This is a genomic window from Sediminibacterium goheungense (assembly GCF_004361915.1).
Taxonomy (GTDB): Bacteria; Bacteroidota; Bacteroidia; order Chitinophagales; family Chitinophagaceae; genus Sediminibacterium; species Sediminibacterium goheungense.
Window position 1 is genome coordinate 346,029 of sequence record NZ_SNWP01000010.1, and the last position, 230,686, is coordinate 576,714.

The window sequence follows — 230,686 nt, forward strand, 5'->3', positions numbered from 1 at the left end:
ACATGCAGGTGATGGAGGATGGTGGTATTGCCATTTTTAGTACAGGTGATGAGTTTTCATACGGTCAGGGTTTACCAACTTCTACTACCGGAGGTTTACTTTTCAGTAATAAGTGGAACCAGGATAAACATAATATCAATACAGCTTATCAATATAACAACCTTAATGTAAAAGGAAGAATACAAACCACTTCACAAACCATTCTTCCAGATACAAGTTTTACGAATACGCAGGACCAGAATTTTGTGAGTGACAGAAAAAGAAACCGGATTAATTCAAAATATGAATTACGTATTGATTCAACCAGTACGTTAAAAATGACACTTACCGGATCTATTGTTACCAATAGAAATGCAAATAGTTTTCTGGGGAAAGCAATCAGTGAAGATGGGAAACTGATTAACCAGTCTGACCGAACCACTACCAATGATGGCGAAGACAGAAACCTGCTGGGCTCATTACAATGGCAAAAAAGACTGAAGAAAAAAGGGCGTACCTTATCTTTTAATGGCGATTTCTCGGTAATGAATAAAACCAATGATGGCTACCTTCTTGCCAAGAACGATTTCTACGATAAAAACGGTTCATTGGTTCGTCAGGATAATCTTGATCAGTTTAAAACAAATGATGAAGCATTATCAAGTATCAACGGAAAAGTGGCTTATACTGAGCCGCTCTGGAAGAACACGTTCATGGAGTTGAATTACCGTTTTGCATTTAACCGGAACAATGCTGAAAGAAATACGCTTGAACGTACTTCTCCCGGAGGAAAATATGAAAACATCATCGATACACTAAGTAACCATTTCATTTATAATTCCAATAATCATATGGGTGGATTTACCCTCAGACTCAATGAAAAGAAATTTAATTTGTATGGCGGTGCCTCTCTAGGTTCAGTTAGGTTTAACCTTGATGATATCAATAAAGGGAATAACCGGAATATCAGTTTCACCAACTTTTTACCTAACGCAGGTATTACATTCAATCCAAAAAAACAAACAAGAATCAATCTCAATTATAATGGCACAACACGCAATCCTACCCTGCAACAGATTCAGCCATTTATTGATAATACTGATCCATTAAACATTACGATTGGTAACCCTAACCTGAAGCAGGAATTCAGGCATAATTTCACCTTCAGCTACAGCGATTATAAGGTATTGAAGAGTAAGAATTTTTACCTCAGTGGAAACTTCTCAACGACTTCCAATGCCATTACCAATGCGAACTTTATCGATAGTATCGGCAGAAGGGTAAATCAGGCTATCAATGTAAATGGCAATTATAATGGTTATATATGGAGTCGTTATGGATTTGATGTATTTCCTTCTTATAACCTGAGCTTTGGCTTTAGTCCGAATATCAGCCGTTTTGTAAACAGGGTTAATGGTTTAGAGAATGTTAGCACCAATAACAGTTATGGATTTGAAGTTAGCCTTGGGCATTGGACAGATAAAAAGTTAAGTTTCTACCTGAATTTTGAATCCAGATACAACCAATCCAAGTCGTCTATACGTCCGGAAGCTGTAACTAAGTACTGGTCTCATACTTCTTATGCTAACCTGAGTTTGAAATTACCTGCCAAACTTTTCCTGGAAGTAAACAGTGAAATAAACTTATATCAAAAAACTGCTCTTTTTGCCAATAACAGCAATGTGTACCTTGTAAATAGCTCATTGAAAAAAACATTCGGTAAAAGTGACAAACTTGAAATGAAAGTCGCTATTAATGACATTTTTAATCAGAATCAGAATATAGATCGTAATATCAGTACCAACTTTATTACTGAAACGATCCGCCAAAACATCCAGCGTTTCTGGATGTTTACCATTGCTTACAATTTCAGCAAAAACGGAAAGCCAACCAACGGATTCTAAAAGAAAATCGATTATGAAAAAACTATTCTTTGCCCTTTTTATATGCTTAGCTGTCAGTGGTTTTTCACAAGCCCGTTTCATCAGTTCCGGACGTGTTGAATTCGAAAGAAAATACAACCAGCATAGTCAGCTGGAAGGTGAGAATGATGGTCCCTGGATCGCTGAAATGAAAAAAATGTATCCGAAAATGCTGACGGATTATTTTGAACTACGTTTCACGAATGACCGTTCCGTTTATCGGTTACTGAAAGAGAATCCAGATAATAAATATCTGTGGATGGGTAAGCCTTCTGAATCAGATGTATTGATCAAGGATCTAAGCAAGGGAACCATTTCTATGCAGCGGGATGTGTTTGAACAAACCTATCTGGTACAGGATAGTCTTAGACAATTAGAGTGGCGCATCACTGATGAAACGAGAAACATTGCAGGTTTTGAATGCAAAAAAGCCGTTACCAAGATCTGCGATTCAGTGTATGTGGTTGCATTCTATACAGATCAGATCATGGTAAACAGCGGGCCTGAAAGCTTTAGTGGCTTACCGGGCATGATCCTTGGACTGGCCGTTCCAAGATTACACACTACCTGGTTTGCAACCAAAGTAGAACTTATTGAACCTAGTTCCACGCAGCTTTCCCCTTCGCAAAAAGGTAAAAAAGCAACATGGAATCAGCTTTCCGCTGATTTAAATAAAGCCATGAAAGATTGGGGGACAGGAGCGGCACGAATATTGTGGACTTCTTTACTGTAACTGAAGTCGGTTTCACTTTCCGACACGTGAGAATGAAATAAATACTGGGAAGTCCGGGGGTCTTAGAAGCCGCATAGTTTTGGGGGTAATTACTATCGGTTTTCGGCTCACGGACTTCCCTTTTACACATGTGCCCGCATTCTTTTTGGACCATACCATAACCAAAACCCTGTAATGGTAAATACCAAAAGTGCCAATCCGATAATAGTTGTATAGATGAGTTTAAAGCTGCCTGATGAAAGATGGAAGTAATGATCTACTATCGAGCCATCATGTACCTTTTCTATGAAATCTGCCCGGCGGATTTCAACACCTAATAATCTACCATTAGAAGCATCCAGTTGCAAAGCTGTGAAATGATCTGTAAACAAAAATTTCACCATCCCTTTTTCGGGCCTGAAATCAATCCGATCAATCGTCTTAGTAAGACCTGTTTGCAAGCTATCAAGATAATATACTGCTTTTTTTTCCAGGCTATCAACTGCTAACCAATCATTGAAAGAAGTTGAAACACCCTTTTGTGAGGTAGCTAACAAATAACCCTTGCTGTTCTTTTTCCAGCCCAGCAAAAGGCCTGTTATGGCTACAATAGAAAAGAAAATAAATAAGCATGCTCCTGTCACCCTATGTATTTTCCTGAATACCCGCAGAATTCTGGCCTGCTTTTGTCTGCTTCCCTTTTGGTTTACCATAATACCCTTATTAATCTATGATTAATGGAAAGCACTGAATGTATTTAATTTACATTCAGCCAGCGAAGCTTTTATACGACTGGATAAAACTATTTTTTTAACGCCTGGATTTCTGCTTTCAGTTGTAGTATCTGTTCTTGTAATTCTTTTACCGATGCTACCAATACTGGAATCAAACCTTCCATTTCCACCTCTTTCACATATGCTTGTTTAAAAAAGTTTTTCCCAGCTGTATAGGAAATGGTTTTGCTTTTAATCAATTGAGGGAAAACGGCTTCTACATTTTCAATTCCAAAACCAAATTGCCGACCAGCCGGTAATTTTAAAGACTTATTATATTCTGCCTTGTACTCAAAAGCCTGTGGCTTTAGTTTACCTAACTGACTGGTAGCATCATTTACAGGGCGTATATATTTCTTTAGTTCTGTATCGCTCATGTCCTGAGATATCCCAACCTGAACAATCAGTAAGGCTGCAAAAAATAATTTTATTTGATTTTTCATATTATGGCATTTTTATCAGCTAATTGAATCGTTGCAAAGAAACGGCTTTAGCGTTCCATTTTTCCAAAATTCCTGTGAAATATATGGTAACCAATTCTTTTGAAGCATAACTCCAACTCACTCCCCAAAGATTTTCCTTGCCATCCCCTCCTTCATATTTCAGTTCCCCGTTTTTCGACCAGACTCTCAGTTTATCACTCGCTGTTGCCAGCAGCGTACCGTCATGATTCCATTGCAGGTCACGGTATTCCATTTTACTGCCTTTAATGGTTTTAAAGAGTTTACCTTCCGGCGTCCAATATTGGAGTAAAGACGAAACGCCTTCTTCTTCGTGTCCATAATCACCCGTAACAAAGAATAATCCTGATGGATGCCATTCTACGGAAAGCACACCTGTAGGTTCTTCCCGATGTTTGATAACTGCTATTTTCTTACCGCTCATTTCGTACAAACGAACATCATCACCCGATACCAGTAATAGATTTTTGGAAGGATGCCAGTCTATATCAAAATAGCTGGTATTATTTTCTTTGGCGATGGTTCTGACCAACTGCCCTTTTTCAGTATAGATTTTAATCAAATGGTTATCTGTAACCGCCAGAAACTTTCCATTATAACTCCAGGTGATCCCCCTGCCGCCAAATTCAATACCCTGCAGGGAAATTGAATCACCCGTTACCATGTTACGGAGATGCATCTGCTTATCATTGGTAGCTACAGCTAACAACTGCCCATCAGGTTGCCAGGCCAGCCTTCGTATCATGGAATGCAGTGGAAATGTTTTTAGAAGTTTCATGTCTTTGATCTGATACAAACGTATCAACTTATCATCTCCCCCGGTTACTGCCAAACTACCAGAAGGGTCTACCGATACAGTCCATAACCCTTTTCCAGGATTCAGTTCCTTAAAAGAAGTCAGCATTCCATACATAATCAATATCAGCAGATAGCGCATAGCAAGTGGTTTATGTTAAACCTTGAGCCATTCGGGAGAACTGTCGGTAGTTGTATTTACTACTATCTCAATACCATTCGGTAATAAGAAGCGTACAGCTAGCATTCCAAGATGCGATTCGTATGGGCCTTCGAACAGCAAATGCTTTGTTTGCAACCGTTGAATCACCGTTTGCATATCATCTGTAATAAAACTGATGCGCACAGCACCTTCCGGCAAATGATGGGAAATATTCAGATCTATGTCGGGTATACCGGCGTCAAAAACCGTTAAAGCTTCTTGTTGCAGCTTCACAGATAATCCGAGTACGGACGACAAAATATCAGTAGCAGATGTAAGTGAGGATGCTCCTGTTTCTATTTCATGAAGACGTATTCGCATCTGTATAGTTTTTTATGGCTTTATTTCTTTTTTTACACCCATCATACCTCCCATCATAATGAGGGCCGTAAGGATAATTACCTGAATGATCAGCGAATTGTTGACCAAATCAATTTTATCAGCCTGAGAAATGGATAAAAACAAGAGTATGCTGATCAGCCCTCTTGGCGCAATGAATAATAAAGGAAATAGTGGCAAACCAGCTATTTTTAATTGAATGGCCCTGGTAATAAAAATAACTGCCACCACAATACCTGCCCATAATAGCGTATCTGTATTTAATAATTCACTGGTTTCAATCAGGTATCCGAAAACAAGAAAGAAAAAAGTACGGATTACAAAAGCAGCTTCGGTTGCAATCTCCCTGAATTTATGTACCTCCTTGTTGAGGTCATCGGGTCTAAGTTTTGCAATCCATTTATTCTGCTTAAGTTCATCCAGGTTACCCAAAAACACCCCAAATAACAATATAAAGAGTAGCGATGGCAAGTGATAAATTTTAGATACCATATAAATAAGTATCACCATAACCATAATGGGAATAAACTTGATATGGTGCTGTATCCTCCCGAGCAGATAAGATAAGCCTACTGATGCAAAAAAAGAAACAACCAGTATTAAGATGAGTTGCCAGCCAAAATGTAGAAATGCCGTTGCATCAATTACTGCATTCAGCGCCACAAAGTTGAATATAATTACGCCAACAATATCCGATAAGCTGCTTTCATAGGTAATAAACTCCCGGTTATAACTATTCAGGTTGCGTGCACTTGGTATGGCAATAGCACTGCTGATGATCGCAAATGGAAGTACATTTACAAGGGATTGTTTGTAATCATATCCGCCATAAAAACTAAATAGCCAGGCCAGTAATAATCCACTTACAATTAATGGAAAAAAAGAAACAATGGCCGCTTTTTTAACCAGTGGAAGTTTTGTTTTATTGAGCTCAAGTTCCAGAGAACCTTCCAATACAATTAAAATCAATCCTACTGTTCCCAATACAGGTAAAATTGATGTGAGATCGGGTATGCTTATCGAGAAAAACACAGTGAGTTGCCTGATCGCCCACCCCATTAATAATAAGAGAATAACTGTGGGTATCCTTGTTTTAGCAGAGCTGATATCAAAAAAATAAGCCAGCAATATCAGCACACAGAAAGTTATGATAATGGATGTCGTCATGATAATTGCAATATAAGTGCTGAAAGCCGTTTTTCATAATTCCGACAACCATCTTCAAATTAGATTAACACAAGAAATACAGCTATCTCACTACTATTCTCATCACTTCAATTCCACAATCATCATTCCTTGTGGAGGCACTTCCATGAAAGTTCCTTTGTTTTCTCCGGTAAATACATCGATAGATTTGGTAAATCCTTTTGTTCGCTCAGGATATTCACTTAAAGCAATGTTTTTACTTTTATCACTTGTATTAACCACACACATGATGGTTTGTTTTTCATCATACCTAAAATATACATATACTCCTTCTGCTGGTATATACTGCATAGTTTTACCAGTTGTTAATGCAGTAGATTTTTTCCGGAACAAAGCTAATTTACTTACAAAATCAAATGCTTCCTGTTCCTGAGATGTTCTGCCATTTTTATGAAATTTATTGATGGCGTCGCCTTCAAAACCTCCCGGATAATCAAGTCGCACCATGGCATCGCTTGGATTCTTGAAATTTTTCATCAGTATTTCTGTACCATAATACATTTGGGGTATTCCACGGAGTGTTAATAATAACCCAATACCCTGCTTGAATTTATGCATACTCTCTCCCGCTACAGAATAAAAGCGATCCATATCATGGTTATCAAGGAAAATACAGTTATTCAATGGCTGCTGGTATAAAATATCCTGTGCCAGTGTCATATAAAGTTTATTGACGCCCTCTGTCCATCCGAAAGGCTGGGTTAGTGTTGCCATGATGGCACTATTGAGTGGAAAGTCTGTTACACCTTCTGCATTGTGTTTAAAAGGAACCTTTATATTATTACGTGTGAAATAAGCACTACCCGTAACCGTATTGGTCCACGCTTCTCCGAAAATGGTTAGTTTGGGATATTCCTTTAACAGTTCATCATTAATCTTATTCAGAAAGGCCTCATCACAGTATTTATAGGTATCTACACGCCAGCCATCAACACCAAATTCTTCTGTGCTCCAAATCGCATGCTGTATCAGAAAAGTGGCAACAAAGGGGTTTCTTTGGTTTACGTCAGGCAAATGCGGTACAAACCATCCATCAAGCATTTGCTTCTTGTCTTTGGCATTTGCGTATGGACTAAACACTGCTTCATCTCTATGGTTACTACCGGTATAACTGCTCCATTGGTTAATCCAGTCCGGAGAAGGCGGATCCTGCGCTATCCAGTGCTGTGAACCGATATGATTATATACGGCATCCTGTATGAGCTTCATACCATTGGCATGTAAGGCATCTGAAAGCTCATGATAGGCTTTGTTTCCGCCAAGACGCTTGTCTACTTTATAATGATCGGTAAACCAATAGCCATGATATCCACTCATCATACCTGCTGATTCTTTATTGAGTGGCATATTGTTTTCGATAACCGGAGTCATCCATACAGTGGTGACCCCCAGTTCTTTCAGGTATGGCAAATGCTGCTGTACACCTTTTATATCACCTCCATGGCGCAACAATACATCATTACGATTACTGTTTACGTCCTGAAGATCGGTAAAGCTGTCATTGGAAGTATCTCCATTACTGAACCGGTCGGGCATAATCAGATAAATAAAATCTTTTGAGGTAACGCCCTGCGCAAATGTTTCTCCTCGGCCTGTTCTTCTGGGTTTAATTTTCCAGGTAAGCTCAATTGTTTTTCCATCCCGCATACCTGTAATTTTTACATCCCCGGGTTTGGCATCTTTTGCTATGGCTATATCCAGCCCCATATATTTACCATTACTGAAACGATAGGACCGTAATTTCTGCACACCTGGATAAGTGATAGTGAAGCGGTAACGCCAGAAAGATGTATCACTTCCTTTAAGGATCAATTGCACATTATTGTGTTGCATATTTGCAAACCAGTGGGAAGGATAAATCGTAATATCCTGAGCATACAAGATTTTCGATACCAGTAAAAGCAATAATATCTGCAATTTTTTTTTCATAAAGTCTGTTTGAAGCAATGAAATTATTATACGCCACCTGCTTTTTCCTGTCTGATACGAACAGCACCCGCATCATAAACGAACAATACACTTATTGCAGCACAAAGCATGAAAAAACCTGCCAGCACAATGGCATAGATAGGCTGACCGCCATAAATATTTTTAACGATCCATCCACCGCCAATACCATTGATGATCTGGGGTAGTGTTATGAAAAAATTAAAGATGCCCATATAGATACCCAGCTTTCCGGCAGGAATAGAGCCAGAAAGAATAACATATGGCATAGCCAGAATACTTCCCCATGCAAGACCAACACCAATCATTGAATATTTTAATAGCTGAGGGTCTTTAATAAAATAGATGGATATTAATCCGATACCGCCTGCTATTAAAGAGAAAGCATGTGTTCCTTTTCTGCCCAACAATTTTGCCATTACAGGTATCAGCAAAGCATAGATGGCTGCAACAAGATTATAGGTACCGAATGCTGAACTTACAGTATTCCCAGCTTCATTGTATGCAACAGATCTGGCATCTTCAGGTGAAAGACCGTATACATGTGTAGCAACAGCATCAGTAGTAAACACCCACATACTGAATAAGGCGAACCATGAAAAGAATTGAACAAGTCCAAGTTGCCTCATGGTTTTAGGCATCTTTTTAAAGTCTTTCAATATTTCTCCTATGCCTGCTTTTTGTGATGCTTCATCAGGCTTACCATGGTATTGTTCATATTCTGCCGGCGGATATTCTTTCGACAAAAAGACAGTGATGAGGATGGCTATGATAAATACCGCTGCTCCAATGTAAAAAGCATATTTAATATTATCAGCTACCCCAGACTCACCAGCTTCCTGTGAAAATCCGTTTCTGGCTAGTAATGAGGGAAGTTCAGATCCTACTACAGCACCTACACCAATAAGAAAAGTCTGAATCGCAAATCCACTCGTTCTTTGTGAATCAGGTAAATTATCGGCAACCAGTGCCCGGAAGGGTTCCATGGCCACATTGAAAGAAGCGTCCATGATCATTACCACTCCGGCGCCTATCCATAAGGCAGGTAAGATAGAAGACATGGCAGCAGAATTAGGAAGGAACACCAATGCTGCAGAAGAAAGCAAGGCGCCTATCAGAAAATAGGGTTTTCTTCTTCCTACCCTGTTCCAGGTTCTATCGCTGTAATGACCAATTAAAGGCTGAACAATCATGCCCATTAAAGGTGCTACAATCCAGAACATGGGAAGATGTTCTACATCAGCACCAAATGAACGAAGTATCCTGCTCGTATTTCCATTTTGCAATGCAAATCCAAACTGAACACCCAGAAAACCAAAACTCATAAAAAATATCTGGGCAATTGACAATCGTGGTTTGGGTTTTAAACCCGAAGGGCTCGAAGTATGTGGTACAGAGCTGGCCATGGCAATCGTTTTGTAATGTGTATAAATTACATATCCTTAAATGTAGTGTATTTTACCTGTAAACTGCATTATCAGTACAGGTTACTTTTCCTACTATTTGTCTTTACGCCGGATACCTGTTAAATAACAAAGCCATCGGGCAATATGGCCAGTTTTTTTACCACCACAATACCATCTTTCACGGTATACAAAGCGTGATCGGTATTAGCTAAATGAGCACCTCCATTGATGCGCACATCATTCCCTATTCTACAGTTTTTATCGATGATGGCATCTTTAATATAGCAACGTTCGCCAATACCTATTTTAGGCAGGCCCTTTGAAGTATTCATGGCCATTTCTTCGATGGTTTCGTAATAATCATTCCCCATCAGGTAGCTGTTTACAATGGTAGTACCATGACCGATCCGTGATCTGATTCCCACAACACTTTGTTCAATCCTGCTGGCATGTATAATGGACCCTTCTGCAATAATGGTTTTTTCCAAAGTAGTGCCGCTGATTTTGGCAGGCGGGAGCATACGCGCACGGCTGTATACAGTTTTATTATTATCAAATAAATTAAAAGGTGGTATTTCCTGGGTAAGTGCAAGGTTTGCCTCATAAAAGGAATAAATATTACCGATATCTGTCCAGTATCCGTCGTACTGAAAGCTTACCACTTTATAATTCTGTATGGAATCAGGAATAATTTCCTTACCGAAGTCTGTTGCATTTGGGTGTACTTCATTGAGTAAATGATACAATGCTTTTTTACTGAAAATATAAATACCCATCGATGCCAGGTAATGCCTGCCCGCATGTTGCATTTCTGCTCCTGTATCGCTCACCCATTCAGGCAATAATTCTTTATTAGGTTTTTCAATAAAGGAAGTAATAAAATTTTCTTCGTCTGATTTCAATATACCGAATTCGGGTGCATCCCTTTCATCAACCGGAATGGTTGCAATGGAAATATCTGCTCTCTTTGAGCGATGGCTTTCCAGCATCTCACTAAAGTCCATCTGGTATAACTGATCACCACTGAGAATGAGTATGTATTCAAAATCCATATTCGATATATGGCGGAGCGACTGCCTTACTGCATCTGCCGTACCCTGGTACCAACCAGGATTGTCAGGCGTTTGTTCAGCTGCGAGTATATCAACAAAACCCGTACTGAACGCGCTGAAATGATAAGTATTCTTTATGTGTTTGTTCAAAGAAGCTGAATTAAACTGCGTTAATACAAACATTCTGTTGATGTTACTATTGATACAGTTACTGATGGGTATATCAACCAAACGATACTTACCGGCAATGGGAACAGCAGGCTTGGAACGGCTTGCTGTTAACGGATACAGTCGGGTTCCTGCACCACCACCCAGAATCACTGCTAATACTGATTTTGAAATACTATTCATATGGCTTGTTGTTTGTCATGATTAATTTTTGATCTCCGATGTCAGATGTGGGCAAATCTGCGATCTGGCATCTGATATCTCACATTCATTTCAGGCTTTTATACACATTGGTATATTCATCTACTGTACTTTCCCAGCTATGATCTATCTCCATCATTTTTTTTCGCATTTTTTCCATTTGCATACTGTCCTGATATACTGAAACGGCACGATTGATTGAGTATGTAATATCGTCGGCGCTGGCGTGATTAAACCTGATACCAAAACCATCAGGGTCGCCCATATCCACTACTGTATCCTGCAACCCCCCTGTACTTCTTACCATCGGAACGGTTCCATAACGCATCGAGTACATCTGATTTAAACCACAAGGCTCAACCCTGCTTGGCATCAGCAGAAAATCTGCCCCGGCATACATAATATGACTCAATGTTTCATCATAACCGATTACAACATTGAACACCCCTCTATAAGGTTCTGCCATTTGCTGGAACTCCCATTCAACATTGGTTTCACCACTACCTAATACAAGAAAGCATGCTTCCCCGTTTGTTTGCTCAATAGCCTGACGTATAGCATATGGTAAAACATCAGCAGCTTTCTCACCTACGAGTCTTCCAATAAAAATAAAAAGTGGCTTTCCGATATCAAGCCCGAACTTTTCGCATAATATCTTTTTATTCTTTTGCTTTCCTGCTGCTATATCTTTTGTACTATAATGATGTGTAAGGTATTTATCGGTTGCCGGATTCCATACTTCATTATCTATTCCATTCAGAATTCCAACACATTTTCCCCTTTCATATTCAAATAGCTTTTCCAGTCCATTTGAATTCGTTCTGAGTTCATCCATATAACTCCAACTCACTGTTGTGACCTTACTGGCGCATTTAATACCTGAGGCTAGAGGATTGATGGTATCGTTCCAATCGAGCATCCCTCTTTTCCAGAGGTCCCATCTCGGTATATAACGGCTTTTATCCCAGCCCATCCAACCCTGGTATTGGGCATTGTGAATGGTAAGAACAGAAGGAATATGCCTCAGCCTGTTATAATCATAACAATACTGCATCATAAATGGGATCAAACCTGTGTGGTAGTCATGGCAATGAACAATATCCGGCTCATGCTCCCAATGCACCATCCAGTTTACAAATGCGATCTGAAAAGCCGTAAATCTTTCCGCATCATCATCATAGCCATAAATTTTCTGTCTGTCGAGTAAGCCATTGATATCAATCAGATAAAGATCATAACCCAGCTTATTGCTACTTTCTTTGATCACCGTATAATCGAATACCCAGTTGCCCAAATTCGTTTGCCCTTTAAAGTCTACCGTCCACTCATTATCATACAGGAATTTGGTTCTGTACATGGGCATTACCACTTTGGCTATATGCCCGGCTTTCACCTGGTATTTGGGTAGTGCCCCAACCACATCCCCCAAGCCGCCAGCCTTGGCAACCGGGTAACATTCAGCACTCACATGAATAATCTCCATGAATCACAGTTTGTCTTGTTTGCTCTCAAGTTAGGAAGTAAAATGGTACCATCAAATTCTACTTTAAAATTTTTCCGGCTGATTTTTCTCGTTATTTTACAGCCCATATAAAACGACCGATTGTTATGACCCAGCCAAAACAACCAACCAATACCGGCGCATTGACCACCCTTGTTGTAGTATTCTTCTTTTGGGGTTTCATTGCAGCCGGCAATAGTGTTTTTATTCCCTTCTGTAAACACTACTTCAGTCTTGATCAATTCCAAAGTCAGTTAATTGATTTTGCTTTTTACCTTGCATATTATATTGGGGCACTCGGACTTTTTGCCTATGGAGCTTTTGGTGGAAAGGATTTAGTAGGAAAATGGGGATATAAGAAAAGTATTGTATATGGTCTTTTATTCTCTGCGATAGGTGCTGCTGCTATGATTATTGCAGTGAATGCAAACACTTTTGCCGGTATGCTAGTAGGGCTATTTATCGTTGCACTGGGTTTTTCCCTCCAACAAACGGCAGCACAACCTTTTTCGATTACCCTTGGTGATCCTTCAACAGGTACCAGCCGGGTGAATCTCGGCGGAGGGGTTAATTCTTTTGGTACCACTATCGGGCCTATTGTGGTTGCACTCGCTTTATTTGGCACAACCGCTGCCATTACTGATGAACAGATTAAAGGTTTAAGTCTAAGTAAGGTAATTATTCTTTATAGTTGTGTGGGAGGATTATTTATTGCAGCAGCAGCACTGTTTCATTTTTCCAAAAAAGTACCGGCAGGTATTTTAGAAGAAAAAACAGAACCGGCCAATAAAGCACTAACCACACTTATTATCATGACCGGCTTACTGGTTGTAATGTTTGTTCCGATTTTTAACAGTTATAAAAACCTCGCACCCGATCTGAGTGCCGCTGCGCAACATGAACTGGAAACCTATCGAATGAAATGGTTATTCGGGGCGTTGGCAGTTGTTGTGATTGGGTTGGTTGCAGCAAATTATACCGCTCAGAGAAAATCTGATGGCTGGGGTGCTATGAAATATCCGCAACTGGTACTTGGCATGCTGGGTATTTTTGTATACGTAGGCGTTGAGGTTTCTATTGGTAGTAATCTGGGAGAATTATTAAAGCAAGCTGATTTCGGAGGCTACCAATCATCACAAATCGCCCCTTTTATTTCTATGTATTGGGGAAGTCTGATGATTGGTCGCTGGGCTGGCGCAATCAGTGCATTTGAACTCAAAAGTTCAACGCACAAAATGATGACCTTTATTGTACCATTAATTGCATTTGGTATTGTTATCGGGGCCAATAGTATTGCACAATATGATATGACGCCTTTGTACTGGTACATTATATGTGTACTGATACAAATCGTTGCATTTTTTATCAGTCAGGATAAACCTGCCCGAACCTTACTCATATTCAGTGTATTGGGTGTAACAGCAATGGCCATTGGTATTTTTACCAAAGGAACAGTTTCTATTTATGCTTTTTTAAGCGGAGGCCTTTGCTGCTCCATTATGTGGCCATGTATATTCTCCCTATCTATCGCAGGACTAGGGAAGTATACAACCCAGGGATCTGCATTTCTCATTATGATGATTTTGGGAGGTGGTATTATTCCTCCTATTCAGGGGAAAATGGCAGATTACCTGCAATCATCTAATGCTGAAACTGCCGGTTATGGTATTCATCAGTCCTATTGGGTATGTTTAATTTGCTTTGCTTATCTGGTTTTCTTTGCAGTTATTGTAAAAGGTATTCTTCGCAAACAGGGCATCGATTACGAAACCGAAAAAACAACCGGAAGCGGACATTAATTGTTTGTAATTAAAATGATTTTTTATGGCTACCAGTTCTACGGCTTTAGAACCCCTCGCAATAGGCATTGACATTGGCGGTACCGGAACCAAGTTTGGCATTGTTGACCGTGTGGGGAATGTTTTATTCTCGAGTGAAATGTCGACACGCAAACATGCAGAAGTAACATCCTTTATAGATGAGTTATATAATTTACTGAACGAACTCATCATCAAAGCAGGGGGCATTGGCAGAATGAAAGGTATCGGTGTGGGAGCACCCAATGGTAATTTTTACACGGGTACCATTGAGTATGCCCCTAATCTTCCCTGGAAGGGCATTATTCCATTGGCAAAGCTGCTGGAAGACAAATTCAAATTACCTGTAACACTTACCAATGATGCCAATGCTGCTGCTATCGGTGAAATGATGTATGGTGCCGCAAAAGGTATGAATGATTTTATCATGATTACTTTGGGAACCGGTGTGGGCAGTGGTATTGTAGCCAATGGAAAACTGGTGTACGGCCATGATGGTTTTGCCGGTGAACTCGGGCATACCATCATTATCCCGGATGGTCGTTTACATGAGGGCACCGGTAAACGCGGTTCTCTGGAGAGTTATGCATCTGCTACCGGCGTAAGACTTACCACCCTTGAGCTATTAGAGAAAAGCGACCAGCCCAGTTGGTTGAGAAATGTACCTAAAGACGAAATTGATTCCAGAAAAGTATACGATGCTGCCATGGAAGGTGATGAACTGGCTAAGGAAATTTTCGAGTACACAGGAAAAATATTGGGTCTTGCCCTCGCGAATTTTGTTATGTTCTCAAGTCCGGAAGCCATCGTATTATTCGGTGGCCTTACCAAAGCCGGCGATCTAATTCTCAAACCTACCCGCGAAAGCATGGAAGATAACCTGATCCAGGTATTTCAAAACAAAGTAAAAATTCTGGTCAGCCACCTGAAAGAATCTGATGCAGCTATTTTAGGTGCTTCAGCGCTTGTGTGGGAGAAAAATTAAGAGAGAAATAGCCACAAATTTCAAGCTGTAAGTAGGTTTTTATTAAGCTGATAAACCCACTTATAGTTTGAGTCTTTGCTGTTTCTGATCCTACACATGCCATCAGACTTTTTTAAGGATATATATTCACCCAGGTAACCATTTCCTGTTTACGCATTTGGATAAATGACTAACAGGAAATGAGAAAGAATGACAATAAATCTCCTTTTACTTTTCTTGATTTATCAGCAATGCTTTAAAGTATTGCTGTTGCTCATCCATATTAATAATACCACGTCTTGGTCTGTCAAGATCCAGAATCACATAAATAACCAATATGGTAAGCACCACAAACCCGAGTATCGTTATTTTCTCCATTTTTTTTCCTGAAGGGATTACATATCCTGCAAAAAATGAACAGGCCATCGATAGTAAAAACAGCAATACAATAATAGAATCAGGCACACGACTTTTTCCGGCTGCGGTTCTTAATGTGGTTGCATCATACATCGTATTGAGTGCTGGTATCATCTGTTGTGTAGCAGTAATATTTTCAGCTTTACGGGAGCCTTGAATGGCTCTGCTCCACAAACTTTTAAATATGATTTCCGTATTTACTTTTGCCTGGTTAAACAGCATTGTATCTCTGCCTGCATCATAATAAGCTATACGGGCTTTAATATATTCCTGAAAATCTTGTCTGAATGCATTTCGTAAGCTATCCTCATACATATCTGCCCTGAGCAAAGCTGTTCCGATGTCATTAGCCTCTTCGACCATAATTGCTTTTCTGGCATCATATCGGCTTGCAGACATACTGAATGTAAAGGCAAGCAGCAATCCCAATAACCCGAACAAAGAGCCCTCAATTGCGCTTAATGGAGTAGCTTCCTCTTTTCTGTTTCTTAGTATAGCACCAATCCATACCATGCCTGTCATTAACAAAAAGAGAATAAGGCATAATAACCATGTATCAGTTTGATAGATCAATGATTCATTCATAAGAGAAAATTAATTAAAAACGCCGGATAAATTATCCGGCGTTTTTAATTAAAGATGTATCATTTGTGCTTTTTCTTCCATCCACTTATTCCTTCCCCATCCCTTTATCACATGTTTTTCACTATGGTAGGAAGAACGCACCAGCGGACCGCTTTCTACATAATCAAAACCAAGTTCATAACCTATTTCGCGTAATTCAGCGAACTCATCAGGATGCACAAAACGCTGAACAGTTAAATGTTTTTTGGTTGGTTGCAGGTATTGGCCGAGTGTCAGTACATCACATCCTACATTCACTAAATCTCTCATACTCTGTACCACTTCTTCCTTGGTTTCTCCCAATCCAAGCATCATCCCGGTTTTGGTACGCATTCCTCCTTTTTTCAGAAGGTTCAATACTTCAAGACTTCTATGGTATTTGGCCTGTACACGGACCTGACGGGTTAAACGCTCAACAGTTTCCATATTATGGCTCACTACCTCGGGTGCTGCCTCAATAATGCGTTGTACCTGATCTGCATTCCCTTTAAAATCCGGTATCAGCGTTTCTAGTGTGGTATCCGGATTGAGGTTTTTTACAGCTTTGATGGTATTGTACCAGATAATGGAACCTCCGTCTTTCAATTCATCCCTATCCACGCTTGTCAGTACCGCATGTTTCACTTTCATCAGGTGAATGGCTTCGGCCACGCGCTGTGGTTCGTCCCAGTCAACCGGCTCCGGGCGGCCGGTAGCTACGGCACAAAAGCCACAACTACGGGTACATACATTACCTAGTATCATGAAAGTGGCTGTTCCCTCACCCCAGCACTCACCCATATTCGGGCAATTGCCACTTTCGCAGATGGTATGTAGTTTATGGGTATCAACAAGCCCTCTCACATGTTTATAGCTTTCACCTATAGGCAATTTAACCCTTAACCAGGAAGGTTTTTGTATTTTGGAACTGGTAGCATCCACTTTTGACACAACTGGTAACTCTTGCATGTAAATCCTTTTTAGTCCGTAAGACAGAAGACCGAAAGTCCGTAAATGGAAAAATGAATAAATTACTAGTTATAACAGATTCACAGACCCTTTGTTCCCGAACGAATCATCTCGCGGTCTTTCGGTCTTCCGGCTTTCGGACTTTCCCTGCAAAAATAGGTCACTTTCGCTTACCAAATGTGAGGGCCACATAAGCGTTGAAAAAGAGGCGTTTTTCCTTATTTAGTAACAAAATAGGCATCTTTTGGGTATAATACTCCGCATTCAGACCTACTTCAAGGGCTGATACCACTTCATTGTATCGGCCATAGTCAAAGCGGAGTGCAGTTCTTACATGTGCACCAGGCACAAATTTCATTTCACCAAAACCTTTGGTGAGCCCACCCCTACCAAGAATGATCGTAGGATCAAGGAAGAGGTTATCGTTATTATCGTATTTAATCTGCTCTTGTTTATTGGTAGTAGGGTTCTGTATCTCGATATAATAAGGTTTCAGCAAGCCTGCTGTGATACCACCGCCATAGATGGCAGATACAGCTACGCCATTTTTATTCCCTTTTCCACCAATCAGCTTTTGTTGGCCAAAACCCAGTTTCAGGTTATAAAAATTATTCCGTTTACCATAGATATAACTGGAAACAATCAGAAAGCCACCTGAGGCGCTGATGGTGGGCACTTTTTCTTCTTTTGGATGCTTGTGTTCACCCAGTTCGATCCACCAGAGGTTGGTTTTAGTGACCGTTTTATATTTACCACGTTCATAGAACATTCCCCAGCCATCGGTATTAAATTTGAAGCTGAATGATCCCTGCTTATTGAAAACAAGGGCACCCTCTTCTTCCTGCTTGATCATCTGATTGATCTTTTCTTTTCTTTCTTCCTTTTTCCGGGCTTTCTCCAGTTGAGCCGGCGTTTGTGTTTTCTGCTGTGCAGAAACAGCTACTGACCCGAGGAGACTTGCAATGATAAATAGCTTCTTCACTTCCATTAGATTTGTTACTTGTAAATTTATAGCAAAATTGACGCAATGACTTCACAAATTATTTATAAAGGTGAATTGCGAACCATCGCCACTCATCTTCAGAGCGGAACCAGTATTGAAACCGATGCTCCTACCGACAATCAGGGTAAGGGTGAACGTTTTTCCCCTACCGATCTTGTAGCTACGGCACTTGGCGCCTGTATGGTTACCACCATGGCCATTAAAGCCCGTACTATGAACATTGACCTTGATGGCACCCGTGTAGATACCACGAAAATTATGTTGAGCGATCCCCGCCGAATTGGCAAGATCATCGTCCATGTATATTTTCCGCCTACACTGCAACCTGATGACAAAACCAAAGAACTGCTGGAACGTACCGCCCGAACCTGCCCCGTAGAAAGAAGCCTCCACCCCGATATGGAACTGGATATGGCTTTCTTCTGGCAATAACATACGATCTCAGATGTAAGACGGCAGATGTAAGATTTGATGTATGTTCTCTTACATCTGCCATCTGATATCTGCCATCTTACATCCAATGACTCATTGTCTGAGCAATCTGTTGCCTATGGCGCAATCGAGGCATCTTTTATTAACACAATATTGCGTATTGAGTTCTATCAGCGATTGAGAATCGAGTGCACAACGGTTATGTATGCCGGCAGACTGCCAGTAACGTGTAATTCTGTTTTGTTCAGCCTCCAAAGCATACAACCATTGTATTGCTTTGTCTTTATATGGCTGCAGGTTGCGTTCCAGTCCATAACTAAACACCATCGGGATCACCGAATTAATCAGGAGATGAACCGTCATTTGTCTACCAATCCATTTTAAAGACAGACTTGCAGGTTCATCAAACCGATAATGCTGATTCCAGTACTGACTTGCTTTTACGTGAAAAATCTGTATCAGGTTGTCTATGCTTTCTGTATTTCTGACCATATCAAACAGGTTTTCCCGGTAGTGCAGTAGCATGGCTAACTGTGAGAGACGGATGGTAGGAAACGATGCCGGACGCATTCTTAAAAAAGCGGGTTGTCCGACAGGACTCATTAACTGGTATTTTCGTTTCAGATGTTGGTATGTTTTGGACAGGGTTTGATGATAAGCATCTGTTCTTTTCTTTTGTAATAGTTGTGCCTGTCCCAGTAGAAGTGCTTCCAGTTCAATGGGCATATTTCTATGTCTTTGTAAGATGGTAAAAGAAAGTGTTTTCGCTATCTGTTCAAAAAAAGCAGCATTGGTTTTCGACCCAAATCCACTGGACAGTTGCTGCCAGAAAACCTCATCCCAATGGTTGCCTGTTTGCTGAAGTTGTTTAATAATACCTGCTGATTTTCGTTCGAGCCTCTCTATCATTAATCTTTCTTTCCAGGCATACCAGATGAGCTCACTTGCTCCGGGTAAAAAATGATGACAAGGTACCTGCCTTACCGTATCCATCATCTGGGCATATCGATCCATTAAAACACCCGGTATTTTTCCTGTTAATACCAGTGTAGGTATAATATGTCCTGAAACGTCTCTAATCATTTCATCTTCCTGCCATACTACATGCAGAATAATATTCTGGTAATTAGGATCTCCATCATGTGCGTGTTTATACCAGTCTGAAGCGAGTACATGTATCTCAATATTACCCGCCCAGAGTGTATCTCCTATTTTGATTCTTGCGGAAGAGAAATCAGGCCCCTGATGGTGGTTCCATGTACCCGGATGAATGATCTGAAGGGATTCGCCGGAAGATAGTATGAGCGACCGTGTATTAAAATGTTGAAACTGCCAGATAAACTGCAATAGTCTTTCGTTCATATTCGGAATTTGATTTTCCGAAAACTACCCAGAACCTGATTGCGGTTTTTACCTGATTTTCAGGAATGCAATGCCTGTAGCGCTTTTACTACCCTGCTAACGGGCAATCCCATTACATTATAAAAATCACCTTTAACAGACTGAATACCCACCACTCCGATCCATTCCTGTATGGCATAAGCACCAGCTTTATCGTAGGGATGGTATTTATCTACATAAAAACTTATCTGCTCATCGGTAAGTGAATAAAACTGCACTTCGGTGATATCAGCAAATTGAACAACGATTTCTCCTGATAATATCACAACACCCGTTATTACCTGATGCACCTGCCCGGACAGTTTTTTCAAGATAGTTATTGCATGATCCCTGTCATTCGGCTTGCCAATGATTTCTCCATTTAGCACTACTACGGTATCCGCAGCCAGAATGGGTCTCCCTGCATATTGGTCATCCCCTGTTTGCTGTATGTGGTTGCGCACTGTTACTGCTTTTTCTTTTGCAATAAAGATGGGAACTTCTTCAATAGGAAGTTCAGCAGGAAATGATTCATCGGTTGGTTTTACCACAATTTCAAATGAAAGCTCTGCCCATTCAAGCAGCATTTTTCGGCGCGGCGATTGAGAAGCCAGGATGATGGGGATCATAAAATCAAAAATCAAAAATCAAAAATCAAAAATCAAAAATCAAAAATCAAAAATCAAAAATCAAAAATCAAAAATCAAAAATCAAAAATCAAGTAAAGAATAACTCAACCACAACTATCGATATTGTTTGCCACAAAAATATTGACCATTCACCACACATATCACTGATATATCCTGAAAAACACCATCGATAAAATACCTGTAAGCATGACCCATTTTATAGCTGTACTTAACCGGTGAAAATCTGCAGGTGTTGATGCTTTAAAGAGTTGTGTAAAAATCCAGATGAGAGGTGCAATGATCGCGATTACGCAATACAGGGCACTGTGCCACCAACCGAGAGGCAGTACATACAATTGTAATATTATCAAGGTTGCAATCAATACTACCAACCATACAGCAACAAATATTTTGGCTGCTTGTACACCCCACACTATAGGGAGTGTTTTGCATCCATATTTTCTGTCGCCTTCCATATCTTCCACATCTTTTACCACTTCTCTGATCAGCGAGATGACAAAGGCGAAACCCGCGTATAACATAGCCAGTCTGAAAAATCGGATTTCGTTGTGTCCGGTAGACAATAAATATTTGATCTGTAATGGTTGTTTAGCAAAAAAAAGAACCAGTATTACCCAAGCTGTAAGTACAGATATAACTACATTACCAACCAGTAACTGCTTTTTAAAATTGGTAGAATACAACCAAAGCAAAACCACACTTCCCAGATTAGCCAGTACCAGGTGCCAGTACAAGGATACCGGCAGTGCCATTACTGTAAAAAAAAGCCCGAGCATACTCAATAGCATATGCCAGAAAATAACCCATCGTCTATTAATGACTACATTAACCACCACCTTATCCGGTTTATTTATCTGGTCAATATTCAGGTCGAAATAATCGTTGATAATATTACCTGCGGCAGCTATAAAAACAGAAGCAACTACGATCAGCCAAAACTGATACTGATTAGTCCCCCCCCCATAAATACGCGCATAAATGCAATACTCAAACAAAAATTGCGTAAGTATAATAAATATGAGGTTGGGCCATCGCACCAACCGGAGAAATGCACTAAGTAATTTCAAAATAAAAATTATGCTTCAAGATAAATAATGCGTCAATACAAGGGAGATTAATTCAATATTACCTCGCCCGAACGGTCGTATCCTCGTTCCAGTCTCCACGGAGTTTCATCACTTTTTCAATCACATCTCTCACACAACCGGCTCCTCCTCCAACATGAGATATATATACTGCTTTGTCTTTTATTTCCTGTACAGCATCAGCGGGGCAACAAGGCAAACCGGCGAGCTCAATTACACCAAGATCAGGAATATCATCTCCCATATACAGCACCTGTTCTTTTGGAATATTATGTTGCAAAAGGTATTCAGCCAGCACTTGTTTTTTTTGATGGGTTTTCATCCACACTTCCTTTACACCCAGTTTCTGCAACCTGTCTTTTACTTCAGGCGAATCGCCACCGGAAATAACCAATACCCTGTACCCTTTTTTAACGGCCAATTGTAAAGCATAGCCATCTTTAATATTCATCCGGCGAACCATTACACCATCCGGCAAAACCAACAGGCTGCCGTCGGTCATAACACCATCTACATCAAAAACAAAGGTGCTGATATGATTAAAGGATGCTAACATGAAGATTTTATTTCTGATTATCTCTCCATTCATATACCCAGGCACTCTGAATCATTTCAAGGTGCCCTTCATTACTTTCTTCTCTTTTGCCCTCAAAATTGGGTATCTGGAGTATCCATTCCAGCAAATCGGTAAAACGTATGCGGTAAATTTTACTCTCGGTAAAATCATCCCCAAAACGCTCATAAAGCTTCATGGCTATGTCTTCGTGATCTGCCCAGTGAATGGGGGGTTCGAAATGGTTCATATTAATTTGAAAATTTGGTCCGCCTAAGGCGGATGAAAATTTGGAAATGAGACCTGAAAACCTGAGAACCTTAAATAAAGAGTACTATACTTGTTTATTAAGCTGAAATTTAAAAATGTATCATGCGAAGCATGCCCCTACATTTTTAAATTTCCAAATTCACAGATTTTCAAATTATCTACTCTTTATCTACTCTCCTAAAAACTGTGTCTGATCAGGCAATGTCACTTCAACTTCACCCGAACCATCCTGTAATACACACTGACAACCTAATCTTGAATTGAGTCTTGGATTCACTGCACGATCTATGAAATCCTCTTCTTTATCGCTGAGTTCCTCCAGATGCTCCATCCCTTTTTCTACATACAGGTGGCAGGTGCTACAAGCACATACAGCACCGCAGTTATGGTGTAATTCAATGCCATTGTCTAAACAAACTTCCAGTAAACTCTGGTCGGGTTCTATGGCGGTTAAAGTAACCGGCTCCATTCCTTTCTGTTCAAACTTTACTTTAATCGTATACATATCGGTTCCGTTTGGAGTGCAAAAGTATTCCAAAACCATCTCTTTCCAGTCATCTATTCAGGGTTTTAGCTTCGGAACACGGAATTTTATCAAATTCTGCCTATCGGTCGAATTTTTTCCGGATACTGGCTGTTATTTCATCATACAGGTGCAAAAGAGCCTCATTGTCGCTTAGTAATTCCCTGTGACGTTCGAGGGTCCCCTTATCTCCCCGGAAAGCCGGTCCAGCCTGTACATCGCCTGGATAAGCCGTTTGAATTTGTAAGGCGGTGGACGCTATTAATGGATAAAACAAAGAAAAATCAATACCGGTTTCTTTGCAATAATCCGCCGCCAGGTGATACATATGATTGGTAAAATTAGAGCCAATGGCTGCTATCAGGTGCATTTTCTGTCTTTTTAAATCATCAGCAACGGTTACCCGCCCAACCAATTGCCCGGCCAGTTCAAACAGTAACCGTCTGGTAGCTTCATCATTCCCATCAATTACCATGGTACAGTCGCCAAGTTCATTCATAGATGACCTGAGCATTTTCATGGGCCATAACACCCCATACTGCTTTGCTGACTGGCTGAGTATCCCGATACCCACTGTACCAGCATTATGGATCAGTATACCTTTACTGATGGAAAGCATTGGTAACAATTCAGCAATGGCATGATCACTGACAGCTAAAATGTAAATGTCTGCATCATCAGGTAACTCCTCGGGTTGTTCAACAGCTTTGGCTGATAACTCTCCGGCCAGTAAAACTGCCTTTGCTGGGTCCCTGTTCCATATCGACACAATGGTATGACCTGCTTTTTTGAGAGTACGTCCCAATACATGCGCTACATTCCCTGCCCCTATCATTACTACGTCCATATCTTTATATTATGAAAATGAAATTAGCACAAAGAGTTGTGATTGGTTATTACAAGACAAAACTACGCACCATTGCCATGGTATCTCCACGCAAGGCTGCCGAACAGGCTTTTCAGATTTTTTGCACCCCTTACAGCAAAGGAGTAAAACAAAAAGAACCAATGGTTTTTCATAAAGCTATCAGATTAGAGCTGGTATTCGAAGGAATGGTAACAAAAGGATATCAGTGGAAACCAGAACGCACCAACGGACAGAAACTACTGATTGTTCATGGTTTCAGCAGTTACAGTTATAAGTTTGAAAAATACGTTCTTCCCCTGCTGAAAGAAGGCTTCGAAGTGATGGCTTTTGATGCCCCTGCGCATGGACTTAGTGAAGGCAAAATGATCAACGCCCTTATTTATAAGCGCTTTTTGCAGCAACTGGAAGCAAAATATGGTCCGATCAACGGGTTTATTGCGCATTCCTTAGGCGGCCTGGCCGTTGCACTGCTTGCAGAAGATTTGCCCCCACAGGTACCCCGTAAAATAGTGCTGATTGCACCTGCTACGGAAACAAGATCGGCCATAGCAGGATTTTATACCATGTTCAGGATCAAAGAAACCGTGCAAACCGCTTTTGAGCAATTGATTGAGGAAATGACAGGAAAATCGGTTGATTATTTCTCTGTAAAACGAGTTGTTGAATCTACTCATCTTCCCATACTCTGGATACATGATACGGGAGACAGGATTTGTCCTTATAAAGATACGCTTTCTGTACAATCCCTGCAACTGCCCCATGTCAGGTTTTTGGTTACCGAAGGGTTGGGACATAATAAAATATACCGCGATAAACAGGTACTGTCGGCCGTTTTTGATTTTTTTAAAGCACCATCATGTTTTTAAGCTTACAAAAATAATATAACTAACTCATTTTCAATAAGTAATGCGCTAATCAGAAGACTTTCAGTGGATGCAAGCACCCTGCGGTTTATACGTAGAAATTCTTACCCGATTGGTCAACATTTTTTGTGTTTTGATCGTTTCGCCTAATATTGCAGGGTAGCATACCATTTTTTTACCGCATATATATATGTATGAAAGCGATGAAAAAATGACTTGAAAAGCAATCAAAAAGCTGTTATAAACAGCAAGCAAAAGCTAGATGGCAAAGAATTTATTGATAGTTGAGTCTCCGGCAAAAGCCAAAACAATTGAAAAGATCCTGGGAAGCGATTTCGAGGTTAAGAGTTGTTATGGGCATATCCGTGATCTGGAAAAAGATGATATGGGTATTGATGTAAACAATCAGTACCAGCCCCGTTATATTGTACCGGACGATAAGGAAAGAGTGGTTAAAGAACTGCGTCAGTTAGCCAAAAAAGCGGATGAAGTATGGCTTGCATCGGATGAGGACCGTGAAGGAGAAAGCATCAGCTGGCACCTGTCAGAAGTATTGGGTCTGGATCCAAAAACCACCAAAAGAATTGTTTTTCATGAGATTACAGCTCCGGCCATTAAAAAAGCCGTTGCACAACCCAGGCTCATTAATATGAACCTTGTAAATGCCCAACAGGCCCGCAGGGTTTTGGACAGACTGGTAGGCTTTGAATTGAGTCCGGTTTTATGGCGAAAAATCGGCATGCAACGAAGTCTGAGTGCCGGAAGGGTTCAGAGCGTAGCTGTTAGACTGATTGTTGAACGTGAACGCGAGATCAATCATTTTATCCCGGAAAGCAGTTATAAGATAGAGGCTCTTTTTGCAGCCAAAGACATTCATAACAGGGCTGTATCCTTTAAGGCTGAGGGTCCCTCCAAACTGAATACCCAGGAAGCAGCTGCTAGCTTTTTAAACAGCTGTAAAAACGCTGCTTATAAAGTACTGGATGTAACGGTGAAACCTGCCAAACGTTCTCCGGCAGCCCCCTTTACCACTTCTACCCTTCAACAGGAAGCTTCCCGTAAACTGGGTTATGGTGTAAGCAAAACCATGTTACTGGCGCAAAAACTATACGAAAGTGGTAAGATCACTTATATGCGTACAGACAGTATTAACCTGAGTGATACTGCCATGGCCGATATTCGTAAAGAAATAGATAGCAGTTACGGTAACAATTATTACCAGCCACGCAAATACAAAAACAAGAATGAGAGTGCCCAGGAAGCGCACGAAGCAATACGTCCTACTTATATGAATAACCGGACGGTGGCCGATGAAGATACCCGCAAACTATATGAACTGATCTGGAGAAGAACCATTGCCTCTCAAATGAGCGACGCTGAGTTTGAGAAAACAGTGGCTAAAATTGATATCTCCACCAATAAAGAAACCCTTACGGCTACCGGAGAAGTCATGAAGTTTGATGGATTTCTGAAAGTATACCTCGAAGGAAAAGATGAGGAAGATGAAGAAGACAATGAAGGTATGCTGCCTCCGTTATCAGCCGGTCAGGTGCTCGATTTCAGGGAAATGATGGCGACTGAAAAATTTACCCGTGCTGCACCAAGATACACGGAAGCATCATTGGTAAAAAAGCTGGAAGAACTGGGTATCGGTCGTCCTTCGACCTATGCTCCTACTATTTCAACTATTATCAAAAGAAATTATGTTGAAAAGCGTGATAAAGAAGGTACCAAAAGACAGGTAAATATTTTACGCCTCAATGCCCAACAGGAGGTTTCGAAGGAAATACTCACTGAAAATACCGGTGCTGAAAAAGCCAAACTATTCCCTACCGATCTTGGTATGGTGGTAACGGATTTTTTAAAACAACATTTCAGCAAGGTGATGGATTTTGGCTTTACTGCCCGTATCGAGGAAGAGTTTGATGAGATTGCCGAAGGAAAGACCCGCTGGAGCAGTATGATCGATCAATTTTACAAACCTTTTCACGAAAATATTGAGCATACCCTTGAAAATGCAGAAAGAGCAAAAGGCGAAAGAGAACTGGGCATAGATGAGGCCTCCGGCAAAAAAGTTATTGCCAGAATGGGTCGTTATGGTCCAATGGTACAGATCGGGCATGTTGAAGATGAGGAGAAACCAAGATTTGCTAAACTCAAAGCAGATCAAAGTATTGAAACCATCACCATGGAAGAAGCCATGGAACTCTTTGCCCTGCCCCGTGTACTGGGTACGTATGAGGATCAGGAATTATCTGTGAATGTGGGTCGTTTTGGCCCCTATATCAAGCTGGGTGATCAGTTTATATCTATCCCAAAAGGTGAAGACCTGCATACTATAGAACTGGACCGCGCCATTGAATTATTACAGGAGAAGCAACAGGCTGATGCACCGGTTGCTTTTTATAATGAGTTACCTGTAACAAAGGGTAAAGGACGTTTCGGACCATTTATTAAATGGAACGATATGTTTATCAATATTCCAAGGGCCTATAATTTTGATACACTTTCTCAACAGGACATCAATGAGTTGATTGAAAAGAAAATGGAGAAAGAAGCTAATCGTTTTATCAAACAATGGCCTGCTGAAAAAATCAATATTGAAAATGGCCGATGGGGCCCTTTTATCCGCTTCAACAAAAAAATGCTGAAGATGGGCCGTAAGGCCGATGGGGGTAAGTACACGGCTGAAGAGCTTACAGATATTGATATTGAACTGGTAAAAAAGATGATTGAAGAGCAGGTGCCCAATGCATTCGCCAAAAAAACAAAAGCGCCGGCCAAAAAAGCGGCTACTAAAAAAGCTGCCCCTAAAAAAGCCGCAGCTAAAAAGAAATAACAGTTATTTATAGATAGGAAAAGCCCCTGAAACATACCGTTTCAGGGGCTTTTTCCTATCAAATAAAACTTCGAAATTGAAAATTCGAAATTCATGATTGGATATTTTCTTATGCTTCTCTACCCATCTGACGCAGAAAACGTACGTGTGCCACTACTGCTTTTCGCATGGTGGGGTATTCGATGTACTGTAATTGATATTCTCTGCACACATTCCTTACAATTTCACTGATGGCAGGATAATGCACATGTGATATTTTAGGAAACAAGTGGTGCTCGATCTGAAAATTAAGTCCACCTACTAACCAGCTAACGAGTTTATTTCTGGTAGCGAAATTGGCCGTGGTTTTAATCTGGTGTGCGGCGAACTCATCAGGTAATTTATTGGTTTCAATATCTGCCACAGGAAATTCTGTATGTTCAACTGTATGCGCTAACTGGAATACTATACTCAGTACAAAACCCGCGAAGAAACTCATGACAATAAATCCGATCATCCAATATAACCAACCTACTGTTGCAATCGGCAGAACAATAAATACAGCTGCATGATACAGTTTCACACTCCAGAATTCAACATGGTCATTCCAATTCATTTTTTTCAGGGGGACATTACCTATCTTCTGTGAAAAATATTTTCTGTAGTCGGCAAAGAAAATCCAGAAAACATATAACAGCATATACAAAACCCAGAAGTAGAGGTGCTGGAACTTATGTAGCTTGTAATATTTTTGTGTTGGTGCCATGCGCATCAGGATACCCACCTCAATATCATCATCTACTCCATCTACATTGGTAAAACTATGGTGAATCATATTGTGCTTCATGTTCCACATAAAATGATTGGCACCTAACATACTGATAGATGATGCGGCTATTCTGTTGAGCCATTTGTTGTGACTGAAACTACCATGACTACCATCATGCATTACATTGAAACCGATAGCTGCTACCAATCCACCGAGTATAATACATTCAAGAATGGCAAGGTACCATACCGGCGTCATGAAAATCAGATGCAGGTAAACGGTAATAAAGGCAATGACCATAATGATGGCCTTTGTAAACAATTTGGGATTACCCGTTGGCGCAATGCCTCTTTCGTCAAAATACTGCTGAACTCTTTTTTTTAATTCTGTGTGCAAGGATTGTTTAACTGCGGGAAATTTGGGAGTGGTAACCTGTGACATGCAAAAATTTGAAATGATATAGTAATGCAAAATAACACTAAATCCCTGTCATCTACATGTTAAAACTTGTTTTTTACAGATCTGTGGCAGATAACGATATTAATACGTATATAAGTATTCAACATAACGCTGATATTTCCACAATGCTGAATAACTTCTTATTGATAAATACAGCAAATTTATATTAGTTTGATACTCATAAGCGTTATCTATAAGATAATAATAAGGCCCTAAGCTTCAACACATGCAGGAAACAAAGGAAATACACGCATTGTTTACCCTGATCGATGACCCTGATGAGGAGGTTTATTCCACTATTTCAGAGCGGATCGTAGGATATGGAAAAGGAATCATTCCCAATCTGGAACATCTCTGGGAAAATACCCCCAGCGAGGATGTACAGAGCCGGATTGAAATGATTATACATCGTTTACATTTTACGGATCTTACTACCGATTTTACCGAGTGGCGGGAAAGTGCCTATCACGATCTCTTATTCGGAGCTTTACTGGTGTCTAAATTTCAGTACCCTGAATTACAGACTACACCCGTAATTCAGGAGATTGAAAAAATAAGACGTAATGTGTGGCTGGAACTGAATAGCTTTCTTACGCCTCTGGAGCAGGCTAATGTATTATCGAGCATACTCTACAATTACTACAACCTGAAAGGTGGTGAAATTAATTACGAAAAATCGGACGAATTCTTTTTACATAAAGTATTGGAGTCAAAAAAAGGGAATGCCATTTCCAATGCATTAATTTATCAGGTACTGTGTGACCAGCTGGAAATTAACGCCCGCATCATCAATATCCCTAAACAATGTATCATCGCTTTTTATCACTCAGATTATGACCCCGCATTGTATCCGGGGCATCCGCAGGATAAAATTCACTTCTTTGTAGATGGAACCAGTGGACAGGCTTTTTCCCATGCTGATATTGAGAATTATTTCAAACGCATTTCTGTACCGCCGGTAGCTTCCTATTTTAAGCCGGTTTCGCATAAAAGATTGATCCAGCTCTTGCTGGAAGAGTTATCTAAATGTTTCGACAGTCCTACCAATGCTTATAAACACGCAGAGTTGCTGCAATTGGCTTCTTTATTGGATGAATAGTTGGGGAAACTGGCCCCAACTATTCATTTTATTTTTCTTGCTTACTGCAATTGTGCATCAAGTGTAATATTCATATTATAAGCCTTGCTTACCGGGCAGTTTGCCTTGGCATCGGCAGCACAGGCTTCAAATTGTTCTGCACTGATCCCAGGTACTTTTGCTTTTAATACCAGATGCGAACCGGTAATCACTCCATCCTCCAGTGTAATGGTACATTGCGTTTCCAGTGTATCTGGTGTAAATCCGGCTGCCCCAAGCACAAAACTGAGTTTCATGGTAAAACAGCCCGCATGTGCGGCTGCCATCAATTCTTCCGGGTTGGTGCCTAAACCTTCCGCAAACCTTGAATTAAATGAATACTGGGTCTGGTTCAGTGTTGTACTTTGTGTGGTCAGGTGTCCGTTACCTTCTTTTCCGGAACCATTCCAGACTGCAGTTGCATTGCGTTTCATAATGATTAAGTTTTAAATTTGAATTAAACAGTATTGATATGATCAGTTGGGATGATTTTGAAAAAATTGAAATCCGTAGCGGAACCATTATTGAAGTTACAGATTTTCCGAAAGCCAGGAAACCAGCCTACCAGTTAAAGATTGACTTCGGGGCATACGGCATCAAACAATCATCTGCTCAAATTACGGATCACTATGCAAAAGAAAGTCTTCTCGGTAAACAGATTGTAGCAGTGGTGAACTTTCCACCCAAGCAAATCGCCAATTTCTTCAGTGAGTGTCTGGTACTGGGGGTATACGATCATGAAGGAAAAGTGATCTTACTGCAACCCGGACTTCCCGTAGGAAACGGTCAAAGAATCGGGTAATCAGGAGTAAAACTACCAATTACCATTTTAGCATAGTATATTCGGAACGTAAACCATACCCAGACGGGTATCTGTATGAGTGAGTTATATTATACATATTACGAAAGCCCGGTAGGACTACTTAAAATAGGTGGCACCGATCAGTTTATTGGCGAACTGACTTTTGTAGACAATCCTGATCAGCTCACCTATGGGGAACCCGGTATCAGTGAGATCATGCATCAGTGTACGGAACAACTGATTGAATTTTTTCATGGAAGCAGAAAACATTTTGATATCCCCATTCATCAGGATGGCACGGAATTTCAGAAAAGAGTTTGGGGTGAACTTCAGGAAATTCCCTATGGCAAAACCATTAGTTATATGGATATGGCCAAAAAACTGGGAGATCCAAAAGTCATTCGTGCAGCCGCCAGTGCCAATGGTAGAAATAATATTGCTATTATCGTACCCTGCCACCGGGTAATCGGAAGTGATAAATCACTGATCGGTTATTCAGGTGGTATGTGGCGCAAAAAATGGCTGCTGCAACATGAATTTAAAATCACACATGGTGTACAAACGCTGTTTTAGTTCCTTACAACATATCCTCACTGGTAAAACTAAGGGGCAATAAATGGCTGGCCTTTGGCAGTACATATACTTTACCGGACAATCCACCCAGTATCAGCCTGATCGGTTTTTTTACCCTTATTTCATATTCCAGTAAACTCTGTCTGCAAATTCCGCATGGGGATATGGGATGGTTACTGTTACCCCTTGTATTGTTGTAACTGATGGCCAATGCTTCTATCGCTACATCAGGATGTAGCATGGCCGCATTTGACAATAATACCCGCTCAGCGCAAATACCTACCGGGAAGCTGGCATTTTCCTGGTTGGTTCCTGATACGATGGCTCCGTTACTTAAAACGGCCACAGCACCCACTTTAAAATGAGAATAAGGGGCATATGCGATCGATGTTGTTTCCTTTGCCTGTTTCAACAATAAAGCATCCTGCTCATTCAACTGATCAGCTGATTCGTACACTTCAAATTCAAATTGGTACTGTTGATGATTCATACACTAACATATTTAGACGAAAAAGTCCCCAAAGCTTACGCTATGAGGACCCCTACGGCAATGTAAATTACTAAAAAAAGATGAAATCACAAACCTTGAAAGCCGCAAGTTTCAAGCTACAAGCCCTACATTACTTACAGTCATTGGAATGTAGTAGAGAAAGAATCATACAGATTACTTACCACTTCAACTTGAAGCTAGAAGCTGGTAGCTTGCGGCTTATTCCCTTATCGGATACTTCTCATGATCCGTTTCCATCTTGGACCCTTGTCCCAGCTAAACCAGATCAGTGACGCTTTCCCTACAATATGTGTTTCAGGTACAAAACCCCAAAAACGGCTATCCTGACTACGGTGACGGTTGTCTCCCATCATCCAGTAATAATTATACCGGGTAATATAGGTGGTGGTTTCTTTACCATTGATATAAAACTTTCCGTCACGCTCTTCAAGGTTATTATGCTCATAAGTGGCAATCAATCGCCTGTACAATGAAATATTCTGGCTATTCAGGTGAAGGGTATCTCCTTTTGCCGGAACCCTGAGTGGACCGAAATTATCAATGCTCCAGGGATAGTTAGCTTCATCATTAGGAAAAGTCATACCCGCATAATTCTCCACATATCTAACGGATGAAACATAGTTGGGTAATTTTTTCAACTTCTCGAGTTCTTCAGGTGTTAAATTGAATTTATAACTGCTATCACTCAGCATATCCATCTGGCCCTTGGTATCTGCCACATCAATACCCAATTCTTCTTTCAGAAAATCCGGATCATAGGGTTGTTTATTGGTTACAACGATATATTCTGTTTGCAGGCCACCAGGCACCATGGCAGGGCTTCCGTTTACATAGAGCTCACCATTACGGATCTGCAATACATCTTTTCCAACAGCCACACATCGCTTGATATAATTATCCGTTTTATCCATCGGATGAACAATCAGGGGATATTCGGGACTGGCAAACATTTCCTGTCTGTTCCCTTTAAAAGTATAACGCAGTACATCATAATAGGTAACCTTGCTACCATAATCTGGCAGGTTAATGATGGTATCACCGGCCGGGAAATTGAAAACCACTACATCATTTCTCTTCACTTCCGTGAAAGCAGGCAGACGCTTGTAGGGCAACTGCAGCCATTTCAGGTAAGAAGGTGTTGTTTGTGAAAAGGGCAATGTATTATGTACAAAAGGAAAAGAAAGCGGAGTTTGCGGTATACGTGCTCCGTAACTCATCTTATTTACAAAAAGAAAATCATTCACCAGAAGGGTCTTCTCCATACTTTCCGTAGGAATTACATAGGCTTCAAAAACAAAAGTCCGGATTATGGTTGCAGCCACAATCGCAAAAACACCCGCATCAATCCATTCCCGGGAGCCTGGTTTTTTATATTGGTGAAAAGCTTCTTTTCCATACCATTTCTCATTTTGCGAGAAACCGAGATAAGGAAAATATATAAAGGGAAATAATACCGCAGCTGTATGATGAATGAGGTTGAATCGTTTAAAGTGCATCACAAAGATGATAGTGATCCAGATGGTAATGAACTGTCCGGCAATGGGTATCAACTGGAGCCAGAACCAATATTTACGGATCTGACATTTTTCAACAATGAACCAGGTATTATAAAAAGGCACCAAAGCCTTCCAGGGTTCAATACCCGCCTTTTTAAACATACCATACATACCTGCATGCCAGCCGATGATACCTACGATAAACAGAATTAAACCCATGTTTTATTTTTTAGGTGGAAACAAAAATATTCTTTTCAGACACATGATTGGGTAATCGGCCAAAACTTTTCCTAAACCAATGATTTACAGTCAATAACACCAATTTCACTGGTTTAGAAATCTGCACCATTTTATACGTTTTAACCTACTGCACTTAAATTATGCGCCTGTTTGAACACTTAGTCTGATCCAACCTAAAATTCTTACACAAAACTTTGTTTATTTTTATATGATATAGATTAATCTGTAAGACCCTGACCGAAAGAGCAAAAAAGAAGTATGAACCATTTTACGATTAAAGACATTGAGAATCTTAGCGGAATTAAAGCACATACACTTCGGATCTGGGAACAGCGATACCAGCTTTTTACCCCTAAGCGCAAAGAAAGTAAACACCGTTATTATGACAACGAGGACCTGAAACACATTCTTCGCATTTCGCAGCTATACCATAATGGTATCAAGATCTCGAAAATTGCCCAGCTATCTGATGAGTCTATCCGTTCCATGGCGATGCTGGGTTCCGAACAAAAAGAATCATCAGCTTCCTTTGTGCATCAGTTAATCGAAGCCTCTATTGATTTCGATGAGGACTCATTTGAAGCCGCTCTCGATACAGCATTCAAACAATTCGGGTTTGAGTCGACTATTATAGATATTGTATATGTTTTCCTGGAACGGGTAGGCCTGTTATGGCTTACAGATCATATGCTTCCTGCTCAGGAACATTTCGCCAGTAATATTGTGAGAAGAAAAATTATTGCACATATTGAATCATTGAAAGTAAAACCGGTTGCTTCGGGAGATACCTATGTTTTATTTACCCTTGAGGGAGAATACCATGAAATTCCACTGCTCCTGGCCTATTACCTGATGAAGGCAAGTGGAAAACACTGTATATACATGGGTGTAAATGTTCCTGTCAGTGATCTTGAAACATATGTTCTTCATAAAAAACCTACTCACCTGTATTTCCATGCAATTGCTCATATGAATGAGGAACCGGTAGACGAAATGCTTACAACCATCACAAGGATGTTTAAAGAGCAACGGGTAATAATGGCGGGCCCACTTACCAAAGAAGTTACCTGTACGCAGGAAAATCTAAAGGTATTATACAGCATGAAGGAGATGCTGGATTTTGTGAAAAAGAACTGACGTTGTATTTCGGATCTTTGATCTTTTGATTGCCTGATCTATTACAAATGTCAAATCAAGCAATCAAAAGATCAGAAAATCAAACATAAGACGCAACATCTCCTGCTGTAATTTCTTTTCCGGAAAGAATGATCAAACGTTCCACAACATTCCTCAGTTCCCGGATATTACCAGTCCAGTTATGTTGCTGAAGTGCCTCTATGGCTTTTTTATCGATGCCTTTTTTGGCCTGTCCGTATTCAACAGCAATATCATCAAGAAATTTATCAACCAATAATGGAATATCAGCTTTCCGCTCATTCAGTGAGGGTACATGAATCAGAATTACCCCCAATCTGTGGTAAAGGTCAAGACGGAAATTTTTTTCTTCTACTTCTTTGAGCAAGTCTTTATTGGTAGCAGCTACCACACGCACATCCACTGCTATTTCTTTATCGCCACCCACCCTGGTAATTTTACCTTCCTGGAGGGCACGTAGTACTTTTGCCTGTGCACTCAGGCTCATATCGCCTATTTCATCCAGAAACAATGTACCGCCGTTGGCCTGTTCAAACTTCCCGATACGTTGTTTGATGGCAGAGGTAAAAGAACCCTTTTCATGACCAAATAATTCACTTTCGATCAATTCACTCGGTATAGCAGCACAGTTAACTTCTATAATGGGTCCCTGAGCCCTGCTACTCTTCTCATGTAACCAGCGTGCCACCAGTTCTTTACCGCTCCCGTTTTCTCCAGTTACCAATACACGTGCATCGGTAGGAGCTACTTTATCAATCGTTTCCTTAATACGCAGAATGGCTTCGCTATCGCCGATAATTTCCTGGACCTTAGACACTTTCTTCTTCAACACTTTTGTTTCCTGTACCAGGTTGGTTCTGTCCATTGCATTTCTAATCGTAATCAGTAACCTGTTCAGATCTGGGGGCTTGGAAATATAATCGTAAGCACCTTTTTTAACCGCATCCACTGCTGTTTCGATATTCCCGTGCCCGCTGATCATGATCACCGGCGTATCTGCGTTGATTTCGGTTACCCGCTGCAGAAATTCAATACCATCCAGTTTGGGCATTTTAATATCGCATAATACCACATCATAGGTACCCGAGGTAAATTTTTTAAGCCCTTCTTCGCCGTCTGCGGCTTCTTCTACTTTAAATCCTTCGTTCCCCAGAATGTCTTTTAAAACGTTCCTGATAGCGCGTTCATCATCAATAATTAGAATAGTAGGCATGGTAAAGGTTTTTGCTAAGATATCATTTGTGAAGTCAGTGTAAGCCAAAATTCATGCCGAAACCATAATTACGGGTTGCAGCGGCATTATAATACCGCCTGCCGGCTGCATTGATATCGTTCCCAAGACTATAGGTCTGATTCAGGATATTGTCAGCTGTTATATACAGCTCCCATTTTTTTATCCGATATCCAATTTTTGCCTGCATTAATTGATAGGGTTTTGCCTCTGCATCATTCGCGTCATTCAATGGAATAGATGATACAGCATTGAATAACACAGCACCATAAACCCCTGAAGCCGTTTGTATATCTGCCCCCATGGCCAGTGTATTCAGCGGAACACCTGTTAGCCGGTTATTACTGTAGTCAATACTGCCCTGTGTGTAGTTTGTAAAGCGGTAGGGCTGATATGTATAGCTAACCCAAACAGCCAGTTCGCGCATTTGTCTGTTCGTATTTTTCACCGGATAGGTTTTTAACATGGCTTCTATACCCTGCTGACGGGTACCACCGGCATTTACGAAATATTCCGCGCCGCTATTGCTGTTCCTCCTTACAATGGCATTATTGAGCCGGAAATAATAATAAGACAGGTCAAATAATACCCGGCTTTTCATAATGCTCCCCTTTATACCCGTCTCTATATTCCAACCAGATTCGGCATTCAGTGTCCCGTAAAAATTTCCATCTGAAGGTCTGAACTCAGCGAGTGTAGGTGCCGAAAATCCTTTCGCCAATATTGTATAGACCTGTATCTGAGGTTTTAGCGCATATGAAAATGCTAGTCGGGGTGTAAATAGAGTACCCATTTGTTTACGTGCATACCGGCTCCCGATATCCGTAAGTCTTCTGTAGCGATAGGATTGTTGATTGGTGCTTACACCTGCCGTAATAGACAAACGCTCCCTGTATTTGTACTGTAGTTGTGTGAAGATAAACCATTGTACAGCAAATACTTTATCGATGTATTGAACCGTATCTTTTACACCTGCCCTGTTTCCATAATTTTCAATCAGTGAATGCTGGTACTGCCACTCAGCCCCTGTATTGAATTGCCATTCATGATTACCAGATCGATGGCTATACTGCCATTGTGTACCTGCTCCTATATTATCTTCTCTTCGTTGCTCATAATTGGTAATAAATGGATTTTTGAAGCCTGTAACACTCATCATCACAAATGAACGAATACTGTGCTGATCATTTAGCTTATATTGATGATATACCCCATTGTAAAAAGTTTTGTTGTAAACAGCCGTTCGTTGTTGAATGGCCCCGGGAAGGGCTCCGGCAGGTTGTCTGGCCTGTTGAGGATTTTGCATAAACTGTATTTCATTAATCCCTCCCGGTGTCTGGTAATATAAATCTGTGTAAAAACTCAGAAAACGCCAATTATGCACTTTACCTCTCAATGCTCCCTGCCAGGTAAAGCCATCTCTTCTCATAGCCGATTGCTGACGATACCCATCCGACTGAAGGTGCAACTGCTGCAGCTCACTGCTGAAAGTAGGTGTGCTATATCGCCAACCCGTCTTCTGTTGAAATAATCCAAATGATCCGCCCATCAATCCGCCATAAACATGATGTATTTTTTTTTCAGAAAAATGTAGTCCGGATCGCAACAAAACAGCACCTCCGGTACCCGCTCCATAAGCGGCAGCTACGGGTCCTTTCAGTATTTCTGCACTACTAATCTGTGTCGGTGCTATCAGGTTAAAATAAGTGTTGCCGCCGCCATCCGTTAAAGGCAGATCATCAAAATAAACCTTGATATTTCTTACACCAAAGGGAGATCTGAGTAAGCTGCCACGTATAGATAAACGATAACTACCGGGTGATCTTTCCTCCATTCGTATGCCAGGCTGGCTATTCATGACAGGTAATAAAGAAGGTGTTGGACTATTCTTAATTCTATCTGATCCAATGATGGCAATTGCCGCTGGAATTGCTTGCCATTTCACCCTTCCATAAAAGGCAGTAACAGCTACTTCCTCCAGGCGAGCAGTATCAGATTCTAGTTGCTGTGCCTGATTATATAATGGCAGTATCAATATCCATAACATGGCAGTTATGACAATCAATCTTTGTTTCATCTTTTGATATTTCATACAATGATGTCATTGTGCAGCTAATCATCGAAAGCTAAAATATTGAATACCCTGTAATACACCCTTAACTTGAAGAATGTCTTTACCCCATTATAGCCTGCCGATAGGGTTGATGGATACCTGTTTCAACGTTTATTTTCTTTACTATGAATGTAATCAGAAAACAAAAACCCGGAGTAAATTCTCCGGGCTGTATAAGAGTATCGTTTCAATATATTTATTTCTTCATGTACATCACTTCTTTCACCAGTTTCACTGTACGACTCACATCCGGGATGGCCAGTGCTGTAAGGTTAGGCGCATAGTGCATAGGGGCATCGGCACTGGTAATTCTACGGATAGGTGCATCAAGGTAATCAAAGCCCTCTTTCTGAATGCGATAAGAAATTTCAGATGATACAGAAGCAAAAGGCCATTGCTCCTCTACAATTACCAGTCTGTTGGTTTTCTTTACGCTTTCAAGAATGGTCATCCAGTCGAGTGGACGGATGGTGCGCAAATCAATTACTTCTGCACTTACACCTTCTTTTTCCAATTCGGCAGCAGCCCCGAGTGCTACTTTCATCATTTTATTAAATGAAACGATGGTTACGTCGCGCCCAGTTTTTTTAACGTCGGCTTTACCTAAAGGAATATAGTATTCTTCATCAGGCACATCACTTTTATCACCATACATCACTTCACTTTCCATAAACATCACCGGGTCTTCTTCGTAGCGGATGGCCTGCTTCAACAATCCTTTGGCATCATATCCATTAGAGGGAGATACCACTTTCAATCCGGGTATATTGGCATAATAACTTTCAAAAGCTGTTGAGTGCTGGGCTCCTAACTGACCGGCACTACCATTCGGGCCACGGAACACAATCGGACAACCAATCTGCCCGCCGCTCATGGCGAGCATTTTAGAGGCTGTATTCAGTATCTGATCCATCGCCAGTACACCGAAGTTCCAGGTCATAAACTCAACAATCGGACGCAACCCGTTCTGGGCAGCTCCAACAGCCACTGCTGCGAAACCCAGTTCTGCAATGGGGGTATCAATCACTCTTTTGGCACCGAATTCTGCTAACATACCCTGGCTTACTTTGTAAGCACCATTGTATTCGGCTACTTCTTCACCCATCAGAAACACCCGCTCGTCTCTTCTCATTTCCTCACTCATGGCTTCTCTGAGAGCCTCTCTGAAAGCTATTGAACGCATCATATCTGTTTGTTAAATGAGGAGCAAAAATATAGGATTCCATGGAATAAGAAAAAAGAAACCCCATACCCCCTAAAACAGGAATGAGAAAGCTTTCGCTCTCTCATTCCTGCTCATTTCGAATGATTCTAAGGGTTTAGAATACGTTATAGCCGAAGCTCACATAATACAGCCCCCCAATGCTTGGGTTGCCCCAACCGGTACGGTAGTAATTGTTAAAGATGTTGGTACCACCAATTTTAATCATGGATTTAGTAGCAGGCAGTTTGTAGCTTACCATCGCATCTACGGTTCTCATATATGGAACCACGCCGGTACCGAATGTACCTTCATACAGGAATGAGTTGGCCCATCTGTACTGAATGCTGAACCCATAACGATTATCCTTACCAAATCCGGTATTATTCAGTGCCATGTTTACACGGTATTTAGGCGTGTTGAAATATGATACGAATCCGGTTGGTAAAGCACCAATCTGGTCGTGGTACAAATTACCGGTGAAAGAAAAGTTTTTAGGCAGTAAATATTCAACTGAAGCACCCCAGCCAGATGTATTTACTTCACCAGGCGCATTAACAGAGATACTGTAAGCGATTCTGGTATTGGCGTTAAGAACATCAGCTGGATTGAATGTTGCATTTCTTGACTGGATACCTACTACAGAACTTAAGAAATCTTTGTAACGACCCCAGTAAGCATATACATCAATCAGTAATTTCTGAGCAATCAGGCCTTTATAACCCACTTCAAATGAACGCATTGACTCCGGCTTAAATTCGCCAAAACTCTGTTGCTGTAACAGGTTCGGGTTAGGAGCACCGGCTAAGGCACTGGCTCCGAAAGCCTGTACACTAGGCAATGTAAATACAGGATTGGTATTGAACTTATAGAAATCACGTAATTGAGGTAATCCACCCAGCAGTCTTGTTCCACCACCCACTGTAAGATTGATCCACTGATTCTGTGTAGTCGGGAAACGATAAGCTGTCTGATAAGAGAAACGCAGATTGTGGTCTTTTGCCAGTTTTACCACAGCGGAAGCCCTTGGCGTAAAACGACCTTTAAAATTCGTATTCTTATCGTAACGACCCGATACAGTTAACTTAAGGATATCATTAAACAAGCGCTGAGAAACCTGTGTATAAGCCCCAAATTCATTGATTTTAATAACACCGGCTGTATCAGCGAACAGTGTTCCTTCTGAATTCAATACATATTGTTTTGCACTCACACCAATGAGCCAGTCTGTATTGGTTTTAGCAAGACCCAGATCTTCAGTGAGGTTATATTGTCCGTCAAATACTTTCAAACGAGAACGATCCAGGAACAAGCCCCCACCCTGAGAAATAGGCTTGCGTGCGATAGACTGAAACAGAGCAGAATTACCGATAAATCCGGTTGGACGTCCCTGATCAGCAAATGCCCGTGACAGGCTGTGAGAAGTGGTATAATCGCCACCATTATCAATAAATCCTACGTAAGCAGCTATATACTGAGGATACCACGCTGAGCTGGGTTTCCATGCTTCATTGTACAATCTGGTAGTGATAGTTGCATTGAAAGAATTCCCTGCATTTTCATGAGTTGAATAATATCTGGCATACCAGTTCTTGTGTTTCAGTTCGTATTTAAACTGGGCAATCCGCAGGTCTTTTAAGGAGTAACGGTCGCTTCCTGTATATACAGAGTTACCCGTACCAAAATAAGCATTAAAAGAAGCTTCAATCTTATCTGTTAATTTATAGTGGATACCTCCGGTAAGTTTCATATTTAACGTAGTTGGATCAACTACATCAGCCTCATAGTAACCGGTTCTGCTCACAGCCTGGTTACCTAAGTAATTTCTTGCTGGTGAAGCACCATAAATCAATGGCGATACACCGGCAGTTACCAATGCACCCGCACCGGCACCATTCAAAAATGCGTTAAACTGCGCAAGTTTGGCGCCCGGATTAGCAGCAAGAAAACCATTAAATGCTGCCAGCTGGCCAGATGTAAGACCCGCTGCTGCAAATACCTGAGAAGCAATACCGCTCATGGTCTGAGAGGTTTCATCGCCATAATAGTTTACACCATCATAGTTAGGATCTGTATTTCTAGATCCGGGTATGAAAGATCCATTAGGGGTATTCAGTATGCGTGAGTAGTTTTCGCCCTGACCTGCCAGCCAATCCTGTGCCTGCACAAACTGAGCATTGATTTTAAACGCCAGTTTCTCAGATACTTTTTTAGCCCATCTGAGGCTCCAGTCATAGTATGGAGCTGCTCCACGGAACTTGCTGTCAATATGGTTGATACCCTGTTTAACCTGGAAGCTAAAACCCTGGTATTTAAAAGGATTTTTACTGTTGATCAAAACCGTTCCGTTCATACCACCCGGGCCATATAAGGCAGATGATGCACCTGGTAACAGTTCCATATTATCTACATCGAGTTCACTCAGACCGATCACACTACCTACTGAGAAGTTTAAACCTGGCGCCTGGTTATCCATTCCGTCAACCAATTGATTGAGCCTTGTATTACCACTGCTGTTAAAGCCACGTGTACCCACACTTCTGAAAGTTAAACTGGCTGTTACCACATCAACTCCTTTTAGGTTGGTCAACATATCGTAGTAACTTAATTGCGGTGTATTACGGATCGCAGCTGTACTGATTCTTTCGATCGATACAGGAGATTCCAGAATTCTTTCCGGAACCCTTGAAGCAGAAACAACTACTTCATCGCCCAATGTGAAAGAGGGTGTCAGATCAACTGAAATAACATCACTTGCTCCTTTCACGGAAACTTCCTTACTGGCATATCCCACGGATGAGATGACTAAAGTAAATGGAGGCTTTTGAACGGTAGTGAAACGGAAATTACCTTTATCATCGGTAAATGTTCCAACTGTACCGCCTTTAATTGTAACAGAAACCGCTGATAGCGCTTCTTTGGAACTTGCATTTTTTACGCTACCCGAAACGGTAGTTGTCTGCTGAGCAATTGCAGGTATGGTTATGGCTGTAGCCAATGCCGCATACAGACATTTACTGTAGAATCTTCTCATTTTGGCAAGATTTAGTTAATATGTATAAGCAAAATAGCAATTGTTGGTTTCATCCAAAAATTTAATTTGTCCACAAAACCAGCTATCTGTTAAGAAAAACGAACTGCGTTACGCTTTATTATTCAATGCACTAGCTAATTTTGCCGTATGAGCAAGCTCCAGTTCCCCCAACAAACCAATATTTACCAAGGAAAAGTAAGAGATGTATATACCATCGGGCAGCATTGGCTCGTGATGGTGGCCAGTAACCGCATATCGGCTTTTGATGTAATATTACCCAAACCTATTCCTTTTAAAGGACAGGTTTTGAACCAGATTGCCGCTTTTATGCTGGAATCTACCCGTGATATTTGTCCAAACTGGCTATTGTCAGTCCCGGCTCCCAATGTATCTGTTGGCAGAAAATGCGAACCCTTTAAAATTGAAATGGTGGTGCGTGGTAATGTTGTGGGGCACGCATGGCGAACCTACTCTTCCGGTCAGCGAAAACTATGTGGTGTTACCCTGCCGGAAGGATTAAAAGAAAACGATTTTTTTCCTGAACCCATCATTACCCCTTCCACCAAAGCTGCTGAGGGACATGATGAAGATATTTCCAAAGAAGAAATTATTGCACAGGGGCTCGTGAACAGCGACGATTGGCAAATACTTGAAAAGTATGCTTTACAATTATTTGCCCGGGGTAAAGAAATTGCTGCCAGACAAGGTCTCATACTTGCCGACACCAAATATGAGTTCGGGAAAATTGGTGATACGATTTATCTAATGGATGAAGTACATACCCCAGACTCTTCCCGGTATTTTTATGCAGATGGTTTTGAAGAAAGACAAAATACCGGAGAAAAACAGAAACAGCTCAGTAAAGAGTTTGTACGGGAGTGGCTGATCGCTAATAACTTTATGGGTAAGGAAGGACAAACAGTTCCGGAAATGACTGATGAGTGGATTGATACCATCAGTAAAAGATATATTGAACTATACGAAAAAGTAACCGGTAAAACCTTTGTCCCCGAACAACCCTCTGACGAACAAATTATTGCAACAGTAAGTGAATCACTCAAAACACTGGGGGCGGTTTAAAACAATGAATATAGAATAATGAATATTCAATATTGAAGTATATCTCATGTATGAGCAAACTTCAATATTCATTATTCTACATTCGATGTTTATGATTCCCCAAGCTTTGGTCTAAGCCGTACGCGGCTTTTATTAAAAATGTTCTGACCGTTTTCAATTCCTTTTCTTAATTCTTTCTGCCTTTCTACCGGCATATGAATGGTTTCCTTACAGGCTGAACTGCAACAGCCATCATATTCCGCTGCACATGATTCGCATTGGATAAACAATAAATGGCACCCATTATTCTTGCAGTTCGTATGTGTATCAGCGGGTTTTCCGCACTGATGACATTTAGCAATTACATCATCCGTAATTCTTTCTCCCAGGCGATTATCAAAGACAAAATTTTTCCCGATAAACTTACTCTCAATACCTGTTTCTCTGGCCTGTTTCGCATAATTGATAATACCTCCTTCCAGATGAAATACATTTTTAAATCCCTGGTGTAGCATAAATGCGCTGGCCTTTTCACACCTGATACCACCTGTACAGTACATAATAATATTCTTATCTTCATTACCCTTCATCATATCTACCGCCATGGGTAACTGGTCGCGGAAAGTATCAGATGGAATTTCAAGAGCTCTTTCAAAATGTCCTACTTCATATTCATAATGATTACGCATGTCGATTACAATGGTATCTGGCTGCTGTAACAGTTCATTCATCTGTTGCGCGTTTACATACTTACCTTTATTCTCCATACTGAACAGCGGGTCATCTATTCCATCCGCTACAATTTTATCCCGCACTTTAATCTTCAGTACCCAGAAACTCTTACCGTCATCATCCACAGCGATATTCAACCGGATGCCATTCAGCGGCTCTATACTATAGAGGTAATTACGAAAATCGTCCAGGTGATGCTCAGGCACACTAATCTGTGCATTGATCCCTTCTTTAGCCACATAAATACGGCCAAATACCTGTAATGCATTGAGCTGCTTATATAACTCATCTCTGAATCCCTGGGGATTCTGAACAGGAAAATACTGGTAAAAGCTAATGGTGATGCGATGGAAAGACTCTTCCATCAGGCGTTGTTTCAACTCTTCGTTTGAAACACGGTTGTGTAATACAGGCATATTTTCAAATTTCAGTCCCGATTAAATCGGGATCCATGATAAATGGAACCACTTGCAGGGTGGTCAAAATCAGTACAAAAATAAGAAAAAATGTCTGATCGCTGATGGCTGATGGCTGATTTATATCTGAGATCAGCCATCAGACATTTACCCGGGTTTTATTTCCTGAATCTTCTTACATAATCTGCTTCTGCAGCAATAGAACCAAATGAATAAGGGGATTTGCCCTGAAGAATTTGCTCATATAACAGTTTTGCTTTTTCGAGATCACCGTTATAGTAATACCAATTGGCTAAACCATATTTTACTGCATCATTACTACTGGCTGCTCCCTTCTCTCCTGAAAGCGAATCTACCGGTAATTGATTTTTATATAAAAGGCATAGTTGATGATAGGCAGTATTCTCGATAATGTTCATAGTTGGCCTAATCGGCTCCAGTATTTTTTCAGCTTCTTCTTTCTTATTTAAAAGTCTTAATGTCATATATAACCAATGTGTAGCCGAGGTAAGTTGATCATGATTGTCTGCCTCTTTTACTGCCTGTTCATATACGGGTAATGCTTTTGTCAGATTATTGGTAAGATAATAAGCCAACCCAAGGTGATACCATGTATTGGAATGAAGGGTACTGATAGGAATATTCAGTGCATTAGGTTGACCGTCTGGCTCAACCTCATCTTTTTTTCCCTTGATCAAAGCAGCTGCTTTTTCAAAATCAGCAATAGCCCTGTTGAATTCACGTATGGAAATATAGCGGTGTCCTCTGTGGCGGTAAAGTCTTGCATCTTCCGGAAATTTAGCAATACCCTTTGTATAGATTCTAATAGATTCCCTGAAGTCGCCTTTATAAGCAGTCCATCTTCCATACCAGATAATATGATCAACATTATCCGGCGATGCTTCATAATTCATTTTAGCACTATCATATTTCGCTGATCCTTCCGGGTAGTTCAGGGATGTATATAGTGTATCCCCAGCTAAGGAAACTGCCTGCACACTGTCGGGCAAGTCTGTAAATAAATCAGACTTCGATATATGGTTATCTGAAATATTTTTACAAGACAGCAGGGATAGCAGTCCGATAGATAATAGTAGCCCAATTTTCATAATCAGAAAGATGGTTAATGACTACAAGTTAGTTAAACCGGGAACATCATTACTCTCTGCCGCCTTCAAATAAAGGAACCGAAATCCTGATTCCTCTTGGTGACGGACCATTTGTTTCAAATCCCTGCACAAAATCAACACGTATGAATTTCAATATATTTTCTACTCCGAAAAATGTTTCATAGTAGTTTTTACCTGCCTGCGTATACAATAAATTGGCTCCTGTAACAAAGAACCAGTTCAATCTTCTAAAGCCAGGGATCTTATTCGAGAGTAATCCGTTTAAATGGTATTCAACATTGGCAGTCGCATAGAATTTCGAGGTATTACTATAGCGGTAATAAGGTGCCAACTGAAAGCCACTTAAAGGATCATTTGCCAGTACAGTTTGATTACCCTGAAAATGTGTGTAGTCTGGAATAAATACCTGTTTAGCACTGAGGAAACCTCCTATCGAACCTCTGTAACTCAATTTACCACCAAGTTTCAGGTCGAGGTCATCAGCAACAGACAATCTCCATTTGGTAAAATCTGCATCACTTCCCAGGAATCCTTTTACAGCGTGCGTAAGTGCAAAATTGAAGGTTGGATAATTTGATCCGACAGCAATCTTCCTACCCGGTATTTCAATATATTTTCCGCCAGGCCTCCAGTTGAATCCGGCCGTAAACAAGGCAGCCTGGTTTCTAGGCATGACCGCATTGGTAAGATCTGCAGGATAATTAGGGGTAAAACTTCTTCCCTCAATATTTTTCCAGCTAACCGGATCAGAAAGATTCTGTAAACCGAAACGGTCCTGAAACTGAAATCCTGCATTCAGGGTAAGGCCATTACCCACTCCCGCAGAATAATTAATACGAAAGAAGTTGGCCTCATAGATTTTCATGTGGTTGTTCTCATACAGTAAAGTTGTATAAGTATTGATCCTTGATGAAATAGGAGCAGCATTATTATATTGAAACACACGACGGCCACCTGATACACTGATACTATTGAAATATTTTTTCCCGAAATTATAGCTGCCGGTAATATGTGCATTAAAATGTTGGTTAGCAAAACCATAACGGATATATGGTGTGAGCTGTAATGATTTCCTGCTGGTTTCATCAAAACGCTTACTCCATGTAGGAGAGAAATGAAGTACCCCACCCTCTACCGTATTATAATTGAGGGTATTTATCAGTGGCTCAAAACTCAGAAAAGTTCTTGTTTTTTGTTTACTGATGGATTGCCCGGTCAGGAAGATACCTCCCAGTGAAATTTTATTTCTCTTCCGATCAATGGAATCCATGTATTTCGGGTCTTTTCTTACCTGCTCAAGACTATCTTTTTTCCTGTAATCCAGGGCTTCTTCAGTAAGTAGCGGGAGAGGCCTGATACTATCCCAATAAGCCATAGATTTTTTATTGGCACTGTCGTATACCTTAATAATTGTGTTATCAAAATATTTTTTAGCAAACACAGGATTTAGATTAAACCGATCGTACACCTGCACAAAGCTTCCGAAAAAGTCGAAGCCGAAAATTTTTCCTGATGGATAAATCACCTGATTTTTAATGACCCATACATTTTCTGCCGGCACATAAAGCTGTTCTATTACAAGTGTATCGAGTAATTGCATTTGCTGTTCTCTTACGAGATTAAGTCTGAGACTATGTATTCGCCATTCGTTTTCAACGATATTGATATAACCCTGAAAAAGAGGCTCATACTTTCGTTTGGGAATCACTTTGATTCTGCTGATTTCAACACCATTTTCATAAAACGTTCCTTCGAATTTGTACCTGTAGAAAGAAAGTGCCGTTGAGGCAATGGGAGAAATAAATCCTCTCGGGTTAAGGTTTTCGCCAACCTGAATGGTATTATTATAAAATGATATGATTTGCGGACTGCTAAAACCGAAGGAATTGCTCCTGCCACTTACTTTTGTAGATATTACTTCTACTTTCTCCTTTGCCGGCTCTTCAACAGAATACCTGGCAATTGTTTCAGATAATACGAGCATTTTTCGTTTACTGGAATCGCCGTCTTCAAAATCTACTTTCTGACCAAAAAATCGTTTCGGATAATCACGCAATTGCAATTGCCCTTTCAGGTATACATCTGCAGTAAATTTCTTTATCTCTTTAAGATGTTCTGTTCTTTTACCAATCGCTTTTCGGATAATAGCATATGCAGGATCTTCCCCGTTATTGCTCACAGTTACATCCTGCAAGCTATATTGCTGCAATTCGAGTTGGAAATTAATTTCAATGTTTTTCCCTTTTTCAAGGGTGATTTTTTTCTCTACAGACCTGTAACCGATATATTGGCATAGAAGGGTATAATTTCCAGGAGCCAACTGAATAGAATAAAACCCCTTGCTATTAGCCGATACTCCCTGCGTAGTTCCTTTTACTACAACAGATGAATAGGGCAGTAATTCGTTTTTTGTGTCGGTAATGGTTCCGTTGATAACTTGTGCAGATCCGACAGTATAGAGTAAAATGAATAGTGATGCTAGCAGTAGTGGTTTCATGTGGTCAGAGTTAGAACGAAAATAAGTTGCCACGGGCTGCCTTTTATGAGTACCTACTCCATAAACAGATGCTTTAACGAATAATTAATATTTTGTATGCCTACTTATCGCTGTTTGGTGGTCTGCCGTAAATAACTTCCTGTAAGTGCAGCAAGACCCGAAACCAATCCTCCGATAATAGCGGTAAGCAAAATCAAAACCCAATACGAACCGCCTAGTGGCAGGATGTTAGCAACTTTTGTAGCAAGAATATGATCATTGGCACTGTCGATCAGTATTGCCAATATACTCCATAGTAAAAACAGGCCTGCAAAGCCAGCTAAAAACGCTTTCCCAGCTTTCTGGTGAATGGCAATAGCAATGATGAATGAGGTTATAGCAAAACTCCACCAGGGTAATATTCCATATAAGCCGGTAGCAAAAGCCAACAGCGCAGTTAATATAATTGCAGATAAAAATTTCATAGTAAGTAATTAGCTGTTAGTGAATGTGAGATGCCATTTAATCTGTTTGTTTTTGGCTGCAGCTTCTTTTTTCAGGAACAATATCCGGAAATATTTTCCCGTAGCCCAGGCGTCCACAAAATTATCATAGAACTTACTTCCCGGGTTTCCGCTCTGCCCCCCAGGATAAACGCCATATGCTTCAACCTCGTCTGTTAAATGAACAATCATGCGCCAACTGGGTCCATGCGTTGTTGTGGTAGCATTGATGATATGTGCTCCACCCCCTATCGGTAAATGCAAACGACTCAAAGGGTCAATTTTTAGTAAATGACTTACCCTTGTATCCTTGAACTTACCCCAGGCCAGTTCTCCTTTTTTCTCCAGTATCATACAGGTTTTTGATGCTTTCTGTATGGCCAGCAACACAGCATCTGTTAATGTTTCAGTGTTATCGGGTGTGTTGGCATTATCAGCAAAGTAATACATACTGTCTTTCAGCATGATATCCAGTAATACAGGTTCATCTGGCCAGGGCAATGGCATGGTTGATTTCTCAAACTCATCTTTCCAAATCGTTGTTTCCAGACTATCCCAGATAGCCCTGAATACGGTTGCGCCCTGCTCTCCTATATCATTTCGCAGGTTCCAGTTTTTTAGTATGCCAAGATATTTCCTTTCATCAGCTGTAAGTAATGATTCGTTTACAAACTTCATCAAAGCCGGCCTTGCCATTTCAGCAAATACATTGTAATTATCGGTTTGCATCTGTTGTATATCTGCTGCCGTAATGTGATTCATAGCAGCCAGTTTTTTATTGATAATTACGCCACGATAAACCGGGAAATCACTGGCTGCACCGAGGTAGTAAGGATAGGTGTCATCTGTGGATTTCTGGTTGGCACTACTCACAAAACCACGTTCAGGATTTTTAATCATCGGATTTTCTTCATTTGGTATAATACCCTGCCACATGTACTGGTTGTCTTCTCCAGGCATGATAAAGTCACCCTGCCTGTTCCATCTTGCTACAAAAGCCCCCTGTTGTTTGATAGCAATATCACCGGTTTTTGAGGCAAATACAAAATTCTGTCCCGGGCATGTCCATTTATGAATAGCATTTAAATAGTCGTCAAAATTTTTAGCTCTGTTGAGATCATAAAATGTCTGCAACCCCTGACCACCCTCATGAGCCGTCCATTTAAGTGCCAGGTATTTTCCTTTGGTACTTTCATTTTTATAAGACGCATCATACATCACGGGACCAAATGCGGTATACGCAACATGATCTATTACATCAGGCCTGCCTTTTACTTTAATGATTTCCTCTTTTACATCGGCCTTGTTCCACACCCCATTATACCAGTATTGTTCCAGTGTACTGTCTTTAAATCTCATATCATAATAATCAATCACATCCCTGCCCGCATTGGTAACACCCCAGGCGATGCTATCATTAAACCCAATAATAACAGCTGGAGAACCCGGGAAACTTGCACCATAGGTACTATGGGTTGGTGTGGTTATCTGTACTTCATACCAGAGTGAGGGCAGATTAAGACCCAGATGCGGATCATTCGCCAGAATAGGTCTGCCACTCTGCGTTTTACTACCCGAGACTGCCCAGTTATTACTACCATTGTTTTTATCTGGCACAACAGGTGCCACGGCTGTACCGCCATTAGTAGCTTTTCGGTAATACAATGAATCTGCACCAGCCGGAATAGTTGTCTTTATAGAAGCCGGTAAATAAGCTGTCCCTTTTGGAATAATCGGATCTAGCGAATCCTGCACATTGGTGTACAACTGATCAAAATCTTCATAACCGAAATAATTCCGCGCATTGGTCATTTTAAGATCATTTGTTACCCCTCGGGCCGTAAGATCATATGACATAAACATCAGAAACAAATAGGTCTTTTCCGGAGTCCATGTTTCGGGTTTATAATCCAGCAATTTGTATTCAAATGGAATCTGTTCGGGTTTTAGTTTATTGATATAATCATTCACACCTTCTGCATACGCTTCAATAGCAGCTTTTATATCTTTATTCTTCGATGCCTCTCTCATGGTTTTTTCGGCGGCGTATACCATCCCCATTCTCCTGAAGAATTTATCTGTATCAATACGGTCAGGGCCTACTATTTCACTCAAACGCCCTGCCGCCACATGTGTTTGAAACTCCATCTGCCATAACCTGTATTTGGCATGAAGATACCCTTGTGTATAATAGGCGTCTACATCATTTTCAGCATAGATATGCGGCACCAGTCGCTCATCCATGTATACATCTACTTTTCCTTTCAAACCTGTTAAGGTAGTTGTCTCGTTATGTGAGGCATTAACAGCTTCTGCATTTTGCCAGAAGCCTTGTTGTGGAGAAAGAAAGTAACCCAGTCTTGGCGTTTTACTTCCTCCTGCCGGTAACTGTGTGTTTAATGCAACGATTAAACCTGCCGTACCGATCGCTGAAATAAGAAATGGAACGATTCTCATTAGCCAGTATTTGAAAATGAATATAAGATATTTTACAGAACCTGCCAGACAGAAACTTACTATCAAGTCAGGAATGCCAGCAAATCAAACAACTGCTTATGGGTATTATATGCATGCAAAACAATACGTAACCGTTCTTTACCAGCCGGTACGGTTGGATATAAAATGGGACGTATATCAAACCCCTGCTGTTGTAATACTCCTGCAAGTTCTTTTACTGCCTGGTTTCCGGGCGCCACAATGCCCTGAATGGGGGTGAAGGATATCAATTTTTCATACCTAAGTTTTTTTTGCTGGAAAATATCTATCAGTTCATGCAGATACTTTCTTTCAGCATGCATTTCAGGAAATAAACGATACGATTCCCGAATCATTGCTACAGCATGTTCAGGAAGTGCTGTTGAATAAATAAGGCTTCGTGAAAAATTAATTAAATAGGTCCTTACTCTCTCCGAGCCAAGCACTACCGCACCATGACAGCCACAGGCTTTCCCGAATGTGTGTACCCGTGCAAAAACTTCTTTATGCAGTTTCAAATGCTGTACCAGCCCCTCGCCTCTGTTACCTATAACGCCTGTAGCATGGGCCTCATCAATAATCAGGTGAGCATGGTACTCTTTGGAGAGGGCAACCAGTTCCTGAAGCGGACAAATATCTCCGTCCATACTGAACACAGACTCTGTAACGATGAATATAGTACCCGTAGCCTGTTGCAGTTTTTTCCGGAGATCCGTAAGATCATTGTGCAAAAAAGAATAAGCCTGCGCAAAAGATAATCTGATACCATCTCTGATAGATGCATGAGAAAGCTGATCATAAAAAATCGTATCGCCTTTTTGGGGAACAGCAGATAAAAGCCCGAGATTGGCATCATAACCTGAATTATACATGATAGCCGCTGGTGCATCATGAAATGCGGCTATCTCTTCTTCTGTTTCCTGTATCAACGGATAGTGGCCTGCCAATAAACGGGAACCCGTAGATCCGGATGACAACTCCGGATTAAAAGCTGATTTTAGCAAATGCTGTTTAGCAATACCCAAATAATCATTTGAACAAAAATCAATCATATCCTGAGAAAACCGAAGGCTTCTTAGTGATTGCCCGGCTATCCTTTCATCCAGTTTACGTTGTAGGAAGTCATCCTGATACATACAGTAAAACTAAAGCAATTTGTATGAATGCCATACGCAGTATAATTCATATTTACAGAGTATTTTGCATCGTTAATCATCATATATGGAACTGTCTGATCATACCCGAAATATTCTCGGTCTTCATTTACCTACTGACCCACGTTGGGTAAACCTTGCCGGTATCAGCCTGGAAGCGATACTTACAGACCATGCCTACTGTGAACAAAAAGCGGCCCTTACCTGTATCTCGCTGATTCAGCGGTATTCGCAGAAAGCTGAACTCGTAAAACAACTGGCACCTATCGTTACAGAAGAATGGGGGCATTTCAGGCTTGTATTAAACGAATTACATAAAAGAGGACTTTCATTAGGCACCCAACGAAAAGACATTTATGTAAATAAACTTTTGGAATTTCAGCAAAAAGGAGGCGATGAAGAAGGTCGCTTTCTGGACCAGTTATTAACCATGGCCCTTATTGAAGCCAGAAGTTGCGAACGTTTTAAAAGACTAAGCGAGGGGCTGAATGACGAATACATGCGTAATTTTTACCGCCGCTTTATGGAAAGTGAAGCAGGACATTACACTTTGTTTATAGAATTATCTGAATTTTATATAGACAAGGAAAAAGTACGCAAGCGTTGGCAACAATGGCTCGAATATGAAGCCTCTATTATGCAGGAAATAGAAGTAAGAGGCGACCGGATCCACTGATTTGCTCAGCGAATATTTTCTGAAAAATAACTGAGTTCTTTCTCCCACATAATAAAGGGATACAACATCTGCATTTGCAGGGTCTTTTCCCTGTATGTTTTCAAAAAAGCCTGATGCTGCGTAGTAGAAGGATTAAAAGCTTTATGCTGTACCGCCAGGTTGATGGTAGCAATTTCTTTTAATAAACTTTTTGTTTCATCAGGCATGCAGGCATTTACGAATTTTTCCCAGACATATTGTGTAGCATGGAAATTAGGGTGCACCAGATCTTCTGCATAAAACCTGTAATCACGTAAATCGTCGATAACAAGTTCATATGCCGGAAAATAATACAGGTTCTCAAATTTCTCCACCAAATGATGAACTGCCTGTATCAATACAGCCTTACTCTTATTATTTTCAATCACACCTTCACGTAAATGGCGAACAGGGCTAATGGTAAAAATGATTTGTATTCCGGGGTTAAAATGGAACAAACGATGAATCAGGTTATCGAGTACACGCAAAACCTCTTCAGTAGTGAGTAGCTTTTTCGTGAACCAGTCGGCAGGTGCTTTGTGGTTATTGGCTGCCACTTTCCCTTTTTTAAAATTGGCAGCTTTCTCACTAAGCATGTACACCCACGCTGACCCCAGTGTAATCATAATATGATCGGCTTTCTTCAATGCTACATGCGCATCCTGAACCGATGTATTTATTTTTTGCAGTGCTTCATTAGCCGTTATCCCTGAAAACCTACTATGGTGTTTCCAACTGTGCCAGCATTCATTATAACAAAAAAGATCGGTTTCTGTAAAAAGGGTTTGTTCAATATAGTCTGTAATAGCTTCTGCTACGCTAACGGGATTAAAAAGAATACCATGCGGGTTCTCAGTTACCTGAAATTTATGTTTTTGTAATTTCTCACCCATATTTTCCGTAAAGCAAGAACCAATCAACATCATATGATGCTGATGCTGAATTTTTTTTGCAGGCGACTTGATATCGAATTCGTAGTGAAATTTCATTGACTATTGAAAAATTTGTGCTGCCAGTCTGCTGCTTTCGATCAATGCATTTGTATTGAGTTGGGTGAGCAAACCTTTTTCCTGAAAATAAAGAATCATTTTTTCGGTATCCATATTCCCCACCAATTTATCCTGAGCCATGGGGCATCCACCAATACCTTTCATTGCTCCATCGAATCGGGTACATCCTGACGAATAAGCCGCATCCAATTTATTTTGCCAGTTGGAAGCAGTTGAATGCAGGTGAACGCCAAAATGTACCGAAGGATATTGCGGTATCAATGTTTGCAATGCTTCACTGATTTGTTCCGGACTAGCCACACCTACTGTATCTGCCAGTGAAATGGTTGTAATACCTTCCATCACCATGGCATCGGCCCATTGCAAAAGAATGTCTGCATCATATGGATCTCCATATGGATTACCAAAACCCATACTGAGATACACCACCAGCTCTTTACCGTTATTGTTACAGTTGCGCTGTATTTCTTTCACAAGATCAAAACTTTCATTGATCGTACTATTGGTATTTTTCTGCTGAAATGTTGGAGATATAGAAAAAGGGAACCCTATATAACGAATGGCATCGTATGCGATAGCTTCCTCTGCACCTCTCTTATTAGCCACAATAGCAAGTAATTTGGTAGCCGTTTCCTCTATACGGAGTTGTGACAGCACTTCTTTGGTATCTGCCATTTGCGGAATGGCTTTGGGCGAAACAAAACTACCAAAGTCTAGCGTATCAAAACCTACCGCCAACAATTGGTTCAGGTATTTTACTTTCATTTCGGTTGGAATGAAATGAGGCCATCCCTGCATGGCATCACGCGGACATTCGATCAGTTGTATTTTTTGGGCTGGCGTCATAGGCAAAAGAATTTTATACTTTTCCCAGTCTATGTTTCATGGCTTCATATAAAACAATACCGGTTGCAACAGACACATTGAACGAATCGAATTTATTCGCCATAGGTATGGTAAAGAAAGCATCGGCTGCTTTGGCCAGATAGGGTTGTACACCCTTACCTTCATCGCCCATGATAATACAGCAGGGATCCTTCAACTGAAGCTCGTATACTTTTTTATCGGCGCGCATTTCGCTCGTAAAAACCTGTATACCATTCAGATGTAACGTATCAACAGCTTTTAACAGACTATTCACCCTGCATACATGAATATGCTCAAGTGCGCCGGCACTGCTTTTCATAGCTTCTTCATTTAAAGCGCCTACACCTTTATCGGGTATTACCAGTGCCTGTGCACCACAACAGTGGGCGCTTCGGGCTATGGCACCAATATTACGCACATCAGTAACGCCATCGAGCATAACAAACAAAGGTATATCGCCATTTGAAACCACATGGTCAATTACCTGCTGTAGGTCCATATATTGTACGAGTGCCGCAAAAGCGATTACACCCTGGTGATTCGCCCTGGTAAGAGAATGTAATTTTTCCTGAGGAACCATTTGAATGGGAATATTTTTTTCCCTTGCCAATTGTCTGATACCGGCAATAGCATCACCTGAAATATTTTTCTGCATCAGAATTTTATCAATAGGCCTACCTGTTTCCAGGGCTTCGGCCAATGGTTGCCTACCTATAATCAGTGCACTTTGTTTGATTGCCATATGCAAATGTACTATATCAGTTTTCCCTGCAACTGCATTAATTTAATTTTTGTGATGGCGGCCACACTCATAGAATCCATAATTTCTCCATTCTCTACCATATGATATGCTTTTTCCAATGATACTTTTTGTATCCGAAGGTCCTCCGTTTCTTCAGGTTCAGCTTCTTCCTGCAACAAATCTGTTGCAAAGTATATAATGGCTAATTCATCACTTACAGAATTAGAAAGGTGCATCCTGAAAAGCTCCATCCATTCCCTGGCTACTAATCCGGTTTCTTCTTTTAATTCACGTTTGGCGCCATTCAATGGATCTTCCATAATTGGACAACCTCCTTCCGGTATCTCCCAACTATAAGTATTCAGGGTATATCTGTATTGACCAACCAGCCATAAATGATGCTCCGCATCCATAGCAACAATACCTATGGCAAGGTTCTTAAAATGAACTTTCCCATAAATCCCTTTCCCACCACCAGGATTAATGACATCGTCTTCTGTAACAGTGATCCATTTATTGTTATACACTTCTTTTGAGCTAAGTGTTTTCCAGGGATTTTTTTCCATGTATCTTTTTTTTACGAAATAAAACAATAAGTACACTAATCAACAGGTAGGCTATCATTACCAAAACAATAGAAAATTTTATAAAAGCACAGTACCAGGTTACCTGTAAGGAATGGTTATTATAATGATTGTTTAAGGTCTGTAGCATCAGTAAGTTTTCAATTATATCAAGTATGGCAGCCAGTAATGCCAGCCAGCACAATGTATTACGGGTTTGTATGGCCAGGCCTGACTGCCATTGTCTACTGGCTTTTTCAATAGCGAGAAGAAAAAAACTTGTGTATGCCGCAATGAAGAGAAAATCAATACAAATATTGATATTAGCTACTGAGGACCCTATCCATGATTGAAAAACAGGCACCAGTTTGTCGGGCGTATTGGCAAATTCGAGCGACAAAATACCTGAAGGAGTAGCAGGTTGAGTTAATGAAGCACCTTGCCAGCGAAGCAATACAATTATAGCCAGCGTAACTACAGCTGTAAATATAAACGACCATCGGGCAGGCTGCTTCATCATCCGATTTTGACACATGTAAAAAAGCCCCGGTAGAACCGGGGCTTTTTATGCTGATTAGTTTATTTCAAACCGAAAGCTTTTTTCACTTTGGTTACATAGTCGAGTTTTTCCCAGGTAAATAGTTCCACTTTTACTTTCTTCTCTTTACCATCGGGCGATTTGAAAGTTTTGGTTACCACTTCACTCTTACGACCCATGTGTCCGTATGCAGCCGTTTCACTGTAGATCGGGCTACGCAGTTTCAGCCGCTGCTCAATAAAATATGGACGCATATCAAACAAACCTTCCACGATTTTGGCAATCTGGCCATCCGTAAGATTTACTTTGGCAGTTCCATAAGTGTTTACATTGATGCTGGTAGGCTGTGCTACACCAATAGCATACGATACCTGTACCAATACCTCATCTGCCACACCAGCAGCTACCAGGTTTTTGGCAATATGACGGGTAGCATACGCTGCAGAACGGTCTACCTTGCTGGGATCCTTACCACTGAAGGCTCCTCCGCCATGTGCGCCCTTACCACCATAGGTATCTACGATGATCTTACGACCTGTTAAACCGGTATCGCCATGCGGGCCACCTATTACAAACTTGCCGGTTGGGTTGATATGGTATTTGATATTGTTGTTAAACAGCTTGGCGTATTTCTTGTACTTGCTCTTTACACGTGGAATCAGGATATTGATAATATCAGATTTGATTTTAGCCAGCATTTTTGCTTCTGTATCAAAATCATCATGCTGTGTAGACACTACAATCGCATCAATTCTCACCGGCTGGTTATTATCATCATATTCCAGTGTTACCTGACTTTTGGCATCAGGACGCAGGTATTTGATCTGTTTGTTCTCTCTTCTCAGCGCAGCAAGTTCAATCAGGATTTTGTGAGCCAGATCCAGTGCCAGGGGCATATAATCTTCGGTTTCATTGCTTGCATAACCAAACATCATACCCTGGTCGCCAGCTCCCTGCTCTTCTTTTTTCTTTTTGTCAACACCCTGGTTGATATCGGCAGACTGCTCATGAATAGCTGATAAAATACCACAACTATTCGCTTCAAACATATATTCACTCTTGGTATAACCAATCTTACGGATCACGCCACGGGCAATTTCCTGTACATCCAGGTATGCTTTTGATTTTACTTCACCTGCCAGTATTACCTGACCGGTAGTAACCAGTGTTTCACAGGCCACTTTTGACTGTGCATCGAATGCTAAAAAATGATCGATTAAGGCATCAGATATCTGATCGGCTACTTTATCAGGATGGCCTTCAGATACGCTCTCAGAAGTAAATAAATAAGGCATATATAATTTTAATGTGTGCAAATATAATGCAAACACAGATTTAGATCCGCGAGAAAATAATCCTCAAACGCATCCTGAATCTTGAATGTGTTCCCCCTCCTAACCTAACCCTTCCATTGGCAACATCATTACCAATACTTGGATTCAGGTAATAAAGTAATTGGGTATTGGGGTTGGGATATGGGTTTGTGTAATAGATAGAATCATTAGTAGGAGCAGACAGCTGCAACAGATGAGAACTGTCTTTTCGCGAAATAATTCCCTGGATATAACGACTCAGGTTAAAAGTATAGGCCGTTACACGATTATACCCCTGTGTAGTTTTATAAAAAGCGAAGCCCCCAAAATCGGTAATATTCGGACCATCAGTTGAAAAAATATAATCATTCCTAACATTCCGCTTGCTGTTTCTAACGGAGTCCAGCACACTTAATAATAAATAACGTGGCGCTGACATCTGCTGATCAATGGTAAGCAGGTTGGCATCATCCGGCACCTGTTCTGCAATCAATTCAGCCCTGTGAATAATTCTGTTACTCAATGTGGCAAGACCTGGAATCCTAACGCGTACATTAACACCTGGTGCTGCCTGAACATACACCAGTGAATCTGATTTTGGATTATTATTTGTTGTAACATAATTAGCCACCTGGCTCCCAGCTCTGTTTCTGGTTACAAAATTCGCATCACCTCCGCTGGTGGTATTAAACCTGAAATACTGAACAGAAGTATCTCTGGTAGTTGCACCGGTTGAACTGGTACTATAGTATAGAGCAAATTTGGTATTCGTATCCGAAAGACTGATCCTGAGCAATGCATTGGCAGGTGCGTTCTGGTCTGTTGTTAGTGCGAAACCCGCAAAATAGGTTCTGAAAATAGAATCGTTTTTATAGGCGTTGGTAGAGTCATAATTCTTTATAAATCGCTGTGCTATATCTGCTCTCAGGGGAATGCGAATCTGTCGGGTAGACACTTCAAAGCGGTTTCGTATGGTATCATTCAGCCTGCGTATATCCACATTCACAGGAGAACCCATGGGAGCACCGATACTTACCGGCGTTACATTAGGATAGTTGGCAGGATAGAGCCTGTCTCGGTTCAAACGGGTAGATTGATTTATTTCTGACACAGTTAAACGTAGTGGCTGTGTAGAGTCTCCATAAAAACCATTATATCCTAAAATAAGTACTGCCGAATCTACTTTTACACTGTCTTTATTACCTGAAATAAAGAAAGGATAATAAGAAGGTGCCATCTCAAAAAACATTGAAGCGGAAGTACGGCCAAAAATAGGGTCATTGGTAATCGCCCCTAATACATGAACATCGCCCTTATAAATTCTCGTTGTATCCTGATCATAATAAGTATCAGTGATAACATCAAGAATGGTATCTTTCGTAAACACCCCATCAATCGGGGGAATCAAACCACCTCCTAATTCAGTAGAAGTAATCCTGGTACAACCAGTTAGTATACTAGTCGAAATAATACAGAAAATGAATGTATTACGTAGTGTCGAAATTAAACGCATGTGTCGTGGATTACTTACCCGCAAGGTCGTTGTACAATTCTAAATACTCTGTTAAATCAGAATCCCATCCTTTGAAGGGAACTACTTTTTTGCCTTTTACTTTAGCAAACTCATCAACCAGTTTTTTATCTATTTTTTCGGCACCAAAAGTAATCGCATCTGCGAAGCTTGCTCCTCCCTTAAAAAGGGCTGTATTGCTGGCTTCTTTGAATGCTTCCAGGTCCTTTTCTTTAATATTGGCATTGATAACAGCCTGTTTTAGAAAATCAGCCCCCAGCTTTTCTGTGAAAGTATTTTCACCAATGGTGAAAATCACTTTACTGTTTCCAAAAACAGGTTCCTTTTTATAAGCAGTTTTAATGTATGCCGGAATGAGTCCAGTCATCCACCCACTGCAATGAATGATGTCGGGTGGCCATCCGAATTTTTTCACTGTTTCAAGTGCGCCTTTGCAGAAAAATACAGTTCGTAGGGCATTATCTTCAAACCATGATTCGTCATCATCATGAAAAATCTGTTTTCTTTTGAAGAAATCTTCATTCTCAAGAAAATATACCTGTAATCTGGCATTGGGTAAAGAAGCTACTTTAATCTGTAAGGGGTAATCATCATTATCAACCGAAACATTGATACCAGAAAGCCTTACTACTTCATGTAAGCGATGTCTGCGTTCATTAATGACACCAAACCTGGGCATGATGCATCTTACCTCTAAACCGCTATCATTACTCTTGATAGCCAGCTTATTAATAACCTCTGCGAATTCTGTTAATTCGAGGTAGGGTGACATCTCCGTGGCTATGAATAAAATTCTTTTCTTTGTTGACATCCTTGCGCCTTTTTTTATGCGGGAAGCGTAAAATGAGTGGGCAAAGGTACGAAAAATATAGTGATGAACATTTCCTGACAAAAACAGCCTTAAATCTCGGCCAGATGATCCTTTTCAAAAGAATAAATGATTTAAAAAAATATATAATAGATAGCCGGGAGGCCAATACCACTATCGGCTTTGTTCCTACAATGGGAGCACTGCATGCCGGGCACCTCTCGCTCATCAGGGCTTCAAAAAACAGTGGATATCTTACAGTCTGCAGCATTTTTGTGAATCCGACTCAATTCAATGATCCGTCTGATTATCAACAATATCCGATCACCATTGAACAGGATATCAGGCTATTGGAGCAGGAAAACTGTGATGTATTATTCATGCCCGATGTGCAGGAGATATACCCGCCCGACCATCAGAAAAAACAATACAGATTGGGACAACTGGAGCTATACCTGGAAGGTAAATACCGCCCGGGCCATTTTCAGGGGGTGTGTGAGGTAGTAGACCGCCTTCTGGATATCGTGGAACCTGATCTTCTTTTCCTTGGGAGAAAAGATTACCAGCAGTGTATGGTGATTGCTGAACTCATCCGACTCACAGGTAAAAGTACCCGGCTGGAAATCGTTCCTACCATGCGGGAGCCCGGCGGACTTGCCATGAGCAGCAGGAACCTGCGTTTGTCTGAAGCAGATAGAAAAAGGGCCATCGCTATTTATCAGACACTCCAAAAGATAAAAACAGTTATACGTCCGGGCGAAATCAACCAACTGTCGAAGGAAGCATCAGCTACCTTACTGGAAGCCGGGTTTAGCAAAGTAGATTATGTAAGTATAGCCCATGCACATAGCCTGGCACCTGTTGAATACTGGGATGGGAAAACACCCCTTGTTGCATTGGCAGCTGCTTTTTTATCGGGTGTGCGTTTAATAGATAACATTTCTCTGACAGAGGATTAGATGTCACTTGCAAAGAAGTAAGTATTTTTGCAAATACTATGCAAATCGAAGTACTCAAATCGAAAATACACCGCGCAGTTATTACTGAAGCCAATTTACATTATGTAGGCAGCCTTACGCTTGATGAAGACCTGATGGACGCCGCCAACTTCATTGAAAACGAAAAGATACAGGTAGTCAATGTAAATAATGGAGAGCGCCTGGAAACCTATATCATTAAAGGCAAAAGAGGTAGCGGTGTGGTTTGCCTCAACGGTCCGGCCGCCCGAAGGGGTGCTGTCGGCGATCTGGTTGTCATTATATCATATGCTACCATGGATTTTGAAGCTGCCAAACAATTCAAACCATGGGTCGTATTTCCAAAAGAGGGAAATAAACTGTAGTATTACTCATTATACTGGCATCCCCCATTTCATTTGTAACTTCCATAGGTCATGAAAAAAAGACTCCTCTCCTTTGCAAAATATGCTGTCTTTCTGGGGCTGGGCTTATTTCTGGTCTGGTGGAGCTTTCGTCAGATACCGGACGACAAATGGGATGAGTTTACGAAAAGTTTATCTACTGCCAATTATTGGCTCCTCATACCCGTTTTTGTTATTCTGGCCCTAAGCCATCTGGTTCGTGCCCTCCGCTGGAAAATACTTATGCAGCCGATGGGTTATCAACCAAGGGTAGCCAACACCTTTTTTGCGGTTATGATCGGTTACCTGGCCAACCTTGCCATACCCCGTTTAGGAGAAGTATTGAAATGCACTTTTTTGGCCCGCTACGAAAAAGTACCCGCCGAAAAACTAGTGGGAACCATTGTGGCTGAAAGAGCCGTTGATGTAGTATCGCTCGGTATTGTTTTTATGCTGACCATGGTAACACAGTCAGATATACTTGCTGAATATGGAAATGAACTTATCGGACAACTCTTTAAAAAAGGAGAAAATATTTCTATTACTGCTCTATTACTATTCGCAGGTATTCTCATCATACTATTCATTGCACTCAGGGTATGGTTCAAACAGTTTTCACACCTTAAAATTGTGATGGTGATTAAAAAAATCATTGCGGGTGTATGGGAAGGACTGATCAGTATCAGACGGTTGAAACAAAAAGGACTTTTTATTCTCTACTCGGCTTTAATATGGTTATTATACGCTGCAGGAACATGGGTAGGACTAATGGCTACCGATGGCACTGCTCATCTGGGTATGGGTGCTGCATTGGGCGCACTGGCTTTTGGTAGTATCGGCATGATTGTAACGCCTGGGGGTATTGGTGCTTTCGCATTTTTTATCGCCAAAGTACTGGAAGAAAACGGTGTACCCTTTGAAATCGGTTTTGCCAATGGAACACTTCAATGGTTTGCCCAATTTTTAATTGTGGTACTGTTGGGTAGTATCAGTCTCCTGTTGTTTCCTGTTTACAATAAAAAGAAAAATTCTCATGAGAGCCATTCAAGCAATTGAAACAAAAGTGATGTCTTTACAACAGTTGCTGGCAAGGGTTGCGGCCTGGCGCACTACCGGTAAAACCATCGCATTCACCAATGGGTGTTTTGATATTTTACATGAAGGACATATTTTCTCATTAAGTGCCGCTGCTAAAGAAGCAGATTACCTGATTGTAGGGGTAAACAGCGATAACAGCGTAAAAAGACTAAAAGGTCCGGACAGGCCCGTAAATAATGAGCACAGCAGGGCCCTTATACTTGCCAATCTGGCTCTAACCGACGCTGTGGTAGTTTTTGATGAGGATACCCCTCTCCAACTCATATCTGCTCTACTCCCGGATGTACTGGTAAAAGGGGGGGATTATACCATTGAGCAGATCGTTGGTGCTAAAGAAGTTATTGCCAATGGTGGTCGCGTAGTCATCAATCCCATCGTAGAAGGATTTTCAACTACGGGCATCATTCAGCATATCAAGCAATCTTATTCTTAATTTGGAAATTTGAAAATGTGCTAATTTGAAAATGAAGGAAAAGTAGCTATTCAACCTTCTGAAAAGCCCCTTTCATCGTCACAATATCTATAGCCAGCGGTATATTTATTTAGTTTCAGTGATAAGAAGTTAATTGCCCCCTTTAACCTGAAGAATAATATCTATTTATTTTCAAATTAAAAGGCAAACTTAACATTGTGCTCTCCCACCCTTTTTTATATTTGGTAAATTGAAGAATCAATTCTGTCATTTGTGAAAAAGCAACTCATTCAACGCGACATCAGCTGGCTTAGTTTTAATGGAAGGGTTTTACAGGAAGCCAACGATGCTTCTGTGCCTCTTAAAGAAAGAATACGTTTTCTGGGTATTTTCTCCAATAATACGGATGAATTTTTCAGGGTTCGTGTAGCCACACTGAAACGCATGGTGGAATATGCAGATAAAAGACGTAAGCTGAATATGCATATGGAGGAAGACCCGCAATCCATTATTGATCAGATTCAGACCATTGTATTAAAACAGCAAAATGAGTTCAACAGAATATGGGAAGGCATTCTGAAAGAACTAAAGAAGGAAAAGATTTTTCTTGTCACAGAAAAACAACTATCCAAAGAACAGAAACACTTTGTTCGTCATTTTTTTGATGAAAAAGTACGGTCGAATATTATTCCATTGATGATTGAAAGTCTGCCACAACTGCCTTATCTACGCGACAAGAGTATTTATCTCGGTGTGGTAATGCGAAAAAAAAATTCAGCTTACGATCAGAAATATGCATTAATCGAAGTGCCGTCGAAAGACCTGGGACGCTTTGTTCAGTTACCTGCCAAATCGGGAGAAAGCCATATCATTCTTTTGGAAGACGTGATTCGTTATAACCTTCCTGAAATATTTACTTATTTTGATTACGATTATTTTGATGCCCATGTTTTCAAAGTAACCAAAGATGCTGAGATAGATATTGACAATGATGTGAGCACCACTTTTGTTGAAAAAATTGAAAAGGGGCTTAAAAACAGACGCAAGGGTAAGCCTGTTCGTTTTGTATACGATAAGGAAATGGATGCAGGTCTTCTCGAATACCTGATCAGACGACTGAACCTGAATCGTAAAAGCAATATTATTCCCGGTGGTCGTATCCATAATTTCAGGCATTTTATGGATTTCCCTGATGTATTTAATAGTAAAAATACGCGGCGGGAAGCATTTACACATCCAGCCTTTCAGAGCAGTATCCGGGTAACAGATGTGGTGCTGAAAAAGGATGTGATGCTGCATTTCCCTTATCATTCTTTTCATGCATTAATCGACTTATTACGTGAAGCTGCCATGGATCCTGATGTTCAATCCATCAAGATTACGGCCTACAGGCTTGCTTCCAATTCAAAAGTGATCAATGCACTGATCAATGCAGCCAGAAATGGCAAGGAAGTGATTGTAATGTTGGAACTAAAGGCCCGGTTTGATGAAGAAGCCAACCTGGAATGGAAAAAGATATTGGAGGAAGAGGGAGTTAAAGTTTTATTAGGTGTTCCAAAGATGAAAGTGCATGCGAAACTCTGTATTATCAAAAAAAGGAAAGGCACCAAAACAGTACAGTATGGCTTTGTAAGTACTGGTAACCTGAACGAAAAAACAGCCAATGTCTATGGTGACCATTGTCTGTTAACAGCCAACAGAATGATTATGGCTGATATTAACCGGATTTTTCATTACCTCGAAAACTGGAAAACGGCCTCCACGAAGCTGAATCAGTGTAAAACGCTGATGGTTTGCCCGAATAGTATGCGCCGTGAACTGGACCTCTTGATTAACAAGGAAATCAAAGCCGCGAAAACAGGTAAGCCTGCTGCCATTACCTTAAAACTCAATTCTATCAGTGATGCGCGGCTTATAGAAAAATTGTATGTGGCTGCTGCTGCGGGGGTTGAAATACAAATGGTGGTCAGGGGTATATTCTGTGCGGTTATCGATCATAAAAAATTCAGGCATCCAATTAAAGCTGTAAGTATAGTTGATGAATATCTTGAACATGCACGTTTACTCATTTTCCATAATGGCGGGAAAGAAAAAATATTTATTTCCAGTGCAGACTGGATGGTAAGAAACCTGGATCATCGTATTGAAGCCGCAGTACCTGTAAATGACCCCGATATCAGAAATGAACTGAAAGATATTATCCACATTCAATTAAGAGACAATGTGAAAGCAAGGGTGCTTGATAAAGAATTAAGCAACAACTATGTACCTTCCGCAGGTAAAAAGAAGATTCGCTCTCAAATTGAGACCTATCATTATCTCAACCGGAAAAACATAGTGAACATTGAGGCTAGCCGCCATTGATATAGGAAGTAATGCTGCGAGACTGCTCATCTCTGAGATCAGTCATGATACAGAGGGTAAGCCCAGATTTAATAAACTAAATCTGGTTCGTGTTCCCCTCCGTCTGGGTTTTGATGTATTTGAGAAAGGTGAAATTTCTAAAGAGAAAAGAGGTATGGTTCTCCAGACCATGAAAGCTTACGGACACCTGATCAATGCGTATGGAGTTGAACATACCATTGCCTGCGCTACCAGTGCAATGCGTGATGCTCGAAACAGCAATGACCTTATCAGAAAAATAAAACTGGAAACAGGGCTTAATATAGAAATCATAAGTGGCGATCTGGAAGCTTCTATTATCTATGAGAACCATGTTGCGGAAAACATGGATACAGACCACAGTTATTTGTATATTGATGTGGGCGGCGGCAGTACCGAACTTACCTTTTTTGCAGATGGCAAACTGATTTTTAAACAGTCATTTAATATTGGCACCATCCGTTTATTAAAAGAAATGGTAGAAGAATGGCACTGGAATGAGATGAAAGAGATGATTAAGAACAAAACAAAGGGATATAAGAAAATAGTTGCCATAGGTACGGGAGGCAATATCAATAAAGTATTTTCTCTCAGCAAGAAAAAAGACGGCAAACCCCTTTCACTCGATTTGCTGAAAGATTATTACAAGGAAATCTCCAGTTTTTCATTGGAAGACCGCATTAATATTTACAAATTAAGAGAAGATCGTGCCGATGTAATTGTACCGGCACTTCAGATTTATATCAATGTGATGCGCTGGGCAGATGCAGATGAAATTTATGTACCCAAAATCGGTTTGGCAGATGGCCTTATACAGCATCTTTACGAAGAATTGCAAAAACGGTAACCTGCCAGAGCCTACCCATTACAGACAGAAATTAACATTCTAACAAAACGAGTCCCCAAAAAACTGCCTACTTTGCAGCTCTCTTTACGCTAAAAACAAGCAGATGTCAGTTCATAAAGAAATAAAAAAAATCACTACCCATACTTTATTGAAAATGAAAGCTGCCGGTGAAAAAATATCCATGATCACCGCATACGATTTTTCATTTGCCCGTTTATTTGATGAAGCAGGAATAGATGTAGTACTGGTAGGCGACAGCGCAAGTAATGTAATGGCAGGTCATGAAACAACCGTACCCATAACCCTTGAACAGATGATCTATCATGCACAATGTGTGGTGCGTGGCATTAATCGTTCATTGGTGGTAGTTGATATGCCATTTGGATCTTACCAGTCAAATTCTGATGTGGCGCTTGCCTCTGCCATCCGGATCATGAAAGAAAGTGGTGCTCATTCCATCAAGTTGGAAGGTGGAGAAGAAGTGGTTGAGAGTATTCGCAGGATTGTATCTGCCGGCATTCCCGTGATGGGACATCTGGGCCTTACCCCCCAGTCTATTTACAAATTTGGCACTTACAATGTAAGGGCGAAAGAAGAAGCTGAAGCTGCCAAGCTTAAAAAAGATGCTTTGTTACTGGAAGAAGCCGGCAGTTATGCCATTGTCCTTGAAAAAATCCCTGCCAGTCTTGCTCAGGAAGTAAGCCGTTCATTAACCATTCCTACTATTGGAATAGGAGCTGGTGCGGGATGCGATGGTCAGGTGCTGGTTATGCATGATATGCTGGGTATTAACAATACCTTCAAACCCCGTTTTCTCAGACAATACCTCAACTTACAGGAGCAAATCCATGCTGCTGTAACACAGTATATTTCTGACGTAAAATCAGGCGATTTCCCGTCAGAAAAAGAGTCCTATTAGGGATTTACCGATGGTTATTCATTGTTCACCCAAAACAATTTTATAAATTGAGCGGTAGGAATAGATTTGAATAAGACCATATGCTCAGACATTTTGCTATATTATCCTTAACAGTTGGTTTGCTATTGGCAGCACACAAAGAATCAAATGCAACTATTACTGCAGATACATTAGTAAAACACAGTACAGATGGCGTACTGGACGACTGGGATCCTTCTGCTTTTGATATCCACGAAGCAATGGGCATCCGTATGGCTGCTGATAACGATGCCGATAAATTATATGTTGCAATGTACATCGTTAACCAGGATGTTCAGAAAAGACTGATGCTGGGAGGAATGCAATTGATGATTGATACAAAAGCAAAGAAAAAAGAAAGTACCTATATCAACTTCCCGATTGAAAAAACAGCTCAGGAAATCGCTGCATACCTATCACCGAAAAACACAGCAACGACCAATGATTTCCAGGTTTTTCGCGATCAGCTTTCGGAAGGCATGCTATTTTTAAAAAAAACAGGATTTAAGGGGCAACAGTTTGATACAGAATTACAGACAATCAATTTACCCAATGAAATCAATATCAATTTTGGCTGGGATGAACGTTCTGTACTATTTATAGAATATGAAATTCCATTCAGCAAACTGGGGGATAAAGCCAATTTGCTGAACAAACCCATTACAGTTGGTCTGAAACTAGCTGCCGTAAACCTTCCAGCAGCTTCTGACCAGCCTATGAAAGTATCTACAAAAGTGATTGCCATGCCAATGAATGGTGGAATGCCTAGCAGTGCTAATTTTGGTACCAGTACCACAGGCTTCAGAACCAATCAACCTATTAACAAATCAACCATTCCGGAACAAATGTTCTGGCTAAAACATCAGATCTATTAATTAGCTAATTCATTCACTTCTATAACTTCAACCAAATTTTGCGAAACGACAAGAAACTGATCACAATATTCACACACGTGGTAGCCTGGGCATGCTTCTTTTTTGTGCCCTATCTGGTCTTTTTTCCAAGACTCAGAGAATTCAGCATGAGTGATAATATGCTGGCAACCATTATCTGTAACAATATTTTCATCGTTCTCTTTTATTATTTCAATACCCAGGTATTGGTACCCCGCTTACTCATCAATAAAAAATGGGGCTGGTATATTTTATCCATAGCCGCCTGTCTGGGTGCTTTTCTTTTCCTGCCGAAAGAGATTGCCAATTTTATTGTTGAACCTGAATTTATTCGCCAGAACAATGAGTTTGTAAGAAACCCTGACTTCAAAGGTATTCCTAAACTTACCCGTGCACCCAGAAGGGCCAGACCGATTGCCGACCCTTATAACACGGTTTTATTTTTGCTTGTATTTGCATTCGGCACCTGTATTTCAGTAACACAACGCTGGTTAAAAACAGAACGTACTAGAAAAGAAACAGAAAACGAAAAACTCAATACCGAACTATCTTTTCTGAAGTCGCAGGTAAATCCTCATTTCTTCTTCAATACCCTGAACAATATTTATTCACTGGCGGTTGTGAGAAGTGAAAAAACAGCACCGGCTGTTATGAAGCTATCTTCTATCATGCGCTATATACTTACCGAAACCCAGCGCGACCTTGTACCTTTGAGAAATGAGGTGGATTTCATTCACAACTTTATAGAACTACAACAGGTTCGTTTAACAGATAAAGTAAAACTGAATTTCGCAGCTACCGGAGATATTGAAACCATGCTGATTGCACCGTTAATTTTTATTCCTTTCGTAGAAAATGCCTTTAAATACGGTGTCAGTACAAAAGAGTCTTCTACGATTGATATTACCATTCATACCAGCAATAATAAAATACTGTTTTATGCCAGTAATAATATTGTTGCTTCAGAAAGCAACCTCATGGAAAATACCGGAATCGGCATTAACAATGTTAAACGAAGACTTGAACTGATGTATCCCGACAAACATCAGCTAAGTACCACTATTGAGAACAAGACATATGTCGTAAAACTGGAGATCACAACATGATACACTGCATTGCCATAGATGATGAGCCATTGGCGCTACAACTGATTCAGGAATATTGTGCAAAAATTTCCTTCCTGAAACTGGAAAAAACATTCACCAATACTGATGAAGCCATCAGTTTTATGCAGAATAATAAGGTTGATCTTTTATTCCTGGATATACAAATGCCTGATATTACCGGTATCCAGTTCTATAAGAACCTGACTGAAAAACCACCGGTTATTTTTACTACGGCATATAAAGATTTTGCTGTAGAAGGTTTTAATGTAGACGCTGTTGACTATCTGCTGAAGCCTTTCGAATATGACCGCTTTCTCAAAGCCTGTTATAAGGCAAAAGAATACATAGAATTTTTAAGTTCACAGGAAGTACAGCTGAATTCACTGTTTATCAAAGTGAATTATGAAATCATGAAAGTGAACTTAAAAGATATTGACCTGATTGAAGCACTGGATGATTATATCAAAATATACATCAAACCCAACCCTGTACTTACGTTGATGACTTTAAAAAGCATCCAGGAAAAGTTACCCTCCCGCGATTTTGTGAGGGTACACCGGTCATTCATCATACCCCTTGCTAAAATTGAAAAATTCAGCAAATCGAAGGTCTGGATTGCAGGAAAAGAGATCCCTATCGGCAGCAGTTACGGTGCTGTTTATGACCAGTTGCTCGAAATTTCGAAGACCAAACAATGATTCCCCGATTGAAAAGAGGTACTCACCTATATCGTATTGCAGTGGGTAAATCTTCCTTGTAAATTTATTTTGTAAATGCTGAAAGGCGTTTCATGCAGGGTTTTAGATAATAAAAGTATCACAACGTTGTTCTCAACAAGGTGATACTTTTTTATTTCCATTTAACCCTCCTTCATCTCCTGCCGAATCCTTTACCTTTACGGCAAATTTATCTGTATGGATTTCTTAGCAATACTTGGTATACAGTCGCAAAATGGTGCTGCTTCAACAGGCATAGAATGGATCAACAGTAATGGTAGTATCATCGACTCTTTTTCGCCCGTAGATGGCAAAAAAACAGCCAGTGTACAATCTGCTGATGCCAAGGCGTATGAGACAGTTGTAAAAACAGCTGCTGATGCTTTTCATAGCTGGCGCATGTGGCCTGCACCCAAAAGAGGTGAAGTAGTGAGGCAAGTAGGAGAAGCTCTCAGAAAACACAAAGACGCTTTGGGAAAACTGGTAAGCTATGAAATGGGCAAAAGCCTTCAGGAAGGATATGGAGAAGTGCAGGAAATGATTGATATCTGCGATTTTGCAGTGGGCCTTTCCCGCCAGTTACATGGCCTTACCATGCACAGTGAAAGACCCATGCACAGGATGTATGAACAATGGCACCCAATGGGTGTAGTAGGTATTATTTCTGCTTTTAATTTTCCCGTGGCTGTATGGAGCTGGAACGCAGCACTTGCCTGGGTTTGTGGAAATACCACGGTATGGAAACCCAGTGAAAAAACACCTTTATGTGGTATCGCCGTACAAAATATTGTAGCCGCTGTATTTAAAGAGAATAAGGTACCGGAAGGCGTTAACTGTCTGGTTCAGGGTGGCCGTGAAGTTGGCGAGTGGCTGAGTAAGGATACAAGAATTCCCCTGATATCTGCCACCGGCTCTACCCGGATGGGTAAACTGGTAGCTGCCACTGTAGGTGCCAGATTGGGCAAAACCATCCTTGAACTCGGTGGTAATAATGCCATCATTATTTCAAAAGATGCTGATCTTGATATGGCATTGATAGGCTGTGTATTTGGCGCAGTTGGTACTGCAGGTCAGCGTTGTACCACCACCCGTAGATTGATTATTCACGAATCTGTATTTGATACCTTTACTGCAAAACTGGTAAAAGCATATGGTCAGCTGCGGATAGGGAACCCATTAGATACCCATAACCATGTAGGACCATTGATTGATAAAGATGCCGTACAGCTGTATCTGAAATCGATAGAAGACTGTAAACAACAGGGTGGCAGATTCATTGTTGAAGGGGGTGTACTGGAAGGAGAAAATTATGAAAGCGGATGTTATGTTAAACCTTGTATAGCAGAAGCTGCCAACCATCTTCCCGTAGTACAACACGAGACCTTTGCTCCTATTCTCTACGTAATGACATATACAACCATTGATGAAGCAATTGCTCTGCAAAATGGTGTTCCACAGGGACTCTCTTCTGCTATCATGACATTAAACATGCGCGAATCAGAGCAGTTTCTTTCGCATGCAGGTAGCGACTGTGGAATTGCCAATGTTAACATTGGTACCAGCGGTGCAGAAATCGGAGGCGCATTTGGAGGTGAAAAAGAAACCGGTGGTGGCCGTGAAAGCGGCAGTGATGCCTGGAAAGCCTATATGCGCAGACAAACCAATACCATTAACTGGAGCACACAGCTACCGCTGGCACAGGGCATTCAGTTTGATCTGTAAAAAGAGAGTTATGATAAAGCAAACAAGCCTGCAGATCCATCCGGTTTGCAGGCTTATTTGTTAAGGAAAACTAAAAAAACCTTTTTATCAGGCTGTAAAACAATTCCGGCATCGCCAAGATTATCCTAAAAAAGAGCAATGCGGTTAAATTTTCATTATCATTACCGAAATTTGTAAGGATAGTAAAATTATACTTTCAATGTTTCGTGGGATAATAAGTTTAGTGGCACTGCCACTCGTGATTGTTTCGGGCCATGCAAATGCACAAGCTGTACCAAAAACATGGTACCAGATGGACATTGCCAAAGATTCATTCTATGGAATCAGCCTCAACAAAGCCTATGAGTTTCTCCGTAATAGCCATAAAAAACCCCAGCCCATTATCGTTGCCGTTCTGGATTCAGGTATAGATACCACACATGAAGACCTCAGACCTGTTTTATGGCGCAACCCGAAAGAAATTCCGGGTAATGGCATTGATGATGATGGGAATGGTTATGTAGATGATGTGTATGGTTGGAATTTCCTCGGTAATAAAGATGGAAGAAATATCAAAAAAGCTGCTGATGAGCGTGCCCGTATTTTTCATCGCTGGAAGAATCAGTTTGCTGACAAAATATTGAACCCGGAAGAAATGACAGAGAAAGAACGCGACCAGTTCGTTCTCTGGAAAAAAGCATTGCATGAACTTAATTTCAGCGCAGAAGAGCAAACAGAACTCATGTTTGTGGAAGTAACTACCAAAGCATTGAAAAAGCATGATAAAATTCTTCGGCAGGAAATGGGGTGTGATGAGTATAATTTTGAAAAGTTGGAGAAGTTTCAACCTCTTACAAGGTTGGGCAAAGAAGCAAAAATGGGATTCCTTACCTGTATGAAAATGATCGGTCTCGATGCGGAAGAAAAAAACACTGTACTGCTCTCCCAACTTGAAGAATATATTGACGGAAAAAAATCAGCTTTTGAATCAAAAGAAAAAGCTCCCAGGGATTACCGTGCAGAAGTAATCGGTGATAATTACTACAATCTTGCCGACCGCTTTTATGGAAATGGAGATGTAATGGGCCCCAACCCTGATCATGGTACACATGTAAGCGGGCTGATTGCTGCACAGAGGAATAATGGTATTGGTATAGATGGTGTTGCAGACAATGTTCGCATTATGATGCTGCGTGTGGTACCCGATGGTGATGAATATGATAAAGATATCGCACTGGCTATCCGTTATGCGGTAGACAATGGTGCCAAAGTGATTAATATGAGCTTTGGCAAATCTTTCTCACCTGAAAAAGCATGGGTTGACAGTGCCATCCGTTATGCTGAAATGAAAGATGTGCTGGTATTGCATTCTTCCGGCAATGAAGGGGTCAATACAGATGAAAAAGAAGTGTATCCCAACCCCTGGTTAAAACAATGGAATACGGTTGCCGGTAATTTTATTACTGTTGGAGCCAGTAGCGACCCAAAAATCAGCGGAAGTCTTACGGCTGAGTTTAGCAATTATGGTAAAGCTTCTGTCGATGTTTTTGCACCAGGTGTAAAAATCTATTCTACTATGCCTGGCGGTAATAAATATGGTAACCAGCAGGGTACCAGTATGTCTACACCTATTGTTAGTGGCATAGCCGCACTGCTACGATCTTATTATCCGGGACTTTCTGCAAAACAGGTAAAAAATATTATTGAAAAATCGGTACTGGTACCAGAATCTGCCAACCTTTGTTTCAGACCCGGCGCTAAAGCCGATGTGGTACCCTTTACCAGTTTATCTAAAACAGGAGGTATTGTAAATGCCTATAATGCTATAATGGCAGCAGACCAATTCAATACAGCCAATGCAGGTAATGTACAACCGCAGCCCGCTGTTGTAAAAAGGAATAAACTCGATTAAACATATGAGCAGACCTCTGTCAGGCGATTTCCCCGCCTATTTTGAAGGATATATTGGTAAAGTAAAAGCCGATTCGGCCGAAAAGCTACCCGCGGTATATAGTGAGCAACTGGCTTCCTTTTATACAAACCTGCCTGATGCCAAAGCGGATTATGCTTATGCAGCTGATAAATGGACATTAAAAGACTTACTTCAACATGTTATCGATACAGAGAGAATTATGTCTTATCGCCTGCTGCGCATTGCAAGAAAAGATGAAACACCACTCGCCTCTTTTGATGAAAACAGTTATGCGGCCAATGCCAGAGCCGGTAACAGATCTTTCGCCGTTATTAAAGAAGAATTTCTTGCGGTAAGAAAATCAACCGATTTGCTTTTACAATCACTGGAACAGGAACAATTCGATCATGCAGGTATTGCGAGTGGTAATAAAATGACCGCCAATGCGCTGGCTTATATTATTTTCGGCCATATGCTGCATCATAAAACGATTATTGAAGAGCGGTATCTGTAGGTATTTCATAACCGAAACAATCACATATTTCTTCATCACAAAGCAGTTTTCTTAAAAACGGGTCTTTGAGTACTTCTTTGTAATGCATGGCTTTTCCATTTACGCGGATTGTTTCGTAAATGAGGCGGATGCCATGGCTATAGTCCACATACCAGTTTATATGTCCGGTGTATAGCGGTTGAATGGGTTCTGCACTTAGTTTATGCCACCCGTAAATCGCTACCCTATCACCCTTTCCACCTGCTTTTATCCTGCTGCTGATTACCACATCTTTTTTAATACCGGCAATCAATCCTTTCCGCCCCTTTCTTTGTCCTTCAATCATCAGATGATGTTGCCACATGGTAACTGTACTATCCCTGAACGCAAACATGGGCATGGGTTCGAGTTTTACAGTTGCCTGATGGTAAATATCGTTTACCATTTTACGGGTGGGTAAAAAGCAATGATACTTATTTGCTATACGCTGCGCTGTTTGCGGAGTTAAAGGTATTCTGGCCCAATCTGCATTGGTACCGATAGACAGGTAATCGGGCATTACATAATAGGTTGCCGAGATGGTTTTTCCAGACTGATCTTTGATGCTGGTATGCACCGGAACAAAGTGATTGAGAAAAGCGGGTATGTTCCCATCCTCAAGCAATTCCAATGCTACAGAATCGCGTTGTTTCCATTGAAAGGAAGCTGCGAACTTATAAAAGGAAGATCCGGTTACACCGGAATTGATCACCAAAGGAGCAATGGTTTTGCAGCCTGACAGCAGTAACAAGAAAAGCAAATATCTGGACATCCCTTTTGGAATTAGTATTTCAGATAAGTATGGGCACAAAAAAAGGGTCCGGAGACCCTTTGTATGCTATAAAGATACAATTTTATTTTTATTTCGCAAAGAGGTGAATGGCCAGTTGCACATCATTAGAAGGGCCTTTGTACAGTACACCCAATGTTGTTCTGTCAACACTGAAATAAGCCTGACCAAAGAATCCTTTTTCGCTGGCGCTGCGGATATTAGCGTTGAATTTTACCGGAATGCTGGCACCTTTCAGTGACAGGGTTCCATCAATTTCGCAATTGGTATCGTTGGTATAATTTACCTTGTTGATAGTATAAGTAGCTTCTGCAAATTTTGCTACATCAAAGAAATCGGCACCTTTCAAGTGACCAGCCAAACGATCACCGGCACCATCGGTTACTTTGAGGTTAGCGAGGTCAATCACAAATGAACCACCGGTAAGTTTACCGTTGTCTACCTGAACAGATCCAGATTTAAGAGCGAAAGTTCCTGTGTGGAAATCGCCGGCTTTAGAACCAATCCAGTCGATACGGCTTTTCTCAGTTGTAACAGCAAGTGTTACAGGAGCTTTTTTCTTGATTACAGTAAAAGAAGAAATGCCAATAATCATGGCTGCGCTTACCAGGGTAAGGACTAATTTTTTCATATTATTTGTTTTTACAGTTTTAGAGCATCGTAAAAATAGGAAAATTAATGTTACAACAATAATAATTATGGGTAAATCTGAATGACTGATTCTCTTATCTTCGCAAAAATTTTTCCGAGTATGAATCTTCACGAATATCAAGCCAAAGAACTCCTCAAAAAATACCATGTTCCTGTGCAGGAAGGTATTGCGGTTGACACAGTAATGGCCGCGGAGGAAGCTTATCGCCAAATTAAGACCCAAACCGGTAACAATTTCGCCGTTATCAAGGCCCAGATACATGCTGGTGGCCGTGGTAAGGGTAAAATTGAGGGTACAGAACAGCGTGGTGTAGCGGTGGCCAAAAGCGTGGAAGATGTGGCAACCATTGCCAAAAATATCCTTGGTGGTACCCTGGTAACCATCCAGACCGGTGCCGCGGGTAAAAAAGTAAATAAAATATTGATAGCACAGGATGTGTATTATCCTGGCCCCAACCCTGTAAAAGAGTTTTACCTCTCTATCCTTCTGGATCGTGCCAAGGGCATGAATGTTGTGATGTACAGCACCGAAGGTGGTATGGACATTGAAGAAGTGGCGCACAATACTCCTGAGAAAATTTTTAAAGAGTGGGTGCATCCCGGTGGTGGCCTGCAGGGTTTTCAGGCAAGAAAAATTGCCTTTAACCTGGGGTTAAGTGGTGAAGCCTTCAAAAACTGCGTAAAATTTGTTACAAATTTATACAATGCATATGTAGGACTGGATTGCGGTATGCTTGAAATCAACCCGCTTTTCAAAACCAGTGATGAAAAGATTATTGCGGTTGACTGTAAAATGAATATCGACGATAACGCCCTGATGCGCCATGCCGATACAGCTGCTTTAAGGGATGTAACAGAAGAAGACCCTACCGAGGTGGAAGCAGGTCAGTACAACCTGAACTTTGTAAAATTAGATGGTAATGTGGGTTGCATGGTAAACGGTGCAGGTCTTGCAATGGCTACTATGGATATGATTAAATTAAGTGGTGGTGAACCTGCCAACTTTCTGGATGTAGGAGGTACAGCCAATGCCCAGACGGTTGAAGCGGGCTTCCGTATCATCATGAAAGACCCGAATGTAAAAGCCATCCTCATCAATATTTTTGGTGGTATTGTTCGTTGCGACCGTGTGGCGGCTGGTGTAATTGAGGCTTATAATAAACTGGGCAATATCAATATCCCCATCATTGTTCGCTTACAGGGTACCAATGCTGTTGAAGCTAAAAAACTGATTGATGAAAGCGGATTGAAAGTACAATCAGCCATTGAATTAAGTGAAGCTGCAGCGCTGGTTAAGAAAGCAGTAGCTTAATACAGATAAGAAAATGCAAGAAAGCCCCGATTTTTTGGGGCTTTCTTGTTTTAAGCTTCAAGCTCATAAAACTCATGTAGGTAATATATCAAGCAACCGCACTTCCGTTACTGCACTGAAGGAATAACGAAGTCCGCTTTTCACTTCCACACATTCAAATCTTTTTCTACGCAGTAACCCTTTCATAAATACACGTCCGTTCTCTGTTTGAAATAACCGTCCGGCTGGAATGTCGGCAACGGGTATCAATCCATTCTGTCGTGTATTATATTTACGAAGTACCAGTAACAGATCTGTTTCTCCATTGGCAGTAGCTGCCGGATTCATGATGCAGCGGTGTAAAGCTGCCTTAATATCATCAGGAAAAATACCCTTCTCCACAAACTGTATCAGCAGGTTACTGTAGCAGGCTTTCCATTCTGCGCCATGTGCTTCTACCCGATTCCTGTATTGTTCAAAAGTGAGCAGGTGTGCAAGCTCATGTAATAAGGTGAGGAGAAATTCATATTTATTTAGATCACCGTTCACGGTGATGCGGTGATTCTTTCCCATAACAGGATGGCGGTAATCACCCAGCACCGATTTCCTTTTTTTGGTAATGGTAAGATGCACCCGGTAGTGCTGAATATAAGCCACCACCTGTTCAAAACTACCATCCGGAAGAAATGCAGACAGTGCCTGCATAGGATGTTCAGCCCTGGCCATTTTTCTTAGGGTTCTGTTTCAGAAATAACCTTACTTCCAGCCACATGTACATAAGATAAAGCCCCAGACAAACATATACAGAAGCCGCGCTTTTCTCCTTTCCAGCCAGGTATATATAAATCAGCAGCGCAGTAGCAAAACCAATCAGCTTCAAACCCATACCTGCAATGACAGCCCTAACTATGGCATTGGGATTTTTATTGGCAGCTGCTTTTACCTGGAGTAACAAGCTAACCAGCGTGAATAAAAACAACAAAATATTGGCAATCGTAATTACCTCATATTTAATACCCATACTCAGTAACCTGCTTTTCCATACGAGTACACATGCATTAATCAGCACAAAAAGTATCAGTAAGGGTCTGTAAGGTTTCAGCATATAAAAGAATTTCATTTTTTTGAAGTGTCTCTGATGAGCTTTAGCATCAGGCCAGCCAGTGAAAGAAGCGGTAATAACCAGATGAGAAAAGCTTTTTTGAAAGCCCATTTTTCATCCAGCCATTTTCCAAAGTAAACGGTAGTCACCAGAACAATGATCCATTGAGAAGCCATAGCGGCATATTGAAAAACAGAGCCTGTAGGGCGGTCTTTATTCATTGGATATATCTGCTTTGGGAATTTCGAGCGCGATGGTGTCCAGGGAAGAAGGCGTGTTGCCTGACAGCACTTTTTTAACTCCGTCGATATATTGTTCTTTATAACGGATGGCCTGTTCGAGTGAATCGGTTCTCATTTTAAGCACCTGCAAAGCAGTCCGGCTTTCCCTGGTTCCATAGCCCGGGATATAATATTTAAGCGGAGAAAAAGCAATCAGTGCAATGGTTAATCCTACCAGGATTACAAAAACAGTGCTCAGGCCAATATAAACACTCAACCGCGATAAGCGGAAGGTAACCACTTCTTCATAGGTATCGTCGTTCATCACCACCAGACGATAGTTGTTGCGGATACGTTTGAGGTTATTATTATTCTCTGTACTGGCCATACGGTAAAATCTGGTTAAAGGTAATGAGAATCCTGTTTTACCCATCGTTGAACGGGAAATAACTGTATTTTTAAACTGTTTTTATGCACAGTCATCCCAGATTCATATACCCGCGAACCCTTTCCGTTCTCAGCATGGTTGCTTTTATGCTTTTTTTTAGTACGAAAAGCATTGCGCAGCCCTATACAACCATTGAAGTAAAGAAAGAAAAACCTTACGAAAACAGGACCCTGCCCGCTGAAAAAAGCGGTAATAAAAAATTCACCTTACCAAAACGTATCTATAATAATACGGTTACCCATTTCAACTATTATTTCAATGCCAATCAAAGGCTGAATGAAATATTGGAAAGAGCCAGCGAATCGCATAGGGATGACTATACACAGCTATTGTCTTTTTATGACTATGACCTGGAAACAACTGCTCAGGATCAGATAGACACCGTATTGTATAAATGTACTGCCGGTATTCTGTTACATGATCTTCGTAGTGACTGGGTAGACAATTTATATATGCTGATGGGCAAAGCCTACCTTTTGAGAAAGGATTTTGATTCAGCTCAAATGGTGTTTCAATATGTAAACTATGCTTTTGCACCAAAAGATGATGGTTACGATATACCCATCGGTAGTAATGCGAGTAATGCAGGAGGTGTATTTTCCATTTCTACCAACGAAAAGAGAACGCTCTGGAAAAAACTCACCACTACCCTGCCCAGCAGAAACGAAAGTTTTATCTGGATGACCAGAACATTTATAGAACAGAATAAAGTATCTGAAGCCGCGGGTTTACTTGCACTATTGAGAAGTGATGCTTTGTTTCCTGTTCGTTTACAAGCTCAGTTGGATGAATTGAGTGCCTATCTTTTTTATAAACTGAATGCTTATGACAGTGCTGCCAGTTATCTGGTACGCTCCCTGAAAAAAGGGAATACTGAAATCGGCAAAGCCAGATCCTATTACCTGGCAGGTCAGCTGTATGAACTGGCAGGTAATGATAATGCATCCATCAAAGCCTATCAGACAGCCATCCAGTTTTCAAATGATCCATTCATGGAAGTGTATGCGAGGTTGAATATTGCCGCTTTATCAACAGGCGATAAAGACAATGCATTACAGGAAAACCTGAATGAGCTCTTGAAGATGGCTAAAAAGGATAAATATGATGTGTACCGTGATATCATATATTATGCTGCTGCCAAATTGGAACTCAGTAGAAAAAATTATACTGCAGCGCAGCAATGGCTCCTGAAAAGTGTTTCTTTCAGCAACGATAATCCTTTACAAAAACAACAGAGCTTTCTGCTACTTGGCGATTTGAATTACGACAGAAAAGCCTATAGTCAATCTTTCAGGTTTTACGACAGTGTGGATGTAAATATGATAAAGGAAAAAGAGAAGGAAAGAATCAGCACCAGAAAACCTGCACTGCAGCTGATTGCAATGAATGAAGAAAATATTCATCGTGAAGACAGTGTTCAGGTAATTGCGGCCATGCCAGAGGCAGAAAGAGCCGCTTTATTAAAGAAAATTCTGCGGCAGATCAGAAAAGAACGGGGATTAAAAGATACAGAGGAAACTTCTTTTGGCTCCGATCTTCCGGCTTCCAATAATCAGCCTGCTGATCTTTTTAATAACAATGGTGCTGAATTTTATTTTCTGAATAGCAGTTTACGAAGCCGTGGCCTCGGAGAATTTAACAGACGTTGGGGTAACAGACCCAATGTAGATAACTGGCGCAGACAATCGGCAGTAGATAAAGTGCTGCCGGCTCAAAACCAGGCCATTGTTTCCAGTGATACTAAAAACGGACCTAAAAAAGAAGAGTTAACACTAGAAACCTTGCAAAGCAGTATACCACTTACTGAAGAGCAAAAAGAGTTATCGAATACCATGATTATACGTGGCCTTCTTGAAAATGGTAAAATATTTCAGGATCAGCTCGACGACTACCCTTCTGCCATAGAAGTGTACAAGGAATTACTCAGACGTTTCCCCCGTGCTGCAGAAGCGGAAGAAGCTGGATTCAAATTGATTCAATGCTACAGAAAAACCAATAACCTTTCTGCAGCCGATTCATTGCAAGCTGCTTTTGCTAAAAATTTTGCTGATAGTAAGTTTATCAACACCCAGATAAACAGCGACAAGAAAGATCCGATAGCCACAAGCTATACCAATGTTTACAACCTATTTATTGAAGGTAAATTCGACGCCGCCATACAAGCCAAGAAACAGATTGAGCAACAGTACAAAAATTCAAAATGGACCCCTCAATTGCTATACATTGAATCGATCTACTATATCAAACAAAAAGCAGATAGTGTAGCCGTAAACAGGCTTCAACAATTACAAACCAATTTCCCCGGTACTCCGCTGTCTGAGAAAGCGGCTACCATGATTGATGTACTGAACAGAAGGGAGGAAATCGAAAAATACCTGACTGATTTATCCGTACAAAGACCTGCAGAGGCGGTTACCAGAAATATAGATCTTACCGGGCCGGCTACGATTATTAATACAACACCTAAGAAAGACAGTTTAAAAACAGGGGTTCCACAACCCAGAGATATAAAGCAACCTGCGGGTATTAATCTTACCAATACTGTTAAGTCGGCCCCTTTAACGCTGGCGGAACCGGAATATGAATTTGTGCCTACCGACACTCAATATGCCGTAGTAGTGCTCAATAAAGTAGATGGTATGTTTGTAAGTGAGGTTCGGAATGCCTTCACCCGCTTTAATCAGGAACGCTTTTACAACCGTCGTTTACCCATTAATACGGTAACCATCGTACCTGAAATACAATTATTACTGGTAGGGCCCTTCCCTACAGCCAGTGATGCGGTTAGCTATACGGACCTGGTAAAACCACAGGCAGCCAGCAGAATACTGCCATGGTTAAGTGCAGATAAATACGGATTCCAGATCATTAGTCCGGCCAATCTGAGAATATTACAAAATAAAAAGGATATCGCGGCATACCGGGCTTTTATGCAAAAAGCATTACCTGATAAATTTTAACGAGTGGGAAGCACGGCTTCCACAACTCTTCTTTAGTTTTACGCATACTTTTTTGAACCAATAGTGGATGATTATGTCAAAACCTGTTCGCATTTTCTGGCGCATTTTTTTCTGGACACTTGGTGGCGGAATATTGTTTCTGCTGATGATTAACTGGGGCTGGCTGGGCAATATGCCTTCCATAGATGACATTGAAAATCCATCTGCCTCCATTGCCAGTCAGGTATATGCCCAGGATGGTACACTTATGGGTAAATATTACCTGAATGGAGAAGACAGGATCAATGTAAAATACCAGGATATCAGCAAGCATGTTATTCATGCACTGGTGGCCACGGAAGATGAAAGGTTTTATAACCATAGCGGTGTAGACCCCCGCTCGCTTGGTCGGGCATTGGTTTTTTTAGGGCGGGAAGGTGGTGCCAGTACCATTACCATGCAAACGGCTAAAAACCTCTTTACCGATAACTGGAGCACCCGGAATATTTTTCTGCGGATGATTCAGAAGATCAAAGAATCCATCATTGCCATTAAACTGGAAAGGAACTTTACCAAAGAAGAGATTCTTACTTTATACCTGAACACAGTCGCTTTCAGCGATAACGTATATGGTATCCGAAATGCATCAAAAACATTTTTCCAAAAAGAACCTGACAGGCTCAATATTGAAGAATCAGCTGTGTTGATTGGTATGCTGAAAGGTGCTACGATCTATAACCCTAGACGCAATCCAAAACTGGCTCTCGACAGAAGAAATACCGTTATTAACCAGATGGTGCGTAATGAGTACCTGACCGAAGCAGAAGCAGATATGCTGAAACGAAAACCCATTGAACTCAACTACAAAAAGCTAGATGAAACTGCAGGTCTGGGCCCCTATTTCCGTATGATACTTGCTGAAGAAATGAAAAAATGGTGCAAGGAGAACAAAAAGAATAATGGTGATAATTATAACCTGTACAGGGATGGTTTAAAAATTTATACCACCATCAACCCTCGTATGCAGCAATATGCGGAAGAAGCAGTAGCCAAGCATATGAACTTTATGCAGAAATTATTCAACAACCAGGCGAATATTAAAAATAAAACCATTTGGAAGGGTTATGAGAATGTGCTGGAAACTGCCATGAAACAAAGCGATCGTTGGAAAAATCTTGACCGTGATGGTTTATCTGACGAGGAAATCAAGAAGACCTTTTACGAAAAAGTACCTATGCGTGTTTTCGCATGGAACAGCACACGTGAAACAGATACTTTAATGACACCCTATGATTCTATCCGTTATCACCGCCAGATGTTACAGGCTGGCTTCATGGTGATGGATCCGCTAACAGGTGAAATCAAAGCGTGGGTAGGTGGTATTGGTTTTAAAAGCTTTAAATACGATCACGTTAATTTCAATACCAAACGTCAGGTAGGCTCAACCATGAAGCCTTTGCTATACAGCCTCGCTATTGAAGAAGCCGGTTTTACACCCAATACTACCGTTTATGATGAGCAACAGAGTTTTGGCGGTTATGGCATGGTACCTGCTACCAGCAGATCCTGTCAGGGTGGTGCCATGCCCATGGCTTCGGCATTGGCTTTTTCACGAAACTGTGCTTCTGCCTATATTATGAAGCAGTTAGACAGTGAAGGAAACAATGGTGCAAAAAGACTGGTGAATTTTCTGGAGCGTTGCGATTTTAAAACCAAAATAGAACCCTATCCTTCTATCGCCCTGGGATCATGCGAAATATCCTTGTATGAAATGATGCAGGGCTTTAGTATGTTCCCCGGAAGAGGTTTTAATGTGAAGCCCATGTATATTGCCCGTATTGAAGATAGAAACGGTAACGTACTGGCCACTTTTACGCCAAAGAGGAAAGAAGTTATCAGTGAAGTAACTGCTTACTCAGTGGTGAAAATGATGCAGGGAACTGTACAGGTGGGTACGGGTCGCGGTATCTGGGGTTACGGTATGCCTTCTGTTGAAATGGGTGCTAAAACCGGTACCACCAATGAAAACAGTGATGGCTGGTTTATGGGATACACTCCACAACTGATGGCTGGAGCATGGGTAGGCGCCGATGATCGTTTTATTCATTTCAATAAAGAAAGTGCCTGGGGACAGGGCGGTCGTGCTGCGATGCCTATCTGGGCTTATTTCTTTAGTAAAGCTGCGGCTGATCCGAATTGCGGCATCGATAAAAGTGCCCGCTTTGTGAAACCGGATGTTATGAGCAATGATATTACCATTGATTACCTGAACGATTCTACCCCCATTTTGGGAGGCGAAGGAGAAGATGTAGGAACAGGTACTTCGCAAGATTATGAAGTACCACAGAATATAAAACTGGAAGACCTGGGTCCTGAATCTGATGTAAAAATAAATACGCCCAAAATACCGGAGAAAAAGGATGGCAAAACCACGCCACCACCACCGGCAGATAAACCTAAAGCGGTACTTCCTAAAAAACCAGGAGGAGGAAAATAAAAGATTCCTCAGATAACCATGAACGAACTGAAAGTAATAGCATTTGATGCCGATGATACGCTGTGGGTGAATGAACCTTATTTCAGAGAAACAGAAGACAGGTTTTGTGAACTACTGGAAGATTATCTGCCACACCATTCCGTGGCAAGGGAACTATTGCAGGTTGAAATCAGAAATATTAACCTGTACGGTTATGGTGTAAAGGGATTTATGCTTAGTATGATTGAAACAGCTATGGAGCTTTCCCAAAAAACCATCAAGGTGGATGTGATTGAAAAAATTATTGCTTTGGGTAAAGAGTTACTCGAAAAACCCATTGTATTACTGGATGAAGTAGAAGATGTATTACAAACCCTGCATGGAAAATACAAGCTGGTTGTTGCCACCAAGGGTGATCTTCTGGACCAAGAAAGAAAGCTAAGGAAATCAGGGCTTGAACATTATTTCCATCATATCGAGATTATGTCGGAAAAGAAAGAAGCAGATTATCAAAAACTTTTGAAGCATCTTGATATTCAACCTACTGAATTTATGATGCTGGGTAATTCTCTCAAATCAGATGTACTCCCGGTACTGGAACTGGGTGGACATGCAGTTCATATTCCCTACCATACCACCTGGGCACATGAAACCATCGACTCTACCATTGAACATAAACATTTCAAACAGGTATCATCGATTAAAGAAGTATTATCTTTCCTCCTCAAATGAAAACATTATTAGACATTGAAAACTGGAACCGGAAAGATCAATTCCGGTTTTTTAGTCAGTTTGAAGAACCCTTTTTTGGCATCACGGTTCAGGTAGATTGTACAAAAGCTTATCATACCGCCAAAGCCAATGGCTATTCTTTTTTTCTTTATTACCTGCATGCTTCTTTGCAGGCAGCCAATGAAACAGAATCCTTCCGGTACAGGATTGAGGATGGCAATGTATTTCTTTATGATCAGGTGAATGCTTCTCCAACCATTAACCGACCCGACGGCACTTTTGGTTTTTCTTATATGGATTACAATAAAGATTTTCAAATTTTCAGCGAACATGCTAAAATAATTATGGAGGAAGTACGTGCCACTACCGGATTGGTTCCGGCAGTATCGGGTGAAAATGTAATTCATTACTCCTCTATTCCATGGTTACACTTTACCAGTTTATCACATGCCCGTAGCTTCCGCTTTAAAGATTCCTGTCCGAAAATTTCATTCGGTAAAATGATGGAGCAAAATGGTATTCAGCAAATGCCTGTTTCAATTCATGTACACCATGCATTAATGGATGGATTTCATGTGGCACAGTTTGTAGATAGGTTTCAGGAATTATTACTTCAATCTAAATAATGGCATCATGCAAATTCAGGAAGGACTGAAAAGAACAGCCGTTTTATGTGTGCTCCGTAACGAAAATGATTTCCTGCTACTCAAAAGATTTAAGGAACCTAATAAAAATATGTACACGCCTGTGGGTGGCAAGCTGGATCCTTATGAAACGCCTAAAAATGCGGCTCGTAGAGAAACCAGAGAAGAAACAGGTATCATAGTTCCTGATATGCGTTTTTGTGGTGTACTTACAGAAAGTTCACCTACCGGTTATAACTGGACCAGTTTTGTATATGAGGCCACCATCGAAAAATTACCCCCTCCGGCTTGTAATGAAGGCATATTAGAATGGGTTCCTTTTAATAAAATACTGGATATTCCAACGCCTAAGACAGACTGGTATATTTATAATTATCTCCTGAAAAAACAGGCTTTTGTACTGATGGCCAGTTTTGATTCCACCCTTCAGCTCACAGAAATGACAGAAGAACTAACAGGTCAGCAGTTGGTATAACTATATTTTATAAAGCAGTTCCTTTCAGGTTAAAGTTGAGGGAAAACTGATGAAAAAGTTGCCTTTGATAAAAGCCGGTAGCATAACGTATGTGTATTTTAGGAAGCAATACAGCAGTGCCAAATGTAAAACCGTTTAACCCATTGCTGATGTTGAATCCGTTTAAATCCTGTCTGCGCTGAAAATGATAGCCTGTACTCAATTCTATTTTTTCATGCGGAAAAAACTGAGCGGCTAGTACAATATGGTTAAATATTTTCTGAAGGGTATTCTTTTGGGTAAAATCATCATCCCCCTCTCCTGCCCTGAAACTGGTATCGTTATAAAAGTTATTGAACCTGTGAAGATCATGAAAGTTCAGCGAGAACTGAACCGGCGCATTTTGTAACTTTTTAGTTATACCAGCCTGCAAGTCGAAAGGTAATTCTTCCTTTCTGCCCGATCCATCATAGGTACGCAACTGAGTTCCTATATTTTTTACAGCAAAGGCAGCCTGTAAACCATTATCCACATCGTGATAATTCAAAGCTATATCCATCGCAATACCTGATGATCGATACTGACCATATCCTGAGTGTATAAATTTCAGGGTAGCACCATACCACCATTTTTCTTTGTGGTTTCTGGATGCCATTACCTGTACTACATAATCCCTGGGCCTGAAACTACCTGCAATATTTCCGGAAGCATCTGTCTGATCAATATTTCCATAATTGAAATAGTTCACCCCTATTCCAAGATTGGTGTTGGCTTCTTCGAGGTACCAGGCTGTTGTAAGACTGTAATTACTAATACCTGCTACAAATGCATTAAAAGAGGTATTCACCTGCTGATGCATGTCTTTCCGCAACAATGCAGGGTTCTGAAATGCCATCCCAATATCCTTACCCGGTGCAGAAATATTCAATCCGCCCAGTGCAGAAAGTTGAGCGGTATTGGGCTGTTTTAAAAAATTAAATACAGCATTACCTCCCAATGTTTGGGTGGTACCAGTATATGCTGTGATGCAAAGACTCAATAGTATGATGAAGTAACGGATCAATACATTCAAAACTAATATAACTGGAGGAAGAAAAAAGACTGTATTACAATTTTATTGACGTTACCTCATTTCATTTTGTAATATCTGATACCTTATTTTCTCTTTGGTTCCTTACTGTGTGAGAATGCCTTTAGGAATCTAAAAATAAATCCCCCATGGAGATGGGGGATTTTAACCCTTAAAACAACCAACATGAAGAAAATGTTGATGTTATAATAACAAGTATAACAGCCAATGGTTCAGCTATTACATGATTTTAATGTCATACAAGTGCAATATCTACCACCTGCTGCATGGTTTTTACGTAATGAAACTGTACACCTTTGATAAAATCGCCCTCAATTTCTTTTACATCTTTCTCATTCTGAGCACATAGTATAATCTCTTTCAATCCTGCCCTTTTAGCAGCCAATACTTTTTCTTTGATACCACCCACCGGTAATACCTGTCCACGCAAGGTAATTTCGCCCGTCATAGCTAGGTAGGGTTTTACTTTTCTACCCGTGAAAGCTGAAGTAAGTGATGTTAACATGGTAATACCCGCACTCGGACCATCTTTCGGAACAGCACCTTCGGGCACATGTATATGGATTGATTTTTTAGCAAATACTTCCGGGTCAATACCATACTTGCGCGCATTGGCCTGCAGGTAACTCAGGGCCGTACTCGCACTTTCCTTCATTACATTTCCAAGGTTACCTGTTAACTTCAGATCGCCTTTACCCTCTCCGAGAATTGTTTCAATAAAAAGAATATCACCTCCAACATAGGTCCAGGCCAGTCCTACCGCCACGCCCGGCATATTGGCTGTTTTATAGATTTCGTTGCTGTACCGGGCATGCCCAAGTATTTTTTCGATATCTGCTGCCGTTAGCGTGGTTTTGACTTTATTTTTTATAGCCAGTTCCTTTGCCTGATAGCGCATGATAGATGCCAGCTGACGGTCTAATTCACGCACACCACTTTCCCTGGTATAATTTTCAATGATCTTTTCGATCACTTTATCATTCATTTTCACATTTACTTTACCCAGTCCATGTGCTTCTTTTTGCTTGGGTATGAGGTGCCGTTTGGCAATTTCTACCTTTTCTTCTACAGCATATCCACTCAGGTCAATGATTTCCAGACGATCACGCAATGCTGGTTGTATATTCTGAAGATTATTAGCGGTGGCAATAAAAAGTACTTTACTCAGGTCATATTCCAGTTCCAGGTAATTATCGTAGAAACTGTTATTCTGTTCCGGGTCGAGTACTTCCAGCAGTGCAGATGAGGGATCGCCACGGAAATCGTTTCCAATCTTATCTATTTCATCCAGTATCATGACCGGATTCGAGGACTTGCATTTACGAATGTTCTGCAAAATACGACCAGGCATGGCGCCGATATAGGTTTTCCGATGACCCCTGATTTCACTTTCATCATGCATTCCTCCCAGACTCAGACGAACATATTTGCGTCCGATGGCATGGGCAATGGATCGGCCGAGTGATGTTTTACCGATACCCGGAGGACCAAGAAAACAAAGGATCGGGCTCTTCATATCGCCCTTCAGTTTCAGAACAGCCAGGTATTCCAGGATACGGCTTTTAATTTTAGACATCCCATAGTGGTCGATATCCAGTACCTTTTTGGCATTTTTCAGGTCATAATTATCATCTGTATGTTCATCCCATGGTAGATCGAGCATGAGGTCGAGGTGGTTATAAACCACTGAATAATCCGGGGTGCTGGGATGCATTCTTTCCAGTTTCTCGATCCCGGTTTTAAAAAGATGCTTAGCTGTATCTGGCCATTTTTTATTTTCTGCCTTTTTTTTCATTTCCGCAATCTCTCTCTCATTGGTATCGCCTCCCAATTCTTCCTTAATACTTTTCAGTTGCTGCTGAAGAAAATAATCACGTTGTTGTTTATCTATTTCCGTACGTGTTTTGTTGGTTACTTTATCCTTCAGTTCAGCAAACTGCAGCTCACGCTGCAGTATATGGATGAGTTTTTCCGCACGCTGGTGTATATCATGTATTTCCAATAAGCCCTGTTTTTCCTGCAAATCACTGTTCAGGTTACTGCTGACAAAATTGATGAGGAAAGAAGGGTTTTCGATGTTTTTAAGAATAATGGAAGCTTCCGTTGGCAAATTGGGCGACAGCTGTATGATCTGGGTAGCCAGGTCTTTGATACTGCTTACGATGGCATTAAAGTCTTCCTGCTTGGGTACTTCATCATCGGCCAGCATGCGGATCGATGCTCTGAAATAGGGATCTTCAGCAACCATACCCAGTAATTCAAACCTTTTTTTACCCTGAATAATAATGGTGGTACCTCCATCGGGCATTTTAATCAGCTTCACAATCTTGGCAATGGTACCAATAGAGCAGAGATCCTTGGGTTCAGGATCTTCTACATTTACATCTTTTTGAGCCACAACGCCAACCAGTTTATCCTGCTTGTATGCCTCGTTAACAGCTTTGATACTTTTATCTCTACCCACTGTGATCGGTAAAACCACCCCTGGAAAAAGTACGGTATTTCGAAGTGGTAAAATGGGGAGTGTATCGGGAATGACGGTATCCTTATCAAAATCGCCATCGTTTTCATTGATGGGTATGATGGGCATAAAGTCTGTATCGTCCTCGGATCTGAAAAAAAGTTTCTCGTTCAACATAATTCAATTTCATTCTTAAGCCAGATTGGCATGAATAGCCAACCCATTACCGAAAAGGTAAGTCGGCAAAAATAGGTCAATATTGATGCCATCCGGCCAAAAAAGGGAAGATTGGTACAAACTGTCGTAAAAAAAATCTCCCACCAGAGGTGGGAGACTTTCTATCCCGATAGAATCGGGAAGCTTCTTGCAAGAAGTAATATTGTCTAAAAACAAATACTACTAGTGAGCAGCTGGAGCAGCAGTTGTGTCAGCAGCTTTTGCTGTAGTGTCAGCAGCAGCAGTTGTGTCAGCAGCAGCAGGAGCTACAGTTGCAGTTGTGTCAGCAGCAGGAGTTTCAGTTGTTTCACTTGAATTACATGCAGCGAAGAAACCTGCAACAGCTAAAATTGCGAATACTTTTTTCATTGTACTTGTTTTTTAAAATTGTTTTATTTGGGCGCAAAGATAACTGTCTAATTGTCTTTTGCAAATTTTTAACAGCATTTTTTATTTCTTTCTGAAAAATATCCTGACGGGTACCCCTTTAAAATTAAACTGTGTTCTGAGTTGATTTTCCAGATAATTGCGGTAGGGTTGCTTGATGTCGTCAGGATAATTGGTGAAAAAGGCAAAAGATGGTACTACTGTAGGCAGTTGGGTCACATATTTAATTTTTACAGTATTTCCTCTTACCACAGGAGCATGGTATGCCTGTACCGCTTTTAACATCACATCATTTAATTGTGAAGTGGGAATCTTTCTTTTTTTGTTGTCGTATACTTCCAGGGCTATTTCGATGGCTTTAAAAATCCTTGTCTTGTCTTTTACAGAGATAAACAGAATGGGTACATCTGTAAAAGGAGCGATTCTTTGTTTTAAAGTTTTTTCATAATCACGCGCTGTATTTGTTTCTTTTTCAACAAGATCCCACTTATTTACAAGCACAACTATCCCCTTTCCTTTACGGGATGCCAAACTAAAAATCGTGACATCCTGGGCGGTAATACCCTTATCCGCATCGAGTACCAGCAAACAAACATCTGCTTCATCCATGGCCTTGATGGCCCTGATAATAGAATAAAATTCCAGATCATCCTTTTCCTTACTTTTTTTACGAATACCTGCTGTATCAATCAGCATAAACTCCTTTTGAAAGAGTTTATAATGGGTATGGATGGTATCGCGGGTGGTGCCGGCAATATCACTAACAATGGTTCGCTCTTCGCCTACCAGTGCATTCAGCAGCGATGACTTACCTACATTGGGCTGACCTATAATGGCAAACTTGGGTAATCCGTCTTCGTTGGTGGTTTCAGCTGAATCTTCTGGTGAAATAGCCGCTGTAATAGCATCCATAACCTCACCCGTTCCACTTCCTGAAATACTGGATATGAAGAAGTTATGAGCGAAACCTAAACTATAAAATTCAGTAGCTTCCAATTCTCTCGTTCCATTATCTACCTTGTTCACCACCACATATACCGGCTTGGTTGTACGCCTGAGCATATCGGCCATAGCTTCATCCAGATCGGTAATACCAGTAGCCACATCCACCATAAAAACGATGGCATTGGCTTCATCAATGGCTATTTTAACCTGTTTACGGATCTCTTTTTCAAAAATATCCTCGGTATTGGGCACGAAACCACCTGTATCAATCAGGTTAAATACCTTTCCGTTCCAATCTGCAATACCATACTGGCGGTCTCGGGTTACCCCACTGATATCATCCACAATGGCTTTTCTGGTTTCAAGGAGTCGGTTAAAAAAAGTACTCTTACCCACATTTGGCCTTCCCACAATTGCTACTGTATATCCCATGATTCAATTGATATTTTAAATAAATAGTTTAATTATATTGTAATAAATATTTGATTATCATATTATTGATAACCGTATTCGTTTAGTTGCATTTCATTATCTCTCCATTTAGGTCTTACCTTAACAAAAAGTTCAAGAAACACTTTCTGCCCGATAAAAGCCTCTATATCGGTTCTGGCCAGGGTACCTACCTGCCGTATCATCTTGCCTTTTTCGCCGATGATAATAGCTTTCTGACTTTCCCGCTGTACAATAATATCTACCTGTATTTTCACCAGGCTTTCCTTTTCCTTAAACTCATTTACCATCACAGCGGTATGATAAGGTATCTCATCGCCAAACAATTCATATATTTTCTCCCTTACCATCTCTCCCACAAAAAACTTGGTAGGAAGATCGCTCAGGTCGTCTTCATTGTAAAAAGGCATTCCTTCCGGAATAGCTGTCATTATAACATCGAGCAATTTCTGGAGGTGGATTTTCTGTAAGGCCGATATTTTTACGAGTTGCTTACAATAGGCTTTACCGGCGAAAAAAGCTTCCGCTTCTGCTATCTTCCCATTAGCGGCCTTATCAATTTTATTGAGGACGAGTATGGCCGGTACTTTTAACCTGAGGGAACTGAATATTTTATCACATTCCAGAAAGTCGTCGTTGGCATCTACCATGAGCAATGCCAGGTCAGCATCTTCCAGCGCACTTTTAACAGACGACATCATCCGCTCATGCAATTTGTACTTTGGGTCAATGATACCCGGTGTATCTGAAAAGATAATCTGGTATTCTCCCGGCTTGTTTAAAAAAGCCTTTATTCTGTGGCGGGTGGTCTGCACCCTTGGCGACACAATAGCCATTTTCTCTCCTACCAATGCATTCAGCAGGGTGCTTTTCCCCGCATTGGGGCGACCAAATATGTTCACAAATCCTGATTTCATAACAAGTTGGGAAGTCGGAAAGTCTGTAAAATGGAAGCGGAAACCCAGATGAGAACGAAACAATAAGGTGTGCAAGAATTCTTTACAAAACCCGCATCTTTCATTATTCAGTATCCAGAGAAGCCCCTAGCCGAATTACGAGTCATTCTGACTCAAAATTATATCTTTTGAATACAAAAGGCCTCCAAAATGAGGCCTTTCGAATTTTCTGTTGCGAGGGAAGGGATCGAACCTCCGACCTTCGGGTTATGAGCCCGACGAGCTACCGCTGCTCTACCTCGCGATGTATTGGGCTGCAAAGGTACGGGTGTAGAACTTCTCCTCCAAATATTATTTAACTTAATCATCAGATCGGCGCTTCACTGTGGCGCCACCGCTGGTATTGATATCTCTGATGAGTCCTTCGCCTTTATAATATATAGCACTGGCTCCACTGGCCGTTGCATTCAGTTCCTTATTTACGGTTACCCTTACTACCGATGCACCGGAAGCATCCACCTTACAGTTTTCAGCGTTGATATCGTAACCACGGATATCACTGGCACCATTGGCATTGATACCTAACATCTTTACACTTCCATTTACAGTGATACGCGATGCCCCACTCGCTTCCAGTTTAAGGTCCGACACTTCCACATCACCTTTAAAATCACTGGCACCCGACATCTCTATCAGCAACCGTTCCTGTTTTATTTTTCCTGACACTTTCACATTGCAGGCACCACTCGCTTCTATCCGGTTTAATTCTTTAAAGGTAACATAGGCTTTCATTTTATGATTACCCCAGTTTTTCCAGTTGAGCCCCTTTCCGTCAAAATAAATACGCAGTGTATTGCCACGCATTTCTGTACGTATACGGGCGGTAATTTCATCCGATCCAGCACTTACAGCTACAGCATCTTCTGTTCCTTGCGAAATGTACAGATCAATGGCACTGGACACATCAATGGCCGTATAGCCCTTATGGTTCCTTACTTCCGCATTACCATCATATACCAGGTTTTTCTCCACCTGCGACATTGCCGGCACCATGGCTACCAAACCTATTAATAAAATAAATATTCTTTTCATATAGGGGGTTTTGTGTATAACGGGCTTCATGCTGTAAAGTTACAGTTGGGGGTAATTTACACATTTACTACTTTTGTACCTGATCATTCCTCGGGGTGCTTTCCCGCATATGGCGGGAGGGCTGAGATAATACCCGTTGAACCTGAACAGGGTAATTCCTGCGAAGGGAAGGCGTACATTTTTGGTCGTACCTCTCCTATTAGCTATTCCCCTGTTCCCATTTGTAAACTTTTAAACCATTTAAAATGAAAAAGTTTTTGGGAACAATGTCACTGACATTCCTCATCCTGCTTGTTGCCGGGCAAAACAAAAACACCCTCCGGGGCAAAGTAACCGACAAATTGAATCACCAACCCATTGCAGGTGCTATTGTATCTGTTGATGGTTCACAAACCACTACCAACGATAACGGATCTTTCTCCATTTCATGGGTAGGAAACGCACAACTGCTGACCATCAAAAGTCTCGGTTATCGAAACAGGGAACTCAACCTTTCCGACTTCTCCCGTACCGACGCCGTTATCGAGTTGGAACCGGGTAGTCTGTTTCTGCAGCCACTGGAAGTAAGATCTATCCGTGCCGCTGATAAGGCCCCATTTGCCAAGACCAATATTGGTAAAGAAGAAATTGTAAAAACAAACCTCGGACAAGACATTCCCTTTTTATTGAACCAGACCCCATCTGTGGTCATCAATTCAGATGCAGGTAATGGTGTGGGCTATACCGGTATCCGCATCAGGGGTACCGATGCCACCCGTATCAATGTAACATTAAATGGCATTCCCTACAACGATGCAGAAAGCATGGGTACATTTTTTGTAAACCTGCCCGATTTTTCTTCCTCCGTTAACAGCATACAGGTACAAAGAGGGGTGGGAACTTCGTCTAATGGTGCGGCAGCATTTGGCGCCACCATCAACCTTTCTACCAATGAGTTCAACGATAAAGCCTACACAGAATTCAATAACAGCTTCGGTTCTTTTAATACCCGCAAGCATACTTTAAAAGCGGGTACCGGTTTATTGGGTAAACATTTCACTGTAGACGCAAGGGTGAGCAGTATACAAAGTGATGGGTATATCGACCGTGCCAGTAGTAACCTGAAATCATTTTATGTGAGTGGTGCATGGCTCAACCAAAAATCATCACTCAGGTTGAATGTGTTTAGTGGTAAAGAAAAAACTTATCAGGCATGGTATGGTGTACCGCAGGCATTACTTGAAACAGATCGTACCAATAATCCGGCCGGTACAGAAAAAGCGGGTTCACCTTATGATAATCAGACAGATAATTATACACAAACGCATTACCAGTTGTTCTTCAACCATGCTTTTAACAGTTTCTGGTCCTTACAGACTGCTGCATTTTTAACACGTGGCTATGGCTATTATGAAGAATATAAAGCCAATCAAAGGTTTGCTAGTTATGGCTTGCCTAACCCTGTTGTAAACGGATCAACTGTTACACGTACCGATCTGGTTCGCCAGCGCTGGCTGAATAATTATTTCTATGGTCAGAATATGTCATTGCAGTACCGCAAACAGGGAAATGAATTTACACTCGGTGGCGGATGGAGCACCTATGTTGGCGACCATTACGGTACCCTTCCCTGGTTACAAACAGGTACCGCACCGTCAGGTTACAGATATTATAATAACCCTGCACTGAAAAAAGATGCCAACCTTTTTGCAAAATGGCAGCAAACCATCCTGAAAAATCTATTTGGTTTTGTAGATCTGCAATACCGGCATGTAAGGCATACCATGAGAGGATTTCAGAATAATCCCCTGTTGTTGGTTGATAGAAATTTCAATTTCTTCAATCCTAAAATCGGTATTACCTACCGAAACAATAACTGGCAGGCTTTTGTGAGTTATGCTATCGGTCATAAAGAGCCCAACAGAGATGATTTTGAAGCGGGTATTATCAGTCAGCCCAAAGCTGAAAAATTAAAAGATCTGGAAGCAGGGATCGATTACAGACAAAGTAACTTACAGATTGGCGCGAATTTCTACTACATGAACTATATCAATCAACTGGTATTAACGGGGCAGATCAATGATGTAGGTGCGTATACACGTTTTAATGTACCAAAGAGCTATCGTTTGGGTGTAGAGTTGCAAGCTACATGGAAACCAGCCATTTGGCTGTCTGTTGGGGGAAACCTTACCATCAGTAAAAACAAAATCAAATCCTTTACAGAATATACCGATAATTACGATTCAGGCAATCAGGATGCCGTACAGAGAAAAAATACTGATATAGCTTTTTCGCCCGCTACAGTAGCTGGCACACAGCTAATGTTTTATCCTGCCAAACAATTCGAACTGGGTGTTCTCGGAAAATATGTTGGCAGACAATATATGGATAACAGCCAGCTAAATAGAAGTAAGCTGAACGCTTTTGCAACACAGGATGTACGGATTAGTTACAGTTTTGCTCATAAAGTATTCAAACAGATTCAGTTGATTGCCCAGGTTAATAACCTTTTCAATAAATTATATGAGCCGAATGGTTACAGCTATAGTTATACAAGTGGTGGTGTATTGTACACAGACAATGGATATTACCCTATGGCCGGCAGAAATTTTATGGTAGCGGTGAATCTGAGGTTTTAAAACAGAGGAATCAGCAATAAGGAACAGAGAAATCAGAAAGAAAATACCGTACCACTTTCTGATTTCTCTGTTTTTTATTTTTCTGTTTCTTATTTATATTTTTCCTGCCACGCAAGCATCCCTCCGCTTACATTGATCACATGCTGAAAACCCATGGTTCCGAGGATGAGGCAGGCCTGTCCACTTCTGTTTCCACTGCGGCAATACACATACACAGGTTCTTCTTTGAAATCTTCAATATCATCCACCTGCATGGTTTGCACTTTCCCCAAAGGCAGTAGTATACCACCGATATTAAACTCCGCGTGTTCATGTGGCTCGCGTACATCTACCAGATGAATAGATTCTCCGCTATCTAATTTTGCCTTGAGTTCTTCTACAGTAATAGTTTGCATCATACAAAAAGTTGGTTATTTAGTTTTGACCGGGTGGAATAATGACTCTTCCGGTATCTTTTATAGGCGCAACATTACTGATATAGATATCCATCAGTTGCCCCTGACGAATTTTATTGGGTGTACGGTTACCGGCATCATCCAGCATTTCCGACAAATATTCGGGTGATTGTCTTACCACAAATGCCGTTGCAGAATCGCGAATAGAGCCCACCGCTACCACTGCACCCACATTAATACTCATGCTCGACAGATAAGAACGTGCTTCGGATAGGGTCATACCTATCAGATTGGGTACGTCCATCTCATTACCACCTAATCCACTTCCTAATACAAAGCTAATGGTAGCACCGAGTGGTACTTTATCACCCTCTTTTACCGGTACCCCATTGTACAACTGTTCCAGTACAGAATTTCGTGCGATATCCGGTTTATAGGTAATGCTGCCCATTTTTAACTGAAGACTCTGAAGATAGAGTTCGGCACTTTTTACAGAATAACCGATAAGACTTGGCATTTCAACCTGTGGGGGCACCATTCTGTTTACAGTGAGATAGATGGTTCTACCCGTTTTTACCGTTGCATCGGCTTCAGGTGTTTGTCGTACCACTGCCAGTTTAGGAATGCTGTCTACATACACAGAATCCTGAATTTCTACTTCAAAACCTGCCTGTTCCAGCAATTGGGTTGCGGCTGTAATTTCCTGTCCTGTTACAGATGGCACTTTAGTAGTATTTCCATAACCGGTAAACCATCCCAGGAGGGAGAAAAATAAGATGATCAGAATGAGGATAATTCCCAGTCCGGCCAGCATATTTACCCAAAGGGGTTTTCTTGTAATTTTCTCAATGAATTGTTTCATGCCTTATGCAAACCTAAAATTTATCTGCAGAATAAAGAACAAGTTAAAGGATTCCCTCTGTGTAGCTGCCTGCAGAAGATTATTTTCTCAAATTTTAACGAACTGCTTCATTAACTACTGCTGTATAAAAATCTTTCAACGACCAACCCATGGCCCTCACTTGCTGCGGAATTACACTGGCTTCACTTTGGCCGGGTACCGTATTTACCTCCAGCATAAACGGTTTTTGCAGATTCGTGTCGTAGATAAAGTCGATACGCACCACCCCTCTGCAATTTAATACCTCATATACACGTTTTGCAGCCGTTTCCAAATCCGTTTTTATTTGGTCGTTGATCTGGGCGGGCGTTGTTTCAATGCTTTTCCCCTGATATTTTGCTTCAAAATCAAAGAATTCATTCTTTGTTTCAATTTCTGTAATGGGCAATACCTGAATATTTCCTGTCGACTTAAAAACACCAACCGTAAATTCCCGTCCGCTGATAAATTCTTCTACCAATAACTGACTATCTTCTTTGAACCCTTTTTCAAGTGCTGCGGGTAATTCTTCTGCTGTATTCACTTTGCTCATACCAATGCTGCTACCACCGCTATTCGGTTTTACAAAAACAGGCAGACGCAGTTGTTCCAGAATGGTTGCCGGTGCCACAGGGGTATGTTTAAAAAGGTGCATAGACTTCGCTACGTTAATACCGCTGAAGGAAGCTACGGCTACTGTATAACGTTTATTCATGGTAAGTGCAGATGTAGCAGCATCGCAACTGGTATAAGGCAATCCCAGCATATCAAAATAGCCCTGTAGTTTACCATCTTCACCTGGTGTGCCGTGTATACATAACAGCACTACATCAAAATGAACCACTGCACCCATATCGGTTATGGAAAAGTCATCACGGTTTACTTTCGACTGTTCACCGGCTTCATTTTCATACCACCATCCTGTGGCATTGATATCAATTTTATACACGTCAAATAATGCTCTGTCGAGATGATTGCCAACAGTAACAGCACTTTTATAACTGATCTGGGCTTCTCCGCTTAGTCCACCAGTAACCAATGCCAGTTTTTTCTTCATGATAATGTTTCAGGTTTTCAACAAAGATAGGGAGAGGGATGGCAGATGTAAGATCGCAGATGTGAGATATCAAAATAAATCTGAGATCTTAGAGCGAAGATTTGTAACTGCCAAAAAAAGGTGAAGAAACTACCCGTCTCTTCACCTCACGTTGACGGGAAATATCACCCGCCGTTACTAGTTGTCGTATGTTCAGATACAACAATATTGATACATTAAATATACAAAATAATGATGGCAGATGCAAGCTTTTAACGCAAAAGTTTGGCACACCTGCCTGTGCATTAAATGTGCATTTTATCCTTTTTAGCCAGTAGTTCCTCTACGGTTTCCTGATACATTTCATCGGGAACACAGCAGTCTACCGGACATACCGCAGCACACTGGGGTTCTTCGTGGAAACCCTGACATTCAGTACACTTATTAGGTGTAATATAATAAGTATCAACGCTGATGGGGGCAAATCGCTGATCGGCATCTACAGCTGTTCCATCCATTAGCGTAAAACTACCTTTGATAGTTGTACCATCTGAAATGGCCCATTCCACACCACCTTCATAAATGGCGTTATTAGGACATTCAGGCTCGCAGGCACCACAATTAATACATTCTTCGGTTATTTTGATAGCCATATAAATGGGTTTGTTGGGTTAGTGATTCTACATTTGCTTTCCAAAAATACGGTTGACAAATGATTTTACAAGAACGAATTCAGTTACTGGCCCGTTTGGGTGAATATATGTTGAACAAAGATGAGGAATGGCTGTCGGTACAGGAGAGGGCTTATCGCGAAAATGCATGGTTTATTCCTGAGTTTCTGGATCGGTCTATTCAGCAGATTGCACATCATTTTCTGCAGCCGGCCCTTTTAGCAGAATGGGCCACACATTATGGAGTAAAAGATGAACCTGTAAGTCCTAAAACCATTGGTATCGTAATGGCCGGAAACATTCCATTGGTTGGCTTTCATGATTTTTTGTCGGTATTTATCAGCGGACACCCGATGGTGATCAAAACATCTTCAAAAGATGAATGGCTCATCAAGCACCTGGTTAAAAAGATGTACGAATGGGAAATTACCGTTCAGAATCAGATCTCCTTTGCAGAACAGCTAAAAGGCTGTGATGCTTATATCGCAACAGGTTCCAACAATTCAGGGAGGTATTTTGAATATTATTTCGGCAAATATCCGAATATTATCCGTAGAAACAGAACCTCTGTAGCTGTTCTCGACGGTACAGAAACAAAGGAAGAATTGTCTTTACTGACCGATGATATTCAACTTTACTTTGGACTCGGCTGCCGTAATATTACACAGTTGTATGTTCCGGTCGGTTATGATTTTATCCCCTTGCTGGAGGAGCTGAAGCAATATGCTTTCCTCATGGACTATCATAAATACAAACATAATTACGATTACCATCTGGCCCTCCTGATCATGGGTAACAAATACTACATGAACAATGATTCGGTCATTCTTACCGAAAACATATCTCCTTTCTCGCCGGTGAGCCAGGTACATTATACTTATTATACAGATAAAGAGAGCTTATCGGCCGAACTAAAGGGCAATACCCATATTCAATGTGTGGTAGGCCATGATTTCATTCCATTTGGACAGGCGCAACAACCTAAACTTATGGATTATGCAGACGGGGTAGACACCATGGCTTTTTTGCAGCAATGGTCATAACCCATCGGTGAATAAGGGTTAAAAGAGGAGAAAAGTCCATTATAATGTACAGAGAATCAAGTAACTTTCAGGTTGGTTAGTGACCGATCTACGAGGATTGCCGTAAAACATTTGTTAAATACTGTCAGTGGTAAACTGTCAATTAAACAGCTTTGTTTATTTGCTGTCTGAAAGGCATATTTTTTGATTTAAATTATTTAATACTTAAAAGACCATGCATATGAATCTTAAGAACATTTTAGCCGTGGTTGCCATCAGCGCCACCACTGCCATCCTCAGTGTCTGGGGCTTTAGCAAATACAATGATTACCAGCGTGCAGGCATTCAGGATACCGGAAAGCTACCGGTGAACTATGCCGGATTTTTCGATAAAAATAATAATATGGCCGCAGCAATTGATTTTACCCCTGCGGCTACCAGTGCTACACCTGCAGTAGTGCACATCAAAACAAAAACCAAAGCGCGTCAGGTTAGTAATACACAACGCCAGCGTAACAATCCTTTCGCCGATTTATTTGGCGACGATTTTGGCGACTTTTTTGGCGGCCCCCGGGTTATACCAGAGCAGCGTGCCAGTGGTAGCGGTGTATTGATTACAGACGATGGCTATATTATTACCAATAACCACGTGGTAGATGGTGCAGACGAAATCAATGTAACCCTTGCCAATAAGAAATCATACAAAGCGACTTTAATTGGCACCGACCCAAGCAGCGATATTGCTGTTATTAAAGTAGAAGGAAAAGCGCTTCCCTATCTGGTATATGGCAACAGTGATGAAGTAAAACTGGGTCAGTGGGTTTTGGCCATCGGTTATCCCTTAAATCTGGATGCTACCGTTACAGCAGGTATTGTGAGTGCCAAATCAAGATCAATCGGAATTAACAGCAGACAGAGCCAGAGTCCTGTTGAATCTTTTATTCAGACAGATGCTGCTGTGAACTCGGGTAATAGTGGTGGTGCTTTGATTAATACTTCGGGTGAGCTCATTGGCATTAACGCTGCCATCGCCTCTCCTACGGGCTCATATGCCGGTTATTCATATGCTATACCGGTGAATATTGTAAAGAAAATCGTTACTGATATTGTGAAATTTGGTACAGTGCAGCGTGCCTATATCGGTATCAATTATCCGAATGAAAACATGACTGACGATCAGAAACGTGAGCTTGAAAAAGAAATCGGATCACCTATTAAAGAAGGTGAAGGTGTTTATATTACAGGTGTACCTGATGGCGGTGCTGCAGCAGCAGCAGGTTTAAAGAAAGGTGATATTGTTACCAAAGTAAATGGCAATGTTGTAACCAATGGTCCTGAATTACAGGAACAGGTTGCACTTTATAAACCTGGTGATAAAATCAGCGTAAGTTACAAGCGTGCGGGAAAAGAAAATACCGTAAATATTACCTTAAAAAATAAAGTAGGTACCACCGAAGTTGTGAAAACCACTTCTGCACTCGAACAATTAGGTGGTGAACTTGAAAACATTGATAAGAGTCTGGCCGCAGCCAACGATATCAAAGGTGGTGTTCGTGTAAGAAAAGTAGGTACCGGTTTATTGGGCAAAAGCAGAATGCAGGACGGTTTTGTAATTACAGGTGTGAACGGACGTGAAGTAAAAAATGTTGAAGAACTGCAGGAAGTACTCGCGAGCTTAAAAGGTGGTGGTGTTGTAAGACTGGAAGGTATTTATCCTGGCTTTGAAGGAAGCTATACTTATCCCCTTAATTTATCAAGAGAATAAAAATCAATGATTGGATTGTAACAAAAAAGCGAATGAGTTTCATTCGCTTTTTTGTTATGACTCATTTTGTTTTACATAAATCAGATAATCGCCAGGTAACAACTCATAGCTTTCTTCGTCGGAAAACGCATAGATCAGATCAGAGAACAAATGACGGAATTTTCCCGGTAACCAGTTATGATTAACCTGTACGGTTACTTTTTCCTTATTGGAAAGGTTTAATAAAACCAGTACTACCTCCGCCTCAAATTTTCTGAAGTATGCCATTACGGGTAAAGCATCTGTTGGTAAAATAAAAGTTTCACCTCTGGTAATGGCAAAGTTGTTTTTGCGCAGTTGCAATAAGCGTTGGTAGAAACCATGGAGTTGTGGTTCAGCATTCCACTCAATCAGGTCTTTATCAAAGAATGCCAAACGTTTCAAATTCGGATTTTCCTGTCCGCTGTATATCAGGGGCACCCCTTGCCAGGTACAGGTAAATACGGCCCATGCTTTTGCACAGTTAGCATATTTTTCATACTCAGTTCCGTTCCAGCTGTTTTCATCATGATTAGCCGTAAAAAAAAGTTTACTGGCTCCAGCCGGGTATTGTGAGTAAGCGTGCAGCACTTCCCTGATTTCATGAAGGCCAGTTTCACCTTTTACAAATTTTTCTGTTGTGTGCATCCACCACCAGGCATAACTGGTATCAAATGCATGGTGATATTGTATTTCCTCACATTCTGCCAGCCAATACAAAGGCTTAATAGTATCACAAGCTGTTCTTGCATCCATCCAAAAGTCCAGCGGTACCAAATGTGCCATATCGCATCGAAAGCCATCAATATCAAATTCCTTTACCCAGTATTGCATGGAAGCAATCATTGCCTGCCGCATAGACGCCTGCGTAAAATCCAGATCAATCACATCTTTCCAGCCATTTCTTTCCGTAAAATTCCCATCCGCATCCTTTACATACCAATCAGGGTGTTCTTTTGTCCAGTGATGATCATAACCTGTATGATTGGCAACCCAGTCGATGATCAATTTCATACCCAATGCATGTGCCTCTTCAACCAACGCCTGAAAATCTGCTTTACTGCCAAACTCAGGATTGATCTCTGTATAACTGCTACAGGCATAATAACTGCCTAGTGAACCCTGTCTTTCCGCAATACTGATAGGTGTAACGGGCATTAACCAGAGTATATCAATCCCCATTTCCTGTAAACGTGGTAGATGCTTTGCGAAAGCTTGAAAACTACCCTCAGCCGTGTATTGCCTTATATTGACTTCATAAACGGAGGCCGACTGTGCCCAAGGTACTACTGTGAATGGCTTGCTCATATTACGATGATACTGATTTTTAGGGAAAATCAGGTATTTATACGTATTGAGAATGCTTTTATAAACCGATAGATTTACGCCTTACAAATAACCATGAAAAAGGCGAAACAAATCATTTCGGTAAAAGGAAAGCAGATTGAATTACTCAATACCGTACAATCCGATTATATCTCTCTTACCGATATTGCCCGATATAAAAACCCACAAGAACCCAAAGACATTATCAAAAACTGGCTAAGGTCCAAGTCTACGATTGAATTCCTTGGTATCTGGAAATAAATCCATAACCCACATTTCAAAGGGGTCGAATTCGACCCATTACAAAGAGAAGCAGGTAGTAACAGTTTTGTATTATCTCCTTTAAAATGGATTACTACGGTAAATGCAAAAGGACTCATCGTAAAAGCTGGTAATGCAGAGGGAACATATGCCCATAAGGATATTGCTTTTGAGTTTGCCGCAAGGATCAGTTGAAATCCATGCTACACAACCCTTCGCTTAAACAGTTGAAAAAGGGCACTTAATAATACCACAGCCAAAGCACCCACAACATTCAACCATAAAAACCCAAGTCCAATAATATTATATTTATCAAGCAGGAAAAAAGTGATTACCACCAATTCACCAATAATAGCCGCTGCAAAAACAGCATTGGCCTGTACCCTTTTCATATAAAAGGCTACCAGAAAAATACCAAGTATAACACCATAAAATAAAGAGCCTAATACATTCACCGCTTCGATGAGACTTCCCATACCTGAGGCAAACTCAGCTGTGATAACACAAAAAATACCCCATGCCAACGTGTAATATTTCGATTGTTTGTATTCTTTGGCACATTGTTCAGGATTGGTATGATCGGATTCTATTCCCTGTAATCTTTGGTGAAAATCGATCATGGTACAGGAGGCCAGCGAATTTAAAGCAGCAGCTATCGACCCCCAGGCTGCCAGAAAAATAATGGCAATCAAAAGTCCAACCAGTCCTTTCGGAAGAAAATCTACCACAAAGCGCAGAAATATGTAATTGGTATCATTGGTATCGGCACCCGGGGTTGCTTTTGAAAGTACCGATTTATAATCCTTTTGGATATCAGCCATTCTCTTTGCGCCGATAGCGATACTATCTTTATACAGTTCCTTTTTTTCAACAGCATATAACCTATTCCATTCCTTTTGCTGAATTTGATAGGTAGAAAATCGTTGCTGCAAAGATGCAAGCTCATCTTTGTACGATGTTTGCATGGCTTTTTCCTCTACTGCCTTATTAAAAAATACAGGCGACGGCGTAAACTGATAGAAAGTAAACAACAAAGCGCCCAGTAAAAGAATGAAAAACTGCATAGGTACTTTTACCAGTCCATTCATCAAAAGCCCCAGCCTGCTTTCGGTAGTATCTTTTGCAGTAAGGTACCTACCTACCTGCGACTGATCGGTTCCAAAATAAGAGAGTGCAAGAAAAAAGCCTCCAATTACACCACTGATTAAATTATACCTGTCTTTCCAATCAAATCCATTTTCAGTAATACCCGTTGTGATTACATTTAATTTTCCAGATGCTCCGCTAACTTTCAACGCTTCACTGAAGCCCACCCCTTCCGGGAGGTAATCTACTATCAGGTAACCAGCTACAAACATACCCCCGAAAATGATCAGCAACTGTAATTGCTGCGTGTACGCTACTGCTTTGGCGCCACCGGTTACTGTATAAATAATGAGCATTCCACCCATTACAATATTGGTCCAGAAAATATCCCACCCCATTAAAGAAGATAGTATAATAGAAGGCGCATAAATACTGATACCGGTAGAGAGTCCACGGGAAAGAAGAAACAGAAAAGAAGTAAATGTTCTGGTTTTCAGATCAAATCTCTTCTCAAGAAATTCATAGGCTGTAAATAACTTCAGTTTGTTAAACAGGGGAACAAAAGTGATACAAAGAATCACCATTGCGATTGGCAAACCGAAATAGTATTGCACGAAACGCATTCCATCTGTAAATGCCTGACCGGGTGCTGATAGAAAAGTAATCGCACTGGCCTGTGTACCCATAATACTCAGAAGTACCATGTACCATGGCATACTTCTGTTACTGAGAAAATAACCTTCGAGGTTTTTACTCGTCCGGCTTTTGTATAACCCATAAGTGATGATACCTGCAAGGGTAATCACCAGCACAATCCAGTCTATCGTACTCATGCATAATTTTTAGTGAGCCATTGAAAAAAAGCAATCAAGCCCAAGAGAAAAAGCAATACAAAGACGTACCAGCTTTTCCAGTTTTTGAATAAGGGTATTTTTTCTTTTGGTTCCATCATACATCATTACAGTTACCTGTTCCTGATTAAACTGCCGGCAAATAAACCTATGCCCAATCCAATCAACAATCCGATACGGACATTTTTTATTAGTAGCCCTACGCCTACTCCGATTACGATCAGTGTGAAAATACCGATTTGTCTTCTCTGTTTCATGGTATCAATGCTTAGGCATCGCAATCAGGTTTGCCAATATTTTAAAAGCACCCGCATTACCGGCAGGTAGCTGTCTGAACATAACGAGACTTACATAGGCAAAATTACCTTTTCCGTAAGTGGCTGTAATTAAGCTGCCGGTGCTTGGCTTTTCGCCGGTATCATTCATGGATAGCGGCGAAAGGTAACGGCCATCAACCTGTTCGGCCTGGTAGGTACTTCTCTCCTGCACCCAATTCATAAAATCTGTACTGTTTATCTTATTGGGGAAATTCAATACAGGATGATCCGGAATGGAGAACCTTACTTCCGCATCTTCCTCCGTTACACGTGTAGTTGATATCTGAAAAGGATAAGGGCCAATTTTCGGCGCAGCTACCCCACCCTGATTTCTGTTATACTGTACAATCAGGTTACCTCCTTTTTCTACATAACGCATCATCACATCATATTTACTGGTGAGCCACTCATTAAGGTTATACGCTCTTACACCTGTTACAATAGCATCATACTGTTGCAGATTATCATCTGTAATATCGGCATCGCCAAGCTCCTTTATTTCATAACCCATTTGTTTTAGTGCTTCCGGCATCATATCACCCGAACCCGGAATAAAACCAACTTTCTTTCCCCTTACTTTAATTTCATCCTTCAGCATCTTCACATGATCGCGAAAAGCATAGCTGATATTGGGTATATGATTGTATCGGATAGATTTAAAATAATCTGAAAAATTCAAAGTGCGTCCGTTAGAGGGGACAATATTAATGGTAGCTTCCATGTATTGTGCAGCTGCGGCAGGATTATAGACTTTTGAAATCGGAATGTCAACAATTTGCCGCTGCCCTTTTACAAAGTTTCGCTTTTCCCTGCTGAATACAGGCTTCACCGATTCCTGACGGATATTTAAAGAGGCTACTACATTCTGTTCTGTAAAATTAGAACGATATACAACGTGCAAAACAGAATCTGCTCTATTGATGCCTTTTTCATCCTTTACATTGGTAAGTATCACAGTAGATCCCATGTAAATTTCAACATGAGGAACAATAATAAATGGCTGATATAATTCACCCCGTTCCGCATCTACATATTTATACATCACAGGTCTTTGTATCTGGAAATGTGCGCCCTCCACTTCAATATCAAATATGACACTGAAAACCGGATCGCTCCATGCCTTACCGATATCCATCTGGTCATCTACCGTAAACATCCCATCAGTTGTTTTGGTTTTCCGAAGCCAGTAAGGTTGTGTGTATTCGGGGCCTTTATCTGAAACAAGGATACGTGTATATTGATAATTTTTATTTTTTTCCGTAGTCTGCATCACAACCGTATCCTGACCACCCACAAAACGCATGGATCGTATGGTTGCATTTACATCACTTCTTTTGTTTACAAAAAAATTAACCCGTACACTATCTCCCTTTAATGCTGTTTCCTGTTGCGTAAATGCTTCTACAAATAAACCCGAAGCATGCTCGATAATTTCCTGTACTTCCTTTAGTTTCTGTATACGCCATGGCCCGGGAGGCAGCTTGCTATACATGCGCCTGTACAATTGTACCAGTTTTGGTACAGATTTATCCGGTTGTTTAAAATCGTATTGATCAATAATTTCCTGAATTGCATGCTGGATATATGTAATATCGGCCTCGGAAGAAAGTTGTATAGGGGTCTCCTTTCCATCACTGCCCACGAGGGTCATTTCCTTTTTTTGCGTTAATCTGGACCAATTGGTGTTTACCCCTTCCATGATATCTGTTTTTGCAGAATCACCAGCCACATGGGCAAAGTATTCAAACACTTCTCCTCTTCTTCTCGGTCTGCCTTCTGCCTGACTTTTATGCATGCTTCTCGCCTCACCTCCCAATTCACCATAACTTTTACCCAGTAAGGGATTATAAGCGCCTACTTCCATTTTCAGCTGATTATCGCTGATCGTATTGGTTCTGCCAAAATTGAAGGTATTCCACACCAGACGTTTGGCTCGCCAGGGTTTGACGCCGTACTTAAACTGTTCGGTAAACTTGGTAGAGTCCGCTGCTGCTATATATGCCTCATTTGCAATAATGGCAGAAGCGGCATGATGACCATGTCCTGCTCTTGCATCTGGCGGAAACCGGGCTATAATAATATCGGGTTGCAAAGAACGGATCATCCAAACCACATCGGCCAATACCTGCACACGATCCCATACCCGCAAAGCTTCCTCGGAACTTTTACTGAATCCGAATTCATACGCTCTTGTAAAATATTGCTCGGAACCATCGATGCTTCTGGCAGCCATTAATTCATGGGTACGGATCATCCCCAGTTCAATCCCCTGCTCCGGTCCAATCAGGTTTTGTCCGCCATCACCTCTTGTCAGACTCAGATATGCAGTTCTGTATAATTTTTCTTTAGCCAGATAGGGCAGCAAGCCATTGTTTTCATCGTCGGGGTGTGCCGCAATGTATAGCACTGAACCAAGTACATTGAGTTTTTTTAATTGCTGATAGATGTCAGCAGAACTGGCTGTTACAGGTGCAATCTGTGCCGACAGCATATCAATGGAAAAACAGTTTACCAACAGAAGCAGTAAAGTCATTTTTTTCATACAGCGGAAATAGGTGCTAACGAAGATAAAGGCTGTACAATGATATGCCACACCATTCAAACAAAAATCGGTGAAGTATTATAGTTTTAAAAGCACCCCTCTCACCGCCTTATAATGGCTCCATGGAATAAAATGATTGGCACCGGGGAGCGTTAATGTGTCTAATACACGCGCATGGCTAAACGTTTTTACGGCAAAAGCCATATTGGCATAAGGTACCAACATATCCTTATCCCCATGAATCACATATACCCTTGCGCTTACCGATGATATCTTGTCAGCCAGCAATTTCAGGTCTTTTTTAAGGTACCATAATTCATCATTAGAGGGTCGCATGGCACCTGGCACCAGAAATTTGAGTGGATTATTCATCAATAAGGGGCGCCACTTTTCTGGTTGTTCCAATTGGGGATCAATGGATCCTGCGAGAATTACCAGTGCGTCAAAATAACCGGGGTTATCAACCGCCATCTGTACAATTAAAGGCCCCCCCAAAGAATGCCCAACCAGGTACACAGGCCTGCCATTATCTTCTTTCGTAAACAGGGCCTGAATAATCATGGATTGATCGGGCAGATTCATTGCATCTCTGAAATCACTGTATCCGAAACCCGGGCGGTCTACAGAAATCATCCTGTATTTTTTCAAGAGCACCGGGTCACGCATATAATCCTCAAACGCATTCCATGCGCCGGGTGAACCATGTACAAATACGATTGTCGGAAAACTATCATTTCCGGTTTTGGCATAATGAAGCCTTCGCTTATTTACCTGAATAGTATGCATGCCGAGTGTTACACCTGCCTTTTTAAATTTTTCAGTGGCAGTTTCATCACTGATGCGGAATTTCATACAGCTCTCCCCTGCAATTACCCATATCACCAACACCAGTAAGCATATACCCCCTGTTCTTTTCATAATCCGTATGATCCGTTTACCAGACATAGATATGTATAAAAAAAGTCGTCCCGATTTTATCGGGACGACTTTTCAATATTATTGTCCAACCAGAAAAACAGCGTTGGCAATTAAAAGTTTACCATTCTCCCAGAAATTCCTGAATAGTGGGTTCTCTGTGAGAAAAACAACAGATCCGGAACCCATACTCTGCACACCAAAGAGCATTCCGTCTTTGAGTTTATTTTTCACTTTGGTTCCCGCCACACCTGTTACATAATTGTCCTTTTTCAACACACCCACATTCCAACCTCCTTTCATAAATTCATATAAGGTACCATCCTGTTTCAACGTATAATAAAAATCAGGATAACCAAAACCCAGCGGATGCGTATTATCTAGGTCTACTTTAAAAATAGCACCTGGAATGGCATTGGGCAGATAGCTTTTATCTCTTTCCCCATATTTTTTTACATCCACATAATCTCCCTTTTCTTCGTCCTTATCTGACTTGTTTTTTAGCCCCCACTCGGTTGCCATTGCAGATACAGATCCTTCCAATGCAATAATCTTACCGCCACCTCTTACAAATTCTTTCAACCTGTCGGCACCAGATTTTTCGCCCAGTGTTCTGAAATAACCATCCGGAGCAATGATGACATTAAAATCTTTCAGGTTTATTCTACCCAGATCAGCTCCATTTATCAGGGTAATTGGATATTCCAGCATTCTTTCAAAATAATGCCATACTTCTCCTGCACCGAGTGAAGAAGCCTGATCACCCGTAAGTAAAGCTACTTTAGGAGCTTCACTGATATTTTTAATATCTGATGAACCGAAGTCAGCACCCTGATCCATAAATCCAGTTTCCACCACATCTGCCTGTACACCAAATTTCATACAGGCTACGTTGGTAAGTGCATTCCAGTTCACAGTACCATTTCCGGTTTTTAACACGATTAATGTACCCCTTTCGTAATTCTTATTCTTATACTTAAATGGTTTTTCTGCAAAACGAACTTTTATATTATTCTTAAGAAGTTCAGCAAGCAGTTTGGCACTGTTGAATGAAGTATAGGGAATCAACAATCCGTAAGATGAACTTACAGACTGAATAACCGGCTGCTTCCAGTCGTTACCGAGTTCCAGTTTCTCTTTTACAGCATACCCTTTTACACCATAGGCATATGGCAATGACCAGGTAGTGATATCATAAGTATTGGAATCGTTAACAATGGTTTTAGGTTCCAGCAATACTTTCGCCATTACAGCCTTGGCCTGATAAGCACTTACGGCAATATTAAATCCTTCATCGGCAAAAGTTTCTTCCTTACCAGTGAAGTAATTGTAACCTTTAAAATTTTTATTACTTACTGTTCCCCATTCAATCCCATTTTTTTCCAGCAAACTAATTACAGCATTCAATTTATGCTGATCGGAAGCTGTAAGAACATAAGTTTTATATTCTCCTATTTTACCGGAACGACCATCATCAAAATACTTCTTGAACTCTGACATCAGCTTTTGCTGATTTTTACTCGAAGTTTCTACGGTAGATAATCCGGTAGTGAAATGATGGGTAGCGCGATCAACCAATGTAAGCGTATCACCATCAGCCGTAACCACTCCTAAACCACCCCTGCTATGGCCACCCTGTTCATAAGTCATACCGATCGCCCCATTGTAAATAGGATAGCTGTCTCCATACGCAGGATATAAAAGATCGAAACTTTCTTTGGTAAAGAAAAGCCATCCATTTTTATCAAAATAAGAGGCATTATTTCTACCGATCAGTTCCTGAAAGTCGCGCTGCCATGCTGTGATCACTTCGTGATAAGGTTGTGCAGCCGGCGCAAAATAATAAGGAGAATTGTATCCTTGTTCATGAAAATCAACATGTACTTGCGGCAGCCATGCATTGTATTTTTTCAGACGTTGCTGGGTTTCCACCTGTGTTTGCCAGGCCCAGTCACGGTTAAGATCAAAATTATAATGATTGCTTCTGCCTCCTGGCCATGGCTCTGAATGCTCCCTCGCCATAGGATGCGCATTCAGCTTATCTCCCACCATTGAGTTAAACCAGTTTACATAACGGTCGCGACCATCGGGATTGATACAGGGATCAATTACCACAATGGTATTTTTCAACCATTCTTTTGTTTTGGCATTGGCCGGATCTGTTAATGCGTGAATCATCAATAAAGCTGCTTCGGAAGAAGACGGCTCATTACCATGAACGTTATAACTAAGCCATACGATAGCCGGCGCATTTTCCAGTACCGGGGATGCCTTATCACGGCTTAATCCAGCCAGTCTCATATTATTTAAACGGATAGCTTCCAGCCTTTGCATATTTTCAGGCGTACCCACAAAAGCCAGCATCAGTTCGCGACCCTCATTGGTAAGTCCGTACTGTTCCAGTTTAACCATATCGGGTCTGGCTTTTGCTACGGCATTAAAATATTCTACAATCTTGTGGTGACGTGTATAACGTGTTCCCACTTTATAACCCAGGTAAGTTTCCGGGCTCGGCACATTTTGTGCGAATGATGCTGATACCAGCAACAGAACAGATAAAAAAGAAAGGAAAGATTTCATATCATAATAAATGAGTCGTGAAAGTAGGGAAGAATACAGGTATCTGAAAAGAATCTTATGATTTTTTATACAGACATGGCAGATGGGGACCTGTTCTCTCTAAAAAGTATTAATTTTCTACCATGAAAAAATGCCTGTTCGTACCCATCATTCTGCTATTATCCCTTTCTCTCACAGCCCAACAGATTCCTTCGGTTGTGGGTAAAGGCAAAGCGATTGATCCTTATAAATATACAACGGTAAAAAAGGCCAGTTATCAGAAAGCTGCCGTTTCCAGTGCACATCCATTGGCCAGTGAGGTAGGTGCCCTTATTATGAAACAGGGAGGCAATGCATTTGATGCTGCCATTGCCACACAACTGGCACTTGCAGTAGTGTATCCTGCAGCTGGTAATCTTGGCGGCGGCGGATTTTTACTTGCCAGAAAAAAAGATGGGGAACTGATAGGTCTTGACTACAGAGAAGCAGCTCCGGCTAATGCTTCCAGAGATATGTACCTCGATGAACAAGGCAATGCCAGAATTTCACTCTCGCAAAACGGTCACCTGGCATCGGGTATTCCCGGAACCGTTGCAGGTTTATTTGCTACCCTGCCTTATGCAAAATTATCTTTTGCCAGGCTTGTGCAGCCGGCGATTGATCTGGCAGAAAAAGGTTTTATCATTACTGAAAGAGAAGCCATTTCATTGAATAGTACCCGTGAATCATTTATCCGTTACAATACAAAACCAACTGCCTTTGTAAAAAATGAGAAATGGAAAGCAGGTGATACCCTGATACAAAAAGAACTGGCAGGCACTTTAAAACGCATGCAGAAAGAAGGGGCACAGGGTTTCTACGGTGGAGAGACAGCCAAATTAATCATTGAAGAAATGCAACGGGGCAAGGGCATCATCAGTCTGGAAGACCTGAAAAATTATACTGCGAAACTCAGAGAACCGATTCGATTTACCTATCGCGGACATCAGATCATCAGTTTTTCACCCCCAAGTAGTGGAGGCATTCTGATTGCTCAAATGATGAAAATGATAGAAAAATTCCCAGTAAACAGCTATGGCTTTCAAACAGCAAAAAGTGTTCAGTTAATGATTGAAGCCGAAAGAAGGGCTTATGCCGATCGGGCAGAACACCTTGGAGATCCTGACTTTTGGCAAGTGCCGGTAGACAGCCTGATCAGTGAATCCTATCTTTCAAGAAGAATGCTGGATTATCAGCCAGATAAAGCGGGTATCAGTTCGCAAATAAAAGCAGGAACGATTGCCCAGAGCGAGGAAACCACGCATCTGAGTATCATTGACGCACAAGGCAACCTTGTATCTGTAACCACTACCTTAAATGGCGGCTATGGCAGCAGAACAGTAGTAGGCGGTGCCGGTTTCTTATTAAATAATGAAATGGATGATTTCAGTGTAAAACCCGGTGTACCGAATATGTATGGCGCTCTTGGTGGAGAGGCAAATGCGATTGTTCCGGGAAAAAGAATGTTAAGTTCCATGACCCCTACTCTGGTTATACAAAATGGTAAACCTTACCTTACCATTGGCACACCCGGAGGAACCACTATACCCACTTCTGTATTTCAGGCACTGGTAAACCTTATTGATTTCAAAATGGACCTCGATAATGCGATCAATAAACCTAAATTCCATCACCAGTGGATGCCAGATGAAGTTACCATCGAAAAAGATTTTCTGCCCGAAACCAAAAAACAACTGGAAGCCATGGGCTATAAAATGAAAGAAAGATCACCGATTGGCAGAACGGAAGGTATCCGTATACTTACCAATGGTAAAAGAGAAGCCGTTGCCGACAAAAGGGGCGATGATTCTGTAGCAGGTTTTTAATGATAAAAGACAATACTTTATGAGTTTCGAATCCGGATTTTTAAAAGACAGTATCAAAAGATTTAAATACTACAAAGAACTAGGTGATAACACTTTTGCCCAACTGGAAGACCAAGATTTCTTTTATCAGCCTAATGAAGAAAGTAATACTATCGCTGTTATTATCCAGCATATGTATGGTAATATGCTGAGCAGATGGACCAACTTTCTCTCAGAAGACGGAGAAAAAGAATGGAGAAAAAGAGATGCAGAATTTGAAAATACGAGTATGAGCCGTGAAGATCTTATCTCCTTCTGGAATGCAGGATGGGACTGTCTTTTAAAAACACTGGAAAGTCTACAACCCGACGATTTAACCAAAACAGTAACCATTCGAACCGAGCCGCTTTCGGTGTATGATGCGATACTCAGACAGCTTGCCCATTACCCTTATCATGTAGGTCAGATTGTTTATATAGGCAGGATGATCCGCCATAATGCTTGGCAATCCTTAAGCATTCCCAAGGGTGGCAGCAAGTCTTACCTTGAGTCGGTGAAACAGGCACAACAAAATACTCCAAAATAAACCCATGCAGGCTAACGTCCGTATTATTGACACAGAAATCCTTTCCGACAACTGGTATATCCTTAAAAAGATTCATTACGAAGTGCTTGAGAAAAACGGCACCTGGAAGCGTCAGCAGCGTGAAGCCTATGATCGTGGTAATGGGGCTACTATTCTTTTGTACAATAAAGAGCAAAGCACAGTAATCTTAACACGTCAGTTCCGGTTGCCAAGTTTTCTCAATGGCAACGAATCGGGTATGCTCATTGAAACCTGTGCTGGCTTACTGGATCAGGACAATCCTGAAGACTGCATTAAAAGAGAAACAGAAGAAGAAACAGGTTATAAAATAACCAACGTAAAAAAAGTATTTGAAGCGTATATGTCGCCCGGTTCTGTTACTGAAATACTCTATTTTTTTGTGGCTTCCTACGATCAGAACATGAAAGTATCCGAGGGAGGTGGGATTGCAGCAGAACAGGAAAATATTGAAGTACTGGAACTTCCCTTCGCAAAGGCCCTGGAAATGATAGGTACCGGTGAAATAAAAGACGGTAAAACCATTATGTTATTACAATATGCTGCTCTCAACGGACTGATTTCATAATTTAAAAGATTTTATCGTGGTTTTAACGTCTTTGGTACCGAATTTGCACTCAGGTAGGTATTCTGTAAATTTGCTTTAAAACCCATTCTTTTCTGAAGAGAGCCCTGAAAATATTAAGGCATACCCTATTAGTGATTCTTGCGCTGATCTTATTGATCTTTATTGCTATTCAGACCGATTATGTACAAAACGAACTGGTGGGTTATGCCACTTCCCGTCTTTCCAAATCACTGGGTACAGAAGTCCGGATCAATCATGTAAGTATCGGTATATTCAATCGCCTGAACATGGAAGGGTTACTGGTTCGGGACCGTTCACGCGATACACTCCTGTATGCCGGCAATCTTAAAGTTCGTATTACCGACTGGTTTTTCCTGAAGGATAAAGCAGTATTACGATTTATAGGTCTGGAAAATGCCGTCATCAAGGTCAATAGAAAAAACAGTATCTGGAACTATCAGTATATAGTTGATCATTTCTCCTCTCCCTCTACAGGAAAGAAAAAAAGCGGAGGCATTGACCTTGATCTTAAAAAATTAGACTTAAAGAATATAAGATTTGTCAAGAACGACCTATGGGCAGGTGAACGCATGACGATGGAAATGTTGAGTCTGGTATTAAATGCACGGTCGATAGACCTTTCCAAAGGAATTTTTCTTTTAGATGATATCAAATTAGACAAACCTCTGTTCTCCATCCAGGATTTAAAGGGACTAAGACCCGACTCCTTAAGAATAAAAGCTCCAGCCCATGTAAAAGATACAGGACTGCAATTTAATGCGGGCAATATGGTTATGAAAGCCAGATCCCTTCAGATTACGGATGGTCGTTTATTTATAGATGGAAATGAAGAAAAACCTCTTTCCCATTTTGATGGATCCCATATTCAATTAAGCAAGCTAAACGGGACGCTCAACAATATTGCTTTTATTAAAGATACCCTGCGTGCCGATATTGATCTGTCTGTTAAAGACAGAAGTGGATTTCAGCTGCAAAAATTAAAAACAAAATTCAGATTCACCCCTCAGATAATGGAACTGGCGGCACTCGACCTGCGCACCAATAAAAGCCGGATCGGGAATTATTATGCCATGAAGTTTACCGACTTTAATAAAGATTTCGGCGACTATATTGACAAGGTAATCATGAACGCCCGGTTTAAGGAAGCCAAGATAAACAGTGACGATATTGCTTTTTTTGCACCTGAACTCAAATCCTTAAAAAGGAATATTGATATTTCTGGCAACTATACAGGCACCGTTGCCAATTTCACCATTGACCGGCTCTTTGCAAGAATCGGAAACAAAACAAATATATCCGGTAATCTTTCTATGAAAGGATTGCCATTCATGAACAGTACCCAGATTGATTTCAATAATGGTGTGGTTGCTACCAACTATAACGATCTGCTAAGTTTTATACCGGCATTGAAAGAAATCAAAGAACCCAATCTTGCGGAATTTGGGAACATCATTTATAGGGGGAATTTTAAAGGAACTATTAGAAATTTCATTACAACGGGTGTTTTCAGTACTGAGTTAGGGGGGCTTACAACCAACCTTAGTCTCAAACTTCCCACAAAGGGAGAACCTTCTTATATTGGCAAACTTGAAACGGCCCGTTTTAATATTGGCCGCTTTTTAAAAACACCTTCTCTCGGACTTGTAAATTTTAAAGGAGAGATCGAAGGAAGTAGTTTTGCTGTAGACAAAATAAAAACGACGCTTAAAGGAAATATTGACTCGCTCGAGTTTAATAATTACACCTATTCTTCCATTGTTACGAATGGAACCTTCCAGAAGAGAGCTTTTAAGGGTGAATTAGATATCGATGATCCCAATCTCAATTTTACCACATCGGTAGAAATTGACTTGTCGAAAGAAGTACCGAGCTTCAATATAGTGGGAGACCTTGTTCAGTCGAATCTGAAGGCGCTGAACTTTATTAAAGACCATTTAGAAGTAACAGGATTATTGGATGCCAACTTTACGGGTACCAATATTGATAACTTCGCAGGTACCGCTAAATTCCTGAATGCTGCGGTGAAAGATGAAACCACAAAAATCAGCTTCGACTCTTTAAATATCACTTCCGCACAAACAGACAGTGTAAAAATTTTACGTGTTGCCAGTAATGAATTCAGTGCAGAATTAAAAGGGCAGTTCAGTATCCTTGAACTTCCTGCGAGCATTCAATCATTCCTGCATCACTATTATCCGGTATATGTTTCAGAACCGAAAAGCCTTCCGCAGAACCAGCATTTCGATGTTCGGATCAATACAAATTATATCGAACCCTACTTACAGATTGCCAGTAAAAGCTTTACCGGTTTCAATGACGCATCTATTTATGGCAGTATTGATACCAGAAAAAATGATCTGAAAATTACTGCCAATATTCCTTTTGGCAAGATTGACAAGTATGCATTTAATGGTGTGCAATTAAAAGGCGCAGGTAATATGGATACCCTTTCATTAACCGGCGATATCACCACCATTACTATTGGCGACAGCCTTAGCTTCCCGGGAACCAACCTTTCTGTTACCGCAAAAGATGATCATTCTGTGGTTTCTATAAAAACCAGTGCTGATAATACTTTAAATGATGCCAATCTGAATGCCGATGTTTATACACTTGCAGATGGTGTAAGGATTCAATTCAGGCCCTCTTCCTTTTTGCTCAATACTAAAAAATGGAACCTTGAAAAAGAGGGAGAACTGATTATTCGTAAAAATTTTATACTAGCCAATAATGTAAAATTCACACAGGGCTTTCAGGAAATCGTGGTTGAGACAGAAGAAGAAGATGGCGGCAATACCAATAACCTGATAGTCAAATTAAAGAACGTGGTACTCGGCGATATCGTCTCGAATTTTGTAAAGAGTCCGAGAATGGAGGGTATTACCAGTGGTGAAATTGTAATGCGTGATTTTTTTGGACAGTTTAATGCCGATGCAAGATTAACAGCAGAACAATTCAGACTGGATGATGATTCTGTGGGTGTAGTAAATATTAAAACAGGATATAGTGCCAGAACAGGGCTGATTCCATTTGAAGTAAGCTCCCCCAATCAGGGTTTTAATTTTTCTGCAAAAGGATCTTATAACTTAAAAGACTCGGTAGGTAATCCTTTGAATACAGATATTAATCTGACCGATGCTAAAATTGGCATACTGAATCAGTTCCTTACAGGTATATTTTCCGAATTATCAGGTCAGGCAAAGGGTAATTTATCCATCAGTGGCGATCCTTCAAACCTTGTATTATCCGGCAGGGTAAAATTATTAAACGGAGGTTTGAAAGTAGATTACACGCAGGTGTATTATACAATTGATTCTGCAGATATCCGCTTTGAAGAAGACGGTATTGATTTCGGAAAATTTACCATTAAAGACAAATTCAAAAACACAGGCTCTGTTAAGGGGAAACTTTATGAGAAAGGTTTTAAAAACATGGCTTTCGATTTTGAATTGAATACAGATAAATTATTACTGATTGATACCAAACTCAAAGACAATCAGCAATTTTATGGAAATGCGATTGGTAGTGCAGCACTGACTTTAAAAGGTCCGGAGTCGAGTGCCAAAATGACCTTAACGGCAGAATCAACAGATAGTTCTCATATTTATATTCCCAATTCTATTAGCCGGGAAAGCGGCAGTGCAGATTTTATTGTATTCAAAGAGTATGGTACTGAAATGGTAAATGAAAAACCAAAAAGCGGTTTTAACCTTTCAGTGGATCTGACGATCACCGCCAATAATAAAGCACAAATTGATGTAATACTGGATGACCTGACAGGTGATGTAATTAAAGCTACCGGTAATGGCAGACTGAGAATTAAAGCAGGAACTTCAGATCCTTTAACCATTACCGGTAAATACAATATAGAAAGGGGAAATTATGACTTTAGTTTTCAGTCAATCATAACTAAGCCCTTTACGCTGTTGCCTGATGCGGGTAATTTCATAGAATGGACAGGCGATCCTTTTAAAGCTGATATTCATATTGATGCACAGTATACCGCTGAACGGATTGCTTTGTATGATCTGGTTTCCAATGTTAACTTAAGTGGTGCCGCTAAAGGGTACCGTGGTGAAGTGTATGTGATTGCAGAATTGCGCGATAAACTGAATGCACCTAAAATACGTTTCAGATTAGACTTCCCTCAGGGCAGTCCAGTTAAAAGCGATAATGAATTATCCCAGTATATAAAACGGCTTGAGCAGGACGAAAATGAAATATTGAAGCAGGTTTCTTTCCTGATTGTGTTTAGCACTTTTGCTCCTCCCAGTGTAAGTAATGGTGGTGGTAATGCGGCTGGCAATTCATTAACTACCATTGGTGCCAACACGCTTTCACAATTGTTGACCAAAGAGATCAATAAAATGTTCTCCAACTTCCTTTATAAACTTACCGGTGATAAAAGTTTACGTTTCGATGTGGGAACCTCCTGGTACAGCAACAACGAAATTACCACTGGAGGAATCGGTGGCGCCATTAATTCCAATTCGATAGACAGATCAAGGGTAAATTTTAAACTGGGTAAAAGTTTCTTCCAGGACAAAATGATTGTAACATTCGGAGGCGATCTTGATTTCAATGTAGGTAGCTCAGCTGCTATCAAGAATAGCAACTTACAATGGTTGCCCGACCTGCAAATTGATTTTATTCTTTCAAACGACCGAAAGCTCAGGGCCATCCTCTTTAACAGAAATAGTCTCGATATATCTTCAGGTGGCGTTGGGAGGAGAAATCGTTTTGGTGCGAGTATTTCTTACAGGAAAGATTTTGATAACTTGTTTGCCACCAAGCCTGACGATATTCAGTTCAAAACCCCTACAGACAGCACTTCAGGAAAAAAACAATAATCAAGGTAATATCTGCGGCAAAGATTGCTTTGCATTTTTCAGCCGATATACATAAAAATAACGAACTTCTTTGCCTGAGCGCATCTGATGGATGATAACAGGCTCTTCCATTTGTGTAAAGTATTTTCCAAGATTAGCCTTCACGTCGTATGGCAGGTTCGAGGGGAGAATATAATAGGCATCCATGCCCATCTGTAAACTGCCTCTTTCCTTATTGAGCCAGGCAAACTTGTGAAGGTCCTGCAGTTCCCCTACCCCAATCAATGCTATCCCCGATTTTCTGGCTGTATAAAATTCAAGATGCCCACCGGGAAACCATTTGTGTGTAAGCAGTACCGTATTCTTATTCATCCTGCCTGATGCAATATCGGCCTTATACAATTCATCGAACTGCGTACTCATGTTACGCCAACCCGATAGATCAAGTGTTGGACAATATTCGCCGTAATTCTCTTTTTGCTGGCTACCAAAGTTTACCGGAGAGTACCGAACAAGAATAATACCCGCTGTGAGTACGACTACTATCAACACAAAAGAAGCCTGCATCCATACAGGATAATTTCTGTTGGTTTGTTTCTGCAGATAGAGTGCAGCAATGAAGTATAAAGGAATATAAGCGGGACCTGCCCAATGCGGTAAGGTTGGATTAAATAAAGCAATGCCCCAGAATAACAGAATCATGGGAAGACTCATCCACAATAACCATGTTCTGATACGCTTTCTGCCAAAGCGTATACGATTGGTAGTTATACTAAAAAGAGCCAGCAGCGTAAGCACAAATAAAAATGGATGTTGATACAAAGCTTCTCCGGCTATTTCTCTTCCCAGCATATCCCATTGCAGATTTGTATGGGTTACTCTTGCTGAGTGAAATTTATAGGTGATAAAATCATTGGCGATGTTCCAGTAAATAATGGGGCTGATACAAATCAATGTTACCAGTACAGCCATATACAAGCGCCAGTTGGTGAGCCATTGAATCCTTGTAAATAAAAGGAAAGCGCCAAAGCCTGCCCATAAATACAATCCATGTACTTTACTCAATGCTGCCAGGCCAATGGTCAGGCCCAATAATAACCAGATACTCAGGTTCTCTTCTTCCCTTTTTAATAAAAGATATGCCATCAGGTATAAGGAAGCTACCCAGAATAACATTTGTGGCGAATCGGGGAGTATAAACAATCCTGCAATAAATCCTGTATAAACCGAAAGTGTATACATCAATGCAGCCAGCCAACCCACTCTTTCACTATCGAGTAATTTCCCTAACTTAAAAATGATCCATGTAGATAAACCTGAACAGATAATTGCGCCGGCTCTTACCGTTACTTCATTCGACCACCATAGATTTAATGTAGTCAGTCGTATCAGCCATCCTACCATGGGTGGGTGATCGAAATGATTCCAGTCAGGCTGTATAGCATAGGTCCAATAATATACTTCATCATTACCCAGTTCCAGTAATCCTGCAACCAGTAATTTAATGATGGCACTGATAATGATCAGCCAAAAAACTTTTCTGCTATATTGTTGATACATGATGTTGCTGAAAATGCAAAGACCATACCAATAAGATCAGGATCTGCTCAGCAGCCATTGAATGGCCAGCTCATACCCTTTTAATCCCAATCCGATGATACTACCTGCTGATTTCCCCGAAACGTGTGATAATTTCCTGAATTCCTCACGTGCATGTACATTACTGATATGAACTTCTACCACGGGGCTTTTGATGGCAGCTATGGCATCTCCCAAGGCTACCGATGTATGTGTGTATCCTCCCGGATTCAACACGATGCCATCAAAAGTAAAACCGACCTTCTGTATTTCATCAATGAGTTCTCCTTCAATGTTACTTTGAAAATAAGAAAATTGAACCTGTGGAAATAAAGACTGCAGGGAAGCAAAGTAAGTATCGAAACTCATGTTTCCATAAATATCGGTTTCTCTTTTCCCCAGTAAATTCAAATTAGGCCCATTGATAATGGCAATCTTCATATACCGAAGTTAATAAAAAAAACGGCCACAGACTATATTGCTATACTGTGGCCGTCATGATCAGGTCAAAATATTCGATCAGTTCATACGCTCTTTGATCATATCAAGAAAGTTATCAAACAGGTACCGGCTATCGTGCGGCCCCGGTGTACTTTCAGGATGGTATTGCACACTGAATGCCGGTTTATCTTTTAATCGGATACCTTCAATTGACTGGTCGTTAAGATTTACGTGTGTAATCTCTACATTGGGGTGATTCTTAACTGCTTCCGGATCTACCCCAAATCCATGGTTCTGTGTAGTAATCTCACATTGTCCGGTAATGATATTTTTCACTGGATGGTTCAGTCCACGATGACCATGGTGCATTTTAAAGGTAGGAATATCGTTGGCCAGTGCCAGTAACTGATGACCCAGACAAATACCGAATACCGGCTTATTTTCATTCAAAAGGTCTTTTACAGTCGCTACTGCATAATCCATAGCTGCCGGATCACCAGGTCCATTGGAAATGAAATAACCGTTCGGATTAAATTCCTTCAATCTGCTCAATGGTGTTTTGGCAGGATGTACACGTATATGCGCTCCTCTGTCTACCAAGCATTGCAGGATATGCTTCTTAACACCGAAATCGAGAACGGCAACTTTAACAGCAGCATTGGCATCACCCATTTCATATTCCTCGGTTGTACTTACTGTGCTGGCCAGCTCCAAGCCATCCATATCAGGTACATCTGCCAGTTTTTTCTTCAGTTCTTCCACATCCATGGTCTCAGATGAAATGATACAGTTCATGGCACCTTTGGTACGGATATGCGCCACAAGTGCTCTTGTATCGATATTATCGATGGCCACAATACCATTCGAAACCAGGTAATCGTTCAGGTTGTTATCAGCCAGCATTCTACTGTATTGTTCCTCAAGATTACGGGCAATCAGTCCATGAATCTTTACACTATTACTTTCTACATCGGTTCCTTTCACGCCATAATTACCAATATGCACGTTATTCATAATCAATACCTGTCCGGTATAACTTGGATCAGTAAAAACTTCCTGATAACCGGTCATACCGGTGTTAAAACAGATCTCTCCCGTAGTGGTACCTGTTTTACCAAATGCATGTCCATAAAAGACATGACCATCGGCCAGAACCAGGATGGCGGGTTGTTTCGATTGGGGCATAATTGTTTACGGTTTTACGGTGCAAAAAAAAGAATTGTTGGTTAATCTACCGGAATAAGTTTCACACACCCGGTCATATATCCGTCAATACATAAAAAAAGCAAGACGGTTAAGTCTTGCTTTTTTATATAGAAACTGTTTTTTCAATTTATTCAGCTGCTTTATCAGTTGAAGTAGTTTCTTCAGTAGCAGGTGTTTCAACTACAGTAGCTTCGGCAGCAGGAGCCGCTTCGGCTTTCTTGGTTGTAGCACGGCTACGACGTGTTTTCTTAGCAGGTTCAGCAGCCTGAGCAGCGCTCTTACCATAGATTTCGTTGAAATCTACCAGTTCAATCATTGCTTTTTCTGCATTGTCACCTGGACGAATGCCGAGTTTCAGGATACGGGTATAACCACCGGGGCGGCTCGCTACTTTCGGACCTACTACTGTGAATAATTCTTTCACAGCCGATTTATCCTGCAGATAGCTGAATACCACTCTATGCTGGTGCATAATGGTTTCCTTGTTATCAGACTTCTTGGTTTTGGTGATCAGTGGCTCTACGTATGTTCTCAATGCTTTGGCTTTGGCCAGTGTGGTAACGATACGTTTGTGCGTGATCAGCTGGCTTGCTAAGTTGGCCAGTAATGCTTCCCTGTGTGCTTTCTTACGACCCAGGTTGTTGATTTTGTCTCCGTGACGCATGACTTGTTGTTTTTATACCCTGCACCGTGTCAGGAATTGCAGAGTGTGATGAAAAAGCTTTGAGCTTTGGGCTATGAGCGATGAGCAGATAATGCTCGCAGCTCATAGCTCATGGCTCTTGGCCTGTTTTAATTGTCTAAATTATCCAACCCTAATTTATTAAGATCCATACCGAAGCTCAGACCTCGTTCAGTTAATACCTGCTCAATTTCTGAGAGTGATTTCTGACCGAAGTTTCTGAATTTCATCAGGTCCTCCTGCTCGTACTGAACCAGTTCACTCAGGCTATTGATCTTAGCAGCTTTCAAACAGTTGAAGGCGCGTACTGAAAGATCGAGGTCTTCAAGTGGTGTTTTCAATACTTTACGCAGTTGTAATACATGCTCATCAACCACATCTTCTTTCTTATCTTCTTTGTTATCGAAAGTGATGTTTTCATCGGTGATGATCATCAGGTGCTGAATCAGGATACGTGATGCCTGTTTTACTGCATCTTCCGGATGGATGGTACCATCGGTAGCTACATCAAGGATCAGTTTTTCGTAGTCGGTACGCTGTTCCACACGATAGTTTTCAATACCGTATTTAACGTTCTTGATAGGTGTGTGAATAGAGTCGATAGCGATATATCCGAAAGGAGCATCTTTAACTTTATTCTCTTCAGCAGGAATATAACCACGACCACGTGAAATGGTGAGTTCAATATCCATTTTGGCAGAAGAATCCATGGTACAAATAACCAGTTCAGGATTCATTACCTGAAAATGCTGAGATACCTCACCTAACATACCGGCTGTAAATTCAGTTCGGTTTTTGATAGAAAGGTTGATTTTTTCAGTGGCTACATCATGCTCTACATGCTTCTTGAAACGTACCTGCTTCAGGTTCAGGATGATTTCGGTAACATCTTCTGTTACACCTTTCATGGTAGCAAACTCATGGTCTACGCCTTCGATTTTGATACCTACGATAGCATATCCTTCCAAAGAACTTAATAATACCCTTCTCAGTGCATTACCGATGGTAAGACCATAACCTGGTTCTAATGGACGGAATTCAAATTGACCTTCAAAATCAGTTGCTTTTTGTAAAACGATTTTGTCGGGTTTCTGGAAGCTTAATATGGCCATATTAAAACTTTATTTTTTACTTGATGGTGGCGGAACCCATTATTGGTTTCCGGATAACTATGAGTGAGTAGTGAGTAGTCAGTAGAGAGTATTGATTTACTTACTACTGACTACTCACTGTTCACTATTTAGAATACAATTCGACGATCAGTTGTTCCTTGATATTTTCAGGAACATTCTCACGCTCAGGATAGGTAATAAAAGTACCTTTCTTCTCTGCTTCATTCCAGTCGAGCCAGCTAAACTTGGGGTTTTTACCACGGGTCTTGCTAACGATAGAAGAATTGTCTGCACTTTTTGGTTTGTAGGCAATGATATCACCTGGCTTACAAGAGTAAGAAGGTACATTCATTACTTCACCATTTACAGTGATATGTTTATGGTTTACCAGCTGACGGGCTTCAGGACGGCTGGCTGTTAAGCCCATACGGAATACGGTATTATCCAGACGTGCTTCCAGGAGTTTGATCAGGTTTTCACCGGTAACACCTTTGATACGGGAAGCCTCTTCGAATGTTTTGCGGAACTGACGCTCCAGAACACCATAAGTGTATTTTGCTTTTTGCTTCTCTCTCAACTGTAAAGCGTATTCGCCAAGGCTTTTACGTTTACGGGCAGCACCATGCTGACCTGGAGGGTTGCTGTTTTTACCTAACCATTTGCCATTGCCAAGGATAGGCTCACCGAAGATTCTGGAGATTTTGGTCTTTGGACCAGTGTAACGTGCCATTTGTTTTGTTTTGCGATTTTTTAATGACGATCCGATATCTTAAAAATCTAAAATTGATACCGAACCCTATTCAAATTGAGGATGTCTGATGGCTGATGTCGGATGTATAAAACAAATCCTATATCAGCCATCAGATATCCTACATTCAATTATACTCTTCTCTGCTTAGGAGGTCTGCAACCATTGTGTGGTAAGGGGGTTACATCTTTGATAGAAGTAACTTCGATACCTGATTGTGAAATAGAGCGGATGGCTCCTTCACGACCGGCACCCGGACCTTTTACAAATACATCAACACGCTTCAGACCAGCTTCTGATGCAACTTTAGCAGCATCAGCAGCAGCCATCTGAGCTGCATATGGAGTGTTCTTTTTAGAACCTTTGAAACCCATTTTACCAGCACTGCTCCAACTGATTACCTGACCGGTTTTGTTGGTAAAGCTGATAATGATGTTGTTGAAAGTAGCTGAAATACGTACTTCACCAGCCGCATCTACTTTTACTACTCTTTTCTTGGCAGCAGCTTTTGCACTGTTCTGCGCTTTTTGTGGTTTTGCCATGTTTGTTTTTTGAGGTAGTCGTCCCGATATAATCGGGATCCGTTTAACAATGAAAAATCCCGATGCTGATCGGGAACCTCTACACTCTCCTTCCCACCTGAGGTGGACTATCCAAGCTGTAGGGGATTTTTATAACAGCATGATGCTGAAATGAAACCATTTCAGCATCATGTTATCATTTATTTCTTAGGAGCCTTCTTCTTACCGGCAACCGTTTTACGCTTACCTTTTCTGGTACGGCTATTGGTTTTGGTACGCTGACCACGAACCGGCAGACCTTTACGGTGACGTAAACCACGGTAGCAGGCGATATCCAGCAGACGCTTGATATTCATCGACACTTCACTACGTAAAGCACCTTCTACCTTGAACTCATTGTTAATGATGTTACGGATAGCAGTTTGCTCATCATCGTTCCACTCATGTACTTTCTTATCAAAGTCAATACCAGCTTGGGTTAAGATATACTGAGCTGTTGAACGACCAATACCAAAAATATAGGTCAGACCAATTTCGCCTCTTTTGTTTTTTGGTAAATCAATACCGGCAATACGAGCCATATTCTGATTTTAATTTAATACTTAAATACTGGCACCATCAACTGAGATCAGTCAACGGCACATTCACTATCCCTGACGTTGCTTATAACGGGGATTCTTTTTGTTAATCACGTACAACTTGCCCTTTCTCTTCACAATCTTGCAATCTGCACTGCGCTTTTTGATGGAAGCTCTGACTTTCATTGCTTTATTATTTATCGCTTTACTGCTTCCGGCTTTCAGCTAGTGCCGCAAGCGTTCCGCAAATGTTTACTTATACCTGAAAATAATTCTTCCCCGACTTAAATCGTATGGACTCATCTCAACCCCTACTTTATCACCCGGTAAAATTCTGATATAATGCATCCTCATTTTACCTGAGATGGTGGCCAGGATTTCATGGCCATTTTCTAACTTAACCCGGAACATAGCATTGCTCAGGGCTTCCAGAATTACTCCATCTTGTTTAATCAGTGGTTGTTTCGACATACTATTTTTGGGGCTGCAAAGATATTAGATTGCAACGTAATTATGAAAATTTCGGGGAAAAAATTCCGGAAATTGTGGAAAATAGGGTAAAATACTGGCTATTACCCCCTTATAAAGGCAAATATAACTCATTTGAACAGGGCTACAGGCAGAATTATTTCCCAATAGTTGGGTGTTGTTGCTCCACTGAACTCCCTGTCGAGCAACCGGCTGTACCGGATACCAAAACTTACCGGCTCCTGGTTCCACCACTTTGTATCAAACATCAATTCACCACCCACCGCTCCAAAATGAAATTCCCGACCGGTTCTGAGGCTTTTTCCGAGTGCATAGTCATAAAACGCATTCATCCTGATCCGCTGGAAATATACCAGTTGCCCGAAACCCCAGTCGGGATACATCAATGGGAAATGATAATTAATACCCAATTTATACATTCGGGGAAAGTTCACAGACCTGTACCCCCTGGAAAAAGGAAAATTATCCGAGAATATATACTGATTCAGCGTATCGCGGCTCTGAACAGCACCGGTAAGCACCAGATTATGGGTTGAGGCCAACCCGGGTAAATACAATGCTCCACTGATCAATAGCTGCCATGCATCGGTTTTCCCGATAGCTGTGCGGTAACGGGTCGACAAAGCCCGCCCCCATCTTGGAAATATTTGTCTGACTGCCCGTTGCGACTGAGCACTATACGCAATATTGAAGTCGAGATAATGAACTGTACGATCCTTCAACAGGTTCTTGGCTATCCCTGTCCACTTTACCTGATTGGTATTGATTGTTGTCTGTAAAACAAGGCTACTGTATTCCCGGCCCGACGTGAAGTTCAGTGGCAGGCGCAACCCGGCATAGGCCGCCTGTTCGTTCCAGTGCAATAGGGTATCCTGATTTAAACGCGCTGAACGGTTAAAAGTGCTGCTGGCTCCCAATATTCTTTGTACATAGCTGCCTCCATAGGCAAAATCTGCACCAAGCTTATGGCTCTGTTCATTTTCATTATAAGTGTAGGCTAGTTCTGTTAAAAAAGTATTCAATACATTCTCACCATAAAGTGTAAAGGAATACTCGGGTCTATCATAGTATGGACGCCAGCTATGGATATTAACCAACCGGTTGTATCGTTTATACGGATTAACATTAAAATTCCGCAGTGGTACCTGATTTACAAAATCAAAGTCACCGGCCTGCATTCCGCTTCCCGCATACAAAGCCTGCATTTGATGAAAGGGTTCTACTTTTTCCCATACTGGATCAAAAGATGCCAGGCGAAAGCCATCTGCCGTAAAAACAGCACCTGTCAGCTTCCCGTTTTGTAGTACCGCCTGGTATATCCCGGTTGGGTACGCCGCAAGCCTGAACGGACCTTTTACATTATCCCCCTTATCTATTAACGCCCACAATTCGTCGCGCCCCTGATAGGTACTGGTAAATAAGAGTGTATCGCCCTGCACCTGTAAATAACCAATCACCCGGTTGCTTGCAGCCAGCAAAGTTTTTTCTGTTTTGCCTTTATCGATATATCGGCTGATACCCATATGACCATTTGCCTGCCGGTGAACTGCATAAAAATCACCTGCCCCACCGGCAAATCTTGGGTATGAGAAAACCCTATCTGTTGAAATGAGAAGGGTATCGGTGTTTCCGGAACCTATATCCACCTTTACCACGGCACTGTTTCCTTCTTTAGCCATATCTACCGCCACAATTGTTTTCATGTCTGCCGAAATATCAGGCGAAAACAAGCGTGTTTTGGTTTGTATGATTTGTTCTCTGCCAGAAATAAGATCATAGATTTTCAGTGTATTGTTTTCCACATTACCCCAGCGGGTGTCGGGTTGGTAGCTGGTATAAACAATTGTATGGTTACGGTAAGTAAAGTATGGATCGATGGCAATATCACGAACCCTGATTCTTTCTGTGCGCCCATCCGGATATACTTTTGTGAACGCAGGTATCTGTGTATAGCTATCCTGTAAAGTGATATAAGACCCATCTTCTGTCAGATAAGGGAACCGGTAATTCACTACATTGTTTTTCTCCGTTTTTGTGATCCACAAAGGTTCTTCTGTTAGCTCTGCTTTCCATTGGTCGCGATAGTAACCCAGTGCATCATTTACAAAACTGTTGAATGAAATGCCTGTATGTTTTTTTACCGCTCCCTGAAAAGGATAAATAAGTGGTTTGAAACGGGCGGCATCATCGGTAACTTTTTCCCAGATATCATCCCCATATTGTTTACGTCCATAAGACACAAGCAAATAACCAAGATCATAATGGTTCGGAACATAATGGCGCAGAGAACCATTACGAAGTTTCATATAGCTGTATGACCTGTCTGAACGGTACAATGATTTATATCCATTAAAAAAATCCGGCAGTTTACCCCGGCCCTGTTGCGTGAGTTTTGTTTCACTGTATACGGCGTCTCCCTCAAAGAACCAATCAGGTATGCTGGCAGCATTGGCTACCGCCTGCCCTTCCTGCCCAAGAATAACAGATGCCAGTTTAGATAAGCCCTTATTAAAATTTCCGTATTGATGCACATGTCTGTACTCATGAATAGCCAGGTTACTTACCCAGTCGAATGCCCCCAGCTCAAAAGCATTTTGCGGAGCAGTTGTATAAAACTCACTTCTGAAAGGAGCAAGCCCCACATAGGCATTTGAAAACAGACTCCGGTCTTGCAGAACAATACTTACCTTACGCATACCCTTTCCGAGATTACCTGCATTTGTTTGTTGTAAACCATGAATGATACGGGCTATTTTTTGCGCCTGTTTTTCATTCCCATCCGCAAATATGACTTTCACGGTATCTGTATCGATCTGTTTCCAGCGCTGACGGGAGGGGTTACCGCCAAAACGTTGTGCCATAGTTGGCTCTGCGATAAGAAAAAGAAGGATGAAGAAAAAAGAAGCACGCATGCAGCTTAATTTATCAACAAGATACATAAACCCATTGTTGAAATAATGGGTCTTTCAAGCTTAGCAATAAAAAAAGGCATCACTGTGGATGCCCTTCTGTTATATGGGGTGATCCATTACATCGGATCTCTCGTTAAATGGATCTTTGTCATATCGAGATAATGATTCTGCAATTGATGAACATAATGCACATCCGGATGATGTCTTCTGTCTTCTCTGTACCACATTTCAATTTTTGAAAAATCGCCCGCCTGTGGTGTTACCAACCGAAACGAACCCTTCATATACTTTACCGAACCGTCATCATTGGGCTGTCTGGCAAAACTGAGTTTTAATAAAGCATTTTCATCGAGAGGAAGCGGGTGAAGGTGATCTGTACTGAACCAGAATTCCTGTACATCTGTCTGTACACAAACCTGTTTTTCATCTCCGTTCAGGCGAACTACTTCCCCTTCCCACATTTTACCTTCATATTCCGCCAATACGTAGTCCCCGATTTTAATGTTGCTGAATTTAATCATATGGCAATTCGTTTTAGGACCATAAGTTAAGGATTTTTTGAATTGAAAAGAAGTCCGGAAGACCGGAAGTCAGAAACTTAGAAAGATTTTTTCAAAAGCCTTATTCTTTAACGTTCTGTGCACTCTATGGCAATGAATCCATATATGTATTGCCACTAAAGCCACAGAAGAGTACTGAGAAGACGCATTTATTTTAGGGATTTCTTCTTTTTGACCGAAGCTTTTTCAAGGTTTTCCAGTACCCTGAATTTTACAATCATGGTAATCAGCTTTACCGGCAAAGGCTTGTCTAAAGGAAATTGAATAGCACCTTTGGAGGTAATATATCCTTCCAGTTCCTTTGTAAAATTGGCCACGCCTGAAGAAGTCGGGTAAAACCCAATATGGTTTTTCATCGCAGCGAAATAAACAAGATTACCTTCCTGAAAAAAGCAAGGCATACCATAGCTAATTTTCTCGTCAGCTTTTGGTGCGGCTTTCCGAATGGTCGCCCGCATCTGTATCAATAATCGCTGCTTATCAGCAGTAAAATCAGCAATATAGGCATCGGTGTTTTCGTAGGATTTCATATAGTGAGTAGTGAGTAATCAGTAGTGAGTAAATATAGTTTATTGTTTAATTTACTAAAATCATCTACTCACTACTCACTACTCAGTATTCACCATTGACCATTCACCATTCGCTATTCCGCCCAACTCATGGTATATCCCAGGTTCTCTATTTCAAGGGCTTCTATCGTTAATTGAAGAGGATGAAAAGTATCTACCATTACGGCCAACTCCTGCGTTTCTTTCTTTCCGATACTTTTCTCTACTGCGCCCGGATGTGGGCCATGTGGGATACCCGCAGGGTGCAATGTAATCATACCCCTCGTAACATTTTTCCTGCTCATAAAATCACCATCTACATAATACAATACTTCATCACTGTCAATGTTACTATGGTTATAGGGAGCCGGAATGGCCGCAGGATGATAATCGTAAAGTCTGGGACAAAAACTACATACCACAAAATTGTGTGCTTCAAATGTCTGGTGCACAGGTGGTGGCTGGTGTACCCTTCCTGTAATAGGTTCAAAATCGTGTATACTGAAAGCAAAAGGATAACAGTAGCCATCCCAACCTACCACATCAAACGGATGATGGGCATAATGCAGTCCATATTGTACGCCTTTCTTTTTGGTCTGAATCAGAAAATCACCTGCTTCATCATACGTTAGCAGGTCCTGTGGTGTACGTATGTCGCGTTCACAAAAAGGTGCATGCTCGAGTAATTGTCCGTATTTACTCACATACCGTTTGGGATAACGGATCGGACTAAAGCTTTCTACAATAAATAATCTGTTGGCTGAAGTATCAAATTTTACCTGATAAATGGTACCTCTTGGTATTACCAGATAATCACCATAACCAAATTTCAGTTGTCCGTATTGTGTGATCAGCACACCGCTACCTTCATGTACAAAAATCATTTCATCGGCATCCGCATTTTTGTAAAAATAGGTAGTCATGCTTTCACGTGGGGCCGCCAGTACAATATGGCAATCGTTATTTACCAAAACCGGTTTACGGCTTTTGAGGTAATCGTTCTCTGGTTGTATATGAAACCCCTCAAAACTTCTGTGTTTAAGCATTTTTTCTTCTGCTACACGTGGCTGCACATTTACCGGTTCATCTGTATGGATAATCTGTGTAGGCGGATAATGATGATAGAGCAATGAATAATCATTACTAAATCCCTCTGTTGAGAAAAGTTGTTCAGAAAATAATGTTCCGTCTGCTTTACGAAACTGGGTATGACGTTTATGAGGAATATTACCTAATGTATGATAGTGTGGCATAGTATATAAGTTATGGGGTTCAAGAAAAAGGATTCAAGGTTGTATGGTAAACTTAGCGTTTTGTTCACCGCGGAGCCGCAGAGAAAATGATTTTACGCAGGTAGCATTAGTATTCTACGAGTGTAAGAGAGAGCATCAGAAAATAATATTTCCAGCTGCGTTTATCAATCCAGTAAGTAAAATTTCGTTTAAATGGCATAGGTTGCAATCTCTGTGTGAAATTAGCAAAGTTTATGGATGAAGCAGTCAAAAAATTAAACACTGTCGGACTGGTGGTTATAGAAAACCGCAGGCTTCTGCTGGCTTTCAGCAAAAGGAAACAGGCTTTTTATTTACCGGGTGGTAAAATAGAAGAAGTTGAAGATGCCGTTACGGCACTGATCCGGGAAATAAAAGAAGAGCTGTCAATACCTATTTTACCACATGAACTGCAATGGTATTGCCATATTTCAGCGCCCGCTTATGGTGAACAGCCACCTGTAATGATGGAGCAGGAATGCTTTTCCTATGCATTGAGAGCCACGCCTGTTGCAGACGCTGAGATAGCATCCATCCGCTATTTTAGTTACGGTGAGTTCAGACAGGAAGCCATACAGGTACCGGGTGTTGAGTTATTATTTCAAAAGCTTGTAGCCGATGACAAAGTGGATGCATTATGAAAAGAATAGGGATCATTTCAGACACACATGGTTTTCTGGATAAAGCGGTATTTCATCATTTTGCCGATTGTGATGAAATATGGCATGCAGGCGATTTTGGTACAGATGCGCTCGCTGAAGAGCTCAGACAATTTAAACCGCTTCGGGGTGTATATGGAAATATAGACGGACAGGATATCCGTTCTGTATATCCGGAACTACTTCAGTGGAATTGTGAAGGTATCAACGTGATGATGCTGCATATTGGCGGCTACCCTCCCAAATACAATAGCCGATCCAAACCACTTATCATGGCAGGAAAGCCCCAACTATTTATCAGCGGGCATTCACATATCCTGAAAATTATGTTTGATGATAAGATGCAATGCCTGCACATTAATCCAGGAGCTGCCGGCAAACAGGGTTGGCATAAAATCAGAACATTGGTAAAACTGGATATGGCAGATGGCGATATGAAAAATTGCCAGGTAATAGAATTGGGAACACGGTAAAAGAGTAAACACTGATTGTAACCGTTCATCCTTATTTAACAGGATTAAGGATTGGGTTGATATTTAAATTAGAATATTAAAATCCCAGCATGATGCAGCTCCTCTTCTCTAAACATTATTGTCGGTCTTCTTTTTTTGTTCGCTGATGAATGTTTCCATAGCGCAATCTAATCCGGAAGAAACCGCCGTAAAAGCATGTCTCGAAAACTATATGAGTGGCGTTGGTGACCGGGTTGAAAAAGCTTTCCACCCTACTGCATTCATGAAATATGTTGACATTAGTACCGGTGAATTCAAAGATGTTCCTATTGCCGATTATATAGCCCGTGTAAAAGCAGGTTCTGGGCCCGGAAAAAGAACCATTGGTATTGAATCGCTCAACATAGAAGGTACGGCGGCCAATGCAAAAATTAAAATTGAAACCGAAACGGTTATTCTCTACGATTATATGAATATGCTGAAGATTAATGGGGAATGGAAGATTGTAAGTAAAATCTTCTCCAGGGTAAATAAATGATTTACCAGTAGGGATGACCGGATTTGACTGGTTTTAATGCACAAAATCCAATCATTTTTCGTATCTTTTCAGATAGTAAAATCTATACAGATGTCTGCATCCTTCAACCGCCGCGATTTATTAAAATTTGGTTCCATGGCTGCTATTGGTATGGGCCTGAGATTACCTTCTCTTGGTATGGGTAATGAAGAAGGTATTCTCAGAAACTATGGAGCAGCAGACGGATTAATCAATCTCAGTTCTAATGAAAACCCTTATGGTATTTCTCCCAAAGCCAGAGAAGCATTATTAGCTGCTTTAGGAGAAGCTCACCGCTATCAATATAACCATACCAATCTGAAAGATTTTAAAAAACAACTTGCCGATCATTATGGCGTTCAGGAAGATCAGGTACTGGTAACCGCAGGCTCGGGAGAAGCGTTGGGTCTGCTACCCCGCCACTTCCATAAAGGCAAACTGGTTACTGCCAATCCTACTTTTGGCATTTTACCTGCCACAGCTAAAATGCTGGGACAGAAAGTAGTGGAAGTGCCGCTCACAGCAGATCAGAAACATGATTTGCCCGCCATGTTAAAAGAGGTAGATGATGATACATCGCTTGTATATATCTGTAACCCTGCCAACCCCAGCAGCACAATCGTTTCTTCCTCATCACTAAAAAACTTTTGTATAGAAGCAGCCAAAAAAGCCTATGTAGCGGTTGATGAAGCATACATTGATTTTCTGGATGCACCCGATAATGAATCCATGTTGCAGTTGATAGAAAAACACCCTAAGGTTTTTGTAATAGGCACTTTCTCAAAAATACATGCTATGGCCGGTTTAAGAATTGGCTGGGTTATCGGACATGCTTCATTGATTAAACCACTCGCCGACAACTATTTTATCCGTACACAAATGGCCATGTCTGCATTATCGATGAGTGCGGCACTTGCGAGCCTCAAAGATCCGGGATGGCAGAAACTGAGTAAAGAAAAAAATGCAGCTGCCAGAGATTATACATACAATGCGTTAAAAAACATGAATATTAATGTGGTAAAGTCCTATACCAATTTTCTTTTCTTTCCTATCCCGAATTATAAAGGTGATTTTGCAGCCGACATGCTTCAAAAAAATATTTTCCTTCGATCATCGAACTATATCCATGGCAAATGGGCAAGAGCCAGTGTTGGCACCATGGATGAAATGAAACAGTTTATTGAAACCATGAAACAGGTGCAGGTATAAACTTCACTGTGAATGGCCATATCTTTGCTTCAGCCTGAATGCTAAGGGCAAGCCTATCATAACGATTAATATCAACCCTGCTTTTGCCGCTTCCCATAATTGAAAAGAGGGTTGTTTTACATAAGTCATAGGAAGTACCAGCTTGTTCATCACCAGCCAGATAAAACTGCCATATACAATAGCGATCAGATAAGTATTGTACTTATATACCCTGAGAGGCTTATATATCAAAAAGAAGAGCAAGGTGAATAAAAATGCCACCACAAAATGCAATACAATCCCCAGCAAAATACTCCCTGCACCTCCATTATAAGCATCGGTACCCATAACTGCACTACTGATAAACTTCAATACAATCAAGGGCGATTTGCCTGTTGACAAATAAAAAGAAAGAAAAGCCGCCAATATATCTAACAATCCTACCAGTAGCCAGGTTTTTAAAAAGAAGAGCATTGTTTTCATATATAGTTGAATTTTCAGGTTACATCATGTGCTGTTGAATATGCTGCTGAAAAATATCTTTATACCCTGCGCTTACCGGTAGTTCCCGGCCTCCTATTTCTACCATTTGCTGACTCATTTTTTTTGCATACTGCAGGTTAATGATATAAGAATTGTGTATACGCACAAAAGAACCAGGTAATGAAGCAGCCATCTCTTTCATTCTTTTATACACAAGATGCTTTTGCTGTGTAGTATGAATGCAGAGGTATTCTTTATGTGCTTCTATGTACACAATGTCTGAAAACTGTATTTTAATAACAGTTCTTCCCGTTTTAAGAAAGAGAAGCTGATCCTGCTTTTGTACAGGGGCTTCTTTTACTACCGGAGATGAGATATAGGTTTGCAGTTTCTGGATCGCCTGCAAAAAACGTTTAAAAGAAACAGGCTTCAACAGGTAATCAACAACATGAAAGGAGAAACTATCGAGTGCATATTCAGCATAAGCAGTTGTAAAAATAATCTTCTGCTCTTTTGGTATCAAAGCTGCCATTTCCAGGCCTGATAAAGCGGGAAGATTAATATCAAGAAAAATAACATCAACCGCATTTTTTTTAAGGTATTCAAGTGCTTCAAGAGCATCATAAAATTTACCCTTTAGCTCCAGCATTGGTAGCTTCCTTATATAATCTTCCAGCAACTGCATAGCTGGCGGTTCATCTTCAATAATCAGGCAGGTAATTTTCGTACTCATAGAGGTATATGTAAAATGGCAGTATAAGTGAATACATTATCCGGCTCTGCCTTCAGGCTATAGGTATTACCATATAATAAATGCAAACGGCTCCTCAGATTTACCAACCCCTTTCCACTCTCACTTTTAGTTCCGGAATTGGCAATCTTATTTTTTACCACAACAACCAACTGCCTCCCCGTATTTTCAATATCAATCGTAATAAAGTTATCTTCTTTTCGTTTATCAATTCCATGTTTAAATACATTCTCTACCAAAGGAATAATCAACATGGGCGGCAATTGTACAGCATTTATATCTCCTTTTTCGGTTATAGAAACCGATAAAGGAAACCGCATCCTTGTTTTCTCAAGTTCAATATAGTTACGGATAAATGCAAGTTCAGTTTGTAAAGAAATAAGGTCCCTGGGCGCTTCATCTACAAAATAGCGCATGATCTGCGAAAGCTTTTCGAGCATGGCCGCCGTCACAGGCGACTCCCTTTGGGCATAAAAATAGATATTATTGAGCGAATTAAATAGGAAATGGGGTTGTACCTGTGCCTTCAATAAATTTAATTCAGATTCCGTTTGTTTTCTTTCCAGTACCTCCTGTTGTTTTTGCAGGTGAAAATACCGGAGGGCAATATAAAAAAGTACGCTGGTAAAATAAATCAACACGCCCGATACCATTGCACTGAACACACTTGTCCAGGGGAAGGGTGTTGGCTTATCTGCAAAATAAGTATTGTAAAACCACCAGGAAGAAAAAGACCTGTAAAAAGCCACTGTTGCAAGGAGTAATATTACGAGCAATGCATACGGCCCTTTTTGTTTCTGCATATAAAACCGGGGAATCAGCCAACCCGCGTTTCCATATACAATGGCCATATAAGAACTGATGATGATAACGGAATACCCAGCCGACTGAAAGAGGGTATCAAAATGAAGCAGTGTAAGCACATTGATGCCAAATAACAATCCCCAGATAACCCACTGGAGTCTTTTTATGCCCCATTGCTGCTTCATGATCTGCATCTTTCAAAGCTACAGTGAAATTATTCAGCCACATAGTATTTCAACCATTATGCATTTTTCTTCAACGAATTGGCGTTTACTTCTTTTATGACTACCTGTTAAAGAAAAGTCAGGAACGGTTTAATCTTCATTGAAATTAAATATCGTCTTTGTCATATTTACAATAAAAACAAATGAAGCCTTTTACAATTCTTCTTTTTGCCTACATGCTTTCCTGTTCCCTGCTTTCTGCCCAGAAAAAGGACACAGTGTATATTAAGCCTGACCAGATCAATACCAAGGTGCTGATACCCGGCACACATCGCTGGCTGGTTTATTTTAAAATGGGAGTAGATAGCCCCAGAAGTCTATTTAGCATCTGGTCGAGGCATATTGAAAGAAAAAAATACGAAGGGAAAGATGCGATTGAAATAAAACAGGTTTGGGAGGAGAAAGACAGTATCGTACATACTACGCTTTCTGTTTCAGACGCTAAAGATTTCAGGACTTTGTTTCATCAATCCTGGTGGAAACAAAGAGGCAGCAGCAGTTTTAATTTCCTAACAGGAGAAGCCAGTATGAATGATAAAAAGTTATTATCAGGTGATACTTCCATGCGTGTAAAAAGAGTGAGAAATGGTTTTGATACTGCACTTACCCAATATACCCTAAACTGGCATCTTGATCTGGAAGTGTTTCCACAGCTCCCCTATCAAAGCAACAGAACTTTCATGATTAATTTCTATGACCCTGGATTTTCACAGCCCAAATGGGTTGCATATTCAGTAACAGGAAGCGGTAAGTTACCCGGATTGGATGGACAGGAAACAGACTGTTGGTTATTGGAACATAATGATACCAACAACAAAGAAGTTTACTGGGTCAGCAAGAAAACAAAAGAAGTCTTAAAACTTGAACAGCAGTTTGGAACGAGATTCAGGTATAAAATCAAACTACCTTTCTCCATGTAATTTGGAAATTTGGAAATTTGAGCGTGTGCTAATTCAAAGAATAAAGGCTTTGTACCATTTCCAAATTAGCACATTCCCAAATTTCCAAATTATTATTTCTATCACATTCCAGGCATCAATCCTCTTGCAATCGGCTCACCTCTGAATGGCCAGGGAACACCTGCCAGAATAAGTAAGAGGGCGATCAGGAAAAAGAAAAATGCTTTTTTGTATTTCACTTCATCACTCACAGCTTTCTTAGACATACCATGCGCCATAGTAAGGAAAACAATGGCCAATATCATTGTCAAGGGATGTTCTACCCAGTAAAAACGGTAAAACTTATCTTTCATCATACTCACCCCTTCCGGTAAGGTGGTGGTAAAAAAACCATAACGGCCGGCAGCCCACTGATACAGTCCCAGTAGTAAGGTTGTATGACCAGCAATCATGGTAAACAACCATGTTTTCTTATCGCCGGCAGAAAAAGTTTTTTTGTTTTGCCAGCCACTCCATGCTTTTGCAATGGAAACCAGCAATAAAATCAATATCACCCAACGAAGCAGGTTGTGTAAATGAAGTAATCCGTTATCCATGTGTTTTAATTTAGTGTATGCAAGATAGGGAAAGAAGCGCATAGCAGGCAGGTGTGGCTGATAGCTTATAGTTAATTGCGTATAGCTAATAGGTAAACAATGTTCAGACTCAATGCAATCAACTCAACTATCTTCTATGAGCTATCAGCCATAAGCTATTGCCCCTTCAGCAGTTCGAACAATAGCTCGGGTTCATTGGTGGTAATAAAATCGAAATGATTACCCAATGCCCATTGCAAGTCTTCTTTACTGTTTACGGTCCATGCATTCAAAATAATACCGATTTTTTTTGCTCTTTCAATCCAGTCAGGATTTTTTTTGAACACACTGAAATGATAATCGGCACCGATAATACCCATGGCTTTTAATTCTTCAGGTGTTTTATCGCCATTGAGGTATTGTGTAGGTGCATTGGGCTCCAGTTCAAGGATACGGGTAAGGATACCGATATCGAAACTGATATAAGTAGTGGCATGAGTGGCTTTTAACGACTGTACCTGTTTCCAGACTTTCTCTGCTACCACTCTGCCTCTTTCCTTACTAATGGTGGATGGTTTGATTTCTAATACCAGCCTTGTTTCATTATTATTCTTCAACCCCTCTGAGAGGTATTCATGTAGCGTCGGTATTTTTTCGCCGTTAGATAATGTAAACTGTAAAAGATCAGCATATTTTGTCTGTTCAATTGGTAGTTCATGAAATTTCGGGTCGTGGTTTACTACCAATGAATCATCAGCAGTCATCCATACATCAAATTCTGATCCGGTACAATGCATGTCGATAGCATTTCTTAACCCGGCCAGAGAATTTTCAGGTAACACTTTCGCTTTAAAAGCTCCACGGTGTGCGACTACAGGATTTTTAGCAAAAATCATTTTGTTTGGGTTTGTCTGGGCAGAGCAGCATAAAGAAACAATGGCTAAGCCTAATACGATGATGGGTTTCATAATTTCCTAATTGTAAAGATCAAATGTAACGAAGCTCTTGGAGCTTATTGATGAAGTTTTTGTAACCAGACATAAAAAAAGCGAGCCTTACAGACTCGCCTGGAATGGATTTTTCATAGTAAAAATTATTCCACCCAATCTGCTATAAACAGGTTGGTATCTCTGGTGCCACCATTGTTTCTGTTAGAGGCAAAAATGATTTTCTTACCATTCGGACTAAACATAGGGAAAGCATCGAATCCTTTATCACGGCTGATTTTCTGCAGCCCCTTGCCATTAATATCTGTCAGGTACATATTGAAAGGGAAGCCTCTTTTGTATTCATGATTGCTACAAAAGATGATGTTTTTACTGTCGGGGGTAAAATTGGGCGCCCAGTTTGCCTGCCCGAGGCTGGTAATCTGTTTGGCATCAGAGCCATCTGCATTGGCAACCCATACTTCCATATTGGTAGGGGCCACCATACCTTCGGCCAATAATTCTTTGTACTCTTTGATTTCTGCTTCTGTTTTAGGTCTGCTTGCTCGCCAAACAATCTTTTTACCATCAGGACTAAACCATGCTCCTCCGTCATAACCCAACATTTGGGTAATGCGTTTTTCTTTGCCGGTTGCCAGATCCATAACATACAGTTCAAGATCACCATCCTTATCGCTGCAATAAATCATTTTTTTTCCGTCTGGAGAAAGGGTAGCTTCTGCATCATAACCCTTGGCTGTGGTAAGTTGTTTTACAATTTTACCGCTCGTGTCTGCCATAAAAATATCATAACTGCTATATAAGGGCCAGATATAACGGTTGCCATATTTAGCTCTATCGGGTGTTGGCGGACATTCACTGCTACCTAAATGAGTAGAAGCATAGATAATATGCTTGCCATCTGGCAGAAAATAGGCACAGGTAGTTCTTCCTTTACCAGTACTTACCAGTTTGGGCATAAATTTTTCTCCGGATTTTGTAGGAACTTTCCCCATATAAATCTGATCACAGGGAATTCCTTCCTTTATACTTGTTTTCTGGAATAAAATATACTTTCCATCATAGCTCCAGTAAGCTTCTGCATTATCACCACCAAAAGTGAGCTGCTGAACATTACTGAAATGCTTTTCACCTTCAAAATGAACGGTATCGCTAAATGCAGGTTGAGCCAAGGTAATGGTTAGGCCTAAGATCAACAGTAGCAGGGTAGATATAATTTTCTTCATACTTTATATAATGGCGCAAAAGTATTCAGATTTAAGCGCCCCAATTGTCAAAGATTTGTCATAGCCAACCCCTAAAAATAGCTTCCATTACGCCGTCAGGCATCTTTTCACAAGCCTGCAACAGTGTTTCGGGGTTCCGAAAAGCTTGCTGACTTACTTTTGTGTAATGAAACGGATATTTATTGCAGGGCTTTTTCTCTTTACAGCCTGCCAGCAAACAGAAAAAAAGAAACCTATCATAGCAGAAGAAGTGCCTGTTGAAGCGAAGCCATTACTGGCCGCTGTCAATCAATTCCCCGATAGTATATCACTAAGGGTTCAGCTTATCAATGCATTGGATAGTGCCGGAGCCTTGTCATTGGCATTGTCACAGATGGATTCTTTAATCAAAAAAGACAGTGCCAATTTTGGCATCTGGTTTCATAAAGCACAATTGAGCGAAAAAGCTGGAGACACTGGTATGGCACTCCGTTCTTATGACAGGGCTGCAAAAATTTATCCGGCCCCGGATGCATTATTGAGCATGGCCAATTTATTGGCAGAAAAAAAGCAGTTTCAGGCAATCGCAATTTGCGATGAAGTAGAATCAATGCGGTTAGGAAGAGATTATCTGGCCCATGCCAGCTTTATTAAAGGTGTGTATTATGCCAGAACAGGTGATATGGTAAAAGCGATGACTTCATTCGATCGTTGTATTGGTAATAACTACCAATATATGGAAGCCTATATGGAAAAAGGATTTTTATTTTTCGATACAAAACAGCCAGATAAGGCCATCTCTATTTTTGAAAAAGCACTGGAAATAAGACCTACCTATGCTGATGCCAGTTATTGGCTGGCCAAATGTCTGGAACAGAAAGGCGAAAAGGAAAAAGCCATTTTGCAATACCAGAAAGCCCTTGTACTGGACCCCTCGATTAAAGAGGCCAGCGAAGCCTTGAAAAGACTGGGTGCCTGATCATTGAAATTGTGTAATAAAATATTCGTGTGAGCCATCAAAATACAGCAGTTTTGCAATTCTAATTATTCATTATGCCGATTATAGCACCTTCCTTACTGAGCGCCGATTTCCTGAACCTTCATAAAGACTGTGCCATGCTGAATGAAAGCAAGGCCGACTGGTTTCATCTCGATGTAATGGATGGATCTTTTGTTCCCAATATCAGTTTTGGATTGCCAGTTATTGAACATATCAGAAAAGCTACTACTAAAATATGCGATGTGCATCTGATGATTGTTGAGCCTGAAAAATATGCGGAAGCTTTTAAAAAAGCTGGTGCAGATATACTTACCGTACATTACGAAGCCTGTACCCATTTACATCGCAACCTGCAGCAGATAAAATCGCTGGGAATGCGAACGGGTGTTGCCTTGAATCCTCATACCCCGGTACACTTATTAGCAGATGTTTTACAGAATATAGACCTCGTTTGTCTGATGAGTGTAAATCCAGGTTTCGGCGGACAACAATTCATTCCACAAACATTGGAGAAAATCCGTACGCTGAAGAAAATGATTCTGGAAAAAAACCTGCATACACATATTGAAATAGATGGTGGTGTTACCCTTGATAATGCCAAATCGACCCTTGATGCAGGCGCGGATGTATTGGTGGCGGGCAACACCGTGTTCCGATCGAATGACCCAATTGCCACTATAGCAGCATTAAAGGCATTGTGAGAGTGAGCAGTGAGTAGTCAGTAGTGAATAGTACTTACTCACTACTGACTACTCACTTCCCTCCCCTCCAAAACTTCACAGAATCTTCACATCCACCTCTAAGGCAATTCGGGAAATTTGGGGAACTAACCTATCCACACCTGTGCATAATATGTATTAGGAATTCTCATACATAACAAATTAAATTTGAGAAGGATGGTTTGATTAAGTATTCCATGATCCGTGAACCTAAAACAGAAACAGATTTGACAGAGACAATCATTAACCTCGAAACCGTTAACCCCATCGAATTCTTTGGTGTAAACAACGGAAAGTTAGATTTGCTGAAAAAGAAATTCCCATTATTAAAGATCCTCTCCCGCGGGACACAAATTAAGCTTAGCGGGGCTCCGGAACAGATCGAATCAGCAAAAGAAAAAATTGATCTTATTATTCAGTACCTCGAAAGAAATGGCCATCTCAGCGAAAACTATTTTGAACAGATACTAGGTGGCGACGATGCTGAAACAGTTGACAACTTTGTTGACCGCAATCCCAATGATATCCTGGTTTTCGGACCGAATGGAAAAACCGTAAGGGCGCGTACACAGAACCAGAAGAAAATGGTTACTGCGGCAGATAAAAACGATATCGTTTTTGCAATTGGACCTGCGGGTACAGGTAAAACCTATACAGCTGTGGCATTGGCTGTACGAGCCTTAAAGAATAAACTGGTTAAGAAAATCATTCTTACACGCCCTGCCGTTGAAGCAGGCGAAAGCCTGGGTTTTCTGCCTGGTGATCTGAAAGAAAAGATTGATCCATACCTGCGTCCATTATACGATGCATTGGATGACATGATTCCGGCAGATAAGTTGGGTTATTATATGAGTACACGTACCATTGAAATTGCACCGTTGGCCTATATGCGTGGTCGTACACTCGATAATGCATTTATCATTTTGGATGAGGCCCAAAATACCAATGACCTGCAATTAAAAATGTTCTTAACCCGTATTGGTGCCAATGCAAAGGCCATTATCACCGGCGACCCTACTCAGATTGATTTACCAAGAAACCAGCGAAGCGGTCTTGAAAAAGCCACACGTATCTTACAACAGATCGATGGCATTGCCCATATTGAATTAAACGAAGAAGATGTGGTTCGTCACCGCCTGGTGAAAGCCATCATCAAAGCTTATGATAAGGAACACGAAAAAGAAGAACAGGAGTACGGACAACAAACGTATAGAAGATAAGATAAGTAATCTTTGATTTTTTGATCTTTGATTTTTTGAATTAAAATCAAAAAATCAAAGATCAAAAAATCAAAGATCTTCTTCAAGAATTTCATGCCCCAGTTTATCTCTCTTTGTTTTAAGGTATTTCTCGTTGTGAGGATTAGGTGCAACTTGTATAGGAACGATATCTACGATTTCAAGTCCATACCCTTTTAATCCTGCACGTTTCCTGGGGTTATTACTCATTAAACGTAGCTTTGAAATACCGAGTTTCCGTAATATCTGTGCACCAACGCCATAATCACGTTCATCCATACCAAAACCCAGGTGCAGATTGGCTTCCACGGTATCCATCCCTTCTTCCTGCAGTTTATACGCCCTGAGTTTGTTGATCAGTCCAATGCCACGACCTTCCTGATTCATGTACAGAATCACACCCTTACCCTCTGATTCTACCATTTTCATAGCTTTCTGTAACTGTTCCCCACAATCGCAACGGAAGCTGCCAAGAATATCGCCGGTAAAACAACTGCTATGTACACGGGTTAATACGGCTTCATCTTCTGCCCATTCCCCTTTTACCAAAGCCAGATGCTCAGCCCCACTTGTTTTTTCGCGGAAAGCAACCAGGTCAAACTGACCATATTTTGTAGGCATATCTACCCTAACCAGTTCCTCAACCAGTGAGTCGCGCTTCATACGATAATCGATGAGGTCTTTGATAGAAATGATTTTGAGGGAGAATTTTCTGGCGATTTCCATTAATTGAGGCAAACGTGCCATAGTACCATCTTCGTTCATTACTTCTACCAAAACACCGGCAGGTTCCAGTCCGGCCAGACGTGCCAGATCTACGGTAGCTTCTGTGTGGCCTGTTCTGCGCAATACACCCCCATTTTTTGCCCTTAGGGGGAAAATATGGCCGGGTCTGCCCAAATCGGCCGGTTTGGTATCGGGGTGTATAAGCGCTAATATGGTTTTTGAGCGGTCATGGGCCGATATACCGGTTGTGGTTCCCTGTCCAATCAAATCAACAGAAACGGTAAAAGCGGTTTCATGAAGGGAGGTATTGGAACTAACCATCGGACTGAGTTCCAGCTCTTTACAACGTTCTTCGGTAAGTGCCGCACAGATCAGTCCGCGGCCTTCTTTACTCATAAAATTAATAACTTCGGGTGTGGCATGGCGGGCTGCTATGATAAAATCGCCTTCATTTTCACGATCCTCATCATCTACTACAATCACCATTTTTCCTTCACGGATATCCTGAATGGCATCATCAATCCGATTTAAAATAAACTGTTCCATCGGGTCAAAATTACAGCCGATGTACCAAACCAGCTTACCTATTTGGGAATCTTGGTTATTTTTTGGTTACTGACACCCTTTTTCTGATAAAATACAACATTTCTGTTGAAAAATAGAAGCAAGATTCGTCAAATCGGTTGAAATGCGTATTGTGGCAATATTTTGTTAACATTCTGTTGAATATCTAAGCTAATAATTCGTTTTCTTTGCAGCTGAAAAATTAACATTATGCTAAGTAAAAGACTCTTGCAATTTGTATTTGCGGTTTTACTGATGCCTGTATTAACCCTGGCACAAAATACCACCAGTAGTATGAGTGGTACAGTAAAAACCAATACGGGAGAACCCCTGATTGGCGCAACCGTAACAGCAACCCATGAGCCTACCGGTACAGTTTATCGTGTGCAAAGCCGTACAGGTGGTCGTTTCGACATCAGCAATATGAACCCCGGTGGTCCATATTCAGTGGAAATTTCATTCGTAAACTTTGCGAATGAGAAAAAAACAGAGATTTACCTGAGCCTGGGTGAGTCCTTTAAATTAGATGTTGCTATGGCTGCCAAAAGCAACAATCTGGGTGAAGTAACCGTAACTGCTTTACGTAAAACAACGGAAAGCTCAGGTAAAGGTGGTTCTGAAACCATCATCGGCCGCGACAAAATGGCTAATTTACCTACTGTAGGTCGTAATATCTATGACTACCTCCGTGCCGTTCCACAGGCTAAACTGGGTGCGTCTGAAGGTGCCGTAACCATTGCGGGTCAGAACAACCGTTATAACTCATTCTATGTAGATGGAGCCGTTAATAACGATGTATTTGGTCTTTCTGCATCAGGTACCAATGGTGGTCAGGCTGCCATTGCTCCCATTTCAATTGATGCGGTTGACCAGTTTCAGGTGGTAATTTCTCCATTTGATGCTTCTCTGGGTAACTTCGTTGGTGGTGGTATCAATGCCATTACCCGTTCAGGTACCAATAAAACAGAGGGTTCTGTTTACTATTTTTTCCAGAATGAGAAACTCGCTGGTAAGACCCCAACGGGTTTGAAATCTGCAGCAACTAGGTTGGGTAATTTCTCTAAGAAAACCTATGGTTTTCGTGTTGGTGGAGCAATCACAAAAAATAAATTGTTCTACTTTATCAACGTAGATCTTCAAAGAGATATTCGCCCTCAACCATTTGATTTTACACAGTATCGCGGCAACACTAGCGGAACTGCGGGATTGAGTACATTGAATTCTCTAGCAAATACATTAAGAACCAATTTCGGATACGAGCCGGGTGGTTTCCTGGACAATACTGAAGAAGTTTCTGCTGATCGTATTACGGCCCGTATTGATTGGAATATCAGTGACAGACATAAATTATCAGTAAGTAATCGATATACAAAAGGAGAGCGTTTGAATACTACATCCAGTTCAAACAATACTATTAACTTTTACAATAACGGCTTTAGTTTCCCTACCAGAACCAATTCTACTTCGGCTGAATTGAAGAGTTTGGTGGGTAAAAGCTCAAGCAACAAATTGTTAATCACTTTCACAGATGTATTGGACGACCGCCGCCCTATAGGCCAGGATTTCCCTCGTGTGCGCATTAACGACGGTTCAGGTGCGATTGTATTCGGACCAGATAACAGCTCTACCATTAACTTACTTACTCAGAAAAACTGGTCATTGTATGATGAGTTTAAATTCACATTGGGTAAGCACTCTCTGAAAGCAGGTGTAGACTATGAATACAATGATGTTTACAATGCTTTTATACAAAATACATTTGGTAATTATACTTACTCAAGCCTGAATGATTTCCTTACCAATGCCAGACCACAGGCTTATACCTATGGATTCTCTAACATTGATGCTGGAAAAGGTGATGCAACTAGTGCTGCGGCTAAATTTAAAGTTGCAAAAGGATCATTGTTTGTAAATGATGAATTCAGGGCTTCAGATAACCTGACACTGAGCTTTGGTTTAAGAGCTGACTATTTCAAAGTGCTGAGTAAACCATGGACCGACAACTATACCAATACGATTGCTATTCCTAAGTTCTCTGAGTATTACGATCTGAAAGGTGCTCGGTCTGGAGTGGCTCCAAAAGTACCCATTGCCTTCTCACCAAGAGTTGGTTTTACATATAAAATCCCAGAAGAAAACCTCGTAGTTCGAGGTGGTTTGGGTATGTTTGTTGGACGTATTCCGCTCGTTTGGCCAGGTGGTATCTTTAACAACAATGGTATTTTCATCGGTGGTTATACAGCAAATGCTACACAGCTGAACACTATTCGTTTCAGGTCTAACCCTAACGGACAGTGGACACCAGCTGAAGTAGGTGCAGGTATCACAAAAGGTCCTTTAAATCTTACTGCTTCTGAATTCAGTACACCAAAGGTGTTTAGAACTTCATTGACTGTTGATAAGAAATTTGGTAATGGTTGGTCTGGTAGTGTGGAAGGTATTTTCACGCAGAACATGAACGAAATCTATTATACCAACATTAACCTATTACCTCCCATCGGTAAATCAGTTGGTCCTGATAGCAGAAACGTTTATACTACTACCAATAATGCCAGAATTCCTTTGAATGCTGATGGTTCAAACCCATATGACAATGCTATTTTGTTAAGCAACAACGATGGGCCTAAAGGTTTTGGTTTCAACTTCACCGCTACTGTATCTAAGCGCACACGTGATGGTTTTGCATTTGATTTCAACTACTCGTTTGGTAATGCTACTGCTGTTAATGATGGCACTAGTTCAGTAAACCTGAGTCAGTGGAGATTTATGGAAACTGTTAACGGACGTAACTTTATTACCCGTTCCAATTCAGATTTCAGTGCAGGTCACAGAATCTTTGCTTACCTGAGTAAGAAATTTGAATATGCCAATAAAAAACTGGCTACTACCATTACCCTTACTTATACGGGTCAATCTGGTAATCCATTCAGTTATGTATACGGTAATAATTCAATGGTACGTGATGATGGTACAGGCGGTACAAATGACCTGATCTATATTCCAACATCTAATGATTTACAGGCTTCGAATTTCCTTAACATAACCAATTCCTCCGGTGCGGTATTATTTACAGCTCAACAGCAAAAAGATGCTTTGGAAGCTTATATAATGAATGATAAATACCTGAGAAGTAACAGAGGTAAATTTGCAGAAAGAAATGGTAGCCGCTTACCATTTACCAACATTGTTGATTTGAAAATTGCACAGGATTTCAACCTGAAAATCGGTAACAGAAAATACTCATTCCAGTTAACATACGATGTATTTAACTTCGGTAATATGTTGAATAGAAATTGGGGACGTACTTACTTCATGTCGAACGACAACTTCCAGTTGATCCAGTTCGCCGGTTATGTAAGTGCAACAAACTTAACACCACAGTATCGTTTTACACCTACTATTACAACTCCATTTAACGTAAGCACCACTACCAATGCTGCTTATGCTGCAAGATGGATTAGCCAGTTAGGTCTGAGATTCAACTTCTAATTTCAGAATCTATATTTTCAAAAAAAAGCCACACGCTTAAAGCGTGTGGCTTTTTTTTGAAAATACTTGGTCTTTAAATTAAAAATATTTATATTAGATTATTCCCCCCCCTATTTATTAAAAAACCTAAATCATTTCTTATGAAATCATCAATGCTCGTTGCAACTATAGTTGTAATAATTGTTTTTTGGGGGTGCCAAAAAAAGAATGACGCCATACCAAAAATTGAAACCTTAGCTAAAGAAAACCCGCCTTTCAAATTAAACGTATTCCCTGACTCAAGTCGAATCCTTAGATTTTCGTCCCCCTACACAAAAGAAGAAATAGTCGTTACCTGTTTCAAAGGTCATTATATCATAGATAATGACATAATACTTACCGAGGAGCAATTAAACTATCTCAAAGCACCAAGACCAAACGTTGAAATTTCTATAAAGTCTTCGGGATTAGATGTTAAAAAGAATGGAGCATATATTATTCAAGATCCTAATGGCTCTTTTTTAAATTTTTGGGATAACGGAATAATTCCCTACATAATTAACTCAGGATTTTCATCAGCACATCAGGCTGTTATATTACAAGCAATGACAGACTGGGAAAATGTATCAGGAGTTGATTTCGTACCCTTAACAGGTTCTCCGCAAAAATTTATTTCTTTTGTCCCCACTACGAATATGAATCTTTCGCAAATTGGAGTAGCTAACACAACTGGTCAATCTATCTATTTAGGAACTGCGAATGGCCCTGACTTAGCTACAGCCATTCATGAAATAGGCCATGCAATGGGCTTATTTCATGAACATTCGAGATCAGATAGAGGTAATTTTATACGGATTAATACTTCCAATATTGCATCTGGTAAAGAAGTTAATTTTAATACTTATTTTCAAAATAATTGGAATGGTATTGATGTCGGCCCTTTTGATTTTAATTCAATTATGCTTTATCCATCTTTAATTTCTGATCCAGCATTTGTAAACAACATTACGATCCCTACCTTAACAAGGCTAGATAGTTCACAATGGGGTAGAAATACCAGTATATCTTTAGGCGATGCAGAAACAGCCTCTCAATTGTTTGGCTCCCCATATGCAAAATTAGAATTGGTTAATAAATATTATGACGAAACATATAGCGGCCAAACCCATAGTATTTATTCAATCGACGATATATATATAAAAGTTTATGCAGATCGGTTATGTACAATTCCTTATACTGGATCAAGTAGTATTACTGTAAGGCTAACATACTATGAATATACTCCTTCCGAAAGTAAATCTCATTTAACAATAACTATTCCATCAGGTACAAACTCTTATTTGTTATATAATGATCTGGTATCAAAAAATTACTATGCTGATTATGGAACTCCATTATATGATGAAACAAGAATCTTTGTACCCAGGAGTGGTAATTTTAGATAAACGATAAACTAGTAAATACAAGATTATTGTATCCATGAAGTCTGAGATTCAACTTCTAATCTGAGCATACACCAGTGACCAACAAAAAAGCCACCCGAAAGCGGATGGCTTTTTTGTTGGTCACTGGTGAATTGTCAATAGTAATTATAGATGATATTTAAAAATAACCATAGAAAAACCACACAACACATTCGATCACATTTCTCCTTCCATATTTATTATTTCTTATTCCCTTCGACAAGCTCAGGGCAGGCCTCATTTCTTCCCCCATCCCCACTTCAGAAAATCAGGGAATGCTTTTGCCCAGGTGGGCACATCGTGTTTACCGTCTGCTAATTCGAGGTAATGGATATGCTCATCTGTATAGCCCTTGGCTTTCAGTTCTACAATTAAATCAAGGGCATCATCTATGCTATCAATGATACCATTATTGTTCCGGTCTTCTGCCTCATCCAGTAACCCACATTGAATAAATGTGCGGAGCCATGGATAAAATCCGCCTTTCCTGATCTGCAGATGCATAAGCCGATCCTTTTCGTCTTCATAACCATCTTCATACCCCTTTCTCCTCCACCACAATGAACCACTGAAAATACCTACCTTATTAAATTCACTCGGATGGTTCCATACAATATCCATCGCACTCAGAGCACCCAGTGAAAACCCTGCAAAGGATTTGTCTTTAAAAGAAGGTATCTGACAGGTTTTGCGAACAAAGGGCAATAATTCATCAAATATAAACTTGGTATAAAGGCCTGCTTTGGCTCCCCTGCCTTTATAATCGGCCGCATAGGCGGTACCATATTCCATTTTTCTGTCCGGACCACAATGAATCGCCACACAAATCAATGGCTCAATTTGTTTCTCCGACAGCAGTCCATCGAGTATTTCATCAAAAGGCATTTTGGGCAGATCCTGACCATCGTTGATCAGTAACAAACTCAGCTGTTCATGGGGCTGAAATTCAACAGGCACATAAATATCTATCGTAACCTCTCTCTCCAGGTATTCAGAATGAAGCGGGTATTGTGTAAGCCTGATAGCAGTCAGGTTAGATTCTGTTCTCACATCGGTCATCTTTCAAAAATAGAGAAAAGTCCGGAAGTCCGGAAGTCGGAAAGTCCGAAGATCGCTGCCCGAAAATGAACACTCTTATAATAGTACATCTGTTCTGATCTTTCAGTGTTTTTCTTCCGGACTCCCGGACTTTCCGACTTTCCGACTTTCCCTCTCAAATTCAAAAAATTCTGATTAAATTGAAAGCAAATAACTTTTTATGAAAAAGATCGGCATCTTGTTCGGGCAGGAAAGAAGTTTTCCGATGGCCTTTGTAGAGCGTATTAACAGTAAGAATATTCCCGGCATTACAGCCGAGCCTGTACGCATCGATAAAGTAATGCAGGGTGAAGCCAGCGGTTATGCAGTAATCGTTGACAGGATCAGTCAGGATGTACCCTTCTACCGTGCTTTTCTGAAAAATGCAGCCCTTTGCGGTACCGCTGTTATCAACAACCCCTTCTGGTGGAGTGCCGATGAAAAATTTTTCAATAACTGTCTGGCTACTAAAATTGATGTGCCGGTTCCTAAAACAGTGATACTTCCTTCACGCGATCTACCTGCTGATACCTCAGACCAATCTTTTAGCAACCTTGCCTATCCTTTAGACTGGGATCAAATTTTTGGTTATGTAGGTTTCCCTGCTTACATGAAACCTTTTGCCGGTGGTGGATGGAAAAACGTGTATAAGCTTACCAGCATGGAAGATTTTTTTGAAAAACACAGCGAAACCGGTGAGCTGGTTATGCTGCTGCAGGAAGAAATTATTTTTGAAGAATATTACCGTTGCTATTGCATAGGCGGGAAATATGTTCGTATCATGTCATACGAACCCCGAAACCCACACCATCTCAGGTATGTAGCCGATTTTAAGCCATCTGCTGCCAGACTGAAACAGATGGAGGAAATCGTACTACGCATCAACCGTTACCTAGGTTATGATTTTAATACAGTAGAACTGGCTGTAAGAGATGGTGTACCGTATGCCATCGATTTCTGCAACCCGGCTCCCGACGCAGATCTGAAAAGTGTTGGACAGGAAAATTTTGACTGGGTAGTGGAAACAGCTGCCACTTATGCCATTGAAAAAGCACAGGCACAGGTAGATGGTGCCGATAACCTCACCTGGGGAGAATACATTAAACGTAGCAGTGCCAAACAAAAACTCATCTGATGGGACATATGAATTACTCGCATTTTACTTTAGGTGTGGAAGAAGAATATATGGTCATAGACCCACACTCGAGAGAGTTGAAAAGCCATGAGCAGAAAATAGTACTGGAAGGACAAAAAATCCTGAAAGACAAAGTAAAGGCTGAAATGCACCAGGCAGTGGTGGAAGTAGGAACAGATATATGCCGCAATATTGAAGAAGCCTTTAATGATGTGGCTGCTTTGCGTGGTACCATTGCCAATATTGCCGGTGACCTTGGTTTATGGGTAGGTGCTTCAGGTACTCACCCTTTCAGCCACTGGGAAAACCAACTCATTACCGATCATGTACGTTATAATCAGATTGTAAATGAATTACAGGAAGCTGCGCGCAGTAATCTGATTTTTGGTTTACATGTACATGTTGGTATGGAAGACCGCAGAATGGCCATTCATATTGCCAATACTGCCAGGTATTTTTTGCCCCATGTATATGCACTCAGTACCAACTCACCTTTCTGGGAAGGCAGAAAAACAGGTTACAAGTCTTTTCGTACCAAGGTATTTGATAAATTTCCCCGTACCGGTATACCTGATTTTTTTGAGAGTATTGAAGCATATGAAAATTATGTGAACCTGCTCATTAAAACCAATTGTATTGATAATGCCAAAAAAATATGGTGGGATATCCGTGTACACCCCTTCTTCAATACGGTTGAGTTCCGGATCTGTGATGTACCTATGACCATCAATGAAACCATTGCCATTGCCGCATTGTTTCAGGGTATCTGCGCCAAAATTTATAAGCTGCGCACACAGAACCTGAATTTCATGATGTACCAGCGTTCGCTGATCAATGAAAACAAATGGCGCGCCAGCAGGTATGGTATTGATGGTACCCTGATCGATTTCGGTAAAGAAAGTGAAGCAGATACCAAAACTCTGATCATGGAGCTGCTCGACTTTGTAGATGATGTAGCCGATGATCTGGGTAGCCGTTCTGCATTGAATTATGTATCTAATATATTCTCACATGGTACTGGTGCCGACAGGCAGTTATCTGTATTTGATAAAAACCAGAACCTGGTAGAAGTAGTGGATTATATTCACGACCAGTTCCTTGCACTAAGCGTATAGAACCCGATTGTATTTGATAAGATAAAAGCCAGTTTCACTGGCTTTTATCTTATCAAATATTTTAAGTGTCTTTTTGACAATTTAAATTGTATATTCATCTATGCATACGAAAATCATTAGGATCATCCTTCTGTCGTTATTATGTATCGGCAGCATATCCGCACAACAGGCCGTTTCTATAACAGTTGATCTTTCTAAAGTAAAAGGTAAAATGGAACCTGTCTGGGCCTGGTTTGGCTGTGATGAACCTAACTATGCCTACATGAAAGACGGCAAAAAACTATTGACAGAACTGGGTAAACTGAAGCCCTCCGTACCGGTATATTTTCGTGCACATAATATGCTCACAACGGGCGATGGATCGGCTTCCTTTAAGTGGGGCTCTACCAATGCCTATACAGAAGATGCCAATGGCCATCCGGTTTACAACTGGAAAATTGTGGACAGCATTTTTGATACCTATCTGGCAAGAGGCATCAAACCTATGGCAGAAGTAGGTTTTATGCCACAGGCCCTGTCTGTAAAACCGGAACCATATCGCCATAATTGGAAGCCCGGAGATCCTTATGGAAATATCTATACAGGATGGGCATATCCACCGAAAGACTATCAAAAATGGGCCGCACTCGTATTCGAATGGGTAAAACATTCAGTTGAAAGATATGGCAAAGAAGAAGTAGCTTCCTGGTATTGGGAACTCTGGAACGAACCGGATCTTGCTTACTGGAGAGGTACCCGACAGGAATTTTTCAAATTATATGACTATACAGCTGATGCCATTAAAAGAGCTTTACCAACGGCTAAAGTGGGTGGCGTAGATGGAACAGGGCCACTGGGTCGTTTATCGGGTTATCGTTTGCTGGAAGGTTTTTTACAGCATGTTCTGAGAGATACCAACTATGCAACAGGTAAAATAGGTGCCCCTCTCGATTTTATCACTTTTCACGCCAAGGGTGCGCCTACGCTGGTAAAAGGCCATGTAAGAATGAATCTTGGTACCCAGTTAAGGGCGGTGAACAATGGTTTTGAATTGGTAGCTTCTTTTCCCGAACTAAAACATCTTCCGATCATTATCGGGGAATCTGATCCGGAAGGATGTGCCGCCTGCGGTATGCATACCAATCCTGAAAATGCTTACAGAAACGGCACCATGTTCTCCAGTTATACGGCAGCCGCTTTTGCCCGCAAATACGAACTGGCCGACCATTATAAAGTGAATTTTATCGGGGCTGTATCCTGGGCTTTTGAATTTGAGAACCAGCCCTGGTTCCATGGTTTTCGGGACCTTGCAACGAATGGCGTAGACAAGCCTGTTTTAAATGTTTTCAGAATGTATGGCAAGATGGGTGGAAAAAGAGTAGAAGTAATCGGCAATATGCCTTATAACTATTTGCTGGTGCGTGATTCAAGTGTGAGAAAAGAAGCCGACATCAACGCACTGGCCAGTTATGAAAAGAAAACAGCCAGTGTGATGGTCTGGAACTATCATGATGATGACTTACCTGCCCCTGCATCTCAGGTAAATATCAGCATCAAAAATATTCCTGCCAGAAAAGCCACCTTCACCCATTACCGGATAGACGATACACACAGTAATTCATATGAGGTATGGAAAAAAATGGGATCCCCGCAACAACCAACAGAAGCACAGATCAATGTATTAGAAAAAGCCGGACAACTGGCTTTACTGGAAAAACCCAGGGTGATAAAAATCAGCAATGGCATTGCTGAGATACAGATGGAACTACCCCGCCAGGGTGTATCACTGGTACAAATAAGCTGGAAATAAGGTAAGCATCTGTCGGATTTTTAAATTTTAAGGCTTCTTTCTCATAGTAAACCCGCTCATATGAGCGGGTTTTGTCTATTTTTCAGGTAAAAAACATCCCCATCCGGGCAACAATACACCATAAAGTGGTATCTATGTAAGCGACGTCAACCCACTAAACTACCCCGCAGGTGACAGAACATGATCTGATTAGAGGCTGTATCAGGCAGGATAACAGTTGCCAGCGCATGCTTTTTGATAAGTATGCCGGTAAGATGATGGGCGTATGCCTTCGCTATGCCAATGACGCCATGGAGGCCGAGGATATGATCCAGGATGCCTTTATCAAAGTTTTTCAATACATCGGCCAGTTTAAATTTGAGGGTTCTTTTGAGGGCTGGATCAGGCGTATTGTGGTAAATACGGCCATTCGTCATTTAGAGCGAAAGAAAATGAAGTTTAAGGATATTGATGACCATAGCGCCAGTGCCCCACAGGTGGAAGCAAGCGCCTATACACATCTCGGAGAAGAGGACCTGATGAAGCTCATTAACCAGTTGCCCGACGGTTACAGACTGGTATTCAACCTGAATGTTATTGAAGGGTATAGCCATGAGGAAATCGCAGAAATGCTGAATATACAACCCGGCACCAGCCGAAGCCAGTTAGTAAAGGCCCGGAAGATGCTGCAACAACAAATATTACAATTGCAAAAAATTGCTGTATAAAATGACCGATAACCAATTTGACAATTTCGTCAGGGCCAAGCTCCACGACCACTCTGCGCCTGTGCCGGCAGGGTTGTGGGATAAAGTGAACCCTGCCAAAGATGATGATGACCGTAAAGGCATCATTATCCCCCGAAAATTCCGTTGGGGCTTGCCGCTGCTTGCCCTGCTGATACTGGCCGGCTCTGTAACGGGTTATTTTATATTACGCGATGACACCGAAGGAAACACATTTTCCAAACAGAATTCTGTGGCACAGACAGAATCTGAACCGTCTGACCAACCCCTAAGGACTGAACAAAAAACAGTGACTGAGCCCCTTCAAAATAATGTATCCGGCAATGCGCAGCAGGAGCATACTATTGCTGATCATAACACCACTACCCATAAAGAAGAAAAAGACAATAACACATATTCCCCTTCAACAAATAATCCAACAAAAGCTTCCACTTCTTCTAAAGAAATCAGCAATAAAAACAGTCATGCGATGCCTGATGAAGACATCCGCAATACCAATAAGGTTTCTGCAGATGAACTTGGAAATATTAGCGTTCGCAATAGCAACAGAAAAAATATAACACCTGGCAGCTTCGAATCAGACAGAATCAGCAATAAAAAAGATAATAGCACCCCACTAAATCTTTTAACGGCATCTGCTAAAACCATTAAAAACGAAATGGCCAAAACAGCCGCCACTGAAAATGAAGAAGCGATCATCTACCCGGTTACCCTTAGCGGTAACTTTGAACCGGGTAATACGCTGTCGCCTGATAAAGCCAATTTTGGTTTGAGCGGTCTTATGCAGAGAGCGCATGTCAATGCCGCCTATGCAAAAAAATTCAGGAATATTATTGTATGCCCACCTTATAAAATCCGCAATAACGATTGGTTTGCGGATGTATATGTTTCACCGGATATCGCTTTTAAATCGGTGGAAAACAGATCTGCCACTGCGCAGTACCTGGCGAAAAAAGACAGTAGTGAAAGTATGCGCCTCGGTTATTCTGCCGGCATTAGGCTTGTAAAACCTATTACCGATAATTTCCTGATAAGAACAGGTGTACAATACACACAAATCAATGAAAAATTCACCTATCGTACCGAAGATGAGGTGAAAACCATTACGGTTATTTCTGTAAGAACCATTATCCGTGGACCGGGTGATACCCTTCGTGTTACAGATACCAGTACGGTACAACAAGTGGGGTATAAAACCAACTCTATTAAAAACCGATACCGTAGTTTTGATATTCCGGTTACCGTAGGTTACCAGTTTGGAAATGATAACCTCAAATTTGGCATTAATGCAGGTGTCATTTTTAATATTTCATCCTGGTATCAGGGTGTTATTCTCGACAGCAGTCTGTCTGCCGTTCCCATCAGTAAAGGAACCAATCAGGTATACAAGAATAATATTGGTCTGGGCTTATATGGAGGCATCAGTGTACTGAAAAAAATAGGCGACAATACCCAATTATTCTTTGAACCTTATTTCAGGTATAATCTTTCGGGTATTACCAGCGGACAGGCCTCTTACCAGCAGAAATTCAGTCTCGGTGGGCTTTCCATCGGATTACGCTATAATTTAAACAGACAATAACAGGCAACGAATAAAAGCACTACGGTATCTTATTGATGTAGCGATAAGAAATTATTATGAAAAAGAATTTATTCATCACAACGATTGCAGCCCTGCTCTTTTTTACCTCCTGTAAAAAAGAATTGTCTGATAATTTCACCAGTTACAGCGGTGATCCAAGAAATGACACCGTATGGGTAGCTTCTACGCCTGCTACTGCGCCGATACATCAACTGGCGAACCAGTTTTTACCTGATCTGATTATTGATACATTCGATTGCACATTGGGCGATACCATTACACTCAAAGATTATATTTCTATACGCATACCTGCCGCATCCTTTACAGAAAATTCAGGAGCACCCGTAACAGGTAAAGTAAGAATGGAATTTTTCAGACTGAAAAAGAAAGGAGATTTTATCAAGTTTTTCAAACCTACAACCTCATCCGGCTATCTGGTAGAAAGTGGTGGAGGTTTCTTTATTCGTGTTATTAAAAACGGACAGGAACTAAAACTAGCACCTAACGCATCTATTACCGTTCGGTTTGCGGATACAGAAGAACCCAAAAACAATATGCAGGTATTCCATGCCAGAGAAACCATTCCTTTTATTTCAACTGGCATCGATACTTTACATACCTGGACCCGGCATGCAGATACCAGCTGGATCAAGACCTGGCAAGGACAAGATTCATTGGGTAATGCTTTAAAAGGTTATGAACTCACTACTACACAGTTACGATGGACAGCTGCCAATCGGTATATAGATAGTACTTTACCACATACCAATATTTTTGCTTATCTGCCACAGAATTTCACCAATAAAAATACAGTGATTTACGCTGTGTTTGAAAACCAGAAGATCGTAGTAAACCTCATAGCAGATTTCAGATCGAGATCTTTTACTACCATGCGTATTCCAAGAGGTGCCAAAATCAGGATATTGAGTTTCTCCAGGCTGGGAAATGATTTATACCTAGGTACAAAGTTCGTAAATGATGTAGGAACCAATAACGTCTACAAAATTGAACCTGTTAAGAAAAGTCTTTCTGATATACTTGCTTACATTAATGGCCTATAGTAAGGAGCTATTAGCTAATAGCAGTTAGCCCTTAGCCAATTTTCTTATGTAAGTAGCTTTTCACTTTTATTGAAAAAAGCTAAAAGCAAGTAGCTAATGGCTAACAGCTTCAATATGACAAGGGTGTGGGATTTTGTATAGGGATCGCCAAGTGCGATCCTTATTTTTTGAAATCAAATAAAGTAGCCGTAAAAACTGCCCTTTCTCTTTTCTTCAACATTGCATCCCAGTTACCTTTATAGCGGAGAATTTTCGGAACAGTCAATCCTTCAAACTTACCCATTTCAACTTCCATCTGTACATTGAAATCGTAAACAAACGCTTTATAGCTGAGCGAGTAATTACGACCCATCACTTCCAATGTACGCTGATCAAACCATGTGGTCATTTGGTCTACCACTACCCTGTCGCTTTTCTCACCCAATGATTCTTTCGGTGTGATAGAAAATACATAACAGAGTTGTCCTTTATATTCTTCCAGATCGAGGCGATAGTCGTAGAGTTTATGCGCATCATCATCGTATAAATCCAGCTTGTTACCGATAAAAGGAATACCCGGTATTTTTTTACCCGGATTAAAAAACAACATCTTCAGTTGTTCCTTATGTTTTTCCATTCCTTTTTTATTGCTGGTACTTCTGGCATGTCCTTTCACGATATTATCTTCCCCACAAATCTTACCATTGGTAAAAAACAAACCAGCGTATAATTCAGGCGTCGTGTAATTGAATTCTCTTTTGCTATTATAAAAATCTCCGGTCACTTTTTCTTCCAGCACATCCATGGTTCTGCAACCGGCTTCTCTGTTTTGTCTTGTTTTGCTGTATAATGAAGCCTGCACCGCTCCTTTTTTATCCAGCATTTTGATATCGTTATAAGAAGTAAAACCCAATATGCGAAGGTTTCGGAAAGCCTTATAGAAAGTAGTGTCTTCTTTTATCTGTGTCAGCAATCTTTTGTAGTCGAAATTATTACGCACGACTACTTCCGATAAGGTAAAAGCCTGGTTATCTACCAATACAGCTGTATCCTGTGCCTGTACAGACGTTGATAAGATAATAAAAAACAGGAAGACTGTACGCATCATTTAATAAAAATCATTTTATAATCGACCCTTGCTTTGCCTTTGCTGATATCATTCAGTTTTCCCTGTAACATTTTTTTTCGCAGAGGCTTGAGGTAATCGATAAACAATTTACCTTCTATATGGTCATACTCATGTAGAATTACACGTGCGGTAATACCCTTGAATATTTCTGTTTTTGGTTGAAATTGCTCATCCATATATTCCAGCTCTACTTCTGCAGCACGAAAAACATCTTCCCGGATATTGGGGATACTCAGGCAACCCTCATTATAGGACCACTCTTCTCCCATTAGTGATTTGATCCGTGCATTGATAAATACACGTTTAATACCCGGTTCATCGGGATATTTCCCCTTATCTTCCGCTTCCTGATGCTCAAAAATCTGCATGCTGTCTACCACAAATAGCCGAATGTCCTTGTTAATCTGCGGCGCAGCAAGTCCTACTCCATTACTGGCATACATGGTTTCCCACATATCTTCAATCAGTTTTGTTAGGCCGGGATAATCGGCTGTGATCTCAGCTCCCTTCTTCCTGAGCACCTGCGCCCCATAAGCTACAATAGGTAGTATCATTGACTGTTCTGTTATATAATAAACTACAAAAATACCCCGAATTCGGGCAATACCCAAATAAGCAGATTTTTAGATGGCAGAGTGCAGATCTCAGATGTATGATGGAGGATGTCGGATTTTGCTAAGGGGGCTAATAGCAAATGGCATATAGTTTATAGCGTATAGTATAATACAAGGCTATACGCTATAAACTATATGCTATCAGAAATCATACATCTGACATCTGACATTTGCTATCTATTCCCTAGGTATTCCTGCAACATGATGGTAGCGGCAATCTGATCGATATTACCTTTATTCTGGCGGTCTTTTTTCTTCATACCCATATCAATCATAGCACGGGAAGCCATTTTTGAGGTATAGCGTTCGTCAACGGTGATCAGTGGTATGGCTGGAAATTCTCTTTTCAGTTGCTGAATGGCTTTTTTGACCAGAGGGGTGGCGTGGGTGGGTTTATCATCAAGGCCAAGCGGTTCACCAATCAGTATCAGTTCTACTTCTTCGGTTTGTATGTATTGCTTAAGAAATGTAATCAGGTCTTTGGAAGGAATGGTGGTTAATGCACTGGCAATAATCTGTAAAGGATCCGTAACCGCAATACCGGTTCTTTTACCACCATAATCTATACAAAGTATTCTTGCCATAAGGAAGTTGGAAAGTCCGGAAGTCAGAAAGACCGGAAGACTTTGATGCGAAAATAAGAAAAGCGAAGCAGATGGCAGATGTAGGATGGCGGATCGCTGATGTAGGATGTAGGATATCAGATGGCAGATCGCAGATTTATGACGGCTAATGGCTAATGGCTAATGGCTAATGGCTAATGGCTAATGGCTAATGGCTAATGGCTAATGGCTAATGGCAGAAACTGACGGGAGCTTCTGCATATTGTATCAATCCCTTCTTTTTTTGACTTTTAATTTTTGAATTTTGAATGAATATACTCACTACTGACTACTCATTACTCACCATTCACCATTCACGACTCACAACTCAAATCCACAAAGCCACGATCACCAATGCACCAAAAACCACGCTTGCAATACCATTGGCAGTCATGAAAGCGATATTTACTTTACTCAGATCATCTGGTTTTACAAGTGAATGCTGGTATACCAGCATGCCGGCAAATACGAGAAAACCGATCCAGTATAACCAATGGAAAGATCCGTACCAACCCGCCGTCAGAATACATAATGCACTTAGCAGGTGTAAGAGTTTGGAAACAGCCAATGCGTTTTTCTTTCCCAAAACAGAGGGAATGGAATATAATTTTTGCGACTGATCGAATGCAATATCCTGCATGGCATAAATGATATCAAAACCACTTACCCAGAAAATTACGGCCACTGAAAACAGAATGGGCAGCATAGCAAATTCGCCTGTTACGGCCAGATAGGCACCAATGGGCGCCAGTGATAAACCCAAACCCAATACCAGGTGACAAAAAATGGTAAATCGTTTGGTATAACTGTAAAAAAGAATCACAAATAAAGCTACCGGCGATAAGTAAAAGCAAATGGGATTGATAAACCAGGTAGCAAGCACAAAAAGCAGGCAATTCACGATCACAAAACGCAACGCACTATCGGGCGAAATAATGCCACTGGGAATTTCCCGAATGGCCGTGCGAGGGTTACTGGCATCAAACTGCCGATCGAGATAACGGTTAAAAGCCATAGCTGCACTTCTGGCCGTAACCATACAAACCAATACCAATACAAAGCTGATCACGTAAGGATGCACACGGCCACTCAGTTGTTCCTGCAACCAGCCGGCAGACATGGTTGTGGCTTTTTTAAAACCCAATACCAGACCGATCATGGCAAAAGGCAACGCAAACACCGTATGAGAAAACTTAACCAGACTCAGGTAATTTTTTACAACAGCCATAACAAATCTCAATATTGAATAACAAACAATGAAATAATGAAAAATAAGGAACCAGGCCTACAAGCCCCGAGGTTCAAGTTACAAGTTAACCCCTCGCCCCAAAAATCAAATCCGACATCAGCCATCCTACATCAGACATCTGACATCCGACATCTGCGATCAACCATTCCGCACAATCTCCCATAAAACAATCCCCGCTGCCACAGAAACATTCAATGAATGCTTCATACCAAACTGGGGTATTTCTATACATCCATCACAAAGTTTGAGTACTTCAGCATCTACTCCTTCCACTTCATTACCTAAAACAATAGCCAGCGGATAATGGTTCTTTGCACTGAACTCACCAAGTAAAATACTGCCTTCAGCCTGTTCGAGGGCAAATACCTGGTACCCTTTTTCCTTGAGTTTCAGCACAGCTTCAGCGGTAGAAGAAAAATGTATCCAGTCGATGGTTTCGGTAGCGCCCAAAGCTGTTTTATGGATATCCCGATGCGGTGGTTGAGGTGTATATCCGCATAAGCAGATACCTTCTACCAGAAAAGCATCCGCCGAACGAAATACACTACCCACATTGTGCATACTGCGGATATTATCGAGTACCACAATAACCCTGTTTTTTTCCGCTTCCTTAAATGCCGCTACCGATTTACGGCCCAGTTCATCCATGCTCAGTTTTCGCATCCCGCAAAGGTAAACTCAACCGCTTAAATAAAGCATATGGTTGGTGTAGTGAGATTGTTTAATTTGTAAGCTTATTCAGCTTATGGCTTATAGGTTATGGCGAATAGCATGTATATCCATCCAACTATATGCTATATGCTATTTTCCATAAGCCATAAACATAAACCCAAACCAACCAAAATGAGAAAAACAAACCGTTATGCCTGGTTATTGGCACTGAGTATGCCAATGGCGGCCATGGCTCAGGAGAAAGTAGACCTGGAAATGATGAAGAAAATCCGTGAAGAAGGATTGCAGCGTTCACAGGTAATGGATATTGCTTTTAACCTGACAGACAAAAGCGGCAACCGCCTTACCAATTCTGCCGGATATGCACGTGCTGCCAATTATGCAAAAGAAGCACTCACCAGTTGGGGCGTATCAAATGCCACATTGGATCCCTGGGGTGAATTTGGTAAAGGATGGGATCTGGAGAAAGCTTATGTGGCCATTACCGCACCATATTACAAACCCATTCTGGCATGGCCCAAAACATGGACAGCCGGAACCAAAGGTTTAAAAAATGCCGAGATCATGGTAGTAGAAGCAAAAGATACCTTAGCGATTCAGGCTTATAGTGGTAAATTAAAAAACAAGATACTGATCATTGATCAGCTGAATGAATATAAACACAGCTTCAAAGCAGATGCTGTACGTTATACCGATGAGCAACTGGCCAGAATGGCAGCAGTTACCCCTGCTCCACCCAATCCGGCCGGACCCGGTGCCGGACCTGCTATTCGTGGCTCATTGAATGTAGCAGCACGAGCGCTCAACTTATTAAAAGCTATGGCTCAGAAAGAAGGGGCCATCGGTATGTTTACCTCTGCTACACGTAACCACGATGGTACCATTTTTGCACAGGGTGGTGGAGCCTATAAAGGCAGTGATCCTGAAAACTTTTTGGATATGGCATTGGGTATCGAAGATTACAATACCATTTTACGCCTGGCAAAATCAGGTACGCCTGTAAAAATGGATGTAGATGTAAAAACAAAATTCCAGGATAAAGACTTACAGGGATACAATGTAATTGCTGAAATCCCAGGCACAGATCCTTTGTTGAAAGATGAAATTGTAATGATTGGTGCTCACCTCGATTCATGGCAAACAGGTACCGGTGCTACCGATAATGCATCTGGTTCTGCCGTTATGATGGAAGCAATGCGTATCCTGAAAACACTCGGTATACAGCCCAGAAGAACCATCCGTATTGGTTTGTGGAGCGGCGAAGAGCAAGGCTTACTGGGATCAAGAGGTTATGTAAAGAAAACCTTTGCAGACCCTGCCAACATGCAGCCATTACCAGCTCACGAAAAATTCTCTGCCTATTATAATATCGATAATGGTACCGGAAAAATCCGCGGTATTTATTTACAGGGCAATACGGAATGCAAAGATATTTTCAGTGCATGGTTAGCTCCATTCAATGATCTGGGCGCCACCACGGTTACCATCAGTAATACAGGTGGTACCGATCACCAGGCTTTTGATGGAGTAGGCTTACCGGGCTTCCAGTTTATTCAGGACCCTATTGAATACGATACCCGTACTCACCATAGTAATATGGATGTGTACGATCACCTGATTGCAGACGATCTTAAACAAATCGCCACAATCGTAGCAGCCTTCACCTACAACACAGCACAACGTGATGCCAAGCTGCCAAGAAAGCCCATGCCAAAACCGAGGAATTAATTTGGAAATTTGGAAATGTGCTAATTTGGAAATCACAAATTGATTAATTGCCTTTTTGCTCTGCAAAAAGGCAATTTTCATTTCCAAATCTCCAAATTATCTCATTTCCAAATTATATATTTGCTGCTATGGCAAAATCGGCAGCAGATACTCCTTTAATGCAACAACACCGGGCTATTAAGCAGAAATATCCGGATGCGGTTTTGCTGTTTCGCGTGGGTGATTTTTATGAGACTTTTGGTGAAGATGCTATCATTGCTTCACGTGTACTCGGGATTACATTAACCAAGAGAAATAATGGAGCGGCATCTTCGAGTGAACTGGCAGGTTTTCCGCACCATGCACTCGATACTTATCTGCATAAACTGGTAAAAGCTGGTCACCGGGTAGCTATCTGCGATCAGCTCGAAGATCCCAAAACAGTAAAAGGCATTGTAAAAAGAGGTGTTACTGAAATGGTAACACCGGGCGTAGCCACCAACGATAAATTACTGGAACAGGGTAATAATAATTTTCTTGCTGCCATACATTTTACCGACACAGATACCGGTATCGCCTTCCTCGACATATCAACAGGTGAATTTTTTATAGCAGAAGGCAATACAGAATACATCGACAACCTTTTACAGGCACTCAAACCTGCGGAAGTTATTTTCCAGCGTAATTACCAGAAAGCATTCAAAGAAACACATGGTAACCGCTTCTACACCTATACCATGGAGAGCTGGATTTTTGATGCAGCTTTTACCACAGAAACCTTACTCAAACATTTCCAGACACATACCCTGAAAGGTTTTGGAGTTGAACAGCTCTCAAAAGCACTGGTAGCTGCGGGTGCCATTTTATATTACTTAAAAGAAACAGAGCATCCGAATATTCAACATATCAGCTCCATCCAGAGAATTGAAAAAGATGATTTTTTATGGATGGATCGTTTCACCATCCGTAACCTCGAAATATTGAGTACAGGAACCGAAAATGGCAACTCACTGCTGAAAGTAATAGACCATACAGTGAGTCCGATGGGTGCCCGCTTATTAAGAAGATGGTTGATCTTTCCGTTGAAAGATCCTGTAAAAATCAGGGAAAGGCTCAATACAGTTGAATACTTTGTATTGCATACTGATACTCGCAAACAACTAATCACCGCTATTGAAAGCTGTGGTGATATTGAGCGGCTGGTGAGTAAGGTTCCCAATAAAAAAATCAATCCCAGAGAGGTATTACAATTAGCCAAAGGATTAGAGCAGGTAGCGCAAATAAAAGCGTACTGTCTTACTGCAACTGATCCTTTATTGATGAAAGCTGCAGCGATACTAAATCCCTGTGAGGCACTTATAGAAAGAATTACAGCTTCCCTCACAGAGAATCCGCCGGTAGCGGCTAATAAAGGAGAAGTATTCAAAGCAGGCATACATACCGAACTGGATGAACTTCGCAGCATTGCTTCGGGCGGAAAAGAATTCCTGATCAATATTCAGCAACGGGAAGCGGAACGTACCGGTATCTCCTCGCTGAAAATAAGTTTCAACAATGTATTTGGTTATTACCTGGAAGTAACCAATTCACATAAAAATAAAGTTCCGGCAGACTGGATACGCAAACAAACACTGGCGAATGCAGAACGATATATTACGCCGGAACTAAAGGAATACGAAGAGAAAATTGTTGGTGCAGAAGATAAAATACTGGCAATTGAACTCGCTTTGTACGATCAGTTATTACAGGATCTGCAACCCTATATTAGCTCCATTCAGCAAAATGCACAGGTACTGGCACAGTTAGACTGTTTACTTTCTTTTGCAGAAACGGCCATACTGTATCAATATAAAAAACCAGAATTGCATGAGGGGCATATACTAGATCTGAAAGAAAGCAGGCACCCGGTGATTGAAAGAAACCTGCCACCGGGAGAACACTATATTACCAATGATATTTTGCTGGATCCTTCAGCACAACAAGTGATCATTCTTACAGGCCCCAATATGAGTGGTAAGAGTGCCATTCTTCGTCAAACAGCCTTAATTACACTCTTAACACATATCGGAAGCTTTGTACCTGCAGCAGTGGCCAAAGTACCTTTAACCGATAAAATTTTCACGCGTGTGGGTGCCAGCGATAACCTGAGCGGCGGTGAATCAACCTTTATGGTAGAGATGAATGAAACTGCGAGTATCATCAATAATATTTCAGAAAGAAGCCTGGTATTACTCGATGAAATCGGCAGAGGTACTTCTACCTATGATGGCATATCCATTGCCTGGAGCATTGTTGAATTCCTGCATGGATCAGCACATGCACCCAAAACGCTGTTTGCAACACACTATCATGAACTGAACGAACTGGAAGAAAAATTACCAAGGGTTAAAAACTTCCATGTTACCAATAAGGAAGTAGGAAATAAAATTATTTTCCTGCGTAAACTCGCTCCCGGTGGCAGTACCCATAGCTTTGGTATTCATGTGGCTAAAATGGCCGGCATGCCGCCTGCGTTAATTCAGCGGGCGAATGAAATACTCGCACAACTGGAAGAGAAACATGTAGATGAGGGAAGTCCGGAAGTCAGAAAGTCAGAAAGTCAGAAAGAGAGAATGCAGGAAGCCGTTAAAAATATCAGTGGCCCAAAAATGCAGCTTTCCATTTTTGATGCGCACTCCGAAACCTTCAATGATATCCGCAAAGCCCTCAACGAAATTGATATTAACAGGCTCACACCGGTAGAGGCTTTGATGAAGCTGAATGAGATTAAGGAAAAGCTGAAGTAGTCAATGGTCAATGGTCAATGGTCAATGGTCAATGGTCAATGGTCAATGGTCAATGGTCAATGGTCAATAAACGAAACTTGACCCCGACGATCAATATTGTGCAAACACAATATTTTTTTCATTCACCATTCACTCCCTACCACTCACTACTGACTACTCACTACTCACCCTTCTTCATTCACCATTCACCATTCTCCCCCTACAAATACCCCGTCCACCATTTCTGCCTGTTATTCATTTTGTAGGTATCATATCGCTTACACAATGGATAGAGACCGGCTACCACAGCTATCCAGATAAGGTAAACGATGGGTAATGAAAAACCGAAATCATTGGGTCTGAAAGCAAAATTCCCTGCAGCAATATCACTTACAGGTCTGCCCGTTGCGAAGAATAAAACGATGCAGAGTACATGAATGGTAAAGAAATGCAGGAGATAATAAAACATGGGCACACGTCCATATACACTCACAATATTTGTCCAGCTGCCTTTTACTTTTTCCAGCCATATCAGTAATAACAAAGCAGGGCCTAAAGTCATACACAGGTATAGTAAGGAAGGAGGATACTTGGTAACATTGAAAAAAGACAGGATGGTCATCACATTGTCTTTTTGCGTTGACCAGGGTACCAGGTCTCCATAAACATTGATCCAGCGAAGTATAAAGAAAGCTGCGATGGCTGTTAATCCCCAGCCCAGTAATAATCGTTTGCGTTTGGCAGCATCAAATTCTTTCACATACCAGGCACCCATACAATAACCCAGCAGCATTACACCCGGCCAGGGTATAAGGGGATAAAGAATAGCAAAAAACCTGCCATCCGCATAACTGGTAAAAAGTTGCTGGTGAAAGAATGCATGCCAGAAAGGAATTTCATTCATGTTATTGTAATTGAAGCCATCGAGCATATTATGCCCTACCACCATTACTATACCGATGATAAAGAGTACCCGTAAAGGCAGGTAAATGAGAAAAGACAAGAGCACCATTGATAAACCAATGACCCAGATTACCTGCAAACCAATAAAGCGATACAATGGATCGAATACAATCAGGAAATTGACCACTACGATTTCCAGTACCATTAAAAACAATCCACGTTTCAACAAAAATGATGATAGTTCTTTTTTGGTTTTCTTTTGCCCCGATAAAAAAGCAGAAGTACCTGAAAGAAACACAAAAATGGGTGCACAATAATGGGTGATCCAGCGGGTAAAGAATAATGCAGGTGTAGTACTGTTCAGGTTGGTTGGATCTTCTACCATCGCAGCAATATGAAAGAAGTCACGTACATGGTCAAGTGCCATGATGATCATTACCAGTCCACGAAGGATATCAATGGAAGATATTCTCCATTTTTCAGCAGTCAGGTTGTTGGTCATTGTTAGGGTTTGAGGAAAAGATACGAATTAAAAATTTACTTACCCTTTCCTCACCGGATTGAAATCCGGTGCAGGGAATCTAAACTTAGTAGTCAAAACAACCCGATTATAAATAACAAAGCCCCACATTTATGTGAGGCTTTGCGGACCGGACGGAACTCAATTATTGATTAAATATGATTATAAATCAATTTGTTATATAATATTATTAATATTTGTTGAAACTATGTTGAATCTTTGAGGCTAAACAAATTAAAAATCATCTGAATTAATGTTTATTACTGACAATGAATCTAAATTCTTACTTTTCATTTAAAATGTGAAAATAAGATAATATGGTTGAGAATTTATTCAAAGCATGTGTACAAGCAATAGAAAAAAAAATTTTAATTGAAAGGGCAAATTCAGCTGATAAAGAATTTCATTTTCAAAATTGGATACGAGACCGCATTAAAGATACCGGAGTAAATTTTGATGCTCCTGGACGAAATTCATTTCCTGATTTCCTATTTGTCGATACCCCTATTGGATTTGAAGTTAAAGGTCTTGCTTACCCAGGGCGTGACAAAACTTACGATGGCAATAGTCAAGTCCCTAAAGGGTTACATAACGGCAGAGAGATATTCTACATTTTTGGAAGATATCCAAAACAACCCGATGGGAATAAATATCCCGTACTAGATTTAATAATATCTCAAGGAAGTTTCCTAAATGCTGATTCAACGTATACTCATCAAAATAAAAACGCTAAGGGGTTTGGTAGTTATGGCGATATTATGATTCGTGACAGAAAAATGTATGTTATTCCTACTCCATTTAGTCTAGCTGATGGTTTAGCTCATAATTATACTTTGATACTGGATGCAAAAAAGTCTTTAGGTGATGAATTTATATGCGTAGGCGAACTAGCTAGGAAAGAGGCTGACAATTTACTTACATCTTATTCATTTAACTTAAAAACAAATGAAATCTTGGTCGCTACAGAACCAAATGTCAATGCAGGCAAAGAACATTTTTTTAAAGCATGGCGATTAAAACACCAAGGCGGCGATGCTGTAAGTATGAGGGCTTTAACTGCGATTATTGAAGAATTAGAAAATCTACCTGAAGAGAATGAGTAAAACAATTATTGAAGATGATAGTTTCCCGTTTGAAGTAATTTCAAAAATTGCTGAGAAGGAGAGTTGGCGTAAGGATATTAATCGACCAATTTACCACTTGCACAAGTGGTGGGCTAAGAGATTGGGATCAGTATTCAGAGCTATATTGTTAGGCTGTGTTCTTGATAAAGAAGAAAACTTGATGGATAAGTTTTATTCTTCTAATCAATACAAGGATCAAGTAGTGGCTGATTTGTTTATGGGGAGTGGTACAACAATTGGTGAAGCTGCCAAATTAGGTATGACTTCTTTCGGCTGCGATATTAATCCTGTAGCAGTTGAATCTGTTCGAGTAGCTTTAACACCATTTAATGAAGAAAGACTTGAAGTTGAGTTTAAAAAACTTGCAGCTAAAGTAAGCGCTTACTTACTTCAATTTTATAAATCCAAAGATTCAAAAGATATAATATGCGATGTCTTGTATTACTTCTGGGTTATGCAGTCTATTTGTAAAAAATGTAATACACGAAATGATTTATTTACCGATTATATATTATCTAAAGACGCATATCCGCAGCGTAAGCCGAAAATAAATGTTATATGCCCTAAATGCAATGAAATATTTATTGAAAATTATGAAAAAAAAGATACTATATGCCCATCTTGCAAATATGAGTTTGTATTTAGAAAAGGTAATTCAAAGGGTTCAACTTTTATATGCTCTATGTGTAATTCTGAGCAAAAAATACTTGAAAACATAAAAGGTGAAATTCCAGCTTTTAGGCTATTTGCAAAACTTATAATTGATTCGGATGGCAATAAGCAATATTTAAAATGCAATGATTATGATTTGCAAATGTATGATCAGGCTGTAGAAGAACTAACTGACTTGTTAGAAAGTAATCAAATTAAAATACCAGATTTAAATCTTGAAAAAGGATATAATACGACACAAGCCATTAAATATGGATTCAAGAATTGGTCAGATTTTTTTAACCCTCGGCAATTATTGTTATTAGGTAAATTACAAAAAGAGATTTCCACTATTGACGATGAGATTATAAGAGATATTTTCTCAATGATTTTTTCTAGTATTCTGGAATTTAATAATCGATTTGCATCTTATAAAGGTGAAGGAACAGGCGCTGTAAGACATATGTTTTCAAATCATGTTTTGAAACCAGAAAAGCGTCCCATCGAGGCTAATCTCTGGGGTACAACGAGAAGCTCAGGTTCATTTTCTGGTATTTTTAGAAATCGGCTAAAGCGAATTATCAATTATAAAAATAATCCCAAGGAAGTTCATTTAACAAGCAATCATAATGCCAAATATTCATTAAATAATATTTTAGTAAGGAATTGGGATACGGAAGAAATTAGATTTGATGGAGCTGTTTATCTACGATCAGGAGACTCATCATCCTTGCCTCTAGAAAATGGATCTGTTGATTTTGTAATTACCGATCCTCCCTTTTTTGATAATGTACAATATTCTGAATTGGCAGATTTTTTTTATAGCTGGCTTCGTTTGTACCCACATGGATTCATATTGAACGACAGAGAAACTACCAGAAATAAATTAGAAGTTCAAGATACCGATTCGGTCACATTTTCAAAAAAATTAGAAAATGTATTTAAGGAAGGAAATAGGATTTTAAAACCCGATGGTTTATTGGTTTTTACTTATCATCATTCGCGAAATGAAGGCTGGATTTCGATTGCTCATTCAATAGAAAAAGCTGGATTTTACGTTATTAATACTCATCCAATAAAAGCCGAAATGTCCGTAGCAGCTCCAAAACAGCAGGCTAAGGAACCAATACAACTAGATATAATAATTGTTTGTGGAAAAATTTTAGATAATGAGAATCGCAGCTTTTCTATCAGCGATGCCGAAAAAAAAGCTGAATTAAAAGCGAAACGAATGGAATCGCAGGGATTCACCTTAACGGAAAATGATAAAAAGGTAATTCTTCAAGGAGAGCTTCTTAAGACAGACTATTTCCTTAAGTCGGAAACTCCTTGGGTTTGATATCCAACATAAAATTTGTTAATTAGAGTTAAAACTAAATTACTATGAATTTGCTTGATGGTGAGAAAATTACAATTGATAATGAAATTCCATTTGGTCAGACCACTCTTGTGGATGAAGAAATCAATGAAAAATATATCCGAGGAGAAGTTAGAATAGTAACCGAACAAGGACGATATCCATTGACAGCTATAAAGGGTATGTTAGATGGCGATGATTACTTATTAAACCCAGAATTTCAAAGGCGTCATAGATGGAGTTATGAGCAAAAATCACGTCTTATCGAATCTTTTATTATGAATGTTCCCATTCCACCAATTTTTTTATATGAAGACAAATACTCTCATTACGAAGTAATGGACGGGCTGCAAAGGCTAACTGCCATTTATGAATTTTATCAAAATAAATATCCACTTACAGGCTTGGAGTTATGGTCAGAATTAAATGGGAAATTTTATAATACCTTACCATATCAGGTTCAGAAAGGGATAGATCGGAGATATCTTTCTGCAATCATAATACTAAAGGAAACTGCAAAAGATGAATTCGAAGCATTAAGATTGAAACAATTAGTGTTTGAGAGAATAAATAGTGGAGGAGTAAAGTTGGCGCCTCAAGAGTCAAGAAATGCTATCTATAATGGCTATTTCAATGAAATGTGTATCAAGCTATCTCGAAATAAATATTTATGTCAGATGTGGAATATACCTATTCCTGATAAGGATGAACTTGAGAAAGGAATATTAAACGAGGAACTCATAGCTAATGATTTCTTTCGAGAAATGGAGGATGTCGAATTCGTTTTACGTTTTTTTGCCAATAGACAGCGAAATGAATTATTTAATAGAGCTAATGCAAAAAACCTTCGCGACTACTTAGATTTTTATTTAAATAAAGCAAATAAATTTCCAAAAGAAACTATTCATGAACTTGCTAGCATTTTTGATTCTACTGTAGAATTCATATATGAGTTATTGGGTGAAAAGGCATTTTATATTTATCGGGAACGGAATGGTAATTGGTCATGGTACAACCGTGCAACGCTCGTTGTATATGATCCATTAATGTTGGTAGCTTCTGAATTTTATAGGCAAAAGGATTCTATTTTAAATCATAAAAGTGTTGTTGACGAGATTTTTGCTGAGTTTTATAAAAAGAACTACGAAACATTTGGTGGAAGGAATGTAAACCCAGGAGTGATAAATACACGAATAGAACTTTTCAGAGAATTATTTAAAAGCTTAGCCAAAAAATAATGGATGCGATAAAAAATAAATTCCACCAGGACTTAGCTAATCTTAGAAAGCTTATTGAATTTTACGATATTGAAAATAGATTGTTATCTGACTGGAATTTAACTCAAAAAATACCTGAAGTTGAATACTTAGCAGAACTCGTTAATAAATTTACTGACTTTAATTTAGAAAAACGTGTTTTTAATTATAACAGTGTTATAATCTCATTATACGGTTTTTTTGAAAAATTTATAGAAGATTGCCTTATTGCTTATGTATTAGCATTAAATGAGTTGGTCGAAAATTATAACTCTTTACCTGAATTAGTTAGAACATCCCATTATAGACTTTCTTTAGCCATCTTGAATAAAATGGATCAAGATAGGTATCGCGGAGGATATACTAAAGAATCAGTAATAAAAAACCTATATGAATGTATCACGCTTCATGAGTCATATCAATTAAATAGTGAAGCGTTTTCTCAGCATAGCGCAAATTTCCGACAACAAGTTATTGATCAATCTTTCACTTATATCGGATTAGAAAAAATAAGTGCTGTATTGCTTAAGGATTCAATCTTTTATAATTACTTGTTACATAAATTACAAAAGACAGATGTTAGTGAAATTAGCTTCGATGAAGCATACTTTGAATTGAATGACTTAGCAGAAAGGCGTAATGAGGTTGCTCATGGTGTACCTAGTTCTATACTTAGTAGTCCAATTCTATTGGACTATATCGTCTATTTTGAGTATTATGCAGTAGCTATGGTTGTGACATTGCAGAAAAATTTAGACATAATTCATTTAGAAGAATATGGAAAAAGATTAGGCGAAATAACTGATGTTTTTAAAAATGGGACTGTAGTATGTTTTACGACGAATAATGTAGAAATAAAAGTCGGTGATATTTTAGTTGGCAAAAATGAGCATGGAATTGTTAAGGGATTTATTAAAAGCATTCAAATTGACGATGAATTCGTAACATCAATTGCTGGAGGTGATTCTGAAATTGGAGTAGAGCTTGACGCAAAATTTAAGAAGACACATCAACTTTTTTTAATTTCAAGCAATTAAAGACATTTCGAATATTGTAGTATTCTACTTTTATAGATGGTGTATGTTTTTTATTCCTTTATGTTGAAAAAGTAATTCTAAGATTTATTTCAGTTTATTTGATTTCTTTATTTTCCTTTTTAACAACCAGCTATTTTAATTTATAAGAACATTTTATTTTAGATAAAATATTCTTATGCGAAATACTACCAAACTGAAAATTATCCTAGAAGATTACAATGTCGACTTTTCAATGAATGGGGGTGAGTATATTACATTAACGCTTTATGATAAGGAGACCGGTGATCTTGAAGAATTCGAAAATAAAAGCTACACAAGCTTAATTACTTCAGCCTATTCCTTTGCAAGGAGAATGAAGAAGAATAACGTTGTATATGAGGACTAACTTTTAATCTCATTTTGAGAAAAATATTCATTCAGCTTTCGAGGAATTTCTTCCTGTATAAACTGATTAGCAAGAGTACCCTCAATCAATTTCCAATCTATCCGCTTTTTGTGTAAACCTTTACTTTTTAATAGGGGACGATTATTTCTAAAAATAATTTTTTTGTTCCTTGCCTGAACCTCAAAAAATTCGAACAGGGCAGTTTCATGCACTTTCCGAACCCTCAATTTTATTAGGCCAGAGATGTATTTAACCTGGATCATGAAGCTGGTAGCAATAATCATATTATTACTAAAATTTTTAGCATAAAAATAGGGTAAAAATCTCCCCCATTTTTTAAAATCTGATTTGATGCTCTTTTTGGGTTCAAATAAGAAAAGATGAAACAAGCACTCCTATTAGTACCTGAAGAGCTATTAAACTCTATAAATGAGAAACAGGACAAAATTCTGAAGCTCCTGGAGAATTCAAGTTCTCATCCAGTTACCGACTATATAACTGAAAAAGAAGCTATGGAAATTTTTAAAAGAAAATCAACCTGGTTCTGGCAAATGAGAAAAAACAAGGCTCTTCCATTCAGCAAGATTGGCAAAGCCATTTATTACTCAATTACAGATATTAAAAATCTCCTCGAAAAATCAAAACAAAAAAATTCATTGACAACTAAAATTTAGTCTCATGCCTAAAGAAGCTATTAACCTAGATCTTTTACTTAACAGAATACTTAATGGAGAAATTAGAATGGATAAACCCTTATTAATTCTTCAAGATGACAATCACCTTACCTTTCCAATTTTTCAAGATTCAGGCTTGAATATTTTACTAGGAAATGAAGGTCATGGTAAAACCAAGTTTTTGACTCGGTTCATTTATCAATTCCTTGATATGATGGAAGAAGAAGATCTCCGTTTTAAGAACTTTAGAATACTATACATAGATACAGAAAGACCAGAATCACAATATGCTAATTCAATCAACCACATTTTTGAAAAAGCTAATTTTCCTCCGAATGAGATATTTAAAAGATTAGAGTTTATTTCAACAATAGATCTTACAAGCGCTGAAATGAAAAAAGCACTCCAGGATCATCTCGAAAAAAATAAAGACATTAAGTATGTCATTATCATTGATCATATTTTGCCTTTTGTCAATGATATGAATAGTATCAATGAGGCCTCAGATATAGATATTTTTTTAAAAAAACTTATTTCGGCTGGTCATTTAATCATAGTTAGCACACATAAACCTAGTAGCGGTTATTTAAAAGGGTTAGGGCATATTGGAAGTACTTTACAAAGATTAGCGTCTTTCATTCTAGAAATATCCAACAACACTGAAGGGGACGGCTTCCAAGTAAAGCAAATAAAATCTCGTGTATCTGCAAGAACAAATAACATCCTTCACTTGACAAAAGATGAATTCGGAAATATTGACTCTTCTAGAAGTTACACAATAAAAGAGAGTGAAAGAAAAGATGAGAGAGAGCAAAAACAAGAACTAGCAAAAGAAATCCTCAAGGAGTTTATAAATAAGGAGTTTGCAACCAAGAAACAGTTGTTTGAAATAATTCAGATAAAGGCTAGTATATCAAAAAAATCTTCTAATGTTTATAAATTTTATGACGACTTTTTAAAAGACTATATCTCATTTGAAAACAATGAATATTCACTAACTGATCTAGGCAAGAAAATAATCGATAATGAGTAACAGAAATAAATTATTTACCTGCATCGTCTTTTTTCCAGATGAACTAGCTAGGAGGCCAAGAAAATACCGAAACATAAATAACATATCAAGATTTGAAAGGTTCGCAGAAAAAGAGGAAGCACTTTACTTTAATGTATATTCGAAAAAGACTAATGAATTTATTCAAAGAGTTTATACAAATAAGAAAGCCGGACAAGCCGGCTAGGAAGCTATTTCCTTTTTCTTTTCAATACAAATATCACGGTTAAATAAGAGTATACCTAGAAGTAAGTTTTCATTCTGATATTGAAATTTTCAATGAAAGAATTAACCGCTTTTCTTTTGACCTTCAAAAGAAACCCTCTTTTTTCACTTTCAATTCTACTATGTAGAATTGAAAGTGAAAAAAAGTGATAGATGAAAACTTATTGAAGGTCAAAAGAAAAATCACGATGTTGAAAAATGTTTTAGCTTATTTTGAAATTTCGTTTTTGATGATAATACAATACTTTTTTGAGTCATATATTGCTTCATTGTATTTTCAGTAATTCCTCTAATACCGAAAACCTGGATTAGTATTTGTGCCATTTCTTCTTTGCTTGTATCAATATATCCCATGTCTTTCAATAGACTAAAAATATAAGCTATGTCTTTAGGCTTAGTACCTGAGTTAAGTTTAATGGTTCCATAATGAACTACCCCACTTTTTTCTTCATTTAAATAATCAAGAACTATCTGTGAGCATATTTTTGTTTCTTCAAAGTTTTCAGGTCTTTGCGGGTGTAAACTTTCAGATCCGGCTCTTTGTTCGCAAAATTTTGAAATGAAAGGACGGCATGCTTTTTTTTCATCGAATGTCAACGTAAGCCACTTCTTTTTGAAAAATTCAAAAGCCTCTCCAGGATCTAATATTATTGTATGGATGATAGAATTAGTAAATTCAATTATTTCTTTTGGTTTCATCATTTTGCAGATTTTTGTTTTGAAATCTGTATTTTTTGAATTGAATCAAATATGCGTTGTTGAGTTATTTTACCATATATCTGAGTAGTCTTGATACTTGAATGTCCTAATAACATACTCACATCTTCTAAAGGCATATTATTATTTAAGCAAATCGTTGTTGCGAATGTGTGCCTTGCTACGTGGTGCGTAATACTTCTTTTTATTCCAGCTAGATCGCCTATAACCTTTAGATAGCTATTTACTTTCTGGTTACTGATCTTAGGAAGAAGCTTATTTAACACTTTCCTTTCCGGCGAACCTTTGTACTTATCAATGATTTTCTTTGCTTGGGGCAAAAGTGGTATCTCAATGGCCCTACTTGTTTTCTGTTGTATAAACTTAATAGAAGGCTTATTCTTGTAGGATGAAAGGTGACTCATTGTGAGATCTTGGGCATCCTGAAATCGAAGACCGGTATAAACGGAAAACAAAAAGAGATCTTTCACCTTATCCAGGCTTTGATTATGGGATAGATCTATTTTTAATAAAATATCAATTTCTTCCTGGCTTAAAAATTCTCGATCAGTCTTTACTGTATTGAGTTTAAAATTGGCGTAGGGTTGTTTGAAAATATGGCCTTCAGCAAGTGCCTTCAAGAGGATGGTTCGAAGTCTAGAATGATACTTATTTATAGTATTCTTATGCAGATCATATTCTTCCTTTAAGAATAGATCGTAAGCATTAATAAAACTATAATCAACTTGATCTATATATATGTCCTGCGACTTATACTTTTTTGCGAGAAACTGATTTAGACTTTTGAATGACTGGTGGTATTTATTAAGAGATATCTTCTTGATCTCATTTCTGATCTTAATTTCTTCAATATGCTGCTGAAAATAGGCCAATAGACCAATATTGACCTTTTGCTTGCCGGTGAGTAGTTCCTTAAGGATGGCCGCTGAAACAGGCTTATTCTTCTTTTCCAGGTCAATGATCAGTTCATAGACCTTCGCCTTCCTTTTTACAAGCTCCTGGTTGACTAAATGATTGCTTTTCGTTAGTTGTTCTTCCTGGTTCCAGTCCTTAGTTGTTGATACATATCCGGTATGTAGTTCTGCTTTCTTACGATCGAGCGTAATACGTAAGTAAATGGGTAATTCTCCCTTAGTGGTACGTGTAGATAGCAGATAATATTTGAGAGAGACTTTCGCTGCCATGTTGAAACATTTGGATTTTGTTGAATCCTTGTTGAAACAATTTAGCGAAAAAATGCGAATCTTCCTGAAGGATAATGAAACAAAAAGACCTTGTAATAAGGATTACAAGGCCTAAAGAATCTAGGTGGAGAAACCTAGCGGACCGGACGGGACTCGAACCCGCGACCTCCGCCGTGACAGGGCGGCATTCTAACCAACTGAACTACCGATCCGTGATTACTGGAAAACCAGTTAGATCATCCTGAAAACTTCCCTTTCAGTCCGTTTTCGGGACGGCAAAGATAAGGGTAAACAGTTTTCATAAACAAATCTTTTCAGGAAAAAATCTGATCCCCTAATTTTACCGCTCTAAACGATCATTATGCCCCAATACCCAAACAGACAATTCCTTGATTTTGAGAATCCTATCAAGGAACTGTACGAACAAATTGAGGATACCAAAAAACTGGCCGAGAAGAACCCTAAAATAGATTATACCAATACCCTCAGGCAACTGGAAGACTCTATCATTGAAAAAAGAAAAGAGATTACCAGACACCTTACGCCCTGGCAGCGCGTGCAACTTAGCCGCCATCCAGACAGGCCCTATACACTTAAGTACATCGATAAAATGTGTACCGACTTTGTAGAGTTGCATGGCGACCGCAGTTTTAAGGATGATAAGGCCATGGTAGGTGGTTTTGCCAAACTCGATGGAGAAACCGTCATGTTTATTGGCCAGCAGAAAGGTACCAATACAAAACTCCGCCAGCTGCGTAATTTCGGTATGGCCAATCCGGAGGGTTACCGCAAAGCACTCCGTTTGATGAAGCTGGCCGAAAAATTTAATAAGCCCGTTGTTTGTCTCGTAGACACCCCAGGTGCTTTCCCCGGTCTGGAAGCAGAAGAAAGAGGCCAGGGTGAAGCCATTGCCCGCAATATCTATGAGATGATCCGTTTAAAAGTACCTGTTATTGTAGTCATCATCGGCGAAGGTGCATCAGGTGGTGCACTGGGCATTGGTGTGGGCGATAAGGTATTGATGATGGAGAATACCTGGTACACAGTAATTTCGCCGGAAAGCTGTAGCTCTATTTTATGGCGCAGTTGGGACAAAAAAGAAACAGCTGCAGAACAGTTGCGTCTTACCGCCACAGACATGAAGGGTTTCGGTCTGGTAGATGAAATTGTACATGAACCCCTGGGTGGTGCCCACTGGGATTATACAGAGGCTGCTGAAATCCTGAAGTCATACCTGGTAAAAGCCCTGGCAGAAATAAAAAATACAGACCCCGCCCAGCGTGTCAATAACCGTATTGAGAAATATGGTAAGATGGGATTCTGGGAAGAAGCGGTGTAGAAATGTCCAAATAAGGAATGAGAAATAAGGAATCAGAAAGTAAGTTATATATCATCTAAAAGAGTCTTATAAAATGTCTTTGAGAACGCAATTGAGAGGAACGGGTGTAGCATTGGTAACACCATTTAAAAAAGACCTGAGTGTAGATTTTGATGCACTGGGCAGGGTGATTGATGCTATGATTAGTGGCGGGGTGGAATACCTCATCACTTTAGGTACCACCGGTGAAACCCCTACCCTTGAGAAAGAGGAGAAGAAAGACATTGTAAACTATACTTTTGAAAAAGTAGCAGGTCGCGTTCCTGTAGTAGTAGGTGTGGGTGGTAACAATACCCATGAAGTAGTAAAGGACCTGGGTTATTTTCCTTTGGACAAAGCTGCTGCCGTACTAAGTGCAGCCCCTTATTATAACAAACCCTCACAGGAAGGTATATACCAGCATTACAAAGCAGTGGCCGAAGCTTCACCCAAACCTGTTATTTTATACAATGTACCCGGCAGAACGGGTCGTAATATGAGTGCTGCCACTACCCTGCGCCTGGCACATGAAGTAGCCAATGTAGCAGGTATGAAAGAAGCCAGTGGCGATATGGTACAATGCATGGAAATTCTGCGCGACAAACCTGCTGATTTTCTGGTAGTGAGTGGTGATGATGCACTGGCCATGGCACAGATTGCCTGCGGAATGGATGGTGTCATCAGCGTAGCTGCCAATGCTTTTCCAAGGCAGTTTTCAGATATGGTACGCGCTGCATTAAAGCATGATTTAACAATGGCCAAACAAATCAATGATCCATTATTAAAAGCGTATGATCTGATGTTCGCAGAAAACAATCCTGCCGGCGTAAAAGCATTTATGTTTGAACAGGGATTGATTGAAAATGAAGTACGTTTACCGGTAGTGCCCCTCAGCAGTGGTTATCATGCATCGATAAAACAATACCTGGGTAAATAATAATGCCCTACTCCTTTTGGCAACAAAAGACGCGATAGCTGAATAGTAACAGTCAATAAAACATCTAAAAAGGCCCCGGTTTGGGGCTTTTTTTATTCTTCTGCCAGCTATCAAAGTCTGGAAAAACGCAATCAATACGATGCCGAAATACTATAAAGTTCCCACCGTAATAACCAGTTTAAGGGTATTTTTTCAGCACAAAACAATGACATCCTAAATCCTTTATTATCAGGGATTTACTCAAAGCAACAACACAGCAAAAACACAGCATCAACACAGCTCAACACAAAAACAGTGTTAAACCCTGTATATGCAGTATATGAGCTATGGAAGATACCAGAACGAATACGGGGACCTGATAAGGTAAGAAAAGCTTTTTTGCTTCACTGAACACGTGTGGCAATCCATCAATAAATGTAAACACACGGTTAATTCTCAGCATCCGGGCCACGGCATCTCTGATTATTTTCGAAATAACAGATATGCTTATTATGCGTGTACTTTTATTATTGGCTATTGGGGTTTCTATCAACATCCATGGTTATTGTCAGCCTGTTACGGATGCACCCCGTAAGAAATTAATTGAAAGCTTTCCACAGGCAGTACTGGCAGCGCCACTTGCCGAACTGAAGCTCGATACTTTTTATAAAAAGTATACCGATGCTTTCGGCATTCCGGTAGTATCCTCAAAAAAAGTACCGGATGACGCATTGCTGGTAGCGCGTGATATCATTAATTATATGTTGTTGAAAAGACCTGATATCCGTTCTGCTTTAGTAAAGCAAGGTGCACGATTACTTATCATGGCTGAAACAGAAATGGAAACCGACTTACCGGAAAGAAGCAACTGGAAAAAACCTGCCAGAGATGATCGCCGTCTTACACCCGGAGAAAGAGACAATTACGATAAGCCGGGTGGTATTGCCAGCATGAGTGATAAAGAATACTGGAACAAAAGAGCACGTGGTATGGGCGGCACCATTACCTCCTGTGCCGAAGAAAATATTCTTGGTTATGCAGGCACCCGTTATTATGGTGAAAACATTCTGGTACACGAGTTCAGTCACAATATTATGAGTGCGATGCGTGTAGCAGATACTTCCCTCCTTCGTCGTATTAATACCGCATACGCCAATGCCAAGGAAAAAGGAAAGTATAAAGGGCAGTATGCCATCAATACGGTTGCCGAATACTGGGCAGAAGGTACACAATGGTGGTTCTGGTCGAACTATGAGTTTTATGATGGCGATACACGTATCCAATCGCCTGATGACCTGAAAGCCTATGATCCGGATTTATATGCATTGCTGGAAGAAGTATACTGGGGGCATCAAATTCCTACAGATGTTTATTATGGAAAAAATGTAAGGCCGGCAACTCGGATGAGGAAATGATGGTTTCAGGTCATGGTTTACTAATCAATTTTGATTTCGTTTATTTCAGGATGGACAGGATGGATGCTTACTTACTATTGTAAGCATAAAAAGATTCGGCTATTCCTTCTTCGATCCTTCTTTTAACTGTTTATTCATGTACGAATAAGCTTTACTGATGAGTTTGCTGTAGGAAGGGTCTTCGAAAGTCATGGCAGTACCGGTTTCTTTGTGAAACAGGTTAACAATCATTTCTTCTTTCTCATTTAAAGAAAGATCAAGATGATAATGTTTGAGTATGGCTTTCAACTTGGTAGTATTCCGCATGCATAAAAATAAGCATTCACCATTCCATTTAGCATGAACCCATACTTACTGCAGCATTTTACTGAGCGCATATTCCACACCTCGTAATTCAGCAAGACCTTTTAATCGACCGATAGCTGAATAGCCCGGATAGGTTTTTTTGTTAAGATCGTCCAGCATCTGATGCCCGTGATCGGGTCGCATGGGAAGAGAGATATTTCTTCTTTTCTGAATAGCCAGCACCTCTTTAATCACTTCATACATATCTGTATCACCAGCCAGGTGTGCTGCTTCATAGAAATTACCTTCTGTATCTCTTTTCGTATTGCGCAGGTGAAGAAAGTGTACCCGATCACCAAAACGTTGGAGCATTTTTACGATATTATTATCTGCACGCGCGCCATATGAGCCCGTACAAAAACACAATCCATTGGCAGGCGAATCAACTGCATTCAGCAGATAAGCGGCATCAGCTTCAGTACTAACAATACGGGGCAACCCCAAAACAGGATAAGGAGGATCATCCGGGTGAATAGCCATAACAAGTCCGCAGGCTTCCGCTACCGGTACCACCTGCTGTAAAAAATAAACCAGGTGCTCTTTTAATTTATCTGCATCAATATTTGCATAAGTCTTCAATGCAGCGAGTACCTGCTCAGCTGTAAATGCATCATCGCTACCTGGCAACCCAAGTAAGAGGTTCCTGAACAACTGCTCTCTGTCCTCTTCACGCATATTATTGAGCCATATTAAAGCTGCTTCCTTTTCTTCTGCACTGTATTCGTTTTCAGCACCAGGTCTTTTTAACTGATATAAATCGAAGGCAATAAACGACAGTCTGTGAAAATACAAAGCCTTACTTCCATCAGGCATGGTATAGGCAATATCTGTTCTTAGCCAATCAAGAATGGGCATGAAGTTATAGGTGATGACTTTAATACCACATTCAGCCAGATTACGTAAACTGATTTTATAATTTTCAATATGTTTGATATAATCACCATTCTGTTTCTTGATATCCTCACTTACGGGCAGGCTTTCCACAACTGTCCAGCTCATACCGGCAGCTTCAATCAGTTCTTTTCGTTTCATAATCTCAGCTACCGGCCATACATCGCCGACCGGAATCTGGTGTAAAGCAGTAACCACACCGGCACAACCGGCTTGCCTGATATCAGATAATTTAACCACATCATTGGGTCCGTACCATCTCATGGTCTGGTGCATTAACATAAAGCAGGTATTACAGTGAAATAAAAGATGCGGCTGAAGTATTGAACGCTTCAACCGCATCATGGGTTTAGGTTTATGATCTACTTCAATATTTAAATATAACGATTGATCAGGTTTTCCAGGTATTCCTGTTTACCGCTTTTTGGTGCGGGCTCTCCCTGTTCTATTGCATAATTTCTCAGATCCTCCAGTGTAAGTTTCCCTGCTTCAAATTCTTTTCCTTTACCGCTGTCGAAAGAAGCATAACGTTCTGTCCTGATTTTTTTATAATCAGACTGGTGCAATACTTTGTCTGCTACCACCAATGCGCGGGCAAAAGTATCAATACCACCAATATGTGCATGGAACAGATCTTCCGCATCGGTACTGTTTCTTCTGATTTTCGCATCGAAATTAATACCACCACCAGCGAATCCACCTGCTTCAACAATTACCAGCATGGCTTCTGCCAGTTCATTGATATTATTGGGGAACTGATCGGTATCCCATCCATTTTGATAATCACCGCGGTTCGCATCAATAGAACCGAGAATGCCCGCATCTGCAGCAATCTGAAGTTCATGTTGGAATGTATGACCTGCAAGTGTGGCATGGTTTACTTCGATATTCAGTTTGAAATCATTCAGTAAATCGAACTGACGTAAAAATCCAAGTACCGTTTCACTGTCATAATCATACTGATGTTTGCTTGGCTCACAAGGCTTAGGCTCAATAAAGAAAGTGCCTTTAAAGCCTTGTTTACGTGCATAATCTTTGGCAGTGTGCAGGAAACGGGCAAGATGTTCTTTCTCACGTTTCATATCGGTATTGAGCAAAGTCATATATCCTTCGCGACCACCCCAGAACACATAGTTTTGTCCACCCAGTGAAATAGTAGCATCCAATGCAGCTTTTACCTGCGCTGCACCATGTGAAAGCACATGAAAATCAGGATTGGTAGCCGCACCGTTCATATATCGTCTGTTCGAGAAAAGATTGGCTGTACCCCACAGCAGTTGAATACCACTTGCTTTTTGTTTTTCGGCAAAATACTCACTGATAGCCTGTAATCTTCTTTCATTTTCTACCACGTCATTGCCAAAGTCAACAGCATCCACGTCATGAAAGCAATAGAAAGGCAGACCGAGTTTGGTCATAAACTCAAATGCTGCATCGGCTTTGTCCTTTGCTCTTTCAACTGCATCTGATTTTTTGTCCCATGGAAAAATATGTGTGGGTTCACCAAAAGGATCCGCACCACTTCCACAGAAGCTGTGCCAGTATGCACAGGCAAAACGCAACCACTCTTTCATGGTTTTTCCGGCCACCACTTTATTTTCGTCGTACCAACGATATGCCAGCGGGTTATCAGAATCCACGCCTTCATACCTGATCTGTCCGATACCTTTGAAATACTCTTGTTGTCCTAATACGATTGACATAATGCTTGAATAAGTGTATGAAACAATAAAGATATTTTTAATTAACAGAAACAGCTTCCTGCTGTTTCAATATTTCCATTCTGTTTTCCAAAGATGATTTCCATGCTGCATAACGTTCTTCATATACATCTGTATGTGAAGGATGAATAATACTTACCGGCTTTCTACCGGTGGCGGCTTCTGCAACGCTGCTGAAAATACCTGATCCTATACCTGCACCTATGGCAGCGCCGTAACTTCCATCACCTTCATAAAATTCAACAGATACCTGATTTACCCCTGCGAAAGCGTGGGTAAATACATCACTCAGAAACAGATTGGCTCTGGAAGCACGTACGACCTGTGGATTCATTCCGTTTCCACGCATGATATCCAATCCGTAACGGAAAGAAAAAGCAATTCCTTCCTGTACGGCCCGCACCATATGGGCACTGCCATGAATATTCAGGTCAATCTGTTCAAAATGCGCACCTACAATCTGGTTATTAAGCATGCGCTCTGCGCCGTTACCAAAAGGAATAGCCAGCAATCCATCAGCACCAACCGGCACTACTGCTGCAGCTTCATTCAAAGTGGCATAAGATTGCCCGCCACCAGTAATGGTCCTGATCCATTTATTGAAAATACCTGTTCCGTTGATACAGAGTAATATGCCAATTCTTCTGAGTGCTTCGCTATGGTTTACATGTGCAAAGCTATTGATCCTGGAATATGGATCGTATCCCAATTCATTACTTACGCCATAAATAACACCTGAAGTACCGGCTGTTGCCGCCACTTCACCGGGTTCCATCACATTTAATGAAAGTGCATTGTTGGGTTGATCCCCTGCTTTGTACGCAATAGGTATACCAGCCTGTAAAGACAGCCTTGTGGCTACAGATTCTTTTAAGCTACCATGAGAGGTAAACAAAGGTTGTATAGCCGGAATAAGGGTTTTATCAAAACCGAAATACCCCATTATATCAGATGACAGACTTTCCTGGTTAAAGTCCCAGAAGATACCTTCAGACAGTGCTGAGTTGGTAGTAGTGATTTCACCGGTCATTTTAAAAGCAATAAAATCACCGGGCAACATTATTTTATGAATCTTATTGTATATCTCAGGTTCATTATGCTTCACCCATGCAAGTTTGCTGGCTGTAAAATTTCCGGGCGAATTAAGTAAGTGCTGCAAGCAATGTTCCCTGCCGATTTCGTCAAATGCCTTGTTACCTATTTCAACCGCTCGGCTGTCGCACCAGATAATAGCATTACGCAATACATGGCCATCTTTGTCTGTTAATACCAATCCATGCATCTGGTAAGCAATACCTATGGCACCAATATCTTTAGGATTATAATTACCAGCAGCATTGCATTTGAGTATAGCCTGTTTTACATATTCCCACCATTGATCCGGACTCTGTTCGGCCCAGCCTGGATAGGGCGTAATGATCTCTGCTTCTGTTTCAGGAAAATGTGCTGCCGCCAGACATTGGTGCGTAGCAGCATCAACCACTGAAACCTTAACAGAAGAAGTTCCTACATCTATACCTAATAATAGCATTCTGTCGATAAATTAATAGGGTCAAGATACTGGAAAGATGAATGATGACAGCATCAGCAAGCACCTTTGTATCAAAACAAACAAGCGTTAATATTCATTTTGGTGGCGTTAACCTGGAACAAATACAAATGTTCAGCTAAACAATTGCATGTGTTCCGGTTTGTTAAAAAAAGCAAGGAGAGTAAAACGCCAAACTCCCCTTGCCGATCGTCGGTTATTCTGCCGGCAAACCACTCCCGCAGATAACCATTATGACGCTTAATAACCAACCCGGTTCCTGAGAACCGATACCACCCAATTCATCTTTCAGAGCTTATCTAAATAGAATTGAACGGGATGGGATCCTATAATAGGCTTACGATATTTTATCGGTTATAATTTCAATACAGATTCGTGTATTTTTTACACAATTAGAAGTTCAAACCAGCAGGAAATGGCAATACGGAAATAGAAGAAGCGAGATTTTGAATAAATAACGGATTTACCGTGTACGACTCCGCTTTCTCATATAACAGCAAGCAATTTCAGACCTAATCTGACCTATCATCTGATATCTGAAAACGAATATAAGAGAATTTATCAAAAAATGTAACCGATTGCAATTTTTTTACAAAAAAATCCCGTTTTTGATCCCTGTTAGGCAGAGCTAACCTTTATCAACTGAGCCGATAAACGGATCAATCTCACTTACTACCGGCTAAAGCATGAACGGATAAAAAACTTTTATACATGATCTCTTAAAAATGGGGATCAAGGCAATAAACGATTAAAGGTTTGCCAGAAACCTTTAGCCAGAAAGACTTACAGACTGTATATCCAGCTTTAAAAATGATCCCCTTACCCATTTTTTTTAACAACAATTACCAGATTATCGGGGAATGAGTGGTAAATATGGAAAAGTTGGACGCCAGAGAGTTACCTATGCAGGCATTTCTTATTGAGTGATCATGCATGGAAAAACTAAAATTTGATTTTAATATTTTTTTGCGATTTTTATACAACCGATTGCAATATGAAAACGAAAAAAGAAGTCACTATCTATGATATTGCTCAAAAACTTGAGCTTTCATCCGCTACCGTGAGTCGTGGCTTACAGGATCATCCCGCTATCAATAAAAATACCCGCAAAAGAATACAGGAAACGGCAAGAGAACTGGGCTACAGACATAACAACTTCGCCAGTAACCTTCGCAAACAAAAAACCAATACCATCGGCGTATTGGTACATGAACTCAACAGTAATTTTATTACTTCGGTACTGGCGGGCATTGAAAAAATAACAACCGAAGCCGGATACGACCTTATTATCGCCCACTCTTCGGAAAGTTCTGTGAAGGAAGCGGCCAATGCTGTGAACCTGTTTCACAAAAGAGTGGATGGACTGATTGCCTCATTGGCTTTTGATACTGCCGATCTCTCACATTTTGGCCTCTTTGAAGAAAAGGGCATCCCTGTCATCTTCTTTGACCGGGTAGAAGAAAAAGGTGAAAGCACAAAAGTCATTATCGACAACTATAAATGTGGCTACCAGGCAACACAACACCTGATTGAGCAGGGATGTAAAAGAATTGTGCTTGTTACCGCCAACCTGAAACGAAATGTATATGCTCAGCGCCACAAAGGATATGCCGATGCATTGTATGACAATAATATCCCATTCCACAAAAAGTATGTGCTGATCAAAGATCTGAGTGAACAATGTGGCGTGGAAGCAGCTATGGAAATTCTTAAAATGAACCCCTTGCCAGACGGCGCTTTTATCACCAACGACTTCTCAGCTGCTGTTTGCATGCAAACACTCAAGGATCATGGCGTTCGTATACCGGAAGACATTGCCATTGTTGGCTTTAATAATGATGCCATTGGAAAAATAATTGAACCTCAGTTGAGTACCATTGATTATCCGGGTATTGACATGGGTGAAATTGCGGCAAGAAACCTGATAAACCACTTGAAAGGATTATCCAATATTAAACATACCAATACCATTGTTATTCGCTCAAACCTGATTGTAAGGGAATCGTCCCAGCGAAAAAAATAACCATTGAAAATCTGCTGCCATACCATGAAAAAAATTTGTTCCCTCCTTTTAATAATAGCTGTTTCGTTTCAGTTAAAAGCTGAAACAGGATATGACTTATGGTTGCGTTATCAGCCGTTACAAAATCAAACAGTACTGACTACATACCGTCAGCAAATCAGCGGTATTACTCTCGGCGGAAATGCTGAGACCATGAAAATCATTGGTGAAGAATTACAGCATGGCTTATCGGCCATGCTACAGAAAAAGATTACCGTTACAAACAAATCCTCATCTACAGCCTCATTAATTGCAGCCACAGGAATATCTCCCCTGCTGGCAGGCACAGAAGTAAAAAAATTATTAGCGCAGACGGGAGAAGAAGGCTTCATCATTCTTTCACAAAACATCAACGGCCAAAAAAGAATCATCATCTCAGGAAATACTGACAAAGCTGTTTTATATGGTGCTTTTCATTTTCTTCGACTGATTCAAACAGAACAGGCCATTCATAATCTGCAGGTAGTATCTGTTCCGAAAGTGAAATTGCGAATGCTGAATCACTGGGACAATATGAACAGAACGGTCGAAAGAGGTTATGCAGGTTTTTCGCTTTGGAACTGGCATACGCTGCCTGGCTATATTGATCCCCGCTATATAGACTATGCAAGGGCTAATGCCTCCATCGGCATCAATGGCACGGTTTTAACCAATGTAAACGCAAATGCTACTATACTAACTAAAAATTACCTTGAAAAAGTAAAAGCACTTGCTGATGCATTCAGACCTTATGGCATCAAAGTATACCTTACAGCCAGATTCAGTGCACCCATCGAAATAGGTGGTCTCAAAACAGCCGACCCACTAGATGAAAAAGTAAGACAGTGGTGGAAAGACAAAGTAAAAGAGATTTATCAATATGTTCCTGATTTCGGAGGCTTTGTAGTAAAAGCCAATAGTGAAGGACAACCTGGTCCTCAGGATTATAAAAGATCACATACCGATGGTGCTAATATGCTCGCAGAAGCGGTAGCTCCTTTTAATGGCATCATCATGTGGCGGGCATTTGTATACAGTGCAGAAAAGAATGTTGACCGACACAAACAGGCTTACGATGAATTTGTGCCGCTCGATGGTTCTTTCAATAAAAATGTAATGGTACAGGTAAAAAATGGCGCCATTGATTTTATGCCTCGTGAGCCTTTCCACCCCCTTTTCGGCGCTATGCCCAAAACACCTCTGATGATGGAGTTTCAGGTTACACAGGAATATTTGGGTCAGGCAACCAATCTTGTTTATCTGGGGCCATTGTTTAAAGAATGTCTGGAAGCAGATACCTATACCAATGGTAAAGGCAGTACGGTAGCCAAAGTACTCGACGGCAGTTTTAACAAGGCTCAGACACTTACCGGCATTACGGGTGTAGCCAATATAGGAAACGATATCAACTGGTGCGGCCACCCTTTTGCGCAGGCTAACTGGTATGCGATGGGCAGACTGGCATGGGACCATTCATTAAGTGCCGAAAGAATTGCCGAGGAATGGTTACGCATGACCTATTCCAACCATCCTGCTTTTCTGCAGACAGCTTCAAAACTGATGATGGAAAGCAGAGAAACTTATGTACAATATTCCAATCCCATTGGATTACATCATATCATGGGTACTGGCCATCACTATGGTCCTGCACCATGGGTAAGCAACCTCAACAGACCCGACTGGAACCCCGTGTATTACCACAAAGCAGATAGCATAGGCATTGGTTTTAACCGTACGGCTACAGGCAGCAATGCACTCGAACAATACCATCCGGAAGCCAGAAAAATCTGGGAAAACATGAATACCTGTGAAGAAAAAAACCTGCTCTGGTTTCATCATGTTCCCTGGACTTTCAAAATGAAAAGCGGCAGAAACTTATGGGATGAGCTTTGCTTTAATTATTACACCGGCGCAGAAAAAGTAAAAACTATGCAGCAGGCCTGGGCAGGTTTAGAACCTTATGTAGATAAGCAAAGACATGATCAGGTAAGAATGTTATTGAATGTACAATATGATGAAGCTATCTGGTGGAGAAATGCCTGTTTATTGTACTTCCAGACCTTTAGCAAAAAACCTATACCGGCAAATTATCCGCAGCCAGATAAAACCCTTGAGTATTATAAAAGCTTACGGTTTCCACTGGCACCCGGTAATTAATTCATAAAAAGAAACATACTTATGCCTACACATAAAAAAATAGCCATTGTTACCGGAGGAGGTTCCGGTTTAGGATATGCCATCGCAGAAAAATTTATTCAGCAGGATATTGAAACCATTATTGTGGGCCGCGATGAAGACAAACTCGCAACTGCAAAAGAAAAATTAGGAAAAGGCTGTCACACCATGAGTTGCGACCTGAGTAACCTGTCTTCCATTCCGGGTTTGATTCAAAACATACTCACCGAATTCGGACAGATTGATGTATTGGTCAACAATGCTGGCATCAATATGAAAAAACTATTCACAGAGGTAACAGATGAGGAATTTCAGCGAATTCTTACTACAAATGTAACGGCAGTTTTTGCAATAAGCCGCGAAGTAGTAAAACATATGCTCACGAGAGAAAGTGGATCCATTATCAACATCAGCTCGATGGCAGCTCAATATGGTTTACCAAAAGTAATTGCTTACAGCGCCAGCAAAACTGCCATTGATGGTATGACAAGGGCCATGGCCGTAGAATTATCACCCAAAGGCATCAGGGTAAATGCCATTGCACCTGGCTTTATTTACTCAGACATGACGGCAAAAGCATTGGACAGTGATCCTGAAAGAAAAGCAAAAGTGTTCGGCAGAACACCTATGGGTGTTATGGGACAGCCCACTGATATTGGTGAAGCTGCCTATTTTCTCGCAAGCGATGCAGCTAAATATATAACTGGTGTTGTATTACCCGTTGATGGCGGTAATAGTATCGGTTTTTAATACCAAACGATATGAAAAAAAGTTTTTGTACTCTTTTTATTTCCTTGTTATCTGTTGCAGTAACAGCTCAGGATATTTTTTCAAAAGCTGCCAATGTGAATAGTTTCGCTTTGACAAATCCGGTTATTTATGCAGACAAATCAGAGAATGCACTGGTACATCTTTCCGCAGAATTATTGAAAAAGGATATTAAGGCTGTTACCGGTCTCTCTGCAGAAATCGTTTCATCTATTCCGGAAAAGGCAAGCACATTGATTATTTTGGGTACTGTTGAAAAGTCCTCAGTACTGAAATCACTGGAAGCTAAAAAAATAGTTTCCTATAGCGGCATCAGGGGGCAATGGGAAGCCTATCGCTTTCAAACATTGAGTAATCCGCTGAAAGGAATCAGCCAGGCAATAGTGATTGCAGGTTCAGACAGAAGAGGTCTTGCATTCGGAATATTTGAATTTTCAAAACAATTAGGCGTATCGCCCTGGTATTGGTGGGCAGACGTACCTGTTGAAAAAAAGAATACAGTTTTCATTAAGAAAAATCTTTCCATCACAGATGCTCCAAAGGTAAAATACCGTGGTATTTTCATCAATGACGAAGCGCCGGCTTTATCTAACTGGACCAAAGAGAAGAACGGTGGGTTTAACCACAAACTGTATGAAAAGGTATTTGAACTGATACTCCGACTCAAGGGTAATTATATCTGGCCAGCCATGTGGGGTAATGCTTTTTATGATGATGACCCGCGTAATATTGAAATGGCCAATACATATGGTATTGTGATCGGTACTTCACACCATGAACCATTGATGCGCGCCCATGATGAATGGAGAAGATATGGTACAGGCAAATGGAACTATGATAGCAATGAGGTTAAACTGAAAGAGTTCTGGCGCGGAGGTATGCGAAGAGCTAATAACGACAAAATTGTAACCGTAGGTATGAGGGGCGATGGCGATGAACCCATGTCTAGACAAACAGCAACAGCATTACTGGAAAGAATTGTAAAGGACCAAAGAGAAATTATAGCCGAGGTAACAAAGAAACCTGCAAGTGAAACACCGCAGTTATGGGCTTTGTACAAGGAGGTACAGGATTACTATGATAAAGGCATGCGGGTACCAGATGATGTTACACTTTTACTCTGTGATGACAACTGGGGCAATATCAGACGCTTACCCAACCCGAAAGAAGCGCCGAGAAAAGGTGGTTATGGCATTTATTATCACTTTGATTATGTTGGCGGCCCACGGAACTATAAATGGGTAAATACCAATCCCCTACCCAGAATATGGGAGCAAATGAACCTTGCATGGCAATACAATGCCCGTGAAATATGGATCGTAAACGTGGGTGATATTAAACCCATGGAATATCCAATCTCGTTTTTTCTGGATTTTGCATGGAACCCGGAAAAAATAAAGGCGAATGATCTTGAAGCCTATAGTATTCAATGGGCAAGGGCACAGTTTGGAAATGAATATGCCAATGAAATTGCCGATATCATAAGCAAATATGGCAAATACAATAGCAGACGGAAACCTGAATTACTGGAAGCCAATACTTTCAGCTTTAACTATAATGAATGGGAAACAGTCGTTAACGAATACAAGACTTTGTTGCAAAAAGCTGAGGCCATCCATAACAAAATAGCTGCGGATAAAAGAGATGCTTTTTTTCAACTGGTACTACATCCGGTAAAAGCCTGCAGTAATCTGTACGATATGTATTACCATGTAGCATTGAACCAGAAAGCTTATGCTCAGAAATATGCCGCAGCCAATCAATACGCAGATAAAGTAAAAGTATTGTACGAAAAAGACTCATTAATAACATTGGAGTACCACCAGTTGAATAATGGCAAATGGAACCATATGATGAGCCAGACACATATTGGCTATACCTACTGGCAACAACCCAACCGCCAAAGAATGCCAATGGTGCGCTATGTACCTGCTGATTCTATAAAACCAGAACCGGCAGTTACTAAAACAATAGCAACCCGTTCGGTTGTTCCGTCAGGAACAAAGGGAAATGTATTTTATGAAGATGCTCAAAGCGGTGTATCCATATCAGCAGATCATTATACGACACTCAACCATAGCAAGGATATTAAATGGACCGTAATTCCTGATTTAGGAAGAACCGGCGGGGCCATTACTGTAACACCCGTTACAGCTTCAAGTCTGCAACCAGGTTCGGGCACACCTTATGTGACTTATGATATGTATACAAGTAGTAAAGGGTCCTTTACCATCAACGCATACTTTTCACCTACGCTGAACCTTCAGAATACAGAGAATGGATTATCATATGCTATTTCGGTGGATGATGAAGCCCCACAAATAATCAGTATCAATAAAGAAGATAAAAATACAGGTACTGGTATCTGGAACAAATGGGTATCAGAAAATATTATTATAAAATCTTCAAAACATACGATCAGTAAAGCAGGTAAACATACCATCAAATATTGGATGGTAGACCCCGCAATAGTACTGCAGAAAATTGTTGTCGATTTTGGCAATAATCTTCCCAGTTATCTGGGGCCAGCCGAAACCATTCATCAACCTTCTAAAAAATAATCTCATGTCATACAAAAAAATCACGTTTATTCTTGGTGTTATCGCTACATCACTCTCGATGCAAATAGCCGTTACAGCACAAGACGCATCACTAAAAAAAGTTTTTGCAAAAGACTTTGGTATCGGCACTGCTATGAGTGCGGGTCAGATTGAAGAAAAAGATCCGAAAGCTAATGCACTCATTCAAAAGCATTTCAATATGGCCACGCCGGAAAATATTATGAAAGCAGAAATTATACATCCACAGTGGGATGTATACAATTTCGATCTGGCAGATAAAATGGTTGCCTATGGTAAAAAAAATAAGATTAAGATTAATGGACATACGCTGATCTGGCATAGTCAACTGCCCGCATTTGCCCGTAATATCAAAAGTGTTGATTCGTTCCGTACATTTTTCACCAATCATATCAATACCGTAGCCAGCAGATATGATGGTAAGATATTTTCATGGGATGTTGTAAACGAAGCATTGAATGAAGATGGCACTATGCGTAAATCTATCTTTCTGAACAGATTGGGTGATGACTTTGTAACAGAAGCATTTCGTCTGGCAGCCAAAGCTTCTCCAAAGGCTGAATTATATTATAATGACTATAACAATGAGCAGCCAGCTAAGAGAGCAGGCTGTATTACACTCATTAAAAAAATACAGGACGCCGGTGTACGCATTGATGGCGTAGGCATTCAAGGTCACTGGCACGTGGGTAAAGTACCTTTTAAAGAAATAGAAGAAAGCATTGTACAATATGGAGCCATGGGTCTGAAAGTAATGTTCACAGAATTGGATATTGAAGTACTTCCCAGAAGTTTCCAGGGAGCAGATGTGAATCAGCGTGTAGCCAGTAATCCTGCACTCAATCCCTATAAAGATGGGTTACCGGATAGTGTACAACAACAACTGGCCAGCGATTACGAAACCCTTTTTAAATTGTTCCTGAAGTATAAAGACAAAGTTACACGTGTTACTTTCTGGGGTGTAAACGACGGACAAAGCTGGTTAAATGACTGGCCCGTGAGAGGAAGAACCAACTATCCATTGTTATTCGATCGTGAGTTCAATCCTAAACCCGCTTTTTATAAAGTAATCGGAACTAAAAAATAAACGGGTAACAACCCTTAAAAAAGCCATATGAATCAAACACCCATCACCAAATTATCGGTACTGGAAAAAGTTGGTTATAGCCTTGGCGACCTTGCAGCCAATCTTGTGTTCCAGACATTGATGACATACCTAGCCTATTTTTATACAGATATCTATGGTCTGGAAACAAGTCATGCATCAGCGCTTATCCTTATTGTAGGTCTTGTTGCCGCATTTGCCTTTAATCCGATTATCGGTGCCATTGCAGACAGAACCGTTTCCAGATGGGGAAAATTCAGACCCTGGATATTATGGACGGCAGTTCCACTTGGGGCTGTTGCCTTACTGGCATTCAGTACACCTGATTTCTCTTATAAAGGAAAAGTAATCTATGCAGCTATTACCTATACTTTACTGCTTTTATTATATGCAGCCAATAACCTTCCCTATTCTGCATTAAGCGGTGTTATCATTGGCGACATGAAAGAGCGAAATAGTATGTCTGCATACCGTTTTGTAGCGGTGATGTTTGCCCAGTTTTTTGTACAGGTATTTATGTTACCCATCATTGAAACTGTCGGCAATGGCAATAAAGCAGCGGGTATCGAAACCGTCATGACATGGTTAGCCATTATCGGAACTGTGATGCTGATTATTACTTTTTTAACAACCAGAGAACGCATCATACCTAAACCCGAACAAAAATCGAGTCTTAAAGAAGACCTTGGTGATTTATTCAGAAACAAACCCTGGGTAATCATGCTGGTTCTCACAACACTTGTATTTATTACATTAGCTATGAAGGGTGGTTCTTATGTCTACTACTTTAAAAACTATGTAGACAAAGAAAGTCTTACCGCCTTTGTAGCACCCATTACAAATGCATTATCGGGTATAGGTGTAAACTTTTTTGGTGAAGATCCGGTATCTGCGGGCTTCGGTTTGTTTAATGCTGGTGGTATCATTTTTATGATTGTGGGAATCACTTTATCAAAACGTTATGCTGATAAATATGGCAAAAGAGATGTTTTTGGCATTGCCTTATTCATTTCTACACTTTTTATACTGGCTTTTGTTTTCTTTCCGCCAACATCTGTTGCCCTGATGTTTATTTCACAGATTCTGCATGGCTTCTTTTATGGAATCACCATCCCGCTCTTATGGGCTATGATTGCTGATGTGGCAGATTACAGTGAATGGAAAAATAACAGAAGAGCAACAGCTATTATTTTCTCCGCCATGATGGTGGGCTTAAAAGTAGGTCTGAGTGTTGGTAGCGCCTTATTAACCGCTATTCTAAACCTCTTTGATTATGTGCCCAATAGTGATGCTGTGCAGACAGCATCTGCTATTAACGGTACCCGTTTTTTAGTAAGTGTGTTTCCTGCCATTCCTTTCCTGGTCGGCGCTGCTTTATTATTCTTCTATGAAATCAATAAAAGCATGGAAACAAAAATTGAAACCGATTTAAAAGAAAGACGTAAAGATTAGTTCTCTATAAATTTTATATACTCATGCCTGAAGATCCCATACATCATATTGATTTCGATAAGCTTAACCGGAATGCCATTTCGCAGCCACTGGTAAAGCATATTTATACAGCTGACCCATCTGCTCATGTGTTTAATGGTAAGATTTATATCTATCCATCTCATGATATTGAAAATAATATTCCCTTTGATGACCTGGGTAGTCATTTTGCCATGGAAGATTACCATATTCTTTCTATGGACTCACCCGACTCGCCTGCTATTGACCATGGTTGCGCATTACATGTAAAAGATGTACCCTGGGCTGAGAAACAGATGTGGGCGCCGGACGCAGCAGAAAAAAACGGTACTTATTATTTATTTTTCCCGGCTAAGGACCACGAAGGCATTTTCAGGATTGGAGTGGCAAAAAGTGCTTTACCTATCGGGCCCTTTATTCCTGAACCGTTACCTATACCCAATAGTTTTTCCATTGACCCGGCCGTATTTCAGGATGAAGACGGCGCCTATTATATGTACTTCGGAGGAATCTGGGGAGGACAATTACAAAGATGGAGAACAGGTAGTTTCAAGGCTGAAGGCGAAGGTCCGCTCGCTCACCTGCCGCAAGACAATGAACAGGCTTTATGTCCAAAAATAGCGCGATTGTCTGATGATCTTTTATCCTTTACAGAAACACCAAAAGATGTACTTATTATCGATGAAAATGGGAACCCATTGTTAGCAGGAGATAACGATCGTCGCTTTTTTGAAGCTAGCTGGGTCCATAAATACAATGGTAAATATTACTTCTCCTATTCTACGGGGGATACTCATTTTCTATGTTATGCAATCGGCGACAGCCCTTATGGGCCATTCAGATATGCAGGGAAAATTTTAGAACCTGTTGTTGGCTGGACCTCACATCATTCTATCTGTGCGTATGAAGGAAAATGGTACCTGTTTTATCATGACAGCAGCCTTAGCAAGGGCGTGACTCACCTGAGAAGCGTGAAACTAACTGAACTGTTTCATGATGAAAATGGATATATACAAACCATTCAGCCATATAAAAACAATGTATAAAGCTACCTGCCATGATTAGAAGGATATTATCCCTTATACTGCTAACATCTGTAATGATCAAAATGCCAGCTCAATCATTCCAGAATCCGATTCTTGCAGGTTATTACCCTGATCCGAGCATTTGCAAAGCGGGTGAAGACTACTATATCGTCAACTCTTCTTTTGCATATTATCCTGGTCTTCCGCTGTTTCACAGTAAGGATCTGCTTAACTGGAAACAGATTGGCTATGCGATGAACAGACCGGAACAGCTTAATCTTGACGGCGCAGGGGTATCGAGAGGATTATTTGCACCTTCTATCTCATATCATAATGGCACATTTTACATTGTGTGTACCGAAGTAAGCAAATTGGGCAACTTTGTCATCACTGCCAAAGATCCGAAAGGCCCCTGGACTAATCCGGTAAAACTGCCCCAGGTAAATGGCATTGATCCATCTCTGTTCTTTGATGATAATGGAAAGACCTATATCGTTTTCAACAGTATTCCACCGAACAATGTATCCATGCACGATGGACACAGAACGATCCGGATGTTTGAATTCGATCCTGTAAACCTCAAAGTAATTGGTGAAGAAAAATTATTAATCAATGGAGGAACCGATATGGCCAAAAAACCAGTCTGGATTGAAGGACCTCACTTTATAAAAAAAGATGGCTGGTATTATTTAATATGTGCAGAAGGCGGAACCGGTTATAATCATTCTGAAGTGGTTTTCAGAAGTAAATCACCTGAAGGTCCCTTCGTTTCTTACGAGAAGAATCCTATCCTTACCCAGAGGCAGCTTGACCCAAAAAGAAAATATCCGATTACCACTGCCGGGCATGCTGATTTTGTAGAGGGTAAAGACGGTAAATGGTGGGGCATATTTCTTGCCTGCCGAGCCTATGGTGATGACTATTACAATACCGGACGAGAAACTTTTATGGCACCTGTGGTCTGGAAAAACGGCTGGCCTGAGTTTGACCTCGGTGGAGATGAAGTAAAATACAGCTATCCCATCAATGCCAAAATTGATAAAAAACGGGAAGCATTTAATGGCAACTATCATTTCAAAGATGAATTCGATCAGTCTTCATTAAATGTGAGATACCAGTTTCTGAGAACAGTAAGAAATGAATGGTACAGTCTTAAGAACAAACCTGGATCATTGTCGTTACAATTACAAAGTGAAACCGCTTCAGGCAGGGGAAATCCATCTTTTATTTCTTTTCACCAGCCACACCTGAAGGGCTATGCAGCTACAGCTCTCAACTTTACACCTGCATCAGAAAATGAAAAAGCCGGCATTCTTTTATTTCAGAATGAAAAAGTGCATTACTACCTGTGCAAATCCATTAAAGAAGGTAAAGAGGTTGTAGAACTCTATAAAGCCGATTCATTAGTGAAATCTATTCCTCTGAATATACAGGCAGGAAAAGAAATCTATTTTAAAATAGAAGCAAAAACAGATGAGTATGCTTTCTATTATGCCACACAGAAAGACAAATGGAATGTGTTGATGGATCATGCAGATGCAAAATATCTGAGTACAAAATCAGCAGGTGGTTTTGTGGGGTGCGTTTATGCCATGTATGCAACTTCAAATGGAAAGCCATCTGCTAGTCAGGCTCACTATGATTGGTTTGAAATAAAAAATAACGATGATATGTATAAATAAATGATCCATTGAACTGCTTATGAAAAAGATTGCTGCCATTGCCCTGCTACTTACCGGATTACACAGTAAAGCACAGGAATATAAATCATACCCTATGTGGAATCATCATTTACCCATGGAACTAAGGGTAAATGATGTGGTAAAAAGACTGACATTAGAAGAAAAAGTTGCACAAATGTTAAACGCTACACCAGCAGTACCGCGATTGGGTATTCCTGCATACGACTGGTGGAACGAAGTGTTACATGGAGTAGCAAGAACACCTTATAAAGTTACATCGTACCCACAGGCCATTGCGATGGCGGCTACCTGGGATACCAATTCCTTAAAAACGATGGCCGATTATTCCGCCATTGAAGGAAGGGCCGTACATAACAAAGCTATTCAGGAAAACAAAACCAATGAACGTTACCTGGGTCTTACTTACTGGACACCCAATATCAATATTTTCAGAGATCCGCGATGGGGTCGCGGGCAGGAGACTTATGGCGAAGATCCATTTCTAACAAAATACCTGGGTGCTTCTTTTGTAAGAGGCTTACAGGGTAATGATCCAAAATACCTGAAAGCAGCGGCATGTGCCAAACACTTTGCGGTACACAGTGGCCCTGAACCATCCAGGCATTCCGATAATTTCAACCCTACTGTGTATGACCTCTGGGATACTTATCTGCCAGCTTTTAAAGAATTGATTACAAAAGCCAATGTAGAAGGTGTAATGTGTGCGTATAATGCAGTAAACACGCAACCCTGCTGCGGTAATGATCTTTTGATGAATGATATACTCCGCAAACAATGGAAATTCACAGGATATGTTACCAGCGATTGCTGGGCCATCGATGATTTTTATAAATACCATAAAACACATGCATCTGCAACTGAATCCGCAGTGGATGCCGTACTACATGGTACTGATCTGGAATGTGGCCAGACCGTATATAAAACACTGATTGATGCGGTAAAACAAGGACTTATCAAAGAATCACAAATTGATATTTCGCTAAAGCGATTATTCACTACCCGTTTTAAACTGGGTATGTTTGATCCACCATCAATGGTGCCCTATGCGCAAACACCGGCATCTGCCCTGGAAGCCCCTGCTCATCAGGCACATGCTTTGAAAATGGCACAACAGTCGATCGTATTATTGAAAAATGAGAACAACACCTTACCACTTTCCAAAAAAATTAAAAAAATTGCAGTAGTTGGTCCGAATGCAGACAATAGCATTGCTGTACTCGGGAACTACAATGGTGTTCCATCAAAAGTGATTACTTTATTACAGGGTATTAGAAACAAATTAGGCAGCAATGTTGAAATAATATATGAGAAAGCTATCAATTTCACCAATGATACTTTATTAATTTATAGCGACCAATCAACAAGCTTTAACTGGAACGGCCAGCAGGGATTCAAAGCTGAATACTATAATAACCGTGAATTGAGCGGTACTCCCCTTATCAGCAAAATGGAGAAAATACCAGATCATTTCTGGCAGGAAGGTGAAAACGTGGTTGATGGCATAAAAGCCAATAATTTTTCTGCCCGTTACAGTTCTGCTTTCACAGCTACAAAGGATGGAGAATTTAGTCTGGAAGTAGAAGCTGATGACGGATATCGGCTCATCATCAATGAAAAAGAAGTCATCAATGCATGGCAGCGCAACCGTTGGGGAGCACGTACCTATCGACTCAAGACAAAGAAGGATACTGTTTATAAGATCGTTCTTGAATACTGGCAGGGTGATGGGAAAGCCAATGTCAGACTCCGTACTGGTAATTTTGAAAAAACAGATTTTACAGCTTTAGCCAACAGATTATCAGGTGCAGATGCCATCATTTTTGCGGGAGGTATTTCTCCTCAACTGGAAGGAGAAGAAATGAGGGTTGATTACCCCGGTTTTAACGGTGGCGATCGAACCAGTATTCAACTACCCGTTGTACAAACCAATTTACTCAAAGCATTGCATGCAACCGGTAAACCCGTAGTGTTCGTAATGATGACTGGCAGCGCTATTGCTACCCCATGGGAAAGCAGCAATATACCAGCTATTATGAATGCATGGTATGGTGGACAAAGTGCAGGAACTGCTATTGCAGATGTACTCTTTGGAGATTACAACCCCGCTGGTCGCCTTCCGGTAACTTTTTATGAAAAAGATAGTGACCTCCCGGGATTTTCAGATTATTCTATGGAAGGCAGAACGTATCGCTATTTTAAAGGGAATCCCTTATATCCTTTTGGATATGGCCTCAGCTATACCAGGTTCACTTATTCAGGTCTAACCATCCCTAAATCCATTACAGTAAATAAACCCGTAAAAATTCGTATACAGGTAAAAAATACAGGCGAAAAAGATGGAGAAGAAGTGGTGCAGTTATATGTATCACATCAGCAAACAAAACATAAAATACCAGTACGTGCTTTAAAGGGATTTCAAAGAATTCTGTTGAAAGCTGGCGAAAGCAGGTTGATTGATTTTGTTCTCAGCCCGGAAGATCTTTCATTGGTAAATGAAAGCAATGGAATGAGTTATCAGCCAAAGGGAAAAGTGCAGATAAGTATTGGTGGCGGACAACCGGGTGTTAAAAATAAAACAACCAGTAATGTAGTAAGTACCGAATTGCAGGTATTGTAATCTGCAGTATATAAATGCCATACCATGAAAAAAACAAAAAACAGAAGCGTTCTATTTGCCGCTTTCTTACTGACGTTCGCCTGTAATATTTCCCTAGCACAGAAAAAGGAAAAATTATGGTTGGATATTTCAGATGGCCTACATATTGGCTACAAGCAGCAAAAGCTGCTTACCTATCAATTCAATACCGCATATCCTCCAGCCGGTCAGGATACTAATTATAAAAGAAGTGGATTTATTCATCCATTAAATACACCCAACGGACAAACCCTTACAAGGATACAACCACCAGATCATTACCATCATTATGGTATATGGAACCCATGGACACATACTGTTTTCGAGAAAGACACTGTTGATTTCTGGAATATAAAAGGTCATCAGGGAACAGTTCGTTTTGCAAAATTTACTTCGCAAAAAAGTACCCCTGACGCAGTGGAATATACCGCATTACATGAACACATTGTATTTAAGAAAAATGGCAGTGAAAAAGTGGCGTTAAATGAGTGGCAAACCGTAAAAGTCCATTCTTATAATGAAAAAGACAAGTCATATGTGATTGATATCACTTCCAGAATGGAATGTGCAACTACGAGCCCTTTATTAATTGTAGCCTATCGTTATGCAGGTTTAGGATGGCGTGCTACAGAGTACTGGAACAAAGACAATTCAGAAATGCTCACTTCTGAAGGTAATACAAGAGACAATACGGATAATTCAAAAGCGAAGTGGATCATCACATATGGATCTCTGCCCGATAATGATGAAGGTGGAATCATGATGTTATCACATCCTTCCAATTACAACCATCCTGAACCATTGCGTATTTGGGACAAAAAAGCGAATGGTGGACGTGGAGATGTATTTGTAAATTTTGCTCCTACCAAAGACAAAGACTGGCTATTGGAACCCGGCAAGACTTATATATTGAAATACAGAATGGTGGTTTTTAACGGTAAAAAGGATGCAGTAAAAGCAGAGAAAGCCTGGCAGTCATATGTAGCTGAGGTAAAATAGCTGAAGCAGCATGGGAAATAAGAGCGGCGCTGGTTATAGGGCTATTGGAATAGCAGAGACCACGCTATATGGACAATCTTAATGTAGTATAAATGAATATTCATTCACATAAACCAACTCATGATGACCAAAAGAAAGCAATCACGCAGGACGTTTCTGGGTAATTCTCTAAAGGCATCTGCTATGCTGGCATTTCCCTCCATTGTACCCATCAGTGTTTTCGGAAAAAATGCACCCAGTAATCGTATTAACATAGCCGCCATTGGTAGTGGTCGGATTGCACGTATACATGACATGCCAGGAGTGTGGCAATATGATTATGCGCAGTTGATGGCCGTTTGCGATCTGGATAGTAAACGAGCGGAAGAAGGGAAAAAACTAGTGAATGAATATTATACCAAAAAGAATGGTACACCATTCGACGGTGTAAAAATGTATACAGACTATCGGGAACTGCTGTTAAATAAAGATATAGATGCAGTACTCATCAGCACACCCGATCACACGCATACAATGATTGGTGCAGCTGCAGCTAGAGCCGGGAAACATATATATATGCAAAAGCCGGCTTCTCTTACCATTGCTGAAGGAAGAATTATCAGTAATGTAGTAACCAAAAGTGGTATTAAATTTCAAATCGGTAGTCAACAGAGAAGCAGCGATCAGTTTCGATATGCCGCTGAACTGGTAAGAAACGGAAGAATCGGTGAGCTCAAAACCGTATATGTGGGTTTACCCGGAGATCCTCCTGGTGGCAATAAAGAAAAAATGCCTGTACCATCTAATCTTGATTACGATATGTGGCTGGCATCTACACCTGAAGTTTATTATACAGTAGACAGGGTGCATCCACAATCAGGGTATGATCGACCAGGCTGGTTACGATGCGAACAGTTTGGCGCCGGTATGATTACGGGATGGGGGGCACATCATATAGACAGTGCGCATTGGGGAATGGGCATGGAAACCAGTGGCCCGGTTGAAATATGGTCAGAAAAAGCTGAATTTGCTAGCGGTGGCCTTTGGGATGTACACGGCATATTTAAAACCGGTGCCCGTTATGCCAATGGTGTTACGATGATTGTAAGCAATGAATTTCAAAATGGAATAAAATTCGAAGGAACAAAGGGATGGATCTTCGTTTCAAGGGGCGACTATCAGGTAACATCATCCGATCCGTCAAAACCAGGAGAGAGAGCTAAAAGACTGGATGCCAGCGACCCTTCCCTCCTTACTTCTGTTATTGGAGAAAATGAATTTCATTTTACAGTAAGCAAGGAGCACCATGGCAACTGGCTCGAAGCGATCAGAGATAACAAAGCTACCATTGCACCTGTAGAAGAAGCCCATCGCGCCTGCTCAGCCTGTTTACTGCACCATATTGCCATGAAGCTGAACAGAAAGCTTTACTGGGATCCCAAAAAAGAGCAATTTAAAAATGATGCAGAAGCCAATGCCATGCTCAGCCGCCCACAAAGAAAACAATATGAAGTAAAAGAGTGATGTAATGAAAAAAACAATTATTAAAGTAAGCAGTCTGTTTTTAATATGTATGGCTTGCAAAGACTCAAACCTTACCAAACAGAAACCTTTTCAGCTGATTACGATAGATCCGGGACATTTCCACGCTGCATTGGTACAGAAAACGATGTATCCCGACATAGATTCTACTGTATACGTGTATGCACCTGCCGGAAATGATCTGCAACTTCACCTAGATAGAATCAGCAGCTACAATAACAGAAAAGAAAACCCTACACAATGGAATGAACAGGTATATACAGGTGATGATTTTTTTGAAAAAATGATTCAGGAGAAAAAAGGTAATCTCGTAGTACTGAGTGGCAATAACCAGAAAAAAACAGATTATATACTTACAGCTCTTCAAAATGGATTTCATGTATTGGCCGATAAACCGATGGCGATAGATGCGATAGGTTTTGAAAAACTGAAACAGGCTTTTGCCATTGCTGAAAAAAACAAACACCTGTTATATGATATCATGACTGAAAGGTTTGAAATCAATACCATCTTGCAAAGAGAATTATCAAAGCTCCCCGAAGTTTTTGGAACTCTTGAAAAAGGAAGCCAGGATCATCCTGCTATCACGAAAGAAAGTGTACATCATTTTTATAAATATGTTTCTGGATCAGTACTTACACGACCTGCCTGGTTTCTGGATGTTGCACAGCAGGGAGAAGGTATTGCAGATGTAATGACACATCTCGTTGATCTTGTACAATGGGAATGTTTTCCGGAAACCATTATTGACTACACAAAAGATATCAGGGTTCTTTCTGCAAAACGATGGTCAACACCCGTTACCTTACATGAATTTACAGCCATCACGAAGTTACCGGCATTCCCTTCTTTCCTTAAACCTGAAAAAAACGACTCAATCATCGAAGTGTTTTCCAATGGGGAAATCAATTATATACTTAAAGGTATACATGCAAAAACATCCGTTATATGGAATTATAAAGCACCGGAAGGAAGCGGCGATACCCACTACTCAATCATGAGAGGCACAAAAGCCAATCTGATCATCAGACAGGGTAAAGAAGAACAATTTCAGACCACACTTTACATTGAACCCGTAAAACATAATGCTGCATATAAAGAAGTACTTATGGATGCCATAAAAAAATTAGCGGAAAAATACAATGGCATTCAATTATCTGCTGTTAAAAAGGGCTGGATCGTTAAGATACCTGATACACTAAAAGAAGGGCACGAAGCACATTTTGCCAGCGTAATGGAGAATTACCTGAACTATGTAAAAAATAATTCGATGCCTGCATGGGAAGTGCCGAATATGATTGCTAAATATTATACTACTACTACTGCATTAACACTTGCTTTGAAAAAATAAGATCCATGAAAAAAATAATACCATTACTACTTCTTCATTGCTTCATTTGTAAGGCAATAAATGCACAGATAAAACTACCAACACTGGTAAGAGATAGTATGATATTACAGAGAGATACAAAAGTTAATATCTGGGGCTGGGCCACTCCGGGCGAAAATATATCTGCCAGCTTTAACGGAAAAAAATACCAAACCAAAACTGGCACAGATGGGAAGTGGATTTTTCAGCTTGTTCCAACAAAAGCCGGAGGTCCTTATACCATGGAACTAAGTGGTAAGAATAAAATTATATTAAAAGATATACTCGTGGGGGATGTATGGTTTTGCAGCGGACAGTCTAACATGGTACACCAACTGAATATTCATGATATTACCTATGCAAAAGATATTGCCGAAGCCAATAATCCAGCCATCAGGCAATTCTGGATACCAACACTTACCAGTTTACAAGGGCCTCAAAATGATCTGCCTTATGGCTATTGGAAATCAGCAGTAGGTGAAGACATTCGTCCATTCTCTGCAGTTGCCTATTTTTTTGCCAGAAAAATTTACGAGCGATATAAAGTACCTATTGGCATTATTAATGCCAGTGTAGGAGGTACTCCTATTGAAGCCTGGACCAGTGAGGAAGGACTGAAAGACTTTTCTGTATTAACTTCTACAATTCAAAAAAACAAGGACACTGCCTATCTGAACAGTTTAAACAGAAGACCAGCTGGAAATTTTAACAGGCCTGCTCCACCTGTTGACGCTGGAATGACGGGTGCTTTTAAATGGTTTGATCCATTGTATAAACCTGTTAACTGGCGCAATATTAATATACCCGGCTATTGGGAAGATCAGGGTGTAAAAGACCTCAACGGTGTTGTATGGTATAGAAGGGAAGTAGATATTCCAGCATCAATGGCAGGCAAACAGGCCAAGGTGTTTTTAGGAAGAATTGTAGATGCTGATGAATTATACATTAATGGTAAGCAGGTTGGTAATACTACATATATGTATCCACAGCGTCGGTATACAGTACCAGCGGATCTATTAAAAGCTGGTAAAAATATTTTCATCATACGGGTAACCAACTCAAACGGCAAAGGTGGATTTGTTCCTGATAAACCGTATTGCATCTTTTCAGGCAGTGACACAGTTGATCTGAAAGGAACCTGGCAATATAAAGTCGGACTCGTGAACAGGCCTTTCCAGAGTGGTGGTTTTGGAGGAGGGGGCATCAATGCACAAAATCAACCTGCTGCTTTATACAATGCAATGGTAGCTCCTGAAACAAATTATACCATTAAAGGCTTCTGCTGGTATCAGGGAGAAAGCAATGCAGGTAAACCACAGGAATATGAAAAACTGATGTACGCTTTAATAAATGACTGGCGCAATAAGTGGAACCAGGGAAACCTGCCGTTTCTCTATGTACAATTACCTGGCTTTATGGATTATAATTACCTGCCTTCCGAAAGCGGATGGGCCTTATTAAGAGAAGCACAGCTTAAAGCACTAAGTACACCCAATACAGGCATGGCCGTAGCCATTGATCTGGGAGAATGGAATGATATACATCCGGATAATAAAAAAGATGTAGGCGAAAGACTCTCACTGGCTGCACTAAAACTTGCCTACAACGAAAACATTGTTTACTCAGGCCCTCTTTTCAAATCAGCTGCTATTGAAGGCAATACCATTAGCATCAGCTTCGATCATACAGGCAGCGGTCTGATTACCAATGACGGAGAAGCCCCGGGAGATTTCGCCATAGCAGGCGCAGATAAAAAATTTGTATGGGGCAAAGCAAAAATTGAGGGCACTAAAATAATAGTGTGGAGCGATGAGATCAAACAACCCATGTATATACGTTACGCATGGGCCGATAATCCGGTACAGCCTAATCTATACAATAAAGAAGGATTACCGGCATCACCTTTCAGGACTGATCAATAATCATATGCTTAGCCAAACAAAATTTGTTATGACCAAAAAAACACCAATCATCCTGCTACTCGCACTTTCCATTAGTAGCATTACAAAAGCACAGGTTATTGATACCAGTAAATATCAGAAACCTGTAAATTTTACTACACAACAAGATCATCAGAACATGATGCAGCAACTGGGCATTAAAAAACTAAGACCCGGGCCAAGTGGTAATGAAAATGCACCCAATGCTGCCAATTATGATGAAGCGAAAGCGAATCCCTGTCCTGAACTTCCAGATTTACTCACCACAAAAACTGGCAAAAAAATAAGTACTGCTGAAAATTGGTGGAAAGAACGAAGACCGGAACTGGTAAATATGATTGAGCAGGAGATGTATGGAAAACTACCTGCCAACATTCCCGATGTTGAATGGAAAATAAAAATAACCGACAGGGAATTTATTGGTAGAACGCCAGCTATTGTAAAGCAGATAGTGGGTCATGTAGACAACAGTGCCTATCCACTCATCAATGTAGATATCAATATGATGCTGGTAGTACCGACCAATGTGAAGGGCCCAGTACCGGTTTTGATGATGTTTGGTTTTCCATCCTTTCCTGCGCCCGCACAGCCCTCACCTGCCGATCTTGAAAAAATCAATACTGCTTTTAAGGCACTGATGATTAAAAATGATCCTTCGATGAAAGATATTTTTGATCGCTATCCGGCCTATTCGCCTATTACCAGATTAGCAGTTGCTAATCCGTTTACGGCTACACCTGCTGGCGACCCCTCTCCTACAGAACAATTACTGGCTGCGGGCTGGGGTTACCTAACCATAGAACCGGCTAGCATACAGGCCGACAATGGTTCAGGACTTACCAAAGGTATCATTGGCCTAGTGAATAAAGGTCAGCCACGTAAGCCAGATGACTGGGGGGCATTAAGGGCCTGGGCCTGGGGTGCGTCCCGTGCGCTTGATTATTTAGAAAAAGATTCACTGGTTGATGCCAGAAAAGTAGGTATCGAAGGTGTATCACGTTATGGTAAAGCTGCACTGGTAACCCTCGCATTTGATCAACGTTTTGCCGTTGGCTTAATCGGATCTTCCGGAAAAGGAGGTGCCACTTTACACCGACGCATCTTCGGAGAAGCCGTAGAAAGTTTAACCGGTAGTGGTGAATATCACTGGATGGCCGGCAATTATTTGAAATACGGCACGGAAGAATCTGACTTCGGCAGTAAAACAGGTTGCAACCTTACAACAGATTCACACGGTTTACTCGCCATGGCTGCTCCAAGGCTTACTTTTATCAGTTATGGTATTCCGGAAAAAGGTGATGCCAAATGGCTAGATCAAACGGGTAGTTATATGGCTACTGTGGCTGCAGGTCCTGTATTCAAATTACTGGGTGCAAAAGATATTGGCGTATCCAATGATTACATGCGTGAGAAAATGCCACCCGTACTTACAGGTTTGCTGGATGGTCATCTTGCATGGCGCCAACATGATGGCGGACATACTGATGCGCCCAATTTCAAATATTTTATTCCCTGGGCCACTAAAATGCTGGGTTATGAAAAAAAATCAAACTAAATCATTATAGAATCCATCATATAAAAGATAAGACATGAAACAAAAGAGTTATCTGCTGACACCGGTACTTATTTTATTACTAAATACTGTATCTGCTCAAAATATTGTGGTATTGCAACCAGCAAAAGCCAAAGACACTATTAGTAAAAATATTTATGGCCATTTTGCTGAACATCTGGGGCGTTGTGTATATGATGGTTTATATGTAGGCGACAATAAAAAAATACCCAATAAAGAAGGTATTCGTCTTGATATTGTTGATGCCTTAAAAAAACTGAAAGTGGGGGTATTAAGATGGCCGGGCGGTTGCTTTGCCGACGGTTACCACTGGATGGATGGTATTGGCCCGAAAGCAGAAAGAAAACATACTGAAAATGTAGCCTGGGGAAATGTGCGCGAAAACAACGCATTCGGTACACATGAATTCCTTGAATTATGTGAAATGATTAAAGCCGAACCTTATCTCGCTCTTAATATGGGGAGCGGTACTGTTCAGGAATCTTCAGACTGGGTAAAATATGTAAACCATGCCAACGGAAGCAGCTACCTAACAGATCTGCGGGCCAAAAACGGAAGATCAAAACCCTGGAATGTAAAATACTGGGGTGTTGGAAATGAATCGTGGGATTGTGGTGGTAATATGACTGCCAGTCAATATGCTGCTGAGTATCGTAAATATGCAACGCATATAACCAACTATGGTAATTCAGAAAATTTATTTCGTATAGCTGTTGGCCCAGGGTCTGAAGATTATAACTGGACAGAAACTGTGATGCGCGATATCCCACTCAAATTAATAGAAGGTTTATCGATACATCACTATTCAGTGATCAACTGGGCAGCAAAAGGTTCAGCTACCCAATTTCCAGAACAGGAATACTTCCGTACTATGGAGCAGGCATGGCGCATGGATAAATTTATTGCAAAGAATAGTGAAGTGATGGATAAATATGATCCACAAAAAAAAGTGGCCCTGATTGTAGACGAATGGGGTGGCTGGTATGAAGTTGAACCCGGCACCAATAAAAATTTCCTATACCAGCAAAACACTATGCGTGATGCCATGATTGCAGGTTTATCACTCAACATATTTCACAACCATGCCGACAGGGTTCGTATGGCTAATCTGGCACAGATCGTAAACGTATTACAGGCTGTTATACTCACCAAAGAAGAAAAACTGGTACTCACACCTACCTACCATGTTATGGAGATGTACAATGTACACCAGGATGCCGTTATGATACCTGTAACAGTAAATAGTGAGGATTATGTGATGGGTGATAAAAAATTAAAGGCAGTTTCTGTTTCTGCATCAAAAGATAAAAACGGATCAACACATGTCTCACTCGTTAATATTCATAGTAACAAAGAACAAAATATAACTATCAACCTTGGAGAACTGGGTGCTAAATCTGTAACCGGCCGTATCCTTAGTTCATCAAAAATTCAGGACCATAATAGCTTTGAAAATCCAAACCTCATTACACCTGTTGTTTTCAACAAAGCTACTCTTATAGGCAACGAATTAAAAGTTACACTACCTCCATTCAGCGTTGTAGTACTCGAATTAAAATAATAAACCCTCAATATTTCCTGTTTTGTTTTATCGACAAAACAGGAAATAACAATCAATCATAAACCCTGACATGAAAAAGAATATTTATCTTTTTTGTATGCTACTACTGATCATAGCATGCAAAAAAACAAACAACACCAATCCAGCACCTGTACCTACAAGTCCTTCGGTGGCCATCAGTTTTAATACACAAATCACCTACCAGACCATATCGGGTTTTGGTGGTGCCAACCGAATGTGGGGAACACAGTCGCTAACACCTGCAGAGGCTCAGAAAGCATTTGGTACCGGCGAAACAGAATTGGGTCTGAGTTTATTCAGGGTTCGACTATCCTCCAACAAAACCGAATGGCCCATTATCATTGAAGCAGTAAAAGAAGCCAACAAAAATGGCGTAAAAGTACTGGCCAGCCCATGGTCCCCACCTCCTTCCATGAAAGATAATAATAGCGATATCAGGGGAAGGTTATTACCACAAAACTATACTGCCTTCAAAAATTATATCAATGAGTTCATTGCATATATGAAGTCAAATGGCGCTACCATTGATGTAGTATCAATCCAGAATGAACCTGACTGGACACCTACTTATGAATCGTGTGATTGGACAGCAGATGAAATGATTAATTTTCTGAATGCTCCCGGACAGATCACAGGTGCCAAGGTTGCTGCACCGGAATCACTGAATTTTAACCAGAATATGACCAACGCCATTTTATCGAATGATGCTGCAGCACAAAAAATTGATATTGTTGCTGGACATATTTATGGAGGAGGTTTGGCGAAATTCCCACTGGCAGAACAAAAGCAGAAAGAAATCTGGATGACAGAATACCTGCTCAACCTGAATACCGGTAATACGGGAGCTCCTAAATGGAGCACTTATTCAGAATCAGCTAAATGGAGTGAAAGTATCAAAATGCTGGTGTCTGTACATGATGCCATGATGAACAATTGGAATGCATATATCTGGTGGTACCTGCAACGATACTATTCATTCCTGGGAGATGGTGAGGAAGGAACGACAAATGGTGCGGTGCTAAAAAGAGGTTTTGCCTTTTCGCATTTTTCAAAATTTGTACGGCCTGGGTTTGCCAGGATCGGCACAGATGCCACGTTAAATTATTACCTGAAAATATCTGCTTATAAAAAAGATGCACAAATTGTATTGGTCATCATTAATCCAGAAGCATTCCCTATTAATAATGTAAAACTAAACGGTATTAGCCAGACTTTAGCTGCCAGCTATACCAGTTCAGAAACACTAACCATGTCGAAGAAAAGTTTATCTGTAGCAGCAGATAAATCAGTAACTTTTGATGCCCCTGCCAACAGTGTAACCACTATTGTATTGGGTAATTAATATTATTCCCTATGAAATATCTGCTTATTATTCTTGCCCTTAGTTCTTTTACCAACACATATGCACAGGTATGGAATGGCAAAAAATGCGCAGTTGTTATCACTTATGACGACGCCATAGACCAGCATCTTGACAATGCAGTTCCAATACTTGACTCACTCGGGTTAAAAGCAAGTTTTTATGTAACAGCTTTTTCGGGTTCGGTACAAAACAGATTGAATGAGTGGAAGAATTTAGATAAAAAAGGGCATGAGTTGGGCAATCACACATTATACCATCCATGCACGGGTGGTACAGGACGTGAATGGGTAAAACCCGAGTATGATATGCGCAACTATACTGTACAGCGTATGATTGATGAAACGAGAATGACCAATTTATTTCTTCAGGCATTAGACGGTAAAACCAAACGAACCTTTGCTTTTACTTGTGGCGACATGAAAATCGGGGACTCCTCTTTTATCAATGCCATGAAAAAAGATTTTGTAGCTGCCAGGGCCGTACGGAATGAAATGCATCAAATAAATGAAATAGACCTGTATAATATAGATTGCTATATGGTAAATAACCATACAGGAGAGCAGATGATTGAATGGGTAAAAAAAGCCATAGCTACGAATTCCTTACTTGTTATTCTTTTCCATGGCGTAGGAGGTGGTAATGGATTAGATGTTTCGATCAGCGCACATCAGCAGCTACTGACTTACCTGAAACAAAATGAAAAAGATATTATGATTGCACCTATGATTACTGTGGCAGAATATTTACAATCCAGACAAAAGATTAAATAAAAGCTAATCATTTTCTATCAAGAGACTGCGCGTAACTATACTAAATCATTGAGTCCGAATAAAAAAGGCCCGCCGAATGGCGGGCCTTTAAGTAAGCAACCGTTATTGAAAGGGGGATTAACGCATCTTCATTAACTGAACTATTTTTCTGTTACTACCCTGCTGTAACTCAGCGTAATACACACCTGGTCTGAAATCATGACCTATCTGAACCGTACTATTAGCATTGTTATTGGCTTTGGCTTCTACCATTCTTCCGGCAGCATCCAGAACCCTGATCTGAACAGGCAAGCTACTACGGCTTTGCAATTTCAATATAAAATAGCTGGTAGATGGATTACCAATCACCTGTACTGTAAAGTCATCCTCTGTTGTTTTAGCATCGCTGGTTATGAACTGAGATGAAGTCCATGCATTGGAAACAAGAGCCGGTCCGTTACCACAGGTATAACTATTCCAGATAACATTAGAAATATTACTTTCCAGATCTTCTGTAATGAAAAATCCTGTCATGAATACACCAGATGTATTATTGATGGCCTTACCTTCCTGACTTAGTTTCATTAGTCCCTTGGGCAAGTATACATTTCCTGTGAACTGTATATTGGTACCATTTACACCGAAACGTTCATCATCCTTATTACCATCACCCATATAGAATGTTACTTTACGTTGGTCAGGATTGATTCTTGAGTTAGACAGAAGCTTTACCTTATTACTGATTCTCACTTCAGCATCTGAAGCAAATCGAACACTTGTATTGAGTGAGTTGGTACCTGCCAACACAATCAGTTCAGCAATATTAACAACAGGGGCATTAAAAAGAACACGGGCTCCTGCACCAATCTCTATTTTCTTGAAATTATCACCTGTGAGCACCACATTCGCACCTTCCCGTATAGTAAGATCAGCATAATTACCTGTTACTGTAGTAGTGATGTTTTTATTAACTGTATAATTACGAAGGTTTCTGGTAGATGCCGTATTATACTTCATAACCGGAAGTACCACATTCGCTGTTCCATTGATAACAGATGGAAGGCTGATACCCGTTCCATTTCTGTATATTCTTGGTGCTTTTACAAAAGCTCCTGTTCCTGTTAATGCACTATTTTGTTCAAAAATTGCTTTCCCGAAAATACGCATCACACCTACACTACCCGATGCCAGTTTATTACCTACACCGAGTTTAACATCATCATAAACGAGAATAGTGTAGTTGGCTGCTACAGATTGTTTGTTATAGGTAAATAATGAAGGGGCAGAACTACATCCATTAGCTGATGTAGTGGTCAATGCATAAATACCATCTGCATTGGTTAATCCAAGTGTTAATGCCTGCTGAGTAGATACAACTGTTGTACCCTGCTTCCATACATAACTTGCACCTGGTGTTGTATTGGCTGTTACTACCAACTGATTACAGAATGCATCCGGTGAGCTAACAGCATAACCGGTAGCAGGTTCGGGTGTTATGACCACATCAAATGAGCCTGTTTTCAGGTTACCGTTCACATCCGTTACAGTATAGGTTACTGTGGAAGTTCCCACGTTAAAAATGCCACTTGCATCGATACCAGTTCCTGTTCTGCTGGTTGCGCCGCTTACAGCATATGATACAGATTGAATTCCACAATTATCCGATACCATAATTTGTGGTACCTGATAGCTACCAGAGCTCGCAAAACAATGTGTTACACTACTTGTTACTTCAATCGACGGAAGCTGATTATCAATCACGGTTACAGATTGAGAAACGGTATCTGTATTGCCATACTTATCAGTAACTGTCCAGGTAACTTTGGTAGTTCCTATGGGAAAAAAGTTTCCTGAAAAATCTTTTGTAATAGTACCAGTATTACCACATACGTTGTAAGCTTCAGGCATTTCTAAATTTACCGTAGCTCCACAGGCATTGGCATCATTCACAACACTTTGATCAAAGAGTGGGTCTAAGAATACCGAAAGACCTGTAAAGCCATTAGCCATAGGTAAACTGTTGCCCAATGCGGCATTAACAGCCGTAGCCTGAACCGTATCTCTATAAATAAAATAAGTACCATTATTACCTGGAATATTCCCGGCTATAAAACCTGTTGCTCCACCGGGAAATGCATTTGATTCCAGTATACCATAAATTGAGTTGGGATATGCATTGACTAAGGGGTCACCGTCAAAAAAGAAAATATGTGTGGCCCTTTCTCCCAGGTTTCTGTTATAAAAAGTGTTACAATAGATAGAAGTGGCATTTCCTCTGGTACGTAAACTTGAGCCGGTAGAAGTAATACCATCAAAAATATTTCCTGAGATCGTTGCTCCGATCACATCAATAGTGATCTGTGTATTGCCCTGGTAACAAGCAGATGCACTATTATAACCACCGGTTATCCCTGTTATTCTGTTATTGGTAAAAGTTACATTTTTAGAATTGGTAACGGTATTGCTACCACCCAATACCACCAGTTGGCGAGGCACATTATTTCCGGCTGTAAACTGTGTACCGGAGCCACACCCACCTGGCTCAGTTCCGGTAAATGTTTTCCCTGAAAAAGTATTTTCATTGATAATTATATTATCGATTGCGGTATTAAAATTAGACGCAATACCATGTTCTCCATTCGCAACAATCTCATTGCCTTCAATACGGATATTGGTATGGCTTCCTAATAAATAAATAGCAGCAGTTTCAATACTACCATTACTATCAAAACCGGTAATAGTAAAACCCTTACCGGATGCACCAATGGTTACATTATTGATACCTGAGTTTAGTGCAATCGTATTCTGACCGATTACAGATGAGTTAATATGTGTTACGGATGCGCCTCCTGTTGACAACAGACTGATGCCTTGTTTATTGATCACATGGTTACCTGTATAAGTACCTGGTGAAACAATAATTTTACCACCGGCTGCCACACGGGGAATGGCTTGTGTAATGGTTGCATATGGATCCCGAAATGATCCGTTCTTGGTAGCTCCACCATAAGAAGCATTTACAAATACAAGAGATAATACGGGCGAGCCGTATGAACTATGTTGGTTTTCGATGGTTGCATCATTATTTGCAGCACTAACCGCAGCAATATCAGTGTACTTATTAACGGTTGCGTTAAGAATAGCGATATCATAATAATTCGCTGCGGATCCGGCTCCCCAACTGTTACCGGAAAAATTCACGGCACAATCAGACATGATCACCCAACCGCGTGTACCATATACATGATTATTGGTAATCGTTCCGGTTACATTATTATTGATATACCCAGGCTGACGAAGATTATAGATGGTATTATCATGAATATTCAGTCCGGTAAGTCCTCCTGACACTTCCAGTGCACGGGAAACATTACCCCCTGTCATAGCATATTGTCCGCTGATGTTGCAACCTGCCAGTTCAAAATTATTGGCCTGCACACCAATCAGGTTTTGAAGGGGAGAATCGTCTGTTTTGGTGATAACGAGATTACTGATAGATACCTGAGGAGCCGTTACCAGAAAAAGATAAGTGCCACCACTGGTTTGGATAGTAACAGATCCGGCTGAGCCCTGGGGTTTTATGGTCAATGATTTATTAACCTGAAGCGTGGTGGTTTGCACATAGGTACCTGCACCTATATTAATAATATCGCCGTTTGCAGCTGCCGCAATAGCTGCAGCTATGCTTGATTTAGCTGTTGCCGGACTTAATCCGTCGTTCAGGTTATCCCCACCCGATGCTGAAACGTAGTAATTCGTTTGGGCATTTGTAGTGGTAATAAGTAGCAGGAAAGCAAAAAAAGAAAAAAGAATGGGTAACTTTTTAGACATAGGATTTCATTTAGGGTTAATAAGATTTACAAAACCTTAATAATCAATTGCATATTAACTGTTAATTCAATGTGGAAAAAACGGTATTTTACAAAAAAATGAGCGGTGTTTTCAACGGTATAATTAGCGGTTTACTGAACCATCAGGCCTTTGATTTTATACATTTGTAGAGTCTTTACTTATATTTATTTCTACAAAAAAGAATACGACTCATTTCTATTTTAGAAAAAAATAACACTTAATATTATCATAATTAATATTTTATATATTAGTTAAAATAATATTCACATCCTTTTTTGTTTGCATTAATCTTTTATTAACATTTACACCTATTAATGCAGCACTTTTACCCGCTTGTGGTCTTATTTAAGGTGCTGACACTTCGAGCTAGCCTTTAGAAAAACGATTTGAGGAATGTTGATGGTTTCAAAGAGCAGGGCATCATAGTAATGAGTTATGGTGCTTCTATTTCAGTAAAACTTATGTACAGATAACAAAGAGGTGCCATTCCTATGACCGGGAATCATTGAATTAAAAATGTGAAATAACAGACTATTTATAGAAGAATTTTTCATCACCCTATAGAATGTAGCCCACTACATTTTATGAATCAAGCCTAAACTTTAAAAATTGGAACAAATGAGAAAACTTGTATCACTACTGACGGTGCTAATGCTTTTCACGGCATCAGCATTCGCTCAAAACAAAACTGTTACCGGTAAGGTAACAGAATCGAATGGTACACCTATTTCTGGTGCTACCATTAGCGCCAATGGCAAACCGGTTGGCGCCACTACTACAAGTGGTGACTTTTCCGTTACGCTGCCAACGGCTACCACCTCCATTACAATCAGTTCTCTCGGTTTTAACGACCGTACAGTAACATTGACAGGAAGTGCATTATCCATTACCTTAACCAGTGCCGATGCAGGCAGCGTATCAGAAGTTGTTGTAACTGGTTATACCAGTATTCAGCGTAAGAAATTCTCCGGCGCTATTGCAAACGTTTCTGCACAGGAAGTGAAGAAACAGCCCTTCGGTTCATTCGACCAGGCCCTCCAGGGTCAGGCTGCGGGTGTTTCCGTAGTTGCAAACAGTGGTCAGCCCGGTGCTAATGCGATTGTTCGTATCCGTGGTAATGGTTCAATCAGCGGCGGTAACGTACCATTGTACATTATGGATGGTATTGAAATTTCTGCTGCAGATTTTTCCAGCCTTAACCAGGGCGATTTTGAGCGTGTGGAACTGCTGAAAGATGCGGTTGCTACTGCCATGTATGGTTCACGTGGTGCAAATGGTGTAATTGTTATTTCAACACGTCGCGGTCGTGCAGGAACACTGCAACTGAATTATGATGCTCAGGTGGGATGGAGCACATTACCGCAGGATCGTCTGGTAATGATGAACAGTGACCAGAAAATTACTTATGAATTACAGCGTGGTAACCCTTATGGCTGGACAACTGCTGAAGCTGATAGCTTGCGTAAAGTAAACTTCAGCTGGAAAGATGCACTGTTTCAGACAGGTATGACACATCAGCACATGATCAGTGCAAGTGGTGGTAGTGCTACCAGCAAATTCTTTGCGTCATTATCATATATGGATCAGGAAGGTATCGTAAAAACAACAGGTTTAAAACGTTACACTGCCCGCATCAATGTAGACAATACCATTAAAAACTGGCGCTTTGGTGTAAACCTGCAGGCTGGCTTCTCTAAACTGAAACAAACAGCAGAAGGCAACACTACGATCAGCTCTCCTTTAAATGCTATCCGTTGGTCTAACCCTTATGAAAGAGACAGAGACCCAAGAACAGGAGATTTCCAACAATTCGGCGGCCCAGGTTACCTGACTTCTGGTCAGCCTAACGGAGCTATGGAACTGTTTCTTGATTACAATAATTCTATTCAATTAAAAACAGTAGCAACGAGCTACCTGGAATTTCATTTCCCTTTCCTGAAAGGTTTATCTGCCAGAACCAACTGGGGTATTGATTATACCAATAATGAAACAACCAACTTCAACGACCCACGTACTGCGGGTGCACAGGCCCGTAACGGTTCACTTAACAGAAACAGTTCATGGAACTTCCGTTATACCGGAACAACTTCTCTTAACTACAAGCAGAATTTTGGTAAGCATGAAGTAGAAGGTGGACTGTTTACTGAGGTTGTTAAAAACGATTCAAGAAACTTTGGTTTTACCGGTTATGGTTTCACCAATGGTTTTAATAACGAAGCAGGTTTAACCGCAGGTAGTACTGCAAATGCCAACTACATTCCAGCTATTGGTGGCGGTGGTTCAAGAAATGGTATCTACTCTTACTTCGGTATTTTCAACTATGGTTATGATAGCAAATATTATGTAACCTTAGTAGGTCGTCGTGATGGTTCTTCACGTTTTGGTGTGAACAACCGTTTTGCCAATTTCGGTTCTGTAGGTTTCACCTGGTCTGTATCTTCAGAAAAATTCATGGAGAACAGCAAGCTGTTTGATAACCTGAGTTTGCGTGCCAGTATCGGTACTACCGGTAACAACATTACCCAGGCTGGTGACTTCCCTATTCCTATTTTCGGACGTTCTACCTATGCGGGTGTGAGTGGCTGGTCTCCTGGGTCTCCCGGTAACTTAGACTATCGTTGGGAAACCAACCGTACCATTAACTTTGGTTTAGACTTCTCAATCCTGAAAAGAAGACTGAGCGGTAGCATTGAACTGTACGACAGAAAAACACTGGACCTGTTCTATGCCCTGCCAATCGATCCGTCAATCAGTGGTTTTAGCAGCATCCCAAGTAACTTTGGAAGCTTACGTAACCGTGGTGTGGAATTATCGCTCCGTGGTGATGTAATCAAAGCAAAAGACTTTTCTTTCAGCATTGCTGCAAACATTACCTACAACCAGAACAGAATTATTGATCTGCCAACAGATTCAGTAGTTTCTGGTCTCACCATTCTGAAAGAAGGAAAAGCGTTGAATACTTTATACCTGGTACCATACGCTGGTGTAAACCCTGCGAATGGTAATGCTCAATATCAGAAAAAAGATAAGAGTACAACCATGGTTTACTCTCCAAATGATAAAGTGTACCAGGGTACATCTGATGCCCCATGGTTCGGCGGTATTACCACTTCACTGGCTTACAAAGGTTTTGACCTGAGTGCGCAGCTGAACTTCTTCCTGAACAGGGTTCAGTATAACAACGATAAAAACAACGTAGTTAACCCAACTTATTTCTATGACAACATGTGGGTAGAACTGTTGAAAGAATGGAAAAACCCTGGTGATATTACCAATATTCCAAGACCAACATCTGGTGCTACTGCATTAGGCCCAGCCAACCCTTATCAGACACAAACGACCTTCTTCCTGGAAGATGGAAGTTTCTGGAGATTACGTAACGTAACTCTGGGTTATACTGTACCTGCCAAGTTATTGTCAAAAGCGGGTCTTCGTTCAGCACGTATTTTTGTACAGGGACAAAACTGGTGGACTGGTACCAAGTTCCAGGGCTTCGATCCTGAAGCAACTGGAACCTCATTGGTGGGTGCTCAGTACCCAGCACTGGTACAAACAACCATCGGTTTAAATATTGGATTCTAATCACCAATCAAAATGCATAATATGTATAACAAGATCATAAAAAATACAATTGTCGCTTTTGCAGCATTTACGTTGGTGCAAGGGTGTTCAAAAAAGGAAGTCATTGAACTGACTCCCGAATTCTCTCTCGATGCCTTGAGTAACCCTTCCAGCATGAAACAGGTAGAAGAGGTTTTAACAGGTGCATACGGCTCCTTAAGAGCAAATGATTATTTCGGCTCAGGTAGTGGTACAGGTGCCGGTTGGTCTTTGATGCCGGATATCATGAGCGATAACGTTTACGAGGTTGCTGCTGAAACACTCGCCAATTCAAGAGCTATGGCAGACTGGTTGTATAACTCCTCAACCGGTCAGATTTTCAACCTGTATGCAGCACCGTATAATACCATTGCGCATGCGAATATCATCCTGAGAGACATTGATAAATTTACCAATGCGAATAATCAAGGGCAGGCCAACAGAATCAAAGGTCAGGCTTTCGCTTTGCGTGCTATGGCACATTTTGATCTGTTCCGTTACTTTGCTCCGAAATACGACCGTAGCAGTACCGCTGATCTGGCCATGCCTTATATCAAAGAATTCACCGTTTCTACTTCTGTAAAACCAGTCCGTAACAACAACAAAGATTACTATGATAATATCTTTGCTGATCTGAACCAGGCTGTTACATTATTAGGTAATGTTGACCAGGCAGTGAATCCTGCCAGTGGTTTAACAAGACCCTTTATCGATCGTAATGCAGCTTATGCATTATTGGCAAGGGTAAACCTCTATGCAGGTAACTGGGCTGATGCCGCTACCGCCGCTACCAATGCACTGAATGGTCGCCCACTGGCTACTACACAGGCTGCATTTACCGGTATGTACAAACAGACAGACAGAGGTGAAATCATCTGGAATGTGCAGTTTGAAGCTGGTCAGTCCGGACCTTCTTTCCTCGCATTCTTTGCAACCAGTAATCGTAGTTATTTCAGACCTGTACCAGATATAGCAACGATTGCTGGTAATACGGGTTTAATTCAAAGTAATGACTTACGTTACCAGGCTTATTTTACCAATGTACCCGCTGCAGGTAGTAACCCGGTTCCAAACCTGGCGATTACCAAATACAGAGGTAAAGGAACCTTGGTTGATGGTAATGCTAATTTCATTGCGCTTCGCAGTGGTGAAATGTTCCTTATCCGCGCTGAAGCAAACGCGCGTCTGGGTGGTGCTAATGAAGTTACGGCATTAGCCGATCTGAATGCTCTGCGTGCTGCACGTATCAGTGGATATACGCCTGTAGTTTTAACAGGTGCCGCTCTCATCAATGCAATTGCTGATGAAAGAAGAAGAGAAATGTTTGGTGAAGGCCATCGCTTCTTTGACCTGAAAAGAACTACACGTGTTATTAACCGTGGAGCACCCTGTGGTACATCCGTATCTTCATCTGGTAGCTGTACATTAGCTGCTACAGCGAGAGAATGGACATTACCTATTCCGGAAAATGTACTCGGATCGAACAATAATCTGGTGCAGAATCCTGGATATTAATTCAATTTTGTTTTCATAAAAAAACTCCCTGTTTGCACAGGGAGTTTTTTTATGCTGCTGATGAACTCATCTTTTAATCTTTTCCCACAAAACAAAAGACCTTCCCCGCAGGTATTGAAAAGTACCCATTATGATTGCAGCATTTGCAAGAAGAAAATAAAAAGGAAAATAAAAGATCCCTGATTGATTTTTCCGCTTACTAAGAAAATATCCGCTGATCGCCCAGCCAAAAAAAACAAGCTGCACAACTACCATAAAAAGAACATATGGGTCATGGGTATTCAAAAAAAGAAAAATTGACAATGGCAGCAGTACAACCAACACATAAGGAACTACCAACCATCGAAATAATTTCCGGCTAATAAGCTGAAATGCTGCAAACGGCTGTTTTACACAAAAGCGTAGCAATCTGAATCTTTCAAAAAACTGAATGCTTCCGGCAGCAATTCTTACTTTTCTTTTCCATTCATCCTGGATAGACAAAGAAGCATTTTCTGTACCATAGGCCAATGGCTCATATACTACCCTTTTCCCCATTTCAAGTACCCTCATGGTTATCGTCAGATCCTCACAAATTGTATCATCTGGCACAGGCTTCAGCAATTCCTTTCTTATTGCATATAATTCGCCGGCAGCCCCGGTTACTGAGAATGCTTTTGAATCCATTACTCTGATAATGGATTCATATTTCCAGTAAAATCCTTCAGCTGACAGATCATGATCACCGGATATTCCCAACACCCGCTTCTCACCTGCTACTGCTCCTATCAATGGTTCCTGGAAAAATTTAACCAGTTCTTTCAGTGCTTCTGTATTCAACATGGTATTTGCATCGGTACATACAACGATATCGGTTTCAATAAAGTTAATAGCTTTATTGATGGCCCCGGCCTTACCTTTTCGTATTGTATCATGCAAAAGTTTTGCCCTGCCATCTGCTCTAACTGCCAAATCAGTACCATCCGTAGACCCATCTGTCAGTACCACTACTTTCAACTGATCGGATGGATATTCCAGCATAAATGTATTGTCGAGCTTCTGCCTGATACAATCCACCTCATTATAAGCAGCGATCAATACTGTTACCGGAGGATAGTAGGAAGGATATTTCTTATTGGCTTTGAACAGACTGGCCAAAAACGAAAAAAAAGGGTAAATCAGGTAGGGATAAGCTGCTATTGCCAATAAATAGTATAGTACAGGATACATCATTTACCGTTACTTTATCCGAACATACATAATACATCCGTTTACAATAATAGGCAAGATTTGAGGAGCAGAGATAAAAGTAATATTTCACCTGACAGAATATCCACATCCGCCCATTTAACCGCTTTTACGCACAGGTATTATCTATCTTTACCTATTAAATACATGTTTTGCTATGCTAAAAGTAGGCGTTTTCGGAGTCGGTCACCTCGGTAAATTTCACCTGAATAACTGGAAGGAAATCAAAGATGTGAAACTGGTTGGTTTTTTTGATCCCAATAACGACAATGCCCGCATAGCTGTGGAAGAATATGGTTTAAAGAGATTTTCAGATGAAGAAAAACTAATGGACGCCTGTGATATTATTGATGTAATTACCCCCACAGACCACCATTTTGATATCTGCATGATGGCGATCAGAAAAGGTAAACATGTTTTTGTTGAGAAACCTCTGGCCCATACCATTCAGGAAGGAAGAGATCTCGTAAATATGGTTCGGGAAGCCAATGTGAAAATGCAGGTAGGACATGTTGAAAGATTCAATCCTGCTTATCTGGCCATACAGGAGATGAACCTGAATCCTATGTTTATTGAAGTTCACAGGCTGGCTCAGTTCAATCCCAGAGGTACAGAAGTAAGTGTTATTCTTGACCTCATGATTCATGATATTGATATCATCCTGAGTCTCGTGAAAAGTGATGTGAAAAATATTTCAGCCAGTGGTGTTGCGGTGATGACAGAAACGCCTGATATCGCCAATGTTCGCATAGAGTTTAACAATGGCTGTGTGGCAAACTTAACCAGCAGTCGCATCAGTATGAAAAAGATGCGCAAAATGAGGTTATTTCAGAAAGATGCCTATATCGGTATTGATTTCCTTGAAAAGAAAACAGAAATCATCAAGCTCAAACAACCAGACGACCAGAATGTATTTTCATTTGATATTGATACCCAGCATGGAACAAAAACCATTGCGATTGCCAACCCGGTTATTCCGCAGGCAAATGCTATTAAACTGGAACTTGAATCATTTGTAGACGCCATTATCCATAACAAACCTACAGTAGTCAGTGAGATTGATGGCTTCCTGGCGATGGAAGTTGCCCATCAGATATTGGATAAAATCAATAATACCAGTATTCTGGTGTAAACACATGCAAGGCAAAAAGAAACAGATCAGTTGGTATATACTTTCCGACTTCTTTTTTGCAATAGCCGGCTGTTTATTGTTTTCTTTTTATCTCCCCCGAATTACTACTGAACGGCACACAACGTCTGATCTATTGGTTTGTTGTATAACAGCTTGCTACTGGCTATTGATTTTTAGGTTAGCAGGTACTTATCAGAAGTCGTTATATGAAAAATCAAGACTCAATGAAATAACCGAAACTTTTATTCAGACAGCCATTGGAAGTCTTATAGTAACCAGTTTCAACTTTTGGGGAAATCCTGATTTCTTTTCTCTCTTTATTACTTTCTTTCTACTTCATTTTATCTTATTTGCCGTTGACAGAAGTCTGGTATTGCTCCTGATTAAAAGGTCGATACTAACCGGAAAAATACATTTCAACACACTTATTATTGGTAATAACAAAGAAGCAATAAAACTCTATCATGAGATCATAAAAAATTACAAATACCTCGGAATGCAGGTAATTGGCTTTGCAACCGATGATCCAAAAACAAGCAATGGTCTTTCGAAATGGATCCCCAGACTAGGATCTACAGAAGAACTCAATGATATTATACATAAATACAACATTGAAAAAGTGATTCTTGCACTGGAAAAAAAGGACCATGTTCGCATTGACGAACTCGTTTATACATTAACAGAAAAGGAAGTGGATATCAAACTTGTTGCTGATACTCTTGATATCGTTTCTGGTTCCGTAAAAACAAATAATATTTTCACCGCTTCGTTAATCGATTTACGGACCAACCCGCTTAGTGCATGGCAACAAAACCTTAAACGCTTAACCGATATAACCGTTGCCACCATCGGCCTGTTATTATTATCACCTTTTCTCCTGTTGATTGCTATCCGGACAAAGCTATCTTCATCGGGACCTGTTATATATATGCAGGAAAGAATTGGCTATAATGGGCGCCCTTTTACGATCTATAAATTCAGAAGCATGTATGCGGATGCAGAAAAAAACGGGCCGGCATTATCAAGTGATTTCGATTCCCGTATTACAACCTGGGGAAAGTTAATGCGAAAATGGCGCTTAGATGAACTACCTCAATTATGGAACATTCTTATCGGCGACATGAGCCTTATTGGTCCAAGGCCCGAAAGAAAAGTATATATTGATCAGATATTACAAAAGACTCCTTATTATCGCTATCTGCTGAAAGTAAAGCCAGGACTGACTTCCTGGGGAATGGTACAATTCGGGTATGCCAGTAATATAGAGGAAATGATACAGCGAATGAAGTATGATCTCATTTATATCGAAAACGCATCACTTCTCCTGGACTTTAAAATCATGATACATTCTCTTCGTATCATCGTCTCAGGAAAAGGAAAATAAACCTATCTTATTATTTGCAAAAACCTCCGTTATCATTGGCGGATTATATCTATCACTCTAAGAAAAAATACATACCGCAGAAAACATGAGATAACGGAGATTTTTGCAGGTTTAATTTTTATTGATCAGATCTATTACTTACAATAATCCTTTCGTTGAGGGCAAATGATTAGAAAAGGGATCGCGTCTCACAGCCATTCGTATGGCTTTTGCAAAAGCCTTGAAAATAGCTTCAATTTTATGGTGCTCATTTTCACCTCTGCATTCAATATTGAGGTTACATTTAGCGGCATCACTAAATGACTTAAAGAAATGGAAAAACATTTCCGTGGGCATTTCTCCTATTTTCTCTCTTGTAAACTCAGCATCCCAGACAATCCAGTTTCTACCACCAAAATCTATCAGCACCTTAGCTTCTGCCTCGTCCATGGGTAATGCAAACCCATAACGTTCCATCCCCCGCTTGTCTGTTAAAGCTTTTGCAAAAGCTTCCCCCAATGCTATGCCGGTATCTTCAATAGTATGGTGCTCATCAATATGTAAATCACCTTTTGTTTCAATGGTCAAGTCCATCTGTCCATGTCTGGCAATCTGATCCAGCATATGATCAAAGAAACCGATACCTGTATCAATAGATGATAAACCTGTACCATCAAGATTCAGGCTAACATTTATTTTGGTTTCATTGGTATTTCGTTCATGATGTACTTTTCGTAACCCTAATTTCAGAAAACTGTAAATAGCTTGCCAGTTATCGGTTTCCAGTGCAATGGTTGAACGAAGGGAAGCTTCCTGTTCAGCTGTAAGTGTGTGCAGTGGCGATTTCAGATAAATGGCCTTGCAGCCCAGATTCTTAGCCAGCTGAATATCACTCCACCGATCACCAATTACATAAGAATTCGGCAAATCAAATTTATCCTTATCAAAGAAATGCTGTAACAAGGCCGTACCGGGTTTTCTCGTTGGCAGATTATCTGCAGCAAAAGTTCTGTCGATAATCATTTCATCAAATACAAATCCCTCGCCAGCCAGGGTACGCACCATAAGATCATGATACGGATGAAAATCACTCTCAGGATAACTCGCTGTACCCAGCCCATCCTGATTTGTCACCATCACTTTATAATAATCAAAAGAAGCCGCTATTTGCGAAAGAGTTGTAATACTGCCTTTTACAAAACTTGTCTTTTCAATACGGTCTATCTGAAAATCTTCTGGAGGTTCCTGTAATATCACACCGTCCCGGTCTATAAATAATACTGGCTTCATTTTATTTGATTTTTGCTCGGGCAGCCTTCACTTCGGCAGCGCTTACCACTGAGGCTTTATTGCTCCAACTGTTTCTGATATAGGTTAATACATCTGCGATCTGCACATCTGTAAGATCAGCGTTAGCCGACATGTTATTATCGTAATACTCACCATCTATTTCTACCCTTTCTGTCATTCCTTTGATTACGGTGCGAATCAAATAAACTTTATCTGCACCCTTGACCTTGGACGCTCCATCCAATGGCGGATTCAGTCTGGGAACACCACCCCCATCCATCTGGTGGCATGCCATACATCGCTGCAAATAAACAGTTTTACCTCTTTCTATGGCAGCTTTCAAAGTTGGCTGACTAACTGCCGCTTTCTTCTGTGGCAGCATAAATGCAGTAGTGGTTGATAAAATAAGGAAGACCCCAACAATTTTTTTCATGTTACAATTATTTAGACGAATAGCTGATTTTGTAAATCGTTCCCTTAACATCATCTGAAACATACAAAGAACCATCAGGTCCCTGAGTAAGTCCGCAAGGTCTGTGTTGTGCATCTCTTGGATTTTTTACTACTCCGGTTCCTGAGAACCCATCCGCAAAAACCTCCCATTTACCATTGGGTTTACCATCTTTAAATGGTACAAATACTACATAATACCCTTCCTGTGGCAATGGAGAACGGTTCCATGAACCATGAAATGCAATAAATGCCCCTTGTTTATATTTTTCAGGAAACTGGTTGCCTGTATAAAACAACAGTGCATTGGGCGCCATATGACCAGGGAAAGCTACCAGCGGATCAATCGCTTTTTCACCACCTGCTTTTTTTCCATCGCCACCATATTCGGGTGACTGTATTTTCTTTTGCTGAAAATGATCATAATACACATATGGCCAGCCAGCATCATCCCCTTTATTGATGGCATAAAATGTTTCTGAGGGCAATTCCGCACTCACTGTGGTATCAAACATTTCTGGATATAAGGTATAGAGCATATCCCTGCCATGCATGGTTACATACAGTTTATTCTGTTGCTGGTTCCAATCAAGCCCCACAACATTTCTCAGTCCTGTGGCATAACGAATACCGTTATGGTACCCCTGATCAGTCTGATCAACTTTAAACTGCCATATACCACCTGCCGAATCCAGAATCGGACATGGATACATCCCTTTTGAACCTTTTGTTCTGTCTACTTCCTGGCATGAGTTGGAGGGTGCTCCAATATTCACATAGATATGCCCAGCATCATCCAGCGCAATAGATTTAGAAGCATGCTGACGTTTATCCCAGAGTCCTTTTACAATACGTTGAGGTGTTTCTGCATCAATTACTTCTCCCTTGTCGTCAAGCTTATACCTGTATACATCCTGATCGGATGAAGCATATAAGTATCCATTCTTAATGGCGATACCGGTACCATAATAATTCGCAAAGGTTTTACTAATTTCCATTTTACCATCTCCGTCAGCATCTTTCAGGTACACAATACCTTTACCCTCTTTTAAACGCTCCAATTTCACATACAAGCCACCTTGTTGAGTCGCTACTATATGTCTTGCCCTCCCGAGGTTATCTGCAACCACGGAAGCAGAAAAGCCACCGGGAATTTTTAAACCGGCATTTACCGGATCAGCTACTTCTTTTTTTACTGTAGCAATGGTAGAATCATTGGCTGCAACAAAACTGATGGTTGCACCTATAAGCATTAATGAAAGCAGAACCCTTTTTTTCATATCATATTGAATTTGGATGAAAATTACAAATGAAAACACAGATTTACTCAGTTTGTTTGCAAAGTAAACCAATCATGCATGGCATCTACCAGTGCTGTATTCTCTTTTTCGGTACCAATCGTAATACGTAGGCACTCTTCACAAAGTTCCACATTACTGCGGTCACGCAGAACAATACCCCTGGTTAATAAAAACTCATAGATCTTTCGTGCCTGGGCAATTTTCACCAGTATAAAATTGGCGTCAGACGGATAAACTTTTTCTACCGTTGGCATAGATTCAAATACCTCTGCAAGGGCATTACGCATATCAACCAATATTTTAATCATATCATTTACCTGCCCTACTTCCTCTAATGCTTTTACTACCAGCTCCTGTGTTGACTGATTAATATTGTAAGGAGGCTTTACTTTATTCATCACTTCAACTATACTCTGCGACGCAAATGCCATACCCAAGCGAAGCCCTGCTAGTCCCCATGCTTTACTAAGGGTTTGTAATACAACCAGATTAGGGTATTCAGCAAGTTCCTGTACAAAAGATTTCTGTTGTGCAAAATTGATATAGGCTTCATCGATCACCACAATACCATTGAAATTATTCAGCACCATTTCAATATCCGTTCTATTCAATGAATTACCTGTAGGATTATTGGGTGAACAGAGCCAGATAATTTTTGTGTGGGCATCTTCCAGGTTCTCCATGTGTACAAGATCCAGCTGAAAATCGGGCAACAGTGGCGCTTTACGTATTTCAATATTGTTAATATTGGCACTCACTTCATACATGCCGTAGGTAGGTGGGCAAATAATGATGTTGTCTTGCCCAGGTTCACAAAAACAACGAAACAAGATGTCGATACATTCATCACTACCGTTTCCCAGAAAAATATGCTCTGCACCTATTCCTTTTATATTACTCAGCCTTTGTTTCACTGCCAATTGATGTGGATCGGGATAACGATTATACCATTTAGTAAGTGGTGATCCCAGACTGTTTTCATTGGCATCTAAAAAAACTTTTGCCTCACCACTAAATTCATCGCGGGCTGAAGAATAAGGTTTTAATTTTTTAATATTATCCCTGATAAGTAATTCGAGGTTGAACATAATAAAGCATTCTTATGAATTATGAATCTATTGTCTGATCAATACAGCATTTTTATGCGCTTCCAATCCTTCAGCATCCGCCATCGCAGCAACTGTTCCGGCGATAGATAAAAGTCCTTCTTTAGTGAGTTTCTGATAAGTGATCTTTTTCACAAAAGAATCTACACTTACACCACTATATGCTCTTGCATACCCATTGGTAGGTAGTGTATGATTGGTTCCGCTTGCATAATCGCCCACGCTTTCTGGTGAATAATTACCAAGAAAAACAGACCCTGCATTGATGATTTTCTCTGCAATCTGTTCATCTCTTTCACAGGAAATA

At 40.6% G+C, this 230,686-nt stretch carries 192 protein-coding genes, 2 tRNA genes and 1 riboswitch (2 of these 195 only partly in view); of the genes, 88 read left to right on the top strand and 106 right to left on the bottom strand.

Features of this window, described 5'->3' with window-relative positions:
• Together BC659_RS01535 and BC659_RS01540 are read left to right on the top strand one after the other, a co-directional pair.
• Nucleotides 1–1,883 carry the 3' portion of an outer membrane beta-barrel family protein gene (locus BC659_RS01535; protein WP_133472820.1) on the top strand. The gene continues 886 nt to the left of window position 1, outside the view, so 1,883 of the gene's 2,769 nt are visible here — the last part of the coding sequence; its start codon lies beyond the left edge, outside the window; it ends in the stop codon at nt 1,881–1,883.
• Nucleotides 1,884–1,896: 13 nt separating this feature from the next.
• Nucleotides 1,897–2,634: a GLPGLI family protein gene (locus BC659_RS01540; RefSeq protein WP_133472821.1), complete on the top strand. Its 738-nt coding sequence runs from the start codon at nt 1,897–1,899 to the stop codon at nt 2,632–2,634.
• Nucleotides 2,635–2,756: 122 nt separating this feature from the next.
• Here the strand turns inward: BC659_RS01540 and BC659_RS01545 are convergent, their stop codons facing one another.
• The 9 genes from BC659_RS01545 to BC659_RS01585 all read right to left on the bottom strand — a co-directional run bounded on the left by BC659_RS01545 (nt 2,757) and on the right by BC659_RS01585 (nt 12,646).
• Nucleotides 2,757–3,326 (bottom strand): PepSY domain-containing protein, encoded by a 570-nt coding sequence (locus BC659_RS01545; protein WP_133472822.1) that lies wholly within the window; start codon nt 3,324–3,326, stop codon nt 2,757–2,759.
• A gap of 89 nt (nt 3,327–3,415) precedes the next feature.
• Nucleotides 3,416–3,829 (bottom strand): tail fiber domain-containing protein, encoded by a 414-nt coding sequence (locus tag BC659_RS01550; RefSeq protein ID WP_133472823.1) that lies wholly within the window; start codon nt 3,827–3,829, stop codon nt 3,416–3,418.
• A gap of 19 nt (nt 3,830–3,848) precedes the next feature.
• Complete coding sequence (locus BC659_RS01555; protein WP_133472824.1) at nt 3,849–4,784, bottom strand: WD40 repeat domain-containing protein; 936 nt, start codon at nt 4,782–4,784, stop codon at nt 3,849–3,851.
• Nucleotides 4,785–4,799: 15 nt separating this feature from the next.
• Complete coding sequence (locus BC659_RS01560; RefSeq protein ID WP_133472825.1) at nt 4,800–5,165, bottom strand: VOC family protein; 366 nt, start codon at nt 5,163–5,165, stop codon at nt 4,800–4,802.
• Nucleotides 5,166–5,177: 12 nt separating this feature from the next.
• On the bottom strand, nt 5,178–6,350 hold the full coding sequence (locus tag BC659_RS01565; RefSeq protein ID WP_133472826.1) for a cation:proton antiporter: 1,173 nt from the start codon (nt 6,348–6,350) through the stop codon (nt 5,178–5,180).
• 102 nt (nt 6,351–6,452) lie between these two features.
• Nucleotides 6,453–8,318, bottom strand: a complete 1,866-nt coding sequence (locus BC659_RS01570; RefSeq protein WP_133472827.1) for an alpha-amylase family glycosyl hydrolase — start codon at nt 8,316–8,318, stop codon at nt 6,453–6,455.
• A gap of 26 nt (nt 8,319–8,344) precedes the next feature.
• The gene (locus tag BC659_RS01575; RefSeq protein ID WP_133472828.1) at nt 8,345–9,742 is read right to left on the bottom strand and encodes an MFS transporter; all 1,398 of its coding nucleotides are present in this window, start codon (nt 9,740–9,742) and stop codon (nt 8,345–8,347) included.
• Between the two features lie 119 nt (nt 9,743–9,861).
• On the bottom strand, nt 9,862–11,145 hold the full coding sequence (locus BC659_RS01580; protein WP_133472829.1) for a glucose-1-phosphate adenylyltransferase: 1,284 nt from the start codon (nt 11,143–11,145) through the stop codon (nt 9,862–9,864).
• Nucleotides 11,146–11,230: 85 nt separating this feature from the next.
• Nucleotides 11,231–12,646, bottom strand: a complete 1,416-nt coding sequence (locus BC659_RS01585; RefSeq protein WP_133472830.1) for a glycogen synthase — start codon at nt 12,644–12,646, stop codon at nt 11,231–11,233.
• A gap of 125 nt (nt 12,647–12,771) precedes the next feature.
• On the opposite strand from BC659_RS01585, the gene BC659_RS01590 reads away from it, so the two are divergent.
• Nucleotides 12,772–14,463, top strand: coding sequence for an MFS transporter (locus BC659_RS01590; RefSeq protein WP_133472831.1), 1,692 nt, complete (start codon nt 12,772–12,774; stop codon nt 14,461–14,463).
• Nucleotides 14,464–14,488: 25 nt separating this feature from the next.
• Nucleotides 14,489–15,466 carry an ROK family protein gene (locus BC659_RS01595; protein ID WP_133472832.1) on the top strand — a complete coding sequence of 326 codons (978 nt, stop codon included), beginning with the start codon at nt 14,489–14,491 and terminating at the stop codon, nt 15,464–15,466.
• 207 nt (nt 15,467–15,673) lie between these two features.
• Here the strand turns inward: BC659_RS01595 and BC659_RS01600 are convergent, their stop codons facing one another.
• From BC659_RS01600 to BC659_RS01610, 3 genes are all read right to left on the bottom strand, one after another.
• Nucleotides 15,674–16,447, bottom strand: coding sequence for a bestrophin-like domain (locus BC659_RS01600; protein WP_133472833.1), 774 nt, complete (start codon nt 16,445–16,447; stop codon nt 15,674–15,676).
• A 48-nt stretch (nt 16,448–16,495) separates the two neighbouring features.
• Complete coding sequence (lipA, locus tag BC659_RS01605; RefSeq protein ID WP_133472834.1) at nt 16,496–17,434, bottom strand: lipoyl synthase; 939 nt, start codon at nt 17,432–17,434, stop codon at nt 16,496–16,498.
• 160 nt (nt 17,435–17,594) lie between these two features.
• Complete coding sequence (locus BC659_RS01610; RefSeq protein WP_133472835.1) at nt 17,595–18,416, bottom strand: hypothetical protein; 822 nt, start codon at nt 18,414–18,416, stop codon at nt 17,595–17,597.
• A 45-nt stretch (nt 18,417–18,461) separates the two neighbouring features.
• On the opposite strand from BC659_RS01610, the gene BC659_RS01615 reads away from it, so the two are divergent.
• Nucleotides 18,462–18,869: an OsmC family protein gene (locus BC659_RS01615; RefSeq protein WP_133472836.1), complete on the top strand. Its 408-nt coding sequence runs from the start codon at nt 18,462–18,464 to the stop codon at nt 18,867–18,869.
• A gap of 93 nt (nt 18,870–18,962) precedes the next feature.
• On the opposite strand, the gene BC659_RS01620 is transcribed toward BC659_RS01615, so the two are convergent.
• The 7 genes from BC659_RS01620 to BC659_RS01650 all read right to left on the bottom strand — a co-directional run bounded on the left by BC659_RS01620 (nt 18,963) and on the right by BC659_RS01650 (nt 24,177).
• Nucleotides 18,963–20,231, bottom strand: coding sequence for a DUF2851 family protein (locus BC659_RS01620; protein ID WP_133472837.1), 1,269 nt, complete (start codon nt 20,229–20,231; stop codon nt 18,963–18,965).
• Nucleotides 20,232–20,290: 59 nt separating this feature from the next.
• The gene (locus BC659_RS01625; RefSeq protein ID WP_133472838.1) at nt 20,291–20,878 is read right to left on the bottom strand and encodes a Maf family protein; all 588 of its coding nucleotides are present in this window, start codon (nt 20,876–20,878) and stop codon (nt 20,291–20,293) included.
• A gap of 161 nt (nt 20,879–21,039) precedes the next feature.
• Complete coding sequence (locus BC659_RS01630; protein WP_133472839.1) at nt 21,040–21,966, bottom strand: geranylgeranylglycerol-phosphate geranylgeranyltransferase; 927 nt, start codon at nt 21,964–21,966, stop codon at nt 21,040–21,042.
• 58 nt (nt 21,967–22,024) lie between these two features.
• Nucleotides 22,025–22,540: a KdsC family phosphatase gene (locus BC659_RS01635; protein WP_133472840.1), complete on the bottom strand. Its 516-nt coding sequence runs from the start codon at nt 22,538–22,540 to the stop codon at nt 22,025–22,027.
• Nucleotides 22,541–22,547: 7 nt separating this feature from the next.
• Complete coding sequence (gene iscX, locus BC659_RS01640) at nt 22,548–22,787, bottom strand: Fe-S cluster assembly protein IscX (protein ID WP_133472841.1); 240 nt, start codon at nt 22,785–22,787, stop codon at nt 22,548–22,550.
• A gap of 189 nt (nt 22,788–22,976) precedes the next feature.
• Nucleotides 22,977–23,312: a 2Fe-2S iron-sulfur cluster-binding protein gene (locus BC659_RS01645; RefSeq protein WP_133472842.1), complete on the bottom strand. Its 336-nt coding sequence runs from the start codon at nt 23,310–23,312 to the stop codon at nt 22,977–22,979.
• A gap of 100 nt (nt 23,313–23,412) precedes the next feature.
• Nucleotides 23,413–24,177: a Rossmann-like and DUF2520 domain-containing protein gene (locus BC659_RS01650; protein ID WP_133472843.1), complete on the bottom strand. Its 765-nt coding sequence runs from the start codon at nt 24,175–24,177 to the stop codon at nt 23,413–23,415.
• An 11-nt stretch (nt 24,178–24,188) separates the two neighbouring features.
• Here BC659_RS01650 and BC659_RS01655 point away from each other — a divergent pair, with 11 nt between their 5' ends.
• Both BC659_RS01655 and topA read left to right on the top strand, forming a co-directional pair.
• Entirely contained in the window at nt 24,189–25,064 is an 876-nt protein-coding gene (locus BC659_RS01655) for an alpha/beta hydrolase (protein ID WP_133472844.1), read from the top strand.
• 259 nt (nt 25,065–25,323) lie between these two features.
• Nucleotides 25,324–27,900 carry a type I DNA topoisomerase gene (gene topA / locus BC659_RS01660; RefSeq protein WP_133472845.1) on the top strand — a complete coding sequence of 859 codons (2,577 nt, stop codon included), beginning with the start codon at nt 25,324–25,326 and terminating at the stop codon, nt 27,898–27,900.
• Between the two features lie 109 nt (nt 27,901–28,009).
• Here the strand turns inward: topA and BC659_RS01665 are convergent, their stop codons facing one another.
• Entirely contained in the window at nt 28,010–29,089 is a 1,080-nt protein-coding gene (locus BC659_RS01665; protein WP_133472846.1) for a fatty acid desaturase family protein, read from the bottom strand.
• Nucleotides 29,090–29,333: 244 nt separating this feature from the next.
• Here BC659_RS01665 and BC659_RS01670 point away from each other — a divergent pair, with 244 nt between their 5' ends.
• Nucleotides 29,334–30,206 carry a transglutaminase family protein gene (locus BC659_RS01670; protein WP_133472847.1) on the top strand — a complete coding sequence of 291 codons (873 nt, stop codon included), beginning with the start codon at nt 29,334–29,336 and terminating at the stop codon, nt 30,204–30,206.
• 41 nt (nt 30,207–30,247) lie between these two features.
• Here BC659_RS01670 and BC659_RS01675 read toward each other — a convergent pair whose 3' ends face one another.
• Entirely contained in the window at nt 30,248–30,658 is a 411-nt protein-coding gene (locus BC659_RS01675) for an OsmC family protein (protein WP_133472848.1), read from the bottom strand.
• Nucleotides 30,659–30,696: 38 nt separating this feature from the next.
• Between BC659_RS01675 and BC659_RS01680 the strand changes: the two genes are divergently transcribed.
• Entirely contained in the window at nt 30,697–31,026 is a 330-nt protein-coding gene (locus tag BC659_RS01680) for a tRNA-binding protein (protein WP_133472849.1), read from the top strand.
• Nucleotides 31,027–31,101: 75 nt separating this feature from the next.
• A complete protein-coding gene (locus tag BC659_RS01685; protein ID WP_133472850.1) occupies nt 31,102–31,599 on the top strand; it encodes a methylated-DNA--[protein]-cysteine S-methyltransferase in 498 nt (165 codons plus the stop codon).
• A 4-nt stretch (nt 31,600–31,603) separates the two neighbouring features.
• Here BC659_RS01685 and BC659_RS01690 read toward each other — a convergent pair whose 3' ends face one another.
• Both BC659_RS01690 and lepB read right to left on the bottom strand, forming a co-directional pair.
• Nucleotides 31,604–32,089, bottom strand: coding sequence for a cytidine deaminase (locus BC659_RS01690; protein WP_133472851.1), 486 nt, complete (start codon nt 32,087–32,089; stop codon nt 31,604–31,606).
• Nucleotides 32,090–32,316: 227 nt separating this feature from the next.
• Entirely contained in the window at nt 32,317–33,825 is a 1,509-nt protein-coding gene (gene lepB / locus BC659_RS01695; RefSeq protein WP_133472852.1) for a signal peptidase I, read from the bottom strand.
• Nucleotides 33,826–34,104: 279 nt separating this feature from the next.
• On the opposite strand from lepB, the gene BC659_RS01700 reads away from it, so the two are divergent.
• On the top strand, nt 34,105–34,983 hold the full coding sequence (locus BC659_RS01700; RefSeq protein WP_133472853.1) for a MerR family transcriptional regulator: 879 nt from the start codon (nt 34,105–34,107) through the stop codon (nt 34,981–34,983).
• A 79-nt stretch (nt 34,984–35,062) separates the two neighbouring features.
• Here the strand turns inward: BC659_RS01700 and BC659_RS01705 are convergent, their stop codons facing one another.
• The 4 genes from BC659_RS01705 to BC659_RS01720 form a co-directional block, all read right to left on the bottom strand.
• The gene (locus BC659_RS01705) at nt 35,063–36,214 is read right to left on the bottom strand and encodes a sigma-54-dependent transcriptional regulator (RefSeq protein ID WP_133472854.1); all 1,152 of its coding nucleotides are present in this window, start codon (nt 36,212–36,214) and stop codon (nt 35,063–35,065) included.
• Between the two features lie 34 nt (nt 36,215–36,248).
• Complete coding sequence (locus BC659_RS01710; RefSeq protein WP_162847321.1) at nt 36,249–38,309, bottom strand: TonB-dependent receptor; 2,061 nt, start codon at nt 38,307–38,309, stop codon at nt 36,249–36,251.
• A gap of 232 nt (nt 38,310–38,541) precedes the next feature.
• Complete coding sequence (locus BC659_RS01715; protein WP_211340684.1) at nt 38,542–39,531, bottom strand: pyruvate dehydrogenase complex E1 component subunit beta; 990 nt, start codon at nt 39,529–39,531, stop codon at nt 38,542–38,544.
• 133 nt (nt 39,532–39,664) lie between these two features.
• The gene (locus BC659_RS01720; protein WP_133472856.1) at nt 39,665–42,580 is read right to left on the bottom strand and encodes a TonB-dependent receptor; all 2,916 of its coding nucleotides are present in this window, start codon (nt 42,578–42,580) and stop codon (nt 39,665–39,667) included.
• A 147-nt stretch (nt 42,581–42,727) separates the two neighbouring features.
• On the opposite strand from BC659_RS01720, the gene BC659_RS01725 reads away from it, so the two are divergent.
• Nucleotides 42,728–43,660 (top strand): phosphoribosylaminoimidazolesuccinocarboxamide synthase, encoded by a 933-nt coding sequence (locus BC659_RS01725; protein ID WP_133472857.1) that lies wholly within the window; start codon nt 42,728–42,730, stop codon nt 43,658–43,660.
• An 89-nt stretch (nt 43,661–43,749) separates the two neighbouring features.
• Here the strand turns inward: BC659_RS01725 and trhO are convergent, their stop codons facing one another.
• The 6 genes from trhO to BC659_RS01755 form a co-directional block, all read right to left on the bottom strand.
• On the bottom strand, nt 43,750–44,787 hold the full coding sequence (gene trhO / locus BC659_RS01730; protein WP_133472858.1) for an oxygen-dependent tRNA uridine(34) hydroxylase TrhO: 1,038 nt from the start codon (nt 44,785–44,787) through the stop codon (nt 43,750–43,752).
• Nucleotides 44,788–44,945: 158 nt separating this feature from the next.
• Nucleotides 44,946–45,896 carry a tetratricopeptide repeat protein gene (locus tag BC659_RS01735; RefSeq protein ID WP_133472859.1) on the bottom strand — a complete coding sequence of 317 codons (951 nt, stop codon included), beginning with the start codon at nt 45,894–45,896 and terminating at the stop codon, nt 44,946–44,948.
• Between the two features lie 49 nt (nt 45,897–45,945).
• Nucleotides 45,946–48,414 (bottom strand): DUF5686 and carboxypeptidase regulatory-like domain-containing protein, encoded by a 2,469-nt coding sequence (locus tag BC659_RS01740; RefSeq protein WP_133472860.1) that lies wholly within the window; start codon nt 48,412–48,414, stop codon nt 45,946–45,948.
• 104 nt (nt 48,415–48,518) lie between these two features.
• Nucleotides 48,519–48,878 carry a hypothetical protein gene (locus BC659_RS01745; RefSeq protein WP_133472861.1) on the bottom strand — a complete coding sequence of 120 codons (360 nt, stop codon included), beginning with the start codon at nt 48,876–48,878 and terminating at the stop codon, nt 48,519–48,521.
• A 9-nt stretch (nt 48,879–48,887) separates the two neighbouring features.
• Nucleotides 48,888–51,353: a penicillin acylase family protein gene (locus tag BC659_RS01750; protein ID WP_133472862.1), complete on the bottom strand. Its 2,466-nt coding sequence runs from the start codon at nt 51,351–51,353 to the stop codon at nt 48,888–48,890.
• Between the two features lie 62 nt (nt 51,354–51,415).
• A complete protein-coding gene (locus BC659_RS01755) occupies nt 51,416–52,507 on the bottom strand; it encodes an aminotransferase class I/II-fold pyridoxal phosphate-dependent enzyme (RefSeq protein WP_133472863.1) in 1,092 nt (363 codons plus the stop codon).
• A gap of 85 nt (nt 52,508–52,592) precedes the next feature.
• Here BC659_RS01755 and BC659_RS01760 point away from each other — a divergent pair, with 85 nt between their 5' ends.
• Nucleotides 52,593–53,201: a MiaE family protein gene (locus BC659_RS01760; protein WP_133472864.1), complete on the top strand. Its 609-nt coding sequence runs from the start codon at nt 52,593–52,595 to the stop codon at nt 53,199–53,201.
• A 5-nt stretch (nt 53,202–53,206) separates the two neighbouring features.
• Here BC659_RS01760 and BC659_RS01765 read toward each other — a convergent pair whose 3' ends face one another.
• The 8 genes from BC659_RS01765 to BC659_RS01800 form a co-directional block, all read right to left on the bottom strand.
• A complete protein-coding gene (locus BC659_RS01765; RefSeq protein ID WP_133472865.1) occupies nt 53,207–54,208 on the bottom strand; it encodes a GSCFA domain-containing protein in 1,002 nt (333 codons plus the stop codon).
• Nucleotides 54,209–54,211: 3 nt separating this feature from the next.
• Nucleotides 54,212–55,075 carry a hydroxymethylglutaryl-CoA lyase gene (locus BC659_RS01770; protein ID WP_133472866.1) on the bottom strand — a complete coding sequence of 288 codons (864 nt, stop codon included), beginning with the start codon at nt 55,073–55,075 and terminating at the stop codon, nt 54,212–54,214.
• 13 nt (nt 55,076–55,088) lie between these two features.
• On the bottom strand, nt 55,089–55,838 hold the full coding sequence (gene rlmB, locus BC659_RS01775; protein ID WP_133472867.1) for a 23S rRNA (guanosine(2251)-2'-O)-methyltransferase RlmB: 750 nt from the start codon (nt 55,836–55,838) through the stop codon (nt 55,089–55,091).
• Between the two features lie 11 nt (nt 55,839–55,849).
• On the bottom strand, nt 55,850–56,404 hold the full coding sequence (locus BC659_RS01780; RefSeq protein ID WP_133472868.1) for an NUDIX domain-containing protein: 555 nt from the start codon (nt 56,402–56,404) through the stop codon (nt 55,850–55,852).
• Nucleotides 56,376–56,918, bottom strand: coding sequence for a hypothetical protein (locus BC659_RS01785; RefSeq protein WP_133472869.1), 543 nt, complete (start codon nt 56,916–56,918; stop codon nt 56,376–56,378). The genes BC659_RS01780 and BC659_RS01785 overlap by 29 nt, the downstream gene beginning before the upstream one ends.
• 62 nt (nt 56,919–56,980) lie before the next feature.
• Entirely contained in the window at nt 56,981–58,234 is a 1,254-nt protein-coding gene (gene metK, locus BC659_RS01790) for a methionine adenosyltransferase (RefSeq protein WP_133472870.1), read from the bottom strand.
• Between the two features lie 40 nt (nt 58,235–58,274).
• Entirely contained in the window at nt 58,275–59,765 is a 1,491-nt protein-coding gene (locus BC659_RS01795) for a DUF4270 family protein (RefSeq protein ID WP_133472871.1), read from the bottom strand.
• A gap of 10 nt (nt 59,766–59,775) precedes the next feature.
• Nucleotides 59,776–60,594, bottom strand: coding sequence for a glycogen/starch synthase (locus BC659_RS01800; RefSeq protein ID WP_133472872.1), 819 nt, complete (start codon nt 60,592–60,594; stop codon nt 59,776–59,778).
• A gap of 104 nt (nt 60,595–60,698) precedes the next feature.
• On the opposite strand from BC659_RS01800, the gene panC reads away from it, so the two are divergent.
• The 13 genes from panC to BC659_RS01865 all read left to right on the top strand — a co-directional run bounded on the left by panC (nt 60,699) and on the right by BC659_RS01865 (nt 74,469).
• Nucleotides 60,699–61,550 carry a pantoate--beta-alanine ligase gene (gene panC, locus BC659_RS01805; RefSeq protein ID WP_133472873.1) on the top strand — a complete coding sequence of 284 codons (852 nt, stop codon included), beginning with the start codon at nt 60,699–60,701 and terminating at the stop codon, nt 61,548–61,550.
• 38 nt (nt 61,551–61,588) lie between these two features.
• A complete protein-coding gene (gene panD, locus BC659_RS01810) occupies nt 61,589–61,933 on the top strand; it encodes an aspartate 1-decarboxylase (RefSeq protein WP_133472874.1) in 345 nt (114 codons plus the stop codon).
• A 51-nt stretch (nt 61,934–61,984) separates the two neighbouring features.
• Nucleotides 61,985–63,007 (top strand): lysylphosphatidylglycerol synthase transmembrane domain-containing protein, encoded by a 1,023-nt coding sequence (locus tag BC659_RS01815; RefSeq protein WP_133472875.1) that lies wholly within the window; start codon nt 61,985–61,987, stop codon nt 63,005–63,007.
• On the top strand, nt 62,985–63,482 hold the full coding sequence (gene rfaE2, locus BC659_RS01820; protein WP_133472876.1) for a D-glycero-beta-D-manno-heptose 1-phosphate adenylyltransferase: 498 nt from the start codon (nt 62,985–62,987) through the stop codon (nt 63,480–63,482). Before BC659_RS01815 ends, rfaE2 begins: the two co-directional genes overlap by 23 nt.
• 252 nt (nt 63,483–63,734) lie before the next feature.
• Nucleotides 63,735–65,825, top strand: coding sequence for a polyphosphate kinase 1 (gene ppk1, locus BC659_RS01825; protein WP_246027065.1), 2,091 nt, complete (start codon nt 63,735–63,737; stop codon nt 65,823–65,825).
• Entirely contained in the window at nt 65,806–66,690 is an 885-nt protein-coding gene (locus BC659_RS01830) for a Ppx/GppA phosphatase family protein (protein ID WP_133472877.1), read from the top strand. Before ppk1 ends, BC659_RS01830 begins: the two co-directional genes overlap by 20 nt.
• 103 nt (nt 66,691–66,793) lie before the next feature.
• Nucleotides 66,794–67,609, top strand: a complete 816-nt coding sequence (gene panB / locus BC659_RS01835) for a 3-methyl-2-oxobutanoate hydroxymethyltransferase (RefSeq protein ID WP_133472878.1) — start codon at nt 66,794–66,796, stop codon at nt 67,607–67,609.
• Between the two features lie 80 nt (nt 67,610–67,689).
• Nucleotides 67,690–68,502, top strand: a complete 813-nt coding sequence (locus BC659_RS01840) for a hypothetical protein (RefSeq protein ID WP_133472879.1) — start codon at nt 67,690–67,692, stop codon at nt 68,500–68,502.
• Nucleotides 68,503–68,540: 38 nt separating this feature from the next.
• Entirely contained in the window at nt 68,541–69,626 is a 1,086-nt protein-coding gene (locus tag BC659_RS01845) for a sensor histidine kinase (RefSeq protein ID WP_133472880.1), read from the top strand.
• The gene (locus BC659_RS01850; RefSeq protein ID WP_133472881.1) at nt 69,623–70,324 is read left to right on the top strand and encodes a LytR/AlgR family response regulator transcription factor; all 702 of its coding nucleotides are present in this window, start codon (nt 69,623–69,625) and stop codon (nt 70,322–70,324) included. Before BC659_RS01845 ends, BC659_RS01850 begins: the two co-directional genes overlap by 4 nt.
• Nucleotides 70,325–70,540: 216 nt before the next feature.
• The gene (gene amaB / locus BC659_RS01855) at nt 70,541–72,064 is read left to right on the top strand and encodes an L-piperidine-6-carboxylate dehydrogenase (protein ID WP_133472882.1); all 1,524 of its coding nucleotides are present in this window, start codon (nt 70,541–70,543) and stop codon (nt 72,062–72,064) included.
• A gap of 199 nt (nt 72,065–72,263) precedes the next feature.
• A complete protein-coding gene (locus BC659_RS01860) occupies nt 72,264–73,955 on the top strand; it encodes a S8 family peptidase (protein ID WP_133472883.1) in 1,692 nt (563 codons plus the stop codon).
• A 4-nt stretch (nt 73,956–73,959) separates the two neighbouring features.
• Complete coding sequence (locus tag BC659_RS01865) at nt 73,960–74,469, top strand: DinB family protein (protein ID WP_133472884.1); 510 nt, start codon at nt 73,960–73,962, stop codon at nt 74,467–74,469.
• Here the strand turns inward: BC659_RS01865 and BC659_RS01870 are convergent.
• Nucleotides 74,447–75,238, bottom strand: a complete 792-nt coding sequence (locus BC659_RS01870) for a hypothetical protein (RefSeq protein WP_133472885.1) — start codon at nt 75,236–75,238, stop codon at nt 74,447–74,449. The two genes, BC659_RS01865 and BC659_RS01870, sit on opposite strands and share 23 nt — an antisense overlap.
• A gap of 109 nt (nt 75,239–75,347) precedes the next feature.
• Complete coding sequence (locus BC659_RS01875) at nt 75,348–75,908, bottom strand: YceI family protein (protein WP_162847322.1); 561 nt, start codon at nt 75,906–75,908, stop codon at nt 75,348–75,350.
• Nucleotides 75,909–76,028: 120 nt separating this feature from the next.
• Between BC659_RS01875 and sucC the strand changes: the two genes are divergently transcribed.
• Complete coding sequence (gene sucC / locus BC659_RS01880; RefSeq protein ID WP_133472887.1) at nt 76,029–77,240, top strand: ADP-forming succinate--CoA ligase subunit beta; 1,212 nt, start codon at nt 76,029–76,031, stop codon at nt 77,238–77,240.
• Between the two features lie 72 nt (nt 77,241–77,312).
• Here the strand turns inward: sucC and BC659_RS01885 are convergent, their stop codons facing one another.
• Genes BC659_RS01885 through BC659_RS01900 form a run of 4 tightly spaced genes read right to left on the bottom strand, consistent with a single transcriptional unit; the run spans nt 77,313 to nt 78,930 of the window.
• Nucleotides 77,313–77,945: a SprT-like domain-containing protein gene (locus BC659_RS01885; RefSeq protein WP_133472888.1), complete on the bottom strand. Its 633-nt coding sequence runs from the start codon at nt 77,943–77,945 to the stop codon at nt 77,313–77,315.
• A complete protein-coding gene (locus tag BC659_RS01890) occupies nt 77,932–78,324 on the bottom strand; it encodes a hypothetical protein (protein ID WP_133472889.1) in 393 nt (130 codons plus the stop codon). The genes BC659_RS01885 and BC659_RS01890 overlap by 14 nt, the downstream gene beginning before the upstream one ends.
• An 11-nt stretch (nt 78,325–78,335) precedes the next feature.
• Nucleotides 78,336–78,542, bottom strand: a complete 207-nt coding sequence (locus BC659_RS01895; protein WP_133472890.1) for a hypothetical protein — start codon at nt 78,540–78,542, stop codon at nt 78,336–78,338.
• On the bottom strand, nt 78,535–78,930 hold the full coding sequence (locus tag BC659_RS01900) for a hypothetical protein (RefSeq protein WP_133472891.1): 396 nt from the start codon (nt 78,928–78,930) through the stop codon (nt 78,535–78,537). The genes BC659_RS01895 and BC659_RS01900 overlap by 8 nt, the downstream gene beginning before the upstream one ends.
• 83 nt (nt 78,931–79,013) lie before the next feature.
• On the opposite strand from BC659_RS01900, the gene porW reads away from it, so the two are divergent.
• From porW to BC659_RS01925, 5 genes are all read left to right on the top strand, one after another.
• The gene (gene porW, locus BC659_RS01905; protein WP_133472892.1) at nt 79,014–81,950 is read left to right on the top strand and encodes a type IX secretion system periplasmic lipoprotein PorW/SprE; all 2,937 of its coding nucleotides are present in this window, start codon (nt 79,014–79,016) and stop codon (nt 81,948–81,950) included.
• A gap of 73 nt (nt 81,951–82,023) precedes the next feature.
• Nucleotides 82,024–84,426 carry a transglycosylase domain-containing protein gene (locus BC659_RS01910; protein WP_133472893.1) on the top strand — a complete coding sequence of 801 codons (2,403 nt, stop codon included), beginning with the start codon at nt 82,024–82,026 and terminating at the stop codon, nt 84,424–84,426.
• Between the two features lie 18 nt (nt 84,427–84,444).
• Nucleotides 84,445–85,137: an HAD family hydrolase gene (locus BC659_RS01915; protein ID WP_133472894.1), complete on the top strand. Its 693-nt coding sequence runs from the start codon at nt 84,445–84,447 to the stop codon at nt 85,135–85,137.
• The gene (locus BC659_RS01920; RefSeq protein WP_133472895.1) at nt 85,134–85,763 is read left to right on the top strand and encodes a chloramphenicol acetyltransferase; all 630 of its coding nucleotides are present in this window, start codon (nt 85,134–85,136) and stop codon (nt 85,761–85,763) included. The genes BC659_RS01915 and BC659_RS01920 overlap by 4 nt, the downstream gene beginning before the upstream one ends.
• Nucleotides 85,764–85,770: 7 nt before the next feature.
• On the top strand, nt 85,771–86,256 hold the full coding sequence (locus BC659_RS01925) for an NUDIX hydrolase (RefSeq protein WP_133472896.1): 486 nt from the start codon (nt 85,771–85,773) through the stop codon (nt 86,254–86,256).
• Nucleotides 86,257–86,263: 7 nt separating this feature from the next.
• On the opposite strand, the gene porQ is transcribed toward BC659_RS01925, so the two are convergent.
• From porQ to BC659_RS01960, 7 genes are all read right to left on the bottom strand, one after another.
• On the bottom strand, nt 86,264–87,307 hold the full coding sequence (porQ, locus tag BC659_RS01930) for a type IX secretion system protein PorQ (RefSeq protein WP_162847323.1): 1,044 nt from the start codon (nt 87,305–87,307) through the stop codon (nt 86,264–86,266).
• A gap of 253 nt (nt 87,308–87,560) precedes the next feature.
• Nucleotides 87,561–89,963, bottom strand: coding sequence for an endopeptidase La (gene lon / locus BC659_RS01935; RefSeq protein WP_133472898.1), 2,403 nt, complete (start codon nt 89,961–89,963; stop codon nt 87,561–87,563).
• Nucleotides 89,964–90,185: 222 nt separating this feature from the next.
• Nucleotides 90,186–90,371: a hypothetical protein gene (locus BC659_RS01940; protein ID WP_133472899.1), complete on the bottom strand. Its 186-nt coding sequence runs from the start codon at nt 90,369–90,371 to the stop codon at nt 90,186–90,188.
• A gap of 81 nt (nt 90,372–90,452) precedes the next feature.
• Entirely contained in the window at nt 90,453–91,766 is a 1,314-nt protein-coding gene (der, locus tag BC659_RS01945; RefSeq protein ID WP_133472900.1) for a ribosome biogenesis GTPase Der, read from the bottom strand.
• Nucleotides 91,767–91,828: 62 nt separating this feature from the next.
• Nucleotides 91,829–92,701 carry a GTPase Era gene (era, locus tag BC659_RS01950; protein ID WP_133472901.1) on the bottom strand — a complete coding sequence of 291 codons (873 nt, stop codon included), beginning with the start codon at nt 92,699–92,701 and terminating at the stop codon, nt 91,829–91,831.
• 211 nt (nt 92,702–92,912) lie between these two features.
• Nucleotides 92,913–92,984: transfer RNA gene (locus tag BC659_RS01955), tRNA-Met, on the bottom strand.
• Between the two features lie 56 nt (nt 92,985–93,040).
• Nucleotides 93,041–93,772, bottom strand: a complete 732-nt coding sequence (locus BC659_RS01960) for a head GIN domain-containing protein (RefSeq protein ID WP_162847324.1) — start codon at nt 93,770–93,772, stop codon at nt 93,041–93,043.
• An 81-nt stretch (nt 93,773–93,853) separates the two neighbouring features.
• Nucleotides 93,854–93,958: riboswitch (TPP riboswitch) on the top strand.
• Nucleotides 93,959–94,017: 59 nt separating this feature from the next.
• Between BC659_RS01960 and BC659_RS01965 the strand changes: the two genes are divergently transcribed.
• Nucleotides 94,018–96,390, top strand: coding sequence for a TonB-dependent receptor (locus BC659_RS01965; protein ID WP_133472903.1), 2,373 nt, complete (start codon nt 94,018–94,020; stop codon nt 96,388–96,390).
• An 89-nt stretch (nt 96,391–96,479) separates the two neighbouring features.
• Here the strand turns inward: BC659_RS01965 and BC659_RS01970 are convergent, their stop codons facing one another.
• From BC659_RS01970 to BC659_RS01985, 4 genes are all read right to left on the bottom strand, one after another.
• The gene (locus tag BC659_RS01970) at nt 96,480–96,788 is read right to left on the bottom strand and encodes a rhodanese-like domain-containing protein (RefSeq protein WP_246027066.1); all 309 of its coding nucleotides are present in this window, start codon (nt 96,786–96,788) and stop codon (nt 96,480–96,482) included.
• A gap of 16 nt (nt 96,789–96,804) precedes the next feature.
• Entirely contained in the window at nt 96,805–97,647 is an 843-nt protein-coding gene (locus BC659_RS01975; RefSeq protein ID WP_133472904.1) for a PASTA domain-containing protein, read from the bottom strand.
• Nucleotides 97,648–97,741: 94 nt separating this feature from the next.
• On the bottom strand, nt 97,742–98,722 hold the full coding sequence (locus BC659_RS01980; RefSeq protein WP_133472905.1) for a D-alanine--D-alanine ligase: 981 nt from the start codon (nt 98,720–98,722) through the stop codon (nt 97,742–97,744).
• 284 nt (nt 98,723–99,006) lie between these two features.
• Nucleotides 99,007–99,354: a 4Fe-4S dicluster domain-containing protein gene (locus BC659_RS01985; RefSeq protein WP_133472906.1), complete on the bottom strand. Its 348-nt coding sequence runs from the start codon at nt 99,352–99,354 to the stop codon at nt 99,007–99,009.
• Between the two features lie 59 nt (nt 99,355–99,413).
• Here BC659_RS01985 and BC659_RS01990 point away from each other — a divergent pair, with 59 nt between their 5' ends.
• Nucleotides 99,414–100,415: an aldehyde dehydrogenase family protein gene (locus BC659_RS01990; protein ID WP_133472907.1), complete on the top strand. Its 1,002-nt coding sequence runs from the start codon at nt 99,414–99,416 to the stop codon at nt 100,413–100,415.
• A gap of 220 nt (nt 100,416–100,635) precedes the next feature.
• Nucleotides 100,636–102,159: a trypsin-like peptidase domain-containing protein gene (locus BC659_RS01995; RefSeq protein WP_211340685.1), complete on the top strand. Its 1,524-nt coding sequence runs from the start codon at nt 100,636–100,638 to the stop codon at nt 102,157–102,159.
• Nucleotides 102,160–102,213: 54 nt separating this feature from the next.
• Here BC659_RS01995 and BC659_RS02000 read toward each other — a convergent pair whose 3' ends face one another.
• A complete protein-coding gene (locus BC659_RS02000; protein WP_133472909.1) occupies nt 102,214–103,485 on the bottom strand; it encodes an alpha-amylase family glycosyl hydrolase in 1,272 nt (423 codons plus the stop codon).
• Between the two features lie 93 nt (nt 103,486–103,578).
• Between BC659_RS02000 and BC659_RS17105 the strand changes: the two genes are divergently transcribed.
• Complete coding sequence (locus tag BC659_RS17105; RefSeq protein WP_211340686.1) at nt 103,579–103,764, top strand: KilA-N domain-containing protein; 186 nt, start codon at nt 103,579–103,581, stop codon at nt 103,762–103,764.
• 203 nt (nt 103,765–103,967) lie between these two features.
• On the opposite strand, the gene BC659_RS02010 is transcribed toward BC659_RS17105, so the two are convergent.
• The 5 genes from BC659_RS02010 to BC659_RS02025 all read right to left on the bottom strand — a co-directional run bounded on the left by BC659_RS02010 (nt 103,968) and on the right by BC659_RS02025 (nt 112,055).
• The gene (locus BC659_RS02010; RefSeq protein ID WP_133472910.1) at nt 103,968–105,683 is read right to left on the bottom strand and encodes a sodium:solute symporter family protein; all 1,716 of its coding nucleotides are present in this window, start codon (nt 105,681–105,683) and stop codon (nt 103,968–103,970) included.
• 131 nt (nt 105,684–105,814) lie between these two features.
• Nucleotides 105,815–105,958, bottom strand: coding sequence for a hypothetical protein (locus BC659_RS16780; RefSeq protein ID WP_162847325.1), 144 nt, complete (start codon nt 105,956–105,958; stop codon nt 105,815–105,817).
• 4 nt (nt 105,959–105,962) lie between these two features.
• Nucleotides 105,963–108,560, bottom strand: coding sequence for a PIG-L family deacetylase (locus tag BC659_RS02015; RefSeq protein ID WP_133472911.1), 2,598 nt, complete (start codon nt 108,558–108,560; stop codon nt 105,963–105,965).
• Between the two features lie 78 nt (nt 108,561–108,638).
• Nucleotides 108,639–109,478 carry an alpha/beta fold hydrolase gene (locus tag BC659_RS02020; RefSeq protein WP_162847326.1) on the bottom strand — a complete coding sequence of 280 codons (840 nt, stop codon included), beginning with the start codon at nt 109,476–109,478 and terminating at the stop codon, nt 108,639–108,641.
• A gap of 78 nt (nt 109,479–109,556) precedes the next feature.
• Nucleotides 109,557–112,055: a M14 family metallopeptidase gene (locus BC659_RS02025; RefSeq protein ID WP_133472913.1), complete on the bottom strand. Its 2,499-nt coding sequence runs from the start codon at nt 112,053–112,055 to the stop codon at nt 109,557–109,559.
• Nucleotides 112,056–112,177: 122 nt separating this feature from the next.
• On the opposite strand from BC659_RS02025, the gene ggt reads away from it, so the two are divergent.
• The 4 genes from ggt (at nt 112,178) to BC659_RS02045 (ending at nt 119,921) form a co-directional block, all read left to right on the top strand.
• Nucleotides 112,178–113,899: a gamma-glutamyltransferase gene (gene ggt / locus BC659_RS02030; protein ID WP_133472914.1), complete on the top strand. Its 1,722-nt coding sequence runs from the start codon at nt 112,178–112,180 to the stop codon at nt 113,897–113,899.
• Nucleotides 113,900–113,918: 19 nt separating this feature from the next.
• Nucleotides 113,919–114,464 carry a DUF1572 family protein gene (locus tag BC659_RS02035; protein WP_133472915.1) on the top strand — a complete coding sequence of 182 codons (546 nt, stop codon included), beginning with the start codon at nt 113,919–113,921 and terminating at the stop codon, nt 114,462–114,464.
• A 4-nt stretch (nt 114,465–114,468) separates the two neighbouring features.
• On the top strand, nt 114,469–115,050 hold the full coding sequence (gene nudK / locus BC659_RS02040) for a GDP-mannose pyrophosphatase NudK (RefSeq protein ID WP_133472916.1): 582 nt from the start codon (nt 114,469–114,471) through the stop codon (nt 115,048–115,050).
• A gap of 131 nt (nt 115,051–115,181) precedes the next feature.
• Complete coding sequence (locus BC659_RS02045; protein ID WP_133472917.1) at nt 115,182–119,921, top strand: translocation/assembly module TamB domain-containing protein; 4,740 nt, start codon at nt 115,182–115,184, stop codon at nt 119,919–119,921.
• Here BC659_RS02045 and BC659_RS02050 read toward each other — a convergent pair whose 3' ends face one another.
• The 14 genes from BC659_RS02050 to BC659_RS02115 form a co-directional block, all read right to left on the bottom strand.
• The gene (locus BC659_RS02050) at nt 119,922–121,460 is read right to left on the bottom strand and encodes an ArnT family glycosyltransferase (protein ID WP_133472918.1); all 1,539 of its coding nucleotides are present in this window, start codon (nt 121,458–121,460) and stop codon (nt 119,922–119,924) included. It abuts the gene before it with no gap.
• Between the two features lie 36 nt (nt 121,461–121,496).
• Nucleotides 121,497–121,919, bottom strand: coding sequence for a type II 3-dehydroquinate dehydratase (gene aroQ, locus BC659_RS02055; protein ID WP_133472919.1), 423 nt, complete (start codon nt 121,917–121,919; stop codon nt 121,497–121,499).
• A 78-nt stretch (nt 121,920–121,997) separates the two neighbouring features.
• Complete coding sequence (carA, locus tag BC659_RS02060; protein ID WP_133472920.1) at nt 121,998–123,104, bottom strand: glutamine-hydrolyzing carbamoyl-phosphate synthase small subunit; 1,107 nt, start codon at nt 123,102–123,104, stop codon at nt 121,998–122,000.
• A gap of 148 nt (nt 123,105–123,252) precedes the next feature.
• The gene (gene rplQ, locus BC659_RS02065; protein ID WP_133472921.1) at nt 123,253–123,789 is read right to left on the bottom strand and encodes a 50S ribosomal protein L17; all 537 of its coding nucleotides are present in this window, start codon (nt 123,787–123,789) and stop codon (nt 123,253–123,255) included.
• A gap of 128 nt (nt 123,790–123,917) precedes the next feature.
• Nucleotides 123,918–124,919 (bottom strand): DNA-directed RNA polymerase subunit alpha, encoded by a 1,002-nt coding sequence (locus tag BC659_RS02070; RefSeq protein WP_133472922.1) that lies wholly within the window; start codon nt 124,917–124,919, stop codon nt 123,918–123,920.
• A gap of 124 nt (nt 124,920–125,043) precedes the next feature.
• The gene (gene rpsD / locus BC659_RS02075) at nt 125,044–125,649 is read right to left on the bottom strand and encodes a 30S ribosomal protein S4 (protein WP_133472923.1); all 606 of its coding nucleotides are present in this window, start codon (nt 125,647–125,649) and stop codon (nt 125,044–125,046) included.
• A 149-nt stretch (nt 125,650–125,798) separates the two neighbouring features.
• Nucleotides 125,799–126,209, bottom strand: a complete 411-nt coding sequence (rpsK, locus tag BC659_RS02080; RefSeq protein WP_133472924.1) for a 30S ribosomal protein S11 — start codon at nt 126,207–126,209, stop codon at nt 125,799–125,801.
• Nucleotides 126,210–126,388: 179 nt separating this feature from the next.
• Entirely contained in the window at nt 126,389–126,769 is a 381-nt protein-coding gene (gene rpsM, locus BC659_RS02085) for a 30S ribosomal protein S13 (RefSeq protein ID WP_133472925.1), read from the bottom strand.
• A gap of 66 nt (nt 126,770–126,835) precedes the next feature.
• On the bottom strand, nt 126,836–126,952 hold the full coding sequence (ykgO, locus tag BC659_RS02090) for a type B 50S ribosomal protein L36 (RefSeq protein ID WP_026774906.1): 117 nt from the start codon (nt 126,950–126,952) through the stop codon (nt 126,836–126,838).
• A gap of 66 nt (nt 126,953–127,018) precedes the next feature.
• Nucleotides 127,019–127,237 carry a translation initiation factor IF-1 gene (gene infA / locus BC659_RS02095; RefSeq protein WP_026752042.1) on the bottom strand — a complete coding sequence of 73 codons (219 nt, stop codon included), beginning with the start codon at nt 127,235–127,237 and terminating at the stop codon, nt 127,019–127,021.
• A 128-nt stretch (nt 127,238–127,365) separates the two neighbouring features.
• A complete protein-coding gene (locus BC659_RS02100) occupies nt 127,366–130,167 on the bottom strand; it encodes a TolB-like translocation protein (protein ID WP_133472926.1) in 2,802 nt (933 codons plus the stop codon).
• Between the two features lie 116 nt (nt 130,168–130,283).
• Nucleotides 130,284–130,688: a hypothetical protein gene (locus BC659_RS02105; RefSeq protein ID WP_133472927.1), complete on the bottom strand. Its 405-nt coding sequence runs from the start codon at nt 130,686–130,688 to the stop codon at nt 130,284–130,286.
• A gap of 188 nt (nt 130,689–130,876) precedes the next feature.
• Nucleotides 130,877–131,257, bottom strand: a complete 381-nt coding sequence (locus tag BC659_RS02110) for an iron chaperone (RefSeq protein ID WP_133472928.1) — start codon at nt 131,255–131,257, stop codon at nt 130,877–130,879.
• A 113-nt stretch (nt 131,258–131,370) separates the two neighbouring features.
• A complete protein-coding gene (locus BC659_RS02115; RefSeq protein ID WP_133472929.1) occupies nt 131,371–132,528 on the bottom strand; it encodes a homogentisate 1,2-dioxygenase in 1,158 nt (385 codons plus the stop codon).
• A gap of 233 nt (nt 132,529–132,761) precedes the next feature.
• Here BC659_RS02115 and BC659_RS02120 point away from each other — a divergent pair, with 233 nt between their 5' ends.
• The 4 genes from BC659_RS02120 (at nt 132,762) to BC659_RS02135 (ending at nt 135,422) form a co-directional block, all read left to right on the top strand.
• Nucleotides 132,762–133,187, top strand: coding sequence for an NUDIX hydrolase (locus tag BC659_RS02120; RefSeq protein ID WP_133472930.1), 426 nt, complete (start codon nt 132,762–132,764; stop codon nt 133,185–133,187).
• Nucleotides 133,184–133,678, top strand: coding sequence for a metallophosphoesterase family protein (locus BC659_RS02125; RefSeq protein WP_133472931.1), 495 nt, complete (start codon nt 133,184–133,186; stop codon nt 133,676–133,678). The genes BC659_RS02120 and BC659_RS02125 overlap by 4 nt, the downstream gene beginning before the upstream one ends.
• 145 nt (nt 133,679–133,823) lie before the next feature.
• Nucleotides 133,824–134,195 carry a nuclear transport factor 2 family protein gene (locus BC659_RS02130; protein ID WP_133472932.1) on the top strand — a complete coding sequence of 124 codons (372 nt, stop codon included), beginning with the start codon at nt 133,824–133,826 and terminating at the stop codon, nt 134,193–134,195.
• A gap of 90 nt (nt 134,196–134,285) precedes the next feature.
• Nucleotides 134,286–135,422 (top strand): pyridoxal phosphate-dependent aminotransferase, encoded by a 1,137-nt coding sequence (locus BC659_RS02135; RefSeq protein ID WP_162847327.1) that lies wholly within the window; start codon nt 134,286–134,288, stop codon nt 135,420–135,422.
• Between the two features lie 3 nt (nt 135,423–135,425).
• On the opposite strand, the gene BC659_RS02140 is transcribed toward BC659_RS02135, so the two are convergent.
• From BC659_RS02140 to BC659_RS02150, 3 genes are read right to left on the bottom strand one after another with little or no spacing between them, the layout of a single operon-like run.
• Nucleotides 135,426–135,884 carry a hypothetical protein gene (locus BC659_RS02140; RefSeq protein WP_133472934.1) on the bottom strand — a complete coding sequence of 153 codons (459 nt, stop codon included), beginning with the start codon at nt 135,882–135,884 and terminating at the stop codon, nt 135,426–135,428.
• Nucleotides 135,885–135,903: 19 nt separating this feature from the next.
• Nucleotides 135,904–136,617, bottom strand: a complete 714-nt coding sequence (locus BC659_RS02145) for a LytR/AlgR family response regulator transcription factor (RefSeq protein WP_133472935.1) — start codon at nt 136,615–136,617, stop codon at nt 135,904–135,906.
• Nucleotides 136,614–137,624, bottom strand: a complete 1,011-nt coding sequence (locus tag BC659_RS02150) for a sensor histidine kinase (protein WP_162847328.1) — start codon at nt 137,622–137,624, stop codon at nt 136,614–136,616. The genes BC659_RS02145 and BC659_RS02150 overlap by 4 nt, the downstream gene beginning before the upstream one ends.
• A gap of 182 nt (nt 137,625–137,806) precedes the next feature.
• Between BC659_RS02150 and BC659_RS02155 the strand changes: the two genes are divergently transcribed.
• Nucleotides 137,807–138,583 carry a DUF3108 domain-containing protein gene (locus tag BC659_RS02155; protein WP_133472937.1) on the top strand — a complete coding sequence of 259 codons (777 nt, stop codon included), beginning with the start codon at nt 137,807–137,809 and terminating at the stop codon, nt 138,581–138,583.
• 101 nt (nt 138,584–138,684) lie between these two features.
• On the opposite strand, the gene BC659_RS02160 is transcribed toward BC659_RS02155, so the two are convergent.
• The 3 genes from BC659_RS02160 to BC659_RS02170 all read right to left on the bottom strand — a co-directional run bounded on the left by BC659_RS02160 (nt 138,685) and on the right by BC659_RS02170 (nt 141,310).
• Nucleotides 138,685–139,158 carry a hypothetical protein gene (locus BC659_RS02160; protein WP_133472938.1) on the bottom strand — a complete coding sequence of 158 codons (474 nt, stop codon included), beginning with the start codon at nt 139,156–139,158 and terminating at the stop codon, nt 138,685–138,687.
• 155 nt (nt 139,159–139,313) lie between these two features.
• Nucleotides 139,314–140,105, bottom strand: a complete 792-nt coding sequence (locus tag BC659_RS02165; RefSeq protein WP_133472939.1) for a glycerophosphodiester phosphodiesterase — start codon at nt 140,103–140,105, stop codon at nt 139,314–139,316.
• 125 nt (nt 140,106–140,230) lie between these two features.
• Entirely contained in the window at nt 140,231–141,310 is a 1,080-nt protein-coding gene (locus BC659_RS02170; protein WP_133472940.1) for a TolB family protein, read from the bottom strand.
• 166 nt (nt 141,311–141,476) lie between these two features.
• Between BC659_RS02170 and BC659_RS02175 the strand changes: the two genes are divergently transcribed.
• The 3 genes from BC659_RS02175 (at nt 141,477) to BC659_RS02185 (ending at nt 144,228) form a co-directional block, all read left to right on the top strand.
• Nucleotides 141,477–142,268 carry a tetratricopeptide repeat protein gene (locus BC659_RS02175; RefSeq protein WP_133472941.1) on the top strand — a complete coding sequence of 264 codons (792 nt, stop codon included), beginning with the start codon at nt 141,477–141,479 and terminating at the stop codon, nt 142,266–142,268.
• Between the two features lie 74 nt (nt 142,269–142,342).
• Nucleotides 142,343–142,990: a ribulose-phosphate 3-epimerase gene (rpe, locus tag BC659_RS02180; RefSeq protein ID WP_133472942.1), complete on the top strand. Its 648-nt coding sequence runs from the start codon at nt 142,343–142,345 to the stop codon at nt 142,988–142,990.
• A 245-nt stretch (nt 142,991–143,235) separates the two neighbouring features.
• Nucleotides 143,236–144,228 carry a PhoH family protein gene (locus tag BC659_RS02185; RefSeq protein WP_133472943.1) on the top strand — a complete coding sequence of 331 codons (993 nt, stop codon included), beginning with the start codon at nt 143,236–143,238 and terminating at the stop codon, nt 144,226–144,228.
• A 69-nt stretch (nt 144,229–144,297) separates the two neighbouring features.
• Here the strand turns inward: BC659_RS02185 and BC659_RS02190 are convergent, their stop codons facing one another.
• Nucleotides 144,298–145,518: a bifunctional 3,4-dihydroxy-2-butanone-4-phosphate synthase/GTP cyclohydrolase II gene (locus BC659_RS02190; protein WP_133472944.1), complete on the bottom strand. Its 1,221-nt coding sequence runs from the start codon at nt 145,516–145,518 to the stop codon at nt 144,298–144,300.
• A 228-nt stretch (nt 145,519–145,746) separates the two neighbouring features.
• On the opposite strand from BC659_RS02190, the gene BC659_RS02195 reads away from it, so the two are divergent.
• Both BC659_RS02195 and BC659_RS02200 read left to right on the top strand, forming a co-directional pair.
• Nucleotides 145,747–149,025, top strand: a complete 3,279-nt coding sequence (locus BC659_RS02195) for a TonB-dependent receptor (protein WP_133472945.1) — start codon at nt 145,747–145,749, stop codon at nt 149,023–149,025.
• 140 nt (nt 149,026–149,165) lie between these two features.
• Entirely contained in the window at nt 149,166–150,449 is a 1,284-nt protein-coding gene (locus BC659_RS02200) for a M12 family metallopeptidase (RefSeq protein WP_133472946.1), read from the top strand.
• Between the two features lie 255 nt (nt 150,450–150,704).
• Here BC659_RS02200 and BC659_RS02205 read toward each other — a convergent pair whose 3' ends face one another.
• The gene (locus tag BC659_RS02205) at nt 150,705–151,526 is read right to left on the bottom strand and encodes an alpha/beta hydrolase (protein WP_133472947.1); all 822 of its coding nucleotides are present in this window, start codon (nt 151,524–151,526) and stop codon (nt 150,705–150,707) included.
• 199 nt (nt 151,527–151,725) lie between these two features.
• On the opposite strand from BC659_RS02205, the gene BC659_RS02210 reads away from it, so the two are divergent.
• The 6 genes from BC659_RS02210 to BC659_RS02235 all read left to right on the top strand — a co-directional run bounded on the left by BC659_RS02210 (nt 151,726) and on the right by BC659_RS02235 (nt 158,951).
• Complete coding sequence (locus BC659_RS02210; RefSeq protein WP_133472948.1) at nt 151,726–152,679, top strand: ATP-grasp domain-containing protein; 954 nt, start codon at nt 151,726–151,728, stop codon at nt 152,677–152,679.
• Nucleotides 152,679–153,794: a carboxylate-amine ligase gene (locus BC659_RS02215; RefSeq protein WP_133472949.1), complete on the top strand. Its 1,116-nt coding sequence runs from the start codon at nt 152,679–152,681 to the stop codon at nt 153,792–153,794. The genes BC659_RS02210 and BC659_RS02215 overlap by 1 nt, the downstream gene beginning before the upstream one ends.
• A gap of 100 nt (nt 153,795–153,894) precedes the next feature.
• A complete protein-coding gene (locus tag BC659_RS02220; RefSeq protein ID WP_133472950.1) occupies nt 153,895–155,583 on the top strand; it encodes a GH39 family glycosyl hydrolase in 1,689 nt (562 codons plus the stop codon).
• 170 nt (nt 155,584–155,753) lie between these two features.
• The gene (locus BC659_RS02225; RefSeq protein WP_133472951.1) at nt 155,754–156,290 is read left to right on the top strand and encodes an RNA polymerase sigma factor; all 537 of its coding nucleotides are present in this window, start codon (nt 155,754–155,756) and stop codon (nt 156,288–156,290) included.
• A 1-nt stretch (nt 156,291) separates the two neighbouring features.
• Nucleotides 156,292–157,890, top strand: a complete 1,599-nt coding sequence (locus BC659_RS02230; RefSeq protein WP_133472952.1) for an outer membrane beta-barrel protein — start codon at nt 156,292–156,294, stop codon at nt 157,888–157,890.
• A gap of 56 nt (nt 157,891–157,946) precedes the next feature.
• Nucleotides 157,947–158,951: a hypothetical protein gene (locus BC659_RS02235; RefSeq protein WP_133472953.1), complete on the top strand. Its 1,005-nt coding sequence runs from the start codon at nt 157,947–157,949 to the stop codon at nt 158,949–158,951.
• Nucleotides 158,952–159,111: 160 nt separating this feature from the next.
• Here BC659_RS02235 and BC659_RS02240 read toward each other — a convergent pair whose 3' ends face one another.
• From BC659_RS02240 to BC659_RS02260, 5 genes are all read right to left on the bottom strand, one after another.
• Nucleotides 159,112–160,038 carry a hypothetical protein gene (locus BC659_RS02240; protein WP_133472954.1) on the bottom strand — a complete coding sequence of 309 codons (927 nt, stop codon included), beginning with the start codon at nt 160,036–160,038 and terminating at the stop codon, nt 159,112–159,114.
• Nucleotides 160,035–160,613, bottom strand: coding sequence for a peptide deformylase (gene def, locus BC659_RS02245; RefSeq protein WP_133472955.1), 579 nt, complete (start codon nt 160,611–160,613; stop codon nt 160,035–160,037). The genes BC659_RS02240 and def overlap by 4 nt, the downstream gene beginning before the upstream one ends.
• A 233-nt stretch (nt 160,614–160,846) precedes the next feature.
• Complete coding sequence (gene ruvX, locus BC659_RS02250; protein ID WP_133472956.1) at nt 160,847–161,257, bottom strand: Holliday junction resolvase RuvX; 411 nt, start codon at nt 161,255–161,257, stop codon at nt 160,847–160,849.
• Between the two features lie 346 nt (nt 161,258–161,603).
• Entirely contained in the window at nt 161,604–162,503 is a 900-nt protein-coding gene (locus BC659_RS02255; RefSeq protein WP_133472957.1) for a UbiA-like polyprenyltransferase, read from the bottom strand.
• Between the two features lie 159 nt (nt 162,504–162,662).
• Nucleotides 162,663–163,187 (bottom strand): RNA methyltransferase, encoded by a 525-nt coding sequence (locus BC659_RS02260; RefSeq protein ID WP_246027067.1) that lies wholly within the window; start codon nt 163,185–163,187, stop codon nt 162,663–162,665.
• A gap of 180 nt (nt 163,188–163,367) precedes the next feature.
• Here BC659_RS02260 and BC659_RS02265 point away from each other — a divergent pair, with 180 nt between their 5' ends.
• Together BC659_RS02265 and mutS are read left to right on the top strand one after the other, a co-directional pair.
• The gene (locus tag BC659_RS02265) at nt 163,368–164,924 is read left to right on the top strand and encodes a M28 family metallopeptidase (protein WP_133472958.1); all 1,557 of its coding nucleotides are present in this window, start codon (nt 163,368–163,370) and stop codon (nt 164,922–164,924) included.
• Nucleotides 164,925–165,052: 128 nt separating this feature from the next.
• The gene (gene mutS / locus BC659_RS02270) at nt 165,053–167,689 is read left to right on the top strand and encodes a DNA mismatch repair protein MutS (protein WP_133472959.1); all 2,637 of its coding nucleotides are present in this window, start codon (nt 165,053–165,055) and stop codon (nt 167,687–167,689) included.
• Nucleotides 167,690–167,888: 199 nt separating this feature from the next.
• Here mutS and BC659_RS02280 read toward each other — a convergent pair whose 3' ends face one another.
• On the bottom strand, nt 167,889–169,073 hold the full coding sequence (locus BC659_RS02280; protein ID WP_133472961.1) for an acetyltransferase domain-containing protein: 1,185 nt from the start codon (nt 169,071–169,073) through the stop codon (nt 167,889–167,891).
• A gap of 335 nt (nt 169,074–169,408) precedes the next feature.
• Between BC659_RS02280 and BC659_RS02285 the strand changes: the two genes are divergently transcribed.
• The 6 genes from BC659_RS02285 to BC659_RS02310 all read left to right on the top strand — a co-directional run bounded on the left by BC659_RS02285 (nt 169,409) and on the right by BC659_RS02310 (nt 176,608).
• Complete coding sequence (locus tag BC659_RS02285; RefSeq protein WP_211340687.1) at nt 169,409–170,194, top strand: hypothetical protein; 786 nt, start codon at nt 169,409–169,411, stop codon at nt 170,192–170,194.
• A complete protein-coding gene (locus BC659_RS02290) occupies nt 170,187–172,205 on the top strand; it encodes a DNA methyltransferase (protein WP_133472962.1) in 2,019 nt (672 codons plus the stop codon). The genes BC659_RS02285 and BC659_RS02290 overlap by 8 nt, the downstream gene beginning before the upstream one ends.
• Nucleotides 172,206–172,249: 44 nt before the next feature.
• A complete protein-coding gene (locus BC659_RS02295; protein ID WP_133472963.1) occupies nt 172,250–173,461 on the top strand; it encodes a DUF262 domain-containing protein in 1,212 nt (403 codons plus the stop codon).
• Entirely contained in the window at nt 173,461–174,516 is a 1,056-nt protein-coding gene (locus BC659_RS02300; RefSeq protein WP_133472964.1) for an MAE_28990/MAE_18760 family HEPN-like nuclease, read from the top strand. Before BC659_RS02295 ends, BC659_RS02300 begins: the two co-directional genes overlap by 1 nt.
• 765 nt (nt 174,517–175,281) lie before the next feature.
• A complete protein-coding gene (locus BC659_RS02305; protein WP_133472965.1) occupies nt 175,282–175,575 on the top strand; it encodes a helix-turn-helix domain-containing protein in 294 nt (97 codons plus the stop codon).
• 4 nt (nt 175,576–175,579) lie between these two features.
• Complete coding sequence (locus BC659_RS02310) at nt 175,580–176,608, top strand: hypothetical protein (protein ID WP_133472966.1); 1,029 nt, start codon at nt 175,580–175,582, stop codon at nt 176,606–176,608.
• A gap of 426 nt (nt 176,609–177,034) precedes the next feature.
• On the opposite strand, the gene BC659_RS02315 is transcribed toward BC659_RS02310, so the two are convergent.
• The 3 genes from BC659_RS02315 to BC659_RS02325 all read right to left on the bottom strand — a co-directional run bounded on the left by BC659_RS02315 (nt 177,035) and on the right by BC659_RS02325 (nt 178,964).
• Nucleotides 177,035–177,553, bottom strand: coding sequence for a hypothetical protein (locus BC659_RS02315; RefSeq protein ID WP_133472967.1), 519 nt, complete (start codon nt 177,551–177,553; stop codon nt 177,035–177,037).
• A complete protein-coding gene (locus BC659_RS02320; RefSeq protein WP_133472968.1) occupies nt 177,550–178,752 on the bottom strand; it encodes a site-specific integrase in 1,203 nt (400 codons plus the stop codon). The genes BC659_RS02315 and BC659_RS02320 overlap by 4 nt, the downstream gene beginning before the upstream one ends.
• Nucleotides 178,753–178,890: 138 nt before the next feature.
• A tRNA-Asp gene (locus BC659_RS02325) sits at nt 178,891–178,964 on the bottom strand.
• Nucleotides 178,965–179,113: 149 nt separating this feature from the next.
• Between BC659_RS02325 and BC659_RS02330 the strand changes: the two genes are divergently transcribed.
• From BC659_RS02330 to BC659_RS02340, 3 genes are all read left to right on the top strand, one after another.
• On the top strand, nt 179,114–180,091 hold the full coding sequence (locus BC659_RS02330) for an acetyl-CoA carboxylase carboxyltransferase subunit alpha (RefSeq protein ID WP_133472969.1): 978 nt from the start codon (nt 179,114–179,116) through the stop codon (nt 180,089–180,091).
• Nucleotides 180,092–180,164: 73 nt separating this feature from the next.
• Nucleotides 180,165–181,046, top strand: a complete 882-nt coding sequence (dapA, locus tag BC659_RS02335) for a 4-hydroxy-tetrahydrodipicolinate synthase (protein ID WP_133472970.1) — start codon at nt 180,165–180,167, stop codon at nt 181,044–181,046.
• A gap of 491 nt (nt 181,047–181,537) precedes the next feature.
• On the top strand, nt 181,538–182,440 hold the full coding sequence (locus BC659_RS02340; protein WP_133472971.1) for a glycoside hydrolase: 903 nt from the start codon (nt 181,538–181,540) through the stop codon (nt 182,438–182,440).
• A 99-nt stretch (nt 182,441–182,539) separates the two neighbouring features.
• Here the strand turns inward: BC659_RS02340 and BC659_RS02345 are convergent, their stop codons facing one another.
• The 4 genes from BC659_RS02345 to BC659_RS02360 form a co-directional block, all read right to left on the bottom strand.
• Entirely contained in the window at nt 182,540–182,746 is a 207-nt protein-coding gene (locus tag BC659_RS02345) for a hypothetical protein (protein ID WP_133472972.1), read from the bottom strand.
• A 45-nt stretch (nt 182,747–182,791) separates the two neighbouring features.
• A complete protein-coding gene (uxuA, locus tag BC659_RS02350) occupies nt 182,792–183,940 on the bottom strand; it encodes a mannonate dehydratase (RefSeq protein ID WP_246027068.1) in 1,149 nt (382 codons plus the stop codon).
• Between the two features lie 110 nt (nt 183,941–184,050).
• Nucleotides 184,051–185,379, bottom strand: a complete 1,329-nt coding sequence (gene xylA, locus BC659_RS02355; RefSeq protein WP_133472973.1) for a xylose isomerase — start codon at nt 185,377–185,379, stop codon at nt 184,051–184,053.
• A 37-nt stretch (nt 185,380–185,416) separates the two neighbouring features.
• A complete protein-coding gene (locus BC659_RS02360; RefSeq protein WP_133472974.1) occupies nt 185,417–186,928 on the bottom strand; it encodes a xylulokinase in 1,512 nt (503 codons plus the stop codon).
• A 1,012-nt stretch (nt 186,929–187,940) separates the two neighbouring features.
• On the opposite strand from BC659_RS02360, the gene BC659_RS02365 reads away from it, so the two are divergent.
• The 17 genes from BC659_RS02365 (at nt 187,941) to BC659_RS02445 (ending at nt 213,564) form a co-directional block, all read left to right on the top strand.
• A complete protein-coding gene (locus BC659_RS02365; protein ID WP_133472975.1) occupies nt 187,941–188,969 on the top strand; it encodes a LacI family DNA-binding transcriptional regulator in 1,029 nt (342 codons plus the stop codon).
• Between the two features lie 24 nt (nt 188,970–188,993).
• The gene (locus BC659_RS02370) at nt 188,994–191,144 is read left to right on the top strand and encodes an alpha-glucuronidase family glycosyl hydrolase (protein ID WP_133472976.1); all 2,151 of its coding nucleotides are present in this window, start codon (nt 188,994–188,996) and stop codon (nt 191,142–191,144) included.
• 21 nt (nt 191,145–191,165) lie between these two features.
• Entirely contained in the window at nt 191,166–191,912 is a 747-nt protein-coding gene (locus BC659_RS02375) for an SDR family NAD(P)-dependent oxidoreductase (RefSeq protein WP_133472977.1), read from the top strand.
• An 11-nt stretch (nt 191,913–191,923) separates the two neighbouring features.
• On the top strand, nt 191,924–194,491 hold the full coding sequence (locus BC659_RS02380; protein ID WP_133472978.1) for a glycosyl hydrolase 115 family protein: 2,568 nt from the start codon (nt 191,924–191,926) through the stop codon (nt 194,489–194,491).
• A 4-nt stretch (nt 194,492–194,495) separates the two neighbouring features.
• Nucleotides 194,496–195,596, top strand: a complete 1,101-nt coding sequence (locus BC659_RS02385) for an endo-1,4-beta-xylanase (protein ID WP_133472979.1) — start codon at nt 194,496–194,498, stop codon at nt 195,594–195,596.
• A 27-nt stretch (nt 195,597–195,623) separates the two neighbouring features.
• Nucleotides 195,624–197,066, top strand: a complete 1,443-nt coding sequence (locus tag BC659_RS02390) for an MFS transporter (RefSeq protein ID WP_133472980.1) — start codon at nt 195,624–195,626, stop codon at nt 197,064–197,066.
• Between the two features lie 23 nt (nt 197,067–197,089).
• A complete protein-coding gene (locus tag BC659_RS02395) occupies nt 197,090–198,130 on the top strand; it encodes a glycoside hydrolase family 43 protein (RefSeq protein ID WP_133472981.1) in 1,041 nt (346 codons plus the stop codon).
• Nucleotides 198,131–198,183: 53 nt separating this feature from the next.
• Nucleotides 198,184–199,791, top strand: coding sequence for a glycoside hydrolase family 43 protein (locus BC659_RS02400; protein WP_211340688.1), 1,608 nt, complete (start codon nt 198,184–198,186; stop codon nt 199,789–199,791).
• Between the two features lie 19 nt (nt 199,792–199,810).
• Nucleotides 199,811–202,429, top strand: coding sequence for a glycoside hydrolase family 3 C-terminal domain-containing protein (locus BC659_RS02405; protein WP_133472983.1), 2,619 nt, complete (start codon nt 199,811–199,813; stop codon nt 202,427–202,429).
• A gap of 24 nt (nt 202,430–202,453) precedes the next feature.
• Nucleotides 202,454–203,446 carry a DUF6807 domain-containing protein gene (locus BC659_RS02410; RefSeq protein WP_133472984.1) on the top strand — a complete coding sequence of 331 codons (993 nt, stop codon included), beginning with the start codon at nt 202,454–202,456 and terminating at the stop codon, nt 203,444–203,446.
• A 120-nt stretch (nt 203,447–203,566) separates the two neighbouring features.
• Nucleotides 203,567–204,949: a Gfo/Idh/MocA family protein gene (locus tag BC659_RS02415; RefSeq protein WP_246027069.1), complete on the top strand. Its 1,383-nt coding sequence runs from the start codon at nt 203,567–203,569 to the stop codon at nt 204,947–204,949.
• Nucleotides 204,950–204,953: 4 nt separating this feature from the next.
• Nucleotides 204,954–206,318 carry a putative oxidoreductase C-terminal domain-containing protein gene (locus BC659_RS02420; protein ID WP_133472985.1) on the top strand — a complete coding sequence of 455 codons (1,365 nt, stop codon included), beginning with the start codon at nt 204,954–204,956 and terminating at the stop codon, nt 206,316–206,318.
• A 5-nt stretch (nt 206,319–206,323) separates the two neighbouring features.
• Nucleotides 206,324–208,258: a sialate O-acetylesterase gene (locus BC659_RS02425; protein WP_133472986.1), complete on the top strand. Its 1,935-nt coding sequence runs from the start codon at nt 206,324–206,326 to the stop codon at nt 208,256–208,258.
• A 28-nt stretch (nt 208,259–208,286) separates the two neighbouring features.
• Nucleotides 208,287–209,831 (top strand): glucuronyl esterase domain-containing protein, encoded by a 1,545-nt coding sequence (locus BC659_RS02430; RefSeq protein WP_133472987.1) that lies wholly within the window; start codon nt 208,287–208,289, stop codon nt 209,829–209,831.
• Between the two features lie 34 nt (nt 209,832–209,865).
• Complete coding sequence (locus tag BC659_RS02435) at nt 209,866–211,410, top strand: alpha-N-arabinofuranosidase (protein ID WP_133472988.1); 1,545 nt, start codon at nt 209,866–209,868, stop codon at nt 211,408–211,410.
• Nucleotides 211,411–211,507: 97 nt separating this feature from the next.
• Nucleotides 211,508–212,773 carry a glycoside hydrolase gene (locus BC659_RS02440; RefSeq protein ID WP_162847329.1) on the top strand — a complete coding sequence of 422 codons (1,266 nt, stop codon included), beginning with the start codon at nt 211,508–211,510 and terminating at the stop codon, nt 212,771–212,773.
• A gap of 11 nt (nt 212,774–212,784) precedes the next feature.
• Nucleotides 212,785–213,564, top strand: coding sequence for a polysaccharide deacetylase family protein (locus BC659_RS02445; protein ID WP_133472990.1), 780 nt, complete (start codon nt 212,785–212,787; stop codon nt 213,562–213,564).
• A 117-nt stretch (nt 213,565–213,681) separates the two neighbouring features.
• On the opposite strand, the gene BC659_RS02450 is transcribed toward BC659_RS02445, so the two are convergent.
• The gene (locus BC659_RS02450) at nt 213,682–217,374 is read right to left on the bottom strand and encodes an HYR domain-containing protein (RefSeq protein WP_133472991.1); all 3,693 of its coding nucleotides are present in this window, start codon (nt 217,372–217,374) and stop codon (nt 213,682–213,684) included.
• 639 nt (nt 217,375–218,013) lie between these two features.
• Here BC659_RS02450 and BC659_RS02455 point away from each other — a divergent pair.
• Together BC659_RS02455 and BC659_RS02460 are read left to right on the top strand one after the other, a co-directional pair.
• Complete coding sequence (locus BC659_RS02455) at nt 218,014–220,977, top strand: SusC/RagA family TonB-linked outer membrane protein (protein WP_133472992.1); 2,964 nt, start codon at nt 218,014–218,016, stop codon at nt 220,975–220,977.
• Nucleotides 220,978–220,998: 21 nt separating this feature from the next.
• Nucleotides 220,999–222,510, top strand: a complete 1,512-nt coding sequence (locus BC659_RS02460; RefSeq protein WP_162847330.1) for a RagB/SusD family nutrient uptake outer membrane protein — start codon at nt 220,999–221,001, stop codon at nt 222,508–222,510.
• Between the two features lie 66 nt (nt 222,511–222,576).
• Here BC659_RS02460 and BC659_RS02465 read toward each other — a convergent pair whose 3' ends face one another.
• Nucleotides 222,577–223,722, bottom strand: a complete 1,146-nt coding sequence (locus BC659_RS02465; RefSeq protein ID WP_133472994.1) for a glycosyltransferase family 2 protein — start codon at nt 223,720–223,722, stop codon at nt 222,577–222,579.
• A gap of 172 nt (nt 223,723–223,894) precedes the next feature.
• Here BC659_RS02465 and BC659_RS02470 point away from each other — a divergent pair, with 172 nt between their 5' ends.
• On the top strand, nt 223,895–224,869 hold the full coding sequence (locus BC659_RS02470; protein ID WP_133472995.1) for a Gfo/Idh/MocA family protein: 975 nt from the start codon (nt 223,895–223,897) through the stop codon (nt 224,867–224,869).
• Between the two features lie 4 nt (nt 224,870–224,873).
• On the top strand, nt 224,874–226,253 hold the full coding sequence (locus tag BC659_RS02475) for a sugar transferase (protein ID WP_162847331.1): 1,380 nt from the start codon (nt 224,874–224,876) through the stop codon (nt 226,251–226,253).
• A gap of 138 nt (nt 226,254–226,391) precedes the next feature.
• Here the strand turns inward: BC659_RS02475 and hisB are convergent, their stop codons facing one another.
• The 5 genes in view from hisB to hisD are tightly spaced (at most 47 nt apart) and all read right to left on the bottom strand, a layout consistent with a single transcriptional unit that may run on beyond the window.
• Entirely contained in the window at nt 226,392–227,522 is a 1,131-nt protein-coding gene (gene hisB / locus BC659_RS02480) for a bifunctional histidinol-phosphatase/imidazoleglycerol-phosphate dehydratase HisB (protein ID WP_133472997.1), read from the bottom strand.
• 1 nt (nt 227,523) lies between these two features.
• Complete coding sequence (locus tag BC659_RS02485; protein ID WP_133472998.1) at nt 227,524–227,955, bottom strand: c-type cytochrome; 432 nt, start codon at nt 227,953–227,955, stop codon at nt 227,524–227,526.
• A 7-nt stretch (nt 227,956–227,962) separates the two neighbouring features.
• Entirely contained in the window at nt 227,963–229,252 is a 1,290-nt protein-coding gene (locus BC659_RS02490) for a PQQ-dependent sugar dehydrogenase (RefSeq protein WP_133472999.1), read from the bottom strand.
• A gap of 47 nt (nt 229,253–229,299) precedes the next feature.
• Nucleotides 229,300–230,361 (bottom strand): histidinol-phosphate transaminase, encoded by a 1,062-nt coding sequence (gene hisC / locus BC659_RS02495; RefSeq protein WP_133473000.1) that lies wholly within the window; start codon nt 230,359–230,361, stop codon nt 229,300–229,302.
• Between the two features lie 27 nt (nt 230,362–230,388).
• Nucleotides 230,389–230,686 carry the 3' portion of a histidinol dehydrogenase gene (gene hisD, locus BC659_RS02500; RefSeq protein ID WP_133473001.1) on the bottom strand. 974 nt of this gene lie beyond the right edge of the window, so the window shows 298 of its 1,272 coding nt (coding positions 975–1,272); its start codon lies beyond the right edge, outside the window; its stop codon occupies nt 230,389–230,391.

Excerpts from the sequence above, each read along its gene's own strand:
- BC659_RS01540 (WP_133472821.1), top strand. The coding sequence starts at position 1,897 with ATGAAAAAACTATTCTTTGCCCTTTTTATATGCTTAGCTGTCAGTGGT.
- BC659_RS01545 (WP_133472822.1), bottom strand. The coding sequence starts at position 3,326 with ATGGTAAACCAAAAGGGAAGCAGACAAAAGCAGGCCAGAATTCTGCGG.
- BC659_RS01550 (WP_133472823.1), bottom strand. The coding sequence starts at position 3,829 with ATGAAAAATCAAATAAAATTATTTTTTGCAGCCTTACTGATTGTTCAG.
- BC659_RS01555 (WP_133472824.1), bottom strand. The coding sequence starts at position 4,784 with ATGCGCTATCTGCTGATATTGATTATGTATGGAATGCTGACTTCTTTT.
- BC659_RS01560 (WP_133472825.1), bottom strand. The coding sequence starts at position 5,165 with ATGCGAATACGTCTTCATGAAATAGAAACAGGAGCATCCTCACTTACA.
- BC659_RS01565 (WP_133472826.1), bottom strand. The coding sequence starts at position 6,350 with ATGACGACATCCATTATCATAACTTTCTGTGTGCTGATATTGCTGGCT.
- BC659_RS01570 (WP_133472827.1), bottom strand. The coding sequence starts at position 8,318 with ATGAAAAAAAAATTGCAGATATTATTGCTTTTACTGGTATCGAAAATC.
- BC659_RS01575 (WP_133472828.1), bottom strand. The coding sequence starts at position 9,742 with ATGGCCAGCTCTGTACCACATACTTCGAGCCCTTCGGGTTTAAAACCC.
- BC659_RS01580 (WP_133472829.1), bottom strand. The coding sequence starts at position 11,145 with ATGAATAGTATTTCAAAATCAGTATTAGCAGTGATTCTGGGTGGTGGT.
- BC659_RS01585 (WP_133472830.1), bottom strand. The coding sequence starts at position 12,646 with ATGGAGATTATTCATGTGAGTGCTGAATGTTACCCGGTTGCCAAGGCT.
- BC659_RS01590 (WP_133472831.1), top strand. The coding sequence starts at position 12,772 with ATGACCCAGCCAAAACAACCAACCAATACCGGCGCATTGACCACCCTT.
- BC659_RS01595 (WP_133472832.1), top strand. The coding sequence starts at position 14,489 with ATGGCTACCAGTTCTACGGCTTTAGAACCCCTCGCAATAGGCATTGAC.
- BC659_RS01600 (WP_133472833.1), bottom strand. The coding sequence starts at position 16,447 with ATGAATGAATCATTGATCTATCAAACTGATACATGGTTATTATGCCTT.
- lipA (WP_133472834.1), bottom strand. The coding sequence starts at position 17,434 with ATGCAAGAGTTACCAGTTGTGTCAAAAGTGGATGCTACCAGTTCCAAA.
- BC659_RS01615 (WP_133472836.1), top strand. The coding sequence starts at position 18,462 with ATGACTTCACAAATTATTTATAAAGGTGAATTGCGAACCATCGCCACT.
- BC659_RS01620 (WP_133472837.1), bottom strand. The coding sequence starts at position 20,231 with ATGAACGAAAGACTATTGCAGTTTATCTGGCAGTTTCAACATTTTAAT.
- BC659_RS01625 (WP_133472838.1), bottom strand. The coding sequence starts at position 20,878 with ATGATCCCCATCATCCTGGCTTCTCAATCGCCGCGCCGAAAAATGCTG.
- BC659_RS01635 (WP_133472840.1), bottom strand. The coding sequence starts at position 22,540 with ATGTTAGCATCCTTTAATCATATCAGCACCTTTGTTTTTGATGTAGAT.
- iscX (WP_133472841.1), bottom strand. The coding sequence starts at position 22,787 with ATGAACCATTTCGAACCCCCCATTCACTGGGCAGATCACGAAGACATA.
- BC659_RS01645 (WP_133472842.1), bottom strand. The coding sequence starts at position 23,312 with ATGTATACGATTAAAGTAAAGTTTGAACAGAAAGGAATGGAGCCGGTT.
- BC659_RS01650 (WP_133472843.1), bottom strand. The coding sequence starts at position 24,177 with ATGGACGTAGTAATGATAGGGGCAGGGAATGTAGCGCATGTATTGGGA.
- BC659_RS01655 (WP_133472844.1), top strand. The coding sequence starts at position 24,189 with ATGAAAATGAAATTAGCACAAAGAGTTGTGATTGGTTATTACAAGACA.
- topA (WP_133472845.1), top strand. The coding sequence starts at position 25,324 with ATGGCAAAGAATTTATTGATAGTTGAGTCTCCGGCAAAAGCCAAAACA.
- BC659_RS01665 (WP_133472846.1), bottom strand. The coding sequence starts at position 29,089 with ATGTCACAGGTTACCACTCCCAAATTTCCCGCAGTTAAACAATCCTTG.
- BC659_RS01670 (WP_133472847.1), top strand. The coding sequence starts at position 29,334 with ATGCAGGAAACAAAGGAAATACACGCATTGTTTACCCTGATCGATGAC.
- BC659_RS01675 (WP_133472848.1), bottom strand. The coding sequence starts at position 30,658 with ATGAAACGCAATGCAACTGCAGTCTGGAATGGTTCCGGAAAAGAAGGT.
- BC659_RS01680 (WP_133472849.1), top strand. The coding sequence starts at position 30,697 with ATGATCAGTTGGGATGATTTTGAAAAAATTGAAATCCGTAGCGGAACC.
- BC659_RS01685 (WP_133472850.1), top strand. The coding sequence starts at position 31,102 with ATGAGTGAGTTATATTATACATATTACGAAAGCCCGGTAGGACTACTT.
- BC659_RS01690 (WP_133472851.1), bottom strand. The coding sequence starts at position 32,089 with ATGAATCATCAACAGTACCAATTTGAATTTGAAGTGTACGAATCAGCT.
- lepB (WP_133472852.1), bottom strand. The coding sequence starts at position 33,825 with ATGGGTTTAATTCTGTTTATCGTAGGTATCATCGGCTGGCATGCAGGT.
- BC659_RS01700 (WP_133472853.1), top strand. The coding sequence starts at position 34,105 with ATGAACCATTTTACGATTAAAGACATTGAGAATCTTAGCGGAATTAAA.
- BC659_RS01705 (WP_133472854.1), bottom strand. The coding sequence starts at position 36,214 with ATGCCTACTATTCTAATTATTGATGATGAACGCGCTATCAGGAACGTT.
- BC659_RS01710 (WP_162847321.1), bottom strand. The coding sequence starts at position 38,309 with ATGAAACAAAGATTGATTGTCATAACTGCCATGTTATGGATATTGATA.
- BC659_RS01715 (WP_211340684.1), bottom strand. The coding sequence starts at position 39,531 with ATGATGCGTTCAATAGCTTTCAGAGAGGCTCTCAGAGAAGCCATGAGT.
- BC659_RS01720 (WP_133472856.1), bottom strand. The coding sequence starts at position 42,580 with ATGAGAAGATTCTACAGTAAATGTCTGTATGCGGCATTGGCTACAGCC.
- BC659_RS01725 (WP_133472857.1), top strand. The coding sequence starts at position 42,728 with ATGAGCAAGCTCCAGTTCCCCCAACAAACCAATATTTACCAAGGAAAA.
- trhO (WP_133472858.1), bottom strand. The coding sequence starts at position 44,787 with ATGCCTGTATTACACAACCGTGTTTCAAACGAAGAGTTGAAACAACGC.
- BC659_RS01735 (WP_133472859.1), bottom strand. The coding sequence starts at position 45,896 with ATGAAAATTGGGCTACTATTATCTATCGGACTGCTATCCCTGCTGTCT.
- BC659_RS01740 (WP_133472860.1), bottom strand. The coding sequence starts at position 48,414 with ATGAAACCACTACTGCTAGCATCACTATTCATTTTACTCTATACTGTC.
- BC659_RS01745 (WP_133472861.1), bottom strand. The coding sequence starts at position 48,878 with ATGAAATTTTTATCTGCAATTATATTAACTGCGCTGTTGGCTTTTGCT.
- BC659_RS01750 (WP_133472862.1), bottom strand. The coding sequence starts at position 51,353 with ATGAGAATCGTTCCATTTCTTATTTCAGCGATCGGTACGGCAGGTTTA.
- BC659_RS01755 (WP_133472863.1), bottom strand. The coding sequence starts at position 52,507 with ATGTATCAGGATGACTTCCTACAACGTAAACTGGATGAAAGGATAGCC.
- BC659_RS01760 (WP_133472864.1), top strand. The coding sequence starts at position 52,593 with ATGGAACTGTCTGATCATACCCGAAATATTCTCGGTCTTCATTTACCT.
- BC659_RS01765 (WP_133472865.1), bottom strand. The coding sequence starts at position 54,208 with ATGAAATTTCACTACGAATTCGATATCAAGTCGCCTGCAAAAAAAATT.
- BC659_RS01770 (WP_133472866.1), bottom strand. The coding sequence starts at position 55,075 with ATGACGCCAGCCCAAAAAATACAACTGATCGAATGTCCGCGTGATGCC.
- rlmB (WP_133472867.1), bottom strand. The coding sequence starts at position 55,838 with ATGGCAATCAAACAAAGTGCACTGATTATAGGTAGGCAACCATTGGCC.
- BC659_RS01780 (WP_133472868.1), bottom strand. The coding sequence starts at position 56,404 with ATGGAAAAAAATCCCTGGAAAACACTTAGCTCAAAAGAAGTGTATAAC.
- BC659_RS01785 (WP_133472869.1), bottom strand. The coding sequence starts at position 56,918 with ATGAAGCAGCCTGCCCGATGGTCGTTTATATTTACAGCTGTAGTTACG.
- metK (WP_133472870.1), bottom strand. The coding sequence starts at position 58,234 with ATGCCTTATTTATTTACTTCTGAGAGCGTATCTGAAGGCCATCCTGAT.
- BC659_RS01795 (WP_133472871.1), bottom strand. The coding sequence starts at position 59,765 with ATGCGTTTAATTTCGACACTACGTAATACATTCATTTTCTGTATTATT.
- BC659_RS01800 (WP_133472872.1), bottom strand. The coding sequence starts at position 60,594 with ATGTCAACAAAGAAAAGAATTTTATTCATAGCCACGGAGATGTCACCC.
- panC (WP_133472873.1), top strand. The coding sequence starts at position 60,699 with ATGATCCTTTTCAAAAGAATAAATGATTTAAAAAAATATATAATAGAT.
- panD (WP_133472874.1), top strand. The coding sequence starts at position 61,589 with ATGCAAATCGAAGTACTCAAATCGAAAATACACCGCGCAGTTATTACT.
- BC659_RS01815 (WP_133472875.1), top strand. The coding sequence starts at position 61,985 with ATGAAAAAAAGACTCCTCTCCTTTGCAAAATATGCTGTCTTTCTGGGG.
- rfaE2 (WP_133472876.1), top strand. The coding sequence starts at position 62,985 with ATGAGAGCCATTCAAGCAATTGAAACAAAAGTGATGTCTTTACAACAG.
- panB (WP_133472878.1), top strand. The coding sequence starts at position 66,794 with ATGTCAGTTCATAAAGAAATAAAAAAAATCACTACCCATACTTTATTG.
- BC659_RS01840 (WP_133472879.1), top strand. The coding sequence starts at position 67,690 with ATGCTCAGACATTTTGCTATATTATCCTTAACAGTTGGTTTGCTATTG.
- BC659_RS01850 (WP_133472881.1), top strand. The coding sequence starts at position 69,623 with ATGATACACTGCATTGCCATAGATGATGAGCCATTGGCGCTACAACTG.
- amaB (WP_133472882.1), top strand. The coding sequence starts at position 70,541 with ATGGATTTCTTAGCAATACTTGGTATACAGTCGCAAAATGGTGCTGCT.
- BC659_RS01860 (WP_133472883.1), top strand. The coding sequence starts at position 72,264 with ATGTTTCGTGGGATAATAAGTTTAGTGGCACTGCCACTCGTGATTGTT.
- BC659_RS01865 (WP_133472884.1), top strand. The coding sequence starts at position 73,960 with ATGAGCAGACCTCTGTCAGGCGATTTCCCCGCCTATTTTGAAGGATAT.
- BC659_RS01875 (WP_162847322.1), bottom strand. The coding sequence starts at position 75,908 with ATGAAAAAATTAGTCCTTACCCTGGTAAGCGCAGCCATGATTATTGGC.
- sucC (WP_133472887.1), top strand. The coding sequence starts at position 76,029 with ATGAATCTTCACGAATATCAAGCCAAAGAACTCCTCAAAAAATACCAT.
- BC659_RS01885 (WP_133472888.1), bottom strand. The coding sequence starts at position 77,945 with ATGGCCAGGGCTGAACATCCTATGCAGGCACTGTCTGCATTTCTTCCG.
- BC659_RS01890 (WP_133472889.1), bottom strand. The coding sequence starts at position 78,324 with ATGCTGAAACCTTACAGACCCTTACTGATACTTTTTGTGCTGATTAAT.
- BC659_RS01895 (WP_133472890.1), bottom strand. The coding sequence starts at position 78,542 with ATGAATAAAGACCGCCCTACAGGCTCTGTTTTTCAATATGCCGCTATG.
- BC659_RS01900 (WP_133472891.1), bottom strand. The coding sequence starts at position 78,930 with ATGGCCAGTACAGAGAATAATAATAACCTCAAACGTATCCGCAACAAC.
- porW (WP_133472892.1), top strand. The coding sequence starts at position 79,014 with ATGCACAGTCATCCCAGATTCATATACCCGCGAACCCTTTCCGTTCTC.
- BC659_RS01910 (WP_133472893.1), top strand. The coding sequence starts at position 82,024 with ATGTCAAAACCTGTTCGCATTTTCTGGCGCATTTTTTTCTGGACACTT.
- BC659_RS01915 (WP_133472894.1), top strand. The coding sequence starts at position 84,445 with ATGAACGAACTGAAAGTAATAGCATTTGATGCCGATGATACGCTGTGG.
- BC659_RS01920 (WP_133472895.1), top strand. The coding sequence starts at position 85,134 with ATGAAAACATTATTAGACATTGAAAACTGGAACCGGAAAGATCAATTC.
- BC659_RS01925 (WP_133472896.1), top strand. The coding sequence starts at position 85,771 with ATGCAAATTCAGGAAGGACTGAAAAGAACAGCCGTTTTATGTGTGCTC.
- lon (WP_133472898.1), bottom strand. The coding sequence starts at position 89,963 with ATGTTGAACGAGAAACTTTTTTTCAGATCCGAGGACGATACAGACTTT.
- BC659_RS01940 (WP_133472899.1), bottom strand. The coding sequence starts at position 90,371 with ATGAAAAAAGTATTCGCAATTTTAGCTGTTGCAGGTTTCTTCGCTGCA.
- der (WP_133472900.1), bottom strand. The coding sequence starts at position 91,766 with ATGGGATATACAGTAGCAATTGTGGGAAGGCCAAATGTGGGTAAGAGT.
- era (WP_133472901.1), bottom strand. The coding sequence starts at position 92,701 with ATGAAATCAGGATTTGTGAACATATTTGGTCGCCCCAATGCGGGGAAA.
- BC659_RS01960 (WP_162847324.1), bottom strand. The coding sequence starts at position 93,772 with ATGAAAAGAATATTTATTTTATTAATAGGTTTGGTAGCCATGGTGCCG.
- BC659_RS01965 (WP_133472903.1), top strand. The coding sequence starts at position 94,018 with ATGAAAAAGTTTTTGGGAACAATGTCACTGACATTCCTCATCCTGCTT.
- BC659_RS01970 (WP_246027066.1), bottom strand. The coding sequence starts at position 96,788 with ATGATGCAAACTATTACTGTAGAAGAACTCAAGGCAAAATTAGATAGC.
- BC659_RS01975 (WP_133472904.1), bottom strand. The coding sequence starts at position 97,647 with ATGAAACAATTCATTGAGAAAATTACAAGAAAACCCCTTTGGGTAAAT.
- BC659_RS01980 (WP_133472905.1), bottom strand. The coding sequence starts at position 98,722 with ATGAAGAAAAAACTGGCATTGGTTACTGGTGGACTAAGCGGAGAAGCC.
- BC659_RS01985 (WP_133472906.1), bottom strand. The coding sequence starts at position 99,354 with ATGGCTATCAAAATAACCGAAGAATGTATTAATTGTGGTGCCTGCGAG.
- BC659_RS01990 (WP_133472907.1), top strand. The coding sequence starts at position 99,414 with ATGATTTTACAAGAACGAATTCAGTTACTGGCCCGTTTGGGTGAATAT.
- BC659_RS01995 (WP_211340685.1), top strand. The coding sequence starts at position 100,636 with ATGAATCTTAAGAACATTTTAGCCGTGGTTGCCATCAGCGCCACCACT.
- BC659_RS02000 (WP_133472909.1), bottom strand. The coding sequence starts at position 103,485 with ATGAGCAAGCCATTCACAGTAGTACCTTGGGCACAGTCGGCCTCCGTT.
- BC659_RS17105 (WP_211340686.1), top strand. The coding sequence starts at position 103,579 with ATGAAAAAGGCGAAACAAATCATTTCGGTAAAAGGAAAGCAGATTGAA.
- BC659_RS02010 (WP_133472910.1), bottom strand. The coding sequence starts at position 105,683 with ATGAGTACGATAGACTGGATTGTGCTGGTGATTACCCTTGCAGGTATC.
- BC659_RS16780 (WP_162847325.1), bottom strand. The coding sequence starts at position 105,958 with ATGAAACAGAGAAGACAAATCGGTATTTTCACACTGATCGTAATCGGA.
- BC659_RS02015 (WP_133472911.1), bottom strand. The coding sequence starts at position 108,560 with ATGAAAAAAATGACTTTACTGCTTCTGTTGGTAAACTGTTTTTCCATT.
- BC659_RS02020 (WP_162847326.1), bottom strand. The coding sequence starts at position 109,478 with ATGAAAAGAACAGGGGGTATATGCTTACTGGTGTTGGTGATATGGGTA.
- BC659_RS02025 (WP_133472913.1), bottom strand. The coding sequence starts at position 112,055 with ATGAAATCTTTCCTTTCTTTTTTATCTGTTCTGTTGCTGGTATCAGCA.
- ggt (WP_133472914.1), top strand. The coding sequence starts at position 112,178 with ATGAAAAAATGCCTGTTCGTACCCATCATTCTGCTATTATCCCTTTCT.
- BC659_RS02035 (WP_133472915.1), top strand. The coding sequence starts at position 113,919 with ATGAGTTTCGAATCCGGATTTTTAAAAGACAGTATCAAAAGATTTAAA.
- nudK (WP_133472916.1), top strand. The coding sequence starts at position 114,469 with ATGCAGGCTAACGTCCGTATTATTGACACAGAAATCCTTTCCGACAAC.
- BC659_RS02050 (WP_133472918.1), bottom strand. The coding sequence starts at position 121,460 with ATGTATCAACAATATAGCAGAAAAGTTTTTTGGCTGATCATTATCAGT.
- aroQ (WP_133472919.1), bottom strand. The coding sequence starts at position 121,919 with ATGAAGATTGCCATTATCAATGGGCCTAATTTGAATTTACTGGGGAAA.
- carA (WP_133472920.1), bottom strand. The coding sequence starts at position 123,104 with ATGCCCCAATCGAAACAACCCGCCATCCTGGTTCTGGCCGATGGTCAT.
- rplQ (WP_133472921.1), bottom strand. The coding sequence starts at position 123,789 with ATGCGTCACGGAGACAAAATCAACAACCTGGGTCGTAAGAAAGCACAC.
- BC659_RS02070 (WP_133472922.1), bottom strand. The coding sequence starts at position 124,919 with ATGGCCATATTAAGCTTCCAGAAACCCGACAAAATCGTTTTACAAAAA.
- rpsD (WP_133472923.1), bottom strand. The coding sequence starts at position 125,649 with ATGGCACGTTACACTGGTCCAAAGACCAAAATCTCCAGAATCTTCGGT.
- rpsK (WP_133472924.1), bottom strand. The coding sequence starts at position 126,209 with ATGGCAAAACCACAAAAAGCGCAGAACAGTGCAAAAGCTGCTGCCAAG.
- rpsM (WP_133472925.1), bottom strand. The coding sequence starts at position 126,769 with ATGGCTCGTATTGCCGGTATTGATTTACCAAAAAACAAAAGAGGCGAA.
- ykgO (WP_026774906.1), bottom strand. The coding sequence starts at position 126,952 with ATGAAAGTCAGAGCTTCCATCAAAAAGCGCAGTGCAGATTGCAAGATT.
- infA (WP_026752042.1), bottom strand. The coding sequence starts at position 127,237 with ATGTCGAAACAACCACTGATTAAACAAGATGGAGTAATTCTGGAAGCC.
- BC659_RS02100 (WP_133472926.1), bottom strand. The coding sequence starts at position 130,167 with ATGCGTGCTTCTTTTTTCTTCATCCTTCTTTTTCTTATCGCAGAGCCA.
- BC659_RS02105 (WP_133472927.1), bottom strand. The coding sequence starts at position 130,688 with ATGATTAAATTCAGCAACATTAAAATCGGGGACTACGTATTGGCGGAA.
- BC659_RS02110 (WP_133472928.1), bottom strand. The coding sequence starts at position 131,257 with ATGAAATCCTACGAAAACACCGATGCCTATATTGCTGATTTTACTGCT.
- BC659_RS02115 (WP_133472929.1), bottom strand. The coding sequence starts at position 132,528 with ATGCCACACTATCATACATTAGGTAATATTCCTCATAAACGTCATACC.
- BC659_RS02120 (WP_133472930.1), top strand. The coding sequence starts at position 132,762 with ATGGATGAAGCAGTCAAAAAATTAAACACTGTCGGACTGGTGGTTATA.
- BC659_RS02125 (WP_133472931.1), top strand. The coding sequence starts at position 133,184 with ATGAAAAGAATAGGGATCATTTCAGACACACATGGTTTTCTGGATAAA.
- BC659_RS02130 (WP_133472932.1), top strand. The coding sequence starts at position 133,824 with ATGAATGTTTCCATAGCGCAATCTAATCCGGAAGAAACCGCCGTAAAA.
- BC659_RS02135 (WP_162847327.1), top strand. The coding sequence starts at position 134,286 with ATGTCTGCATCCTTCAACCGCCGCGATTTATTAAAATTTGGTTCCATG.
- BC659_RS02140 (WP_133472934.1), bottom strand. The coding sequence starts at position 135,884 with ATGAAAACAATGCTCTTCTTTTTAAAAACCTGGCTACTGGTAGGATTG.
- BC659_RS02145 (WP_133472935.1), bottom strand. The coding sequence starts at position 136,617 with ATGAGTACGAAAATTACCTGCCTGATTATTGAAGATGAACCGCCAGCT.
- BC659_RS02150 (WP_162847328.1), bottom strand. The coding sequence starts at position 137,624 with ATGAAGCAGCAATGGGGCATAAAAAGACTCCAGTGGGTTATCTGGGGA.
- BC659_RS02155 (WP_133472937.1), top strand. The coding sequence starts at position 137,807 with ATGAAGCCTTTTACAATTCTTCTTTTTGCCTACATGCTTTCCTGTTCC.
- BC659_RS02160 (WP_133472938.1), bottom strand. The coding sequence starts at position 139,158 with ATGGATAACGGATTACTTCATTTACACAACCTGCTTCGTTGGGTGATA.
- BC659_RS02165 (WP_133472939.1), bottom strand. The coding sequence starts at position 140,105 with ATGAAACCCATCATCGTATTAGGCTTAGCCATTGTTTCTTTATGCTGC.
- BC659_RS02170 (WP_133472940.1), bottom strand. The coding sequence starts at position 141,310 with ATGAAGAAAATTATATCTACCCTGCTACTGTTGATCTTAGGCCTAACC.
- BC659_RS02175 (WP_133472941.1), top strand. The coding sequence starts at position 141,477 with ATGAAACGGATATTTATTGCAGGGCTTTTTCTCTTTACAGCCTGCCAG.
- rpe (WP_133472942.1), top strand. The coding sequence starts at position 142,343 with ATGCCGATTATAGCACCTTCCTTACTGAGCGCCGATTTCCTGAACCTT.
- BC659_RS02190 (WP_133472944.1), bottom strand. The coding sequence starts at position 145,518 with ATGGAACAGTTTATTTTAAATCGGATTGATGATGCCATTCAGGATATC.
- BC659_RS02195 (WP_133472945.1), top strand. The coding sequence starts at position 145,747 with ATGCTAAGTAAAAGACTCTTGCAATTTGTATTTGCGGTTTTACTGATG.
- BC659_RS02200 (WP_133472946.1), top strand. The coding sequence starts at position 149,166 with ATGAAATCATCAATGCTCGTTGCAACTATAGTTGTAATAATTGTTTTT.
- BC659_RS02205 (WP_133472947.1), bottom strand. The coding sequence starts at position 151,526 with ATGACCGATGTGAGAACAGAATCTAACCTGACTGCTATCAGGCTTACA.
- BC659_RS02210 (WP_133472948.1), top strand. The coding sequence starts at position 151,726 with ATGAAAAAGATCGGCATCTTGTTCGGGCAGGAAAGAAGTTTTCCGATG.
- BC659_RS02215 (WP_133472949.1), top strand. The coding sequence starts at position 152,679 with ATGGGACATATGAATTACTCGCATTTTACTTTAGGTGTGGAAGAAGAA.
- BC659_RS02220 (WP_133472950.1), top strand. The coding sequence starts at position 153,895 with ATGCATACGAAAATCATTAGGATCATCCTTCTGTCGTTATTATGTATC.
- BC659_RS02230 (WP_133472952.1), top strand. The coding sequence starts at position 156,292 with ATGACCGATAACCAATTTGACAATTTCGTCAGGGCCAAGCTCCACGAC.
- BC659_RS02235 (WP_133472953.1), top strand. The coding sequence starts at position 157,947 with ATGAAAAAGAATTTATTCATCACAACGATTGCAGCCCTGCTCTTTTTT.
- BC659_RS02240 (WP_133472954.1), bottom strand. The coding sequence starts at position 160,038 with ATGATGCGTACAGTCTTCCTGTTTTTTATTATCTTATCAACGTCTGTA.
- def (WP_133472955.1), bottom strand. The coding sequence starts at position 160,613 with ATGATACTACCTATTGTAGCTTATGGGGCGCAGGTGCTCAGGAAGAAG.
- ruvX (WP_133472956.1), bottom strand. The coding sequence starts at position 161,257 with ATGGCAAGAATACTTTGTATAGATTATGGTGGTAAAAGAACCGGTATT.
- BC659_RS02255 (WP_133472957.1), bottom strand. The coding sequence starts at position 162,503 with ATGGCTGTTGTAAAAAATTACCTGAGTCTGGTTAAGTTTTCTCATACG.
- BC659_RS02260 (WP_246027067.1), bottom strand. The coding sequence starts at position 163,187 with ATGCGAAAACTGAGCATGGATGAACTGGGCCGTAAATCGGTAGCGGCA.
- BC659_RS02265 (WP_133472958.1), top strand. The coding sequence starts at position 163,368 with ATGAGAAAAACAAACCGTTATGCCTGGTTATTGGCACTGAGTATGCCA.
- mutS (WP_133472959.1), top strand. The coding sequence starts at position 165,053 with ATGGCAAAATCGGCAGCAGATACTCCTTTAATGCAACAACACCGGGCT.
- BC659_RS02280 (WP_133472961.1), bottom strand. The coding sequence starts at position 169,073 with ATGACCAACAACCTGACTGCTGAAAAATGGAGAATATCTTCCATTGAT.
- BC659_RS02285 (WP_211340687.1), top strand. The coding sequence starts at position 169,409 with ATGGTTGAGAATTTATTCAAAGCATGTGTACAAGCAATAGAAAAAAAA.
- BC659_RS02290 (WP_133472962.1), top strand. The coding sequence starts at position 170,187 with ATGAGTAAAACAATTATTGAAGATGATAGTTTCCCGTTTGAAGTAATT.
- BC659_RS02295 (WP_133472963.1), top strand. The coding sequence starts at position 172,250 with ATGAATTTGCTTGATGGTGAGAAAATTACAATTGATAATGAAATTCCA.
- BC659_RS02300 (WP_133472964.1), top strand. The coding sequence starts at position 173,461 with ATGGATGCGATAAAAAATAAATTCCACCAGGACTTAGCTAATCTTAGA.
- BC659_RS02305 (WP_133472965.1), top strand. The coding sequence starts at position 175,282 with ATGAAACAAGCACTCCTATTAGTACCTGAAGAGCTATTAAACTCTATA.
- BC659_RS02310 (WP_133472966.1), top strand. The coding sequence starts at position 175,580 with ATGCCTAAAGAAGCTATTAACCTAGATCTTTTACTTAACAGAATACTT.
- BC659_RS02315 (WP_133472967.1), bottom strand. The coding sequence starts at position 177,553 with ATGATGAAACCAAAAGAAATAATTGAATTTACTAATTCTATCATCCAT.
- BC659_RS02320 (WP_133472968.1), bottom strand. The coding sequence starts at position 178,752 with ATGGCAGCGAAAGTCTCTCTCAAATATTATCTGCTATCTACACGTACC.
- BC659_RS02330 (WP_133472969.1), top strand. The coding sequence starts at position 179,114 with ATGCCCCAATACCCAAACAGACAATTCCTTGATTTTGAGAATCCTATC.
- dapA (WP_133472970.1), top strand. The coding sequence starts at position 180,165 with ATGTCTTTGAGAACGCAATTGAGAGGAACGGGTGTAGCATTGGTAACA.
- BC659_RS02340 (WP_133472971.1), top strand. The coding sequence starts at position 181,538 with ATGCGTGTACTTTTATTATTGGCTATTGGGGTTTCTATCAACATCCAT.
- BC659_RS02345 (WP_133472972.1), bottom strand. The coding sequence starts at position 182,746 with ATGCGGAATACTACCAAGTTGAAAGCCATACTCAAACATTATCATCTT.
- uxuA (WP_246027068.1), bottom strand. The coding sequence starts at position 183,940 with ATGAGATGGTACGGACCCAATGATGTGGTTAAATTATCTGATATCAGG.
- xylA (WP_133472973.1), bottom strand. The coding sequence starts at position 185,379 with ATGTCAATCGTATTAGGACAACAAGAGTATTTCAAAGGTATCGGACAG.
- BC659_RS02360 (WP_133472974.1), bottom strand. The coding sequence starts at position 186,928 with ATGCTATTATTAGGTATAGATGTAGGAACTTCTTCTGTTAAGGTTTCA.
- BC659_RS02365 (WP_133472975.1), top strand. The coding sequence starts at position 187,941 with ATGAAAACGAAAAAAGAAGTCACTATCTATGATATTGCTCAAAAACTT.
- BC659_RS02370 (WP_133472976.1), top strand. The coding sequence starts at position 188,994 with ATGAAAAAAATTTGTTCCCTCCTTTTAATAATAGCTGTTTCGTTTCAG.
- BC659_RS02375 (WP_133472977.1), top strand. The coding sequence starts at position 191,166 with ATGCCTACACATAAAAAAATAGCCATTGTTACCGGAGGAGGTTCCGGT.
- BC659_RS02380 (WP_133472978.1), top strand. The coding sequence starts at position 191,924 with ATGAAAAAAAGTTTTTGTACTCTTTTTATTTCCTTGTTATCTGTTGCA.
- BC659_RS02385 (WP_133472979.1), top strand. The coding sequence starts at position 194,496 with ATGTCATACAAAAAAATCACGTTTATTCTTGGTGTTATCGCTACATCA.
- BC659_RS02390 (WP_133472980.1), top strand. The coding sequence starts at position 195,624 with ATGAATCAAACACCCATCACCAAATTATCGGTACTGGAAAAAGTTGGT.
- BC659_RS02395 (WP_133472981.1), top strand. The coding sequence starts at position 197,090 with ATGCCTGAAGATCCCATACATCATATTGATTTCGATAAGCTTAACCGG.
- BC659_RS02400 (WP_211340688.1), top strand. The coding sequence starts at position 198,184 with ATGATCAAAATGCCAGCTCAATCATTCCAGAATCCGATTCTTGCAGGT.
- BC659_RS02405 (WP_133472983.1), top strand. The coding sequence starts at position 199,811 with ATGAAAAAGATTGCTGCCATTGCCCTGCTACTTACCGGATTACACAGT.
- BC659_RS02410 (WP_133472984.1), top strand. The coding sequence starts at position 202,454 with ATGAAAAAAACAAAAAACAGAAGCGTTCTATTTGCCGCTTTCTTACTG.
- BC659_RS02415 (WP_246027069.1), top strand. The coding sequence starts at position 203,567 with ATGATGACCAAAAGAAAGCAATCACGCAGGACGTTTCTGGGTAATTCT.
- BC659_RS02420 (WP_133472985.1), top strand. The coding sequence starts at position 204,954 with ATGAAAAAAACAATTATTAAAGTAAGCAGTCTGTTTTTAATATGTATG.
- BC659_RS02425 (WP_133472986.1), top strand. The coding sequence starts at position 206,324 with ATGAAAAAAATAATACCATTACTACTTCTTCATTGCTTCATTTGTAAG.
- BC659_RS02430 (WP_133472987.1), top strand. The coding sequence starts at position 208,287 with ATGACCAAAAAAACACCAATCATCCTGCTACTCGCACTTTCCATTAGT.
- BC659_RS02435 (WP_133472988.1), top strand. The coding sequence starts at position 209,866 with ATGAAACAAAAGAGTTATCTGCTGACACCGGTACTTATTTTATTACTA.
- BC659_RS02440 (WP_162847329.1), top strand. The coding sequence starts at position 211,508 with ATGCTACTACTGATCATAGCATGCAAAAAAACAAACAACACCAATCCA.
- BC659_RS02445 (WP_133472990.1), top strand. The coding sequence starts at position 212,785 with ATGAAATATCTGCTTATTATTCTTGCCCTTAGTTCTTTTACCAACACA.
- BC659_RS02450 (WP_133472991.1), bottom strand. The coding sequence starts at position 217,374 with ATGTCTAAAAAGTTACCCATTCTTTTTTCTTTTTTTGCTTTCCTGCTA.
- BC659_RS02455 (WP_133472992.1), top strand. The coding sequence starts at position 218,014 with ATGAGAAAACTTGTATCACTACTGACGGTGCTAATGCTTTTCACGGCA.
- BC659_RS02460 (WP_162847330.1), top strand. The coding sequence starts at position 220,999 with ATGTATAACAAGATCATAAAAAATACAATTGTCGCTTTTGCAGCATTT.
- BC659_RS02465 (WP_133472994.1), bottom strand. The coding sequence starts at position 223,722 with ATGATGTATCCTGTACTATACTATTTATTGGCAATAGCAGCTTATCCC.
- BC659_RS02470 (WP_133472995.1), top strand. The coding sequence starts at position 223,895 with ATGCTAAAAGTAGGCGTTTTCGGAGTCGGTCACCTCGGTAAATTTCAC.
- BC659_RS02475 (WP_162847331.1), top strand. The coding sequence starts at position 224,874 with ATGCAAGGCAAAAAGAAACAGATCAGTTGGTATATACTTTCCGACTTC.
- hisB (WP_133472997.1), bottom strand. The coding sequence starts at position 227,522 with ATGAAGCCAGTATTATTTATAGACCGGGACGGTGTGATATTACAGGAA.
- BC659_RS02485 (WP_133472998.1), bottom strand. The coding sequence starts at position 227,955 with ATGAAAAAAATTGTTGGGGTCTTCCTTATTTTATCAACCACTACTGCA.
- BC659_RS02490 (WP_133472999.1), bottom strand. The coding sequence starts at position 229,252 with ATGAAAAAAAGGGTTCTGCTTTCATTAATGCTTATAGGTGCAACCATC.
- hisC (WP_133473000.1), bottom strand. The coding sequence starts at position 230,361 with ATGTTCAACCTCGAATTACTTATCAGGGATAATATTAAAAAATTAAAA.